This is a genomic window from Clostridium beijerinckii HUN142, assembly GCF_000621745.1.
Lineage (GTDB): Bacteria > Bacillota > Clostridia > Clostridiales > Clostridiaceae > Clostridium > Clostridium beijerinckii_A.
Genome location: NZ_JHXK01000012.1, coordinates 57,672 through 234,394 on the forward strand (window position 1 = coordinate 57,672; position 176,723 = coordinate 234,394).

156 protein-coding genes, 5 tRNA genes, 1 pseudogene, 2 riboswitches and 1 other annotated feature (1 of these 165 only partly in view) are annotated in these 176,723 nt (G+C 29.3%); of the genes and pseudogenes, 23 read left to right on the plus strand and 139 right to left on the minus strand.

The window, feature by feature from the left end:
- The 12 genes from tpiA to T483_RS0106905 all read right to left on the minus strand — a co-directional run.
- A protein-coding gene (tpiA, locus tag T483_RS0106850) for a triose-phosphate isomerase (RefSeq protein WP_026886184.1) crosses the window boundary here: on the minus strand, positions 1 to 329 show its 5' portion. It extends 418 nt beyond the left edge of the window; 329 of the gene's 747 nt are visible here — the first part of the coding sequence; it begins with the start codon at positions 327 to 329; the stop codon falls past the left edge of the window.
- 435 nt (positions 330 to 764) lie between these two features.
- A complete protein-coding gene (locus tag T483_RS0106855; RefSeq protein WP_026886185.1) occupies positions 765 to 1,940 on the minus strand; it encodes a phosphoglycerate kinase in 1,176 nt (391 codons plus the stop codon).
- A gap of 136 nt (positions 1,941 to 2,076) precedes the next feature.
- Positions 2,077 to 3,078 (minus strand): type I glyceraldehyde-3-phosphate dehydrogenase, encoded by a 1,002-nt coding sequence (gene gap / locus T483_RS0106860; RefSeq protein WP_026886186.1) that lies wholly within the window; start codon positions 3,076 to 3,078, stop codon positions 2,077 to 2,079.
- A 71-nt stretch (positions 3,079 to 3,149) separates the two neighbouring features.
- Positions 3,150 to 4,211: a sugar-binding transcriptional regulator gene (locus tag T483_RS0106865; RefSeq protein WP_080696936.1), complete on the minus strand. Its 1,062-nt coding sequence runs from the start codon at positions 4,209 to 4,211 to the stop codon at positions 3,150 to 3,152.
- 376 nt (positions 4,212 to 4,587) lie between these two features.
- Entirely contained in the window at positions 4,588 to 5,979 is a 1,392-nt protein-coding gene (gene rpoN, locus T483_RS0106870) for an RNA polymerase factor sigma-54 (RefSeq protein WP_026886188.1), read from the minus strand.
- A 244-nt stretch (positions 5,980 to 6,223) separates the two neighbouring features.
- Complete coding sequence (locus T483_RS0106875) at positions 6,224 to 7,060, minus strand: DegV family protein (protein ID WP_026886189.1); 837 nt, start codon at positions 7,058 to 7,060, stop codon at positions 6,224 to 6,226.
- Positions 7,061 to 7,080: 20 nt separating this feature from the next.
- A complete protein-coding gene (locus tag T483_RS0106880) occupies positions 7,081 to 7,542 on the minus strand; it encodes a tRNA (cytidine(34)-2'-O)-methyltransferase (protein WP_026886190.1) in 462 nt (153 codons plus the stop codon).
- Positions 7,543 to 7,819: 277 nt separating this feature from the next.
- Entirely contained in the window at positions 7,820 to 9,313 is a 1,494-nt protein-coding gene (locus T483_RS0106885; protein WP_026886191.1) for a VanW family protein, read from the minus strand.
- Between the two features lie 189 nt (positions 9,314 to 9,502).
- Positions 9,503 to 10,444 (minus strand): glycoside hydrolase family 25 protein, encoded by a 942-nt coding sequence (locus T483_RS0106890; RefSeq protein WP_026886192.1) that lies wholly within the window; start codon positions 10,442 to 10,444, stop codon positions 9,503 to 9,505.
- Between the two features lie 79 nt (positions 10,445 to 10,523).
- The gene (locus T483_RS0106895; RefSeq protein WP_026886193.1) at positions 10,524 to 12,032 is read right to left on the minus strand and encodes a sensor histidine kinase; all 1,509 of its coding nucleotides are present in this window, start codon (positions 12,030 to 12,032) and stop codon (positions 10,524 to 10,526) included.
- Positions 12,022 to 12,729 carry a response regulator transcription factor gene (locus T483_RS0106900; RefSeq protein ID WP_026886194.1) on the minus strand — a complete coding sequence of 236 codons (708 nt, stop codon included), beginning with the start codon at positions 12,727 to 12,729 and terminating at the stop codon, positions 12,022 to 12,024. The genes T483_RS0106895 and T483_RS0106900 overlap by 11 nt, the downstream gene beginning before the upstream one ends.
- Positions 12,730 to 13,079: 350 nt before the next feature.
- Positions 13,080 to 14,999 carry an ABC-F family ATP-binding cassette domain-containing protein gene (locus T483_RS0106905; RefSeq protein WP_026886195.1) on the minus strand — a complete coding sequence of 640 codons (1,920 nt, stop codon included), beginning with the start codon at positions 14,997 to 14,999 and terminating at the stop codon, positions 13,080 to 13,082.
- A 263-nt stretch (positions 15,000 to 15,262) separates the two neighbouring features.
- On the opposite strand from T483_RS0106905, the gene T483_RS0106910 reads away from it, so the two are divergent.
- Complete coding sequence (locus T483_RS0106910) at positions 15,263 to 15,877, plus strand: TetR/AcrR family transcriptional regulator (protein ID WP_026886196.1); 615 nt, start codon at positions 15,263 to 15,265, stop codon at positions 15,875 to 15,877.
- A gap of 211 nt (positions 15,878 to 16,088) precedes the next feature.
- Here the strand turns inward: T483_RS0106910 and T483_RS0106915 are convergent, their stop codons facing one another.
- Positions 16,089 to 16,568, minus strand: coding sequence for a hypothetical protein (locus T483_RS0106915; RefSeq protein WP_026886197.1), 480 nt, complete (start codon positions 16,566 to 16,568; stop codon positions 16,089 to 16,091).
- A 162-nt stretch (positions 16,569 to 16,730) separates the two neighbouring features.
- Between T483_RS0106915 and T483_RS0106920 the strand changes: the two genes are divergently transcribed.
- A complete protein-coding gene (locus T483_RS0106920) occupies positions 16,731 to 18,035 on the plus strand; it encodes an aminotransferase class V-fold PLP-dependent enzyme (protein WP_026886198.1) in 1,305 nt (434 codons plus the stop codon).
- Positions 18,036 to 18,199: 164 nt separating this feature from the next.
- Here the strand turns inward: T483_RS0106920 and T483_RS0106925 are convergent, their stop codons facing one another.
- The gene (locus T483_RS0106925; RefSeq protein ID WP_026886199.1) at positions 18,200 to 19,417 is read right to left on the minus strand and encodes a 6-phosphofructokinase; all 1,218 of its coding nucleotides are present in this window, start codon (positions 19,415 to 19,417) and stop codon (positions 18,200 to 18,202) included.
- A gap of 188 nt (positions 19,418 to 19,605) precedes the next feature.
- On the opposite strand from T483_RS0106925, the gene T483_RS0106930 reads away from it, so the two are divergent.
- Both T483_RS0106930 and T483_RS0106935 read left to right on the plus strand, forming a co-directional pair.
- Entirely contained in the window at positions 19,606 to 20,157 is a 552-nt protein-coding gene (locus tag T483_RS0106930; protein ID WP_026886200.1) for a manganese efflux pump MntP, read from the plus strand.
- Positions 20,158 to 20,214: 57 nt separating this feature from the next.
- Positions 20,215 to 20,628, plus strand: coding sequence for a Fur family transcriptional regulator (locus T483_RS0106935; protein ID WP_026886201.1), 414 nt, complete (start codon positions 20,215 to 20,217; stop codon positions 20,626 to 20,628).
- 167 nt (positions 20,629 to 20,795) lie between these two features.
- Here T483_RS0106935 and T483_RS0106940 read toward each other — a convergent pair whose 3' ends face one another.
- The 6 genes from T483_RS0106940 to T483_RS0106965 form a co-directional block, all read right to left on the minus strand.
- Positions 20,796 to 21,701: a D-alanine--D-alanine ligase gene (locus tag T483_RS0106940; RefSeq protein ID WP_026886202.1), complete on the minus strand. Its 906-nt coding sequence runs from the start codon at positions 21,699 to 21,701 to the stop codon at positions 20,796 to 20,798.
- A 164-nt stretch (positions 21,702 to 21,865) separates the two neighbouring features.
- The gene (gene nth, locus T483_RS0106945; protein ID WP_026886203.1) at positions 21,866 to 22,498 is read right to left on the minus strand and encodes an endonuclease III; all 633 of its coding nucleotides are present in this window, start codon (positions 22,496 to 22,498) and stop codon (positions 21,866 to 21,868) included.
- A 16-nt stretch (positions 22,499 to 22,514) separates the two neighbouring features.
- The gene (locus T483_RS0106950) at positions 22,515 to 23,219 is read right to left on the minus strand and encodes a lysophospholipid acyltransferase family protein (protein WP_026886204.1); all 705 of its coding nucleotides are present in this window, start codon (positions 23,217 to 23,219) and stop codon (positions 22,515 to 22,517) included.
- 528 nt (positions 23,220 to 23,747) lie between these two features.
- Complete coding sequence (gene epsC / locus T483_RS0106955; RefSeq protein WP_026886205.1) at positions 23,748 to 24,338, minus strand: serine O-acetyltransferase EpsC; 591 nt, start codon at positions 24,336 to 24,338, stop codon at positions 23,748 to 23,750.
- A 140-nt stretch (positions 24,339 to 24,478) separates the two neighbouring features.
- Positions 24,479 to 25,390, minus strand: a complete 912-nt coding sequence (gene cysK, locus T483_RS0106960) for a cysteine synthase A (protein WP_026886206.1) — start codon at positions 25,388 to 25,390, stop codon at positions 24,479 to 24,481.
- A 99-nt stretch (positions 25,391 to 25,489) separates the two neighbouring features.
- Positions 25,490 to 25,781 (minus strand) — a binding site (T-box leader).
- 180 nt (positions 25,782 to 25,961) lie between these two features.
- Positions 25,962 to 27,209 carry a magnesium transporter MgtE N-terminal domain-containing protein gene (locus tag T483_RS0106965; RefSeq protein WP_026886207.1) on the minus strand — a complete coding sequence of 416 codons (1,248 nt, stop codon included), beginning with the start codon at positions 27,207 to 27,209 and terminating at the stop codon, positions 25,962 to 25,964.
- A gap of 803 nt (positions 27,210 to 28,012) precedes the next feature.
- Here T483_RS0106965 and T483_RS0106975 point away from each other — a divergent pair.
- On the plus strand, positions 28,013 to 30,013 hold the full coding sequence (locus T483_RS0106975) for a YgiQ family radical SAM protein (RefSeq protein ID WP_026886208.1): 2,001 nt from the start codon (positions 28,013 to 28,015) through the stop codon (positions 30,011 to 30,013).
- Positions 30,014 to 30,187: 174 nt separating this feature from the next.
- On the opposite strand, the gene T483_RS0106980 is transcribed toward T483_RS0106975, so the two are convergent.
- On the minus strand, positions 30,188 to 30,853 hold the full coding sequence (locus tag T483_RS0106980) for a hypothetical protein (protein WP_026886209.1): 666 nt from the start codon (positions 30,851 to 30,853) through the stop codon (positions 30,188 to 30,190).
- 51 nt (positions 30,854 to 30,904) lie between these two features.
- The gene (locus T483_RS0106985; RefSeq protein WP_026886210.1) at positions 30,905 to 31,783 is read right to left on the minus strand and encodes a YegS/Rv2252/BmrU family lipid kinase; all 879 of its coding nucleotides are present in this window, start codon (positions 31,781 to 31,783) and stop codon (positions 30,905 to 30,907) included.
- A 296-nt stretch (positions 31,784 to 32,079) separates the two neighbouring features.
- Between T483_RS0106985 and pssA the strand changes: the two genes are divergently transcribed.
- On the plus strand, positions 32,080 to 32,607 hold the full coding sequence (pssA, locus tag T483_RS0106990) for a CDP-diacylglycerol--serine O-phosphatidyltransferase (protein WP_026886211.1): 528 nt from the start codon (positions 32,080 to 32,082) through the stop codon (positions 32,605 to 32,607).
- 68 nt (positions 32,608 to 32,675) lie between these two features.
- Here the strand turns inward: pssA and T483_RS0106995 are convergent, their stop codons facing one another.
- The 17 genes from T483_RS0106995 to T483_RS0107075 all read right to left on the minus strand — a co-directional run bounded on the left by T483_RS0106995 (position 32,676) and on the right by T483_RS0107075 (position 48,612).
- Positions 32,676 to 33,020 carry a hypothetical protein gene (locus T483_RS0106995; RefSeq protein WP_026886212.1) on the minus strand — a complete coding sequence of 115 codons (345 nt, stop codon included), beginning with the start codon at positions 33,018 to 33,020 and terminating at the stop codon, positions 32,676 to 32,678.
- A gap of 85 nt (positions 33,021 to 33,105) precedes the next feature.
- Positions 33,106 to 33,462 (minus strand): hypothetical protein, encoded by a 357-nt coding sequence (locus tag T483_RS0107000; protein WP_026886213.1) that lies wholly within the window; start codon positions 33,460 to 33,462, stop codon positions 33,106 to 33,108.
- An 11-nt stretch (positions 33,463 to 33,473) separates the two neighbouring features.
- On the minus strand, positions 33,474 to 34,016 hold the full coding sequence (locus T483_RS0107005; RefSeq protein WP_026886214.1) for a rubrerythrin family protein: 543 nt from the start codon (positions 34,014 to 34,016) through the stop codon (positions 33,474 to 33,476).
- A gap of 153 nt (positions 34,017 to 34,169) precedes the next feature.
- On the minus strand, positions 34,170 to 35,540 hold the full coding sequence (locus T483_RS0107010) for a SpoVR family protein (protein WP_026886215.1): 1,371 nt from the start codon (positions 35,538 to 35,540) through the stop codon (positions 34,170 to 34,172).
- A gap of 4 nt (positions 35,541 to 35,544) precedes the next feature.
- Complete coding sequence (gene yhbH, locus T483_RS0107015) at positions 35,545 to 36,723, minus strand: sporulation protein YhbH (protein WP_026886216.1); 1,179 nt, start codon at positions 36,721 to 36,723, stop codon at positions 35,545 to 35,547.
- An 8-nt stretch (positions 36,724 to 36,731) separates the two neighbouring features.
- A complete protein-coding gene (locus T483_RS0107020; protein WP_026886217.1) occupies positions 36,732 to 38,654 on the minus strand; it encodes a PrkA family serine protein kinase in 1,923 nt (640 codons plus the stop codon).
- A gap of 456 nt (positions 38,655 to 39,110) precedes the next feature.
- The gene (locus T483_RS31540) at positions 39,111 to 39,248 is read right to left on the minus strand and encodes a CPC_1213 family protein (protein WP_017212516.1); all 138 of its coding nucleotides are present in this window, start codon (positions 39,246 to 39,248) and stop codon (positions 39,111 to 39,113) included.
- A gap of 86 nt (positions 39,249 to 39,334) precedes the next feature.
- Positions 39,335 to 39,760 carry a hypothetical protein gene (locus T483_RS0107030; RefSeq protein ID WP_026886218.1) on the minus strand — a complete coding sequence of 142 codons (426 nt, stop codon included), beginning with the start codon at positions 39,758 to 39,760 and terminating at the stop codon, positions 39,335 to 39,337.
- A gap of 154 nt (positions 39,761 to 39,914) precedes the next feature.
- On the minus strand, positions 39,915 to 40,061 hold the full coding sequence (locus T483_RS31545; RefSeq protein WP_196244855.1) for a hypothetical protein: 147 nt from the start codon (positions 40,059 to 40,061) through the stop codon (positions 39,915 to 39,917).
- Between the two features lie 115 nt (positions 40,062 to 40,176).
- On the minus strand, positions 40,177 to 41,217 hold the full coding sequence (gene namA / locus T483_RS0107040; RefSeq protein ID WP_026886219.1) for an NADPH dehydrogenase NamA: 1,041 nt from the start codon (positions 41,215 to 41,217) through the stop codon (positions 40,177 to 40,179).
- A gap of 114 nt (positions 41,218 to 41,331) precedes the next feature.
- Positions 41,332 to 42,078, minus strand: coding sequence for a nickel pincer cofactor biosynthesis protein LarB (gene larB / locus T483_RS0107045; protein WP_026886220.1), 747 nt, complete (start codon positions 42,076 to 42,078; stop codon positions 41,332 to 41,334).
- A gap of 68 nt (positions 42,079 to 42,146) precedes the next feature.
- Positions 42,147 to 42,971 carry an ATP-dependent sacrificial sulfur transferase LarE gene (larE, locus tag T483_RS0107050; protein ID WP_026886221.1) on the minus strand — a complete coding sequence of 275 codons (825 nt, stop codon included), beginning with the start codon at positions 42,969 to 42,971 and terminating at the stop codon, positions 42,147 to 42,149.
- Between the two features lie 55 nt (positions 42,972 to 43,026).
- Positions 43,027 to 44,433 (minus strand): nickel pincer cofactor biosynthesis protein LarC, encoded by a 1,407-nt coding sequence (gene larC / locus T483_RS0107055; protein ID WP_026886222.1) that lies wholly within the window; start codon positions 44,431 to 44,433, stop codon positions 43,027 to 43,029.
- A 66-nt stretch (positions 44,434 to 44,499) separates the two neighbouring features.
- Complete coding sequence (locus T483_RS0107060) at positions 44,500 to 45,225, minus strand: energy-coupling factor ABC transporter ATP-binding protein (RefSeq protein ID WP_026886223.1); 726 nt, start codon at positions 45,223 to 45,225, stop codon at positions 44,500 to 44,502.
- A gap of 91 nt (positions 45,226 to 45,316) precedes the next feature.
- Positions 45,317 to 46,120, minus strand: a complete 804-nt coding sequence (locus T483_RS0107065; protein WP_026886224.1) for an energy-coupling factor transporter transmembrane component T family protein — start codon at positions 46,118 to 46,120, stop codon at positions 45,317 to 45,319.
- Positions 46,121 to 46,255: 135 nt separating this feature from the next.
- Positions 46,256 to 47,230 (minus strand): cobalt transporter CbiM, encoded by a 975-nt coding sequence (cbiM, locus tag T483_RS0107070; RefSeq protein ID WP_026886225.1) that lies wholly within the window; start codon positions 47,228 to 47,230, stop codon positions 46,256 to 46,258.
- 224 nt (positions 47,231 to 47,454) lie between these two features.
- A complete protein-coding gene (locus T483_RS0107075; RefSeq protein ID WP_026886226.1) occupies positions 47,455 to 48,612 on the minus strand; it encodes an aldo/keto reductase in 1,158 nt (385 codons plus the stop codon).
- Between the two features lie 304 nt (positions 48,613 to 48,916).
- Between T483_RS0107075 and T483_RS0107080 the strand changes: the two genes are divergently transcribed.
- Positions 48,917 to 49,285 (plus strand): MerR family transcriptional regulator, encoded by a 369-nt coding sequence (locus T483_RS0107080; RefSeq protein WP_026886227.1) that lies wholly within the window; start codon positions 48,917 to 48,919, stop codon positions 49,283 to 49,285.
- A 121-nt stretch (positions 49,286 to 49,406) separates the two neighbouring features.
- Here the strand turns inward: T483_RS0107080 and T483_RS0107085 are convergent, their stop codons facing one another.
- From T483_RS0107085 to T483_RS0107140, 12 genes are all read right to left on the minus strand, one after another.
- Entirely contained in the window at positions 49,407 to 50,087 is a 681-nt protein-coding gene (locus tag T483_RS0107085) for a peptidylprolyl isomerase (RefSeq protein ID WP_026886228.1), read from the minus strand.
- Positions 50,088 to 50,262: 175 nt separating this feature from the next.
- Positions 50,263 to 51,096, minus strand: a complete 834-nt coding sequence (locus tag T483_RS0107090; protein ID WP_026886229.1) for a deoxyribonuclease IV — start codon at positions 51,094 to 51,096, stop codon at positions 50,263 to 50,265.
- 386 nt (positions 51,097 to 51,482) lie between these two features.
- Complete coding sequence (locus T483_RS0107095) at positions 51,483 to 51,740, minus strand: hypothetical protein (protein WP_026886230.1); 258 nt, start codon at positions 51,738 to 51,740, stop codon at positions 51,483 to 51,485.
- A gap of 77 nt (positions 51,741 to 51,817) precedes the next feature.
- Complete coding sequence (locus T483_RS30410) at positions 51,818 to 51,949, minus strand: hypothetical protein (RefSeq protein ID WP_431603144.1); 132 nt, start codon at positions 51,947 to 51,949, stop codon at positions 51,818 to 51,820.
- Positions 51,950 to 52,413: 464 nt separating this feature from the next.
- On the minus strand, positions 52,414 to 53,772 hold the full coding sequence (locus T483_RS0107105; protein ID WP_026886231.1) for an MATE family efflux transporter: 1,359 nt from the start codon (positions 53,770 to 53,772) through the stop codon (positions 52,414 to 52,416).
- 194 nt (positions 53,773 to 53,966) lie between these two features.
- Positions 53,967 to 54,317: a putative quinol monooxygenase gene (locus tag T483_RS0107110; RefSeq protein ID WP_080696938.1), complete on the minus strand. Its 351-nt coding sequence runs from the start codon at positions 54,315 to 54,317 to the stop codon at positions 53,967 to 53,969.
- Positions 54,318 to 54,531: 214 nt separating this feature from the next.
- Positions 54,532 to 55,599, minus strand: coding sequence for a sensor histidine kinase (locus T483_RS0107115; protein WP_026886233.1), 1,068 nt, complete (start codon positions 55,597 to 55,599; stop codon positions 54,532 to 54,534).
- Complete coding sequence (locus T483_RS0107120; RefSeq protein WP_026886234.1) at positions 55,599 to 56,276, minus strand: response regulator transcription factor; 678 nt, start codon at positions 56,274 to 56,276, stop codon at positions 55,599 to 55,601. The genes T483_RS0107115 and T483_RS0107120 overlap by 1 nt, the downstream gene beginning before the upstream one ends.
- Before the next feature lie 199 nt (positions 56,277 to 56,475).
- Positions 56,476 to 57,831 (minus strand): 23S rRNA (uracil(1939)-C(5))-methyltransferase RlmD, encoded by a 1,356-nt coding sequence (rlmD, locus tag T483_RS0107125; RefSeq protein WP_026886235.1) that lies wholly within the window; start codon positions 57,829 to 57,831, stop codon positions 56,476 to 56,478.
- Between the two features lie 110 nt (positions 57,832 to 57,941).
- Positions 57,942 to 58,340, minus strand: a complete 399-nt coding sequence (locus tag T483_RS0107130; protein WP_026886236.1) for an RDD family protein — start codon at positions 58,338 to 58,340, stop codon at positions 57,942 to 57,944.
- Positions 58,341 to 58,360: 20 nt separating this feature from the next.
- Entirely contained in the window at positions 58,361 to 59,053 is a 693-nt protein-coding gene (locus tag T483_RS0107135; RefSeq protein WP_026886237.1) for a hypothetical protein, read from the minus strand.
- Between the two features lie 274 nt (positions 59,054 to 59,327).
- Positions 59,328 to 60,014, minus strand: coding sequence for a helix-hairpin-helix domain-containing protein (locus tag T483_RS0107140; protein WP_026886238.1), 687 nt, complete (start codon positions 60,012 to 60,014; stop codon positions 59,328 to 59,330).
- A gap of 164 nt (positions 60,015 to 60,178) precedes the next feature.
- On the opposite strand from T483_RS0107140, the gene T483_RS0107145 reads away from it, so the two are divergent.
- Positions 60,179 to 61,414, plus strand: coding sequence for a D-alanyl-D-alanine carboxypeptidase family protein (locus tag T483_RS0107145; protein WP_026886239.1), 1,236 nt, complete (start codon positions 60,179 to 60,181; stop codon positions 61,412 to 61,414).
- 62 nt (positions 61,415 to 61,476) lie between these two features.
- Here T483_RS0107145 and asd read toward each other — a convergent pair whose 3' ends face one another.
- Entirely contained in the window at positions 61,477 to 62,562 is a 1,086-nt protein-coding gene (asd, locus tag T483_RS0107150; protein WP_026886240.1) for an aspartate-semialdehyde dehydrogenase, read from the minus strand.
- 122 nt (positions 62,563 to 62,684) lie between these two features.
- On the opposite strand from asd, the gene T483_RS0107155 reads away from it, so the two are divergent.
- A complete protein-coding gene (locus T483_RS0107155; protein ID WP_026886241.1) occupies positions 62,685 to 63,581 on the plus strand; it encodes a LysR family transcriptional regulator in 897 nt (298 codons plus the stop codon).
- 156 nt (positions 63,582 to 63,737) lie between these two features.
- Here T483_RS0107155 and T483_RS0107160 read toward each other — a convergent pair whose 3' ends face one another.
- From T483_RS0107160 to T483_RS0107315, 33 genes and pseudogenes are all read right to left on the minus strand, one after another.
- Positions 63,738 to 65,498: a sensor histidine kinase gene (locus T483_RS0107160; protein WP_242841816.1), complete on the minus strand. Its 1,761-nt coding sequence runs from the start codon at positions 65,496 to 65,498 to the stop codon at positions 63,738 to 63,740.
- Positions 65,473 to 65,685, minus strand: a pseudogene (locus T483_RS32590) (winged helix-turn-helix domain-containing protein); the annotation flags it as partial. The pseudogene T483_RS32590 and the gene T483_RS0107160, both read right to left, overlap by 26 nt.
- Before the next feature lie 12 nt (positions 65,686 to 65,697).
- Positions 65,698 to 66,192, minus strand: coding sequence for a response regulator transcription factor (locus T483_RS28815; RefSeq protein ID WP_347460304.1), 495 nt, complete (start codon positions 66,190 to 66,192; stop codon positions 65,698 to 65,700).
- Between the two features lie 251 nt (positions 66,193 to 66,443).
- Positions 66,444 to 67,355, minus strand: a complete 912-nt coding sequence (locus T483_RS0107170) for an RluA family pseudouridine synthase (protein ID WP_026886243.1) — start codon at positions 67,353 to 67,355, stop codon at positions 66,444 to 66,446.
- A gap of 357 nt (positions 67,356 to 67,712) precedes the next feature.
- A complete protein-coding gene (locus T483_RS0107175) occupies positions 67,713 to 69,005 on the minus strand; it encodes an LCP family protein (RefSeq protein WP_026886244.1) in 1,293 nt (430 codons plus the stop codon).
- An 84-nt stretch (positions 69,006 to 69,089) separates the two neighbouring features.
- Positions 69,090 to 69,668 (minus strand): bis(5'-nucleosyl)-tetraphosphatase (symmetrical) YqeK, encoded by a 579-nt coding sequence (gene yqeK, locus T483_RS0107180; RefSeq protein ID WP_026886245.1) that lies wholly within the window; start codon positions 69,666 to 69,668, stop codon positions 69,090 to 69,092.
- 86 nt (positions 69,669 to 69,754) lie between these two features.
- Positions 69,755 to 70,369: a nicotinate-nucleotide adenylyltransferase gene (gene nadD / locus T483_RS0107185; protein WP_026886246.1), complete on the minus strand. Its 615-nt coding sequence runs from the start codon at positions 70,367 to 70,369 to the stop codon at positions 69,755 to 69,757.
- A gap of 165 nt (positions 70,370 to 70,534) precedes the next feature.
- On the minus strand, positions 70,535 to 70,837 hold the full coding sequence (gene yhbY, locus T483_RS0107190) for a ribosome assembly RNA-binding protein YhbY (RefSeq protein ID WP_026886247.1): 303 nt from the start codon (positions 70,835 to 70,837) through the stop codon (positions 70,535 to 70,537).
- Positions 70,838 to 70,986: 149 nt separating this feature from the next.
- Positions 70,987 to 72,279, minus strand: a complete 1,293-nt coding sequence (obgE, locus tag T483_RS0107195) for a GTPase ObgE (protein ID WP_026886248.1) — start codon at positions 72,277 to 72,279, stop codon at positions 70,987 to 70,989.
- 301 nt (positions 72,280 to 72,580) lie between these two features.
- Positions 72,581 to 72,880, minus strand: coding sequence for a 50S ribosomal protein L27 (gene rpmA, locus T483_RS0107200; RefSeq protein WP_026886249.1), 300 nt, complete (start codon positions 72,878 to 72,880; stop codon positions 72,581 to 72,583).
- A gap of 4 nt (positions 72,881 to 72,884) precedes the next feature.
- Positions 72,885 to 73,271, minus strand: coding sequence for a ribosomal-processing cysteine protease Prp (locus tag T483_RS0107205; RefSeq protein ID WP_026886250.1), 387 nt, complete (start codon positions 73,269 to 73,271; stop codon positions 72,885 to 72,887).
- 7 nt (positions 73,272 to 73,278) lie between these two features.
- Positions 73,279 to 73,590: a 50S ribosomal protein L21 gene (gene rplU, locus T483_RS0107210; RefSeq protein ID WP_026886251.1), complete on the minus strand. Its 312-nt coding sequence runs from the start codon at positions 73,588 to 73,590 to the stop codon at positions 73,279 to 73,281.
- A 237-nt stretch (positions 73,591 to 73,827) separates the two neighbouring features.
- On the minus strand, positions 73,828 to 75,276 hold the full coding sequence (locus T483_RS0107215) for an Rne/Rng family ribonuclease (RefSeq protein ID WP_026886252.1): 1,449 nt from the start codon (positions 75,274 to 75,276) through the stop codon (positions 73,828 to 73,830).
- Positions 75,277 to 75,421: 145 nt separating this feature from the next.
- Positions 75,422 to 76,123, minus strand: coding sequence for a TIGR03936 family radical SAM-associated protein (locus T483_RS0107220; protein WP_026886253.1), 702 nt, complete (start codon positions 76,121 to 76,123; stop codon positions 75,422 to 75,424).
- Positions 76,107 to 77,963 (minus strand): TIGR03960 family B12-binding radical SAM protein, encoded by a 1,857-nt coding sequence (locus T483_RS0107225; protein ID WP_026886254.1) that lies wholly within the window; start codon positions 77,961 to 77,963, stop codon positions 76,107 to 76,109. Before T483_RS0107225 ends, T483_RS0107220 begins: the two co-directional genes overlap by 17 nt.
- A 260-nt stretch (positions 77,964 to 78,223) precedes the next feature.
- Entirely contained in the window at positions 78,224 to 82,456 is a 4,233-nt protein-coding gene (locus T483_RS0107230) for a DUF445 family protein (RefSeq protein ID WP_026886255.1), read from the minus strand.
- 167 nt (positions 82,457 to 82,623) lie between these two features.
- On the minus strand, positions 82,624 to 84,705 hold the full coding sequence (locus T483_RS0107235; RefSeq protein WP_026886256.1) for an S-layer homology domain-containing protein: 2,082 nt from the start codon (positions 84,703 to 84,705) through the stop codon (positions 82,624 to 82,626).
- A 718-nt stretch (positions 84,706 to 85,423) separates the two neighbouring features.
- A complete protein-coding gene (locus tag T483_RS0107240) occupies positions 85,424 to 86,281 on the minus strand; it encodes a M50 family metallopeptidase (RefSeq protein WP_026886257.1) in 858 nt (285 codons plus the stop codon).
- 119 nt (positions 86,282 to 86,400) lie between these two features.
- Positions 86,401 to 86,877, minus strand: a complete 477-nt coding sequence (locus tag T483_RS0107245) for a hypothetical protein (RefSeq protein ID WP_026886258.1) — start codon at positions 86,875 to 86,877, stop codon at positions 86,401 to 86,403.
- A 417-nt stretch (positions 86,878 to 87,294) separates the two neighbouring features.
- Positions 87,295 to 88,425, minus strand: coding sequence for an FtsW/RodA/SpoVE family cell cycle protein (locus T483_RS0107250; protein WP_026886259.1), 1,131 nt, complete (start codon positions 88,423 to 88,425; stop codon positions 87,295 to 87,297).
- 275 nt (positions 88,426 to 88,700) lie between these two features.
- Positions 88,701 to 88,970: a cell division topological specificity factor MinE gene (gene minE, locus T483_RS0107255; RefSeq protein ID WP_026886260.1), complete on the minus strand. Its 270-nt coding sequence runs from the start codon at positions 88,968 to 88,970 to the stop codon at positions 88,701 to 88,703.
- Between the two features lie 14 nt (positions 88,971 to 88,984).
- Entirely contained in the window at positions 88,985 to 89,785 is an 801-nt protein-coding gene (gene minD, locus T483_RS0107260) for a septum site-determining protein MinD (RefSeq protein WP_026886261.1), read from the minus strand.
- A 20-nt stretch (positions 89,786 to 89,805) separates the two neighbouring features.
- A complete protein-coding gene (gene minC / locus T483_RS0107265) occupies positions 89,806 to 90,465 on the minus strand; it encodes a septum site-determining protein MinC (protein ID WP_026886262.1) in 660 nt (219 codons plus the stop codon).
- Between the two features lie 199 nt (positions 90,466 to 90,664).
- Positions 90,665 to 91,345, minus strand: coding sequence for a DNA/RNA nuclease SfsA (sfsA, locus tag T483_RS0107270; protein WP_026886263.1), 681 nt, complete (start codon positions 91,343 to 91,345; stop codon positions 90,665 to 90,667).
- Between the two features lie 157 nt (positions 91,346 to 91,502).
- Positions 91,503 to 94,409: a penicillin-binding transpeptidase domain-containing protein gene (locus T483_RS0107275; RefSeq protein WP_026886264.1), complete on the minus strand. Its 2,907-nt coding sequence runs from the start codon at positions 94,407 to 94,409 to the stop codon at positions 91,503 to 91,505.
- Positions 94,406 to 94,897 (minus strand): rod shape-determining protein MreD, encoded by a 492-nt coding sequence (gene mreD / locus T483_RS0107280; RefSeq protein ID WP_026886265.1) that lies wholly within the window; start codon positions 94,895 to 94,897, stop codon positions 94,406 to 94,408. The genes T483_RS0107275 and mreD overlap by 4 nt, the downstream gene beginning before the upstream one ends.
- A gap of 9 nt (positions 94,898 to 94,906) precedes the next feature.
- Positions 94,907 to 95,755, minus strand: coding sequence for a rod shape-determining protein MreC (gene mreC / locus T483_RS0107285; RefSeq protein ID WP_026886266.1), 849 nt, complete (start codon positions 95,753 to 95,755; stop codon positions 94,907 to 94,909).
- A 2-nt stretch (positions 95,756 to 95,757) separates the two neighbouring features.
- On the minus strand, positions 95,758 to 96,774 hold the full coding sequence (locus tag T483_RS0107290) for a rod shape-determining protein (protein ID WP_011967840.1): 1,017 nt from the start codon (positions 96,772 to 96,774) through the stop codon (positions 95,758 to 95,760).
- Between the two features lie 20 nt (positions 96,775 to 96,794).
- A complete protein-coding gene (radC, locus tag T483_RS0107295; RefSeq protein WP_026886267.1) occupies positions 96,795 to 97,484 on the minus strand; it encodes a RadC family protein in 690 nt (229 codons plus the stop codon).
- A gap of 51 nt (positions 97,485 to 97,535) precedes the next feature.
- Complete coding sequence (locus tag T483_RS0107300; protein WP_026886268.1) at positions 97,536 to 98,102, minus strand: Maf-like protein; 567 nt, start codon at positions 98,100 to 98,102, stop codon at positions 97,536 to 97,538.
- Between the two features lie 295 nt (positions 98,103 to 98,397).
- The gene (locus T483_RS0107305) at positions 98,398 to 99,072 is read right to left on the minus strand and encodes an SPOR domain-containing protein (RefSeq protein ID WP_026886269.1); all 675 of its coding nucleotides are present in this window, start codon (positions 99,070 to 99,072) and stop codon (positions 98,398 to 98,400) included.
- Positions 99,073 to 99,412: 340 nt separating this feature from the next.
- Entirely contained in the window at positions 99,413 to 100,006 is a 594-nt protein-coding gene (locus tag T483_RS0107310) for a C40 family peptidase (protein WP_026886270.1), read from the minus strand.
- 359 nt (positions 100,007 to 100,365) lie between these two features.
- The gene (locus T483_RS0107315; protein ID WP_026886271.1) at positions 100,366 to 101,823 is read right to left on the minus strand and encodes an aminoacyl-histidine dipeptidase; all 1,458 of its coding nucleotides are present in this window, start codon (positions 101,821 to 101,823) and stop codon (positions 100,366 to 100,368) included.
- A 163-nt stretch (positions 101,824 to 101,986) separates the two neighbouring features.
- On the opposite strand from T483_RS0107315, the gene pyk reads away from it, so the two are divergent.
- Complete coding sequence (gene pyk / locus T483_RS0107320) at positions 101,987 to 103,405, plus strand: pyruvate kinase (RefSeq protein WP_026886272.1); 1,419 nt, start codon at positions 101,987 to 101,989, stop codon at positions 103,403 to 103,405.
- A 72-nt stretch (positions 103,406 to 103,477) separates the two neighbouring features.
- On the opposite strand, the gene rpsA is transcribed toward pyk, so the two are convergent.
- Positions 103,478 to 104,632 carry a 30S ribosomal protein S1 gene (gene rpsA, locus T483_RS0107325; protein WP_026886273.1) on the minus strand — a complete coding sequence of 385 codons (1,155 nt, stop codon included), beginning with the start codon at positions 104,630 to 104,632 and terminating at the stop codon, positions 103,478 to 103,480.
- Between the two features lie 347 nt (positions 104,633 to 104,979).
- Between rpsA and T483_RS0107330 the strand changes: the two genes are divergently transcribed.
- The 3 genes from T483_RS0107330 to T483_RS0107340 are packed head-to-tail and all read left to right on the plus strand — an operon-like array spanning position 104,980 to position 106,998.
- A complete protein-coding gene (locus T483_RS0107330) occupies positions 104,980 to 105,657 on the plus strand; it encodes a hypothetical protein (protein ID WP_080696940.1) in 678 nt (225 codons plus the stop codon).
- A 21-nt stretch (positions 105,658 to 105,678) separates the two neighbouring features.
- A complete protein-coding gene (locus tag T483_RS0107335; protein WP_026886275.1) occupies positions 105,679 to 106,329 on the plus strand; it encodes a PspA/IM30 family protein in 651 nt (216 codons plus the stop codon).
- Positions 106,330 to 106,338: 9 nt separating this feature from the next.
- Positions 106,339 to 106,998 (plus strand): hypothetical protein, encoded by a 660-nt coding sequence (locus T483_RS0107340; RefSeq protein ID WP_026886276.1) that lies wholly within the window; start codon positions 106,339 to 106,341, stop codon positions 106,996 to 106,998.
- Positions 106,999 to 107,177: 179 nt separating this feature from the next.
- Here T483_RS0107340 and T483_RS0107345 read toward each other — a convergent pair whose 3' ends face one another.
- From T483_RS0107345 to T483_RS0107400, 9 genes are all read right to left on the minus strand, one after another.
- On the minus strand, positions 107,178 to 107,627 hold the full coding sequence (locus T483_RS0107345) for a CBS domain-containing protein (RefSeq protein WP_026886277.1): 450 nt from the start codon (positions 107,625 to 107,627) through the stop codon (positions 107,178 to 107,180).
- Positions 107,628 to 107,745: 118 nt separating this feature from the next.
- Positions 107,746 to 108,657, minus strand: coding sequence for a 3'-5' exonuclease (locus tag T483_RS0107350; protein ID WP_026886278.1), 912 nt, complete (start codon positions 108,655 to 108,657; stop codon positions 107,746 to 107,748).
- A gap of 45 nt (positions 108,658 to 108,702) precedes the next feature.
- A complete protein-coding gene (locus T483_RS0107355; protein ID WP_026886279.1) occupies positions 108,703 to 110,493 on the minus strand; it encodes a MutS family DNA mismatch repair protein in 1,791 nt (596 codons plus the stop codon).
- A 507-nt stretch (positions 110,494 to 111,000) separates the two neighbouring features.
- The gene (locus T483_RS0107360; protein WP_026886280.1) at positions 111,001 to 111,897 is read right to left on the minus strand and encodes a metal ABC transporter solute-binding protein, Zn/Mn family; all 897 of its coding nucleotides are present in this window, start codon (positions 111,895 to 111,897) and stop codon (positions 111,001 to 111,003) included.
- Positions 111,898 to 112,014: 117 nt separating this feature from the next.
- Positions 112,015 to 114,753: an AAA family ATPase gene (locus T483_RS0107365; protein ID WP_026886281.1), complete on the minus strand. Its 2,739-nt coding sequence runs from the start codon at positions 114,751 to 114,753 to the stop codon at positions 112,015 to 112,017.
- A 101-nt stretch (positions 114,754 to 114,854) separates the two neighbouring features.
- The gene (locus T483_RS0107375) at positions 114,855 to 115,988 is read right to left on the minus strand and encodes a metallophosphoesterase family protein (protein WP_026886282.1); all 1,134 of its coding nucleotides are present in this window, start codon (positions 115,986 to 115,988) and stop codon (positions 114,855 to 114,857) included.
- A 293-nt stretch (positions 115,989 to 116,281) separates the two neighbouring features.
- Positions 116,282 to 116,473: an alpha/beta-type small acid-soluble spore protein gene (locus T483_RS0107380; protein WP_026886283.1), complete on the minus strand. Its 192-nt coding sequence runs from the start codon at positions 116,471 to 116,473 to the stop codon at positions 116,282 to 116,284.
- Between the two features lie 225 nt (positions 116,474 to 116,698).
- On the minus strand, positions 116,699 to 117,679 hold the full coding sequence (locus T483_RS0107390; RefSeq protein WP_026886284.1) for a hypothetical protein: 981 nt from the start codon (positions 117,677 to 117,679) through the stop codon (positions 116,699 to 116,701).
- Between the two features lie 357 nt (positions 117,680 to 118,036).
- Positions 118,037 to 118,111, minus strand: a tRNA-Trp gene (locus T483_RS0107400).
- Positions 118,112 to 118,386: 275 nt separating this feature from the next.
- Here T483_RS0107400 and T483_RS0107405 point away from each other — a divergent pair.
- A complete protein-coding gene (locus T483_RS0107405; protein WP_026886285.1) occupies positions 118,387 to 119,454 on the plus strand; it encodes an NAD(P)H-dependent flavin oxidoreductase in 1,068 nt (355 codons plus the stop codon).
- 105 nt (positions 119,455 to 119,559) lie between these two features.
- On the opposite strand, the gene T483_RS0107410 is transcribed toward T483_RS0107405, so the two are convergent.
- The 3 genes from T483_RS0107410 to T483_RS0107420 form a co-directional block, all read right to left on the minus strand.
- Positions 119,560 to 119,940 (minus strand): RidA family protein, encoded by a 381-nt coding sequence (locus tag T483_RS0107410; RefSeq protein ID WP_026886286.1) that lies wholly within the window; start codon positions 119,938 to 119,940, stop codon positions 119,560 to 119,562.
- A gap of 218 nt (positions 119,941 to 120,158) precedes the next feature.
- Positions 120,159 to 120,233 (minus strand) — tRNA-Trp (locus tag T483_RS0107415).
- Between the two features lie 190 nt (positions 120,234 to 120,423).
- A complete protein-coding gene (locus T483_RS0107420) occupies positions 120,424 to 121,326 on the minus strand; it encodes a metal ABC transporter substrate-binding protein (RefSeq protein WP_026886287.1) in 903 nt (300 codons plus the stop codon).
- Between the two features lie 446 nt (positions 121,327 to 121,772).
- Between T483_RS0107420 and tsaE the strand changes: the two genes are divergently transcribed.
- Genes tsaE through rimI form a run of 3 tightly spaced genes read left to right on the plus strand, consistent with a single transcriptional unit; the run spans position 121,773 to position 123,402 of the window.
- A complete protein-coding gene (gene tsaE, locus T483_RS0107425; protein ID WP_026886288.1) occupies positions 121,773 to 122,234 on the plus strand; it encodes a tRNA (adenosine(37)-N6)-threonylcarbamoyltransferase complex ATPase subunit type 1 TsaE in 462 nt (153 codons plus the stop codon).
- Positions 122,231 to 122,962 (plus strand): tRNA (adenosine(37)-N6)-threonylcarbamoyltransferase complex dimerization subunit type 1 TsaB, encoded by a 732-nt coding sequence (tsaB, locus tag T483_RS0107430; RefSeq protein ID WP_026886289.1) that lies wholly within the window; start codon positions 122,231 to 122,233, stop codon positions 122,960 to 122,962. Before tsaE ends, tsaB begins: the two co-directional genes overlap by 4 nt.
- Positions 122,962 to 123,402 (plus strand): ribosomal protein S18-alanine N-acetyltransferase, encoded by a 441-nt coding sequence (gene rimI, locus T483_RS0107435; RefSeq protein WP_026886290.1) that lies wholly within the window; start codon positions 122,962 to 122,964, stop codon positions 123,400 to 123,402. The genes tsaB and rimI overlap by 1 nt, the downstream gene beginning before the upstream one ends.
- Positions 123,403 to 123,552: 150 nt before the next feature.
- Here the strand turns inward: rimI and T483_RS0107440 are convergent, their stop codons facing one another.
- The 8 genes from T483_RS0107440 to kduD (T483_RS0107475) form a co-directional block, all read right to left on the minus strand.
- Positions 123,553 to 124,317, minus strand: coding sequence for a DeoR/GlpR family DNA-binding transcription regulator (locus T483_RS0107440; RefSeq protein WP_026886291.1), 765 nt, complete (start codon positions 124,315 to 124,317; stop codon positions 123,553 to 123,555).
- 196 nt (positions 124,318 to 124,513) lie between these two features.
- Positions 124,514 to 124,675, minus strand: a complete 162-nt coding sequence (gene rd / locus T483_RS0107445; protein ID WP_023974876.1) for a rubredoxin — start codon at positions 124,673 to 124,675, stop codon at positions 124,514 to 124,516.
- A gap of 83 nt (positions 124,676 to 124,758) precedes the next feature.
- A complete protein-coding gene (locus T483_RS0107450) occupies positions 124,759 to 125,949 on the minus strand; it encodes an anaerobic nitric oxide reductase flavorubredoxin (protein WP_026886292.1) in 1,191 nt (396 codons plus the stop codon).
- A gap of 619 nt (positions 125,950 to 126,568) precedes the next feature.
- On the minus strand, positions 126,569 to 127,150 hold the full coding sequence (locus T483_RS0107455) for an ECF transporter S component (RefSeq protein ID WP_011967813.1): 582 nt from the start codon (positions 127,148 to 127,150) through the stop codon (positions 126,569 to 126,571).
- Between the two features lie 189 nt (positions 127,151 to 127,339).
- A riboswitch (FMN riboswitch) is annotated at positions 127,340 to 127,457 on the minus strand.
- Positions 127,458 to 127,620: 163 nt separating this feature from the next.
- Complete coding sequence (locus tag T483_RS0107460) at positions 127,621 to 128,010, minus strand: bacteriohemerythrin (protein ID WP_026886293.1); 390 nt, start codon at positions 128,008 to 128,010, stop codon at positions 127,621 to 127,623.
- 317 nt (positions 128,011 to 128,327) lie between these two features.
- Positions 128,328 to 128,954 (minus strand): bifunctional 4-hydroxy-2-oxoglutarate aldolase/2-dehydro-3-deoxy-phosphogluconate aldolase, encoded by a 627-nt coding sequence (locus T483_RS0107465; protein ID WP_011967811.1) that lies wholly within the window; start codon positions 128,952 to 128,954, stop codon positions 128,328 to 128,330.
- An 88-nt stretch (positions 128,955 to 129,042) separates the two neighbouring features.
- Positions 129,043 to 129,990, minus strand: a complete 948-nt coding sequence (locus T483_RS0107470; protein ID WP_026886294.1) for a sugar kinase — start codon at positions 129,988 to 129,990, stop codon at positions 129,043 to 129,045.
- Between the two features lie 136 nt (positions 129,991 to 130,126).
- Entirely contained in the window at positions 130,127 to 130,909 is a 783-nt protein-coding gene (kduD, locus tag T483_RS0107475; RefSeq protein WP_026886295.1) for a 2-dehydro-3-deoxy-D-gluconate 5-dehydrogenase KduD, read from the minus strand.
- A 243-nt stretch (positions 130,910 to 131,152) separates the two neighbouring features.
- On the opposite strand from kduD (T483_RS0107475), the gene T483_RS0107480 reads away from it, so the two are divergent.
- On the plus strand, positions 131,153 to 131,962 hold the full coding sequence (locus T483_RS0107480; RefSeq protein WP_026886296.1) for an IclR family transcriptional regulator: 810 nt from the start codon (positions 131,153 to 131,155) through the stop codon (positions 131,960 to 131,962).
- A 130-nt stretch (positions 131,963 to 132,092) separates the two neighbouring features.
- On the opposite strand, the gene T483_RS0107485 is transcribed toward T483_RS0107480, so the two are convergent.
- On the minus strand, positions 132,093 to 132,347 hold the full coding sequence (locus T483_RS0107485) for a DUF6171 family protein (RefSeq protein WP_026886297.1): 255 nt from the start codon (positions 132,345 to 132,347) through the stop codon (positions 132,093 to 132,095).
- Position 132,348: 1 nt separating this feature from the next.
- A complete protein-coding gene (locus T483_RS0107490; protein ID WP_026886298.1) occupies positions 132,349 to 133,827 on the minus strand; it encodes an alpha-N-arabinofuranosidase in 1,479 nt (492 codons plus the stop codon).
- A 349-nt stretch (positions 133,828 to 134,176) separates the two neighbouring features.
- On the opposite strand from T483_RS0107490, the gene T483_RS0107495 reads away from it, so the two are divergent.
- Positions 134,177 to 135,082: an ArsR/SmtB family transcription factor gene (locus tag T483_RS0107495; protein WP_242841817.1), complete on the plus strand. Its 906-nt coding sequence runs from the start codon at positions 134,177 to 134,179 to the stop codon at positions 135,080 to 135,082.
- Between the two features lie 221 nt (positions 135,083 to 135,303).
- On the opposite strand, the gene T483_RS0107500 is transcribed toward T483_RS0107495, so the two are convergent.
- The 6 genes from T483_RS0107500 to T483_RS0107525 all read right to left on the minus strand — a co-directional run bounded on the left by T483_RS0107500 (position 135,304) and on the right by T483_RS0107525 (position 141,627).
- A complete protein-coding gene (locus tag T483_RS0107500; RefSeq protein WP_026886300.1) occupies positions 135,304 to 136,107 on the minus strand; it encodes a Cof-type HAD-IIB family hydrolase in 804 nt (267 codons plus the stop codon).
- A 132-nt stretch (positions 136,108 to 136,239) separates the two neighbouring features.
- Positions 136,240 to 136,857 (minus strand): DeoR/GlpR family DNA-binding transcription regulator, encoded by a 618-nt coding sequence (locus T483_RS0107505; RefSeq protein WP_026886301.1) that lies wholly within the window; start codon positions 136,855 to 136,857, stop codon positions 136,240 to 136,242.
- A 272-nt stretch (positions 136,858 to 137,129) separates the two neighbouring features.
- Positions 137,130 to 137,609, minus strand: a complete 480-nt coding sequence (locus tag T483_RS0107510) for a methylated-DNA--[protein]-cysteine S-methyltransferase (RefSeq protein WP_026886302.1) — start codon at positions 137,607 to 137,609, stop codon at positions 137,130 to 137,132.
- Between the two features lie 546 nt (positions 137,610 to 138,155).
- Positions 138,156 to 139,310, minus strand: coding sequence for a lactaldehyde reductase (gene fucO, locus T483_RS0107515; protein ID WP_026886303.1), 1,155 nt, complete (start codon positions 139,308 to 139,310; stop codon positions 138,156 to 138,158).
- Between the two features lie 364 nt (positions 139,311 to 139,674).
- Positions 139,675 to 140,493 (minus strand): rhamnulose-1-phosphate aldolase, encoded by an 819-nt coding sequence (gene rhaD / locus T483_RS0107520; protein WP_026886304.1) that lies wholly within the window; start codon positions 140,491 to 140,493, stop codon positions 139,675 to 139,677.
- A 375-nt stretch (positions 140,494 to 140,868) separates the two neighbouring features.
- On the minus strand, positions 140,869 to 141,627 hold the full coding sequence (locus T483_RS0107525) for a DeoR/GlpR family DNA-binding transcription regulator (protein WP_026886305.1): 759 nt from the start codon (positions 141,625 to 141,627) through the stop codon (positions 140,869 to 140,871).
- 236 nt (positions 141,628 to 141,863) lie between these two features.
- On the opposite strand from T483_RS0107525, the gene rhaM reads away from it, so the two are divergent.
- Positions 141,864 to 142,178: an L-rhamnose mutarotase gene (gene rhaM, locus T483_RS0107530; RefSeq protein ID WP_026886306.1), complete on the plus strand. Its 315-nt coding sequence runs from the start codon at positions 141,864 to 141,866 to the stop codon at positions 142,176 to 142,178.
- A 155-nt stretch (positions 142,179 to 142,333) separates the two neighbouring features.
- Here rhaM and T483_RS0107535 read toward each other — a convergent pair whose 3' ends face one another.
- The 3 genes from T483_RS0107535 to T483_RS0107545 form a co-directional block, all read right to left on the minus strand.
- Positions 142,334 to 143,872: an MFS transporter gene (locus T483_RS0107535; protein WP_026886307.1), complete on the minus strand. Its 1,539-nt coding sequence runs from the start codon at positions 143,870 to 143,872 to the stop codon at positions 142,334 to 142,336.
- 138 nt (positions 143,873 to 144,010) lie between these two features.
- Positions 144,011 to 144,136: a hypothetical protein gene (locus tag T483_RS32430; RefSeq protein WP_278247406.1), complete on the minus strand. Its 126-nt coding sequence runs from the start codon at positions 144,134 to 144,136 to the stop codon at positions 144,011 to 144,013.
- 346 nt (positions 144,137 to 144,482) lie between these two features.
- Positions 144,483 to 145,319 (minus strand): sugar phosphate isomerase/epimerase family protein, encoded by an 837-nt coding sequence (locus T483_RS0107545; protein ID WP_026886308.1) that lies wholly within the window; start codon positions 145,317 to 145,319, stop codon positions 144,483 to 144,485.
- Positions 145,320 to 145,819: 500 nt separating this feature from the next.
- Here T483_RS0107545 and T483_RS0107550 point away from each other — a divergent pair, with 500 nt between their 5' ends.
- Positions 145,820 to 146,947, plus strand: a complete 1,128-nt coding sequence (locus T483_RS0107550) for a glycoside hydrolase family 88/105 protein (protein ID WP_026886309.1) — start codon at positions 145,820 to 145,822, stop codon at positions 146,945 to 146,947.
- 398 nt (positions 146,948 to 147,345) lie between these two features.
- Here T483_RS0107550 and kduD (T483_RS0107555) read toward each other — a convergent pair whose 3' ends face one another.
- The 4 genes from kduD (T483_RS0107555) to rhaB form a co-directional block, all read right to left on the minus strand.
- Positions 147,346 to 148,128, minus strand: coding sequence for a 2-dehydro-3-deoxy-D-gluconate 5-dehydrogenase KduD (kduD, locus tag T483_RS0107555; RefSeq protein ID WP_026886310.1), 783 nt, complete (start codon positions 148,126 to 148,128; stop codon positions 147,346 to 147,348).
- Positions 148,129 to 148,152: 24 nt separating this feature from the next.
- Positions 148,153 to 148,989, minus strand: a complete 837-nt coding sequence (gene kduI, locus T483_RS0107560; RefSeq protein ID WP_035790068.1) for a 5-dehydro-4-deoxy-D-glucuronate isomerase — start codon at positions 148,987 to 148,989, stop codon at positions 148,153 to 148,155.
- Positions 148,990 to 149,117: 128 nt separating this feature from the next.
- The gene (rhaA, locus tag T483_RS0107565) at positions 149,118 to 150,374 is read right to left on the minus strand and encodes an L-rhamnose isomerase (protein WP_026886312.1); all 1,257 of its coding nucleotides are present in this window, start codon (positions 150,372 to 150,374) and stop codon (positions 149,118 to 149,120) included.
- A gap of 94 nt (positions 150,375 to 150,468) precedes the next feature.
- Positions 150,469 to 151,872, minus strand: a complete 1,404-nt coding sequence (gene rhaB, locus T483_RS0107570) for a rhamnulokinase (RefSeq protein WP_026886313.1) — start codon at positions 151,870 to 151,872, stop codon at positions 150,469 to 150,471.
- Positions 151,873 to 152,579: 707 nt separating this feature from the next.
- Here rhaB and T483_RS0107575 point away from each other — a divergent pair.
- Complete coding sequence (locus T483_RS0107575) at positions 152,580 to 154,673, plus strand: glutamine synthetase III (protein WP_026886314.1); 2,094 nt, start codon at positions 152,580 to 152,582, stop codon at positions 154,671 to 154,673.
- Between the two features lie 153 nt (positions 154,674 to 154,826).
- Here T483_RS0107575 and T483_RS0107580 read toward each other — a convergent pair whose 3' ends face one another.
- The 8 genes from T483_RS0107580 to T483_RS0107620 form a co-directional block, all read right to left on the minus strand.
- Positions 154,827 to 155,708 carry an ROK family protein gene (locus T483_RS0107580; protein ID WP_026886315.1) on the minus strand — a complete coding sequence of 294 codons (882 nt, stop codon included), beginning with the start codon at positions 155,706 to 155,708 and terminating at the stop codon, positions 154,827 to 154,829.
- Between the two features lie 350 nt (positions 155,709 to 156,058).
- Positions 156,059 to 157,039 carry an AraC family transcriptional regulator gene (locus tag T483_RS0107585; protein WP_026886316.1) on the minus strand — a complete coding sequence of 327 codons (981 nt, stop codon included), beginning with the start codon at positions 157,037 to 157,039 and terminating at the stop codon, positions 156,059 to 156,061.
- Between the two features lie 333 nt (positions 157,040 to 157,372).
- Entirely contained in the window at positions 157,373 to 158,296 is a 924-nt protein-coding gene (locus tag T483_RS0107595) for a DMT family transporter (protein WP_026886317.1), read from the minus strand.
- Between the two features lie 54 nt (positions 158,297 to 158,350).
- Positions 158,351 to 159,307 (minus strand): Gfo/Idh/MocA family protein, encoded by a 957-nt coding sequence (locus T483_RS0107600; RefSeq protein ID WP_026886318.1) that lies wholly within the window; start codon positions 159,305 to 159,307, stop codon positions 158,351 to 158,353.
- 247 nt (positions 159,308 to 159,554) lie between these two features.
- Entirely contained in the window at positions 159,555 to 161,732 is a 2,178-nt protein-coding gene (locus T483_RS0107605) for a Tex family protein (protein ID WP_026886319.1), read from the minus strand.
- A 155-nt stretch (positions 161,733 to 161,887) separates the two neighbouring features.
- Positions 161,888 to 162,223: a hypothetical protein gene (locus T483_RS0107610; protein ID WP_026886320.1), complete on the minus strand. Its 336-nt coding sequence runs from the start codon at positions 162,221 to 162,223 to the stop codon at positions 161,888 to 161,890.
- Positions 162,224 to 162,417: 194 nt separating this feature from the next.
- Positions 162,418 to 163,917 (minus strand): sensor histidine kinase, encoded by a 1,500-nt coding sequence (locus T483_RS0107615; RefSeq protein WP_026886321.1) that lies wholly within the window; start codon positions 163,915 to 163,917, stop codon positions 162,418 to 162,420.
- Positions 163,907 to 164,602 carry a response regulator transcription factor gene (locus T483_RS0107620; protein ID WP_026886322.1) on the minus strand — a complete coding sequence of 232 codons (696 nt, stop codon included), beginning with the start codon at positions 164,600 to 164,602 and terminating at the stop codon, positions 163,907 to 163,909. Before T483_RS0107620 ends, T483_RS0107615 begins: the two co-directional genes overlap by 11 nt.
- Positions 164,603 to 164,797: 195 nt before the next feature.
- On the opposite strand from T483_RS0107620, the gene T483_RS0107625 reads away from it, so the two are divergent.
- The gene (locus tag T483_RS0107625; RefSeq protein WP_026886323.1) at positions 164,798 to 165,130 is read left to right on the plus strand and encodes a hypothetical protein; all 333 of its coding nucleotides are present in this window, start codon (positions 164,798 to 164,800) and stop codon (positions 165,128 to 165,130) included.
- A 137-nt stretch (positions 165,131 to 165,267) separates the two neighbouring features.
- Here the strand turns inward: T483_RS0107625 and prfB are convergent.
- The 10 genes from prfB to T483_RS0107680 form a co-directional block, all read right to left on the minus strand.
- Positions 165,268 to 166,366 (minus strand): peptide chain release factor 2 gene (gene prfB, locus T483_RS0107630; RefSeq protein ID WP_431603145.1). Its coding sequence is split into 2 segments (ribosomal slippage): positions 165,268 to 166,293 and positions 166,295 to 166,366, totalling 1,098 coding nucleotides; the frame shifts between segments, so codons are not numbered across the junction.
- A gap of 169 nt (positions 166,367 to 166,535) precedes the next feature.
- Positions 166,536 to 169,094 carry a preprotein translocase subunit SecA gene (secA, locus tag T483_RS0107640; protein WP_026886325.1) on the minus strand — a complete coding sequence of 853 codons (2,559 nt, stop codon included), beginning with the start codon at positions 169,092 to 169,094 and terminating at the stop codon, positions 166,536 to 166,538.
- A gap of 344 nt (positions 169,095 to 169,438) precedes the next feature.
- The gene (gene hpf, locus T483_RS0107645) at positions 169,439 to 169,972 is read right to left on the minus strand and encodes a ribosome hibernation-promoting factor, HPF/YfiA family (RefSeq protein ID WP_026886326.1); all 534 of its coding nucleotides are present in this window, start codon (positions 169,970 to 169,972) and stop codon (positions 169,439 to 169,441) included.
- 415 nt (positions 169,973 to 170,387) lie between these two features.
- A complete protein-coding gene (locus tag T483_RS0107650; RefSeq protein WP_026886327.1) occupies positions 170,388 to 171,044 on the minus strand; it encodes a ComF family protein in 657 nt (218 codons plus the stop codon).
- On the minus strand, positions 171,017 to 172,033 hold the full coding sequence (locus T483_RS0107655; RefSeq protein WP_026886328.1) for a hypothetical protein: 1,017 nt from the start codon (positions 172,031 to 172,033) through the stop codon (positions 171,017 to 171,019). The genes T483_RS0107650 and T483_RS0107655 overlap by 28 nt, the downstream gene beginning before the upstream one ends.
- 18 nt (positions 172,034 to 172,051) lie before the next feature.
- Positions 172,052 to 174,280 carry an SF1B family DNA helicase RecD2 gene (gene recD2 / locus T483_RS0107660; RefSeq protein ID WP_026886329.1) on the minus strand — a complete coding sequence of 743 codons (2,229 nt, stop codon included), beginning with the start codon at positions 174,278 to 174,280 and terminating at the stop codon, positions 172,052 to 172,054.
- Between the two features lie 458 nt (positions 174,281 to 174,738).
- Positions 174,739 to 175,914, minus strand: a complete 1,176-nt coding sequence (gene metK / locus T483_RS0107665) for a methionine adenosyltransferase (RefSeq protein WP_026886330.1) — start codon at positions 175,912 to 175,914, stop codon at positions 174,739 to 174,741.
- Between the two features lie 234 nt (positions 175,915 to 176,148).
- A riboswitch (SAM riboswitch) is annotated at positions 176,149 to 176,247 on the minus strand.
- A 134-nt stretch (positions 176,248 to 176,381) separates the two neighbouring features.
- Positions 176,382 to 176,466, minus strand: a tRNA-Tyr gene (locus T483_RS0107670).
- 12 nt (positions 176,467 to 176,478) lie between these two features.
- Positions 176,479 to 176,553, minus strand: a tRNA-Thr gene (locus T483_RS0107675).
- A gap of 29 nt (positions 176,554 to 176,582) precedes the next feature.
- A tRNA-Val gene (locus T483_RS0107680) sits at positions 176,583 to 176,658 on the minus strand.
- Positions 176,659 to 176,723 lie beyond the last annotated feature (65 nt).

Sequence of the window (176,723 nt, forward strand, 5' to 3'; positions counted from 1 at the left end):
TTATTTAATGCTTCATCAGTCTCATTGAAGTACTCTCTTCTTTCACTATGTCCTAAAACAACATAGTCAATTCCCATAGCTTCAAGCATTCCTGGAGAAACTTCTCCTGTAAAAGCTCCACTTTCTTCAAAATGCATGTTTTGTGCAGCAACCTTTATATTTGAACCAGTTACAGCCTTTTTAACTGCATCTAAGCATACAAATGTAGGGCATACAACTACATCACATGTAGCATCCTTAACTAATGATTTTAATTCTTCTACCATTTTAACTGCTTCTTCAACAGTTTTATTCATTTTCCAGTTTCCTGCGATAATTGCTTTTCTCATTCTACTCACCTCATAATTTTTTATTAATGAAATTTATTAAATTATATTATTATATTATGAATTTATATAAGCTTAAGGAAAGTGATCAGATTTCCTTAAGCTTATTATATATTTACAAAAAGGATAAACTAAATATTTAAGAATGAATCCTTGGCCTTGGATTCATCAAATCCCGTCGAACTTGCTTCCCAAAAAATAATTTATTATCTTTTTTTGAATATATATTCCTAATTTTTTGAAGGACTTATCCCAATTACCTGCATTTTTAGTACTCAAATACTTAAATATAAGAGATACTTCTATGCTCTTGAGGATAACTTTAACTCAAATTCATTAGGGGGTAATCACTACCTAAATTAATTTTCACTTTATAATCTAATTAAACTTATAAACTTCTTTTGAAAATATTGTTTATTCAAAACTAATTATTTAAAATTAGTCATTTAATGCAGCGATTCCTGGCAATACCTTACCTTCTAAGAATTCTAATGATGCTCCACCACCTGTTGAGATGTGAGTCATCTTATCTCCAAATCCTAAAATGTTAACAGCTGCAGCTGAATCTCCACCACCAATTATAGTAGTAGCATCTGCATCAGCCATAGCTTTAGCTACTGCAATTGTTCCTTTATTGTAGTTTTCAAATTCGAATACTCCCATTGGTCCATTCCAAATTACAGTCTTAGCATCTTTAATTGCATCCGCATATAAAGTCTCTGTCTTTGGTCCGATATCTAATCCCATGCTTCCTGCTGGAATATTTTGATCTTCTGTTACTGTAGCTTCTACATCTTTAAATTCTGCAGCAACTCTATGGTCTACTGGTAATAAGAATTTAACACCTTTTTCAGCAGCCTTAGCAACCATTTCCTTAGCATAGCCAAGTCTATCTTCTTCAACTAAAGAAGTTCCTATTTCATATCCTTGAGCTTTTAAGAATGTATAAGCCATTCCTCCACCAATAATGATTGTGTTAACTTTATCTAAAAGATTGTTTATAACAGCAATCTTATCAGAAACTTTTGCTCCACCTAAGATAGCAACGAAAGGTTTTACTGGACTTTCAACTGCATCTCCTAAGAATTTTAATTCTTTTTGAATTAGGTATCCACATACAGCTGTATCTAAGTAATCAGTTACACCAACAGTTGAGCAGTGAGCTCTATGAGCTGTTCCAAACGCGTCATTAACAAATACATCAGCTAATGAAGCTAATTCTTTAGAGAATTCTGGAATATTCTTAGTTTCTTCTTTTCTGCATCTTGTGTTTTCTAATAAAACGATGTCTCCATCTTTCATTTCTGCAACTGCTTTTTTAGCGTTTTCACCAACAACTTCTTCATCTCTAGCAAAAACAACTTCTTTTCCTAGCATTTCGCTTAATCTTGTAGCTACTGGTGCTAGTGATTTTGAAGCATCTTTTCCTAAATGTGAGCAAAGAATAACTTTTGCTCCTTTTTCTACTAAATATTTAATAGTTGGAAGAGCTCCTACTAATCTGTTTTCATCAGTTATAACTCCATCTTTAAGTGGTACGTTAAAGTCACATCTTACTAATACTTTTTTTCCACTTACTTCGATATCTTCAATTGTTTTTTTATTGAAATTCATTTATTTTCACCTCTGACACTTATTTTATTGATTATTCCTTATTTTAAAATAGTCTGGCTTTATAGCCTTATACTACAAAACCAGACTTATTTACTTTAACATAAATTTGCGCTTTTATGTTTCAATATAGTTCTAATTACTTTAAGTTAGCGAAGTATCCTAAAGTTCTGATTAATTGGTTAGTGTATGACATTTCGTTATCGTACCAAGCAGCTACTTTAACTAATTGTTCTCCATTAACTTCCATAACTTTAGTTTGAGTACCATCGAATAATGAACCGAAGCTGCTTCCGATTATATCGCAAGAAACTATTTCATCTTCAGTATATCCGAAAGATTCAGTTGCAGCAGCTTTCATAGCAGCGTTAACTTCATCTACAGTAACTTTCTTAGATAAAGTACAAACTAATTCAGTTAATGAACCAGTGATTGTTGGAACTCTTTGAGCACCACCATCTAATTTTCCAGCTAATTCTGGAATAACTAATCCGATTGCTTTAGCAGCACCAGTTGAGTTAGGAATGATAGAAGCTGCAGCAGCTCTAGCTCTTCTTAAATCACCTTTTCTGTGTGGAGCATCTAAAGTATTTTGATCGTTAGTGTATGAGTGGATTGTAGTCATGAAACCTTTTGTTAATCCAAAATCATCACTTAATACTTTAGCCATTGGAGCTAAACAGTTAGTAGTACATGAAGCACCTGAAATAACTGTATCTTCTGCCTTTAAGATGTCGTGGTTTACATTGTAAACTACTGTTGGTAGATCATTTCCTGCAGGAGCTGAAATAACAACCTTCTTAGCACCAGCTGTAATATGAGCTGAAGCTGATTTCTTTGATGCAAAGAATCCAGTACATTCTAAAACGATATCTACTTTTAATTCTCCCCATGGTAAGTTTTCAGGCTTAGCATCAGCAGTAACCTTAATTTCCTTTCCATTAACTACGAAAGCTCCTTCTTTAACTTCGATTTCTCCATCGAATCTTCCTTGAGCTGAATCATATTTAAATAAGTGAGCTAACATTTTAGCATCTGTTAAGTCATTGATTGCAACCACATTAAATTCAGGGTTGTTGATCATTAATCTTAAAGCTAATCTTCCTATTCTTCCAAAACCATTAATTGCTACGTTTACCATTACAATTACCTCCTAATAATGCTTTTCTTTTTTATAAAAATAAATTTTACAAACTAATTTAATAACTGAATTTAACTGTTTAGTTTACTTAATATTCCTTTGGCTGCTGCCTCATCTGTAACTAAAACACCATCATTATCGTTATATTCAGTTGCAATAATTGACTCGACTTTATTTTTCCCACCTGCTACTGCAATATGTGTTTTTATTTTTCTTGCTTCATTAATTTTAATTCCAATTGCGGTAGTTTCTGAGATTATTTTCGAATCTTTATTGAAATAACATCCAAATGCTTCTCCGACAGCTCCATTGTTAATTAAATTATCAATTTCTTGCTGTGGTACTCCTCTTTTTCTAGCCATCTGCACCGCATTACCTATACCATAGATAAGTACATCTGCCTTATGTATAGTATCTATAACAACTTTTACTGCTTCTTCTTTAAGCAAGGTACCTATTATATCTAAGCTCAAATTTTCCGAGATATGAAGCATCTTATAAGTACCGTTTAACTTCTTTGCCAAAGTGGCTGCTAATGTATTAGCTTGGGTTTCAACTTTTTTACCCATCCCACCTCTTGCTGGTACTACTTGTATCTGTGATAAATTTGTTATTCTTGGAAAAGCTTCTACAACTTCTTTTAAAGTGCTTCCTCCTGTTAATGCTATAATGGAATTATTCTTTAGTACATCTTTAACATAATTAGCACACGCTTTTCCCAAATCCTTTAAAACCAAAGGATTCTCTTCTACATCTCCTGGGACTATGATCACTTTTTTTAAGTTAAGAGAAGATTGTATTTTCTTTTCAACTTCTGAAAGACCTTTTATTTCATGAATAAAATCATTTAGTTTGTGTATAATCTCCACGCCTTCACTTGTAACTGTCATTCCAGAAGTATTTATCTCAATTAAACCTTGTTCCTTTAAAAAACCTATTTCTGTTCTAACTGTTCTTTCGCCAACATTTAGCATATCAGCAAGTACTCTTCGTCCTATAGGTTGATTATGAAAGATTGTTCTGAGTACGTTATACCTTTTCTCTAATGTATTTACAAGCTCAGGAACTATCTTCTTTTGTAATTCTAATATTTCCTGCAACTCAAACACTCCTTTGGTCACTACGCGTCCCATATCATTTCATTATGTCCCACATCTATTATTATAAAACACCTTTATAAAATTTTAAAGCCTTTACTAAAACTTTTTTTATAATATTTCAAAAAAAACAAAAAAACTCTAACAAAATAAATTATTAGCAAACTTTTTTCTAATTTTATACAGGATTTCATTTTTAACCTTACTGCTCTTAATAATAGTTATGTGAAGTAATATTTTAAAGTTCAAGAACCACTCTATCAACTGTAAATTTTCAATTACTGTGAAATCAAATATGAAGTTTATATCTTGCTATACTCAAAATTCATATGAGCTTAAACTGTAATTGAAGATTCACAATTGCATTTAATATTAAAATTTAAAACTAATTATTTCATGAAAGTTTTATGTTTTATAATCTCTTCCTCGCAGAAGATGATTTAATACCTAATTCTTCTCTATATTTTGCGACAGTTCTTCTAGATATATTCATATTTTTTTCTACTAACATAGAACTTATTATTTGATCTGATAAAGGCTTACTCTTATTCTCTTCATTTATTATTTTCTTTATTTCATTTTTTATTTTTGAAGTAGCCATATCTTCATTATTGTTTGAGGATAACCCACTTGCAAATAAATCTTTTATTTTAATTGTTCCATAGCTTGTTAAAACATATTTATCTTTAATTGCTCTGCTTACAGTAGATTCATGAAGATTAATTATTTCTGCAACTTCTTTTAATGTTAAAGGTTTTATATATTGTCTTCCAAACTTAAAAAAGTCCTTTTGCTTTTCAACAACACTTTCTAACACCTTATATAATGTATTTTTTCTTTGCTCTATTGATTTAATTAAAAAAATCGCCTGATTAATTTTTTCTTTAACATAAGTATTGGTTTCAGAATCTTGATTATTACGTAAAACATCCCTATATGTTTTATTTATCATAAGTCTTGGTAAAACACTCTCATTCATCAAGATAAAAAATTCACCATCAACATTCTTAATCTCAGCATCAGGAATTATATAATTGACCTCTTCTCCTGTGTAAAAGCCTCTTGAAGGTTTAGGTTCCAATTTCTTTATTAAATCACCATATCTTTGAGCTTCTCTTGGATTTATATTAAGATCCTTTGCCACTACTTCATATTTGTTTTCTGCAATATTTTCTAAATGATTCAAAATTATTTTCTCTATTATACCATCTAAAATATTCAATTTTGAACTCTGAATAAGTAGACATTCCTTGATATTCCTAGCACCTATTCCATATGGTTCCAACGCTTGTACTGCTTCTAACGCCTTATTAACTATCTCTTCAGAGATATTCAATTCTTCTGAAAGTTCTCGTGTTGATATTTCTAAATAACCTCTATAGTCTAATGATTCAACAATATAACTACATATATTTAACATATATTGATCTATATCAGCCTCAATCAACTGCTCTTGTAGGTATTCTTTTAGTGATACTTTTTTCTCAATAAAATTTAATGGCGAAACTTCTTCATTAGAATAATTTGTTTCTGATCTATCCTTATAATTATCAGCGTATAATTCTTCAACTAATTTTTTATGGTCATATTTATCCTCTATATTAACGTCTTTGTTCATCTGTTCGTCATCGTATGAACTTATTTCCTCATTAACCTCTAACACTGGATTTTCTGAATATTCATTATCAATATATTCTCTCAAATCATGAAGAGACATTTGTAAAAGCTTTATGGATTGCTGCATATTTTGAGTAAGCACTAATCTTTGTTCCTGGGTCATCTTCATGTTATAATCCAAATTCATAAGTTTCCTCCTTATAATTTATATAAATTATTTTTAATTAAACGTATTCATTAAACTTATTAAAGTAATATATCTTTCTATTAGTATACCTCGTATTCTGTAAATATTGCAAGTCCACTATATATAGCTGCATCGATTAAATCTCATACAATAAATAAAAAAACATGCTCATATGCTACTTATACCAACTATAATTAAGTATAAGCAGCGGCTAAAAGCATATTTTTTTATTCATTGATTAAAATTATTTATTTAAAAAAACTAATCCGCAGCACCCAGGCCCAGAATGTATGCATACAGTTGACCCAACCGGACATTCAATAAAATTAACGTTATTATCCTTCATATATATCTTAAGTGCTTCTTTCACTTCAATATTGTTTACGTCAATCAATATTACAGGTACTTCTTCATCTAAATCCGCATTTTCCAAATCACTAATAATTTTTTTAATTGCCTTTTTATTTCCTCTAATTTTATCCTTTACTGACATTATGCCATCTTTTATTTCAAGTATTAATTTTATTCCAAGCATACCACCAACCATGCCAGCTGTTTTTGAAATTCGTCCACCTCTCACGAGATATTCCAAAGAATCAAAATAAACTGAAAGTTTAACTTTATTTCTAATGTTATTTAATTTTTCTTCTATTTCTAAAATATTATAACCATCTTTTTTGAGCTTAACAGCTTTCAATATAAGTATCCCTAAAGCCGCTGTTACATTCTGAGAATCAACAACGATTATATCTTGGCTTTCCAGCATTTCCTTAGCAATACATGCCGATTGGTATGTTCCACTCATTACAGAAGACATATGAATTGATATAATTTTATATCCTTCCGCTAAGTACTTCTTATATATTTCAACGAATCTATTAGGAGTAACTTGAGCTGTAGTTGGAAGTATATTGTCATTTTTAATTCTTTCAAAAACTTCATTAGTATTTATCTCAACCCCATCTAGATAACTTTCTTCACCAAAGTTTATCAATAATGGTAAAACTTCTATATCGTATTTCTCATATATTTCTTTTGGTAAATCAGCAGTGCTATCTGTTACAATTTTTATCTTTTCCATATATCTTCATTCCTCTTCAATTATTTCATATTAGGAAATCCTACCTGCCTTAAAGCTTCGTAAGCCACTATAGCTACTGTATTAGATAAATTTAAACTTCTAGTACTTGATTTTATCATTGGAACTCTAAATCCAATATGCCTATTATGAACATCTTCAGGAACTCCGCTAGATTCTCTTCCAAACATTATAAAATCCCCTTCTTTGAAGGAAATTTCATCGAAATGTGTTTCTCCATGTGTGGTTGATAAATATATTGTTTTATCACCATATTTTTTCAGAAATTCCTCATAACTCTCGTGTATTTCCAGACTTAAATCTTTCCAATAATCTAACCCCGCTCTTCTCACTTGCTTTTCATTTATTTCGAATCCTAGAGGCTTTATTAAATGTAGCTTACTACCTGTTAAAACACAAGTTCTTGCAATATTTCCAGTATTCTGAGGTATCTCCGGTTCATATAATACTATATTTAAATTCAAAACGTCACCTTCTCCTATTTTGTACAAAAATTAATTCACTTTAATTTAAAATTATACTATATGGTTTAGAACAAGTCAAAAGTAATAATTACATAATCATAGAAAGGCATTTTAACACAAAGATATATTATTGCGGGCCTTAATTAGTGAATTATTAAATATCTTATTATGAGCTATTTAGATCTTAAATAAAATTCAAGCATACTTTCTTTAATTTATCTAAATGATTCCTAAAGAAAATATGCTTTGAGTTTTTTATAAGTATTTAATTTGTCGTCTATTGTGTTGGTTGAGCTACAGGTGGCTCTGCTACAGGTGGTTGAGTTGCAGGTAATTCTGCTGTAGGCTCCGCCTGCTGAGACCCATTTACAGGTTGTGTTCCTTTTTTAACTACTATTCCTACACTCGCATAAGTATCTGTTGATACGACTTCTCTATTTACTTCCGCTCCATTTTCATAAGTAATCTGATATGCTCTTGCTTTATAACCAGTCATTCCTGCACCTTCCGTTACTTCTTGTCCCTCTGGTAAACTGCTATCATCAACTACTTTTGTTTCTGGTGGTATTGTTTCAAGAATTTCACTTGCCATATCGTATGTTCTTCCATTTAGAGCACTAGGATCACCATATATACTATACGTTACTACTTTACCTGAAGTATTCCCTTGAATATATATAGGAAAATCATAGATGTTTTTAAATTTATAATCTAAATATCCATAAGATACAGTAGCATCAAGCCCAGGTTGTGCATAGCCAACAGCCATAGAATGATTGGTTCTTTCAATAGCTCTTAAATTAGCTTTCATCGCAGTTCTATAAATAGTGGTCGATACTTGACATATTCCACCACCAATTCCAGGCTCTATTTTATCTCCAACATATGTTCCAGCTTCCTTGTAACCTCTTTCAGCTGTTCTAGGTCCAACAACATCGTTAAAACTAAATATTTCTCCTGGCATAACTATTGTTCCGTTTATTGCTGAAGTAGCGATCTCTATGTTATTGCATCTTCCTTCCGGAGATGTGGCATAACTTGATGAAAAAGTACCCATTACACCTTTTATCTTAGATAGATCTTCTTGAGTTACTTTGGGTTTTGTTACTTCCAAATCCATTGATACCGAATTTTCAGAATTAATATCTCCATTTATGTTTTCCTTTAATTTCTGATCTAATGTATCTAAATTAACCGTTTTTCCTTCTGTTTCTGGTTTAACTATAATATTATTCTTCTGTATACTAATTGTTGCATCTGTAGCTGATTGATTAACAGCTATTTGGAGTTTTTCCTCATATTCCTTTAGCTTTTCTTCATTATAAGAAAATTCGATAGGAATATTCTTTCCTTTGCTACTCTTTATACTTATATATCTGCTTAAAACTCCATCCCTTTTTCCAAACTTATACGCTTCTTCCACAGTTCCATCTATATCATATTTAGGATTAATATCAGAATAAATAAGTTCATATTGTTTGTCCTCTATTTTAATAGGCAACTTTTTATTTTCTATAGATGTTGCAAATGTTTCGGTAAGCTTATTTTTAGCTTCTTCTTTAGTCATTCCTCCAATATTTACGTCTTGTACAGTTACTCCCGGATATATTTTATCATCCAACTCCTTAACTATATCTTTTATAGCTATTGAGTATGCAATTAGTGCAGCAGCTCCTACCATAACTAATGTAAATATTGCGAGCATAATTTTCTTCTGTTTACTATAAATCTTTTTAGAAGCTTTTACTCTTTTGCCGGTACCTTTTTCCACTCTCCTATTCTCCTTTCAAGGAATTAAATATTATACAATTTTTATGTTTAATATTTCTTTTAAGTATATTCATTAATGATATTTTACATAAATTTCAAATTGTCATCAATGTTTTCATTATATCATATTCCAACTATCAATAGAAACAGGATTATGTTCCTATGTAAGCTGAAATACGATACTATTTTTTTATAGATTTACTTTTGCACGAGTTTTTGAAGTTTCTCCATCATAATCAAAAGCTTCAATTGATACTTCTACTGGTGCATTTTTCTGAGTATTTACCTTATTACTAGTTATTAAATAACTTGTAGCATTTTCATCGACAGTTCCAACCCATTCTCTATTTACAAAAATATTATATCCCAATAAGTCTACATCAGGATTTCTATTCCAAGAAACATTTATGTTTCTATTCTGATATGCCGCCTTTAATCCGGTAACAACACGAGGCTGCATTAATAGATCTACATTATCTGGGCCCCAATTGGCATCAACAGGATTTCCGATTCCTTGCACAGTTTGACTTTCACTGTATTGCCATATCCTCCATCTAGTCCACCCTCCAACATTAGGAGGAAATTCAGGATTAATTGGAATACTTGTATACATAGCAATCCATAGTGGCATATTTTTTAAGGGATAGCCACGTCCAGGGATATAAAAATTATCATAAAGCTCTATGAAATTTGTTCCCGTGTAAATCATAAGCCTTCTTCTAGTTTTTCTTTCAAATCTTTTTCTAAATCTATCAATCCAATCAATTAATGTTCTTGTACTTATTGATTTATCCAAAGGTGCCTCGACATCTATTACAGGAAATAAATCCCCATAATCTTTGTTTCCAAATCCCTGTTGTAGCGTATTTATAAAGTCATCACATTGTCTGTCTGCATCTGTCAAATCATAAGATGGCATAGCAAAATGATACGCTCCAGCTGGAATTCCATAATTTCTACTATTCTTCGCATAATCTACAAATTTTCTATCGGCTCTAAATCTTCCAGTTGCTGATCCTGACGCTCTCAAGTATAAGAAATCTATTTTGGTTGCTAATACGTCAAACTGAACACTTGTAGTATATTCATTTATGTCTACTCCAAAACGACTGTTAGGATTTTTGTTTTGCATATTTCCTCCACATAAAAAATACTTCTCTACTATAAGTATTAATTTACAACAAAAAAAGTACCTATAATTCAGTAATTAATTATAGGTTTAGTTGCACATAAAAACTTATATTATTCCCTATCGATTCAGCCCATATCTTTCCGTCATGCAATTCTACTATATTTTTAGAAATAGCTAATCCAAGACCTGACCCTCCTGTATTAGTATTTCTAGATTCATCCAGTCTATAAAATCTATCAAATAGTTTTTCACTCTTTTCTTTAGAGAGATGATCTCCTTTATTTCTAAAAACTACAATAGCTTTACCATCCTTTTCATATAATCCTATTAGTATTTCTCCCGGTTTATATGAATATTTTATTGCATTTGTTATTATGTTCTCGAACACTCTAAGCATCTTTAGTGTATCTATCGAAACTGAGATTCTTTCAGTTTCAAATTTTTTATATATCGTTAATTTATTTTCATCAAGTAACGGTGTCAATTCTTCTATTAATTGTGATAAAAATTCTGCTAAATTAACTTTGGTCTTTGTTAATGTTATTCCGCTATTATTTAGCTTAGTATATTCAAATAAATCATCAATTAGTAGTTTCAATCTTTCAGCTTTATTAAATGCTATGTTTAGGTATTCTCTCATTTCCTTTTCATCTTTATACCTATTCTGAATAACAAGTCCTATATATCCCATTACAGATGTTAATGGAGTTCTTAAATCATGAGAAACATTTGTTATCAAATCCGCTTTTGTCTTTTCTGCATCTCTCTCAGCACTAATTTTCTCTCCAATTTCTTTAGCCATTTGATTTATATTGTAAGCTATATTCTTAATTTCATCTGTACCTTTCTCTTCTATCCTATAATTCAAATTACCACTTGCTATTATCTTAAGACCAACCGCAATCTCATCCAAGTATTTCATTTTATTATTAGTTATTGCAATAAAAGAGACTATAAAAACTATAACTGTAAGAATTAATGCTAAGGATGAATTTGATGTACTAATTGTATTGTATGTTATCATTGCTTCCGGAATCTTTGAATAAATCAAGTAAACTCTCTCAGTTCCCATCTTTAGAGGCATTATATAATTCTTTTCTCTTAATTCACCAATTCTTTCACTGTCTACATTTGTCATTGCACTTTTTAGTGCACTATAAATATCTATGTTTTCCTCTGCAACATTTTTAGTCTTATATAACACTTTTCCATCTAAATCTGTTATGTAACTTTTTTCTCCATCTGATACATTTTCTAAAATCCCATTAATTTTATCTTTATCGTCTAATTTCAAATTTCCTTGCGATTCTATTTGTTTAGCTAAATCACTTGCAGACCTCTCAATAGAATCATAATCATATTTTATCTGTGGCTCAGTATACTCTCTCTTGAAAAGATTATTAGAAAAACTATAAAAAATAAATGCTATTAAAAAACATATTCCTATAACCATCATAAGTTCAAATCTTATATTCTTCTCAATTTTTTTCCTTATGCTTCTTATCAACTTTTCAATATATTGTATTAACCTTGAATTTGAAATATCATTATTTAAAATTCTATGCTTTCTAAGATCCTTATTTTTCAATTTTATATCCTACCCCCCAGACAGTTTTTATAAATCGAGGATTTCTTGGATTCTCTTCTATCTTCTCTCTTATTTTTCTTATATGAACCATAACAGTATTATCAGAAGTCATAAATTCCTGATTCCAAACACTCTCATAAATATTTTCTATCGAAAACACTTTACCACGGCTTTGAGCTAGTAATGCTAATATATCAAATTCTGTTGGAGTAAGTCTTACTATATTATCACCTAGTGACACCTCATGTGTTTCTAAATTTATTATAAGATCCTCTATTTGTATTATATTTTCTTCTTCAAGTTCTAATATACTGGCTTTTTTACTAAACATATTGAATCTTCTAAGTTGTGACTTTACTCTAGCAACCAGCTCTAATGGATTGAATGGTTTTGTTAAATAATCATCTGCTCCCATATTAAGTCCTAGTATCTTATCGATATCTTCGCTTTTTGCCGATAACATTATTATCGGCATTTCTTTAATCTCTCTAATCTTTAAACAAGTCTCTATTCCATTTAAGTTAGGCATCATAACGTCCAATATTATTAAATCTATATCATTGTCTTTAACTAAATTAATAGCTTCTAAGCCATCACATGCATTTATAGTATTAAACCCATCACTCTTAAGATATATATCAACTAAATCTCTTATTTCCTTTTCATCATCCACAATTAAAACAGTTCCCTTTTCCAAACATCCCATCTCCAATCTCAAAATTTATATCTGAATTCTACTATAATCTCATTCTAACTTAAATATCTTAAAAATATCACTAATAGTTCTTAATATTTTCTAAAATATGTCCACTCATACTTTAGCATAGAAATATTAAAGTAATTAAAATATAAAATATTCTTTATATAAGTATGTACTACATAACTAATTCCGTGATAAAGGGCATGTATTGTCATAGTTGATGAAACCTAATAAACTGTAATTAAGCTTACATTTGCAACATATACAAAACATGCCCTTATTTAGAATATTAATAGCCTTTATTCCTCTTTTTACTGCTAGAATTCATTAATATACATCAGATTAAACTAACTAGAAACCTCTTCCCATTGCTCATATAATTTTTCAATAATTTCTTGAAGATTTTTAATTTCCTTATTTACTCTCTCGCTTTCGACTGGATTAGAATAAACTTCTTCTTTACAAAGTTCTTCCTGTAGCTTTTCAAGAGCTTCCTCATTTTGAGTTATATTAGTTTCTATATTCTTAATTTCATTTTGCTTAGCTTTAGCTTCTTTCTCTAAAGCTTTTTTCTTTTTCTTTTCTTCATTTAATTGTGTTTTTGTCTTTCCAGCCGCTAAACCCTCGTATGCCTCAAATCTTTGTGGATTCTTCTTCTTTTCAGTATAGTAGCTATAATTTCCGAGATATTCACTTACCCCATTTTCCTCTAATTCTAGTATTCTACTAATTACTTTATTTAAAAAATATCTATCATGAGAAATTACGATTAATGTACCATCATAGCTTAAAATTGCTTCCTCAAGAGCTTCTCTCGAAGGAATATCCAAATGATTTGTTGGTTCATCTAAGAGAAGTAAATTTGATTTAGATAGCATCAATTTCAAGAGATTTATCCTACATCTTTCTCCTCCACTCAACTTGTTTATCTCCTTAAACACATCATCGCCGCTAAAAAGAAATGATCCAAGAAAGCCTCTAAGTTCACTTGTGGTTAACTCTGGAAAGTCATCCCATACTTCATTTAATATGGTCTTATTAAGATCAAGATTAGATTGCTCTTGATCATAGTACCCTACATTAACATTCACTCCTAAAATCTTAACCCCTGAATCACTTTTAACTTTATCCATTATTATATTAAAAAGTGTGGTTTTACCTCGTCCGTTTTCTCCTATTAATGCAATCTTTTCCCCTCTTTTTAAATCAAAAGATAAATTAGCGAATAGCTTTTTATCCCCATAACTTTTAGCCAATTTCTCAACGTGAAGTACATCATACCCACTTTTAACAGAAGCCTCAAATTTAATCTTGGATGCACTTTTTTCTTTATCTGGAGCATCTACAAGTTCCATTTTATCAAGTGCCTTTTCCCTACTTTCGGCTGCCTTTATACTTTTCTCTCTATTAAATGATCTAAATTTTTCTATTATTGCTTCTTGTCTTTTTATCTCTGTCTGCTGTAAATTATAAGCCTTCAACTTAGAATCATAATCTTTCTTCATAAGTTCTAAAGATTTTGTATATGGAGCATTATAACAATTCACATGGCCATTTATAACTTGAAATGTTGCTGTTGTTACAGAGTCCAAGAAAAATCTATCATGGGAAATTACAATTACAGTTCCTTTATAAGTTTTTAAATATTCCTCAAGCCATTCAATTGCTTCCAAATCCAAGTGATTTGTAGGCTCGTCAAGCAATAGTATATCAGGATTTAAAAGTAACAGCTTACAAAGTGCAACTCTAGTTTTTTGCCCACCGCTTAAAGTTGAAATTAATTTATCAAAATCATCTTCAGTAAATCCCAATCCTTTAAGAACTCGTGATATTTCTCCTTTATATGTATATCCGCCTCTGTTTTGATAAAGATCCTGTGTCGTCCCATAATCTTTTATAATTTTCTCATGATATGAGGCATTATTTTCATTATAAGGTTCATTCATCTTAATTTCTAAATCTGTAATTTTTCGTTCCAGCCTTTGGAGGTCTTCAAAAACAAGCAACATTTCATCATAAATTGTATTGCATGAATCTAATGCCAAATGCTGTGCAAGATAACCTAAAGATTTATTTTTATCTATAAAAACTTCCCCATCATCTTGAATAAGCTCTTTTGATAATATTTTAAATAGGGTTGTTTTTCCTTCGCCATTTGATCCAATTATTCCAACCTTATCTCCTTCATTTATCGAAAATGTTACATCTTTCAAAATAGTATTTATACCATAACTTTTACATATATTCTTACAACTTAATACAATCATTTTTTATCCTCCAGTATTTCATCCGAAAATCTAGAATATATTAAACTCTAAATGCTTAATTTAATATTAAAACGTAAATCCTATCAATATAGATTAATAGTTTAACTAAATTTTCTCTACTAAATTATACTATCTTATTAGTGTTATATCAATTTAACTATATTAAGAGTTAATTGATAATTTTTTTACTCTCCCTGTGTAAGATTTGGATTATTATTTAATTTGCTTTATAATAAGTTAAATACATAATTTGGAGGCAAAATATGACTTTAAAGAATAACAATAAATCTCTTACCAAAAATAAAAAGCAATTGAAAGAGGAAGAGTTATTTTTAGCAGCATATGATTTATTTCTTAAAAATGGCATAGAAAAGACGTCAATTGATGATATAACCAAAAATGCCGGAGTAGCAAAAGGAACTTTTTATTTATACTTTAATGATAAATACGATATTTTAAATAAGCTAATTCTTCAAAAAAGTAATGAAATAATAAGAGAAGGGCTAGCTAAAACAAATGCCTTAGGAAGCAAAAACTTTAAAGAGCGCACGCTATTCTTTATTGATTATATAATAAATTATTTAAAAGATAATGTTTCTCTATTAAAGCTAATTAATAAAAATATTTCATGGGGACTTTATAGAAAGGCCATAATGAAGCCAGAAGCATATAATGATGTAAAGAAAGTCTTAGATATTTTTGTTAAAAACCTAACTAAATCTGGAATGAACGAAGAAGAAGCTGAAATGACATTATTCATGATTTTCGAATTAGTTGGCAGCATATGTTTTACTACTATAATATTAAAAGAACCAACTGATATTGAAAGTATAAAACCAATACTCTTTAAAAAAATTTTGGCTATGATAAGTGTATAACTTATATAAATATATATTACAATTAAGTTTCTATATTCTAACCTTAATTGAGTACTTTGTTTACTAGAGTTTTAAATCTAAATTCATTATCGCAATATGGCAATATGTATATTAAGATTTATTTCTAAAAGCTATGTAAAGAAATATCTTAAAGATTTTATATTTTAGTATTATTAAATCTTTAAGATATTTCTATATGTTAAACTGGTTATTAATAATTATTATTTTTATCGCAGTACGCTAATGTAAGTTTTATCAATCTCTTGATAATTACTCTAACTATCGGACGAGGAATTCTATATGAATACAGAGTAGCGAATATTCCTGGATGTCTTCGTTCAATTATAGAATAAATTTTATTCACATCATTATCAGAATTAGTTCTTTCAAGATCTTCTTCATTTAAATCTAAATCAAGACCTCTTAGAGCATCAAAAGTAGTAGGTATTTCATTGTTAGCTATGTTATTAAATTTAAACCCGCTACTAATACCTTGGTTTTGATCATCAGAATAATAACATAATTCAGGCATGCCTGTTTCAGAAGGAAATAAATCTAAATTACGATTATTATCATTAATATCAAACGAAACTTTCTCGTAGATATTTGTACTCATAAATGCTGGTGGAACAAATCTAATATCGTTATCACTCGAACTGACTTGAGACATATACTTCTTATCAGGGTTCATTTTAAATTACCTCCTATAAATAAATAATAATTGTTTCTCTTAATTAATATGCATCACAATTATATATAGTACAAAATCAAATGAAAAAGATATGAATTTTACCGCCCTCTTAAGCGAACAATAAATATATTATAGGAATAATATATATTGGAGGAGATGCATATGAAGATAGAAAATAAGAAAAACATTAAAGACTTATTTGTTGGATTAGATGAAAAAGTGTGTGATTCAGATGGACACTGTATAGATGGAATAAATTTTGATAATGCAGCTACAACTCCGCCTATTAAGTCAAGTATTGAATATATAAAACAATTAGGCAATACTTATGCTTCTATAGGACGAGGAACAGGTCAAAAAGCAGAAATAACTACTAATTTATATAAAGAGTCTAAGGATTTTTTAATGGATTTTTTTAACGTAAAAGATAGAGATAAATATGTTGTGATATACGTTAGCAATACAACTGAAGGTATAAACAAACTAGCAAAAACTCTTATCAAAAGTCCAGATGAAATAGTATTAACCTCTAGAATGGAGCACCATTCAAATGATTTACCTTGGAGAAAAAGAGGTAATGTTGATTATATCGAAGTAGATGAACAAGGTAGACTTAAACTTGAAGAATTGGAAGAGAAACTAAAGAAAAACAATGGTAAAGTAAAGTATGTATCTCTTACTGGAGCTTCTAATGTAACTGGTTATATAAATCATATTCATTTTATAGCAAAACTGGTTCATAAATATGGTGCAAAATTGATTGTAGATGGTGCACAACTTGTACCTCATACAAGAGTTAATATTAATGGAGACACAGATGACGATCAAATTGATTTCTTGGTATTTTCATCCCACAAAATTTATTCCCCCTTTGGCGTAGGAGTCATAATAGGGTTAAAAGAAGATTTCATTGATGTGGACCCAGATTATCTTGGTGGCGGAACTGTCGAATTGGTGTTGGATAAAGAAATTAAATTTCTTACCCCACCAGAGAAAAATGAAGCAGGAACACCAAATTTTTTAGGTGTAATGAGTTTGGTTAATTCATTACGAATTGTTAACACTATTGGATATGACTATATAGAAAAACATGAAAGAGTTCTTTTAGAGCATACTCTAGAAGGATTTAAAAGAATTCCTAAAGTTATAAACTATGGAGATACTGAAAATATAAGTGATCGACTTGGAATTGCAACCTTTAATGTAGAAGATATGTACCATCATGATGTAGCTGATATCTTAGCTAAAAAGAAAGGAATTTCTGTTAGGCATGGCTGGTTTTGTGCCCATCCATATTGTAGAAGACTCATGAATGTAAGTGAAGATGAGGCTAAAGAATTCCTTGATAATCCAAACAAGAAAATGCTAGGGATGATAAGAGTAAGCTTTGCATTATATAATTCAATTGATGAAGTTGATACCTTTTTAAATGTATTAGAAGATATCTGTTTAAGAAAAATAAAATAATAAGTTTTCTTAATTTAAAACTAAAAATAAATTATCTAAAAAAATTTTCCGTAATATTAAAAGTTCTATCAATTTATAGGATGTATAAATGAAGACCTTCATCTATACATCCTTCTATTAGTTAAATATTGAAACACATAAGTCACTAATTTTATACTTGTTATCTATTGATTAAACACCTTGTACTTTGGAAGATTCTTTTCAAAAGCCAATTTAGGAGTATCTTTTATTAATGGTTCAAAATATGAGCATGCTTCAGGTGTTACAAAATTACCTTCTTTATTAATCCATTCTATAGGAAAATATTTAACATTGTTTGCTACATCTTCTGCATCAACTAAAGAATAACTAACTTCATAAGGTTCATTAGACACCCTGTTAATGTTAACCATCTTTCCTGTTTCTCCTTGCGAAGCATATTTTAAAGCCATCTTTCCAGCATTATAGGCTTCTGTCAAGTCAGCATCTGAAGCACAATGCATTGCACAACGTTGAAGAACACCAAGTTGTAGTGCTTTTACTCTTGTTGTAAATCCGGCCTCAAGAATTAGCCTCCTCAAGCATTCAGATACTCCCCCTAATTGAACGTGTCCAAATTTATCTTGAGACACACAGTCAAACTCAGAAATGAACCTTCCATCTTTGTCTCTTATTCCTTCTGATACAATTATATATACTTTATTTTGCTCTTCAAATCTTTGCCTAACATCATTCAGAAACTTAATTTTATCAAAATCTACTTCAGGAAGGTATATAAAATCTGCGATCGGTTTTCCATCAAGTTTCGCAATGCATGCAGAAGCTGCAAGCCATCCTGTATCTCTTCCCATAGTTTCTAAAATAAATATACCATTATTTATGTAAACTGACGCATCTAAATATGTTTCAAGAGCTGTTGTTCCAATAAACTTTGCTGCGCTACCAAAACCCGGAGTGTGATCAGTAAATTTTAAATCATTATCAATAGTTTTAGGGATACCTATAAAACTTATTCCAATATCATTTTGTTTTGCATATCGTGAAAGTTTCGCTATGGTGTCCATAGAATCATTACCACCAACATAAAAAAATGATGTTATATCATACTCTTTAAGAATCTCTATTAAACTTTCATACTCTTCACTACAAGAATCTAAATCTTTTAATTTATACCTACAAGATCCTAGGCCTGAAGATGGAGTAAATCTAAAATTATCTATTTCATCTTCTGAAACTGATGACAAATCGATTATATTTCTATTTAATATACCCTCAATACCATTTAAACCTGCATATACCTTTTCAAAAGTCTTTAGTTCTTTATTCGTATTTAAAAGTCCAACTACACTTGAATTAATTACTGCTGTTGGCCCCCCAGATTGAGCTATTATACAATTTGACATGAAATTTCCTCCTTGTTTGCTATACTAATTTGGTTAAATGTGCTATACTATTTAACCAATAGTAATACACTATTTATTAATATACAACAAATAAAAGATTTAATAAAGACTTTTTTTAAAATTTTTGCATATATTAAAAAAACTTTAATTATTATAGAGTAAGTCTAATTTTAAAGGAGGAAGAGAAAATGAATTTGTACGACATTATAATAATAGGGATTGCACTAGCCATGGATGCTTTTGGCGTAACATTAGGAATTGGTCTAAATCCTAATGTTAGCAGAATCCATAAAATAAAGTTTTTATTATCATTTGCATTCTTTCAATTTTTATTTACATATGTAGGTGGAAGTTTAGGATATTTATTCGATACTTATATTACAAGCATACCTTGCATTGCTGGTGGAATAATTATGGCAATCGTAGGAACTCTTATTATAATAGATGGCTTTAAAGAAAAAGAAACTGAACTTTTAATAAAAAATAGTACTTGTGTAATACTTGGAATATCCGTCAGTATTGATGCGTTAGTTATTGGATTCACTGCATTTCACGAAATTTCATACAATATATTACTTTGTGTCGATTCAATTTTAATTGGATTAATCACTTTATTCATATGTACAGTAGGATTTTTTATATGCAGATATGTTAAAAAAATAAAATTTGTAACAACATATGCTAATTTTTTTGGTGGTATAGCTCTTATATTTTTTGGATTTAAGATGATATTTTTTTAAGATATTAAATATATGTGATATAATATATTTAATATTTAGCTGTTAGGGGATATGAAAATGGAACCAATAGAAATTCTTAAGAACAAAGGAATTAAAATAACTAAAGGAAGAATAGAAATCCTAAGTATATTAAAAAATTCTGAAAACAGTTTGTCAGCTGAAAAAATATATCAGATTTATAAAAGCAATAATATAAATATAAATTTAAGCACAGTTTATAGAACTTTAGAATTATTTGAAGAAAAAGAAATTATTGAGAAAATAACTCTAAATGATGGAGTTTTTTCATATAAACTAAAAGAAAAAACTCACAGGCATCATTTGGAATGTGATATATGTCATAAAGAAGTTGAAATTCCTTGTCCTATGCTTCAGATTCAGGAATTAGTTCAAAATGCGACTGGCTTCACTTTGACAGATCATGACTTGGTTATGAAAGGCGTATGTAAAGACTGCAAAAAGAAACAGTAGTTAAGTTTCCTTAATACAAGTCATATTTTATAAAAAGTTTTATATTAAAATTTGCAGATTGTTTTCTATAGAAATTATAATAAAAACTACTTGTTCAAGGTGTTCTTAAACAAGTAGTTTTTAATTGCAATTTTATAAATATTTAAAAAGTTTTTTAGCTCATATTATTATCTGCTTATTTTCAATGAATCCTGTATAATCATATCTATTAATTCTGAAAATCCTATATTTAAAGCTGCTGCACTTTTAGGAATCAGGCTATTTTTAGTCATTCCTGGAAGAGTATTTATTTCTAAAATGTATGGTACACCTTTCTCTGTAACTATCATATCAACTCTAGAATACACTTCACACTTAAGTGCCTTATAAGTTTTTAATGCCATCTTTTCTACTTCCTTGTGCAACTCTTTTTCTAGCTCAACCACAATTTCTTCTGCACCACCATCTTGATACTTAGATGTAAAGTCAAAAAATTCAGCTTTAGGCTTAATTGCAATTACTGGAAGCATTCTATCATTATATACAGGACAAGTTATCTCATCACCTTTTATAAATTTTTCTATCATAACTTCGCTATCCCATTTAAAAGCTTCTGAAACACAGTTTTCAATTTCCTTCTCTTCTTTAACTATGAATGTCGCAACACTTGATCCACCATGAGTAGGTTTTACTACTACTGGATACCCTAGCTCATTTATTTTATTGAAATCTATATTATCTCCTTTTCTTAAGTTAATCCAAGGAGCAGTTCTAATCCCATTTGCCTCTAGAACAGATTTTGATACATCTTTATCCATACACATAGCACTGCTTAAAGGTCCACACCCTGAATATGGTATTCCTAATGTTTGAAGTACTGATTGAACAGTTCCATCCTCTCCAAATTGACCATGTAAAGCTAAAAGTGCAAAATCTATCCCTTTAGATTTATTTACTATATCTTCTTTTTTATCTATTACAATTGGTAGTACTTCATACTTTTCCTTGTTTATATTTTCAATTATAGAATTTCCACTTTGCAATGATATCTCTCTTTCTGATGATATACCACCCATTATAACTCCAATTTTCATAGATTACCTCCAAAATACTTATTAATATTTCTTGTTAAGTAAGTTAATTATCTTTATTCATTCTAACTTATCTTTATTTTATTAAATTAACTACACGATTAAAAGAACCACTTGGACTGTAAATTGTCTTAATTGTGGTTCATAAAAATTTTATAACTATTCTTTTATCTGTTAGTTTTATTACCATAACTACACAAATCTTTTATTGGACATTCCGTACACTTAGGATTTCTAGCACTACAGCATCTTCTCCCATGAAATATAAGTAGATGATGCATAAGAATCCAATCTTTCTTTGGTAGTTCTTTTTGTAATTGTTTTTCAACTTCTAAAACATTTTCCGAATCTGCAAGTTTTAATCTATTTGATACCCTAAATACATGTGTATCTACAGCTATAGATGGCACATTAAAGGCATTGGATAAAACGACATTAGCTGTTTTTCTTCCAGCTCCAGCAAGCGAAGTTATTTCCTCCATTGTCTTTGGAACTTCTCCATTAAATTTTTCCTTAAGTTGATTGAACATAAGTATTAAATTTTTAGATTTATTTCTATATAAACCTATTTGTTTTATCCGTTCTTCAAGTTCCTCATTCGTTAATGTTAAAAGTGAGTCTAAATCTGGATAATCCTTAAATAAATCTTTTGTTACCTCGTTTACTTTTTTATCTGTTGTTTGAGCAGACAATATTGTAGCTATAAGCAATTGAAGTGGTGTTTCATAATTCAATTCACATTTTGCATCTGGATATGTATCTTTTAATATATCTACAATTTTTTTTGTCCTTGCTTTCATATCTTTTGTAATCTCCTTACTTATAAATTCCCCTATACTTTTCAGGTAAGAGACTTGCTATACTCCTCATTAGAATATCCATACATCTATTATCATATTCATGTTTATCTTCATCCTTTTCCTTAGGAGGAAATATAATTCTTTCGCCTATATTTAAGGTAACATCTGAATGTTGCCACTTTTCCGAACCCATATTTCCATCTTTACTTATTGGCAGCAATATATCTGTTCCTGACATACCAATTGGGATTATTTGTGCTTTTGCCATTCTAGCAAATAACAAAATACCTTTTTTCCCTTCTATAAGTCCACCAGTTCTACTTCTAGTTCCTTCTGGAAATATTAAAACATCATTACCTTCTTTCAGTGTCTTAACTACCCTGGTAATAGCTTCTTTATCTGCCGAACTAGGTTTAATTGGTATATTTTTAACTATCTTAATTCCTAATTGTGTTATTGGATCATCTGATAACTTTACTCCTGCAACGAAGTATGGATCACTTTTTTCTTTTAGTATTTTTGATAGAACTAATCCATCAGAGTTACTTAGATGATTACATACAAATATTCTTGGTCTTTTAACTCTCTCTATATTATCTATTCCACTAACTTTTATTTCCGCATACTTTTTTATATAATTATTAGCTATGTTTTTAGCTATTTTTATAACTAATCCTTCTGGCATCATTCTTATTAATTTTATTGTAACTGGTGATAACATTTTTCTCCAACCTTTCTTAATAATCACATTCCATATTATACTACTAATTACATTTTTTTACAATGTATCGTTTTTATACAAATCTCTTATGTATAATATAATATTGATTATTATTTATATACATTATATATGCTTTCATATGTCTATGCAATTCCCAAAAGTATTAAGGTAATTTATAAATTTGCATACCAATTCTCCTAATATATTCTTGTATAACTTTGATATTTATCAAAAGCAATTTAATTGTAGTAAAAATAAATTTATAAATATAACTTATTTAACTTTAATAGAATTTAAAAATAAAAAATACATTAATTAAACTTTTTTGTTTCAAAGTTTAATTAATGTATCCCTTAATTTTTAAATTATAATGCATTTCTTAATAAAATAATTCAAAAATAAATGCTCTATTTTAATATTTAGTAAAACATCTTAACTTAGTAAAATTCCTATAAATAAATGCTACTGAACTATACAAGATATAAGTTTGTATTAGTTGCACTTCATATACTCCCATATTCTACAACATTAAATAACCATATCGTTAAATATTTTCTTTTTGCGTCCTTTTAAATCACTAATTTCTATTATTGTTGCACTTGCACTATTTCTAACAATATTTTTAGCTTGAGTTCCTATTGCTGTTGCCTTTGCTGGTACATCCTTTACAACTACAGCATTAGCTCCTATCTTAGCACCTTTTCCTACAGTTATAGGCCCAAGTACTTTTGCACCTGTACCTATTAAAACATCATCCTCAATAGTTGGATGCCTTTTGCCTACATCCTTACCTGTACCACCTAGAGTTACTCCATGATAAAGTGTTACATTATCACCAACTTCTGCAGTCTCACCAATGACTACGCCCATTCCATGATCTATAAACAACCCTTTTCCAATCTTAGCTCCCGGATGAATTTCTATACCTGTAAAAAACCTAGATAATTGTGAAATTAATCTCGCCAAGAAAAACCATTTCTTTAAATATAGGATGTGGGCAATTCTATATGATATTAATGCATGAATACATGGATATAATAATAGTACTTCTAATTTACTTTTAGCTGCTGGATCTTCGTTTAAAACTCTTTCTATATCGTAATTTAACTTTTTAAACACAGCCTATTCTCCTTTCTATAGTTTTCAGTAGAGCTCTTCACATGTACAATTATTAATAGAACTTCATTAGTATCTTAAGTTAAACCAATAGTTTCACTGTTAATTCCTGATTATTAATAAAATTTTTATGATTATATTAATTAATCATATAACCCCATAGATATATACTTTTCTCCCCCATCTGGAGCAATAGCCAATACCTTTTTCCCTTTTCCTAGTCTTTTTGCAACCTGTATTGCTGCATATACTGCTGCACCTGAAGATATTCCAATTAATACACCTTCATTTTCAGCAAACGCTTTTGCTGTTTTAAATGCATCTTCATCTCTTACTTGTAGTATCTCATCCACATATTCTTCAACATAAACTCCTGGAACAAATCCTGCACCTATTCCTTGAATTTTATGTCCACCAGGATTTCCACCGCTTAAAACTGGCGAATTTGCTGGTTCAACTGCAAATGCTTTAACATTTGGATTTTTCTTTTTTAAATTTTTAGATACTCCTATTACAGTTCCACCACTTCCAACTCCTGCGATAAAGGCATCTAAATCTGGAATGTCCTTATATATTTCTTCTGCTGTTGTTTCATAGTGCTTTTCTGGGTTAGCTATATTTTCAAATTGTTGAGGAATAAAAAATCCTTCTCCGCTTCCTATTTCTAAAGCCTTTTCTATAGCTCCCTTCATCCCCTTAGATCCTTCAGTTAATACTAGATTTGCACCGTATGCTTTTATAAGATCTCTTCTTTCTTTACTCATTGTTTCTGGCATTATTATTGTGACATTGTAACCTTTCAATTTTCCTATAAGTGCTAGTGCTATTCCTGTATTTCCACTTGTTGGTTCCACTATTGTTGCCCCTGGTTTCAATACTCCTTCTTTTTCAGCTCTCTCAATCATTCCTAATGCTGCTCTGTCTTTAACACTTCCGCCAGGATTAAATTTTTCAAGTTTAACGTATATATCTGCACTATTTTCGTCCTTAATTAAATTATTAATTTTTAAAATAGGTGTATTTCCTATTAGTTCTAGTCCTCCATTATAAATCATATTATTATTCTCCTCCTCAAACTTCTACTAATTTTAGTATATCTTTTTACATTCTTTTTATATTAAATATAATAAAAAAACTTCATTCTCTATAAAAATTATAGAGACGAAGTAAAATTCGCGGTTCCACTCTAATTGGATTAAGTAGCTAATCCCTCTCAATTTTGATACTTAATATATCATATCACTATAACGGGTGAACCCGGAAAATCATACTAAAAAATATATCAAAAAAATAAATAGATATATTATCTTCCCATTTTTTTAATATATTTAATTTCAAATTTCAACTCCAAAGAGCACTTCACATAAATTCTAGATAAAAAGTTCTCAGCATCCTCTTCTCTCTGTAAACTTCCTTTATGTTACTTTTCTTTTTCACAGTTTTTAATTCTTAGTGTTTTGATAGGTTTTATATTATAATTATATTCCTTCTTTAAAAAAAGTCAATACTTTTTAAGACTTTAATTAAAAAGTATTGACTTTCTTAAATATATAAAAATAGATATTCCTAACAAATAAATAATAACGCTAAAACACTTATTTGCTAAAATCATGAATAATTTATGTTTTAATTTTTCTTCTTCCAGAGAGGATACAAAAATTCATCTACTAAATCATGAATAATCACTATTCCAATCAGCTTTTCATATTCATCTACTACTGGCACTGAATTCAAATCATATTTTGAGGCAACTTCTATAGCTTCGCCAATTTCAGCATCATGCTTTACCCGAGATACAGAATAGTCCATTATTTCTTTTATCTTTAAATCATTATCATTAACAATTAAATCTCTTAAAGATATCACACCCTGAACTCGTTCTTCTTCGTCCGTTATATAAATATAATAAATAACTTCTTCATCTGGTTTCGTTTCTTTTAATATTTCAATAGTATCTCCAACTGTTATATCTAAATTAACAGATATAAATTCTTTACTCATTATACTACCAACAGTTTCATCCCCATATTGCAACAGTTCTTTAACTTCATCTGCATCTTCTTTTTCTAAATTTACTAATATCTTTTCTCTTTCTTCTTCATCTAAATCATCTAATAAGTCAGCTATTTCATCATTAGGCATATTTTCTAACACCTCTACAGTTTTGCTGTCAGATAATTCTTTAATTATAGTCCCCTTATATTCCGAGTCTATTTCCTCTAATGTATCAGCTGCTAAATCCTCATCCAAAGATTCTAATACCTGTTTTCTTGATATTGTATCTAGATTTTCTAATATATCTGCAAGATCTGCTGGATGTAAAGTTGATAATTTTTTATATGGTATAGCTAATTTCAAATTATTTTCAACCATTTCTAAAGATTCAACATCATCCCATCTTAAGACTTTATCCTCTAACTTCTTCCCCATAATTCTATATATGAATTTCATAATACCAGCTATTTTTAGTCTTCTATATCTAGCTAACTGACCTGTTTCAACTCCAATAACTCTATATTCTCCTGCAATTCTTGCAATTCTCAAATCATTAACCCTTACAACTTGTTTTCCATTTATATCAACTATCTTTTTATCTAGTAGATTTTCTGAAAGAAGATAACTATACCTCATCGGCAATATTTCTTTACTTCCTCGGGTTTTTATCTTAATTTTACCATCCCTATTTAAAAATTCTATATATCTGAACTCATAATGAAAGGCCACTCCGTCCTTTTTAAGCTTATATCCAATTATTCTAGGATACCCTTCTTCCGTAGTTACATAAATATCTCTTAAAGTCCCTAAAACATCACCAAATTCATCATAAACTTTTTTATCTAAAATGTTAGTATATAGAAATATAGATAATTCCATCTTAATTATTCCCCCTACTTCTACAGAAAGAAAATCATTAGATGAAATTTACATTCTAAATAAATTACATCTACCTATATCCTTTAAAACAAGATAAAGGATTTTCCTTCTGAATATATTTAGTTTTTGCTATATTATAGTTTATATTCTGAGGTCCATCCTCCATCTTTTACACCGCCCTGTATATCTTCACTTAGTTATAATTTACTACTATCTCTAATTATTATATTACATAGAAGTAAAAAGGCAATAAGTTTTTATTTCTTAGTTAGCTTCATCGATGTTTCCCCCGCAAAATTAGAGTTTTTTTTCTTTTTTATATATCTAATTTTATTTTCCAATTCATTTCACTTTTTAACGTTAAAATTATATATAGGTTCTAAATAATGTAATTATTCTTTGTATAATTATTTTATTTGCTTTGCCTAATAGTTTAAGGTAAATTTTTATGAATTAAACTTTTGAGAACAACTTAAAGCTTTGTGTTATTCCATTGCTGAATTTACATTTATTTTGTCTTCTGATATTAATACAACATTTTTCAATTGTTCCTCAATCTGTAACTTATAAATATTTCTTTATAAGTTGTATTGAATTTACACTAGATTAACCTATTTATATTATTTGTAAACTAATTATTGTTATGTTAATATACTTTAAGAATAAGCTTTAAAAGCTTGTTCTTTGATTTTTTAATTATTTATTACATTAGTATAATATCCAAGTATAAAGATATTTAATGTACGTAATTTTAATATAAATATGGTTTAATAAAATAAATTAAGAATTGGAGTTAATATTATATGAAGCTTTGTAAGGAATTCTTACCTATTAGTAAAGAAGACTTAAAAAAAAGAAAAATTGACCAATTAGATTTTATTATTGTTTCTGGCGATGCTTATGTAGATCATCCTTCTTTTGGTACTGCTATTATAGGCAGAACTCTTGAATCACAAGGTTTTAATGTTGGTGTTATAGCTCAACCTGATTGGCATAATTCTGAAGATTTCAAAAGATTAGGTAAACCTAAATATGGTTTTCTTGTTAATTCAGGGAATATAGATTCTATGGTTAACCATTACACCGCTGCAAAAAAAACAAGACGTGAAGACTTGTATTCTCCTGGTGGAGAAGCTGGCCATAGACCGGATAGATCGATAATTGTTTATTGTAACAGAATACGTGAGGCCTATAAAGATGCAGCTATTGCAATTGGAGGAATAGAAGCAAGTCTTAGGCGTTTTGCACATTATGACTATTGGGATAATAAAGTTAGAAGAAGCATTCTTGTAGATTCTAAAGCTGATTTATTGATGTATGGTATGGGCGAAAAAACCGTAGTTCAGATTGCAGAATTATTAAGGTATGGAGCAAATATTAAAAATATAACAAGTGTTCTTGGAACTTGTTATTTGACTAAAGATATATCAAATATTAAAAATGCAGTTGTAGTACCTTCATTTGAAGAAGTATCTACAGATAAAGAAGCTTATGGTGAAGCTTATAAATTAGAATACTACGAACAAGATTCTATAAATGGCAGAACTATAATCCAAAAATATGGTGATAGATATTTAGTTCAGAATCCACCTCAAGAAAACTTAACTCAAGAAGAAATGGATCGAACATATGATTTACCTTACACAAGAACCTATCACCCTATATATGAAGCAAAAGGCGGCATACCTGCAATACAAGAAGTTAAATTTTCTATAACAAGCCATAGAGGCTGTTTTGGTTCATGTTCATTTTGTGCTCTAACATTTCACCAAGGAAGAGTAATTCAAAATAGGGGGCAAGAATCAATAATTGATGAGGCAAAACTTTTAACGACTTTGCCTGATTTCAAAGGATATATTCACGATATTGGAGGCCCTACCGCAAATTTTAGACATAGAGCTTGTAAAAAACAAATAGAACATGGTACTTGTAAAAATAAACAATGTATGTTCCCTAGTCCATGTAAAAACTTGATAATAGATCATACTGAATACCTTTCTCTATTGAAGAAAGTCAGAAAACTTCCTGGGATAAAAAAAGTATTTATACGTTCTGGGCTAAGATACGATTACCTAATACATGACAAAAATGATGCGTTTTTTAAAGAGTTGTGCGAGCATCATATTAGTGGTCAATTAAAAGTTGCTCCCGAACATGTGGTTCCAAAAGTATTGAATCAAATGGGTAAGCCAACAAGAGAAGTCTATGACAAATTTGTTAATAAGTATTTTCAGATTAATAAACAAATAGATAAAAAACAATTTTTAGTCCCTTATTTGATGTCATCTCATCCAGGTTCTGACCTAAATGCGGCAATAGATCTCGCATTATATATTAAAGAGATGGGATATACACCCGAACAAGTGCAAGATTTTTATCCAACACCCGGGAGCTTATCAACAACAATGTATTATACTGGATTCAATCCAATTACTGGAGAAAAAGTTTATATTCCAAAAACACCTGAAGAAAAGGAAATGCAAAGAGCTTTAATACAATTTGCTGTTCCTAAAAATTATCAAAAAGTGAAAAAGGCTCTAATTAAAGCTCATAGAGAAGATTTAATTGGTAACAATAAAAACTGTCTAATAGGCTTTACTCCTGGAAAACTAGGATATCAAGGAAAGCATAAATCAAACGATAATCTTAAAAATGACTCAAATAAAAATTCAAATGCTAGTAAAATATCTAATGAAAAGAATTCTATTAATAATACTAAGAAAACTTCTACTGATAACAATAAAAAACACTCAAACAAACATTCATCTGATAATCATTCAAATAGAAGAAAAAGAACTATGTAAAATAAAGGATACTTAGTTGCTTGCTATCGCAACTAAGTATCCTTTATCTTTGCTAACTACTAAGTAGTAAATATTACTCTTATTCCCAAAATCCTCTGCACACATATAATAAATTACCTACTATCTAGACTACTTACATAATTCTAAAGTATCAATTCGAACTTAATTCCTTACCTAGGAACGATAATTGTTTTTTGGCAATATCTTAAAGCTCTTTAACACTAAATTTATAATTACAAGAAATAACATATCCCCAATTACCGAGTAAGGGAAAAGTTTAATTCCACCTAAAATAATAATATCTTCTATCATTACTATTAATATTGCTATGATTATAAACCATATTCCTTTTTTATTTGCATACGGTCTATCTAGTAAGATTACATTTAGGATCAGTAATGCACCAAGTAGTATTAGTGAAAACAAAAACAATATAGTTTCCTTATCTATCTGCAAGATAAATCCATATAAATAATTTACCTGAACTGTTAACTTTGAAATTTGCATTATTACAGCATAAATGATACATACTGTTGCTGCAATAATATATGTTCCACCAAAGTTTAATTTTTCAGATCTTAAATAAATATAGCTTACAGCTAGCACTATAAGTGGTACTGATAAATGATTTAAAAATATTATTGGTTTTAAGTAATATATTATTGTACTATTCTTGAGTATACACAATAAAAATAATGCTACATGCCTTAATAAAAATAATGTAATTACTAATGCCAAATATATTTTTATTTTCTTTGGTGAAACTTCTAGATTCTTTTTTATAAGTGAAATTGACAAAAAAATTATAAGTAACAAAAATAAATAATATGCAAAGTTCACAAATTACGCTCCATTCCATATTCCTGTTACTTATATTTATTACTGTCTATCTTATTTTATACCTAAAAGTTTAATTCCACCCTTAATACATTGAACCCTCAATGGAAAATCTGGTCCTCTTTCCCCATCAATATCTGTAACGATATCTTCTGGAGATTCTATATATAAATCATCTGTTTTGAAATAAACAACTTTATCTGAATCTAAATGTTCGCCTTTCAAAAGCTTTATAAAGAGTGGGATGAGCTCAATTATTTGTATAGCTTTAAATATTATTACGTCAAGCTTTCCATCTGTAACTTCTGCCTCTGTCGCTAAATTAAAGTTTCCAGCAGTTTTACCATTAAACACTAAAAGCAAATACATTTCTCCGTCATAATCACATTCCTTAGATGATAGTTTTATCTTTAACTTTCTAAAGTTAGGTAATTCTTCAAGGCCTTTTAAATAATATGCTAACTTTCCTATTGTATTTTTTAAGTTCACATCAGTTTTTTGCGATACATCTGTAAAAAGTCCCGAACTGGCCACATTTATAAAATATTTCTCATTTATTTTCCCAACATCAACAGCTACTGGCTTTGAATTTAATATTTGCCTACATGCTTCTTCTATATCATTTGGCATATTTATAAGCTTTCCAAAGTCATTTGCAGTTCCAACCGGTAATATACCTATAGGTATATTTATATTTTTATTTTTCATAGCATTTACTAAAGAGTCTACAGTTCCATCCCCACCGGCTATTAAAATATAACTATAAGTTTCATCTATTATATCTAACGCTTCCGCTAAATCTTTTCCCTTTTGAATTCTATATGGTACTACTATTAATCCTACTTCTTGGTGTAGTTTTATAATATTATCTAATTCGCTTATTATACTATTTTCTCCTGAGTATGGGTTGTATATGAATCTAACCTTTTTCATAAATTAACCTGCCTCCAATAAATTTTCTTAGTTATTGTTTATATGCATAAAAAATAGCCTTAAAATAATTCTTAATACAAGATTATAATTAGCTCTAAATACATATATTAAATTCATATTAAATATTTACATATAATACCTATGTTATAGAGTTTATTATATCATTTTACTTACTTAATGTCGATACTAGATAATCTTAATAAAAACTTAAAGTTAATTTTACACCTTATATTATTTTCATTTATGTGCTATAATAATTCTTTGTAAGTATTTTTTATAATTTTAGGAGTGATTTTATGAGGAAAAGTTGTATTCCTAATGTATTTACCTTTATTAATTTATCTTGTGGAATTATATCTATATTATCAGTAATGAACGAAAAATATGCAATATCAGGTGCATTTATTTTATTAGCAGGATTGGTAGATAGGTATGATGGAAGAATAGCTCGTTTTTTAAACGTTTCTAGTGAATTAGGCAAAGAATTAGATTCTTTAGCTGATTTGGTTTCATTTGGAGTAGCACCATCTATATTAGTATATATATTATTCAATCTTGAATCTTTTGGACCTAAAGGATTATTTGGATTTATAGTTTTACTACTATTTCCTATATGCGGTGCTTACAGATTAGCTAGATTTAATACTACTGATTTTGATGGGGCCTTTACAGGTGTCCCAATAACAATAGCAGGTTGCTTTATGGCACTTTTTTCACTAATTATATTTAATTTTAATATTACACCATCGATCTATCTTGTTGTTCTTTTAATGATCCTTGGTTCATACTTAATGGTAAGTAAAGTTAAATTAAAGAAACTTTAATTGTAATTCATAATAAAAAACTCTATCTTAAAATTTTAAGATAGAGTTTTTTTGTTTGATTTTCATCACTATTCTTCTCTTTCTGAGTTTTGAAAATTTAATTCATTATCTATTTCAGTAAATATTTTATCTTTCTCTGTACTTACTGTAATATACTCATTTTTAATCTTACAGTACTTTAAGTAAGATCCTTCACATCGTTCTAGAGTGCTTATTAACTTATCTATTAATTCTCCTACATTTTCAACTCTCTCTAGTGCTTTCTTAACTTCACTTTTCTCCGCTAAATTTACATTATACAATTCTGATGCTCCAGCAATTAATAATCTATAAACATCCACATAATTCTTTAATAATACACTCAAATTATCTATATCTTCATATTGTTTTTTAGCTAAATCATTAAATTTCATAGTCAATCCTTTATACAAAATTTATACTAACTACTAAAATATTTGTAGTTAATCACTAAAAAAGTGACTAACTACAAATTACAAATTACATTCTTAATGTTTCAACATCAGCATATTCATTATCTATATCATTAAATATATCATTGGAGCCATAATGTTCTTCTTCACTTTCAACTACATCATCAAACTTATATTTTCCATGACAAGGTTTTTGAAGTAAATCTTCATCTAAATCTAAAAACTCCATTCCTTTGTTCGAAATATCTTCATCATGGTACTTGCTCATCTGAAACATTTTATCTTCTTGTGGCTTTTCACTAGGAGTCATACTTTTATCAACATGTAAATATTTAAACTCCCAGTTTCTATTACTAGACTTTTCTTTCAAACCTTCTACATAAACCACAGGAACTACAAACTCTTCAGGATATTCATAAATCATATGTTTTCCCCCTACTTACAATCCGCATTACATAATCTTCTAAAATATGCTCTTGGATATCTACATAATGGGCATTTCATAGGTGCTTCCTTACCTTCATATATATAACCACAATTTAGACATATCCATTCTTCTTCTCCATCTGATTTAAACATCTTACCCTCTTTAAGTTTTTTAGCTAAATCTAAAAATCTCTCCTTATGATGTTCTTCAACTTCTTGAAGTTCTTTATAAAAATCTGCAATATCATCAAAACCTTCTTCTCTAGCAATTTCTTCAAATTCTTTATAAATCACTTTACTTTCTTCAGATTCACCAAGTGCAGATTCTATCAAATTATTTTTTGTATTACTAATTCTGTCCAGATATCTTTTAAACACTTCTCTCGCATGCGCTTTTTCATTGCCTGCAGTTGCTTCAAATACCTCTGCAACATGCATGAAGCCATCTGCTTTAGCCTTCTCAGCATAAAAAGTATATTTATTTCTAGCTCTAGACTCTCCTGCAAATGTTTTAAATAAATTTCTTTCAGTTTGACTACCTTTTAAGTTCATCTTTGTCTCCCAAAATATTACTTTCTTCCATATATAAACTATTCATTTTTATATTTTTGGTTACCTCATCAGTTAACTCCCCATGGTGAAATATGCTTGTTAGGATAAATCACAAAATATTAGTTATTATTTTGTTTTCATATAGTAATCTTTTTAGGATACAATTATCTTCTTTTCCTGATTACAAGTTAAAATTACTTCTTGCTTATCGCTTGATTTAGTAATTAGCCTGACATCATGCCCCCATAATTCTTGAACATATTTCAATGTTTCTTTTGCATAAGAAAGCTCTAATGGCCTTCCGTCAAAAACATTCTCTAAAGTCAATGTATAGTTCTTCTTATTCAGATCAACAACTCTAATATACGGTATATTTCCCATACCTGCAGTATAGCTCAATGTATCTCTAATAGTTTTCCAGCCAGTTTCATCTGAAATTTCTTCAATGACAACATCGAAAGTTCTTTGATTATATTGAAATAAATTTAACTCTTCACACAATTCTCTAGTTAAATAACGCCTTAAAAACGAAGAATCTCTTTCAATTTCTCTAACTTCAAATATTTTTTCCTTTCCATATCTTTTTTCGATATCTTCAAATACTTTGAAGCCAACATAATAAGGATTCATACCACCTATAGCAGGAGCTATTACATCATTGTGCCTTTTCAAAAACTCTAAATGGAGCTCTTGTGGCAATTCTAATTGTTTTAAAATATTATAATGTGTATAGCTCGCCCAACCTTCATTCATAATTTTAGTTTCAATTTGAGGAACGAAATATTCTGTTTCTCTTTTAACAATTCTTAATATTGTTTTCTGCCATTCCTCTAACTGACCATAATTTATTATAAATCCCATAAGATCATCAACAGGCTCCAATGGAAGCTTATCTAAATCCGGTAAAACAATTTCTTCATACGGGTCTAAAATATCTCTATTTTCTTTTTTACTTTCATAATCTTTTAAAATACTTTCTTTAATCTCATCGTTAGTTAATTCTTTAACTCCAACATTTCTTTTACATTGATATCTTATAGCATGACCTGCATCTAGTATTCTTTCAACTTCAGAGTAGCCAATGCTTGGATCATCAATATAATCTCTTATTATCTTAGCATCTAAGTTAAACATCTCTAAAGTATATTTAGCATTAGTGCCTTCTTTAAATAATCTATTATTTCTAAAAAAATCATTATGCCCATATACATGAGCCATTGTTAATATCTGTAGTAATAGCGTATTATCCTTCATTAAATATGCTAAACAAGGATCTGAATTAATAACCATTTCATAAGGAAGGCCAGTAAGATTTAAAGAATAAAGTGTTTTACTTTTTTCATAAGATTTACCAAAACTCCAATGTGGATATCTTGAAGGCATTCCAACATAAGCTTCATATCCAATCATCTCATTAAAGCCTATAATTTCAAATTCTTGAGGATAACATTCTAGCCCATATTCCCTAACCTTTTTCTCTATTTTCTCATTCCACTTTTCAATATCACTAAAGCTATATTCCAATTTCTTATTCCTCCTTTAACTCCTTCCTAAGCATAATCTTAAGTGCATCCCACAAATCCTTCTTTTCTTTTATAATTACAGGAACAAATTTCTCATCAGTTATCTCTTTTTTAAATTTATGATACATTGTCGTTGTGTATGTCGATGGCAAAAGTTCTGCATAACCGAACATATTGCTTACCTTACATATATCTTTTACTGCTGTAACTGCTCTTTCATTATCTTCTGACCAGTTATCTCCATCACTTGCGTATATGCTATATATATTCCATGCTGTTGGAGGATACTTTTCTTCAATCACCTTTAATGCCTCATTAATACCACTAGATATATAAGTTCCACCAGATTCAGACTTATGGAAAAACTCAAATTCATCTACTCTTTTTGCAACTGTAGTATGATATATAAATTCGAATGCTATATTGTTGTATTTTCTTTTTAGAAAAGTTGCTAATACGAAAAAATAAGATCTTGCTAGATATTTCTTCGTCACATCCATAGAACCAGAGGCATCCATAATAAACAGCATTACTGCATTACTATCTTTTTTAGGTTTTAATTTAACTCTATAATACCTAAGATCCTCCTCTCTAAAAGGAAATCGCTCTAACTCGTCATCACTTTCTAATTCTTTTAACGCTCGTCTCTTTCCTTGCTTTCTTGCTATCTTTGACATAACTGTTTTCTTTTTTGCAAGTCTTGGTCTTATTCCGTGAGTTTGATAGCCCCTCTTCTTACCGCTAGTTTCAGTAACTATTTCTGAATACTTTTTTTGATCTAAATTAGGTAAGTTCAGATCTTCAGATATATAATCCATTAGCTCCTCGAGAGTGATTTCTGTTTCGTATACATCATCACCCTCTTCATTTCCAGCTCCCTGATTTCCTTTACCTTTAGCTAATTTCTTACTTCCATTTCCTAATTTTTCTCCTCTTTTTTCGTTACCGACTCCGCTGGCTACTCCCTTAGAGTTCTTTCCATAAACGAATTGATATTCCTTAATACCCTTAATTGGTATTTTAAATTTTTTGTTTTTGCTCTCTCCAACAATACTCTCTTCTGATAATATATCTCCTAAATTTTCTTTTATTGATTTTTCTACAAGTTGCCTATGTCTCCTTCTATCTTCTATGGATCTGTCGTGATCAATTTGATTGTTAGTGTAATCTCTAAATATTGCCATAAGCTAATCTAATCCCTCCATAAGTTATTAGCTGCATACTTTAAGATTACATCACAACAATGAAGACAATATCCATTTCTTTTCATTTCTTCGACCATAGAATCATATTTTTCTGCCTGTTCCTTATCCCTAACCTTTGATTTAGTTATGATTCTCGATAAATCTTTAACTGAAGCTGTTAATTTCTTTTCAATTGCTTCCTTCAAAGGTTCATAAGAAGTATAATCTAATCTTCCACCTTTCCTAACTATATAGAACATATATGAAGTCACATCTGATCTAAATCCTTTAGCTGATGCGGCATATACACCTATTTGTTCTTCTATGCTTCTCATAAATTCTTCATCTGGATTAAGTTCCTCACCAGTTGAAACATCTTTTATCTTAGTTTTATTTACATATGCCTCAGCATTATCTATATAATTATTAAATAGGCTCTCAGCCTGTTCTCTAAATGAGTGAATAAATGCTTTTGTAATTTCCCTTTCAAGAATTTTATTATATTCTTTTCTTATATTATCTTGAATAAAACCTAAATACTTCTTTTTATCATCTGCTGCAATATCTAACTCTTTAACAGATTTTATTATGCTCTCCATTATACTAAGCGGATTTATACAGTCATATCCCGATTCTGAAAGTGCATTATCTATTGCTTTTATGATAAATCTTGTACTTATGCCCTTCATGCCTTCATATTGACCTGCTTCTTCCCTAAGCTCTCCAATATCGATTTTCTTTGTAGTTCCTTTTTCAACAATTTCTTCTCCATTGTAAATCTTAAGCTTTGTCACAGCATCTACTTTAGCCGAAGGTGTTAATCTTGAAAGTATTGCAAACATTGCTGCAATTTCAATAGTATGTGGTGCTATATGCGCTTTAAAATTACTCTTCTTTAATATTTTTTCATATATCTTAACTTCCTCGTCTAGTTCTAAGCAATATGGAACTTCAACTTTTACAATTCTATCTAGAATTGCTTCATTTGTATGATCTGATTTAAATTTATTCCATTCCGCCTCATTTGAGTGAGCAACTATAACTCCATCAAAATAAATCATTGAACCTTTACCTGGAGACGGTACTGATTTTTCCTGAGTTGCAGTGATTATTGTATGAAGATATTCAACATCATTTTTAAATACCTCTATAAATTCTACTAGTCCACGATTACCGACATTAAATGCTCCATTTAGAGAAAAAATTCTTGGATCATCTTCAGAGTACATATCCATCTTAGAAATATCAATTGATCCTGTTAAAATTGATGTATCCTGGTTATTTGGATCAACAGGCGGCACTACTCCAATTCCTTTTCTTGATCTAATAGAAAATCCTGTTCTTTCAACTGGAAAATCTTCATAAACTCCTTTGAGCTCATTAACAAGTCTATATCTGCATACTGGGCATAAATCCCCTTCAATTTGTACTCCTAGCATCTCCTCAAATTTTGGTCTCAAATGCTTTGGAATTAAATGAAGTGGCTCTTCATGCATCGGGCATCCTTTTAATGAATAAACTGATTCACAACTTTCTAAAGCCGATTTTAAACTCTCTACTATTGAAGATTTACCTGCTCCTACTGGACCAACAAGATATAATACTTGTCTTGATTCTTCACCCTTCATTGCTGCTGATTTAAAATAGCTGGCAAGCTTCATAATAACTTTATCAATTCCATAGAAATCATCTTTAAAAAAGCCATACTTTCTTATTAAGTCATTTCCATAAATCTTTCTTACTCGTGGGTTTTCCTCAGCTTTTAATTCCTCTACCCCTTTACTCATAATCATCTCATAGATTCTTTTATGAGCAAGATTTACAATTTCTGGGTTCTCCTTAACAATATCTAAATACTCTAGAAAACTTCCTTCAAACTTTTGGGTGCTATCCTTTTCTCTATCTGTTTCTATAAATTCTTTAAAGTTCATACTCATAAACACTCCTCCTCCTTTATAACTAAAATATATTCAATTAAACAAAGACATTATGACTACTTTTTTCAAATACTTACTGTTTGGTTCCTATTAAATAAAAACATAAACAATAACCATACAAATTTACTACTTAATGAGCATTATTTCATAATTTTATTAAATAACATCCATAAATAATTTTGTTTTTCTCTGTAGCCTGTCTAATATATAGATATTTTGATATTTCAAATTAATAACTATTTATTAAATAAATTAATAATATTTTAAATTTATACCTTAAAATGTGAAATTCTTTTGCACAAAAAAAGGAATATTCTAAGTTCCTAATACTTAAAATATTCCTTCTTTACTATTGAATGTTTCCTCTATTATATAATTTATATTTCAAAAATATTCTGCAATATAACTATATAATATTTACAATCGTGCCTATGTTTAATTTCTATTTTATTAGTCAAAAGTTCTTGGAGTAAATTCAGAATCTTTCGCTTTTGGCTCACCAAAAACTGATTTTACGCTTTCTGCTTGTGGATTATGATTTAAAGTCTTATGTTTGCTTGTATGTTTCTTTTTCATACTGTTGTCCATTTATATCACTCTCCTCTTCCTATTGACTCTTTAATATTATGTGTATTTCGGACTGTTTTATGCTGGCTAATGTTGTATATATATATTTAGTTTTCTATAAGTTCTTTTATATCATTAACTGACGCGCCTATTGTAAATATTATATTTTCATCAATTCTTAATTTACTTTCATTTTCGTTAATTTTTATTTTGTTAACAGTTAAGTTATTAGGACGCAATTCTTTGTATCTAGTACTTGATATATCTATATCAAACTTTTTATCTTTAGCACCTGTAATTTTTATTACAGATCCATGTTCATTACCATCACGCTCTACACTTATATCTATAATGTTGTCTTTTCCATTGCAGCCACAGTTTGAATCATTTGGATACTTTAAAACATTAGCATTGCCAGTTATTGTAGCCCATCCACCACTCAATGCCAATTTTACTAGCATGTTCAAATCATATTTATCCTCTATTTTCTTTAAAAGTTTTCCTAATTCAAATATTGTTAAATCTAGTTTCATTCTATATTCTCCTTTGCTTATGTAATACACCATCTATTATAATTGCTTTTATAAAAAATTAATAATTTAATTTTCCTCTATATATATACTTGTTAATATAAAATATAAAGGATATATCAAACAGATAAAAACATTTTGATATATCCTCTTTATATTATAGGTGATCCTTTTCTTTATGTGGAGGCGCACCTATCTTTTTTCCATCAATAATGCCTAAATCCGCATTATTTTTGGGATCTATTTTTCTACGTTCCGCATTAGATTTAGGTCTATCTTTCACTCTATTTTTGTTATTATCCATATGTATCACCTCATTATTATGGTGTACATTTAAATTCATTTTATACTGCTTAGCTCTAAAATTAAAATTTATTGAAATAATTATTAATAGAATTAAGTATTACCAATTAATATAGTTATCTATTATTCCTAAACTTACCTCTTTCATATTGCTCAGGCCATTTTACCTCGCCATCTAATTTTGAGTCAGCTTCAAGCGGCCAATATGGTTTTCTTAAAAGAATTCTTCCTAAGAAAATCATATCTGCTCTATCATTTTGAATTATTTCCTCCGCCATATAAGGTGATATAATAAGTCCTCCAGCTATTACAGGAAGGCCTGTATTTTCTTTTATTATCTCTGCAAATTTTATCTGATATCCTTCATATACCTTAATTGGAGTAGGAGTAGGTGCAACACCACCTGAACTTACATTAAGTATATCAATTCCTTCTTCTTTAACCAAATTTACCATTTTAGCTAAGTCTTCTGGATGATTTCCTTCATTCAAATAATCTTCTGCACTTATCCTAAGTATTATTGGTTTTTCCTTTGTCCACACTTCTCTAATTGATTTTACTACTTCTTTTAAAAATCTCGCTCTATTTTCTAAACTCCCGCCATACTCATCAGTTCTTTTGTTACTAAGAGGAGATAAAAATTGATTTATTAAATATCCGTGAGCAGCATGAATTTCTATAATATCATATCCTATTTCAATACACCTTTTAGCCGCACTTTTAAAGGCATTTATTACTTCACCTATATCTTCTTTGCTCATTTCTTTAGGAACTTTATATTCACTACTAAATGCTTCAGCACTAGGTCCTATAATCTCAAGATTTTTTATTTCACACTTTCTGCCTGCATGACCAAGTTGAATTCCCATGACTGCACCTAAGCTTTTGCATGTATCAACTATCTTCTTTAAACTCCCTATTTGCGAATCATCCCATATTCCTAAATCTCTATCACTTATTCTTCCTCTGCTTTCAACTCCAGTTGCCTCTTGTATTATAAGCCCTACTCCACCTAACGCTCTTGTGGCATAATGTATTTTATGCCACTCAGTAGCTATTCCATCTTCTTTAGCAGTATACATACACATAGGCGCCATAACAACTCTATTTTTAAATTCTAAATTTTTAAGTTTAAAACTCGAAAAAAGTTTTGACATATAATTCTCCTCCCTTTTGTTTTATATTTATGATGTTAATGCTATTCTTTCCTAACTAAATAATTAGATACTGGATTTTAAATATCAATTAACCATATAAACTATTATAAAAAACTACAGCTTATTAATAATACTGGCATTATATGCAGCCCCAAAGCCATTATCTATATTAACCACACTTACGCCACTCGCGCAACTATTCAACATAGATAGCAAAGCAGCAATTCCTCCAAAATTAGCTCCGTATCCAACACTTGTTGGCACTGCAATTACTGGCTTATCTACAAGGCCTCCTACAACACTAGCTAAGGCACCTTCCATTCCTGCAATTACTATAACAACTTTTGCTCCCCTAATGACATCTAATTTTGAAAAAAGTCTGTGTATCCCTGCAACTCCAACATCAGTTATTTTTTCAACTCTATTCCCTAGTATAGTAGCCGTTTCAAATGCTTCTTCTACAACAGGTAAATCCGATGTACCTGCCGCAACAATTGCTATATAATTCTCCGTAAGAGGTTGTTCATTTCTCCTAATGGTTATTGTTCTGCCAAGCTTGTTATATTTTGCTTCTTCACATATTTCTTTAACTGCATTATACATTTCCTCATTAGCTCTTGTTCCTAATATATTATTGTTTTTGGTAAGCATAAATTTTACAATATCTCTGACCTGCTCTACTGTCTTACCTTCACAGTATATTACTTCAGGATAGCCAACTCTAATTTCTCTATGATTATCTATCTTAGCAAAACCTAAATCTTTAAAAGGTAGATCTTCCAATTTTTCAAGCGCCTCATCTACATTTAATTTATTATCTTTAACGCTTTCTAACAATTCTTTAATTTCTTCTTTGTTCATTAGCTTTATCCTCCTAAGATATTCTCTGCTACCTTAATACACCATTTTAATTTATTCTTAAAGTATTATTATTTATTTTGATTATCCTCTTTTTTCAATATAGTTTCGTTAAAACTTCCTACTCTATACCCTTGTAAATCTAATGTTACATATTTAAATCCACATTCTTTTATTTTTTCAGCAATAGTGTCCAAAAGTTTTTCATTAAATAATTTATTTCTATCATTCCTACTTACTTCAACTCTAGCTAAGTCGCCGTGACATCTTACTCTAACAGCTCTAAATCCTATACTCATCATATATTTTTCTGCATTTTCAATCTTTTCAAAATCTTCTACCTTAAGCTCATTTCCATAAGGTATCCTTGTTAAAAGACAGGCATAAGGTGGCTTATCCCAAGTGTTAAGCCACAATTCTTTAGAGAACGCTCTTATCTCTGCTTTAGTTAATTTGCATTCTAATAGCGGGCTTTTTACTTCTAGTTCTTTTAATGCTTTAAGACCTGGTCTATAATCACTTATGTCATCAAAATTTGTCCCATCAATTACACAATTATAACCTTGTTCTTCTGCTACATTTAATATCATAGTGAATACAGCTGTTTTACAAAGATAGCACCTATCTTCCGGATTGAATTTAATTGAGTCAATAATTGGAGCTTCAATAATTTCATGTTGAACTCCCAATTCCCTTACTAATTCTCTAGCCTCTGCTATTTCCCACTTAGGAATATATGGTGATAAAATCGTTACTGCCTTTACATTCTCTCCAAGAGCTTCTTTAGCTACTCTAAGTAAGAATGTGCTATCTACTCCCCCTGAGAATGCTAAAACCACTTTTCCTAATCCTTTAAGGTATTTCACTAGTTCACTATATTTATCATTATTAATCATCTATCTCTTCCGCCTCTCACCTATACATTTTTATTTTCTTAATTTGATTGTAGAATTACTCATTATAGATATTCGAAGTTTGCTTATAAACTTCCCTATACACCTTTTCCATAGTTATGTTATTCTCTTTTGCAATCTTTTTACATTCCTCATATTCTGGCTTGTATTTAACTAAGTTACCTTTATAATATGACTTCTTGATTGTTACTTCTCCATACTGAGTTTCTACCTTTGAAAACTCCCTATTTAACATTATTTTTTCAACTCTATATTTTCTTACTCCTATAGAAGTTGTCTCTTCAAAAACTATGTCCAAAATATCTTTTTCTATTTTTTCACTAATTAATACACTTAACTTTATTCCTGGTCTTCCCTTTTTCATGAATATAGGAGTTTTAAAAACATCCAATGCCCCTGCATCAAAGAGCTTTTCTTCAACATATCCATAAAATTCTGGATTCATATCATCTATATTAGTTTCCAATATATACTGTTCTTCTATCTTCTCTAAACTATTGTCTTCTCCTAAGTAAACTCTCAAAACATTAGGTATATCTAGATCTCTATGTCCAATTCCATATCCAATTTTCTTTATAGAAAAATCTATCTTTGCAGTAAACTCTTTAACATTTTCAGCTAGTATCGCAGCTCCTGTAGGCGTAGTTGTCTCAAATTGAACTACCCCAACATTTATTGGAATGCCTTTTAATATTTCTACGGTCGCAGGTGCTGGAACTGGCATGAGGCCATGAGCACATTTTACGAATCCGCCACCAACTTGAACATGAGACGCCATAATTTTATCAACTTTTAAATAATCTAAGCAAATAGCAGCTCCTACTATATCAACAATTGAATCAATCGCACCTACTTCATGAAAGTGTACTTCATATAGTGTTTTGCCATGCACCTTTGCTTCTGCTTCTGCTACTCTCATAAACATATTCAAACTTAAATTCTTAACTTTTTCACTTAAGTCACTGGAATTTATTATATTCTCTATATCTTTCAAGTTTCTATGATGATGCTCGTGATTTCCTGAATGGCTATGAACATGAGCTTGTTCGTGATTATGTGAACAATTATGCTCATGACTATGCGAATGATTGTGTTCATGATTATGTGAAGCATCTTCACCATGAGAATGATCATGATGATCGTGCTCTTCATCATGTACATGAGGGTGACTGTGATCTTTTATAATATCACTATTAGAATGCTCAAAGTCTTTATACCCAATGTTATCTCCATTATTTAGTTTATCTTTTAATATAACATCTACTCTAGTTCCTGTTATTCCAAGTTTTTCAGAACTGTTAATTTGTATATCATATTCAGAACTTAAATTAAGCTTTGAAATTTCTTTAAATAAATATTCTTTAGGAACTCCTAGATTCAACATCGCTGCCAAATTCATATCTCCACTTATACCGCAAAAACAATCGTAATATAATATTTTCATTTAGCTCACTCCTTAACTCATTTGTATTAATTTAACAAATCTATTTTTAATTTATATTATTTTTGTCTATATAATGTTGTATCTTCTTAAAAACTCCTCATCTTTTATAATATCTTCATATATGCCATCCTTAGCTATTCTATGCTCATCAGAAAATACAATGGCCCTATTAAATACACCTTCTATGTATTCAAAATCATGAGTAGCACAAATTATTGTTTTTCCACTTTTATTTAGAGCAATTAGTAGCTCTCTTAAAAATCTTTTTCCTTTCGGATCTATTCCATTCATTGGCTCGTCTAGAGTTATCACTTCTGGGTTCATAGCTAAAACACTTGCTATGGCAACCCTCTTCTTTTCTCCACCGCTTAGATTATAAGGATGTTCTTCCTTCAACCTATCTATATTAAGTAAATTTAGGCAGTCACTTACCCTTTTATTAATTTCCGACTCTGGTAACCCCATTTGCAAAAGGCCAAAAGCTATTTCCTCAAATACAGTTGAGCAAAAAAGCTGAGTATCTGAATTTTGAAAAACAAATCCAACCTTTTTATGAAATAACTTTAAGTTTTTATTATCTTTTAATAAATCTTCATTTATTTCAGTATTATCAAATACATATTTCCCACCGTTTGGAAAAATAATTGCATTTAGCAATTTTAAAAAAGTTGATTTACCACTTCCATTTGGTCCTATAATAGCTATAGATTCACCTTCTTCTATATTTACATTAACATTATCAAGAGCTATTTTATTTTTGTATGTGAATGAAATATTCTCTAATTTTATCATTAATAATTTCTCCTTAATCTGTTTAGTTCGTATGATTAGAAAAATATAAAAATTTCATATGAAATATGATAATATGTTTACTTATGATCTTTTAGAATATCCCTAATTTCAAACACATAAATAAACTAATTAGAAACATATTTACAAATAGATAAATATAATCTACTTTTTTAAAATTCAAGTTAGCCTTCGTAACGTATTCTCCTACAAAACACCTGCACTCCATAGCCTGAAACATCTCTTCACTCATTTTATATGACTTTATAAACAAATTCCCCATAATCCCTGTAAGTGAAGTATATTTATTCTTAGTTATCCCAACTGATCTTAATCTGAGTGCATATAGTAAGTTAATTGAATATTCACCAAGCAGTACAATATATTTTATTGTTATATCCATAATCCATATGAACATGTCTGGTATAAACAGTAACTTTAGCGACTTACTTATTTCACTCCATTTAGTGCTATGAGATAACAAATTCATTAATAATATAGTTATTATTAATTTTTGAAAGATCAATAAGCTATTATATACATTTCCATATAACATAGATGGTATTAATGCTATTAATGTTACTAAAGGAAATGTAAGACTTCTTAAAAATATTCTTTTTCTTGCTCTCTCTTCCATAAGAAAAAGGTTAATAAAAGCATATATATCTAAAATCAATAAATATATAAGGCTTCTTGATAAAGATATACATATTATAATTATTATAGTACTTATAACTTTTAATGTAGGATTTATTGAATAAACTAATTTATCTTGATTTTTGTTTTGTCTAATAATTGATATTATCTTAATTATCGAGAAAATACTCTTTTGAATATATAGATTTTTTTCTTCCTTCGGGATGTAATCATCTTTTACTGAAAGCCAATCTGGAACCATTTAATCTCCTTTTCTCCAATATCTAGCCTGTAAAACTCTCATCTTCATTAAATAGTGAGAGATGACAGTGCACTACTCTAGATAAGTTCAACTAAGCTCCATTAGAAAATTAAAAACTTCCTATGAAACTAAACTTTACTTTATGTTTCTCTTCAAATTTATCTTTCCTAAAACTTTAAAAATAATTAAAATTATTGTTACTCCAATTATAGCTGATAAGATATACCCTAAATACTCCTTAAGAAATCCAAAACTGTAATCTGGAATTGGGGAATTAAATTGAAATCCTTCTTCCATTCCCTTTGGAACAAATCCTACAAGATTGCTTATTTCTTCTGCTCCCCATTCTCCCCAAGCAGTTCCTTTTGCTAAAAGTCCTATAGGAGTAGCTAGAATAAGAATTCCTATTATAATATATAGGTATTTAATTTTGCTTATCTTTCCTTGATACAAAACCTCTGGTGATGCCTTTTTTATATAACTATAAGCACCCACAGTTATTATCCCCTCTAAAATTCCAACAATCAATAAATGAGGAATCATCATTGCTGGAATAGATACAGCTAGTCCATAAGGGCTATATAATGGAAGACCTGAAATATCTTTAAAAAGTAATGGCTGAACGCCGAACTCAATTGCCGCAAATAAAGCTGCAATATTAACAGAAATATAGCCTCCTAAAAAAGCTCCTATATATTCTCCATTATTATTTTTAAACAGCCTTTTTATAAGTTTAAATAGATAAAATGCTGTGAATGGCATTATAAATGCCATGTTAAAACAATTCACACCTAAAGCTAAGATACCCCCATCTCCAAAAAATAGCGCTTGAATTGCAAGGGCTATTGTAACTGCAAAAACTGCTGAGTAAGGTCCAAGCAAAACAGCAATAAGGGCACCACCTATAGCATGTCCTGTTGTCCCTCCAGGCAGAGGTACATTAAACATCATAACCAAAAATGAAAAAGCAGCAGCCACGCCAAGAAGAGGCATCTTCTGCCTTGTTATCTCATTCTTTACTTTCATGCTTGCTCTTTTCCATACAGGCAGCATTACAATCCCAAATGTAGCACAAGTTGAAGGACTTAGATAATTATCAGGTATATGCATTATGATCTTCCCCCTTATAAATAAAATACTTTTCTTACAACATTTTATGGTAAAATTCTAAAGAATATATATTCTTTAGAATTTTACCATAATGGAATATATGTTCTAAAAACTTTGATTCATTGAAATTTTTATTAAATTATTAGATGCCACAAAACAAATAATCTTAAAAATAATGAATTTTACTGTTTAGAAGTTATTGTTTCAATTGTAATGTTTTATTTCTATGCAAATATTGTTTTAACATTTTTTAATTCTTCACGAATCTTGATTGCTTGAGGGCAATGACTTTCACACTTACCACATTCAACACATTTATCTGCCCTTTCTGATGATGCTACTCCATTATATCTTTCCTTAAGTTCTTTTTCTGTTGCTGGAGTAACAAATATATTATACTCATTATATACTGTAAAATTCTTAGGAATATTTACACCTGCTGGACATGGCATGCAATACTCACAAGCTGTACAATTAACTTTTATTCTTTCTTTAAATGCCTTTTTAACATTATCCATTATTTCTAGCTCTTTTTCTGTTAGTGAATTTGGTAAAGCTTCACCTGCCACTCTAATATTTTCAGTAACATTATCCATTACATTCATACCACTTAACACTACAGATACCTCTGGATGATTCCATACCCATCTTAGTGCCCACTCAGCGGGAGATCTCTTAATTTCTGCTTTATTAAATGCATCAGTAACTACATCTGGAAGGTTTCTAACTATTTTTCCACCTCTAAGCGGTTCCATGATAACAACTCCAAGACCTCTATCTGCTGCATATTTTAATCCTTCAGTTCCAGCTTGGAAATCTTCATCTAAATAGTTATATTGGATTTGACAGAATGACCAATCATAATAATCCACTATTTCTTTAAAAACTTCTAGCTTGTCATGAAATGAGAATCCTGCATATCTTATTCTTCCATCTTTAATTGCTGAATTTAAAAATTCATCTATTCCTAACTTCTTTAAGTTTTCCCAAGAGCCTTTATTTAAAGCATGAACTAAATAGAAATCTATTCTATCTGTTTGCAAGCGCTCTAATTGTTCATTTAAATATTTATCCATATCCTCTCTAGTTTTAATTGCCCAACTAGGAAGTTTTGTAGCTAAATTGACCTTTTCTCTATATCCATCTTTTAAAGCCCTGCCTACAAATGGTTCACTTTCTCCTCCGCTTCCCATTCCTGTTCCATGATAAGGGTATGCAGTATCAATATAGTTAACCCCTTCATCAATTGCGTGACGAATCATTTTTGTAGCTTTTTCTTCATCAATTTTAGTAGTATCTCCATCAATAATAGGTAACCTCATACAACCAAAGCCTAGAACTGAAACCTTTTCATTTATCTTTCCAAGCGCTCTATATAACAAAATAATTCCTCCTTAAAATAGATAATTTATATAATACATTGTTATATATATATTTTACATCTTATAGTTAACTCTAAGTCAACATATTTTGGGAAAATAAATCCTAAAATGAAAAAGTAACTTCTTGTTTGCAATGATAAATTCACTGTTCTAAAATTTAAAAGTAACTTTTATTTACAATACCAAATTTATCATTCATAACTTTTATATTAGACAACTTTCTGATACAATTTTACAAACGCATATTCTTAGAGTATACTCTAAGTTGTAAAATGCATCATATAGCTTAAAGGAGGGTAATATTATGGGATACAGTATTGCTGAAGTTTCTGAAAAAACACATTTAACTCCACATACTCTTAGGTATTATGAAAAAGAAGGACTACTTCCATTTGTGGATCGTAGTGAGTCAGGCAATAGAGATTTTAAGGAAAAAGATTTAGAATGGCTTGAGCTTATTTGTTGTTTAAAAAATACAGGTATGCCTATAAAGCAAATCAAAGAATACATTCAGTTATGTCTTAGGGGTGATAATACCATTGATATTCGTAGAGAAATATTTATAAAACACCGTGAAGAAGTTATTAGCCAAATAGCTGAATTACAAAAGAATCTTGATAAAATCAATTACAAAATTAATTTTTATAATTGCGCCTGCAAAAAGACTGTATAACTAATATAATACAAAACTTGTATTTATATAATAAATAATAGGTAAAATTTTAGTGGAGAATTATATAATTAATATTAATCATATAATTCTCCACTAAATCATGTATTCTTAAATTATAAATTTACTTTTTATTTGGTTCTTTGTATTCCACACCTTTTGTATCAACAGTTATTGATGTAATCACAACATCTTTTTTTGGTGCATCAGCAGAATTAGTTTCTACATTTTGAATTTTATCTACTATATCTAATCCTGAAATTACTTTTCCAAAAGCAGCATATTCTCCATCAAGATTTGGAGCATCTCCTGACATTATAAAAAATTGACTTCCTGCACTATTAGGATCTTGTGCTCTTGCCATTGATAGTACTCCTTTTGTATGTTTTAAACTGTTTGCAAAACCATTAGACGTAAATTCACCTTTAATTGAATAACCTGGCCCTCCAGTTCCATTCCCTTCAGGATCTCCTCCTTGAATCATAAAGCCTTTAATTACTCTATGGAATTTTAAATTATTATAAAAACCTTTGTTTGATAAATATATAAAGTTGTTAACAGTATTTGGAGCAATTTCTGGATATAATTCAGCTTGAATTTCTCCAAATCCTTCTACTTTTATAGTAGCTATTGGCAGGTCCTTACTATTTCCTGCTGAAGTTGCCTCATTGCTTTCACTTGTTTTAGAGGAATTATCTACTTCCCCTTTTCCATTGCTAGCATTTTTATTTCCGCAACCTACCAATAAAAATATTCCCATTATGATTGTTATAAAAACAAAACTTTTCTTCTTCGTAATCCTCATAACTTTTTCCACCTTTTATGTATATTTTAACAGCTTAAGTATATCATAATTCTCTATATTACTTAATATTTTATTATAGAAGTAATATTGCTATATTATTATTTTTTATTCATCATGCAATTTGATTAGTAAAATTGTCCTATACACAGTATATGATTTTATTAATAAATACTTTTTAATTTTCGTATAGACCCTTTAATAATTTTATCTCCCCTGCATATCCGTCAAGTTCATTTGGTGTCTCAAGGAAAAATGGTAAATTACATAACATTGGATGATTAATAATATTCTTAATTCCCTCTAATCCAATAGAACCTTCTCCTATTTTTTGATGCCTGTCTTTATGACTTCCAAATGGATTCATACTATCATTTAAATGTATTGCACATAATTTATCTAAGCCAATTATCTTATCAAATTGTTCTACTATTTCATCTAAATTATTAACAATATCGTACCCTGCATCATAAACATGACACGTGTCAAGACAAACACCTACCTTGTGTGATAATTCTACATTATTTAAAATCTCTTTCAATTCATCAAACGTACGTCCAATTTCGGTGCCCTTTCCTGCCATTGTTTCAAGCAATACAGTAGTTGTTTGTTCCGGTTTAAGCACTGCGTTTAGCATATCTGAAATATATTTAATTCCAATCTCTACGCCTTGCTTAACATGACTTCCTGGATGAAAGTTATAAAGGTTATTAGGAATATACTCCATCCTCTCTAAATCATCCTTCATTACCTCTACTGCAAACTTTCTTGTGTTCTCATCTGCAGAACAAGCATTTAACGTATATGGCGCATGACCTAATATTTTAGAGAAATTATTTTCTTCTACTAACTTTAAAAATCCTTTTATATCTGTTTCATCTATAGCCTTTGCTTTGCTCCCTCTTGGATTTCTAGTAAAAAATTGAAATGTATTTCCGCCTATGCTAATAGCCTCTTCTCCCATATTCTTAAATCCTTTTGAAGCCGATAAATGGCAACCTATCTTTAACATTGTATTTCCTCCTAGCATCTTATGTACTGTAATATATCTTAATAATATTATTTTAATTAATATCTGTACTTTTGCCTATATAATATTTTTATATTCCATGAAATTTAAATATTATAAATATGTTTATACAATTGAGTAGGATGAAAATAATTAGCACTATCAAACATCATTGTTGACTTTGACCAATTAACACGCCCCAATGCGAGGCACACAAAATAAGATAGGCCTAATCCTATCACATAGCCTACCTCGAAAAATTGTTTATATTATAATATTGGTTTTGCACTTTTACTTACTATTCTCATCTCCATTTTTTATTTAGAAATCACTATATATATTCTAGATATGATTCACTATCATTTTTACTTATACATATGTTAGCATTACTATATCTCTTCTATTGCTAACAGCCTAGGATTACTTCCCTCTTGTATTTTGATATATACTTTTGCCATCTTCATTTGTAAATCTTTTATTACTGTTTTTACTCTGCATATAAAATAATAATCTTCAATTCCATTTGTAATTACTGCGACAGGATTAAACTTCCATCCCTTTATTCCATCTAGTGCTTTTCTTAGCATTTGTTTATCTTCTATTGTAATTTTATCCTTAACCTTTAATTCTTCAATTTCTCTTAACATAAATATCAAACTCCCTTCCCTATAAATATACTATTATTCTTTCTTGTCAGTTCTTTGTCAAATATATTAATCATTTCTTAATATATTGTTAAAAGAAAATAACGAGGGTCTGCCTCATCAACTACTTGATACCCCTCTTTTTCTAAAGAATCCTTTAAAGTAACTCTCATAAATCTAGCATCATCACAAATTAAAATTTTTTTATCCATTTTATTTTCCTCCTATTCATTTCAAATAGGCAAATACTTGCAACTGACTGCCATCCTTTCAAAAGGAAAAGGTCCTCTAGCTTTGCGTCACAGTTTTTAAATGCGAAGAATTATCTATTACTATTTAGAATTATTTGAAGTTAGCCTTCATATAATTAAAAGAAACCTCTTGAATGTTATTTGTTTCTCATTTAGTTACTCTCCATTCATAGTCTTTTTTTGTTTTAACCTATTCACTAGCCCCTTAACTTTAGGGGCTCTTTTTGTTTCAAGATAAATTAATACTTATTTATCTTAAAATATGTTAAAAAATAAATCTTCTGACTATATGAATCCACAGTCAGAAGATTTTTAATTAATTATATTCAGAAAAATCCCTTAGTACTTAATAAAGCATAATTTTACAACCACTATCCAAATCCACCATTCCGCTTATCTTCGCTTAGCTAAAAAGTTATGATTAACTATATTGCTTGTAAGCTTTTCCTACTAATCATAAGCCATAACGCTATTCCTATCAGACATGATAATCCCTCTGTAGCTGTCATAGCCCAAATAACACCATTAACAGCAAATAGTAAGTTTCCTACAATCAGAATAGGGACAAATAAAACACCCCTCACAGCGGCCATAATATTTGATTTCACACCATCACCTTGAGCTTGAAAAACTCCAGTAAAAAATTCACATAGGGCAGCAAAAACAGTTGAGGAAAGTTGAGCTATAAGGGTTATTTGACCAATGGCAATAACATTAGGATCAATACTGAAAATGCCAATAATCTGTAACCTGAGTGCAAATAGAACTGCTCCTAAAGTTAATGTTAAACCAAGCATATACAATATAGTTTTCTTAACAATTTCCATAAGACGCTTTTGATTATTTGCAGAGTAAGCAAATGCAATTAGTGGTACAACTCCCATTGCAAGGCCCATACCAATACAATCTACAATTTGGACAACTCTTTGTGCAATTCCAAATCCCGCCACAACACTATCTCCATAAATCATAGAATAATTATTGAAAAGAAGACTTATGATTACAAAAAATCCACTCATTAATAAGGCTGAAACTCCAACCTTAAAAATTTCACCATAAATTTCTTTACTTGGTTTAAAGTCCTTGATTGATAAACTCTGAACAGTACTCTTCTTTTGCAAATAATATATAAAATAGAAAACGGAAACTATATTACCGCAAACAGAGGCTAGTGCTGATCCCATAACATTCATATTAAGAACGAAAATAAAAAAAGGATTAAGTATTATATTAATTATAATACCACCTATAGTACCAGTCATAGAAATAGTTGATGCTCCCTCCGCACGTACAGCTGCGTCAAGCGCCATATTAACGATAATAACTGGAGCCCCAATAACAAGTACTATAACAAAATTTCTTGTATATTGTAGTGTTTCACCACTTGCTCCTAAAAGCGGCAAGATAGGAGATAATAAAGGTAGACATATCATCGTAAAAATAATTCCCATGAAAATTGATGACCAAAAGTTAATAGAACTAACTCTTTTGGTAATGTGTGTATTGCCCTCACCTAAAAGTCTCGATATATATGTTCCTGAGCCCACTCCAAACATTTGACCAATTGCCATTAATACTAATGAAAATGGTAATGCCAGTATCACTGCCGCCATCATTGCAGTATTATTAAGTTTACCAACAAAAAAAGCATCGATGATATTATATACAACTGACGCGATGCTACTTAGTATCATAGGAATAGCCATGTGTATTATTGCTTTAGACACAGGTGCTTTTTCAAGATAGTATAGCGATTTTTGATCCATATTTTCTGTGTTTTCCATATAAAAAAACTCCTTTCGCATTGTATTAAATAATAAAATTTGCCTTAACAATAATATTCTTTCTAAAGCCCGTTTAGCTTCTACAAAACATAGTATATGCCCGCAATTTAAACTGCACTTAAATGGAATTTAAACGCAATGTAAACAAAAAGAAAAACCACAGTCTATTAATCCAGACTGTGGTTATAAAGATGTCAATCCTCCTTGAGTTGGTAACTGGAGAAGGCTGGATGAACTTTGACTCTCATGGGCATCTCACTTAGAAGGTCGATGACCTGATCATGACCCTTTTCAAGATTCGGGTTTGAGAAGTGACGCTTGAAGGATTCCTCGTCCTTGTAGAACTCAAAAGCCCATAAGGTATCTGGATCGTCATCCGCTCTACATAGTATCCAATCTACAGGCCCATCTGGATCACCGTTGTAATGAAGGTTATTGGTAAGTTCAAATAAAGCATCACCTTTTCCAGGCTTTGCATGCATCTTTAGCACGGTGCCAGGTTGGCTTGGATCAATCATCATATGTTTTCCTTTTGTTTCAATCATGTTATACCTCCAAATAATATTATTTCCAAACGCTGTTTAGTTTCTACAAAAATATTATATAGCTGCTATTTAAACTAAACTTAAATGGAACTTAAACTCAATGTAAACAAAAAATCACAGTCTGTTAATTCAGACTGTGATAATGAGCATATTTAGCTTCTATTTGGGCATTATCAAAAAATAACAAGTCAATCTGCCTGAATATTAGGACTTATTATTTTCTTTCATATACCTTAGGCAGCCAAATAATAAATTCTGTACCTTTTCCAATTTCACTTGTAAGAGATATTTTCCCTCCATGTAAGTCAATGATCTTTTTTACTATTGAAAGTCCAAGTCCGTTTCCACCCAAAGAACGATTACGAGCTTTATCTGCTTTATAAAACCTCTCGAAAATTCGCGGTTGATCTTCCGATGAAATACCTATACCTGTATCAGATATTTTACATTCAATTCCGTTTTCATTGCTTAATAAGTTAACACCTATATTTCCATTCTCTGGTGTAAACTTAATCGCATTATTAAGCAGATTTATAAATACCTGACTTAATAAATCTTCATCTCCACATATTATAGCTTCATCAAGATAAACATCGAGTGTTATATTTTTTGCCGACCACTGTGGCTCTAACATAAGTAAAACACTTTCAATTTGCTTGTTTATTTGATAGTTTTTTGAGTTTAAATTATTGTCTTCTGATTCCAAATTAGATAATCTTAATAGATTTTCGCTTAATTTTGATAATCTTTTACTCTCAGCTTCTATTATATTGGCATAGTGTAATATTTGGCTTTCACTTAAATTTCCTTTTTTAAGCAGTGCTGCAAACCCTGAGATAGAGGTTAACGGTGACTGTATTTCATGTGACACATCTGATATAAAATCTTGGCGCAGCTTTTCTAAAGACCCAAGCTCTTTTGCCATTCTGTTAACATTATCTGCTACCTCATTAAAAGGATCGAGTTCATTTGTTCTAACAAGCACATTGAAATCACCAGACGATATTTTGTTCATGGCTTCAACAGCTCCGCTTAATATTGGAAAATGTGAAAGATCAAATCTTTTATGTTTATTAGCGAAGTGCCAGTGCATATATATAAATGATTTCCAACCTAGAAAATATATCACAGCAGAAGCTAAACTTTGAACAATAAATATTATATGCAAAGTAATACTTTCTAATTTACCGAAAATAAATATGCAAATATAATATCCACTAGTAAGACCAAGTAATGTTGTAATAAAAATCAGCATTAGTGAAAAAAAATACCTGTTTCTCATTACTTTACTTCCTCCAATCTGTATCCAAGTCCCCGAATTGTAGTAATTTTGAACTTGTAAATATCAGACCGAAATCTCTCTCTAAGACGATTTATATGAACATCAAGAGTTCGTTCGTTTCCTTCAAAATCAAGGCCCCAAATCTCTTCTATGAGTCTGTCACGAGAAATGGTTTTACCAGGATAACTTCCAAGCATGAATAAGAGTTCAAATTCCTTCATGGGTATATCACATTGTTCATTATTATTAATAACTGTATAACTACTTTTATCCATGACTAAATTACCAATATTAATAATCTGTGAAGCAGCTACTTTATAGCGTCTCAAAAGTGCTTTTATTCGAACAAGTAGCTCATCAATCTCAAATGGTTTTGTTAAGTAATCATCTGCACCAAGTTCAAAGCCCTTTACTTTTTGGGCAAGCTCGCTTTTAGCGGTCAGCATTAAAATTGGCATATCCTCATAATATCTACGTGCTTGCTTACAAAATTCATAGCCATCCATTTGAGGCATCATAATATCAAGTACACAAAGATCAATTTTTTCCTCCCCGAGTTTTTCTAATGCATCCCTTCCATTTACAGCTTCAGCTACAGAAAATCCTTCATTTTTTAATACTGTGCAAATAAGCTCTCGGATATAATCATCATCATCTATAACTAAAATTTTATTCAAATCCATCACCATCCTCTTTTGAGCATAGACCATCAATGTAAATACAATATAAATTGGTCTGTTTTTCTGGTTTACTCTTTTCATTGAAAATTATGGCATCATGCGGGTATTTTTTGATATTAAATTACCACCCATCTAAAACAATGGGTGGCATATATGTGGCAAATACCTTTTATATAAGATTCTTAAACATGAACCCTTATTTCTTAATTAGTTTAACTACAGTTTCAGCGTGAGGCGTATTAGGGAACATATCCTTCACCTTAGTTTTAATAACTTTATATCCCTTTTCCGTAAGAACTCTAAGATCATTAACTAATGTCTTTGGATTGCATGAAACATATATTATCTCTGGTGCATTGAACTTAATTACATAATCCAAAGCCTTAGGATGCACCCCAGTTCTTGGCGGATCTAGTATTATTATATCCGGCTTAGCTTTTACTGTTTTTATTATTTCTGCTACATCACCAGCTATAAATTCACAATTATTTAATCCATTTAATTTAGCATTTTCTCTTGCAGCTTCAACTGCTTCTTCAATAAGTTCTATTCCTATTACTTTCTTTGCATTTGGAGCTACTATTTGCCCTATTGTTCCTGTACCACAATAGAGATCAAATACAATTTTTTCTTCACTATCTCCCATAAACTCTTTAACAATAGAATATAGGCTTTCTGCACCTTTTGTATTGGTTTGAAAGAATGAAAATGGAGAAATATTAAATTGTAATCCTAGTAGCGTTTCTCTAATGTAATCTTTTCCAAATAAAACATTTACCTTTTCTGGTATTACCGCATCTGATTTCGAATTATTTTCAGTATGGATTATAGATACTAAATTTCCTTTATAACTTTGTTCTCTTAGCAATTTAACATATTCGCTTAAATCAAAGTCTATCTGAGTAGTAGTAACTAAATTAACTAATATCTCACCAGTATTTTGAGCTTTTCTTATCACTAAATGTCTTAAAAAGCCTTCAGCTTTCATTATTCTATAATAAGGTAAATCTGTCCCTCTAAAGTAATCAGCAGTCAATCTAATAATTTTTCTATAATCCTCATCAACAAGTTTACATTCATCTACAGTTAATATTCCAAAAGATTTTCCTCTCATATGCATGCCTAGCGAAAGTGGTTCTCCCTTAGCTTCATCTCCAAATGTGAACTCCATCTTATTTCTATATTCCCATTGGTTAGGGCTTCCTAGAATTCCTAGATACTCCCCCGTATCAACATTGGCTTCTCTGAATAGTTCTTTAACTTCTTCACCTAAGAATTCTAATTGCTTTTCATATGGTATACTTTGTGATGAACATCCTCCACATACCCCAAAATGAGAACATGGAGTTTCAATCTCATAATCAGCTCTTTCATCTACACTTATTAATTTTAACTCTGCGTAATCTTCTTTTTTCCTTTTTACTCTACCTGTAACTGTTTGACCCGGAAAAGCATTCTTAACATATATAGTCTTATCTTCTGCATAACCTATCCCTGTCGACGGAAATTGTAACTTTTCTATTTTAACGCTTAAATCGCTTCCTTTTTTCATTATCTACTCCTAAGTACTTATATTTTAAGATTTTATCTCTAATAAAAATTAAGAATATAAAAAGTAATTTTTATATTCTTTAAATTATAATAGTAAATTCAGTTTATAAATTAATTGATATTTAATATCTTTTTTCCAAAAGTATTTTCTAGTTTACTCTTTTCCATTATTGGGGCATAAATACAATTTATAATAAAATATATTATTCCTCCTGCTAAAATTATAGATCCATTATCTCTTACGAACATGTATCCACATAATTTTAAAATTATATCACATAATAGCACCAATAAAGATGAACCAGCAATCATTAGTAACTGATCAAGTGCGTTAGCTAATACAATTTTAGAAGAAGATTGTTTATCTGATTTTTCATCGCTAGTTATTAAGCTCTCAACCTCTTTATTAACATTGCTATCTGTTTCCTCTTCAGTATCCGAAATGCTCTTAATTTCGTTTTCTTCCACTTCATCGTTTATTTCATTTTCATTTAAGTTATCTTTTTCCAAAAAATTTTCCCCCTTGTAATCTACTTCATACTCATTTCACCATCAGCAAATTTGTATTTCTTTGTAGATAATTTATATATTATACACGTTTTGGTAGCTAAAATTTCTTCCTTTAAGCCATCAATTGTGTTATTAATCTGAACTTGATTTTCTCCACTTTTTAGCTTATCAATTATTTGTTTATTTATGTCTGAATAGTCTCTACCTTCTTGATCTGTAAATGCTTCTATGTACTTTTTAAAAGATGTCTTTCCTAAATCAAAATTATTATTTTTTATCGCATTCTCACCATCAAAATTTAAGCTCAACTTTAGACTTATATCACCAGTCTCTAAATTATCGCCATATGTCTTCATTCCAAAATACATACTTTCAATTTTATTTACTTCTGGCTTTTCATTGTCAAAATATATGGAATTATCATCTATAGGTCCATCCTTTTCTTTTCTAGTTTTCTCGTCTTTTGTATATTTTACCCCTAATTCCTTGGTTATATTCTCCATCTTTGATAATTTTTCTTTAAATAACTTTTGCGTTTGATCTAATGTATAATTTTTTGCCCATTTTCCCTCTAAATTATCATCATTAGAATTCGTGCTACTTTCCGTCGCTGTGTCCGTTTTCTTTGTTGAACTATCTGTAGCATTTTTACACCCAGCTAATGATGCTGCAACTATTATGCTCATAAGTATACTTATAACCTTTTTAGACATTAAATTTTCCCCCTTATTAAATAGATGTTATTTTTATGTCTAACTAATATACAGCAAATGAATAATATAATTTTATCATCAATGTATTACAACTATGTGTCAGTACTATACTTTTTATTTACCTAAATAACATTATGTTATCTTTTCTAAATTGCGTTTACATTCATTTAATATAATTAGTTTTTATATACCAATGTTTATTATATATTTTTTTACTCTTTGATGCAATTATTATAACGTTAACAAGCATTAATGTAATATATTTGTAAGTTGTTTAAGTTTCAATCTGTTCTTTTATTCGCTCAAACATATTATCTCCTATTCCAGACACATTTTTTATTTCCTCAATTGATTTAAATCCACCATTTTTCTCTCTATATTCAATTATACTTTTTGCTTTTGAATCACCTATACCGCTTAATGTTTTTAATTGATCTAACGTTGCATTATTTATATTAATCTTTTTTTCTAAACTATCTTTATTACTAGAATTTGAATTTATAGTTTGTGTTTCCTTGCTTTCATCATTTTTATTCGAGATATAAATCAATTCATGATCTTGCAATTTTTTCGCTCTGTTTATATTACTTAAATCTGCATTTTCAGTAAGTCCACCAGACATGTCTATAAGATCCTTTACTATGGAGTTTTCATTCATTGTATAAACATCTGGCTTTCTTACTTCTCCTTTTATTTCTACAACTATGTTTTTATTTTTTGCTGTAACTATTTGCTCCTTACTATTCTTACTATTTAATTTATTATTATTTCCAGTATTAGCAGGCTTATCACTTGATACATCAGAATCAATATTATCATCTACAAAAATACTTTCGGTATCATTTTTCTTTAATTCTTTAAACCCAGATTTCACATATAATCCTATAAGTATGATTACCACAATAAATAACATACTTAATATGCCAAGCTTTTTCTTATCCTTTAATAACTCTTGTACCACTTCTTCTTCTCCTTTATATTTCTCTTTAGATATTATTTCCACTTTTTTATTATTTAGACTGTTATTGGAATCTATTTGAACTTTGTATAGCATAAATTGCTTTTTTTTGATAAAATGTATTTTGAGTATAATTAAAAATATTTGATATAAGTATGGAGAATTTTATGAAAAGAATTTTTAAAACATTTAATATATTATTCTTGTTTTTATTTTGCTTTGCCTATACTAATGTACAAGCAGAAACACAACCTCCCCAGATTAATGCTGAAGGTTGCGCTTTAATTGATGCATCTACTGGCCAGGTGTTATATGGGAAAAATGAAGAGAAAGTTTTAGAACCTGCTTCAACTACTAAAGTAATGACTGCAATTATAACTTTAGAAAAGTGCAAACTAGATGATGAGGTGACAGTTCAAGAAGATTTCACAAAAATAGATGGTACCGCTGTTGGTTTATTAAAAGGTGATGTAGTAACTGTTCGCGATTTGCTTTTAGGGCTTCTTTTGGAATCAGGAAACGATTGTGCAAATGCTTTGGCTGATCACATATCAGGAAATACAGAAGCATTTTCCAAACTTATGAATGAAAAAGCAAAAGAACTGGGCGCTTTACACACAAACTTTAAAAATCCAAGTGGATTGCCAGATCCTGAACATACAACTACTGCTCACGATTTAGCGTTATTTTTAAGAGAAGCTATCAACAATAAAGATTATGTTCAACTATCTACTACCCCAAATTACACAATAACACTTAAAAATAATCCTTCAAAGACTATTGTACTTAACAATAAAAATTATATGATAAATAAGAATTCTAGATATTATTACCCTTTTGCTCTTTGCGGTAAAAATGGCTATACAACAAAATCAAATCATACTTACGTAGCTGCTGCTGAAAAGAACGGACATGTTCTTGTAGCCTCATTTTTAAATGCACTTGATAAAGATCAAAACTTTCATGATATGCAATCAGTCTTAAATTACGGCTTTGATAATTATTCTTTAGTTCATCTTTATAAAAAAGGTGATGAAGTTTCACAATACAAAATAAATAACAACCTTACAATACCTGTTATGGCCTCAAAAGATATTGATTATGATGTTCCTAACGGCCAAGAAAATTCAGTGTCTTCTGAAATAAAAATACAGGATCAGGATTTAAGTAAACAATCATTTAATGAAGGTGATAACATACTAAAAGGTACCGTTTATGTTAATGATAAAGAATATACAACTATGGATTTAGCTGCTGGAACATCTAGAAAGTATGAATTTCCTCTTTCTATTAATTCATTATCAAACAATTCAAATTCACAACTTTATATAGGTTCTGTCGCTATTGTATTAGCAGGAGTATTCGGATTAAGAAAACTTATAAATGTAAAATTAAAGAAATAAAAATAAAGGAAGTCATTTGTTGCTTCCTTTATTTTTTTATTCATATATATCAACTATAACATTTACTTTTTAGTTAAATACCCGCAAGCTTTTAAATATTCAGCAGATAAAACACCACCACCTGCCGCACCTCTTAATGTGTTATGAGAAAGGCACACAAATTTATAATCAAATATCTTATCTTCTCTTAACCTTCCCATTGTTATTCCCATTCCATTTTCGTAATCCCTATCCAAATTAGTTTGAGGTCTATTTTCCTCTGTAAAATACTTTAAGAACTTTTTAGGTGCACTTGGGAGATTTAATACAACTTCAGGTGCCTCAAAATTATTCCATAAATTTATTATTTCTTCTTTTGAAGGTTTTTTCTTAAAACTAACATAAACTGCTGCTAAATGGCCATTCGTTACAGGAACTCTTATGCATTGTGTTGTAATGACAGGATTTTTAGCATTTACTATTCTAGTACCTTCTATTCCCCCCCATATCTTCAATGGTTCATTTTCACTTTTTTCCTCTTCCCCACCTATAAATGGAATGACATTATCTAATATCTCAGGGCATTCCTTAAATGTCTTACCTGCTCCAGAAATCGCTTGATAAGTGCATGCAAGGATTGTTTGTGGTTCATATTCCATAAGTGCATTTATAGGCGGTACGTAGCTTTGAATTGAGCAATTAGGTTTCACTGCTATAAATCCTCTTTTAGTTCCCAAACGTTTTTTTTGACTTTCAATAATATTAGCATGCACACCATTAATTTCTGGAATGAGAACTGGTACATCCTCTACATTTCTATTAGCTGAATTATTTGAAATAACTGGAGTTTCATGTCTTGCATAATCTTCTTCAAGCAATTTAGTTTGTTCCTTATTTAAAGAAATTGCACAAAATACAAAGTCAACCATTCTAGATATTTCTTCTACTTCAAAGGCATCCTTAACTATCATATTTTTATATTTTTCAGGTAATGGTGTAGTCATTTTCCACCTGTCACCAACAGCTTCTTTATAAGTTATACCAGCTGAATTTTTACTAGCAGCAAGTACAGATACTTCAAACCATGGATGATTTTCTAAAAGACATACGAAACGCTGCCCTACCATACCTGTAGCTCCTATTATTCCAACTTTCAATTTATTACTCATTACCAACACCTCTTAAAATTTAATTTTGCCTATCTTTTATAAATATGATATCATTTATACATATATTAGTAAAATTGATAATTTCTATTACTTTAATCAATATTTTTGATGGAGATGATTTTGTGGACTTTAAACAGCTTAATGCTTTCTTAACAATAAGCAAACTTCAAAGTTTCACTAAAGCTGCTGATGCTTTGGGTTATGCGCAATCCAGCATAACAACTCAAATTAAACTATTAGAAAGTGAACTAGAGGTAAAACTTTTTGATAGAATTGGTAAAAATGTAACCCTAACACATGAGGGAAAAAAGCTTTTACCGTACGCAAAGCAAATGTTGAAACTTTCAAGTGATATTAAAAATACAGTTTTTAGCAAGGAAACTCCAAGCGGAACTTTAACTATCGGAGCTGCCGAATCCTTATGCGTATTAAGATTACCAGAAATACTTAAAGAATATAAAAAACTTTATCCTGATGTTGAAGTTTCTCTGAAATTCGGAAGTTGTGCCGACTTTAGATATTTTTTAACTGATAATATTATTGATGTAGCATTTTCATTAGGAGTTAAAATTGATTCAGAAGAATTTGTATCTGAAATAGAAATTTCAGAGCCTATGCTACTTTTAGCGTATCCCGGACATCCACTTGTTAACAAAGAATCAGTATTTCCTAAAGATATTGAAGGCGAGTCTCTTATACTAACAGAAATTGGTTGCAGTTATAGAGCTGCTTTGGAAAATATCTTGAGCGGTTGCAATATAAAACCAAATGTAGGTTTAGAAACAGGAAGTGTGCAGGCTATTAAACAGTTTACTATGAGCAGGCTTGGAATTACTCTGCTTCCAAAGGTTGCTGTAGAAGATGAGATAAATAGCGGAAATCTCATTCCCTTAAATTGGGTTGGTCCTGATTTCGGAATAATTTCTCAGGTACTTTACCATAAGGATAAATGGATTTCCCCAGCACTAAGAGAATTTCTTAAACTCTCACGAGATTTCATGCAACCTTATCTAAAATAAGAAATCTCACCACTGAATTGTGAATATTAAACAAAATTATTTGTATGCAATTTATGAAGGCAGTCTATTAAAAATACACTGCCTTTAAATTTCACCTTATTACCTCATTATATTTTTCTTTAACCTACTGTTGCCTTTATGAGCATTTTCAATAAATTACAAAAGCTTAAACCAAAACTTTACTCCCAAATTTGTATTTTCTACTCCAAACTCAATATTATGCAGCTGGAATATATTTTTTACTATCGCTAGTCCAATTCCTGTTCTTCTTTGACTTCTAACTCTTGAATTATCTCCTCTATAGAATATGTCCCATATTAAATTTATTTTATCTTTTGGAATATGCTCACCTTCATTTTCAATATTAAAAATCTGATTCTTTAATGTTATATTTATCTCTTTATTTTCTTCAGTGTGGTATATAGCATTAGAAAGTAAATTATTTATAACCCTCTCTATAAGCGCATAATCAGCATTAATATAATATTCTTTATCAGTTAAATAATTTATATGCAGGCTCCTATCATTAAATAGCTTTTCATTTTTCTTTAAAATCACTTCTACAAGGCTGTTTATGCAAAATTCTTCTTTTCTAAGTTCATAAGCCTTAGCTTCCATCTTAGATAGATCAAGCATTTCTAACACTATTTTATCCATCTTATAAGTTTCATCTATTATTACATCAAGATAATAATCTCTTTTATCTTCAGCTATTTTTTCTTTAAGACCTTCCCCATATGTCCGTATAATTCCTAGAGGAGTTTTCAATTCATGAGCTATAGCGCTTGTGAGTTCTCTTCTGTTTTTTTCTAAAACCACTTGCTTTTCATATGTTTTATATAAACCTTTTGACAAGATGATTACCACTGCAATAACGATACTGAATGAAACTATATATAATGGTATAGCCTTTGGAAGTACGTCCTCCCACGGATAATAATCTGCCTGTAAATTTATATAATACTTATGGTCATTTATATTCAATGTATTAATATAATCATAATTAATTTTTCCAAATGCTTTATTTATGTTATTACGTGCATATATATACCCATTTTCATCCATTATGCTTCTTATTTCTTCTTCCTTATATTTCTTAAAATTGTTGTACCTTCGAAAAATTTTCTTATATAAATAATTATTATTATTAGAACTATAAGTATCACTATTATAATGAATTTCCCAATTAGGATCAAAATTATCAGCTATATTTATTTTTCTTAATCCATCTACCCCTTCAACATTGAAATTATATGTTTTAATTTTCTCTCCTCTTTCTATACCTTCATCTGGATTAACTGGTCCATCTAGTGTACTTTCATAGATTTCTAATACTTCTGGTATTATTTCATTTCCATTAGCATATCCTTGTACTTTAATAAAATATTCTTTAGATTTGCTTTTTTGATTGTAAACCTTAAAAACTTCTATCTGTTGATCTTCTGATAAATACTTATCTAAATCAATATATCTATTTACATTGCAATGATCTGTCTTTGATTTTTCAGATTCATCTTCAGTTATTACCAACATATTTCTAGATTTAGCTATCACATTAAAATTTTCATCATATAAATCAGCTTTTGAAAACATCTCTTTGCTAAAAGCTGATGTAAAATAAGAAATTTCACTATTTAAACTTGTTAAATAATTTATATCCTTATTCAATGAATTGGTATCATCTTCCCAATATCCTTTTCTTCCATCTGATAATCTTTCATATTCATTATCGAGCACATCCCTAGATATCCTCTCTTGTAAAACACTCTCCATATTATCAAACTTAGCATTATTCTCGTCTACTTTAGCTTTATAATATATTGCAGTAAACACAATTGCAGCAATAAAGTAAAATGTTAAAAACGTAGCTGCTGTTTTTAAAAATATACTTTTAAATGCGGTTTTCGCTTTCATCATTTCTCACCTCAAATTTATACCCAACTTTCATAATCGTGTGTAAGTGGTACGCGCCTTCACCTAAAGCTTTCCTAAGCTTTTTTATATGAGTATCAAGCACCCTGTCATTTCCATCGAAATCATATCCCCAAAACTTAATTAATAGCTGCTCTCTTTCTATAATCCTATTTTTATTTGCAATGAAATAATAAAGTAAATCCTACTCCATCTTAGGAAGAGAAATCTCTTCATTATTTATATATACTTTATGTGTCTTACAATCTACACAAATCTCATCTACGCAAAGCCTATCCTCTGCTATTATTCCTTTCGCTCTTTTAATCAAGGAAATACATTTAGCATATAATACTTTTAATGAAAATGGCTTAGTAATATAGTCATCAGCTCCTAATTTATATCCATAAAGATTATCTTCCTCATCACTTTTAGCTGTAATGAAAATTATGGGTATATCACTATTATTAATTGAACCTCGAACTTTATCTTTACGAATTTTCTCACATACAGAAAACCCATCAAGTTTTGGCATCATAATATCTAATAAAACTAGATCGAAGCTCTTATTTTCTAATATTTCCAAAGCCCCTATTCCATCACTGGCACAAACCACCTCACATTCTTTTATTTCAAAATAATCTTTGATAATTTCCTGCATTCTTTTTTCATCTTCAACTAATAGAACCTTATAATTCAATCTATCTCCCCTCCTCATAACCATAATAATAATGTCATGTGTACTCCTTATGTCTTTTTCTTATATTTTAACTAAGTCCATATTAGCTACTCTTATTTAAATATTATAGGCAATAATAAAAGCTCAAACAATTAACGAAAAATTGCTGAGCTTTAAATATGTTCAACTATCTATACCATATATTTCTAAAAAATATTCACTAAAAATTTGTGCCTAGAAGCACTATTCTAAAATCCAACTAGGAAGATACCTTACTTTAAGACTTTCAATTTACTAATTAATTCTTTCATATCATCCGGAAGGTCCGCTCTTAATGAAAGTATTTCACCACTTCTTGGAGATTTAAAATTTAATCCATAAGCATGAAGTGCTTGCCTTTTGATCAAATCCATTTCCTCATCACCAAAGCCATATAAAGTATCTCCATAAATAGGATGTCCAAGGCTGCTTAAATGAACTCTGATTTGGTGAGTTCTTCCAGTTTCTAATTTACATTCAATTAAACTAGAATTCTTAAATTCCTCGATAACTTCATAATGAGTTATACTTCTCTGTCCTCTTTCATCAATTATTCTTTTTATTCCATTTTCGATACCTTCTGGCTTGTAAATAGGAAAGTCAATTGTTCCTTGCTTTTCTTTCATAACTCCATGGACTATTGCTAAATATTTTTTCCCAACTTTATTTTCACTCATTTCTTTTGATAACATTCCATGAGAAAACTGATTCTTTGCAATTATAATGAGACCAGAAGTATTCATATCTAATCTTGAAACCAGTCTAACAATGCAATTTTGATCGCTTTCCATAAAGTAATTTATTACTCCATTAGCAAGAGTGCCACTTTGATAACTTTTAGTTGGATGAACCACCATAAAAGGTTTCTTGTTAACTACTAAAATATCTTCATCTTCATAAACTATATCTATATCCATTTTTTCTGGCGCTATATCCTGGCTTTCATCTTTAGCCAAATCAATCTTTATAATTTCTCCCTCATTTAGAACTCTATTCATTTTTACAACTTCATCATTAACAAATATTCTTTTACCAAGAGATGCACTTCTAATTAACCTTGTTGATAAGCCAAGTTCCACTTTCAAATATTCTCTTATTTTAGTGCCCTTCTCTATGTTAACAACGTGTTTTTCTAAAATACTCATATAATTTATCTTCTCCTCATATAGTATAATTTAGGAATATGTAAAATTGATGATGCACAATAACGATAATACTCCTTCTAATATCTTTGTATTTTTACTAACCATACATATCTATTAAGTTTATGTGCATCACTATACTAGAAATAAGTAACATATTATGTGGAGTGTTTCATTGAAATTTAGGTGGTAATGATTCTTGACTAGAAGTTGTTCCAAAATGCTAGTTCAAAGATTACCTTTGAGGCTAGCATTTTGGGCATAACTTCTAGTCTCAGAATCATCCATCTAAATTTCAGAGAAACCGGAACATAATATGTTACTTATTTCGTTGAGCCACCACACAACTTTAAATTCACTTTACTTACCAAAGGTTTCAAAATCCTTACCTAAAATTATAATCACATCATAATCTTTATATTCTTTCTTGTTCTCTTTTTCATAATTTTCTTTTATATTTAAATCCTGTTTAATAGTCTTTAATTTATCAGCATCATTAGTAAGTATTTCACTTTTATCACTAAGTTCAGTATTGCCAGTATCAATCTTTGTATACCCAGCACTATTTAATTCCTTTGCTACTTTTGACGCTAATCCATTAATCTTTGTAGCATTTAACACCTTGATTCTTATATCATCTTTTGCTGCTCCTTCTGTTGATTTATTAGATGTAGAAGATGAAGTAAGTGATGATAATATGTCTTTATTTTCATTTTTATCAACTATTAAAAATGACTCTCCATTTATGGTTTTCGGTGTTCCACTTACAGTTGCCATTGTTACATTTTCCTTTTTTATACCAATAAATTTCAGTCCATATCCTAAAATATCAGTTGGCGACAGATTGGTTTCTACATTATCTCCTAATGCTGTCATTATCTTAGGTGCTTTAAATATTATAAAAGGACTTGTACATTTTTCAATAACCTTCGAAATAAATTTTTGTTGATTTTCTATTCTATCTAAATCTCCATTAGCAAGTCCACTTCCGTCATTATTTTTTCTCCACCTAAAAAATTCTTCTGCTTTCTTACCATCTAGAGTTACAGTTTCACCAGCTTTAAAATTTATATGAAGATTCTGACCTTCATCATCATAAATCATATTTCTATCGATCTTCATTTCAATTCCTCCGATAGCATCAATGATTTCACGAAAAGCATTATAATCAACTTTAACTATATAATTTATATTTATATTCAGTAAATTTTCAACTTCTGACTTTATCTTTGGATATCCACCTATTGCATAAGCTGAATTTATTTTAACATTTCTATCATTTACACTTATCAATGTATCTCTTGGAACAGATACAATACGAATACTTTTGGTTTGAGGATTGTAATTAGCTACAATTATTGTATCTGTTCTTTTTATTGATTGATTCTCTACCTGCTTTGGATCTCCTACATCCATACCAAGTAATAAGATATTTACTGGCTGGCTGAATGATACACTTGCACTGCTTGGCATTGACTTACTCTCAACCTTCATTAAAGCGTAAATTCCGGACACCATTGATACTATAACAAAAGTTATTATAAGAGATATAATACCTAAAACTAACTTCTCAAATACTGTTGTAGAATCATTGCTTCTTTTAAAGATTTTTGAGAATGCTGTATCTCTCTTTTTATTAGCTTTCCTTCTCATGTACCCACCTCTTATAAATTTTGTTTACTTAATATACCTTAAGTAACTATATAATCTAATTAAAATCACTCTTCTTAATAATACTTATAATTTAAATCCATGGTCAAATAGAAAATAATTTCGTGCCTTTATAGTGTTTTCATCAATTAATAAGTTTTTAACTAATAGTATTTTTATGCTACTGGTTAAACCAAAATAAACTCCTTTATCCAAACTTTCAAATGTAGCTCTTCTTATCTCATCAACTCCGTCAAAATTTCTGCCAGGTTCTATCATATCTGCTATATAAATAATTTTTGTTAAAATGGACATGTCCTCTTTACCTGTAGTATGCCATCTTATGGCATCCAGTATTTCATCATCATCAATTCCAAGTTTGCCTTTAGCCTCTATCGGCGCAACGATGCTATGCCATAAATTCATATTCTTTTCTTCTATGTCAGAAATAATAACATTATTTTCTTTCATTATTTCCCTCATTCTGTCTATAGATAAATTTTTAGCAACATCATGTGCAAGTCCTGCAATTTCAGCTTTTTTTTCTGAAACCCCATTTAATTTTGCTAACCTCTTCGCTGTGTCCGAAACTCCTAAAGTATGCATATAACGCTTTTCTAATAAATTTGATTTAAGATATAAATTCATTTCTTCTATGGATAACAAAATTATTTCCTCCTAAAATTAAATATATTTCTAAACAAGCCAACTTATATCGCTATATATTACTAGAACCTTAACTGTATTAATTTCTATCTATATAGCCTATTTTTATAGATAATATCCGAAACTCTTGTTGGTACGAAAAAATCTATTCTTTTATTTTGATGTACTCTATTTCTTATATCAGTTGACGATATTTCAAGTTCTTTCAAATCTAAAACAATTATTTTTCCATTATATTTTTCTTCTATCATCTGTTTTCTATTTAACATATCACTTTTGTTTATTCCTCCTCTTGAAAACACTACAAGTGTTGCTAATGAAAAGATTTTTTTAACTTCTTTCCACTTCTCCATGCTAAACAAACAATCTGCTCCAGTTATAAAAAATAATTCATTATCTTTATCCCTAGTACTAATCTTATTCTTGAAATATTCTAATGTTTCATGAGTAAAACTTAGTCCACCCTTCTCTATTTCATAATCTGATACAGAAAACTCGCTAAAGTGCTCTATTGCTGCCTTAACCATATCATATCTTAGTCCAGGATCTGTAATTATATTATTGACCTTAAGTGGCTGTACTCCTGCCGGCATAAAAATCACTTCATCTAAATTCAGTTTTTCTTTAGCTTCATAGGCTATATATAAATGTGCATTATGAATAGGGTCAAAAGTACCACCTATTATACCAAAGCGTTTCATAAGACTTCCTCCAAAAGTAAAATAGTTGTTATAATCATATTAAAAATTCCTTTTTTTATTATATCATGAAGTAAACTTAAATATTATTTTTAATATCTTAATTTTTATAAAAAAAGAAGCTTCTATAAAAGCAGCTTCTCTCTAATAATTATTTCCTATATATAATTATTTATTTGGTAATTCAATTTTTCTTTTCTTCAAATTTTTAGATTGCTTATATAAAACTATCTTGTTACCTATTGCTTGGATTCCTTCACATTTTACAGCTTTACATATCATATCAGAAGTTTCTCTTGTTTCTAAACCACTATTTTCTAAAACTTTTATTTTAATTAATTCTCGAGCTTCTAATGCTTGTGAAACTTGTATTAAAAAGTTTTCCTCAACGCCATTTTTACCTATTTGAAATATTGGTGACATATCATTAGCTAAGCCTCTTAAATAAGCTCTTTGTTTTCCTGTTAACATATTATTTATTCCTCCTAAAATTTTTCAACTTATATGTTGCATTAATTATCCCTGGGGGTTATTTTTTGATTTATAACTTAAATTTCATAGCTCTCAATTATAGAAAGATCTTTTTAATCTAATCCTACATTCTATTAAGCTTAAATTAATTAAAGTATATATTCAAATTCAAAATCATTTAATCTTACCATATCACCGTCTTTTATTCCCATTTCTCTAAGTTCATCAAAAATACCTTTATTTCTAAGAACCTTATGGAAATATCTTAATGAATCTGCATCACGTACATTAACTGCGCTTAGTAATCTATCTACAAATGTACCTTCAACTACATAAACATCATATCCTTCTTCTTCATTATGTTCAACAGTAATATCATACGTAAATCTCTTCTCTTCTGGTATGTACATTTCATCTTCTGAAATTTCTAATTCTTTAACTGGAATATCCTTAAGTATTCTTGCCGCTTCTTTCATTACAGCATCAACGCCCTCATTTGTAGCTGCTGACATCTTAAATACTTTGTCAAATCCCATTTCTTGAACTCTCTTTTTGAAATCTTCAAATATACTTTCATCATAAAGCATATCAGTTTTATTTGCCACGACAATTTGAGGTCTATCCCAAAGTTTTACAGAATACTTCTTTAATTCCTCATTGATTTTAACGAAGTCTTCAAAAGGATCTCTTCCTTCAACACCAGATATATCAACTATATGAATTAAAAGTCTAGTTCTCTCAATATGTCTTAGAAATTGTATTCCAAGACCAACACCTTCTGCTGCTCCTTCAATTATTCCTGGAATATCAGCCATTACAAAAGGTTCAATTCCATCAACAGCAACAACACCTAAATTAGGCTTTAAAGTAGTAAAATGATAATTTGCAATCTTTGGTTTTGCTTTTGTTGTCATTGATAACAATGTTGATTTACCTACATTCGGAAATCCTAATAATCCAACATCAGCAAGCAACTTCAATTCTAAAACTATATTTAACTCGTCTCCTGGCATTCCTGGCTCCGCATAATGTGGTGCTTGCTTAGTGGCAGTAGCAAATTTAACATTACCCTTTCCGCCTTTTCCACCTCTTAATAATACTAATTCTTGCCCCTTATGAGAAAGGTCTGCAATTATCTTATTAGTTTCTGCTTCTCTTATAATAGTTCCCATAGGTACCTTTATATATAAATTTTCTCCATCTTTACCATAGCATTTTGAACCGCCGCCATTTTCACCCGGTTCCGCAATAAACTTCTTCTTATATTTGAAGTCTAGTAACGTTGTTATTCCAGTTTCAACTTGAAAAATGATGCTGCCACCTTTTCCTCCATCTCCGCCATCTGGTCCACCTAGAGGTACATACTTTTCTCTTCTAAACGAAATAGCACCATTACCGCCATTACCAGATTTAACGAAAACCTTCGCCGTATCTATAAACATAAAAATCACCTTTCCTTGTTTGTTCTAATTTATTATCTTAATATAAAATTTTTCAGTTCTATTATTATCTATTCTTCCCTAAAAAATATTGCTTTATTATATAATATTGGATTTAATATCTAATCTCAATATATATTATCATAAAAATATTAAGGCATATCAAAGAAAATAACGCCTAAAATCCTAGTCTATTTCTATGATATCTGTCACTGTAGACATCGGCACCTTCTTGACTTATTATTTTCTTTCATATGCCTTAAAAAAGCACTCTTAAACTAAGAGTGCTTTATTTCTAAAATAATTATTCAGCTATTGCTTCAACGTCTACTGGGTAAACACTTGCTTTTTTCTTATCTCTACCAAGTCTTTCGAATTTAACAATTCCATCAATCTTAGCAAATAAAGTATCGTCTTTACCTTTTCCAACATTTTCACCTGGGTGGATCTTAGTTCCTCTTTGTCTATAAAGAATGTTTCCTGCAAGAACAAATTCTCCATCAGCAGATTTAGCTCCTAATCTCTTTGATTGAGAGTCTCTACCATTCTTAGAACTACCTACTCCCTTTTTATGAGCGAATAATTGAAGGTTCATGATTAGCATGTGACTACACCTCCTCTTTTATTAAAGTTATATATTCTCTACGTTTCTTTTGCCCTACCAATTGATCAAATCCTAAAATTACACTTTCCAAGCTTTTTTCAAAAGTTTTTAACAAAACTTGAGCTTGATTTAGCTCTTCTAGATTAAAATCTTGAAGATCTAATTTCAAGTATCCATCTTTTATTTCGTAAGTCGAATTAAGCTTTAAAACTTCATCCAATCCAATAATTACACTTTGAGATAAAACCGAAACTGAATTACATATAATATCAAATGCCTCTCCTATTAAAGCAGAATCACTTGAAAAATCTCTGTCATTACCCATAGCGTGACCATTCATTACGAACCCAACAATATTATCATTATGTTGTTTGATTTTTACTCTAATCATAATCTTATTATGCTTCGATCTTTTCGATTACTAGCTTAGTGTAAGGTTGTCTGTGTCCATTCTTTCTTCTATAGTCCTTTTTAGACTTATACTTGAAAACTATAACCTTCTTCGCCTTACCTTGTGCTGCAACCTTAGCTACAACTTTAGCTCCTTCAACTACTGGTGCACCAACTTTGATACCTTCCTCAGTTCCTACAGCTAAAACTTCGTTTAATTCAACTGTTGAGTCAACATCAGCGTTAAGTTTTTCAACGTATATTACGTCTCCTTCTTGAACTCTGTATTGTTTTCCTCCTGTTGCTAATACTGCGTACATTAAAACACCTCCTCATAACGGTCTCGCCACTTTTGGTACAAAGATTCAACTTTGTTTTACATAAAACCTTACGTGCGCGGTCTACAAAAGCCAGTTTATCATATTTCTAGTGCTTTGTAAAGCATAATCTATAATTTATCCATATAAACATAATTTAGCATCATTATTAATTGAGTTCATCTTATTTTAAAATTAATGATCATACTGATTTCATCTGTTGAGACAATAAAAATTAATTTAACACTTTTCTATAACTGTAACTTTATAATCTTTTAAGTTATCCTTTTGTCCTTGAAATATAAGTGGCTCAATTTTATACCCTTCTATATTATCTAAATAATTTAGATATATCTCCTTATCTAATCCGTCTATTTCTCTCATAAACTCAAAAATATTTTCTCTTATTCTATCTTTATAAACACTATCTATTTGTATATGAAAACAATTTATAGAGCTTTCTTCCTGCATTCTTACTATGTCATTCTTTATGAGCCCTTCAATATAAGATAGCTTTAAGATTATTCCTTTTCCTTTACATAAGCTGCATTCCTCTTCCATATACTCATATATGCTTTTCCCTTGCCTCTTTCTAGCTATTTGAACCAAATCTAGCTGAGTAAATGGGAATATCTTTACATTACCCTTATCCAACTTCAGGCTTTCCTTAAGTGCATCCATTACAATGTCTCGTTGACTTTTATCTCTCATATCAATAAAATCTATTACTATAATTCCACTTAAGTTTCTAAGCCTAATCTGTTTTCCTATTTCTTTAGCTGCTTCTAAATTAGTTTCCAAAATTGTTTTATTAAAACTCTTTTCTTTTATGTTTTTTCCACTATTAACATCAATAACATACATTGCTTCAGTTCTATCAATTACTATATATCCTCCGCATTGTAAGTTAACTTTATTATGCCTTAACCTTAATAGTTCTTTTTCAATTCCATAAAAATCGAAAAGCTTTCTATATCCTTCATACTTTTCTATTTTTAAATTTTCTTGTCCTTTAACGAAGCTTGATACCTTATCATAATCCATATTATTATCAACATAAATTTTTACGATTTCTTCTCCAGAAAAATTCATTAAAAGCTTAGTTAAAGTTAAATCCTCACCATAAAGTTTTTTCACCCCTAATGAATGCTTCATTTTTTTATCTATATTTTGAAATTCATCATAAAGTTTAGAAATCTCATTCTTAAGAATATTTATATTCGCATTTGCACCTTCTGTTCTTACTGTTATGCAAACATCTTTTAACGGCTCAATGTTATTTAATATTTCTACTTTCTTTTCTTCATCTTCTATTCTCTTAGAAAACTCTATTCCTTGTTCATAACAATTTAAGACAATATATTTCCCGGGAATTGACACCTTTGCAGTTAATTTGGCACCTTTATCATTAAGGGGTTCTTTTAAAACCTCTACTAGTATGTCATCTCCCTTTTTTATTCCATTTTCCTTTAATTCATCACTATAGTACAAGTACCCTTCTTTATCTAAACCTAAATCAACAAATACTGAATTTATAGCAGGAATAATATTTTTAATTTTTCCTTTATAAATTTCCCCTATTATTGGTTCATTCTTACTTTCTTCAACAATACTTTCTATCAATTCATTATTAGATTTAATAGCTATCCTTAAAATTTTTTCTCTTCTCTCAATAAAAATCTCTTTCATTTTATAACACATCCTAATCAGTGTACCACATACATCTCACACCTTTTAGTTATCCCATGGGGGAAAATGCACGATCAAAGATTAATCATCTATAATCGTGCATAAAGCTCTGTGAATTGTATCTAGCTTATATATTATTTTTCTTTTATACACATTTATACAATGGTACAAGTTTATCATTTTTATAAAAATACATTTCTTCTCTTTTTATATTAACAAACGAATCTAAAAATGCATTTGAAGTTTTTTCTTGGATATAGCTAACGAGCAAATCAGCACTTAAATGTTCCCTGCTCCCTGTACTTATAACTACATTAAGAATTAGGAATTCATCTCTAACCCAGAAACTAAATTCCTTAACTAAAGTTCTTATATTTATTTCTCGTTCACCTTTTTTACTCTTCTTTACTGTATTCCACTCATTAATTTCTAAAAGTTTATTAACTTCCTCTTCTAAATTTGAGACATCAGAATACTTAATCTTTATAGTATATCTTGCTGCATCAATTAAAGCCATAGCTTGAGGAACTTTCTTTTCTCCTTCTTTATAAGGAATTGCAAGTGCACTTATATATTTTATTCCACTTGGCGCGGTCTCATTTAATTTATCCACAATTTCATTTTCATCCATCTCAGTTGTTAACACCATATCCATATACTCACCACTTGAATATACGCCTACTGATAAAGGCTGCGCTATTGATGTATTCATATGTGGATTAAACCCTTGAGAATATTCTATAGGAAGTCCTGCTCTTCTAATATTTTTTTGAATTGTTTTAAGAACATCCAAATGAGATATAAACTTAATATTTTCCTCTTTAGTAAATTTAGTTAAGTATCGCACCTTCAAAACACTCCCCATCTTTAAAGTTCACATTAATTCCACATCCTGTACATCCTTCTCTACAGTTTTGTGTTAATTCTGCTCTTTTAGCTTTTTCATTTTCTATTTCTAAATATTTTCTATTTACTCCGATATCAATGAAATCCCATGGTAATACTTCATCATAACTTCTTTCTCTATATGCGTAGAAATCTACAGTTAAATTACACTCTTCCATTGCTTCCATCCATACATCAAATTTAAAGTGTTGATCCCAACCATCGAACCTAGCACCTTTTTCAAATGCTTTTATTAAAACCTCACATAATCTTCTATCACCTCTAGCAAAAACAGACTCCATTACAGACGTTTTTTGTTCATGATAATTGTAGACTATACATTTTGATTTAATTGAAGATTTAACAGCTTTGATCTTTTCAGTAACATCTTCAAACTTTGCCATAGGTGCCCATTGGAATGGAGTAAATGGTTTAGGTATAAGTATTGATGTGCTTACTGTAAGCCTTAACCCTTTATTATTATTTATTTTATTGGGAACTTGTTTATATCTGCATACTATTTTTTCTGCTAATTCTCCAATTCCCATACAATCTTCTAATTCCTCATAAGGAAGACCAATCATAAAGTAAAGCTTAAGCGTTTTCCACCCAGCTTCAAAAGCACTTGTAGCTGCATCTAAAATTTTCTCTTCAGTAAGTCCTTTGTTGATTATGTCCCTCATTCTCTGAGAACCTGCTTCTGGTGCAAAAGTTAATCCTGTCTTTCTTACCTTTTGAATATCCTTAAGCAAATCTACTGAAAAAGCATCAACTCTTATAGAAGGAAGTGCTATACCAACTCTATCTTCTTCATGCTCATTAACTAGGTCTGTAATCAATCCCTTTATATCAGAATAATCACAAGTACTTAAAGATGAAAGAGAAATCTCTTCATATCCCGTACTTTTAACTAGTTTTCTAGCCAATTCCTTTAAGTCTTCTCTTGTTTTTTCCCTAACTGGTCTATAAAGCATACCTGCCTGACAAAATCTACATCCATTTGTACATCCCCTAAATAATTCTAGAACCACTCTGTCATGAACAATTTCTGAATAAGGAACTATTATTTCAGTTGGGAAATCAACCTTAGTATAGTTATTTATGATTCTTTTTGTGATAGTTTTTGGTACATCATCATATTTAGGTCTGAACTCTTTAATTGTATTATCTTCATTATAAATAACATCGTATAATGAAGGTACATATATTCCTTGAATTTTAGATATTTCTCTTAAAAACTCTTTCTTCTTTCCTTTACCTTTATACTTTTTATAAACATCTAAAACATCGTTCATCATTTCTTCGCCTTCACCAATCTCAAAGAAATCAACGATATCGTATAATGGTTCTGGATTATATGCACAAGGGCCTCCGGCCATAACTATAGGTTCATCTTCTCCTCTTTCTGATGCTCTTATAGTTATATCCGCCATATCTAGCATATTTAAAATATTTGTGTAACTCATTTCATATTGAAGTGTGAAACCTAAAATATCAAACTCTTTTAGAGAATCCTTTGTCTCCAAAGTAAATAATGGGATACCATTTTTTCTAAGTTGTTCTTCCATATCTGGCCATGGTGCAAATGATCTTTCGCAATATGTATCGCTTCTTTTATTTATAGTATGATAAAGTATTCTGCTTCCTAAATGTGACATTCCTACTTCATAAACATCTGGAAAACAAAATGCAAATCTTATGTCAACTTCCTTTGGATTCTTAACAATCTCATTTAATTCTCCACCAGTATATCTACTTGGTTTTTCAACTTTAAATAAGATATCATCTGAAATTTTATTCATTAATAAATTTCCTCCTTAAAACACACTCTCATATGTGCGATTCTCCTTAGATACTTGCTTCTAAATTCTTGTCAAATTTAAATAATTTAAAACCTTTAAGTATTTTAATACTAACTCAATGCACTTTTTGCTTATGCATAAATAAAAGAAGTATAAACTTTAATTGCTATACTTCTTATTTGCTACCCCTATTCTAACATAATTAATTCTGATTGGGAATATTCTTATTGTTTCCAACATTATATACAATTTGTTTTATGCTAAAGTTCCTTTAAATCCTCTGCATTCTTAGGATTGTATTTTTTACTATATTTCCAATCAATTATCCATAATATAAATGATAGTCCAGCATTTATACCAAATACAAATCCAAATACTCCATAAAGGCGAAGCTTATTGAAAAAGTCTCCTGCAAAAGAATTGAACATTATATCAATTTCCTTTGGATTAAGCAGCTCAATTTGCTTATTGCTAATATTCTTTAAATTTATTTCTCTTAATATTGGTACAATACAATCACTAACTGAATTTAAACCTGTTTGAATCATTTTACTTATTAAATAATCTTTTGAACTGTCTTCTATAAAGTAAAAATTATTATTAATTGCATTTTGAACTAAATTCTCAATTGCCATCATAATTTTTTGGTTAAATTCCGAATTAGCAAAAGCATATTTAATACTCATATCAAGATCCTTGCTTAAAGTGCTTGCATCAATAATTTGTTTTACCTTTAATCCTGAAAGTGTATTGACATAGAACTCATCTATAAATATAGATACGGACTCATTAGTTCCTTTGCTACCAGAAACTACTCTCAAAACATTGTTTATGCAATTTTCAATTTCCGTACTATTAATTCCTTTGAATATTACAGAACTATATTCATCAAATAAATTATTTACTAGATTTTCATTAAAGAAGTCTTTTATGGTTCTAGATAATTTATCTTTATTAATATTTATACTGTTATATATATCCTCTTCTATAATATTAATCTCATTGAAAAACTTTTTATAAACCAAATCTAAATTGCTTAATCCAAATAATTCAAGATATTCTGAAAGCGGAGCCTCAACTAGTGAATCTAAAATTAAATTGCTTCCATTATAAATATATCTTTCAACGTCAACATTCTTATCAAATTGTTCAAATAAATTATTTATTAATATTCGAATATTAAATCCTTCAGCTTCTATTTTTAGTTCACTTACTCTAATAGGATAAATACTTTCATTTAATGTAACTTTTGCAGCATTAATAAGTCTTTCTGTCTCTTCCCTCAGCATTAATGGAAACTTTTTATTTAATATAATATCAACAACCCTATATGCTATATCATCTCCACCAAAAGTTGCATAAGCTATCTTCTCAAAGAAATTAAGTTCACTCTTAATAGTTTCCTGTACATTTTCAGTTATAATATTCTTATTCATTTTTAAGTAAGCTATTAATTTATTTGAAAAATAACGTGTTATAGGATATAGATTATTATCAATTATATCTTTGACTTTACCATTAAACATTGATCCTATATCATTATTTTCATCTAGACCATTACATAAATATTGGCTTACCATATTCTCTAAATATATTTTAAAATCATTGGAAAAATATTTATATATATTTCTTCCTATATTAACTTTTGCTTTTTCTATAGAATCTTTTCCTATAACCTCTTTACATGACTGTTTTATTGCTACAGAATAATAATCTTTGTATTCTTTTGTAATCAACTCTATAAAATCCACTTTTTTAATAGTACTAAGATTATTTTGTATAAGTCTATTGCTTTCCTTTTCAATATAATTTTGAATTTCAATAAGTATATCTTCTGAAATAACATCACTAATTTTGTAATTTGAAGAAATTTTATTTTCTACAAACTTCGTTAAAGAACTTTTACTATTACTAATGCTATTTATCAATTTAGGTATTGTATTTAAAATATAACTCTTTTTAATAAGATCATCAAATCTGCTTTCTTTTAATCTATTTGTAATTCTTTTAGATAAATCTGAATTACTGTTACAATACTTTAAAATTACTTCATAAATACATTCTATGAAATCTTTCTTTTTATCTTTAAAAAAATTAACTAAAATTTGATAATTATTATTTTTAACCAAAATCATTAATACTGATGACATATTATCTTTATGAGATCTAAAACTTTTATTAATCTCTTCTTTATTTAACAATTCTTCGTCGATTAATTTAGCCATTCCCATTGCAAATTGATTTTTATTTGCTGGTATATATCCCAAGGCAAACTTCTTAAAAAATGGTATTTTTGATACAATTTTATTTTCTTTATATGGATGAAAAATCATCCATAAGGCTACAACGTTTGTTATGTATCCTATAAATGCCATAACCCCAAGTGACAATACTCCATTAAATATGTTACTTGGAAATCCATAGCGTCCAATGGAATTTGGAAATATTAATTGATACATTATCCCAACTATGGTACCTAAAACAGCTCCAAAAACAGAAAGTGGTTTAAGCTGACTGCCCATAAAATCTTGTACTATATCACATATCTCATCCTCGTCATATTTGCTTAAACTATTTTTTGCAATTTTTTTGATATTCCCATTTAATAGACTTGGAAGTTTAGATATTAATGATGGATAGCCTTCATTTATAAGAATACGTGATAATTGATTCTTATTGAATCCTTTATTAATTAATTCCTTAACTTCATAATTCTTATATTTATCCACAGTTTCCTTGCAAAGTAATACCGAATTATCCACAATGTATTCCAATATGTTCACATTATACTTTGATAATATGTCTCCTATTTTAAGTTTTTTAACATTTAATAATATAATATCTTCTAATCTCTTACTATATGTATTTTTGTTCTTTCTAAGCAACTTATTTGTCCATATTGAAAATTTATTAGATATATTAATGGCACTATTATCTTTAAATAATTCCGATAAGTTTTTATGAAATATTTCGTCACTCTTTGAATTTATGAATCTTCCAACTAGACCATTTATATTTTTACATAATCTCTTTCTGTTTTTAAAAATGCCTTCATATAACATCGGCTTAAGCTTTGTATGAAATAATTTTAACAAATCCAACTTAGCAATCTCATTTACTTTCTTTGAAAATTGAGATTTTATTATTACCCGCAACAGATTCTTCCCATGCACTGTAAATCCTTTAGTAATAACTTCAGCTATTTCGTCAGATGTAACCAAATTGTATTCTTCCAATGATTCTACTATATTTTTAATCTTTGTGCGCTTTAAATAATCTATAATAGAATATACTATCTTATCACTTGATTCATCATCAAAATTATTATTAATATAGCTTATAATTTTATTAACAATATTATTTTTAGATGAAACATCTCCCATAAGTGCATTTCTGACCTTTGAAATTATAAGTTTCTTTATACTTTCATCTATATCCTGTATTGCTTCATCAATTGAAGACTCAATCATTTCATCCAAGGATGATTTATTACTTGAAATCCACTCCAAAATATAAGGCATAATCTTAGGAATAACTGTTTTTATAAAGCTCGTAAGTGATTTTTCCATTCCTTCTGGAAGTATTTCATAAATTGTAAAATCAATATTTTTCCCAATTAAAACAATCTCACTTATAATTTTTAATATTAATTCTCTTCCTTCAGAAGAATTAATAAATTCAGTAATTTTAATAAATAACTTCGAAATAACTTCTTCTTGCTCAGTTTCCGTAATAAAGTTATTAATATACCGATCTCCAATAAATTCTTGTAATTTTACAAGAGTTGCATCGACATTTATATTTAACAGTATGTTATCCAAAAACATCTTGCATGACTTTTCATCCGATAAAATATCATCATTAAATATTTTTTCAACGCACTCAATGATATTATCAATTAATTTTTTCTGAACTTCTTTAGGAAAAACATCGGCTAAAGTCATATTCGAATTTTCTTTATACAAATTAGAAATAAACTCGTCTACTGCATTAGTATTTTCAAGTTCACATATCAGTAGCTCATAGCCTGAATTTATAATTTTTGATATCTGTTTTTCACTCAGTATATCCTTCAAATCAACATTACTCATTAAACCATCTATTAGTTCTGGCAAAAGTATATTTAGATTATTTCTTATAAATGCTTCGCTTTTAAGTATGCTATCAGAAAAACCATCTATTTCGGCTATTTTAGTATTTCCTAAGCTATTGCTTAATTGTTCCTCAAAAAAGGTTTGAGCAATTTGTTCAATATATGCATTTATATTTATATTAGATATTTCTGCTTTTAATGTATCAGCATTTATTATATCTCTTTCCACTAATTCGCTAATCTCTTCAACAAATTTCTCCTTCTTTTTTTTAATTACTCCTCCTAGCTTTAAAGGTGTATATTCCTTAAAAAGCATATCAACTGCATATTTATTTGTGATATATCCAGCTACTCCACCCGAAAATCCCTGAAATACTAGTAAAAAAATAAATGTTAACATCAGCTATTCTCTCCTTGTCTAATATCAATTCTAACCAATAACTTTTTCACATATAAAATATGTTGTTTACATCATATTATACTAATTTATTAACTTTATTTCCACAACCCAACCTACAACAACAAAAAGTGCTAATCCTTATAAAAAGATTAGCACTTCCATTAAATCTATTTTCCGTTGTTCTTTATTAGGTTATATACAATCACAGCTGCTTCTGCATTGCTTATATTGTGTGATCCATTAAAATTTCCATTTGTATCCCCTTTAATAATATTAAGAGCATAGCACATTGATGCATATCCTTTATATGCGTCTTCTATATTATCTTTAAAAGGACTGTTAAATATTTCAGAATGTCCAGCTAATTTCTCATATCCTAAATATCTTATAATAAATTTTGCAGCATCATTATATGATATTGCTGAATTTGGAGCTTTTTCTTCATCTTTAATTACTCCATTTTGAATTAACATATCATAAAATTCATCATCGCTGTAGTTATTTTTTACTGGCGAGTATATATATTTAAAGAAATTTATTTGAGTAATATTCATATTTGGATTAAATTTTTCTCCATCTATATAGTACCCATTATCTAAAAGCTCTTTTACCGTCTTTTCACACCAATGTCCATTTATATCGGTATATTCTGGTAACTTATTCTCTCTATATGCTTTTCCACTATAATCTATCCTTATACCATTTACAGGATCGATAATATAGCTATCATTCTTGTTTATAAACTCATATACTATTCCAACTTTATTTGCATCTAACATTGTATATTGTAATGAGAATCCTGCTAAATCTTTAATTTTATTAAATGCAGCTTCTTTACTTATAACATTACTAATGTCAGGGAAAGAGGCATTGTCATACCAGTTATTATCATAACCAATAATTTTACCTGTACTCTTATCTACTTCAACATTCAAGTAATTTCCAGAAAACTCTATTCCATTCACTTGACGCACATAATTAAACATAAAAGCATTTTCTTCTATTGGTCTATTAGTAATTTTTAAAATTGGACTATTTATATCCTTAAGCTTTGTTTGTGTAAACTTATTAGGTGCTACTTTTTTCAAAAATTTTTCTACTGTGCTTTGCGCATCTGACTTCGAAGTATTTCCATTTGCTCCAAGTTTATTGTAATTATAAGAATGTAACGATATTACTTCTCCAGATTTTGCATCCACTCTTCCATATACACCATCAAAAGAAATATTCCATGAATATTCATCATCAAGATAGTTTTTATTTAATGATGCATCACTAACTTTCATATCAGCCGTTATTAAATCAGATGTTTCTCTAAGTATACTTTCTGCCTTTTCTTTACTTATAAGATGTGCAACATTCTGAATCGCATCCATCTCTTCTTGTGTCAGCTCTTGATTTGCTTTATCCAAATTATTTGCAGAAGCATTTGCCAATGAATGATTCTTATTTCCATCATCTAATTTATTATCACTTGAATATGATACTACTTGTCCAGTTTTGGCATCAATAAATTCACTTATATTACTTGGAGCATATCCTGCAAATATATTCATTTTCTTCTTCTCATAATCATAATAAGAATAATATTTTAAATCTATACCTATTTTATCTATATAAGCTTTCTCTGCAGCAGCAGAGTCAATTATTCCACTTAAACTAGGATATTCAGTACCCTTTACTTCTCGGCTATCATTACTATATGATGTAACTTTCCCGTTATATTTATTTACACCAACGTTTATATAAATGTAGTTAACCGGAATTTCATTTACAAACTTTTGATAAGTAAAGTTATACCCATCCTCCTGAAAAGAACCCGAATCATTTTTTACTAACTTTATTTCCCCAGTATATTCTGGAATCACATTTTTCAAGAAATCTTCTGCTGAAACTTGGGCTTGGTCTTTCGTAATATTTGCCAACCCATCTTTACTATCCCCATCATACCTACTATATTGATACAAGGATCCATCTTCACCTATTGATGCAGATACTGATCCTTTCTTTCCTTCTTTCTCTGCCCAATTTAAATCCCAAATTCTAACTTTAGTCCCCCCTACTTCACGTTCGCTTGAATTATGTGTGAACTCTGTATAATCATCCGGAACTGTTATAATTTTCTTCGCTGATATGATAGCTTGTTCTAAGTTTTTGCTATCTTCATCCGCAGCAAATGCCGGAATAGAAATAGTAGACAATATTAAACATAATGTTAATATCCCGCTTATAATCCCTTTCTTTTTCATAAATATCCTCCAATCTTTCATAATAATTTATTTTCCATACTATAAATTTATAATAAAATTTATTAATAATATAGTACTTAAGTCACTGTAGAAGATTTTATTATTACTATTTTTATGTTACATAAATAATTATTTATATTTTGTTTACATTAAAATTTCTATATTTCTTATCTATATTCTTCCACTCTTAAAATCAATTTCTCTCCCTCCTAAATATAATACGATTTTTCACATGAAAATTTTGCATTAAATTATAATTTTTTCACAAATTTTTATACAGTTACTTTTAAATATCTATGTTGCAACAATAAATTCATATTTAAAGTTCTAGTAGATTATAAGTTAAGTGTTCAATCAATCCTAAAGTATCCTCTCGACCTCAATAAATATATAATAAAAAACTAGCTACTCCATGTTCCCATAGGTTTTGATTTCCCACTGTATAATTTTCTGTATCATAAAAAATAGAGTTAACAATTAAAATTAATCATTAACCCTACACTACTAACTAATATTATATTATGCATTTATCAATCTTTTCTGTCATTCCACGTTCATCTACATTTTATTTTATCATTGAATATAGATTAAAAAACTACATTCTCACCTATGCAAGATACATATTCAGTAAGATACTGATTATTACTCTTTATCACATGCCTCAATTATAAAAAAGTAAGTTAAATCATTATCACTTTTCTGTTATCTTTTAATGAATTCAATTATTTTTCTTTTTTAATTGAACATACTCTTCCAACGTTATATTTCCATAATCCTTTAATGCTTTTATAAGCTCATCCTCATGTATTATACTAATGAGCTCCATGTCATCATTAAGAATATAAAAACTGTTAAATTTGTTTTTATCAACTAAAGATAAAACATTAACTAAACCTTTTTTATAATACACGGAAATTGATTTATTTTCTATATAGTTATGCTTTTTCAACTTTCTTATTTTCTTGATCATATCTCCCATTATTATATACATAGTTTTTTCTTTTTCTATAAATGTTGCATATGTGATTAATATGACTGCAAGAAATAAACTTATATTAACTTTATGTAATATCATTATTATAATAAATATTAAAAATAATGTTCCTGAAATAATAAAGCTAAAGATTTCTGTAATTTTCTTTGATCTTTTATATAATAGCTTCTTTGATAATAGTATTTCGCATACCCTTGAACCATCAAGGGGATACGCAGGCAGTAAATTGAATGCTCCTAAAAAGAAATTAGCCGTTATACTATCCTCAATAATTTGATACTTAAAATATCCATATAAATAACACATAACTAAGGCCATAAAAATGTTAAAAAATGGTCCAGCTAAATATAAAATTATTTTTTTTCTTTCAGTTAACTCATCAATGTCACTTAATTCGACTTTAGCACCAAATATGCTAATATTAACATTATTAAATTTGCACCCAAATTTACTTGCAACTATCATATGTGCAAATTCATGCAATATTACCCATAGAAAACTCACAACAATGTAACCTTCGTAATTTCCCAGCCACATCAATATCGACAGTTCTAAAATCAATACCATATACCATTTCTTCATTTCTAACCCCTATAATATTGCTATATCAAAATAATTTGCAATGCACAAGTAAAAAATGGAACTTAATCAAATATTAAAATATATTTTATATTCCTAATAATATGCTATTTCCTATTAATTTAATTGTTTATGTTACTGTTACTTCTTATATATTCCATAAAATTAGAAGTTCTTGACTTTAAATTCTCAATTTTCAAATCATCTACAGTAAAATTGCCTATCCTTAAATCCTTACCTTTTACATTTCCTATCTGCATTGTACTAAAAGTATCTATATATCCGTTATAATTAAAATTTTGATTTAATACTTGTTTACATTTAATGTGCATATCTTGTACTTGTGCGGAAGGGGTATATTTCAATCCAACAAAAAATAGCAATAAAAGTGTAGCTCCAGTTAGTTCTTTAGTTATTCTCGTAATCAAAATATTTATCATCTTATCGTTGCTTTTCATATTACTACCATATTTTGAACCAATAATAGCATTACTGTTTTTTTTACCTGAAGTTAAATGGTTCCTTTTATCCTTTCTTCCTTTCGTTGTATTATTAATGTTCTTATAGTAATCTTCATAAGCTGATCTATAGCTGCCCATGATACACTCCTTTCAAATTCATTCACATTAAAGTATATTTAATACTTCATAAAATTATGAGAACAAAATTGTTATAGAATCTTTGTAGTTGCTACATTTCGCAATATTTAGATATCTTTTAGGTTCATTAATTGAAAAAATAAACTACTCGGAATTTTTATTTCACTAATACATGCCCTTCAAAAATTATTACATTTTAGAATAAACGATCCTCAAAAATTAAAATAAGATCAATAATCTTATACAGTACTCAAAATTCTTATTTGTAATTTCTGTTATACTGAATAAAATTATTAATCCTATTATTTTATAAACAATTCTGACATATATTTTAATTATTTTTCTGAATTTTACTTCTAATTGTCACTTGTTTTATTGAAGTTCTGAATATAAATTTATTATTGCAACATATACATTCTAAAAGTGTATCTTTTTTCTTCTCATTCCTACGTTTATTACTAATGCCACCGAAATTACTGTTGTAAGCAATGAACTTCCTCCATAGCTAACAAGTGGCAGAGTTATTCCTGTAATTGGTACTAATCCTATTGTCATCCCTATATTTTGTAATATAGCAAATAGGAAATAGGAAACTATCCCAACACATATAACTGAACCAAATATATCTTTAGATGTTCGTCCTACTGAAATCATCTTATATATAAGAAATCCGTAAAGTATTAACAAAACAATTGCACCTACAAAGCCCCATTGATCTGCTATTGCAGCAAAAATAAAGTCTGTCTGAACTTCTGGTACATTTTGTGCAGCATATGTTGTAATTCCATCTTTAGCAAGTGACGGACTACTTCCAAGTAATCCACCTGAACCAATTGCAATCAATGACTGATTTAAATGATAAGTACTCGCGTCATCAATGCTTGGATTCAAAAATGCTGTAAATCTTACTTTTTGATATGTTTCTATGAGCCCTGAATTCCAAACAATTACTATTCCAAGTACTAAGCAAGCTAGTCCTCCAGCAATAATTCTAGTATCAAATCCCATTGTATAAAATATTCCTAAAACTATAAAGAAACATACCATACTCATTCCCATATCAGGTTGAATTAAAATAAATATTACTGGTACTATGCAATAAAATGCTAATATGAAGAAGTTCTTAACATCATTTATTTTTCCGTCCATCTCATCCAACTTCTTGCCCAGCATAAGTATAATTACAAACTTTGCAAATTCTGATGGCTGAAGGTTACCTACTCCTAAACGGATCCATCCTCTAGCACCATTAACTACTATTCCAATACCTGGAATCATTGTTAATATAAGAAGAACTACAACTCCCCAATATAATATAGGTACATAGTTAAATATTATCTTATAATCTACTGCCATAAAAATATATAACGCTACAAGTGATATTGCAAACCAACCCAGCTGTTGCTTTACAAAACTCAATCCAAATTGTCCTTTTGTGCATAGATATATATTAAATGTTCCGTATAAAATTAAAAGAATTAAAGAAATTAATATAGTCTTATCAATTTCTTTAATTAATTTCATATCTAATTTTAATAGTCTAAACAATATCTCACCTCCTAGTTATATTAATCTTATATAACTCAATCAATCTTAATTATACATTATTATTACCGCATTCTCCATAATAATTATATTGGGTATAAAAAACATAATAATTTTGTAATAATTTAAAGATAATATCTTGTTAACCTTCCAATGGCATCCATGTAAAATAGACTTTATTCCTACTTAATAAAAAAATAAGATGAATTATTTTAAAGAATTAACCATATAATTCTTTAAAATAAACATCTCTTCTAAATTTAGATAAAACAATTTATTTATCTTCCTTTTACACTTTTAATTGGAATGTTCGCTATTAATGCAGAAGTATTTTCACCTTCTTCATCGCCATTCTTATTTACTGATATTTCAACATCCTCAACCTGTATATCAATATACTTAGAAATTACTTCTAAAATCTCTTCTCTTATTTTCTCAATAATATCTGGGGCAATTTCTCCCCTATCATGTATAAGAATTAGCTTTAATCTGTCTTTTGCAACTTCTTTAGGTGTTGGTTTACTATTTAAACTCTTAAAAAAACCCATTCTCTCAACCTCCCTTAATTTCGCTTAAATAGCTTCTTTAAGGAGCTAAAAAATCCCTGATGCTCTTCTGTATGTAAATCAATAATAGGAACTTCTTCACCTGTAATTCTTCTAGCTATATTTCTGAATGCTTGTCCAGCAATTGCACCCTCTTCTAGCACAATAGGTTCACCTCTATTAGTTGAAATAGTTATATTCTTATCATCAGGAACAACGCCAAGTAATTCTACTGATAATGTTTCAATAATATCAGCTACATCAAGCATATCTCCATTCTTAGTCATCTCATAATTCAATCTATTTACAATAACTGAATGATCTTCTAATCCCTTAGAATCAAGCTTACCAATGACTCTATCAGCATCCCTAACAGATGTTATTTCTGGATTTACAACAATAATTGCTTTTTCTGCCCCTATTACAGCATTTTCAAAACCTTGTTCTATTCCTGCTGGAGAATCTATTAATACATAATCAAATTCTTCTTTTAATTCATTTACTATCTTTAACATTTCTTGTGGACTTATATCATCTTTATCCTTAGTTTGTGCTGTTGGTAAAAGAAATAAGTTTGCAAATCTCTTATCTTTTATAAGTCCTTGCTTTAATCTACATCTTCCTTCTATAACATCAATTATTGTATATACTATTCTGTTTTCCAATCCTAGCAATACATCTAAGTTTCTAAGCCCTGTATCTCCATCTATAACAACTACTCTCTTACCAAGTGATGCTAAAGCAGTTCCTATATTAGCTGTAGTTGTTGTTTTTCCAACTCCACCTTTACCTGAAGTTATTACAATAGATACTCCCATTAAAAAATCCCTCCGACGTTTTAGTATATATATTTATTTGGTAAATATGGTTCCACTATTATTAACCCATCCTTAATTCTTGCTAATTCTGGATAGCTTGGTTTTTCAATGTCGTCTGGAGACATAGCTATAACATTTGCAATTTTTAAAAGTTCAGGTTGTAGTAGGAATGCTGCTATTACTGCCTTTGTATTTCCATTAGTCCCAGCACTCACTTTACCCCTTATACGTCCTAAAACAATTACATTCCCTGCTGCATACACTTCTGCACCGCTATTTATGTCTCCAACTATAACTATGTTTCCTTGGTAATTAATACATTCTCCGCCTCTAACTGTCTTTCTTATAAATTTAGTTTTCCCTTCGTATACGCCGGAGAATACCTTAACCTCTTTTTCATTCACCTGCTCAATTTCCTTTTCTATATCCTCTAGAACAATATCTTTTAATTCAATTTGAGTTAATAATTTTTCCTTAAGAATGCCTAATTCCTTTTTATTAACCGATTTTAAATCTATTCTTAATATTAGAGTTGTTCCTTTATAAAAATGCTTTCCTTTAGAAAGTTTCTTTATTAATAATACAATCATATCATCAAAACAAGCAAATTTATTCATATTGATAGTTGTATTTATTCCATCTTTATTTCCCTTTATTAAAATACCATCATTATTATACATTCATTCCCTCCAATGAATTTTGCAGGTTAAAATAGTTAAATCTTTTTGAAAATGGCAACCTCTCTAAAATTATATCATTATACTGACTATTTTTGTATATATGTTTCACTAATTTTTGATTAAATTTTATAAAAGCATATAAAACATCAAAATTTGATAATATGCGGTATACTTACCAAAGCTTTGAACACTTATCAGATTATAATACCACATTAACATAATCGCTTATATTAATACTGTCTTCATCTACTAAACAATCTACTGCGACTATATTTACACCATTTTCTTTTGCATATTTTAGTGTATCTGCAAATTCCTTATGTGTCTCTACATTGGGTTCAAAATGAACAGCATCTTTCATTTGTATTACAAATATAACGTAAGCATCATACCCTTCTCTAACGCAATCAACGAGCTCTCTAAGATGCCTAACACCTCTTTCTGTAGGTGCATCGGGAAATTTTACAATTCCATTATTCTCTAGAGTTACCCCTTTTACCTCTATAAAAATTTTCTTATTCTTTGTCTCAACATAAAAGTCAAACCTTGAATTCTTATATTTAGTTTCCGGCTTTATTAAAGTAACCTCCTTTAAAAGGTTTCCTTTTAATATCCATTCATGAACAACTTTATTAGTTACTTGAGAATCCATATTGATCATTCTGTCTCCTTTCATAACTCCTATGAGAGAAAACTTAGTCTTCCTTTTTGGATTATCATTTTTTTGAATAAATACTATAGCATTAGGTGTCAAAAGTTCTTTACACCTTCCAGTATTTTTTACATGACAGACTTCCTCCCTGCCATCAATTTCAACATAAGCTATAAACCTATTTGGTCTTGAGATAAATTTTCCTTTTAGAATATTATTATATTTCATTTTTCCCTCACTAAATCTAATTTTTTATAAAAAGGTATCTATAATTAGGTTTACTTTATGCAATTTTTATAATTGCATACCTAATATAGATACCTTACAAATTAATTGATTTTTATTAATTTATATTTAAATACAATGTCTCTATTATAAATCTTTATTAATGAGTTTGGTTTGTATTTGCCTGTGAAGCATTTGCCTCTTGGTTATAAGGATTACCTAAAACATATTTTTTCCATGTATCTGATGATGAAGTATACTGTGCATCATTTTTCAATTGATCCTTAAAATAAGCATCATAAACTGCCTTTACTACTGGTGCAATACTACTTCCATGACCTCCATCAAATACTACTGCTGCTACAGCTATCTGTGGATCATTTGCTGGTGCAAAACTTACATATGTTGCGTAAGGTTCCCTTCCCACTTTCGATTGTAATTGATCATCAAAAACATCAGCTGTACCAGTTTTACCAGCCGTCGGTATTGGATATCCTAGGAATGTAGAACTACCTGTACCATCTGCTTCTTGGTTAACAGCTGTCATTCCTTGCTTAACCGCATCCTGAGTTTCTTTTGATATCTTAACCGTATTTAAAACTTCTGGTTTAAACTCTTGAACTACATTTCCATCACCATCTGTAATCTTATCTACTAAATGAATCTTATATCTTGTTCCTCCATTTGCAAGAGTTGAGATGTATGATACTAATTGCAATGGAGTGAAAGTATTCATCCCCTGACCTATTGATGCATAAACAAGCGAACCTGGTGATCTTACTTGTCCTGGCTGATCATTAGCCGCAAATTGAGCTAAGGCTTGTGATATTAATGTAGCTTGAGACTCTAAATTTATATTTCTTCCTGCAATACTTGCTTTGTATTCATCTGAATTATTCATCAAATTTAATACATCTTTCTTAATATCTTTAGCAAATGCATCATGACTAACCGCTGTTGGATCGTCAACGTCTTTATTTATTGTATCTTTAACTTTATCTTTTATAGCTTTCTTAGACTTCTTAACTTCATCATTATCATCATCTTTATCTCTTATATCAATAGGAGAAAAGTATATTGTATTATTGTAGTTTCCACTCTCTAGAAAATTAATTATATTATCTGTAGACATCTGTAGCACAGTATTTCTCCATGATGTAAAATTATAAGTTTGACCAAAGCTTTCACTTATTTCTATTCCTGTCGATTCCTTAGCACTACTATTAGGATCAATTCCTAATCCAAACTGCCAAGCATATTTAGCAAGTGAATTCAGTGCTTCAACATTATTAGCCTTTCCTCCTGCTTGCATATACATTCTAGTAGCAGTCTCATAGAAATAAAAGTTAATAGATTTTGCTATAGCTGTCGTTAAACTTATATTCCCTTGTGCAGCCTCTAGTCCTTTGGGTCCAAAAGCTTTACCAAAAATCTCTGGATGGATATTAAATATTCCTGTATCATTTATCATTTCTCCAGGTTTTATTGCTCCAGACTCCAAACCAGCAACAGCTGTTAGCGGCTTGAATGTAGATCCAGGTGGAATTTTTGACTGAGTCGCATAATTAAACGTTGCTTTTGGATATAAATCATATTTATCCCATCTAGCTCCATTATTTAATTTAGGAAATAACTCATCAACAGTTACATTAAGTCCCATTCTTTTAATAAATTCCTGCCCAAACTTCTCTAAGTCAGGATTAAAATAATCCTGATACTGCTGAGGAGTTAATTGTCCTGGAACTGTGAATAAATTTGGATTCAAGTTAGGATAACTTGTTAAAGCTAATACCCTTCCAGTTTTAACTTCAACTGCTACCAATGCACCTCTCGTTGCATTCAATAGTCTATTTCCTTTATCATCTCTTCCGGTAGCCTGCATATCAGCAATTTTATCTGCTAACGCTTGATCTGCTGCATATTGAATATCTCTATTTATTGTAAGATGCACATCATTTCCTGGATAAGGTTCAAGTTTAAATAATTCTTGCGAAACGCTTCCTTTAGAGTTAACTTTAACAGTTGTTCCACCCTTAACTCCTTTTAATTGTTCTTCGAAAGCCGATTCTACTCCAGACTTTCCTACAGAATCTGATGAAACATCATATCCTTTAAGTTCATATGCTGATTTTTGTGTATCATTAATTGAAGATACATATCCTAACACTGAAGATGCTAAATTATTATATGGATATGACCTTATAGGTGCCGAACTCACATTTATTCCTGGCAAATCGTATTTCTTTTGCATTACTACTAATGAAGTATCTTTCTTAATATTTTCTGCAATAGTTACTGATTTATATCCCTTAAAACTCTGCATTTTTATAGCATCTTTTACAAGCATGAATTTTCTAATATCATTTAAAGAATATCCTTCTTTTAAAATCATATCTGTTAAATCCTTGCCTTCCATTTTAGAATAAACATTCTTCTTTTCTTTTGAGTCATAATCTGGGTCTACAAGACCAATTAAATTATACGATTTAACTAATGAATAAAATGCATTGTCAGGAGTTATTTTCAGAAGTTCTTCATCTAGTTTTGCATTTTGTTCATCCGATAATTCTTCAACATCTTTGAACATTTGGTTTTTTAGAGTATCATTCAATCCCCTATCCTTTTTAAATCTCAATTCCTCTATATTTTGAGATTGTTTATCATTAGTTTTATACTCAAAATATATATTATTATTACTATCAATTTTTAAAGGTAACGAATCCTGAATGCTTTCTCCATTTTCATCCAATATTTTAAAAAGTTCTTTCATAGTTATATAAAACTGTTTATCAGCATCTTTTGTTTCCGTATATGTAATAGTGTATGTTTGAATATTAGTTGCTAAAACATTTCCTTTGTCATCATATATTTTACCCCTTGGGGCTTTCTCCGATATAAATCTCGTTGATGTTACATCTGCTTTATCCTTATATTCATCATAATTAAATACTTGAATATATAACAATTTTAGAATAATCACTGAAAATATAGCTATCATGATTATAGATAAAACTGTATATCTAGAAATCTTCCTTTTCTTCTTATTAGTTGGTTTATTTACTATCATCTAAACCTCCATCTTTGCTTTGAATACTCATCATCATAAACATTCATTACCAATTTATACACCAAAAACATTACTACTCCGTTGTATACTCCCATAATGATACTTTTAGAAAATTGTATTTCGATATTAAAAAAATTAAATATCAAAAGCACTCCTGCGTATTTAATTATTGTTATAAAAAAAGCCGAGGCAACAGGTATCAGTCTCTTAGTCTTTATTATTCCTGCTCCAATAAAACTTGCTAGAAGACATAGAAATAAATTCAATAATGAATTTACACCAAAACCATTAAAAAAGAAAATATCTTGAAGTATCCCACTCACAACACCCATAAATACAGCTCTTTCTTTCTTATTAACTAATGAATAAGCTATAGCGAAAGTAAATAATAAACTTGGATAAGCTCCCTTTATTGAAAAAAACGGAATTAGTGAGTTATCTAATATAACCAATCCTATAGAAATCAAAATAATAATTAATTTTTCCATTATAAACCTCTAATTATATTTAATTTCTCTCGTATCCTTTGGAGAGACAATAAATAATTCTTCTAATTTATTAAAATCTACATATGGTTTTACAACTGCATTCTTCATTACTTTTACTTTATCTTCTTCCACATGTGTTACTTCTCCAATTCTAATTTCCTTTGGATAAAGCATTCCTACTCCAGATGTCATTATTACATCGCCTTCCTTAACATCTGAATTCATTGGAAGATCGTATACCTTAGCCAAATTTTCTCCCTTACTATCCTTGAACCCTTTTATATAACCTGTAGCATCTCTCGTACTTTGATCCATAACACTTACTGCTATATTTTCATTAATTAGAGATTGAATTATGCTCCAATTACTTCCAACACTGGTTACTTGTCCCACTAATCCTTGAGCTGCTATAACAATCATACCCTTTTGTATATTGTCATTTTTACCTTTATTTACCACATAACCATCTAAAAAGTTTCCACCACTATACTCTATAATATCACATGCTATATAGTTATAATTCTTTCTTTCTTCCTGAAAATTTAACACTTGTCTTAATCTATCATTTTCTTCTTTTAAATCTGAATAAGTAGCCAACTCATTTTCAAGCTCTTGATTTTTTTTAATTAGTTCTTTGTTTTGCACTTTCACCTCAGAGAAATTTAAGAAAAAATCTAATGTCTCTTTAATTCTATTAGTTCCTGAGTATAAAAGATTTTGCACTGGATTTAAAGTACTACCGGCACCACTTTCAATAATACTTCTATTTTCCCTTTTAACCGTATAAACTATTAACCCTAAAAAGCTAACTGACAGCACTATAATAGTTACTGCCAGTTTATTCCTAAGAAGCTTCATGTTTAACCTCTTTGATCTCTACTAATTTTATCAAAATCTTCTAGTGCCTTCCCTGCTCCAAGTACTACGCAATCAAGAGGTGCCTCCGCAATATGTACAGGCATGTTTGTTTCTTTATTTATAAGTATATCTAATCCTTTTAGATATGCCCCGCCACCTGCTAACATTATACCTTTTTCCATAATATCTGCTGAAAGTTCTGGTGGTGTCTTTTCCAATGTTGTCTTAATTGATTCTATAATAGCATATACTGGTTCTTTCAATGCTTCTCTAACTTGAGTTTCTGAGATTTCAACAATCTTTGGAAGCCCAGTAATCATATCTCGTCCTTTAATCTCCATAACCGTTTCTTCATCTGAAGTTCTATAGGCCGAACCTATTTCCATTTTTACTTGTTCCGCTGTTCTTTCTCCAACCATTAAGTTAAATTCTTTCTTAATATAAGATATTATTGATTGATCTAACTCATCACCTGCTATTCTAAGTGACTTACTAGTTACTATACCACCTAACGAAATAATAGCAACTTCTGTTGTACCTCCACCAATATCAACTATCATACTTCCTGTTGGTTCACTTACTGGAAGTCCTGCTCCAATTGCTGCTGCCATTGGTTCTTCCATTAAAATAACATCTCTAGCGCCCGAAAGTTTTGTAGCTTCTTCAATAGCTCTTTTCTCAACTTCTGTAACTCCTGATGGATAACAAACTATTATTCTTGGATTTTTAAACGCATTCTTAGTTGATACTTTTTCTATTAGGCTTTTCATCATTGTTTGAGCCGTATCAAAATCTGCAATTACTCCATCTTTTAATGGTCTTATAGCTACTATATTTCCAGGGGTTCTACCTATCATAAGTTTAGCTTCTGATCCAACCGCTAATGTTTTTTTAGTCATAGTGTTCATTGCAACAACAGATGGTTCTCTTAAAACTATTCCTTTACCTTTTACAAATACTAGGGTGTTTGCAGTTCCCAAATCTATCCCCATATCTTTTCCTGATCCAAAAAATCCCATTTATTTTTCCCCTTCCAATTCTATATTAGTCCTCTTTCTTTGAAACTAACAAATTTATTATTTCCTATTATAATATGGTCTACTAATTGAATTCCTATAATATTTCCACATTCTTTAATTCTTAGTGTTATATTGATGTCTTCTCTGCTAGGTGTCGGATCACCTGATGGATGATTGTGACATACAATTATTGATGCACTATTCTTACTTATAGCTTGCTTAAAAATTTCTCTTGGATGTACAACTGATGTATTTAGGCTGCCCTTAAATACATCTTTAACACCAACAACTACATTTTTGGTGTTTAATAAGACAACTTTTAATACTTCTTGATTTAATTCATTCATCTCTCCCATAAGAAGACTTGCTAGGTCATTTGGTGAAGTTATTTTGATGTCATTATTTATTGCTTTCAATGTTCTAAATCTTTTAAAAAGCTCGGCTAAAGCTAAAATTTGTGAAGCTTTTCCTTGTTTAATCCCTTTTATAGATATTATATCATCAAAACTTGCATCTAAAATACCATTTAGCCCTTCTAGCTCAGACAAAAGCCTGCTACACAATTGAAGAACATTCTCTCCTTGTGTTCCAGTTCTAATTATTATTGCTAATAATTCCGAATTACTTAAAGATTCTGCTCCATAAGTTAATAATTTCTCTTTAGGTCGTTCATTCTGTGGTATATCTTTGATTTTAAGGCTACTTTCCATATAATATATTACCTCCAAATATATGATTTCCCCTCTATCCCTAAAATATAATTATTGTATCTCTTTAAGCATAAACTTTAGCTTATTCAGTGGCAGTCCAACAACGTTGTAATAACATCCTCTTATCTCTTCAACAAATATTCCACCTATTCCCTGGATTCCATAAGCGCCAGCTTTATCTAAAGGCTCCCCAGTTTTTATGTATTCTAATATTTCATCATCGCTTATTTCAGAAAAAGTAACTTCTGTAGATAAACTCTCTTGAATCACTAAATTTTTAGCTGTATTAATCACAACAACACCAGAATAAACTAAATGCTTTCTACCTTGAAGTGATTTTATAATATTAAAAGCATCTTCTTCATCTTTTGGCTTTCCTAGTATCATATTGTCTATAGTGACCACAGTATCAGCTGAAATTATAATTGCATCCTCATCTAGCTTATTCTTAACATTCAGTGCTTTTCCTAAAGCTATGTCCTTAACATATCTATCTATAGAGCCCTTAAAAATAACTTTGCTCTCATCAAAATTACTGACAATCACATCAAAATTCTTAATTAATCTACTTAAGAGTTCTTGTCGTCTTTCTGAAGCAGAAGCTAATATTATCTTCATATATTCACATCCTAAAATAAAGAATTTTGGCACATGAAAAAATAATAGGCGAGCATGATGATCTCCCATTTTTTGAATGTACCTCAATATATATCATTGACAAATAATATATATTGTAGACATGTTAATTTTTTAACCAAAAACTATTAAATTTTAAAGGTGTAGAAATGATGTTCTACCATTTCTACACCTTATAGTTTATCATTTAAGATGTTCTTAAACAAGTGTGTTATATTAAGTTATAAGTTTTTTTATATAAATGTAATTTTGTTGTAATAATTATTAATTAAATTCTTTAGTTTTTAATGAGTTTATATAACTCCTGCATATTATTACTACTGTTTGTTTTATCCATTTCATCCGGCAAACTTTTGACATAATCGTATAATTGGTTTATTTTATTCGATTTAGCAGTGCTTCCTTCATTCACAATTCCATCCGTCCATGCCTTAAATTCAGCTGTTTTTATACTTTTCACTTGATTATCTTGTAGCTTATTCACAATTGTTAAAAATCCATTCATAATTTCTATGAGCTTTTTATTTTCCAAGTCATTACTAGAAGCACCTAAACTAATTTTAGCGACATCAATATTATTCGACTTGAATTCCTCTATCTTTTTTAATCCATCTTCCTCATTGTATATTCCTGCCAAAACTCTATATTTGCCATCATCTTCTACTATAAATGGCTGACAGTATTTTGATATTGCAGCCAGTGACTCTTTTGCATTTTCCTCTTTTGAGTAATAACCACATTGTAATGCTATAATATTTTTTATCGTACCATTATAGTCACCTTGAGTTGAAGGTTTTGAATTATTTATGCTTATATTTTGTACATTCTTTCCATCAAAGATAACATTGCTAATAAACACTCCTCCAACTATAGATATTCCAACGATAACAACAACACTACATAAGAACTTCATCCTACCTGATTTTTTATATTCATATCTTGTGTATCTCATAGTCTCCCCCCTTTTGAACATTCTAAAAAATAGCGTATCAAAGAGTTAGAATTTATATACCACCTAATCTTATAGAAAGGCAGTATAAAAACAGAATAATATCATATATATTTGACTGCTATTTTTTCATATTTCTTATATATTAATATTTATTCTGTGGATTACACATATATGAATTATGTTAAATAAAAAATATTATATAGAGTACATTTTTTTAATATCAAATGCCAGATTAACAATGTAAAAGCTAGAGAAAGATACATTCCGTACGTTCAGGCACACTAGTTATCTTTTCTACTATATTATGTTTACACTTAGCCTCTTAAGTTAACCATATCTATTAGCTAAAAATTCTTCTTGCAGTAGCATATCTTTCTGAATAGTATCCATCACACAGTGAGCTTACCATTACTGGTTTTCCAGATCTTGGGGCATGTATAAATTCTCCATTTCCAATATAAATACCCACATGGCTAATTGAACCTTCGGTATTAAAAAAGACTAAATCTCCAGCTCTTAAGTTACTTTTATTCACTTTAGTTCCCACATTTACTTGTGTATATGTAGTTCTTGATATATCTATACCAAATTTATTATACACGTATTGTGTTAATCCAGAGCAATCAAAAGCATTTGGACCAGTTGCTCCATAAACATATGGTTTTCCTAAAAACTTATATGCATAATTTACAACTTCATTTCCTTTACTGATTGCTCCCCTTGATACTGAATCTTCATTAGTTGCTACTGTTTCAGAATCTGATGGTGCTTTTATTACTTTAGCTGTTTTAAGTTCACTAGTTTTAATTGTAATTCCTTTATTATGTGTTAGCGTAGTATCCGCTTTAGCATCTTGAGCATTAATAAAAAAAACTCCTAAAAAAATAAAAGCTGTAGTTATACATTTCATAAGCATATTATCTTTAATTTTCATCTTAAATTCCTCTCCATACTTAATCTATATCATCCTAAAAATAGTTTAGTTATCGTTTACACTGTGTCGTAAATTTTACAACATGTTTTTAGTATAGTTATAAGCTAGGTAAAGGTCAAACCTTTTACACTTTTATATTGTTATTTACAATAAAATATCTCTATTTTCCTCAACATTACTATCAATAATGGTCATTTACTGTAAATTTATAATTTTCTGACTTTTGTATTACATTTTGTTATTTCTTATCTTTTCTCTAGCAAACCAGAAATTCAAAGTTCTCAAATTGATCAAAAAAAACAGTAAGTTATTCATTAAATTTTATGGTTAACTTACTGTTTTAATTGAATTTATATATTCTAATTTCTAATTTCCTTAAGAACTTCTACTAAATATTCAAAACATCTACAAGCAGAAGATATACTTAAATGTTCATTTGGTGTGTGTATATCAATTATATTGGGACCAAAACTAATCATATCTAAATCTCCCAATCTTTCCTTAAGTATTCCACATTCTAATCCAGCATGGATGGCAACAATATCTGCTTCTTTGCCATACATTCTAGAGTATACATCTTTACATATATCCCTTATTTTCGAATCATTTTTATATGGCCATTCTGGATATCCTGCCGCAGCTTCAAATGTTCCTCCCATCATTTCAGTTAAACATTTATTTCTTTCAACTATTTCTTCTTTCAATGAGAACACAGAACTTCTAACAGCACTATGATATTTTATATCACTTTCATTGGTTGTTACCACTCCAAGATTTGATGAACTTTCCACTAATCCTTCTATTTCAGAACTCATTGTGTTTACACCATTTGGATACAAATATGATAAGCTAATTGCTTTAGCTGTAGTATCATCTGAAAATACTTTTTCTATTTTTTCTTGACTTTCTAATAATGTTATTTTAAGTCCTGGGTCTTTTTTGGTAAATTCTTTAGAAATATCACTATCTATCTTTGTTTTAGCTTCAACCAATTCTTTTTCCTTCGATTGATCAATTGAAATAACCGCCATAGCTTCTCTTGGTATTGCATTATCTTTTGCTCCACCTTTTAATGAAACTAAGTTAAAAGATACCTTATTTAAGATTCCCCTTAATACTCTTGCCATTAATTTATTTGCGTTTCCTCTTTCCAAATGAATTTCAGCTCCTGAATGTCCTCCAGCTAATCCTTTAACTTCAATCACATATTCTTTTGTATTTTCTTTTTTATTTGTCCATTCAATAGGCAAAGTAGATTCAGTTCTAATTCCACCAGCACAGCTGACCCAAAGTTTTCCTTCTTCTTCTGAATCTAAATTCAGTACAATTTTTCCATCTAAATCTTTTGATCGTACAGCTTTAGCTCCAGTCATTCCTGTTTCTTCATCTGTTGTTATTAATACCTCTATAGCAGGATGTTCTATTGATGTATCCTCTAATATTGCCATCGCATAAGCAACAGCAATTCCATCATCTCCTCCAAGAGTTGTATTATCTGCATATATATAATCATCTTTGATTACTAAACTTATTGGATCTTTTTCAAAATCATGAACTTTGTCGTTATTTTTCTCACACACCATATCCATATGACCTTGAATTATAACTGTTGGAGCTTTCTCATACCCTTTTGATGCAGGTTTTTTAATAATAACATTTAGGGCATCATCTTGAATACATTCTAAGCCTAACTTTTTCCCAAAGCTCAATAAATAATCACTTATTTGTTTCTCATTTCCAGAACCTCTTGGTATCTTACTTATTTCATTAAAATGATAAAAAATTCTTTTCCCCGTAATATTCTCTAAATTTTTCATTCTACTCTCTTCCTTTCATCAATTATATGATAGAATATGATTATACATATCTTTTCTTAGTTTATCATAAAATATTGCTATATTATGTATATTTTTATTATTTTATGATTAATTATTTCACACACTATAATATATATACAAAATTTTAATGTGAGGTGTTTATATGCAAAAAACAAAAATGATTTTTACTATTGGTCCAGCAAGCGATAATGAGGAGACTTTAAGAAAGTTCATTGAAATTGGGATGAGCGCTGCAAGGTTGAACTTTTCTCATGGTACACATGAAACACACAAAGAAAAAATCGAATTAATCCAACGTCTAAGTAAAGAAATGAATTCTGCAACAGCTATAGTTCTTGATATTAAAGGTCCAAAAATTAGAACTCATAACTTTGTAAACGATGGTGTAACTCTTAATGACGGTGACGATTTCGATTTTATATGTGGAGAAGAAATTCTTGGTGATGAGAAAAGATGCTCAATCTCATATGATGTACTTTATCAAGATATAAAAGTTGGCGGAAAAATTCTTGTTGATGATGGCCTTCTAAAATTTAAAGTTACTGGTGTTGAAGGTAAAACAATTCATACAAAAGTTGTTGTAGGTGGTGAAATTAAAAATCATAAGGGTGTAAATGTACCTAATGTAGTTATTAAATTACCATCAATTACAGAAAAAGATATTGAGGATATAAAATTCGGCTGCAAAATGGGTGTTGATTTTATAGCTGCTTCTTTCATAAGAAAAGCTAGCGATATTTTAGATGTAAAAAAAGTTCTAAAAGAAAACCACGGAGAACATATAAAAGTAATAGCTAAAATAGAAAACCAAGAAGGTGTAGACAATATAGATTCTATCATCGAAGTAACCGATGCTGTAATGGTTGCCAGAGGAGATATGGGTGTTGAAATTCCAATTCAAAAAGTGCCTATAATACAAAAAATGATCATTAGAAAATGTAATGAAGTTGGTAAGGTTGTTATAACTGCAACTCAAATGCTTGATTCAATGATCAGAAATTCACTTCCAACTAGAGCTGAAGCAAGTGATGTTTGTAACGCTATTTTTGATGGAACTGATGCAATTATGTTAAGTGGTGAAAGTGCTTCCGGTTGTTTCCCTATAGAAGCAGCAAAAACAATGTCAAAAATTGCTCAAGAAGCAGAAGAATATTTAGATTATGATCACTTAACTGCAAGGCTTAGAGAGCCATCACTTACTGACTATGCAGCTGCAATAAGTTATTCAGCATGTAGAACAGCTAATATCTTACATGCAAAAGCTATAGTAGCAGCAACTAAGAGCGGTGCTACAGCAAGACTGCTTTCAAGATATAGATCAAAGGCTCCAATCATAGCTATAACACCTTATGAACAAGTAAGAAAGGGATTAAGCTTGAATTTTGGAATCTTCCCAATGCCTTGTAAAATGTTTAACTCAACAGATGAAATATTAACAGAAGCTAAAAACACAGTATTTAGTCTAAATTTCACACAGCCTGGAGATGATATAATAGTTGCTGCCGGAATGCCAACAACTCAAACTGGTGGAACTAATATGTTAAAAATAGAAAAGATTTAATTAAAATACTCCAAATAAAATAAGTATGGATGATTATCCATACTTATTTTTCATATTTAAAATTCTGTAAATCTACTCAAATTTAAATCCTTTAAGTAAATCTCCCAAAGAGGTTCCACTTTCATCACTGCTGTCAATATAATCAAGATATTCTTTATTAGTTTCTACAGCTTCTTTTATACTCAATGCTATTCTTTTTTCTTCCCGATTAATACTTAGCACCTTAACCTTTACTTTTTGATTAATTTCCAATGCATCGGAAGGCTTTGCAATATGTTCATCTGTAATCTCTGTTATATGAACCAAACCTTCTATCCCATCAAATAGCTCAACAAACGCGCCAAATGTAGTAAGACGTACAACCTTTCCTTCAAATATACGTCCTTCATTAATGTCATTGCTATGAACTATCCATGGCTCTTTAGTTACATCTTTTAATATTAATGATAATCTTTCATTTTTTCTATCCACATTACCTATAAATACTTCTACCTTATCTCCCTCTTTAACTATATCTTCAGGCTTATTTACTCTCTCCCATGATAAATCTGAAATATGAATTAATCCTTCTACTCCTCCAATGTCAACAAAAGCTCCGAACTTAACTATTTTCTTAACAACACCGTTTCTTTTTTCTCCCTCTTTTAGATCATCCCATATACTTTTCTTATTTTTGTTATATTCTTCTTCTTCAAGAATTCTTCTTGAAGCTATAACTCTTTTATTGTTAAAGTCTAATTCAGTGATTCTAACATCTAAATCTCTTCCTACTAAATTACTAAGCTCGATTCTTTCTCTACTTGCAAGGGAGCCTGGTATAAAAATTTTTATGCTACCATAGTATGCAATCACTCCACCTTTAGTCTCTTCTTTCACATACACTTTAACGTTCTTTTGTTCTTTGAAATATTGACTTAATTCTTCTCTTCCCTTTATCTCCAAAGCTTTTATTAAAGAAAGCTCAACATATCCTTCACCATCATTTGGGGATAAGACATACACATAAATCTCATCATCTTTACTAACCACTTCTCTTGGATCCTTGCCATCTATAGATAACTCTTCTTTGGCTATTAATCCATCAAAAGCATAATCTATATTAACAGAAACCTCCTTATCGTTTACATCTATAACTTTTCCCCTTAATACATCTCCTCTATTAAGTCTTTTTACATCATATTGTTTTAAAAGTTCGCTCATATTGCTTTCTACTTCTTCGTTAGACATAACATAATTCACTCCTTATTATAATTTTTCTTACTTACAATAATAATCTAAGAGAATCTTTTACACAAGTATGGTTCCTTGTACCATAAATATAATTCTAATTTTATATTATCTCAATATGAAAATCTTTTTACTCTAATCCAGTTATTATCAAAATTATTTCTATTTTTAACTCAAGTAGTATTAATTACCTTTTAAAAGAATAAAGAAAACTACTATAAGTTAGAAATAACAACTTTTTATATAGATATATAATTCTAATCATCCTTTTTAGTCTTTTTTCGTTGCTTTTCCATATTGTGTATAAGGAATCTTTTTTATATAATAAGTACATAATCTTTTAAGGGGTGATCACTATTCGTAAGATTAAAAGAAAATATGCTTTAGCTATATTTTTAACATTCATATTTATATTTTCGAGTTTACCTTTAGATGCTATATCATTTATTGGTATAAATACATCTAATAATAATTCAGTAGCCTTTGCTAAATCAACTGGTAGCAGCAGTAGGTCAAGCTCTAGCGGTAGCAAATTTAGTTCTAGCAGTTCAAAGTCAAGTAGTGGATTTAGTTCAGGCTCTTTTAGCGGATCAAGTTCATCTAGTAAATCCTCAACAACTACAAGTGGTGATTCAAGTAGTTCAAAGAGTGGCGAAGGGTTCAAATCCGGCAATTTCTCGAATAGTGATTCTTCAAACTCAGATTCAAAGACTTCTTCGTCATCTTCAAGTAGTGGTGGATCACAAGGATTTAGTAGCGGTTCTTATTCTACAACTGATAAAAATAAAACCGCTGATTCATCAACTTCTTCTAACACAAATGATAATAAAAATACTAATACTCAAACATATAATGGCGGTTCCAGCAGAAGTTCATTCTGGCCATTCTTTGGTGGAGGATACTTTTACAGACCATTTTATTTTGGTTCACCAGCAAGCTCATTAATTAACACATTAGTTTTAGCTGGAATATTTGTACTAGCTATTATATTAATAAAAAAATATTTAAATAATAAACGAAAATAATAATTATTTGGAGGTATAGACATGGGAATTTTTTCAAGAATGTCAAATATGATTAAGGCAAAAGTAAATAACTCATTAGATGAAATGGAAAATCCAGTTGAATTACTAGATCAAAAACTAAGAGATATGGATGAACAATTTAATAAAGCAAAATTAAGTTCAGCTCAAATTTTAGGTAATGTTCATGAAATTGAGAAAAAACTAGATTCTGCTAAAAAAGAATCTGAAGATTATGATCAAAAGGTTAGATTAGCGCTAAGCAAAGGAAATGAGGATTTAGCTAAAAGAGCATTAGCTAAAAAAGTTGAAACAGATAAAAAGGCTGCTTCTCTACAAGCAAGCTATGATAATGCTAAAGTACAGGCTGATACTTTAAAAGCAAATCTACGTGCTTTAGAAGAAGAAATAACAAAAACTAGAAGTTACAGAGATGAAGCAGCTGCAAGATTTGCAAATGCTGAAGCCTCTCAAAAAGTAAATGAAGTTCTAGCTAATGTTCAAACTAAAAGTAACTCAATACAAATTGATAGTATAGAAAGAAAAATTCAACGTAAAGAATCTCTTGCTCAAGGTTTAGGTGAATTAAGAGACCTAGATGATTTTGATAGTGAATTTAAGAAATTAGATGACGTTGATCTAGATCTTGAATTAGCAAAATACAAATCTAATTAGGTGATAAAAATGGATAGTGATAAGGACCTAAATTTTATTAACGAAGAACGGAGATATTGGGGAAAGATTTATACGGATATAGCTTATGCTATAAGTGAAATATCTCCTTTTATTTCAGAAAGAGACTCAAAAATAAGAAAATATTTTTCTAAATCATCTATTCTTAAGGAATATATGAAGCTTTTGGATTCTGCAGAATCTGACTGTAAGAAAAAATCTTTATTTTCAATGTTTAAATCTAGTCCTAGCATAAATTTACTTCAAGATTTCAAATCTAAAAATAAAGAAAACTTTAAGCAGTTAGAAAAATGTTCCCACTGTGAATGCTTAAACTGTGCATTTGATTGCAATTTCAAAAAATGTTCAAGCTGCAGAAGTGGTTCCCTAATTTGCTCTTGTGATAAAGAAAGAGTTAATGTAAGAAAATTTGATAATTTTACGCTAGACCTTACTAATAACGATACTGGCATCTCTTCAAAGTATAATGTTTTAGCTGTTGTTGAAGACTGTACTTTAGATAACCTATATATCCTTTTAGAAAGTTTTAACAACTCTAACGATAAGCTGGTACTATACTATTACCCTGGAATAAAAGAAGATAGCTATGGAGAGATAACTGATCCTAATGAATTTGATTTTGTAGTAGAAACTTACCAAAATGCAAAATAATATTATTAAAAAACCATTATCTAATACTATAAAAATTATAGCCTAAAATTCATTTATAAAAACAATTAACAAGAAATGGAGATACGCCTTTATAATAAAAAGGCGTATCTCCATTTCTTGTTAATTGTTTATAAGTTTAAATTTTTGAAAATCAATATACTTCTTATCTCTATAATACTTTAACCTTCATCATACATTGAAAATTGTTGTACCTCTAATTCTTTTCTCTTTTCCATTTCATTGAAACAATAATTTATTATATCACTTCTTTTTATTATCCCTATAAAAGTACCATTATCATCGGTTACAGGCACAAAATTTTGACTTACAGATAATGATATTAAACTTTCTATATTTGAAGTTATAGAAACAGACCTATGAGTTGTCTTTCTATATATATCTTTAACTTTAACAGATTCCATGTTTTTAAAGTTCAAATTATGAGTGTTTTTTATCTTCCACAATAGATCACCCTCTGTTAGTGTTCCAACATATTTTCCTTCTCTATCTATAACCGGTATAGCTGTGTATCCGTAGCATTCCATTTTCTCCATAACTTGTTTCATAGTTGCATCTTGACTTTCACATACAACTTCATTTTTTGGTGTAAGAAAAAAGGCTATATTCATAAATAAAATCCTTTCATTCAATGTATTCGTTTTGTTCTTATTCACAAAACTATTTTATCATATCTTAGATTAAATTTCTTTAACTAAATTCTTACTTATTTCTGAATATCTACTGAAATCACCTTTTTTTCTCATTATTTTCTAACTTATAGATATAATTTAAGTATGCCTCGTCTTTCAATACACTATTAACTTCGATGTATCCATTTTCTCCTTGAAGAGTCTTTTTAACTAGAACTTCACATAAAACATTACACTTACATTTCGAACAGGTACCTACAGCTGCAAATCTCCAATTTAAAAGTTTTATAGGCGTTTGTAAATCAACCTTTTTTCCACACTTGGGACACCTTAACATTAATTTTTCTTCTTCTATTTCTATATTATCAAGATCTGATACTTGTATAGCCGGCATATTATATATGTCTTTAACGATATAATTTTTTATTACCCTCGAATTATATACTCGCCTAAATACTTCGACAGTATATTTTGCATCATTTAAAGCATCATGCAATTTTGTATCATCTACTTTGATTTTTAACTCATCTAAAGCCGACTTAAGTCCCAATGCTTTTTTATGAGCCAATATTTTAGTAACATATTCTTGAATATCAAGATATTCATTTAACCATCTTAAATCATTATAATTATAATGATGAGCGTTAATAATTAATTCAGCAACATCATCTTTCGCCCATGAACACAAAACATCTCCATCTTCAAACATATCCTTTAATTTGCTTATAGCTTCTTCAAAAGATACTCCTTTTTCATTAAGCATATCCATATCTATTTTAGTAATTTCCGTTACTACAGGATTAATTACAGGAAATACTTTTGGCTTAATATACTCCCTAATTTCCTTTATAGGTTTCATATACTTATCTACTTTTACTGCACCTATTTCTATAATTTCATTTTCCAAACCCACTGAATCAAACTCACCATATTTTTCAAAAAAATCTTTCTGATAATTAGTTATATTTTTTAAATTATTAAATTCTAAGTCAATAATAATGTACCCCATACTTAATCCTTTCTAATGTTAATTTTACTTCTTTAAACTTATTTTTTATACATCTATCCCTGCAAGCTTCATTAAATGGATTGCATTTTGTGTTTTACTTCTTCCTTCTCTTAGAATATAGTCAAATTTGATTTTATTATTTTCATAAAATTCTCTAAAATTATAATTTATTATTTCTTCACTTTCATTTTCTAAGTCACATAATTCAAAATCATGAGTAGATACAAGTCCGACTCCTCCATATTTAATTAATTGTTTAATCAATACAGAAGCACCAGTATGCCTATCTCTTGAATTAGTTCCCTTAAATATTTCATCTAATAGAAAAAATACACTTTCTCCCCTTTTGCATGCCTCTATTAATATCTTTATTCTCAGAATTTCTGCATAAAATGATGAAATATTTTCTTCTAAATTGTCTTTTGTTCTCATACAAGTATATATATTCATAATTCCACAAGAAAATTTATCTGCATGTACTGGAGCTCCGATGTAACTTAAAACTAAATTAGTACCGAGTGTTCTTAAAAATGTGCTTTTTCCAGACATATTGGAACCTGTGATTAAGGAAACCTTTTGATTCCCAACCATTGAAAATGTATTTTTAACTGCATTTGATCCTAATAAAGGATGACCTATATTAACTGAAGTTATTTCATTTTTATCTAAAATAACAGGATAAGTCCAATTTTCATTTTCAAATGGCAAATTGCATATACTGGTTAATGCATCTATCTTATGCATTACTTCTAACCAGCCTTTAAGCTTACTCCCATTTTTTTCTCTCCACTTTTCTAAACTTCTTAACAAGAATACATCTGAAAATAATAGTATGTTAAATAGTAGATAATAAGCATTATAAGAACTATTTCCTATCCAATCCAAGATGCTCGAAAAAGCTTTCATCTCTTCCTTACAACTTAATTTATCACTCTTTAACTTTCCTTGTAATTTCTTTAAATATTGAGAATTGAAGTTTTCCTCTTCGATTAGAAATAAAATTTTACTATAACCATATATACTATTTTTTATGGACTCAAATAATTTAATTTCTGTTCTCATACTTTTAGATAACACCTTAACAACGATAAAATTCACCATAAAATTTAAAAGTAGAAATGATTGAGGTATTACTTTTACTATTGCTAAGTATATTGAAAAAATTGTTGCTAAAATAAAAGTACATGCAATAACGACTCTTAGTGGACTTGATGATTCTGTGCTTTCACTCCAATCAATCAAGTTGTCCAAATGCATATCTTTTGATTTTTTCAAACTACCTTCAAGAATTAAATTTTGTCTCCAAGTAGCTTTTTGACTCATTTCCTTTACAGCTTCTTGTCTTTCAACGATATCACTCTTATTAAGAGGCCCTTCATTTCTTAATAATTTTACTAGTTCTTCTCTTCCTCCTTTAGTAACTGTATCATTAATATATTGAAAAATCGAGTTATCTCCAAATACATCCAAGTCATCTACAAATGGATGTTTGTAGTCTAAATACTCTGAACCAGAATCCTCAAAACTCGCAAAATCACCACTTAATCTCTTTATTCCTTTCTCATTAATTTTTAGTATCGCTTTGATCTTTTCTCTATCTTGAATTATATTATTGTGATAAAAAATCAAAGCAATAAAAATACCTACAAAAAATATAGTTGAAATTAATATTAGATTTAATTTATTCTGATTATATAAAAAGTAATCAGTTAATAATCCTAAAAGTACTATAAACAATCTGCTCCATCCAATAATATTTACTTTATAATTCAGATCATTTTTCTGTCTTAAACATCGTTGTATGTTCCCTTTATAAAATTCTTCTGCTAAACTCATAATTCCTCCTAACATAATAATTTTATTTTCATAACCAATTTTCTTATTGACTATAAATTAAACTTCTTAATTCAAATTTAGACAAAACTTAAATAATTAATATACATTAAAATAACATTCTAACTTTATCTTATAAATAAAATAAAGTATATTAAGATATCTTATTTTTAATTTACGATATTTTAATCTACCTTTTATCTTTTGTAATATATTTTATTATTATCTCATATTCATTTTAGCTATAAATAGTAATTAATTTATATATAAAATACAATATTCTATAAGTATAATATTACCATAATAAATTCGATTTATATTCCTTTGTTCAAATTATTTTTTTCATTAAATTTATAGCTATCATTAAAACACTAGCGTAATTTCTTCTTCAAGTCAGAGACATCTACTTAGAATGTGGTGATTTTCTGAGCGCTAAATCTTAAAATTAAAAGGATTATTTCCAATATAACCTTGAAAATAATCCTCAATCATTATTAAAATTAACATAGTCTATTCTTTAGATAAGCACTTATATATCTGATCTAAATTGTATCTCATAGCTTCTATATAATTTTTATCATCTTCTTTTGATTCCAATGTGAGTATTGGAACCACATCAGCTTGAACTTCTTTTGCTAAAGTTTCTGAAACTTTAGGGCTCGCTAAAGACTCTGAAAAAACAGTCTTTATATTATTTTCTTTACAAAAACTTACCAAGTCTTTTAATTGCTTAGGAGTTGGCTCACCCTCTGCAAATAAATTTTCTACTGATTTTTGAGTTAATCCGAAATCTCTGCATAAATACCCAAAAGCAGCATGACCTGTTATGAAATTTTTCTTACTCAATGTATCAAATTTAGGTCTATATTCACTATATACATTTTCTAATTCTTCTTTAAATTTATTATAGTTTTCCTCATAATAATCTTTATTTTTTTCATCTAACTTTACTAGAGTATCTTTTATATTACTTGATTGAATTTCAGCATTTTTCAAACTTAACCAAGTATGTGGGTCAACTGTATCTCCCTCTTTTCTAGCTTCTATACCAGTACTCGAATCTACAACAGTCACATTAGTATTCTTAATAGCTTCATTGACTTGACTCACCCATTCTTCCATACCTAAACCATTATAAATAAAAGCTTTACTCTTTGTTAAATCCTGAAAATCTTTAGTTTTAGGCTCGTAATCATGTGGTTCCATATTCTCTGGAACTAGACACACAACCTCTGCTTTATCCCCAGCGATTTTCTCTGCGAATTCTTTTAACGGATATATTGAAACTGTAATTTTTAATTTATCTTCATTTGCATTTTGTATTCCAGTGTTTGCATTAGCTCCACATCCAACTAACATAAAACTTACTAATGTAGCTAAAGCTCCTGAAATTATTCTCTTTTTCATATTATACCTCCAGTTTGCATCTGATTTGCATTTGCAACTCTGTTTATAATATTACTGTTAAAGTTCAAATATGTCAAGATTAGTTAAATTCATTACACGAATTGACTCAAGCTAGAATTATGAATTTAAATTAATTAAATTGTAATTATATTTATTCCTATCAAGAATAAACTTTTCTATTTCTTGACAAGTAAAAAAAATTACTTGCTCAAAATTCTCATTCATAAGAAGACTTAATGCTTTTTCTCTTCTTTCATCATCATATTGGACAAGAGCATCGTCTAAAAATATTGGGATTCTTTTATTTTTGAACAACATATTTATAAATGAGAGTCTCAATGCTAAATATAATTGATCTTTAGCACCATTGCTTAGTATTTCTCCCTCAAACAGCATCCCTTTGTTTCTAATCTTTAACTTATAGTCTTCTGATATCTTAGCTTCTTCATAATCATCATTTGTTAAAAAGTTAAATTTTTTTATAATCTTCTCATTCATATCTGGACCGATATTCTTCTTTATCTCATCAAATGCTTCTTGAATCAAGTTACTAGCTAATTCTAATGCTTTAAATTCTTTCTCCAATTTTCTAGTTCTTTCTTCATTAATTAATATTTCTTCTTCTATTTCTGATATTCCCCTTTTTCCTAAATACCTTTTCTCTATAAGATGTTCTAAATCCTTTATCTCTTTCTCGACTTTCAATAGTTCGTTAGACTTTGCTCTAATCTCTGAGTCTATTTCCTCTTCAGATTCATAAGAATACTTTATGTCCTGATTAATAATTTCCTTCATCTCTTCCTTTATTTCATCTATATTTCTATCCTTTATTAGAACCTTATATGTTTCCTCTACACTTTTTAATGCATTTTTAATTTCATTCATTTTATTTATCTTTTCTTTATACTCTTTTAACTTAATATGCATATCTACTATTTCTATATTGTCTAATCCAAGTACAAGAGTTTTTTTTCTTATCTCATCATCTTTATCATCTAATTGTTCATTTATATTTTCTATATCCTGATTAATTGTGCTAATCTCGTATTCTTTTATAAGTATTTCTTCCTTTTGTTTTCCATAGATTTCCAATTGTTCTAGTACCTCATCTAAAGACTTGCAGCCTAAAACATTATACAAAGATGCTATTACACCTTTATTTCTATTATAATTTGATTTTAATTTAGTAATATCATGTCTGCTAATTTCATCCTCCTTATTTTTTATCAATAGGGTCATATTATCTTTATAGCTTCTATATTTATCATATTGATTTATCTTACTAATAAAATCCTCATGGGATACTGAATTAGTCTCTTTTATATAAGTATCTAATCTTTTTTCATATTCTTTTATTTTTTCTTTCAACGTATCAATTGATATATTATTTTTCTTAATAAATTCTGCATTTTTAATTAATAGCGAATATTTTAAATATAATATACCTATTGAGATAAGTATAAGTGTACATATACTTACAATAGGAATTATTTGTTTCAATATACTATATATAAAAATAGAAATACAGGTTACCCCAGTAAGATAAATATATTTTATTTTTCTATTAAAACTCTTTAAGTCTTCTTCGGATTTACTGTAATCCTGATTTTCCATTTTATATTTTAATTCTTTTAATCCTTCCTTATAAGAATTAAGTAGTTTCTCTATTTCTTCTCTATTATTTTTTATAAACTCTAAATTACTGATATTGGAAGCTTGTTTGTTTACATCAATCTTTAATTCAGATATTGAATTTTTTATATTTATGATATCATTAAGTTTTTCTTCTAAATTCTTTTGATCAACTTTCAACGTATATATTTTTTCCTTTATGTTATTCCCCATTGAAGAAAAAACCTTATAATTTCTTATCTTCTCGTTTCTCACTCTTAATTCTTCTTCTAATTCACAAAGTTTATTTAATTTTTCTTGTTTTATGTCTAATAAACTTAAATATCTGGCACACTTTTCATTAATTTCATCCAAATATTCAGCTGTTATATATTCATCACCCTTTTTAAGCTCTTCAATTATGGCATCTTGTTTTCTTTTAAGTTGCTCGCCTTTAACTAAATAACTACTTATTTCTTTGTAGTCTTTTTGAAGCTTTATCTTCTTAATATACCTTTTGTATAAATCTAACTTTTGAATTTGTTCTTTTATACTACTTTTAATATCTTTCTTCCTTAGTAAGTTTTCTTCATTTTGCACGTTTTCTTCAGCTAATTTATATGCTTCCCACAATTCTGTTTTAAGCGAATTATTTCTTTCTTTTAATGAATCAATCTCCCCACCTTTCCTTATTCCTAGCAATTGCTTCTTTTTCTTTTCTAGCTTCTCAATTACTTTTTTCACAGAAGTATTTTCATCTCCAACATTGTAAACATTTGTTAGCTTCTCCATTATTTCTTCTTCTTTATCTTTTGATATAACTACTCCTAATTGACCTATAAATAACGTCTTTATAAAAGTAGATAAATTTATATCGAAAAAATATCTTCCTGGTTCATTCTTATATTCAATTTCTAAACTTTCTCCAGTTATTTCATCTAGAACTTCACATTCATCTTCTTTTTTTGTTGTACCAAATCTTCTTTTTATAATGTACTCTTTTCCTTCATGTTCTATTATTAATTCCCCCGAGATCTTCTCTCCAGATAACGGTAAATATCTTTTTCTATCATTTAATTTACTTCTAGAATTTTCAATTCCATACAACCATATCTTAATAAAATTCTCAATTGAACTCTTTCCCTTTTCATTTTTTCCATAAATAAGATTGAATCCTCTATCGAAATCTAAGCTTTTATCTTTAAGTCCTGCAAAAGCTTTTATATTTATTCTTTTAACTATCAAAAGCTTCCACCTCTTTCATTAAATCCACTTGCGTACAAATTATTTTCATATTGTTTTTAAATATATTAATTCTACAATGAAAAAGTATATTTTCAATTAACTTACATCTCATTAATCCTTACCTCTTCACCTGAGATGCTTTGAAGACCTATCTTTAAAGCCAAGGATATAATCTCCATTTCTTCTTCTGTCTCCGCATTTTGTAATTTTTCATATATCTTTTTAGCAAATATGTTTTTTAGTGAATATCCTTTTATTAATTCTGTTATATCTAACTTAATTTCACTTTTATCAATAGTTCGCACAAAGTAGAATTCATCTTTGAGCAATTCTTCTAGAAATTCCTCATCTAATGAAAATTCATCAGATATTTGTCCCTTTAGGATAATTTTATAAAAATTATTTTTTCTATTATCCTTAGAAATTTCTGATATTATTCTATTTTTGACTTCATTATATCCAAAACATCCTTCAATATTTATTCCCTTTTCATAGTAATTTCTTACTGATGTTCTAACAAATCGACTTTCTACAAATCTATTCTTAAGCTCTAATAATACTACCCCTTTATCTTCAAGCTCATCGAACCCTCTTCCTTGAGGGCATCCACTGTAACTATAATAAGTATTTCCTATTTTCTTAACTTCAGAAAACTTATGTCTATGTCCTAATGCTATATAATCCAAATCACTTTTAAGTATATCCTCTTCCGTAATTGGATTATAGTTATTTCCTTCTTCTACACTCGAAATTTCTCCATGAATAACCATTATATTGTTATATCCGTTAATTCTTTTAATATCTTTTAATAAAGATTTACTAACATGTGTAGTATTAAACCCAGCTCCCCAAATAACAGTATTTAAATCTTCCAAGATTATCTTTTCAACTCTTCCTTTAAAAATATGAACATTACTTGGCCAATCAACAATGCTATAAAAAGACTTTTCATTAAAAGGATCATGATTACCTGGACTTATAAAAACTTTTACCTTGCTAATATTTTCAAAACAACTTTTTATGAAATGAAGCGTAGTTTTTTTTACAGATAAATTATCAAATACATCTCCTGCAATTAATAAAATATCTATTTCTTCATTTTGAGTTATCAGCATTATCTTCTCAAAAACTTGTTTTAATTCCTCTTTACTCTTTAGTGCTAGCTTTGGTGTCATTCCACTAAAAGGCGTATCAAAATGTATATCTGCTGTATGTAAAATTTTAATTTTTCTCATAATATCACACCTAAACTTTTTTATATAACGAACTTTTGTTCTAATTTTACCACGAAATTTACGAACAGTCCAAAACGATTATATTTTTTAATTTTATTATCTATATAAATATTACTTTCTCATATATTACATCAAAAATTATTATATGAGTTTATAATTTGAACAGCTAAATACATATTTAAGTAAAAAATAAGAGATGTATTATACAAATGTATAATACATCTCTTATTTTTAGAATATGATTAGATTACCTCTAACACATACAAAATTTAATAATAAATTATAAAATCTTACTAAATTCTATGTTCATATTCTTCTACCATTCTTTTCACCATTTCTCCGCCTACTGAACCACATTGTCTCGAACTCAAGTCACCATTATATTCTTTAAATGGTATTCCTAGCTCCTGAGCTACTTCGTCCTTGAATTTTTCCAAGCCACGTTTTGCTTCTGGAACTAATGCTCTATTATTGTTGTTTGACATAACGATCCCCTCCTCGGCTAATTAGTAGAATCAGTAAACAAAACTTTATAAATTTCATCTACCGATAATAGTATTTTAACCTTTGGCTTGTTTATTATTCTTATTAATATAAGGGCATCCTTCAAAATTTATCCTCTTGAAATATTCTTACAAATATTAAAAATCAAAATTTCTAAGTAATGCAAACTCATTCTTTCTACCATTGCATTAGTAGTTCATTTTATTCTATACAACTATCTCTTTAAATGTAGTTTCTACATCTCTTTTTATATCAACGAATATATCGTTCTTATCCTTAATAAAAGAATTTAGTAAATCAATTGTTATTAAATTCAGTTCACTAATATCCTTATTTGTAATTAGATTATCATCTTTACCTCTTTGCAAATACTTATTCATATCTTTAAAGAATCTATATACTTCATCTTTTATTAAATCTATTGGCATTAAATCTTCACTCATATTTAATAATCTTTTTCTAATATCCAATGCTTTTAAAGGAAATAAAAGATACATGTTTCTTTCGCATAATTGCTTAAAATCATATTTCCATCCTTTTATTATATTAATCTTGCAATCTATATTATTTTCTTCAGTTTCTGATTTTATTTGGTATACATCAGGAACTTCAATACTAGAGTTTAATATTATCATAGATTTAGAATAACTTTCTTTCAAAGTATATTCACTTTTATTAACATTCTTCCTCTTTCTTCTATTAAGACTTATTATATTATCATTACTCGATAAATTTACCTTAGTTATTATTATTGCTATATTTTCATCATCGTTAACGTGAAACTGCACTCTATATTCAAACTTCCTATACTCATCTTCTACCATTATCCTTAAATCACAATTTGAATCTTCTAAGGTAATTCCTTCATTTATATCTACATCTTTTCTAGTTATAGTATATTCCATTTTAGTATCTATATTAAAATCATCATTATATAATGAATTAATGAACTCAATTATTGTATTATTATTTAATGAGAAGATTCTCTCAATAATTTTATTCAAGTCCTTTCCATTACTATTATCAAATTCACCATTCTCTTTGGAGTAATTAAACTTCTCTTTAAAAGATGTATAAGACTTACTACTCTCTTTTTCATTAATTTTATTGCTAATGGATTTTGATAATTTATTTTTATTCTCTCTTCCTTTTCTTCTAACTTCATTTAGTAAAACTAATTTATTCATATCGTATTCCACCTCACAATGGATTATTACCATAATATGTTTGTAATATTCAAATATTGAATGTATTTTATAATAGATCATTCACAAAACACAAAATAGTTTTTTTATAAATACTTAATTCTTTTTTGTTTACATATAATTAAGTATATTAATAAAATTATATACTTTTTCTGGTAAGAATCAAGTTGTTTTTCTACATTTTATTTCAAATTATTCTTTTTTTACTTATTTTTAGCCAATTATTTACATTAGGATATAAAATTAATTGAACTAATTTTTATGGACAAAAATATATTTTTCATAAAGCATACATTTTTATACATAAAAAAGCCGTAGTACAATGTACTACGACCTTTGTGGCAGGGGCAGTAGGATTTGAACCCACAACCAATGGTTTTGGAGACCACTACTCTACCGTTGAGCCATACCCCTAAGACATTAAGTATTGTATCATGTGTATATCATTCATGTCAACAATTTTATCATTTAAATTTTTAATAATTATTCAAATAAGCAAATTATTGTAGCAAATCTAATGGTCCATTATTAGCAAGACAAACTTAACTAAATAGTGTTTTTTAACTACTTCATAGTAGTTTTTTTAAATACTTCTTGTTTAACTACTCATATTATTTTATAATAAAATATAATACTTTGATAGTCAAAATATTTTATTGTCGAATTTTTCGTGAAAGGATATATGTAAAATGAATTTTAATTCTCTTAAAATTGGAAATTTAGTTGCTCCTATTCCTATTATTCAAGGGGGTATGGGAATTGGTGTTTCATCTTCTAATTTAGCCGCTGCTGTTGCTAATGCTGGTGGAATTGGAATTATCTCTGCTGCGCAACTTGGTTATAATGAAGATGACTTTGAAAAGAACCCTTTAGAGGCGAATTTAAGGGCTTTAAAAAAACATATTACTATTGCTAAAGCTAAAGCAGTAAATGGCATTATAGGTATTAATGCTATGGTCGCAACTAATAATTATGAAGATCATATAAAAACTGCAATAGAAGCTGGAGTTGATTTAATAATCTCTGGTGCAGGACTTCCTACTATGTTACCCAAAATAGTAAAGAATTCCTCTGTAAAGATTGCACCAATAGTTTCTTCTTTAAAAGCAGCAAAAGTAATTTTAAAACTTTGGGATAAGCACGATAATGTAGCTCCAGACCTCGTCGTAATTGAAGGACCGAAGGCTGGTGGCCATTTGGGTTTTAAAGTTGAAGAATTAGAAGATGAAAATTTGGATTTCGATAAATCTGTTGTAGATATAATAAATGAAACAAAAAAGTATGCTGAAAAGTATAATAAAGAAATTCCAGTAGTAGTTGCTGGTGGTGTTTTTGACGGATATGATATTGCTAAATATTTAAAATTAGGGGCTAGCGGTGTTCAAATGGCCACAAGATTTGTAGCAACTGAAGAATGTGATGCTTCGAACGAGTTCAAGAATGCCTATGTTAATTGTAGCAAAGATGATATTCAAATAGTAAAAAGTCCTGTTGGAATGCCAGGTCGAGCTATGAAGAATATATTTGTAAAAAGAACTAGTTCTGAGAAAGAAAAAATAACTCATTGTTATAACTGTTTAACACCTTGCAACCCTGCTAATACACCTTATTGCATAAGTAAGGCTTTAATAAATGCAGTAAAGGGTAACCTTGATGAAGGTCTTATATTCTGTGGCGAGAACGCAAGCAGAATAACAAAAATTACAACAGTGAAAGAACTTATGGATGAATTAGTATCTGAAATTGAAAAAGCTTAAAAATAGACTATCCCAAAGAACTAGCTTAACACAAGGCTATCTTTGAGATAGTCTATTTTTTTATATTATATAGAGATAATATTCTCTTAGCATTTCTTTTATGAGTTATACATCTTGGGAAGCTATTACTTCAACCTCACATAATACTCCTTTAGGAAGTTCTTTTACGGCAACACATGAACGTGCCGGATTACTAATAAAATATTTAGCGTAGACTTCATTAAAGCTAGCAAAATCGCTCATGTTGGCGATAAAACAAGTTGTCTTAATTACATTTTCAAAATTAATATCATTAGCTTCTAATATAGCTGATATATTTTTCATTACCTGAGTTGCCTGTTCTTCTATATTACTTCCTACAACCTCGCCTGTTGATGGATCTAACGGTATTTGTCCTGATGTAAATAATATATTTCCAAAGCCTACTGCCTGAGAATATGGCCCAATTGCTGCTGGTGCCTTTTTTGTATTTGTTACTTTTAACATTTTATAATCCCTCCAAATCAAAATTAAGTTATATTAATTTAATTTTTATTAATATCATCGCTATTTAAATATTGATTTTAACTTATCTTTCTAATAGGAAAAACTAATTACTATCAATAAGAACTTTCTTTCAATCCTAACTATTTCTTAAATTATTTCTTGTTGTAATTAGAATTTTTTATATAAAAAAGTCGTAGTACAATGTACTACGACTTTTGTGGCAGGGGTAGTAGGATTTGAACCCACAACCAATGGTTTTGGAGACCACTACTCTACCGTTGAGCCATACCCCTAAGACAATATTCATTATATAACATATCTATAAAGAAAGCAACATATTTTTATAAATAGTTATCATGAAAATAAGACTACACTAAATATAAAATACTTTATATTTATATTCAAATTTCAAATATTCCTTAGTGTAGTATATATAATCACATCTAGTAATAAAAATAAGCATAAATCCGGGAATAAGTAATTCTATTTTTTATTATTAGAACCTAAGACTTCATTAGGTTTAGCCCATTTTGATAATTCTTTTATATTGTATAAAATCAAATCATCAAAAGACATATCTCCATAATACTTCCATAATTTTATTGTATTATAACCTGACAAATCTAATTTTGTTCCTTTTTCACCATCAGTTATTATTATTATCTTTTTAGGATCTAAATTATTAATCTTTACAAACTCATTTAACTCATGGTTATCAAGCTGAATAGTATTTAAATTCAAGGATTTAGTTAAGTAGTCAAAATCATTATTTAATGTAATAAACTTATATTCATTTAATGATTTTATCTTCTCATCATATTCCTTTATGCTAGCATCAAAATTTTTGATAGCTTCATTATAATTTTCCTCGTAATAATCTCTATTTTGAGGATCTCTATCTTGAATAGCTGCTTTTACATTGTATAATGCTATTTTATACTCTTCTATCCCTTCAAAATAATAAGGATTTTCTTTAGTGTCATTATCATGCCCATAATTTAATAATTTTATGCCTCTAGCTAAATTTATTATTCCAAGATTTCCTTTCTTCAACTCACCAATTAGTGAATCACTCCATGGTTCAAAAGATGTGCCAGAATATATAAATAAATCCATATTGGATATATTATTTAAAACATCTTCACTATATTTAAATTCACTAATATCTTTCTCATTAGTAAACATATACTCTGCATTATTCTTTTCCTTTATAATTTTTTTAACCATATAATATTGTGGTTTATTAACTGTCATTATATTTAGATATTTATCTCTGCTTTCAGTTCTATTATTCTCAGTATTAGCTAATAAAGGATTTGAAAAAAAACTCATACCAAAAGACAATGCTATGGTTATTATCACCATGGCAAAGGTAATTTTCTTCAAAGACAAGTCACCTCCAAAATTTAACTGACTTCATTCATAACTTTCTTTTTAATATGTACTGTACTTAATTTCTTAAGTTAATTCTTAATTAATGTTTATTAGATTAAACATAAAATAATTCCCTGTTATACATTGAATTATATATGTTACTTCTATAATTAACCTGTTAAATAAATTTTAGCATATACTTGTTCTTATTATACCAACTAATTTAAAATAAATATATACAAATTTATTACATTTCATTGGAACTTACTCCCTATGTTATGTAAATTAAATTAGTTAATATATTAATAATTTGCTTTTATGCAATTTTGAGATAAAATAAAAAGATGAGAGTTTGTAGATTTAACAATTATTAGGTTCTATACATAATAACTATATGTAAGTTATTAATATAAAATTCTAATTAATAAGAATTAATTCTCACTTAAAGGAGGCATTTCATGGAATTTGAAATTTATAATGTAGATGATACTGCTAAATTAGGAATAAATATAGGCAAATTATTAAATGCCGGTGATATAATCTGCTTAACTGGTGATTTAGGCGTAGGTAAGACTCATATTACAAAGGGCATAGCTAAAGGATTAGGAATTAACGATAATATTACTAGTCCAACATTTACTATAGTCAACGAGTATGATAGCGGTCGATTAAAGCTCAATCATTTCGATGTTTATAGAGTAAGTGACCCTGATGAAATATATGCAATTGGATTTGATGATTATATATTTTCAGATGCAGTGTCAATAATAGAATGGGCAAATTATATAGAAGAAATTCTACCAAATGATTTACTTCATATAGATATAAAGAAAGATTATAACAAAGGCGAAGATTATAGAAAAATCACGCTAAATGCTTATGGAAAAAGATATGATTATATAAAGGAGTTGAAAATATGATTATTCTTGCTGTTGATTCCTCCTCTAAAGTGGCAACTGTTGCTTTGATGAAAGATGATAAACTACTTGGAGAAATCACATTAAATGATAAGAAAGAACACTCTATAATACTAATGTCTATAATTCAGGAATTGCTAAATAATAATAATTTGAGTATTGATGATATTAATGGCTATGTTATTTCAAAAGGTCCTGGTTCATTTACTGGGCTTAGAATAGGCATGGCAACAATAAAAGGTCTTAGCTTGGGAAGTAACAAGCCTTACGTTAGTGTTTCTAGTTTAGATGCACTTGCATTTAGTGTATCTAATTTCGATGGTATAATATGCCCTATAATGGATGCTTTAAGAAATAGTGTTTATACTTCACTATATAAAGGAGAATATACTTGCAATGCCAATACTGATTCGAATCTACCTATAAAGTTGGAACGTCTATTAGATTATTCAGCATTGGATATTGATGAACTTATAGAAATAATTAAATCCAAAAATAAGAAAGTTATTTTTATAGGCGATGGTGTTGATAAATATAAGGATTATTTGATTGATAATTGTCCAAATTCATATTTTCCTCCTAATCACCTTAATTTAATTCGTGCCTCTTCATTAGGTGAAATAGGCAGTATACTATTAAAGAACGGAGAATGCGACGATCCAAACTCCGCTCCGGTTTATCTTAAAAAATCTCAGGCTGAAAGAGAATACGAGCAAAGGATGAGATTATAGTGAATGTAACTATAAATTTAATGAAAGAAGAAGATATAGATGAAATTTTAGATATAAGCTCGTTGAGCTTTTCTATATGCTGGAGCAAGAGTTCTTATATGCAGGAACTAACCAATCCTGTTGCTAAATATTTTGTTGCTAAAGTTGATAATAAAGTTGTAGGCTTTGCTGGAACATGGATCGTATTGGATGAGGCTCATATAACTAATATAGCAATACACCCAAACTATCGAAAACAAGGAATAGCCTCTAAACTCCTAGAAGAATTACTATCCTATTGTAAGTCTCAAGGTTGTGTAGCATATACTCTCGAAGTTAGAAAAAGTAATGCCGCTGCCAAAGCCCTTTATGAGAAATATAACTTTAAACAAGAGGGAATTCGAAAAGGGTACTATGAAGATAACAAGGAAGATGCTATTTTAATGTGGCAAAAGGAATAAGCTTAATATAAATTTCTATGCTCTAATAAACATATTAAAGAGACACTTTATACAATCATTGTATTGAAATTGCATAAATTGTCTCTTTAATACTTACTATTAATTTATATATAGCCAAAATTCACTTCTGACATTTAACTAATGTATATTTTATATCAATTCGATTTCATTGCTTTCTAATACATCCATAATTTGTTGATTAGGTTTTTCATCAGTTATTATAGAATTTATATCATCAATCATTGCAAATTTATAATTACCATCTACAAAAAATTTCTTGTTCTCCATAACTAAAAATGTCTTTTTACTAGATTGTATTATTGTAGCCTTAGTAATTCCATCCTCAATTTCAAAAGTAGTTATACTTTTATCAAAAGCATCAATCCCACAACTTCCTATAAAAGATTTATCAAATTTATATTTTTTAATAAAATCATTAGTTGAAGATCCAATAAAACCATTGAGAGATTTATTTAAAACCCCTGCTGCAACTACAACTGTAATATTATTTGCTGCTGTCGCTAAAATATTTGCTATCTCCAACATATTTGTTACTACAGTTATTCTTTTTTGAGTTGTTAAAATAGATTTAGCTATAAGAATATTAATTGTTGATAAATCTAAAAATATAGTTTCTCTATCCTGGATTAGCTCTAAAGCTTTCTTAGCAATTATGCTTTTAGTTGAAATATCTATCTTCTCTCTTTCTGAAATATCATACAACTGAGACGATTCCCTTATTTGAATCGCACCCCCATACGTCCTTTTTAACTTCCCTGTATGCTCCAGCTGCTTTAAATCTTTTCTAATGCAATCTTCTGTTACATTAAACTTTTTGCTTAAATCCTTAACTTTAACTTTTCCATATGTATTTAGAATATTTATTATTTCATTTAATCTCTCTTCTGTAAACATATCTATACATTCTCCCATTTTTTATTATTTAGGAACTGGTGGTAAACAATTAATCTAAATATATTATAAGGGACTTTCAAAATTTAATAAAATTATTTTGATAGCCCCTTATATCTATTATTTTTAAATATTTTATTCTTATTTACAAATTTTCTTAAACAATTATATAGTCAAATTTAAATTAAACCAATGTCTATTATTGTTCTTTTTCAAAATCTGATTTTGGAACTCCACATAACGGACAAACCCAATCATCTGGAATATCTTCAAATTTTGTTCCAGGTGCAACCCCATTATCTGGATCACCTGCTGCCTCATCATAAATATAACCACATACTGTACAAATATATTTTTCCATAAAAAAACCTCCCTTAGATTTAATAATTAAATATTAATAAATACATATCTTACTATATTAATCTTCATCTTGTAAAACATATATCAATTAAGCGCTTCTGTAATTAATTTCCCAAAATCTCTACATCTATTTAGTGCCTCTTCATCTGGATTCCATAGTTCTCTTGTCCCAGGACTAATAATTTCGAACCCTGACTTTTTCAATTCTTCTGTAATTAGTTTTGTTGCTTCACCACTCCACCCATAACTACCAAAAGCTGCTCCCTTTTTACCTTTAAATTTAAGCCCTTTAATCATTTCTAGTACTGAAGCTGTTGAAGAGAGAACACCATTATTTATTGTTGATGAACCAATTAGGACAACTTTTGATTTAAAAGTTTCCACAATGATATCATTTTTATCACTTTTAGCAGAGTTAATAATTTTCACTACTACCTCTTTATTATTACTTGTTATTCCTTCTGCTATACATTCAGCCATCCTTCTTGTTGCATTCCACATACTATCATAAATTATTGTAATTTGATTTTCTTTATATTCACTTGCCCATTCAATATACTTATTTATTATTTGTATTGGATCATCTCTCCATATTATACCATGACTTGGGCAAATCATATCTATAGGCAAATTTAAACTTGATATTTCTTCAATTTTATTTAAAACTTGTTTGCTAAACGGAGTTAAAATATTAGCATAATATTTTAATGCTTCTTGATACAACTCCCCTTGATCTACTTTATCATTATACATGAATTCTGATGCATAATGTTGACCAAACCCATCATTGCTAAATAAAATATTTTCCCCTGATAGATATGTAAACATAGTGTCTGGCCAGTGAAGCATACTTGCTTCTATAAACGTAAGTTTATGTTCTCCTATATCTAATATGTCTCCAGTTTTAACCTCTACAAAATTCCAATCTTGATGGTAATGCCCTCTTAATATTTTAGCTCCACTTTTTGTACAATATATAGGAGTATTAGGTATTTCCTTCATCAGTTCTACCAATGCACCACTATGATCTACTTCTGAATGATTAATAACAATATAATCAATTTCTTTTATATCTATTTCTTTTTTCAGATTTATTATAAATTCTCTACTAAATGGTTCCCAAACAGTGTCAATTAATACTACCTTTTCATCTCTAATCAAATACGAATTGTAAGAAGAACCTTTATGTGTAGAATATTCATCACCGTGAAACTTCTTTAATTCCCAATCTATCTTTCCAATCCAGGTCACAATATCGTTTATCCTAAAACCCATTAAACATTCTCTCTCCTCTTTTAATATTTTCTATATATATAATACCAAATAATCCATTATTAATCAATAATTATTATTAATTAATTTTAATTTTCCAAGTATAAAATTAATTTGATTCTTAAAAAAATAATTATTATTATTTAATCTAAAAACTACAATTTGCATATATATTAAAGTTAATCATTTATATACTGTTATTTATCTCCTACTAATTTAACAATTAACTCCAATACTCGCTCAACTCATTATATTTTTAATACTTATTTCAAAAATTATATAGCATTATAATAATATTTTCCTTTAATGTAACTATCAATATATTAAATAGAATAATAATATGATCATATTATTATTCCCATTATGCAGAATTAATTGCAATTATAATATTTGAAAGAAGAAATTCTTTATACAAATCTTTATCTTAACAACTACTATTAATTTTTAATGGGACATTAAATAAGTGATTGTTTGTAACTTAACGAATAAAGATGATAAAAATCACTTTAATATAAATATCCATATATTCTATTCAATTCATACATCAACCGATATAGAAAAAAGCTGTAACAAAAATTCGAATCATTTTGTTACAGCTCTCTCTATTCACATTATTTTAAAATTATACAATTTTTGTCTTATTTTCTGGGCTGCCAAAGTTTGGTTCAACCTTAAAAATTGAAACAGATACTTTTTTGTATAGAATATATGTTAATACTGACACCATAACCGCCTTTACTCCATTGAAAGCTAGTAATGCCCAAACATAATTCTGTAACATATCCGCTGGCATCTTCATCCCATAAGCTGGCAATAATAAATATATGTTACCCACAATTCCCATTGCCTCCATCGCAATTCCACCTATTATCATTCCTAATATTGCATTTTTCTTATTCTTATTTCTATAGTAAATAAATGATGCTGGTAAAATTAATGCTGCTCCAAACAAGAAGTTTGCTGTCTCTCCAACAAAACCTGTTTGACTTCCTCTAATTAATGGAACCAAAAGATTTTTTATTAATTCTATTATCACCCCTGCTACAGGACCAAATCCAAAAGCCCCCAACAATGCTGGTACATCGCTTAGATCTATCTTAAGCCATGGAAACGCAGGTATTATTGGAAAATCAAAATACATAAGTATAATTGCAATTGCTGATAATAAAGAGATTTTGATTAATTTACTTGTTTTTTCATTCATATTCTTTGCCTCCCAAAAGATTATCTTCTTGGTGTAGCTTATTAGGAATTTAGTGTCAAAGTATTATTAGTACATTAGTTACTCCTGAACTATTTACAATACTTAATAAAAAAATAAAAAGCCCTGATGTAAAATACATCAGGGCATACATTCAGCAAGTAATAATAGATTAACTTTCAATTCCTAATAGGTTACCTTCTTTCATCCAGACTATACTGTCGGCCTCGGAGTTACACCGAATCTGCTTTCTTAAAAGCTCGCGGGCTATACCGCCGGTAGGGATTTACACCCTGCCCTGAAGATATATATTTTATTTTCTTTATTATATAACTTTAATCAATACTTTGCAACATCTATTTGAGTAATCTTTACATTTTTAAATTTATAATAAAAAAGAGTAAGATTTCTATATCTCACCCTCACCGCAAAATAATTATAGTAAAAAATTAAACATTTTTATTATAATTATATTATTCTCCTATAAGCTTATCAGTTTTTAATATATGCTCTGTTAACCAATCATTTAAAAAATTCAAAAGTTGTATTAAACTTTCGTCTTGATTTTCATCAATGTTTTTGTAATCTATTTCTTCAAGGTTTTTAATAAACTTATCATGCTCAACTTTTTGAGTAAAGAGTCTTTTATAATTTATGCTTTTCATATATTCTTCTTCTGACCTGAAGTGGAAAATTGTGTAATCCTTTAGTTCGTTCATAATATGTATTATCTTATCATACTTATCAATTGCGAATTCATCTTTTAACAGAGTATAAGCTTTATCTGCCAATTCAAAAAGCTTTTTGTGTTGCTCATCAATCTGATCAATTCCGATTTTGTATTCTTCCTTCATTTCATACATGTATAATACCTTCCTTCTACTCATTATTTTAATCATACTCGGTTCATTTTTATTAATATATCATTTTTTTAATATAAAGTCACTATCATTAGCCTTTTATTCAATAGATAAATTTCTAAATATAAATTGCAAATTAATATTATTTAATCCTACATTTTAAATAATATTAACAGTATGTGTTGTTTTCTAAAACAATCTGCCTTTTAACATAACTATTTTATAAATATCTAAAAAAATAGCTCAGAAAATAATTAATAAAAAAAAAGATTTAAAGCACTTAATCAATAAAATTAAGTGCTTTAAATCTTTACTGAAAATTATAAATTTTTAACTTTACTTATAACATCTGCGCAATATTCTTTTACACCTGCAACACCGTTGCTTTTATACACTTTATTTAAATCACTACCTATACCGCTACAATCTGCTCCTGCTTGTATCCATTCACTTATATTATCTTTGTTTACTCCTCCAGTAGGCATAACGCTAAGATCTGGGAATATTGACTTTGCTGCCCCTATAAATGCCTTTCCAACAACATTACCTGGGAATACTTTAATAAATCTTAAACCTAATTTATAAGCCTTATTTAACTCTGACATTGTCATTAATCCTGGAATTATTAATGCTTTTCTTTGATTTGCATAAGCAATTACATCTTCATCTATGCAAGGAGAAACAATAAAATCAGAATTGTTTTCAATACATGCATCTACAGCATCTTTTGTTAACACAGTTCCTGCACCAACACAAGCATTTTTATATTCTTCTTTCAATTCTTTTATTAACTTTGGTGCATTTGGTACACTCATAGTTACCTCTATAATTTTCATTCCGCCTTCAATTGCTGCTATACTTATTTCTTTTGCTTCTTCATATGTTTTAGTTCTAATAACAGCTACTGCCTTTTCTTCTTTTAATGTATTATATATTTTTTCAAACATTATTTATTACACCTCATCTTCAATTTGTTTTATTTAAAATTAATCTATATCATTCATAAAATACTTTATTAAATATAAACATCTATCCTTAACGTTCTATTTTCTTTGCTTGCCCTAAATGCACTAAAACATCATCATAATAAGGTAATCCCTCATTATCACCTTCAACGCCTACAACTAAAGATCCAACTGCATTTGCAAATCTAACACAATCTTCTAATGTCTTACCTTTTAATAATGCTGTTAAAAATCCTGCTGCAAACCCATCGCCTGCGCCTACTGTATCAACTAAAGCCTTTGGTTTAATAGCTTCAATATCATACACATTCTTACCATCTGAACCTATAGCCCCCTTAGCTCCTTTTTTAACTATTACTTTTTCTATTCCCTTATTATGAAAAATTCTTATTGCTTCTTCTATATTGGTATCACCTAATAATATCTCTATTTCTTCATCACCTATTAAAAGAATATCAACATAAGGTAAAAGTTTTTCTATATAGTCTTTTGCTTCTTCCTTAGTCCACATCTTTAATCTAATATTGGGATCAAAAGATATTATAAGGTTATTTTTTTTAGCTAATTTTACTGCTTCTAATATGACTTCCCTATTATTCTCAGTTATTGAAGGAAAAACTCCTGTAATATGAAGAACTTTTGCATTTTTTATATATTCTTCATTCAATTTCTTTGCATCCATTGTACTAGTTGGTGACTTTTCTCTATAATAAAATGATCTGCTTGATCCATCAGATAAAACTTCTCTGAAATACACTGAAGTTGGATATCCATCAACGAGTTGTACTTCTGATGTGTCTATCCCCTCACCTCTTACAGTTCTTAGTATATATTTTCCAAAATCGTCATTTCCTAATCTACTTATCCATCCAGATTGCAATCCTAATCTCGCACATCCCATTGCAACATTTAATTCTGCTCCACCTACTTTTCTTTTGAATGTGTCACAAAATATTATTGGTCCCTTTTCTTGAGGGCACATTGCAATCATTGCATCTCCTATAGTAATTACGTCCATAAATAAATACACCACTTTCACTATATATTTGTTTTTAACCTTATCCAATGACCTAGAGATAGCTCTATATATTTATACCTTTGATAAGGTTATGTTTAATTTTGAGTCAATATTTATATATAATTTTAAATTCTGATTATCTTACCAACCATCCTCCATCAACTGCTAGAATATGACCATTAACATAATCAGATGCTCTGCTTGCTAAAAACACTACTGCTCCCATTAAGTCAGATGGTTCTGCCCATCTATCTGCTGGTATTCTTCCCTGTATTTCTGCATTTCTTTCTTTATCTGCTCTTATTGGTTCAGTATTTGCTGTCTTTATATATCCAGGTGCTATCGCATTTATTTGAATATTCTTGCTTGCTAACTCATTAGCAAATGCTTTCGTTATACCTGCGACTCCATGTTTACTTGCTGTATATGGAGGCACAAACTTTCCTCCCTGAAATGATAACATAGATGCTATATTAATTATCTTCCCTGAACTTTGTTTAACCATTATTTTAGCAACTTCTTGACTTAAGAAATATACAGCATTTAAATTAATATCCATAACTGCATTCCAGTCTTCTTCTTTATAATCAAGAAGAGGTGTTCTTCTTATAGTTCCAGCATTATTTACTAATATATCTACTTTCCCATAAGATTTCATCGCAGAATCAATCACATCCTGCCTTCCTTCTTTTTGTGTTAAATCCGCTTTCACGAATACGACTTTTCTATCTTCTTTTTCTATCAATTCGCGTGTATCATCCCAATTATTACCGTGAGTAGAAATAACTAAATCTGCCCCTGCTTTAGCTAATGCAACCGCATATGCCTGTCCAAGCCCTGTATTTCCTCCAGTAACTATTGCCACTTTTCCGTCTAATCTAAAAAAGTCCATTGAAAACTGGTTCAAAATATTTTCCATCTTCTGTTCTCCCCTTTCCATATAAATATTTTCACCCTTATATGTATTATCAAATTTTTTCTAAAGAAACCATTGTTCCGTATCGTGGAATACCGTTTCATTTATTAACTTAATTCTAATATTATCACTTACAATTGTCAATGATGCTCGTATAAAAATAAATTTTTTAACTTTTTATTTGTTAAAATTAAAATTAAACATTACAATGTAGTATAAAGATAAAACTATTTAGGAGGATTTTATATGTCAGAGGATTTAAGCAATCCAAACTTAGTTCAATCGGTGGAACGTGCTCTTGATATACTTGATTGCTTAGCCGAATATCCAAAAGGATGTGGAATTGCTGAATTGTCAAAAAATTTAGGTTTAAGCAAGAGCACTATACATAGAATAATTACAACTTTAAAATATAAAGAATATGTTACACAAAATACAGAAAACGATAAATATCAATTAGGAATTAAGCTCCTTAACTTATCTTCTTCTATAACAAATAGTATGGATTTAATAAATGTCGCCAGACCTCATATATATGACTTTGCTAATAAGTTTGATGAAGTCATACATCTTTGTATCCCTGACGAGTCATTTACTAACATAATTTATGTAGATAAGGTATCTTCCGAAAATACTAGTAGAAATATAATAATGTCTTCTAGCATAGGAAAAAAAGCTCCTATTTATTGCACTGCGTCCGGTAAATTAATGCTATCTCAATATTCAGACGATAAAATAAGAGAATTATTAAAAGATACAGAATTTATACAATATGCAGAAAACACAATAACTGATATAGATATTCTTATAAAAGAAATCCATATTATAAGAAAAAACTTATATGCATTAGATAATATCGAATATGATACTGGTGTTATATGTATAGCTGTTCCTATTTTTGATAGGAACAATAAAATTATTGCTGCAACTAGTCTCTCTTCTGTAACGCTCTTTAATACTATGGATGATTTATTAAAATACAAAGACGAATTTATGAATGTCGCTAAAAATATTAGCCGACTTATGGGATATGCATATTATACAGATATAAAATAAATTTTTAAAATAAAAGATTAATAAATTTCAAATATGAAAAGGCTGAAATTGAAATAAATTACTTAACGTAAATTTCAACTTCAGCCGCTAGTATTTTTTATGGGCGTGTTAACTTATAATCAAATTTTATTTACCAATATTTTTCTATATCAGGACAATAATTTTTCTTAACTGCTGCTCTCATTTCAACAAAGCAGCCACAAATTTTACACATGCCGTTAATTAAATTATCGCACTGCATACATATTTCTAATCGTTTCTTATATTCCTCATCTTCTGTTTTTATATGCTTATCCAAATTTTTAATATAGTCTTGTAGATGCTGATATTCTTTTTCTTCAAATAGCTGATCTAATAAACATTTTTTACAAAACCTTTGCTTCATATTATTCTACAACAAAGTGAATCACGCTACATTTAGGAATCTTGAAATCAATTCCTTTATCTGTAATCTTGAAATCTGTAAATTCTGCAGGTTTTACTACCTCTGGTGCATCAAAATCATTGTAAGCTCCCATCTCATTTGTTAAAATTGTAGCCTTTACAGATTTAACTGCTTTATCTGCAAAAATTCCTTCTATATCATAAGAGTCAGAAATAGATAAGTTATTTAAAGTCATATTAATTCTTCCCTCTGCATCTACAGATACTGATTCGTGTAAATTAGGAACTTGATTTTCTTCTTCTACTCCTATGTTTTTAGTGTCAATATAACTTTCAACAAGAGTTGCTTCTTGGTGATTTTTATACATATTAAATACATGATAAGTTGGAGTTAATACCATCTTTTCTCCCTCTGTTAAAATAATAGATTGAAGTACATTTGCTAACTGCGCAATATTTGCCATCTTAACTCTATCACAATTTTTGTTAAAGATATTTAAGTTAATACCAGCAACTAGGGCATCTCTCATTGTATTTTGTTGATATAAGAATCCTGGATTTGTACCTGGTTCAACATCAAACCAAGTTCCCCATTCGTCAATTATTAATCCAACTCTTTTATCTGGATCATATTGATCCATTATTGCACCATGTCTATAGATTAACTCTTCCATCTTTAACGTTTTCTTAAGAGTTAGATACCAATCTTTTTCATCGAATCCAGTAGCTGCTCCTTTACCTAACCAAAAATCCCCTAGAATTGTATAGTAGTGAAGAGATAAACCATCCATGAAATTAGCCGCAATCTTCATTACACCTTCAGTCCAATTATAATCGTCTACATTAGCTCCACAAGCTATCTTGTAGAGTTTATTATCACCGTAATTTCTACAGAATGTTTGATATCTTCTATATTCATTAGCATAGTACTCTGGTGTCATATTACCACCACAACCCCAGCTTTCATTACCTACACCAAAGTATTTTACTTTCCAAGCTTCTTCATTTCCATTTTTCTTTCTAAGATCGGCCATTGGCGAAACCCCTTCAAATGTTAAGTATTCAACCCATTCAGACATTTCCTGAACTGTTCCACTCCCTACATTCCCATTTATGTATGGTTCACATTCAAGTTGTCTACATAACTCCATAAATTCATGAGTACCAAAGCTGTTATCTTCTACAACTCCACCCCAGTGAGTATTTATCATTTTTTTACGATTTTCTTTTGGTCCAATTCCATCCTTCCAATGATATTCATCAGCAAAGCATCCACCTGGCCAACGAAGAACTGGAATTTTTATTTCTTTTAATGCTTGTACGACATCATTTCTTATACCATTAGTATTTGGGATTTTAGAATTTTCACCTACATATAGTCCTTCATAAATACATCTACCTAAATGTTCTGAAAAGTGTCCATAAATTTCTTTATTAATTTTTCCTTTTTTATTATGCACGTTTACAACTAACCTGCTCATAATATCCTCCTTTATTTAAGTAAATACTTTAATATTTAATTTTTAATTTAACCTTACTTATAATATACTATACCCAAATAATGTCGTCAATGAATTTTATATATTCATAATCCTTGATGTTCCTATTCTTTATTGATTTACAAGCATTATCGTTTTTGCTATAATTCAGTTATCATTTATCAAATACATATATCTCAATTCTTATTTATTTAAGTTATAAGTTAAAGTAAATTTTAGAAATATTTTCATTAATGTATATCATTTACTGTATTTTGCTTTACTATTTATTAAAATCTAAAAATTTATCTCTAACTTTTAGAAAGGAAAATTTATGTTACATTTTGAATCAATGAAGGATGCCAGTGAAGTTTTCAAGGCCCTTGGTGCACCTATGCGTCTTAAAATAATGGAAATTTTATATGAGGGCGGCGATAAAAACTTAAATGATTTAGCTATAATGCTTAATTTAACCAATAGTGCAATTTCTCTTCATATAAAAAAACTTGAAGAAGTTGGTTTAATCGAAATTCACACTATGTCCGGAAAGCGTGGTTCTATGAAAATTTGCAAACCACTTCACGATATGCTGGTAATAGACTTGCTTCCTAAAAAATTAGATATTGCTTCTTACAAGGATGAAATTGAAATAGGTTATTATTCAAACTGTCAAGTGACTGCTACCTGTGGAATTTCATCGAAAGATCATATTATTGGTGAATTTGATGATCCTCGTTATTTCCTATTTCCTGAGCATTTTCAAGCCTCAGTCCTATGGTTTACTACTGGTTTTATAGAATATAATCTACCAAACCATTTAACCGCAGGGCAAGAATTAACAGAGCTGCAGCTATCTTTTGAAATATCATCTGAAAGTCCAGGTTATAATGAAAATTATCCATCCGATATACACTTTTCAATTAACAATATTGATCTAGGTTACTGGGTAAGTCCTGGAGATTTTGGTGCTAGACGAGGGAGGTTTACTCCTAACTGGTGGCCAGAAATATGTAATCAGTACGGAAGGCTTAAGACCCTATCAATTAATAAAGATGGAACTTTTATTGATGGCGGATATAAACTCTCTAACATTACGATTGATGATCTTAAATTAGATTATACTAGTACTATAACTTTTAGATTCTCTGTTCCTAAAGACACTAATAATGTTGGAGGCTTTACTTTATTTGGTGAAGGATTTGGAGATTATAATCAATCTATTAAAATGCAGACATTCTACGAAATTCAAGAATCTTAACTTTAAATATAAATCTTCGAAATAAGTCACATACTTTTGTTCCAGTTTCTAAATAAACCTTTCACAAAAGTATATAACTCATTTCTAGTTGATACATATTTAAAGATATAAATTAAAGCTATATATCTTTATACTCTGCACTTCTAGATAACTAAAGTAAAAGGAACACTTTGTGACATCCAAAATCTAAACAGTTCACAAAATGTTCCCATTGCTTAATATTAAATTACATATTTTATTAGTGCTTTTGCAACTCCATCTTCATCATTGGTTAGAGTTACATCATCAGCATGTCTCTTCACCTCTTCTGGAGCGTTTCCCATCGCTATTCCAACTCCTGCATATTCTAACATATCGATATCGTTATAATTATCTCCCATGGCTATTATCTCTGACTTATCTATGTTAAATCTCTCTTGTAGACAGTTGATTGCAGATGTCTTTGATGCTTTTATTGGCATAATTTCTAGGTATGTTGGCTTTGAAGGATATATATTTAGATCATTTCCACAAATATTTTCTTTTAAGAATTCTATTTCTTGCGGGTTAGCCATGCATAAAATCTTATTTGGTCCTTCACCTTCTCTTCTCCATTGTTCTATTAATTTGTTAAAATCAATAATATTAGGAATGATATTGGTTATTTCACTTTCTTGTTTAGCCCAATAGTCTAATTCTTCTATATACCATTCTTCATCTTTATATAAACTCATGTGAATATTATTCTTTCTAGTGAATTTATATATTTCTTCAAGATTAGATACACCTATGAATTCTCTAGCTAATACATCATTATCCTTGTCTAAAATCAAAGCCCCACTATAGCAAATAATTGGCTCTTCTATTCCAAGTTCTTTTTGCAGAAATGTTATCCCTTTCGGCATTCTAGCTGAAACCAAAATCACAGGTATCTTCTTATCGTTTGCAACTACATTTATAATGCTTTTTACCTTTTCTGTAATCTCATGACTTGAATTTAACAAAGTTCCATCGATATCTAAACATACCATTTTAAAATTATTCATATACTCATCCCCCTAAACTATTTATAACAAAATTCAAACGACTTATAATTACTTACCAAATTGAATAAATATAAGTAAATAAAATTCAATCTTATCCCCTTAAATAACGCTACCTAAATTAATACATTTGCTTTATATAATAACTAAACTTTTAGGATCAATTTTAATATTACGGGAAACTATAATATTACTAAAAGAAGAAATTGATATTGGATCAACAATAATAATATTAGCCTGATCTAGACTTAGTCCCTTATAAAGAGCATCTTTTTCGTATTTTTGATGTTCAGCAAGTAAAATAACCTTCTTAGCTCTCTTCACAATCTCTCTTTTAATATAAGCATCTTCTTGATTTTCATAATAAATACCATCACTTTTTATAGCTCCAGCACCTATAAATGCTGACTCAAACTCAACTCCATTCAAGCATTCCTCATAATTCGTTTTATAAAAAAAACGATTCTTCTTATTGAATCTTCCATCAATCAAATTTACTACCATACCACTCTTTTCAGAAAGTATATCAAAATTATCTATAGAATGGGTAAATACGGTAGCTTTTTTATCTAAAGATCTTGAAAGAAATTCGATACTAGTAGAAACATCGAAAAAATACGTTTGATTATTATGAATAAACTTCACTGCTTTTTCAACAATTCTAGTTTTTTCATCTACATTTAATTTTAACCTTTCCTTATATGAGCATATATTATCTTTATTGAAATCTTCATATCCTTCTTTCTCAATCATATAACCACCCCTATAAGTAATTATAAGTACTTTTAAGTATTTTTTCAACACTTATAAGTATTTTATCTGATAGATATTTTTATTTTCAAAAAACTTTCCTAAATGGATTTAATCACCATCGAAATTTATTTAAACACTATTTATTTAGCCATTACAACTTTACTTAAAATTATTTCCTTCATTATATAGAAAATAAGGAAGTGAGTTTTACAAATAGCTTATTATTTGTAAAACTTGCTTCCTTATATTATAAAGTCATTTTATTTTATAGGTTATCTTCTATAATCTTTCTCAATTTTAAGGAGCTTTTCTTTTATATCAAGACCGCCAGCATATCCAACTAATTTGCCATTAGCGCCAATTACTCTATGACAAGGTATTATAATCGGAATAGGATTTTTATTATTAGCCATTCCAACAGCTCTCGACGCTTTTTCGTTGCCTATCGTTTTGGCAATTTCACCATAACTTCTTGTTTCTCCAAAAGGAATTTTTTGTAATGCATCCCATACCTTCTTTTGAAATTCTGTTCCCTTAGGTTCTAGTGGTAAATCAAAACAATTACGCTTTCCTTCAAAAAACTCTTCCAGTTGTTTTATAGTTTCTCTTAATAACTCTGTTTCATTTGCTTCTATATTAAGTTCATTATTAAGTTCAATTTTGTTTGCGAAACAAATTCTTGTAATTGCCATGCCATTTTCGATTATGCTAATTCTACCTATTCTAGTGTCATAGTAAAATACATTTTCCATCATACTCTTCCTTTCGTAACATTATTTTTTCTATTATAATTACAATAGGATCTTTTTTACTTTTATCAAAAAACTATGGTGCATTACTCCAACTTTTTATTTATGCAATAGTTTATTATTTTGACAGTATCTTTTTTTCATTTAATATAGTCTTCACATGCATGCTTTTACACTTCAAAAAGCATACACTGTTGAAAAACTTTCACTAAGAAAATCAGTATCATAATTCTTCCCTAATGTTGCATATATGACTAATGCTCCTATTCTTTAAAAATTCTTTAATCATATATTAAGAAATTATTCTTATATCTCTAACATATTTAAACATACTTCTCATCTCTATCTTAAAACTAATATTTTCAATTAGACTAGAAATTTTGTTACTTAATATATTACCATAAAACCCTAGTATATAGTATCTAGTTCTGTTTTACTAACTTATCTCTATCTTAAATTTTCATAGCCTGCAAGAAGACATAAAATTATATACTTTATTCTGCTATATAAAAAAAGGACGAATATAATATATTCATCCTAATTACTTTTCTATTTAAAAGCCTTTTTATATATTTTCAATATTTCTTCTACACTTGTATCTCTTGGATTACCTGGAGTACAAGCATCAACAAATGCCGATTCTGCAAGCGCCTGCAAATCTTCTTCCTTAACACCAATTTCATTTAATACTTTAGGTATTCCAACATCTTCTGAAAGCTTTTTAACTGCATCAATAGCTGCTTTTCTATATTCATCCTGAGACATATTATCTAGACCTTCAACGCCCATTACTCTAGCTATTTCTCTATACTTTTCATCCGTAGCTTCTGCATTGTACTCCATAACATATGGCAATAATACTGCATTAGCAATTCCGTGTGGTGTATCATAGAACGCTCCAAGTGGGTGTGCCATCGAGTGAACAATTCCAAGTCCAACATTACTGAACCCCATACCTGCAATGTATTGCCCAAGCGCCATATCTTCTCTTCCCTTTGGATCATTATTTACTGCACTTCTAAGTGAACGTCCAATTATCTCGATAGCTTTTAAATGTAATGTATCCGTCAATTCCCAAGCGCCTTTTGTAATGTATCCTTCAATAGCATGAGTTAAAGCATCCATTCCTGTAGCTGCTGTTAACCCCTTTGGCATTGATGACATCATTTCTGAATCGACAACTGCTATTACTGGAATATCATGAGGATCAACACAAACAAATTTACGTTTCTTTTCCTCATCAGTAATTACATAATTAATTGTTACCTCCGCTGCAGTTCCCGCTGTAGTTGGAACTGCTATTATATCAACACATTTATTTTTGGTTTCTACTGCTCCCTCTAAACTTCTTACATCTGAAAATTCTGGATTATTAATAATAATTCCAATAGCTTTTGCAGTATCAATTGATGATCCGCCCCCTATTGCAATTAAATAATCTGCTCCAGATGCTTTGAATCTTTCTATACCTGCTAAAACTACTTTTATAGTTGGATTCGCTTTTACTTCATCAAAAACTTCAAAAATCAAATCATTTTCTTTTAATAGTTTCGTAACTCTAGTTGCTACATTAAATTTCATTAAATCCTTATCTGTTACAACTAATGCTTTTTTATAACCTCTTATATTAGCTTCCGCAACAATATTTTCGATTGCTCCTGCCCCTATATAGCTTGTCTCATTCAGTACCATTCTGTTTGCCATAAATATCAATCTCCTTTAATAATTTTTAATTAAATATATATCCTGTTAACTGCATATTTTGCATTTCTAACGTTAATATTAGAATCATTTTAACAATAAATTATCTTTAGAATCCTCACACTTGTGATCTAAAAATCGTTTTCAAAACGTATTGTAATTAATTACTTTTATAATATTGGTTTTTTCTCTAAATACAAGGATCACATCTCTGTCTATCTTTATTAAACAATCTAGTCACTATATCTAATATAATAACTAGATTATTTCCATATTATGATATATATAATAAGCTCCTGAGACTAATTGTATACGGAGATAGGGTTATACTTAAATATGTCTTTACTCTAGTCTCAAAATAACTTTATTAAGCTAAGTAATCCTCTGAAATACTAACATTAAAATCTTTTGATAAATCTCTGAAATCTTGAGATGTTATTGTTTGCTTCTTTCCACCCATAGATAATACTTTAACTAAAATTTCTGCTGATTTTTCTACAGTATCCATTAGTCCAAAAGTTAAGTCTAATGTTTCTCCTGAGCAAAACATTCCATGATGTGCCCAAATCACAACATCATGATAGTTCATTAATTCGCCAGTAGCTTCTGCAATTGCTGCCCCACCTGGAACCATCCAAGGCACTACCCCTATTCCACTTGGAAATACTACTGGGCATTCTGTTGCCATTTCCCATAATTCTCTTGTAAACACTTTTCCATCTAGCGGCAATACAAATGTTAATGCTATTACATTTGTAGTATGAGAATGCATTATAACTCTATGAGATCCATTTGTTTTTTCTACCTTTATTGAGTGACTCATTAAATGCGAAGGAAGTTCGCTTGTTGGTCTTGCATTATTCAACAGCCCCCAAACCACCTTATAGTTTTTTCCATCTTCATCTATTTTTATTATTCCCGCATTTTCTTCTAAACAAACTGCCATATTCCTTATAAATTTTCCACTCCCAGTTACTAAGAAGTATTCATTAGCTAAGTTTTTCACAGTCACACCAATTGGAGTGTATCCTGCATCTTCATTTACAAATCCACTAACTGCTGTTACTTCATCTTCTGTCAATCTATAGGTAATATTTCCGCCATTTCTTTCATGCCATCCTTTGAGCCATGCATCATTTGTCATTCTCTTAAAATTTTGTATAAACTTCATCTCTTCTATTGTCATACTGTCTCCTGCTTTCATATATTTATTATGTATCTTAAAATTTGCTTTATTTATAAATAATTCTATTTTGTAAATACATGTAACTTTATTCACAAATTAAAGTTACTAATTAATAATCTTAATTCCAAATTGATTTTACCTTATGAATAAATTATACTTCATTTCTTTGTTAATTTCAATTGATTTTTGTTGTTTTTATTTGTTTTTGTTTGTATCTTTCCAAAAACAACATATGTTTTTAACATTTCACTAAGCTATGCTTAAATTTGCTAAGGCCAACTTTTATATTCAATATATTAAAGTTTAATATTTTTTGCAAAAATAAAGAATCACTTATTTATCTTTAAGTGATTCTTTAACTTTTTTATATTCACGCTAGTATATAACTTCAATATTATTAGAATGTAGTAAATTAATCCATTCTTCATTTGGTTCAATATCTGTTACTACATAATCTACATCTTCATAATCAAAAAGCTTTACAAATGATGTCCTATCATATTTGCTATGATCCACTAACAAAATAACTTTATTAGATTGTTTAATCATAGCTCTTTTAATTTCTGCTTCCGTCTCATTCGAGTCTAATATTCCTTTATTTATATCCATTCCTTTACAGCTTACAAAAGCTATATCTACATTATACTTTTTAATTGTATTTTGTGTTATAGGCCCTTGTAAGGACAAAGTTCTTTGGTCCACACCTCCACCAGTTGATATAATATTTAATTCTGATTGATTTAATTCTTGCAGTACTTCTACTGAATTTGTTATCACAGTTACATCATTTCTATTTCTAATTAATTTCAATGCTTCAAATACCGTTGAACTACAATCTGCAACAATTGTACTTCCCCCCTTAACAAACTCTATTGCCTTTAAAGCTATATATTGCTTACTTTCTATATTGGTCCTTGATCGTTTATAGAAAGGTACATCTTCATTAGTTTTGTCAACATTTAATATTGCACCACCATAGCTCCTAGTAACAACTCCTTGTAACTCTAGCTTTTCCAAGTCTCTCCTTATAGTCTCCTCTGTAACGTCAAATTTTTTACTTAGCTTAGATACATAAACCTTCTTTTCCTTTATCGCTATTTCCTTTATGATTTCTAGTCTTTCTCTAGGTAACATTCCACTTCCTCCTTATATAAATAAGTTGCTATTTACTCACCGATCCTATGTAATTATATTTTAAACCATATGCGAGATAATTCAAATATACTATATGATTTTTGTATTTAATTAATCCAACCTTAATATACCAAATTAACACAGATAACACAATACAAATCAAAGTTAATTGTTGACTGTTTTTTTTGAATAGTTATATAATATAATTAGCTTATATTTTTTAAAGGAGAATATTTATGATACAAAAAGCATTTAAAATGAAATTATTTGAGGGTAAAGAAGAAGAATACAAAAAAAGACATAACGAAATTTGGCCAGATCTTGTAAAAGAATTAAAATCTCATGGAGCATCAAAATACTTAATATTCCATGATAAGGATACCAATCTCCTGTTTTCCTATATAGAAATGGAGAGTGAAGAACTATGGGATGAAATTGCCGAAACAGATGCCTGTAAAAGGTGGTGGGCATTTATGAAAGATATTATGGAAACAAATCCTGATAATAGTCCAATATCTATGGAATTACCTAATGTATTTAACTTAAACTAATTGCTTAAATTAAAGAAATGGGGAAAAGGTCAGTATTGCAATTAGCAATACTGACCTTTTCCCTACATAAAAATATACCTGCATTGATTTCACTATTCATTTAAATAGATTTTGAAATCAATGCAGATTATTGTTTATTTTATATAATGCATTTATTAAGCTTTTTGATTTTCTTTATATCTTCTCCAGTTTCTATATCCTATCTTATTATTTCCCCATACATGTTCATAATCTAATCCTGTTAGTTGTTCAACTGTCTTACGAGTTTCAGCATCTACATCTTCCTTTAATCCACCGTCTTTTAATCTGTTAATTTCTTTCTTAAGTATCTCATGAGATTCATCTGTTACCTTAAATTTAAATGATGAAACTATACCAAATACTAGCAATACAGCCGGCACTGCTATTAAAATAACTGCCATAGCGTTTAAAGCCTCTGGTGGCTGTGTTTGCGATCCGGAAACAAAGTGAAATTCTTGCAATACAACTCCTACTAGGAAAATAGCAAGTGCTTGTGAAGCTTTACGTAATAAGCTCATGAATCCTGCAAATACACCTTCTCTTCTGTCTGCAGATACTATCTCATCTACATCTGGTACGAAAGTATAGTTATTCCAAGGCACAAAGTTTATTCCACCCCTTCCAAGCCCAGCTAAAGCAGATACTGCATATAATGCTACAAAACTGTTTGGAACTGTTCCATATACGATTAAGTATCCCGCAATACTAGCCATAAATATTAGTGATACAACTCTAAACGCACCACCCGGACTCAACTTTAATGTACAATAAGTCGCTATACCAACTCCAGCTATTTGGAATATATACATTATAGACATTAAGTTTGAAGCTACAACAGCTCCCTTAAATAAGGCAAATACTATAAAATAAGTGAATACCGCATTAAATGTATCCTGTGCTAGATAGCCTCCAATATACATTCCTAAATGAGCTCTAAATGTCTTAATCTTAAGTGTTGTAATTAAGTCTATATAAATTTTCATTACATTTTGACCAAAAGATAATTTTTCTTTCGAATGTCTTCCTTCTAATATTTCTATTTCCTCTAAAGATCTTTCCCATGTAAATAAATATACAAGTACTAAAACACATACAAATATTGCAGTAAAGATCATTGACGCAAACAAAAATGATTTAGGCGAGTCTTTTCCTAATGTATTTATAAGTCTTCCTGGTATAAATGCTGCTAAGAAAGCTGAAAACTGAGCTATATACATTCTTGCACTAGTAAGTTTAGCACGAACTTTAAAATCAGATGTCATTTCTGCTGCTAATGTATCATACGGTATTAGTATCATTGTATATACAATTTCAAATGCTATATAAGTTGCAACATAATAGTAATAAGTAAATCCGCTAACCCAAATTGCCATATAAATAACTATTAAAGGTATAGCTGCCAATAAAAAGAACTTTCTTCTTCCAAATCTTCTTCCAAGTGCAGTCTTATGGAAGTTATCTGTTATAAATCCCATTGTTGGACTTGCTATTGCATCCACTATACGGGCTAACGCAAATATCGAACTTGCCTCAATTGGTGATAATCCACAAAATGTTGTATAAAAGTATAATAACCATGCACTTGTCAAAGCAAATGCTCCTGCTCCTATGAAATCAGTCATTCCATAAGAAAAATAATTTATAAACCTTAGCTTTCCATCCTTCTTACTCATATTTCCTCCTAATAAGTATGCTAAATTTTATTTTCATTAATATTTTAATGTTAACGTTTTATTGCTTTAATATAAATTCTAAAGAATTACAAATAAAATACTACAATCAGATCCAATACTGCATGTCCGTTTTTAATCCTAATTTAATCTTATATTCTCTCTGTTTATCAAATCAATTTCACTTAATATTTTGTATAGTATGGAATTATTAAATATAACTAAGTGCCATTTATCAAAAGCCTTTTTTAAAATTCTTTTTATCACGACATTCCCCCTAAGTATTCTAATACACCATAATTTAATCTTGTCATCGGTTACTTAAAACATTTACATTACTTACACTTATATATTACTTCCATTCCAACACAAAGTCAATATATTTTCTTTTATTTTATTTGTTTTATATGTGTTTTTGTTAGTTTTAATCTAAAACCAATCCCAAACAACCACTTGTTAACGTTTTAGTACAATATCAGGCTTTTTTTAGCTATTTTAAATCTGTATTTAATCCTTTTTATACATAAAAAAAGTATGGATATTTATATTCTCCATACTCTCTTCATATTTGAGGTATAATTTATATATTTTATACATAATACTTAACTATTTATTATAGACTTCTATATATTTCTTTTATATATTTAATGCTCGAATCCAAATCTTCAGGCACCGTATCCTCAAGAATTATATCTACATATGGTTTTCTTTCTTTTATTAGTGCTAGTAATAATGGATAATTAAACTGACCTTTTCCAATAGAAACTTGTTGTATCTTTCCATCTTTATAGATAAAATCTTTTGCGTGTATAATCACTATTCTATCACCAAACAGTTCAAATGATTTTCTTATTATCTCATCTTGTTTATCATAATTGCTTTCATCTATAAAATTAATGGGATCAAAAATAACTTGTAAATTATTTGATTTAACATTATCTAACGCTCTTTTTAATCTTTCTGGAGTATTCATTACATGCTTTGTAACGCCTTCTATTGCAACTACAACCCCAAATTTTTCCGCTTCCTTTACAAGTATTTTTATTGAATTTAGACTCCTCAAAAATGCTTCCTCTGTATTATTTTTCTCTGTATAGATATATTCCTTATTAAGAGCTCCAGTTTCTGTTCCAACTACACTGCATCCTAAATATCTTGCAAAACGTATGTGTTCTTTAAAAGTATCTAATAATTCATTAAGTTCATTATCGTCTGGATTAGCTAAATTAATATAACACCCAAGAATGCTTATATTTACTTCATACTTACTTAAAGTACTATTTATGTATTGAGCCATCCCTGGTGTCATACTTCCTTTAGCAACTTCAAATTCAGATATTATCTTTTTTGCTACGAATTGAACGCTTTTTAATCCTTTTTCTTTCATTATTCTTCCTACATCATCTAATTCATAGTGTCCAATATCATGTCCTCTAACTCCAATTCTCATAATCGTAATTCCTTTCTCAAAATAAATATAACTTTATATAGATAATAAACTTTTTTTTAATAAAACTCAACATTCTTTATTTGTTTTATTTTTAAAACCAACATAAAACAATACATATACAATTTTAGTTTTTATTGATTTAAAACAAGCATGCACACAGCTTTTAGCGATTTTGATTTAATTTTTTTCTTAATCCGCCACTATTATATAAGCACTTTTTTATTTAAACTTTCTTTATTTTATTTTGCTTTTATGTAGATTTATTTTGTTTTGTGATGTATAATTTGAATTGAGAGTAAGTAAGAGAAAAACTTATTTTATATTATAATAAATTTCCTAAGTTATTCTAATAACTACACTATTAACATTTACATAAAAACTAAATTTATCATAATTAATCGTCACACTGATTACTTTTTTATTCATTATTTCAAAATACAAAAATTTTAGAGTATTGTTTATAATGCTCCTTAGAAATAAATATTATGAGGTGATATAAAATGAAATTAACTGAAAAAGAATTACGTGCAAAACTTGATTTAGTTGTTGATAAACTTCTAAACTTAGATAGACCAACAGATGAAGAAAAATTAACTAAAGAAGGCGGAGAATCTATTGGAATGTTTCCAAGGGATTTTGGAATACATGAGTGGGATTGGCCACAAGGTGTCGGCTTATATGGCTTATTAAAGTTAGATAAACATGATAAAAGTAGAAAATACTTAGATTTTCTAAATGAGTGGTATAAGAATAACATAACAAATGGATTACCATCAAAAAACATTAATACAACTGCTCCTCTATTAACACTTATAAATCTATTAGATGTAAGTCCAAATACAGACTTTGAAAACCTTTGCCTAAAGTGGGCTGATTGGCTTATGAATTGTCTTCCAAGGACAAAAGAAGGCGGATTTCAACATGTAACTAGCGCTAACGGAGATAGACAAGGCGTTAGACTAAACGAAAGCGAAATGTGGATTGATACTTTATTTATGACTGTTTTATTTTTAAATAGAATGGGACAAAAATACAATAGACAAGATTGGATTAACGAATCAATTCATCAAGTGCTTATTCATATAAAATACTTATATGATAAAAAATCTGGTTTATTCTATCACGGATGGAGCTTCAATGAAAATAGTAATTTTGGAGAAGTATTCTGGTGCAGAGGTAATTCGTGGTTTACATTTGGTATCCTAGATTATATTGAAATGTTCGATGGCAAAATGAATTCTGGTCTAAAGAAATTTTTAATTGATACATTTAAAGCTCAGGTAACTACATTAGTTAAATATCAATCAAAATCTGGATTATGGCATACAGTTATAGATGATCCTACAAGTTATGAGGAAGTTTCTGGTTCAGCTGCAATTGCTGCAGGGATACTAACAGGAATCAGACTTGGAATATTAGATGATTCATTTAAAACTTCTGGCCAAAAGGCTATAGAAGCGATTTGCAATAATATATCAAAAGATGGTACTGTATTAAATGTATCTGGCGGAACTGGAATGGGGTATAATAAAGAACACTATAAGAATATAATTATAGCTCCAATGGCGTATGGCCAATCACTAACTATTATGGCTCTTGTTGAAGCTCTTAACCATATTGATTGTTAATACTAATTTATTCTAAAAATATTATATATTTGAATCATTGCTTCAAATATTAAAATTATACATTGATAATCCCCATCTTCTATTTTGAGAATGGGGATTATTAATTTTTCTCTAATATTTAATATTTTCTTATAATGCCTAATGTTCCATCTAAACTATCATACGCTTCTTTAACACACATTTCTGGAGTTTATTTTCCATACGCTATCTTATTCAACACATCAATACATAATATTTATTAAACTATTGTTAGATTCAAATTTCTATTAATTTACAGGCATTTGCAATTATATTGTATTGCTTGAGTAGTATCCAATACAACAATCTAAAAATGCCTTGTTAAAATATTCATATAATTTTAACAAGGCATTTATCTCGCCGTTACAGGATTTTTATAATTATCTTACTAACCAGCCACCATCAACGGCTAATATGTGTCCATTAACATAATCAGATGCTCTGCTTGCTAAAAATACTATTGCTCCCATTAAATCGAATGGTTCAGCCCACCTATCCGCTGGTATTCTTCCTTGTATTTCTGCATTTCTTTCCTTATCTGCTCTTATCGGTGCAGTATTTGCAGTTTTTATATATCCCGGTGCTATAGCATTAATTTGAATATTCTTGCTTGCCAATTCATTAGCGAATGCCTTTGTTATTCCAGCCACTCCATGCTTACTTGCTGTATAAGGTGGTACGAATTTCCCACCTTGGAACGCCAACATTGATGCTATATTAATTATCTTACCCGAGCCTTGATTTACCATGATTTTAGCGACTTCTTGACTTAAAAAGTATACTGCGTTTAAATTAATATCCATTACAGCATTCCAATCTTCTTCTTTGTACTCAAGAAGCGGAGCTCTCCTTATTGTTCCCGCATTATTAACTAATACATCTATCTTCCCATACACTTCCATTGCTATTTTTATAACTTTTTCTCTATCTTCTTTTTTTGTCAAATCTGCTTGAACAAATGTTACTGATCTCCCTTCTTTTTCTATTAACAATCTAGTTTCATCCCAATTTGTATCATAAGTTGGAATAATTAAATCAGCACCGGCTTTTGCTAATGCTACAGCATACCCTTGACCAAGTCCTGTATTTCCTCCTGTAACTATAGCTACCTTTCCATACAATCTAAAAAAATCCATTGAAAATTCATCTAAAATATTTGACATAATTCCACTTCCTCTTTTCTGCTTTTATCTTAATTCGTTAATTTTTATATGATCCATATCATCAAAAGTCTTGTTTTCTCCACACATTCCCCATATAAATGAATAATTTTGAGTTCCAATTCCTGAATGTATTGACCAGCTTGGTGAAATTACTGCTTGTTCATTCTTCATCACTATATGCCTTGTTTCTTGTCCTTCACCCATAAAATGAATTACTGCTTGATCTTCAGGTACATCAAGATATAAGTATACTTCCATACGTCTTTCATGAGTATGACATGGCATGGTGTTCCACCCACTTCCCTGCTCTAGTATTGTTAACCCCATTACTAACTGACAGCTTTCACATACTGCAGGATGAACATACTGATTTATTGTTCTTTTATTCATGTTTATTTCATCGCCACATTTTATTTTATTAGCTTTTTCCAAATCTATTTTTACTGTTGGATATGATTTAAGTGCTGGTGCAGAATTTATATAAAACTTAGCTGGCTTTTTTTCATCTACTGATTTAAATTCTATATTTTTAGTACCTTGCCCAACATATAATCCATCTCTATATTTTAGATTATATTCTACTCCATCTGCTATAATTGTTCCTTCTCCACCTACATTAATAACTCCAAGCTCTCTTCTTTCCAAAAAATAATCTGTTCCCAATTCTTTAGAAGCTCCAAGCTTCAATGTTTCTTTTACTGGTGTAACTCCACCAAATATGATTCTATCATTATGGCTATAAACCAAGTTCACTTCTCCATCAACAAATACTTTCTCAACTAAATAATGCCTTCTTAAAGTTTCTGTATCATACTGTTTAGAGTCTTCTGGATGATTTGAGTATCTAATTTCCATTTTCATAACATTCTCTCCTCCTATAATAAGTTTATAATCAGTTAAATAACTGATATAGGCCCATTTATTTCATATTTTATTGTTAAATACTATATTATCTTTACAAATTGAATATTATTTATTACAAATCTAATTTAATTTCTCTTTAATAAAACGTCTTTTTCGTATTCCTTTACTTCCTTAATCCAACTTTCACCAACTGGTACATTGTTCTTTTCACAATAGTAATTCCAAATATCTCCCATTGGGTAAGTTTTGAATTCTTCCATTAAAGCCAATCTTTCTGTGAAATTTCCTTCTTCTTGTAATTCCCTTAACTTATCATTTGGCGTTAACATTGCATTTAGTAATGCCTTAATCATATTTCTTGAACCAATTGTCCATGCCGCAATTCTGTTAATACTTGCATCAAAGAAATCAAGACCAATAATTACTCTATCTAATGCATCATTTCTTACTATTTCTTTAGCTATTTCTTTAAGTTCATCATCATAAACTACAACGTGGTCCGAATCCCATCTAACTGGTCTACTTACGTGAAGAGCTACTTTTTCATCGAATAATAGCATTGCAGAAAGTTTATCTGAAACAACTTCCGTTGGATGATAGTGACCTGTGTCCATTAATGACATTATGTTATTTTTAGCTGCGTAATTTAAATAAAATTCGTTTGAACCTACTGTATAAGCTTCTGCTCCTATTCCAAATACCTTTGACTCAACGCAGTCAAGGTTATATTTTCTATCTATTTTAACTTTAAAAATTTCATCTAAAGATTCTTTAAGTCTTCTTCTTGGTCCCAATCTATCACTTGGAACATCTTTATAACCATCTGGAATCCAAATATTAGTTAAGCAAGTTTGCCCTAATTCTTTACCAAAGTATTCTCCAATTTTTCTTGATGCAATTGCATGTCTTATCCAGAAGTCTCTTATTTCTTTATCTGGGTGAGAAAGGGTTAATCCATCTGCTGACTTTGGATGAGAGAATATTGTTGGATTGAAATCTAATCCCAATCCGTTTTCTTTTGCCCATTTAACCCAATTTGCAAAATGTTCTGGTTTTATTTCATCTCTGTCTACAAATTCGCCATTAGTTTCTAAGTAAATTGCGTGAAGATTAACTTTATGCTTTCCCGGAATTAAGCTTAATGCTTTATCTAAATCTTCTCTAAGTTCTTCAGCATTTCTAGCTGCACCTGGATAGTTACCATTACATTGAATCCCCCCAGACAGCTCATTTTGAACTACTTCAAACCCCTTAACATCATCACCTTGCCAACAATGGACTGATATTTTAACTTTATTAAGTTCTTCTAAAACTTTATCTACATCTATTCCCCATTTTTCATACTCTTTTTTAGCTAATTCATATTTTTCTTTAACGTTCATTTTTATTCCTCCTAATTTTATAGTTATATTTACTAGTTACCTTTAATATTTAATTGTTTGAGTTATTTTTATCATAATAAGATTTATTTTATATTTAATTTGCTTTAAAAACCTTAATATCGAAAGATCCTTTAATCGCGCGTCTAGCTTCTCCTAAATCTTTAAAAATACCTTTACTTATCATTTGAGCAACGATATTTCCTATGGCTGTTGCTTCAACTGGACCTGCAAGTACTTCTTTACCTGTGACTTTAGCAACCAATTCATTTAAAAGATTATTCTGACAGCCTCCACCAAAGATATTTATTCTTTCAAATTCCTTTTCAAAGATTTCCTCTAAGTTAGAAACAGCTTTTTTATAACAGTGAGCTAAGCTATTGAACACACAAATAGCTACTTCTCCTACTTCTTGAGGAACCCTTTGGCTAGTTTCAATACAATATAATTTTATTTCCTCAATCATGTTCTCTGGTTTAAGGAATCTATCATGATCTACATCTACTATTGATGGAAAATCCATATGTTCTTTTGCCAAATCTACTAATTGTCCAAAAGAATATTTATTATCTAAATTTCTTCTAACCTCTTGTATTACCCATAGACCCATAATGTTTTTTAGGAATCTATATCTATAATCTATTCCACCTTCATTTGTGAAATTATATTCCATAGCTTGGGGCACACAAATTGGGAATCTATTTTCAACACCAATCAATGACCAAGTTCCTGAACTTAGGTAAATACTGTCGCTGTCATTACAGACTGATGATATAAATGCTGAACCAGTATCATGGGTTGCAGGAAGTATAACTTCCATATCAAATCCAAATTCCTGTACTAGCTCTCTTCTTAAAGTACCAAGGCTAGTTTTAGGTAGTTTTATCTCTTGGAAAATATCTTTTTTAATTCCAAGCTCATCTAACATTTTTTCATCCCAAGTTCTCTCAAAAGAATTAACTAACTGTGTTGATGATGCATTAGTATATTCATTGACTTTTTTTCCTGTAAGTAAGAAATTTAAATAATCAGGAACCATTAAGAAAGTTTTCGCCTTATCTAATGTTTCAGGATTATTTTTCTTTATAGAAAGTAATTGATATACTGTGTTAAATCTTTGAAACTGAATTCCTGTATATAGGTAGATCATATCTTGCGGAATAATCTTGAACGCCTCTTGCATCATTCCTTCAGTTCTATCATCTCTATACGCAACTGCATTTCCAAGCATTTTATCGTTTTCATCTAACAAAACAAAATCTACTGCCCAAGTATCTATACCTATGCTCTTTGGAACTTTTCCTATTTCCTTGCACTTTTTAATTCCTTCTTTTATATCCTTAAATAATTGTTCAATATTCCAACAATATTCATTACCTATTTTTCTAATCCCATTATCAAATCTATATATTTCTTCTAAATTTATCTTTCCATTTTCTACTGATCCTAAAATATGCCTTCCACTAGAAGCTCCAATATCAATGGCTAAATAGTAATTCATATCTTTCCTCCTATTCTTTTTGGTTCACCACACTGTAACTAAATTATATTGTATAAAGAAATTATTTTTTATATCTAGGTTTGTTTAAATTATTATCCTTATTTGCACTTACAAAACTTTATAATCTTCTTATGCAATTTTTCTTTTATATCTTGAATTGCTTGCAAGTATGAATAAATATTAGGTGACTTTTCAGTGAGAAAATTTCATGCAACTTCCATCTAAATAAAAATTCTATATCATCCTCCACTATTACATATAAGTATCTGTAATAGTAATCACCTTTAATCCTGTTAATAAAATTAATGGTAATGTATTATAAATATTTAAATTTCTACTAATTTCTTACTGCAAAAAATCAGATTTTTATATTGTACAACCCCTAACAATATAGTATAATTACTATAAAGAATGCTTAAGGCTATGGAAGTCTTGGCAGTTTTATATATGATAACTATGTCTAATTGAATAAGATTTTAGCAAAGGAGCTAGAGAATATTAAAAATGATTCTTGGGCTTTTTATTTTTTTATATGAATTTTTTTCCAAATATGAATTTACATGGAAGTAGTTTATATATCTTAATTTCTTATTTCTTATTGACAATTTATCATTTATACTCTAAAATTTTTTTTAAATTATTAATGTTTTTAATTAGTTAATATTAATTTAAATAAATGTTGTGTATTCTGAAAGGAGATCTTATTAATGAACAAAATCAATGAAATTTTTGCTTCAAATGTATTCAGCGATGCTGTAATGAAAGAACGTCTTCCTAAAGCTACTTACAAAGCTTTAAAAAAGACAATTGAAAAAGGAACTTCTCTTGAGCCAGACGTAGCAGATGTTGTTGCAGCTGCAATGAAGGATTGGGCTGTTGAAAAAGGCGCTACTCACTTCACTCACTGGTTCCAACCTATGACTGGAATTACTGCTGAAAAGCACGATTCTTTTATAAACCCAACTTCTGATGGAAAAGTTATATTAGAATTCTCAGGCAAAGAATTAATTAAAGGTGAACCAGATGCATCTTCATTCCCTTCAGGAGGGCTAAGAGCTACTTTTGAAGCTAGAGGATATACTGCATGGGATTGTACTTCACCAGCATTTATAAAGGACGATTCTTTATGCATACCAACTGCATTCTGTTCTTATAATGGGGAAGCTTTAGATAAGAAAACTCCATTACTACGTTCAATGGAAGCTTTAAACAAGCAAGCTCTACGTGTTTTAAAATCATTAGGTAATACTACTACTAAAAGAGTAATTACAACTGTTGGTCCTGAACAAGAATACTTCCTAATCGATAAATCAATGTATGATGCTCGTAAAGACCTTATCTTAACAGGAAGAACTTTATTCGGAGCAAAACCTTCAAAGGGTCAAGAACTTGAAGATCATTACTTCGGAACAATCAAACAAAGAATTTCTGATTTCATGAAAGAAGTGGATGAAGAACTTTGGAAGCTTGGAATATTAGCTAAAACTAAGCATAACGAAGTTGCTCCTGCTCAACATGAATTAGCTCCTATATTTAGCACAACAAATATATCAACTGACCATAACCAACTTACAATGGAAATAATGAAGAAAGTTGCTGCAAAGCATGATTTATATTGCTTGCTTCATGAAAAACCATTTGCTGGAGTAAACGGATCAGGTAAGCATAATAACTGGTCAATGGGTACTGATGACGGAATGAACCTTCTTGAACCAGGTAAATCTCCACACGAAAATCAACAATTCCTTTTATTCCTTTGTGCTGTAATAAAAGCTGTTGATGAATACCCAGATTTGTTAAGAGTATCAGCTGCTAATGCTGGAAATGATCATAGATTAGGTGCTAATGAAGCTCCTCCAGCTATAATCTCTATATTCTTAGGAGATCAATTAGAAGATGTATTAGAACAAATTGAAAAAGGTCCAGCTACAAGTTCTAAGTCTGCAAGTGAATTAACTATCGGAGTAAATACATTACCTCCACTTCCAAAAGATGCAACTGATAGAAACAGAACTTCTCCATTTGCGTTTACTGGAAATAAATTTGAATTTAGAATGGTTCCATCTTCTGCTTCAATTGCTGGATGTAACTTTGTATTAAATACAATTGTTGCAGAAACTTTATCTGAAATTGCAGATAAACTTGAAAAAGCTACTGATTTAGATGCTGAAATCCAAGCAATCCTAACTGATATTGTTAAGAACCATAAGAGAATTATATTTAATGGTAATGGATATTCAGATGAGTGGGTTGCTGAAGCTGAAAGAAGAGGTCTTCCAAACATTCACTCAACTGTAGAAGCTGCTAAAGCTATGATTTCTGAAAAGAATCAAGCAGTTTTAGAAAAACATGGAGTTTTAACTAAAGTAGAATCAGAGTCTCGTTACGAAATTACTCTTGAAAACTACAACAAGATTATAAACATTGAAGCATTAACAACACTTGAAATGGCAAAACGTCAAATTATACCGGCTGTAATTCAATATACTACAAGTATTGCTGAATCAATAAATACAATAAAAGCTACAGGTGTAAATGTAGATATTTCAGTTCAAACTGAATTATTAACTGAAATTTCAACTTTATTAGCTTCATTAAATAAGAATGTTGCACTTCTTGAAAAAGCAGTTGAAAAAGCTGATAACTTCGAAGGTGATATATTCGATTTAGGAATGATGTACAGATACGAAGTATTTGAGCAAATGAACACTTTAAGAGCTGATGCTGATAAACTTGAAACTCTAGTAGACGAAGAATTCTGGCCACTTCCAACTTATAGTGATATGTTATTCAACGTTTAATATAAAATCTTTATATAAAATAGAGTGCTTCTAAAAAGAAGCACTCTATTTTATATGTTATCATAAGTTAATTTTTATAATATTATTCTATAGAGATTAACAATAATTCTAATTATTCTAAAAAGCAGTAATTCTCTTGAATATAACGGTATTTTATTTATTAGTTATAAAGTTATATAATGCGCCTATAAGATTAGCATCATTTCTGAATTTACAACTAACTACATTTGGTAGTGGTAAATCAACTCCAAAGCTCTTATAATACTTGTCTACATTTCTCTTAATATATTGTATCAATATCTCTTGACTGCTTATTCCTCCACCAATTGCAAATATTTCTGGATCCAATATGCATTGTAAATTAAAAATTTGTACTGCTAACTTATAAGTGAAATCATCTAATATTTTAAGAATATCTGGATCGTTATTATTTGCATATTCAAATATCTTATATCCATCTAACTCTTCATATGGAATGCCTTTTACCTTTGACACTTCATTTATTAATGCTTTCGAACCGCTTATACATCCCCAACACTCCTCAGTGTTATTTACATTCGTACTTATAAAACTAAACTCACCGGCAAAGAAATTCTTTCCTTTATGGATTTTCTTATTTCTAACTATCCCTCCACCTACACCTGTTCCTAGCACTATCACAACTCCATCATTAAAATCTTTCAAACTTCCTTTCCAAACCTCTGCTAAAGCTGCGCACTTCCCATCATTCTCTATTGTAATCTTTGTAGGACATCTCTCTCTAAGAATTTTTACAATTTCTTTCTTTTCATTATATGATAGAGCACCACCTGTATAAGCATAACCTTTTTCACTATCTAATACCCCTGGCATGCTTATAGCTATTCCTTCTATATCTTCTTTATATTTATCATATGTTTCACCTATTGCCTCTATAAAATTTTCAATCTTATCAAGCGGTGTTGGTTTCTTACCTTTTTCAATAAACTCTAACTCTTCTGTCATAAGTGCATACTTAATAGAACTTCCCCCAACATCTAAAGCTAAATATCTCATATTTCCACCTCTCAGCAATATATTTAAAATTTAATAAAATCACATTCTATCGCCTAATATTTACAAAAATAACGTTTACTTAAATAATCATAACATAACGTTAAGTTCCTTTCAATTTAAAATAAGTAGTTTTAAAATATATATGATGCAATAATAAATTTACATTTAAAATTCTAGCAATCCATGTGTTTAGATGAGACTAAAATGTAGAATCTTAATTGTAATATATATCAGTTATTAATAAAAAAGTGCTATTTACTTTCGCGAGATCACTTTTTTATTAATAATTCATATATACATTTAAGTTTTATTTATATTCCATTTATTTCACTCTTAGAATTTTTCCTCAATTAAATAAACCTCAAATTATTAATCCTATTTATTTTATATTCTCTAGGTGTCATCCCAAATTTTTGCTTGAATATCTTGTAAAAGTATGTTTGATTCTCATATCCTACAAACTCAATTATCTCAACAATCGAATATTCAGTTGACTTTATTAATTCAACTGATTTACTTAACTTCTTTTCTTGCAATAATTCTTTAAAAGTCATTTTAGTATGTTTTTTTATTAATTTGCTAAGTTTATAATCCCGCTGATTTAATTTTTCTGAAAGTTCTAGAAGAGTGGCAGTTCTATAAAACTCTTCTATATATTTAAGACTTTGAATTATCAACATCTTCTCATAGTTATCCACAGAATATGTCTCTATATCCTGTGAATTCTTTACTAACTCCACTAATAAAAGCCCTACCAACAGCTTTATTGTTGCCTTTTTCATTATCGAAGTAGTATACAACTCAATTATTATTTTTTCTAGCAACTCTTGAATATTATCTCTTTTAGAAATTTTAAAATATAGATATTCTCCTTCATCATAATCTGTATATAATGTAGTTAATAAAAATTTACTTACTATATTTTCTTTATCTAAAAGGGTCATTATATAATCAAAAAATTCAGGTCTAATTATGAAGTTTATAATTATATCATCTTCACTTGATGCCTTTATTTCATGCGTTATATATTGATTTAAGAATATTAGTTCACCTTGCTGTAATATAATTTCCTTATCACCTATAATTTGAGTAAGCTTTCCTTGATAAACGTAATTAAATTCAATGTAATTATGATTGTGACTTGGAAAATCAATAAATCTAGTATGCTTTCTAATATCTATTAATTCCCCACTCGGCAATAACTTATTGCTATCTACAACAAAACTTCTATCATCTGTATAAATGCTTCTATTTATAGAATTTTCACCACTTAGAATATTCAATTCTTCTTCTGTCAAAGCAATAAGTTTATCGTGAATTTCTTTCAACATAAGTTAATTCTCCTTTATCATTATCTCAAGCTTCATCAAAGTATTCTCTTCTTCATCTCCATTTATCCAAGGAATTATATACACTTCATGAAAATCCTCCACCTATTTTAAATATTATTATTATTTACATAGTCCATAAGCTCATTATGAATACTTTTTATTTTCAAAGCATCCACCTTCAAAATACTGTAATATAATCACCTTCAGGTAAGACATAAAATTAATATTGAATCAATACCTATGTACTTGCGAATTAGTTTATATTTATTCATAGATTTAAAACCTTATTTATATGTTAAGCCTTGAATATATATTATATTCAGTAGTCTCACTCTACTTTTCTTTCCTAACTCTATAAACTAGAAATATTCCATAACAAACTAACATAAGAGCTATTAATATCTTGATATCGAATATATTCTCTCCTAGGATTAATGCTGATAATAATGTTCCAAACACTGGTATCAAAAAATTAAATACTGATATCAATCCTACTTTGTTATATTTTAATAATTGTGTCCAAACGACAAATGCTATTGACGATAATAATGCCATATATATAAGTAACAATGTTGATTTCACCGTAAATCCTTCTAAACTACCTCCTAGAACAAATCCTAATACTGTAAGCAAAACTCCTCCTATAAACAGCTGAAAGCCAGTTACTGTTGAAGGTTCTTGGGTTTGAGTTATCCTTTTACCATATATTGCTGACACAGCAAATATTATTGCTGCAATCATTATAAAACCTTCTCCTTTAAAAGTAACAGGTGTTCCTCCTAGCGACTCTCCATTTAAGTTAACAATTATTACTCCTATAAAACCAATAATACATCCTATTATCTTATTTAAATTTAGTTTATCATTTTTATATATAAAATGCGCTAGAATTATACTTACGAAAGTTCCTGTGCCATTTATTATGGACCCTCTAACTCCTGTAGTATATGACATTCCCACATAAAAAAATATATATTGAAGCGCAGTTTGGGTTAATCCTAATAAAGTTACTTGTCCAAATTGTTTTCTAGTAAATTTAAATCCAATTCTTTTTGACATAAGCTCAAATACAAGTATAAAGATACCTGCAAGTGTAAACCTATATCCTGCAAAAATTAATTTAGAGCCTACATCACTTATATTAAATAATGAATATCCAACCTTTATAGCTGGATATGCACTTCCCCATAAAAGGCAACATAAAGCTGCTAAAAATACAATATTTCTTCTATTCGTATAAAGTTTTCTTTCATCCATTTTATATTTTTTCTCTCCTGACTAGTGTTATAAGAGGTTCATTCAATCACTTTTTTATTCCGCATTTATTCTAATTTTATCTAATACTTCCATAACACGAATTGATTCATTTAAAGTTAAATAATCACTCTGTAGCCTTGAATCTTTTAAACAGTTATGCACCTCTTTAATTTCCGCATACATATCATCAAATTCTATATCTTTTTCAATTGTATATGACCTGCCTGAATTTAAATTAACAACAGCTTTACTAGGTCTATTATACATTGGAATTTCCATCCATCCCTTTGTTCCTCTAATAATAGCTGTTCTTTCTTTATTTCTATCAATTGCTCCCTCTACAGTTCCTATCACTCCGTTTTCAAAAGTAAGTATCGCTTTAAAATAAGAGTCGACTCCCCATTCATTTATATCCGTATAAGATTTAACATTCTTAACTTCCGAATCAACCATATCCATTACAAATGACAATGGATAAATTCCTACATCAAGTAATGCTCCACCTTGTTCTTTATCTAATAAATATGATCCTGATTTAATATTTTCTACGCGATTGCAAAAATTAGCTTCTATAGCCGTTATATCTCCAATCTCTTTACTTCTTATTAATTTCTTAATATCACTAATTATCGGAATAAATCTTGTCTTCATAGCTTCCATAAAGAACGTATTATTTAATAAAGCTTCTTTCTTTATTTCTTTCATTTCTTCTGAATTTATCCCTACAGGTTTTTCACACAACACAGCCTTTTTATGTCTTAAAGCTTCAATAGACCAGTGCTTATGCAAACCATGAGGTAATGCTATATATACAGCATCCACTTCTTCATCCATTAATAGCTCATTATAATCTTTATAGATTTTCTCACAATTATACCTATCATAAAATTCATTACGCTTTTCCTTAGTTCTAGATGCTATAGCATACAGTTTACCTTCATTAGAGTATGATAAACTCTTTGCAAATCTTAAAGCTATATTCCCAAGTCCTATAATTCCCCATCTAATCATTGCCTTTCCTCCTTATTATAGACCCGTAATTTTATTCATCCTATTTATTAAAAATTACTTTTCTATATTACTATATCATATTCTTCATGCATGTATATTAATTGCTAGCATTAATATACCCATAATTCTTGAAACATACTAAGTATGCAATTATGTATTCCTCCCTATAAAAAAATTTATAAGTAGAAAAGCCTTAAGACTAAATATATCAGACTCTTAAGACTTTAAATTAAATTTATTATGTTAATTACACTTCTACTGATTCATCAATGTCTTTCATAGTTAGTGATATTCTCTTTCTCTTTTCATCAACCTCAAGTATTGCCACCTTAACAATATCTCCAACTTTAACAATATCTAAAGGATGTTTTACAAATCTATTTGCCATTTGACTCTTATGAACTAATCCATCTTGATGAACCCCAATGTCAACAAATGCACCAAAATCTGATACATTTCTAACAGTTCCAGCTAAAACCATTCCAGGCTTTAAGTCCTTAAGTTCTATTATTCCCGTTTTAAGTATTGGCTTTGGCATTTCTTCTCTCGGGTCTCTACCTGGTTTCTTTAATTCTTTAATTATATCCTTTAAGGTAAGTTCTCCAACTTCTAATGTTTCACTTAATTTCTTTAATCCTTGGGCCTGTGCTCTTTCATCAATGTCACCTAATTTATTGTTCTTCAAGTCTTCTTTATTGTAACCAAGTAATTCAATTAACTTCTTAGCTGTATCATAAGACTCTGGATGCACTGATGTATTATCTAAAGGTTGTTTACTATCATCAACTCTTAAAAATCCTGCACATTGCTCATAGGCTTTTTGACCTAATCTCTTTACCTTTAGCAATTCTTTTCTTGATGTAAATCGTCCGACTTCTTCTCTATAATCAACAATATTCTTAGCAATAGCTGCATTTATTCCTGAAATATGTGTTAAAAGTGATGGTGTTGCAATGTTTAAATCAACTCCAACAGTATTAACTGAATCTTCTACTACACCCGCTAAAGATTCTTCTAATTTTTTAGGAGTGACATCATGTTGATACTGTCCTACCCCTATAGCCTTTGGATCTATTTTTACTAGCTCAGCCAGTGGATCTTGAAGTCTTCTTCCTATTGATATAGCACCTCTTACCGTAACATCTAAATCTGGATATTCTTTAGTTGCAAGCTCTGATGCCGAATAAACTGACGCTCCAGCTTCAGATACAATAACATATGCTAATTCTTTACCAGTTTCATTTTTTATTTCGGTAATCATTTCAGCAATAACTTCTTCAGACTCTCTTGATGCTGTTCCATTCCCTAACGATATAACATCTACATTATGCTTAGCAATAAGAGCTTTCAATGTTCTCTTAGTTCCTTCTATATCTCTTTTAGGTACTGTTGGATATACTGCTGTATTTTCTAAAAACTTTCCTGTTGCATCTAAAATTGCTATTTTACAACCTGTTCTAAATCCCGGGTCATATCCCATCACTACTTTTCCTTTTATAGGTGCTTGTAGCAATAATGCTTTTAAATTTTCTTTAAAAATATTAATAGCACCTTCTTCACCTATATCAGTTAATTCACTTCTTATTTCTCTTTCTATGGATGGATAAATTAATCTTTTTAACGAATCCCTAATCGAAAGTTTTAATTTTTCATCTAAAACTGTATTACCTTTTAGTACTTGATTTTCTAAGTATTGAATTATCTTATCTTCATTAACAGTTATTTTAACATTTAGGATCTTTTCTTTTTCTCCTCTGTTTATAGCTAATATTCTATGAGGTGGTATTTTATTTACTGCCTCAGAATATTCGTAATACATTTCATATGGAGTTGGCTCATCTGAGCTTCCCTTTGATTCTATATTACCTTCTCTAATAACAAATTCTCTTATATACTTTCTGTACTTAGCTTCATCAGAAATACTTTCAGCTATTATATCTAAAGCCCCCTGAATAGCTTCTGCACTGGTTCCTACCCCTTTTTCCTCACTTATATATTTAGCAGCTTCTTCATCTAAGTTACCGCTAAACTTTTCTTCTAAAATTAATTCTGCAAGAGGCTTTAATCCCTTTTCTGCAGCGATTGTTGCTTTTGTTCTCTTTTTAGGTTTAAATGGTCTGTATATATCTTCAACTTCTGTTAGAGTTGTTGCATTTTCTAGTGCCTTACCTATTTCATCAGTAAATTTTTCTTGCTCCTGTATTAGCCTTTTAACATCTGATTTTCTCTCTTCTAAATTTCTTAAATAAGTAAGTCTTTCAAATAACTTTCTTAAAACCTCATCTGAAAGCCCTCCTGTTGCTTCTTTTCTATATCTTGAAATAAAAGGAACTGTATTTCCATCATCTAAAAGTCCAATAACATTTTGAACTTGGCTTAACTTTATTTCTAACTCTTTTGCGATTCTTTCTTCAATTGAATTCATAATTTCCTCCTGCTTATATTAAGTTGCCCAAATAGCTATTGCCATAGCAATACTATTTTACCATATAAATCATTATTGCCATTACTATTTTTAGTAATGGCAATAATCCTATATTACTATTAATATTATAAACCTATTTCAATCGAAAGCAATAATTATATATATTTTTCTTCTATAGATGTTCTCACTTTCAATTCCCCATTTTCCTTGCTAATCTCAAGAATTAATTTTCTCAAATCCTTTTTGCTCAATTCATTATATACTACGATTTCTTGTTTTTGTCCCTCTTTATAATAACAGAGTTTGAGCTCTGTTACTTTATTCAAATAACTTAGCACTAAAGTTTTAACCACCTGTCTACCTTTTCCGATTTTTGATATTCGTAGGGGATATTTTTCTATCCCTTCAAAAATCAAATTTATATCCTGTAATTCCTCGCCTGTTAGATTTTTTATAAGCACATCTTTTGCACCTGGCATACCAAAAAACATAATTATTCCTCCCTTTCTTGCAGAGAATTTTCATATTTGTAAATAAATATATTGCTTTGCAATTAAAATTTATCAATCTCGCTATTATGCATGATGAAATTCGAATCTAATATCATATGTTTATTTAATTAACTGTAGCATGCCACCCTTGTAATACTAACTTGGATTTAAATAGATTATATAAAATCATATAATTACATCTTATTCTTAAATATAACTAATGGTAACACTATTTCAAAGCATGTCCCCTCTTCACTATCTATAATTTTTATATCTCCATTATGTTTATTTAGTATTTTCTTTGTGATAGATAATCCAAGTCCTGTTCCTCCAGTTTTCGAGTTTCTTGATTTATCAACTCTAACAAATGGATTAAATATATTTTCTCTATACCTTTGAGGAATACATTCGCCGTTATCTGATAATATAATGTAAAAATAATTATCTCTCACTTCTGTCTTTACCCCTATCCTACTCCCTACAGGATTATATTTAATTTTATTGTCCAAAATATTATTTATAGCTCTAGATAGCTTTTCTTCATTTATCATTACATAATAAGGCTCTTCAATTATTTCAAAATCATATTCAAACTTTTTATGATCAAATTCTGGAATGTAATTCGCTATTATCTGCCTAACAAATTCAGATATATCTGCTTTTACGGTAATCATTTTATAATCAGAATTATCATATAATGAAAATTCAAACAAGTCTGTTATTAATTTATTTGCTCTTTGTGAATTCTTATTTATTATATTTAAATATTCCAACTTCTCCTTTTTATCTAAATCATTATTATTAATTAGAATCTCGCTATATCCTAGAATTGATGAAAGAGGATTCTTTAAATCATGAGATATATCTAATATTAAATCCTCTTTTATTTTCTCTAATTTTTCTTTCTGACTTTTTTCATTTTGTATAGTCCCTGCCATCATATTGAATCCATTTGCTAATTCAAGAAACTCATTTTTTTTGTCTATATCTAAACGTATATTATAATTACCATGTGATATCTCTATTACTCCAGTCAATAATGTCTTTATTGGTTTTATAAATGCACTAGAAGTTGCTTTAGCTAGAATATATACTATTGAGAGAATTAATAGTACGTTAAATACCCCCATTATCTTTATTATTAAATTATGTGGAATTATTTTGGTGATTCTATTTGGTTTCGTGATCTCTGAATAAGGGAATCCAACCACCACTAAAGAATCTTCATCTTTTAGGTACTTGCTGTACAATGAATACTTAACATTATCTTTTGTTTGAATTATTGAATTGTTGAAGTCTGATAATGCAAACATTGTTCTAATATCGTCATTTAGCGATTCTTCATTATCCTTTGTTAGCCCAAATAAATACATGTAGCTTTGTAAATTTATATTTTTAAATTCATCGATAACATGTCCTCTTAAACAACAAACTTTATTCTCATTGTTTATTTTTATCATAAAACCATCTACATCAGCCAAGTCCCCATCAGTTATACTTGTATAATCTTTTACAAGCTTATTTTCTAGGTCTCCAAAGTAAGAATTGTATGTACGAGGGCCGCACAAAGCTCCATAAGCAACAATAGATCCAATAATGGCTATTAATAATATTATGTTTATAGCTATATATCCTAAAAAATATATAAAGAATAATTCTGTTGTGACACTCCTTTTTATTTTTTTAGCCTTCATGCATTGTAACCCTCTCGATTTTATAGCCTATTCCTCTTATAGTTTTTATGTAAATTGGATTTTTAGGATCATCTTCTATTTTCTCTCTAATATGGCTCAAGTGGACCATTATATTATTAGAATCACCAAAATAAGCTTCCTCCCATACTTCTTCATAGATTTGTTTCTTAGTAAATACTTTCCCTAGGTTTGAAACTAATAACTTTAAAATTTTGAATTCTTTTGGATTCAAATCAATTTTTCTATTCCCTTTATAAACTTCAAACGTCTCAGTAAATAGTTTTAAATCCCCTGTTGAATAAATTATGTCTTTATGTTCAGCATATTTGTAACATCTTCTAAGATTAGATGCCACTCTAGCAGATAATTCAATTGGGCTTATAGGCTTTACTAAATAATCGTCGGCTCCAAGCCCTAAAGCCAAAACTTTATCAGAATCATTCCCCATTGCTGTAATACAGATTATAGGAATAGTAGACACAGCTCGTACCTTTTGTATTACTGAGATTCCATCAACATTTGGCATCATTATATCTAATAAAATTAAATCTATTTTTTGATTTTCAAATATATTTAAAGCTTCTCTTCCGTCAGATGCTTCATAAACTTCATAATTTTCCTTCCTCATATGTAATGAAATAAGATTTCTAATATCCTTTTCATCTTCAACTATTAGAATATTCATAAATTCAACTCCTCTATTAATATGAATATATTTTATCATATTTCAGTGACATTTTAGGAATTAATTTCAATTATTAATTCTTATCTTATAGAGTAACTATAAATAATTACTTGATTTATATAAAATTTGTTATTGCTTCAATAAAAATCTAACTGTATAATTATTATGTAAATATTTACCAGGGGTGATGAATTTATGATTAAAAACATTAGTAGAATATGCTCTTTCTCATTATTATTTTTGCTCTCAATACTTGCTTTGAATGAATTTCAAATAATGAGTTACTCACCTAACTTAAAAAATATATTTTATTTCCTAGTATTAATTTTGATTATGTTTTCATCTGTTACAACGCTTCTAACAAATAAATCAGGCTTCTTTAAATTTGTTAGTGTAGTAATAATGACAGCATTGATAGTTGGCGGGATTATGTCTATACTTAAACCAGGACTTAATATATCTTTATATGTCTGTATAATTCTTATTGCTGTCTATTCTTTAATTGATATATTTTATAAGGCTGCTTAGCTATAGAAAATATGCTTGTTTATATTCATTATTATTTGATATCACCTTTATTTTTGAAACTTCTAGCATAAATCAGAAAGACTTCTACCTAAAATTATTAGATAGAAGTCTTTTTATATAATCAAATATTAAGTTTTTTACTGCTGTTTTAAATATGCATTTATAAACATATCTATTTCACCATCCATTATTGCTGTAACATTTGACGTTTCCATATTAGTTCTATGATCTTTGACCATACTGTATGGATGAAATACATATGACCTTATTTGGCTTCCCCATCCCATATCTTTTAATTCTCCAGTTAAATCCTCAATTTTTTCTTTATGTGCTCTTTCTTTTAGCTCAACTAGTTTAGACTTTAGCATTTCCATCGCTGTATCTTTGTTAGAGAACTGGCTTCTTTCATTTTGGCACTGTACAACTACTCCAGTAGGAATATGAGTTATTCTTACTGCCGAATCTGTTTTATTAACATGCTGACCTCCAGCGCCTCCTGATCTATAAGTATCTATTTTTAGATCATCAGATCTTATTTCTATATCTTGTTCCTTTGTAAGTTCCGGAAGAACTTCCATAGATGCAAATGATGTTTGCCTCTTGCCATTAGCATTATATGGCGATATTCTAACCAACCTATGAATACCTTTCTCCGCTTTTAAGTAACCATATGCATATTCTCCAGTAACTTTTAAAGTAACACTTTTAATTCCAGCTTCATCTCCTGGGAGTAAATCTAGAGTCTCAATACTATAGCCTTGTTTTTCACACCATCTTGTATACATCCTTAAGAGCATTTCTGTCCAATCATTAGCATCAGTCCCTCCAACACCAACATGAAGTGTCAAAATGGCATTATTTTTATCATATTCTCCACATAAAAGCACTTTCATATTATAATCATCAATCTGTGCTTGTATATCTCTTAACGTCTGTATTATTTCATTAGCAGATTCTTCATCGTCATCTTCCATAATTTCTTTTAATACTTCTATATCTTCAATTTGAGACCTCAATTTATCGAAACTTTCAATTTTGTCTTTTATCAATTTACTCTTTTTTGTAACTTCTTCCGCCTTTTTTATATTGTCCCAGAAACCCGATTCTTGCATTTGATATTCTAACTCATTAAGCTCCTTCTCTAACCTATCTCGGTCAAAGTGAAGCCCCCATTTCTTCTATAGATTTTTTTATACCTGGAAGTTTAACTAATTCCTTTTCAAGTTCAATTATCATCTATTCTTCACCTCTTTCAAAAAATCTAGTATTAATAAGAATTCCGCAGAAGCTCTTTAAGACTGCATTTAATTCTAAATGACAATTCTTTAAACCTCTACGGAATTTATTATACCATATTTATCATTTTCTAAACTCTTTAGAGTTTACTACAAAGTTTTAAATTTATTTATGCTTCTCTTCCGCAACAATTTTTAAACTTCTTTCCACTACCACATGGACATAATTCATTTCTTCCGTGCTTATCTAAATTTCTAACAGGAGCCACTGGCCCCGCACTAGGTCCACCTGGTTGATTTTGTCCTGGACCTGGAGCCGCAGCACTTGAAGATTCCTCATGAATTGCTGCAGTTTCTTGAGCAACCCTTACTCTTTCTGGGGCAATTTCTATTTTAACATGGAATAATAGCCTAACTGTTTCTTCCTTGATTGCCCTAATCATTTCATTAAACATTTCGCTACCTTCCATTTGGTACGCTTGAACTGGGTCAATTTGCTTAAATGATTGAAGCCCTATACCTTGTTTTAAATGATCCATATTATCTATATGATTCATCCATTTAGTATCAACAGCTCTTAAAAGAACAACTCTTTCAACTTCTCTTAATCTTTCTGCACCAAACTCTTCTTCCTTTTGTTCATAGAATTTGCGTGCTGATTCATATAAGCTTTCAACTATTTCTTCATTTGACATATTTTCAAGACTAGGTAAATTAACTGTACCTGGCGCTATACATATATCTTGTAAAGCAACCATTAAATGCAAGAATTCTTCTCTATAATCTTCTGATTCACCTGTAACATAAGTATTAACAGCTTCAGCAATAATATCCTTTGTCATTGACAATATTTCTTCTTTTACATCTTCGCCTTCAAGAACTTCCGATCTTTGTTTGTAGATAACTTCTCTTTGGATATTCATTACATCATCATAACCTAATAATTGTTTTCTAATATCAAAGTTATTACCTTCAACCTTCTTCTGAGCATTCTCAATAGCTCTCGAAACCATTTTACTTTCAATTGCTTCTTCTTCTTGAAGACCTAATTTTTCAACAACACCTTGAATCTTTTCTGATCCAAATATTCTCATTAAATCATCTTCTAAAGAAATAAAGAATGTTGATTCACCTGGATCTCCTTGTCTTCCTGAACGTCCTCTTAACTGATTATCTATTCTTCTTGATTCATGTCTTTCAGTACCTATTATTTTAAGACCACCAAGTTCAACTACACCTTCACCAAGCTTGATATCAGTACCTCTACCTGCCATATTAGTAGCTATAGTAACCATGCCCTTTTCACCAGCATGACTTATTATTTCAGCTTCTTGTTCATGAAATTTTGCGTTTAATACTTGATGCGGTACACCTTTTTTCTTAAGCATACTTGAAACAAGTTCTGACTTTTCAATACTTACTGTACCAACCAATACTGGTTGGCCTTTAGCATGAGCTTTCTCAACTTCTGAAGCAACAGCTTTTATCTTTCCAATCTCAGTGCTGAACACTAAATCCGGATTATCCTTTCTAGCTATTGGCCTATGTGTTGGAATAACAATAACATCCAATCCGTAAATTTCTCTAAATTCATTTTCTTCAGTCAATGCAGTACCAGTCATACCTGATAACTTTTTATACATTCTGAAGTAATTTTGGAATGTAATAGTTGCTAAAGTTTTTGATTCTCTGGCGATTTTAACTCCTTCTTTAGCTTCTATCGCTTGATGAAGACCATCCGAGTATCTTCTACCTTCCATAAGTCTTCCTGTAAATTCATCAACTATTATTACTTCTCCATCTTTAACCATGTAGTCTTTGTCTCTTCTCATGGCAAAGTTTGCTTTTAATGCTTGAGTTACATAATGTTGTAATTCTATATTGTCAGCATCAGCATAATTATCCACTTTAAATGTTGCTTCTGCTTTTCTAACACCTTCATCAGTTAGCATTACTGCATTTGCTTTTTCATCCCTAGTAAAATCCTTCTCTACAACTAATTTCTTTGCAAAATAGTCTGCAACCTTATAAAATTCAGTAGACTTTTCTCCTTGACCTGAAATTATAAGAGGAGTTCTAGCTTCATCTATTAATATCGAGTCAACTTCATCGACTATAGCGAAATTCAACGGTCTTTGAACTCTTTCTTCTTTATAGATAACCATGTTATCTCTTAGGTAATCAAATCCAAATTCATTATTAGTTCCATAAGTAATATCTGATGCATATGATTCTCTTCTTTGATCATTATTTAATTCATGTACAATAACACCTGTATTCAATCCTAAGAAACCATATAACTCACCCATCTGCTCAGCATCTCTTTTTGCAAGATAATCGTTAACTGTTACTATATGAACACCATTTCCACTTAATCCATTCAAGTACGCTGGTAAAGTAGCAACTAGAGTTTTACCTTCACCTGTTTTCATTTCTGATATTCTACCTTGGTGAAGTATCATACCACCCATAAGTTGTTCATCATAATGCTTCATCCCTAAAACTCTTTTTGACGCTTCTCTTACAACTGCGAATGCTTCTGGTAAAATATCATCTAATGTTTCACCATTTGCTAATCTTTCTTTAAATGCTGGAGTTTTTGCCTTTAACTCCTCATCAGAAAGCTTTTGCATCTCTTCATCTAGATCATTTATTTTTTGTATAGTAGGTTTGAGTCTTTTAACTTCTCTTTCACTATATGTTCCAAATACGGCATTTAATAGTCCCATAATGTCATCCTTTCGAAATTATATATTTCACGTTAATTTCCAATATATTTTAACTATCCATAATTCATAATCTGTAATTTATTTTATAAATCACGTATTTTATAATTATAACATTTTACTTAACTTATTTTCAATAAAACTCATGATTTTTATATTAAATCCTATATAAAGCACCCAATTTTAACTTTTTTTTAATATTTTAATCACAAATTATTAATATTAATTGAAAATTTTATGTAAAAATATCTTCAACATATTTTCAATCATGTAATATGAAAAATAACTGCCCAATGATGCAAGTTAAACAAGCATATTGGACAGTCATTATTAAAATCTTTTATATATTATATGAATTCTGGCTCTAATAAACCATAATCTCCATCTTTTCTTCTATAAATTACATTTACCTTGCTACTATCTGCATCTTGATATACAAAGAAATTATGTCCTAATAAATCCATTTGAAGAATTGCCTCTTCAGAATTCATTGGTTTTACTCCAAATTTCTTTACCTTAACTAATTTACCTTCCTCCTCTTCTGATGGCTTAATATCTATATTATTTATTTCTCCAAATCTCAATGATCCGCTATGTTTTCTAGACAATCTAGTTTTTTGTTTTCTAATTTGTCTTTCTAATTTATCTTCTACTAAATCTAAAGATTTATACATATCAGAAGTCGACTCTTCGCCTCTTAATACTACCCCATTAAAAGGAATCATAATTTCTATTTTATGTCTATTTTTTTGAACACTTAGTGTAGCCTTAGCTTCTACATTTCCTTCAAAATACTTTTCCAATTTGCTTATCTTTTTTTGCACTATTTCTTTTAGTGCCTCTGTTAGTTCCATATTTTTTGCTATAACTGTGACTTTCATAAATTCCAGCCCCTCTCATATGAAAAAGTTTTTAAACTTAATATCTTTAAGTTATTAATATTTTATCACTTTTTTATTAACTTAACAAGATAATTATCAGTAAATTCTGAAAACTAAAGACAAAAAATAAATCTAATCGCAAACTTTAGATTAGATTCCTCACATTTCCTATTAATGATAATTTTAAAACAAATAGAAGTAAAGCTAGTTGACCTGGTTTTTGACCCCACACTCGCCTGCTGGAGCTTTTGCTAATAGAATTTAATCCCTCACTACTAACCCTCTCAGAATACAATCTGGCAGGACTTACTTCTATACCGCACCATGCTCCTTAGACATTTTGTCTAAATTACGTGGATCGTTTTGCCTGCGACTAGCTTCGACTTTCAACCACAAACCTAGCTTTACATTAATATTATATATGACTTTTAGCTAAGGTCAAGAGTTTTATGTCTTTTACTTGATATTTTCTTAGTAATTTATATGCTTCTTTAAGCGTTGCCCCTGTAGTTGTAACATCATCTACCAATATAATGTTATATTTCCTAATTTCTAATCCTTTTTTTATTCTGAATGCATCTTTTATATTTTCATATCTTTCATCCCTCTTTAATTTTTTTTGTTCTTTCGTTTCTTTATCCTTTATCAAAATTTCTAGGACTTCAATTGATAAATCCTTAGCTATTTTTTTTGCTATATACTCGCACTGATTAAATCCCCTAATCTTTTTAGATTCTTTTGATAGTGGTATATAAGTTATTATATACTCCTGATATTTCAAGTTTCTTGTAATATATTCTTCTAAAAATTCTGCCAGTATATCTCCTGCTGTGAAATTGCTTTTGTATTTGAATTTAAGTATTAAATCTTTTAATACTCCTCCATAATACCCATAACTTATTATTTCATCTTGATATGAATCTGCTATTGTTTTTATACTTTTCACGCAATGTTCACATATTCCAAAACAGTTATCCTGTTTACATATAATGCAATAATTCTCTCTTGGATATATAACTTCAATTAGTCCTTCTAATATCCTTCTTATAATTCTATTAAACGCTTTTCCCATACTTTTTTATTGAAATCTCTTGCCATATTTTTTGTCTTCTCCATGTCTTCTGATATATCGTTTGATACCAAAAGAACCTCTGGTAATTTTAGATTTACATTTCTTATCTGACCGCATATATATAAAAGTTTTTTATACGTATATCTTTCATTATCAGCGAAAAGTACTACTGCATCATCCATATAGCAATATTCAAGTAACTCCTCTATTTTATTAGTTACTATAAATATTGCCTTATCCTTATACTTTGATACTTTTTCACTCTTTTTTATATCATCATTTCTTGAAACTTTTATTACCTTTACATCTGAAAGTTTTAGCTTATTACAAAAATAATCATATACTATATCAAGCTTCTCCTTATTAGGTACATAAATAGCTACCTTATGACTATTTTCCCTAAACCATTTAAGATAATCATAAAGAGAAAATGGAATATCTAAATTTAGATCTATTCTTGTTGTTAATACTCTAGGCTCTACAAACGGTTTTTTATAATTATATGCTGCAAGCTCAAACTTTTCCCCTACTAGAGTCGTCTTTTCTATGCTATAAAGCATACCTCTCTCTCCTATGTTTGAACAAATCTCTAACATTTCTCTTATATTCGCACTACTCAGGTTTGAAAAATATGTTATATCATCAAAAATAATTAAATCATAGTTCTGTTTAATTTTCGTTAGGTTGTTATAGTGTACGAAAGTAAGTTTAGTATTTGAAATTTCTTTTATAATATATGAATGAGTTATATCAGAATACATTTCCCTTGTTATATTTACTAACTCTTTGTTTTCACCTTCCTTTCCCCATACATATAAAACTTTTCCATTCATTTGAGAAACCTTGCTTATTATCCTTGAAAAAACACATGATGTATTAAATGGAACTGTTATTATTGTCAAAAATTTAATATTTTTCTTATACCAATAATCTATCTTATCAAATGCATACTTTAAATCTTCTAAAGTTACTTTACATAAATTCCTCATACATCTATCTCCTTTCACCTATTCTTCAAATTCATCTTTTGTTATTATATCTCTTATTCTATATTTCAACGATGAATACCTTTCTATACTATTTGTATTATTAATCATATACATTAATGCTTTTTGGAACCCAACAACCACTACTAATTGTTTTGCTCTTGTAATTCCTGTATAAAGCAAATTACGATTCATAAGAAACGGTGATCCCATAAATACTGGAATTATTACAACCTTAAATTCACTTCCTTGGCTTTTATGTATTGTAGTAGCATAAGCCAAATCTAATTCGTCTAAAAAATTGAAGTCATATATAACTTTTCTTTCTTCATCAAATATAATTGTGAGTGTTTTTCTTTCTTCATCTATGCTTTCTATAAATCCTAGATCACCATTAAAAACTCCAACTCCTTCATTTTCTCCATAACCACCAATCCTAATCCACTTTAATGTATAATTATTTTTTGTTTGCATTACCTTATCACCTTCTCTTAAAATTATATCTCGAGAAGTTTTTTCTTTCTTATCTTTTGATGCTGTATTAAACATTTCTTGAAGCTTAGTATTTAAATTTGTGACTCCAAGTACTCCTTTTCTCATAGGAGTTAAAACCTGCATGTCTTTCAATTTATTCCAGGACTTATTGAATTTAGGAAGTCTTCTATTTATTAAATCTATTATAGTATTTGCAATTCTATCCTGATTTTCTTCATTAATGAAGAAAAAATCTTTATCCTTTTGATTTAGCAAAGGCATCTGCCCCTCATTTATTCTATGAGCGTTTACTACAATTAAACTTTCTGATCCTTGTCTAAATATCTCTTTTAATCTTACTACTTTTATATATTCACTTTCTATAAGATCTTTTAGTACATTTCCTGGACCAACAGAAGGTAATTGATCAACATCTCCCACAATTATTAACCTAGTTCCTAAATTAATAGCTTTTAGTAGATTCTGCATTAAGGTAACATCAATCATAGACGCCTCATCAATTATTATTACATCGCAATCTAGAGGCGATGATTCTCCCTTTTCAAATACTGATTCATCATCCTCCGAAACACCCATTTCTAATAATCTATGTATAGTTTTTGCTTCCCTTCCTGTTGATTCAGTCATTCTCTTTGCAGCTCTTCCTGTTGGCGCTCCAAGTATTACCTTCATTCCATTATTCTCATATATATGTATTATTGCTTTTATAATTGTAGTTTTTCCTGTCCCCGGACCACCAGTAATTATCTCTATACCATTATTAAATGCACCAATGATTGCTTCTCTTTGTGATTCTGCAAATTTTATATTTTGTTCTTTTTCAAAAACATTAATTTCAAAATCAACATCTGAATTTATAGTTTGTATTTGCTGCAACCCTAAAGTTATTATTTTACTAGTAACACCAAGTTCACAATAATAATATTGAAGTAAAAATCCTACTTCAGTACCGTTTATGTTTTCAATGATAATTTTTTGCTGCGCAGCCATATCATATATATTTTTTTCAATTAATTCGTTAGATATTAATAAATTATTTTCGCACTCTTCTATTATATTATCTTTAGGCATAAATGTGTTTCCTGCAGAACAGAATTGATTCATAACATATTTAATTCCACTTTGAATTCTAAAATCCGAATTCTTTTCAATCCCTATACTCATAGCAATTCTATCAGCTGTTTTAAACCCGATTCCTGATATTTCATCGCATAATATATAAGGATTATTAGACACTATCTGCTTTGCATTTGGACCAAATTTTTTATATATTTTTACACATTGATTGTTAGTAACTCCATGCTTATGAAAATATAAAATTATGTCTTTTAAACCTTGTTGCTCTATATAAGATTCATATATTATTTGAAATTTCTTTTCGCCTATACCTTCTATCTCCATAAGCCTTTCAATATGATTTTCCATTATATCTAAAGTTTCTTCACCAAATCTCTCTATTATTTTCTTTGCTGTAACAGGTCCAATTCCATGTATTATTCCTGCACTTAAATATTTTTCTATGCCGTCTAATGAATTTGGGAGAAGTTCTTCGTAATCCTGAATATTAAATTGATTACCAAATTGCTTATGTACTGTCCAGTATCCTGTTAACTTTACATTTTGTCCTTCTCTCAGAAAAGGAACTGTTCCCACAGCACTAATTAAGGTCTTTTCGTTTCTAATTCTGCAAACGACATAACCGGTATCCTCACTTTTGAAAACAATATTCTCAACAAATCCATTTAGAACTTCCATATAGAATCTCTCCAAATCTTTATATATTTACCTTAAACTTTCTAATAGTAAAATTTAGCTTTAAATTTTACTTTGATTTTTTCTTCTAATTATATCATAAATATTTATAGTAATTTAATTTTAATAATTTCTAGCTTATAATCCTCTCCTATTACTATATTCATGCAATAACTTTCAAATAAAGTATCAAAACTGAAACCATAACTATATAATAAAGTCTAAAAAGTGCTTAAAATTTAAACGTTTATCTCTTCTGCAATGAAGGCCCTACATTTTCAAATTAACTAGATACTTAATTTATTAGAATCCTACATGTACATTTATTATTAAAACATATATAATTACAAATTTCTCCATAATAAAAAGTCGTCTAAATTTAAGACGACTTTTTATTATTCTATGCAAACTTTTATTATCCATATAAACGTTAATAATAAAAATTTTGCTTAAGACTTATTTTATAAGTTTTTTCTTATTTCATCTACTTTATTCAATTGTTCCCATGGCAGGTTAAGATCATTTCTTCCAAAGTGTCCATACGCAGCTGTTTGTTTATAAATAGGTCTTCTTAAGTCAAGATCTCTAATTATAGCTCCTGGTCTTAAATCAAATACTCTCTCTACTATTTCAACAATCTTATCTTCATCCACTTTTCCTGTTCCAAATGTTTCAACTTCAATCGAAACTGGTTTTGCAACACCTATTGCATATGCTAATTGAATTTCTAACTTATCTGCAACGCCAGCAGCAACTAAGTTTTTAGCAACCCATCTTGCAGCATATGCAGCCGATCTATCAACTTTAGTTGGATCTTTCCCTGAGAAAGCTCCACCACCGTGTCTACCATATCCACCATAAGTATCAACTATTATCTTTCTACCTGTTAATCCTGAATCTCCTTGAGGTCCTCCAACAACGAATCTTCCAGTCGGATTTATGAAATATCTAGTTTCACTGTCCAATAATTCTGCTGGAACAACAGCATCTATAACATATTTCTTAAGATCTTCGTGAATTTGCTCTAAAGTTACTTTCTCATCATGTTGTGTTGATATAACTATAGTATCAATCCTCTTTGGAACATTATCTTCATATTCAACTGTTACTTGAGTTTTACCATCTGGTCTTAAGTAACTTAATGTACCATTCTTTCTTACTTCTGTAAGCCTTCTTGATAGTTTATGAGCCATATATACCGGAAGAGGCATAAAATCTTCAGTTTCATTAGTTGCAAAACCAAACATCATTCCTTGATCTCCAGCTCCAACTGCTTCAACTTCATCTTTTTCACCCTTTTTTGATTCAAAAGCTTCATCTACACCCATAGCTATATCTGCAGATTGTTCGTCTATTGATGTAATAACTGAACAAGTATCACAATCGAATCCAAATTTAGCTCTATCATACCCAATTTCTCTTACTGTTTCTCTAACTACCTTAGGAATATCAACGTAACAATTTGTTGTTATTTCTCCCATTACCATAACCATACCTGTTGTTGTGCAAGTTTCACAAGCAACTCTAGCCATCGGATCTTTAGATATAATAGCATCTAGTATAGCATCTGAAATTTGGTCACACATTTTATCAGGATGTCCCTCTGTAACTGATTCTGAAGTAAATAATCTTCTCATATCTTTTCTCTCCTTAGATTTAAATATTATAATTATCTCTACGAATAAAATTATTTCATTAAAAACCATATATTTAGTTTTATAGAATAATACTCGCTTATAAAAGTTTTACCTTATTTAAATACAAAAAATAGTAGTTAAACTATTTTATTAATTGTTTCTTTTATAATTTAAGCATGCGCAAACTTAAAAAAAAAAGCTCTTCGATAAGAAGAGCGTGATTTAACAATCATTTTCTTATCTTGTAGAATAACTCTACAGGAATTGGCACCTTATATAATACAGGTTGCCGGGTTTCATAGGGCCCTTTCCCTCCACCTCTCTTGATAAGAGTAACATAATTCAATTTTCAAAAGTATTCTATCATATACAATGCAATTAGTCAACATTGTTAATCAAATTTTTACACATCCTATTTTTACTTAAATAGAAAATAAAAAAGAATAAACAAAAGTTTATTCTTTTTTTGGTGGAGGAAGATGGATTCGAACCATCGAAACGAAACGTAACAGATTTACAGTCTGCCCCCTTTGGCCACTCGGGAATTCCTCCATATTATTTTATTGGAGCTGGCAATAGGAATCGAACCTACAACCTGCTGATTACAAGTCAGCTGCTCTACCGTTGAGCCATGCCAGCACATATTACTATATTAATTATTTTTATAATGGTGGGCACAACAGGGCTCGAACCTGTGACCCCCTGCTTGTAAGGCAGGTGCTCTCCCAGCTGAGCTATGCGCCCATTATAAGTTGGTGGAGGAAGATGGATTCGAACCATCGAAACGAAACGTAACAGATTTACAGTCT

Bases quoted from the DNA above. Each gene is read 5' to 3' on its own strand.
- hpf (WP_026886326.1), bottom strand. From the start codon at position 169,972: ATGAAAGTCACAGTTATAGCAAAAAATATGGAACTAACAGAGGCACTA.
- T483_RS31540 (WP_017212516.1), bottom strand. From the start codon at position 39,248: ATGGACAACAGTATGAAAAAGAAACATACAAGCAAACATAAGACTTTA.
- tsaB (WP_026886289.1), top strand. From the start codon at position 122,231: ATGATTATTCTTGCTGTTGATTCCTCCTCTAAAGTGGCAACTGTTGCT.
- kduD (WP_026886310.1), bottom strand. From the start codon at position 148,128: ATGTCAAATATTTTAGATGAATTTTCAATGGATTTTTTTAGATTGTAT.
- T483_RS0107215 (WP_026886252.1), bottom strand. From the start codon at position 75,276: ATGAAAGAGATTTTTATTGAGAGAAGAGAAAAAATTTTAAGGATAGCT.
- T483_RS0107005 (WP_026886214.1), bottom strand. From the start codon at position 34,016: ATGAACTTAAAAGGTAGTCAAACTGAAAGAAATTTATTTAAAACATTT.
- rd (WP_023974876.1), bottom strand. From the start codon at position 124,675: ATGGAAAAATATATTTGTACAGTATGTGGTTATATTTATGATGAGGCA.
- radC (WP_026886267.1), bottom strand. From the start codon at position 97,484: ATGGAAAGTAGCCTTAAAATCAAAGATATACCACAGAATGAACGACCT.
- T483_RS0107625 (WP_026886323.1), top strand. From the start codon at position 164,798: ATGATTAAAAACATTAGTAGAATATGCTCTTTCTCATTATTATTTTTG.
- T483_RS0106975 (WP_026886208.1), top strand. From the start codon at position 28,013: ATGAAGCTTTGTAAGGAATTCTTACCTATTAGTAAAGAAGACTTAAAA.
- T483_RS0107020 (WP_026886217.1), bottom strand. From the start codon at position 38,654: ATGAACTTTAAAGAATTTATAGAAACAGATAGAGAAAAGGATAGCACC.
- tsaE (WP_026886288.1), top strand. From the start codon at position 121,773: ATGGAATTTGAAATTTATAATGTAGATGATACTGCTAAATTAGGAATA.
- T483_RS0107115 (WP_026886233.1), bottom strand. From the start codon at position 55,599: ATGAGAAACAGGTATTTTTTTTCACTAATGCTGATTTTTATTACAACA.
- nth (WP_026886203.1), bottom strand. From the start codon at position 22,498: ATGAAAGCAAGGACAAAAAAAATTGTAGATATATTAAAAGATACATAT.
- T483_RS0107080 (WP_026886227.1), top strand. From the start codon at position 48,917: ATGGGATACAGTATTGCTGAAGTTTCTGAAAAAACACATTTAACTCCA.
- T483_RS0107480 (WP_026886296.1), top strand. From the start codon at position 131,153: ATGTCAGAGGATTTAAGCAATCCAAACTTAGTTCAATCGGTGGAACGT.
- T483_RS0107090 (WP_026886229.1), bottom strand. From the start codon at position 51,096: ATGTTAAAGATAGGTTGCCATTTATCGGCTTCAAAAGGATTTAAGAAT.
- T483_RS0107275 (WP_026886264.1), bottom strand. From the start codon at position 94,409: ATGATAGTAAATAAACCAACTAATAAGAAGAAAAGGAAGATTTCTAGA.
- sfsA (WP_026886263.1), bottom strand. From the start codon at position 91,345: ATGAAATATAATAATATTCTAAAAGGAAAATTTATCTCAAGACCAAAT.
- secA (WP_026886325.1), bottom strand. From the start codon at position 169,094: ATGGGACTATTAAATGCCGTATTTGGAACATATAGTGAAAGAGAAGTT.
- T483_RS0107470 (WP_026886294.1), bottom strand. From the start codon at position 129,990: ATGGACGTAATTACTATAGGAGATGCAATGATTGCAATGTGCCCTCAA.
- T483_RS0106915 (WP_026886197.1), bottom strand. From the start codon at position 16,568: ATGAACCCTGATAAGAAGTATATGTCTCAAGTCAGTTCGAGTGATAAC.
- larE (WP_026886221.1), bottom strand. From the start codon at position 42,971: ATGATTAATAATGATAAATATAGTGAACTAGTGAAATACCTTAAAGGA.
- T483_RS0106865 (WP_080696936.1), bottom strand. From the start codon at position 4,211: ATGGGACGCGTAGTGACCAAAGGAGTGTTTGAGTTGCAGGAAATATTA.
- T483_RS0107305 (WP_026886269.1), bottom strand. From the start codon at position 99,072: ATGAGATACACAAGATATGAATATAAAAAATCAGGTAGGATGAAGTTC.
- T483_RS0107595 (WP_026886317.1), bottom strand. From the start codon at position 158,296: ATGGATGAAAGAAAACTTTATACGAATAGAAGAAATATTGTATTTTTA.
- T483_RS0106875 (WP_026886189.1), bottom strand. From the start codon at position 7,060: ATGGAAAAGATAAAAATTGTAACAGATAGCACTGCTGATTTACCAAAA.
- asd (WP_026886240.1), bottom strand. From the start codon at position 62,562: ATGAGTAATAAATTGAAAGTTGGAATAATAGGAGCTACAGGTATGGTA.
- T483_RS0107315 (WP_026886271.1), bottom strand. From the start codon at position 101,823: ATGAAAAATTTAGAGAATATTACGGGGAAAAGAATTTTTTATCATTTT.
- T483_RS0107650 (WP_026886327.1), bottom strand. From the start codon at position 171,044: ATGGGAAAAGCGTTTAATAGAATTATAAGAAGGATATTAGAAGGACTA.
- yhbH (WP_026886216.1), bottom strand. From the start codon at position 36,723: ATGGCAATATTTAGAGATTACACTAACAATCAAATTGATCACGACAGA.
- T483_RS0106930 (WP_026886200.1), top strand. From the start codon at position 19,606: ATGAATTTGTACGACATTATAATAATAGGGATTGCACTAGCCATGGAT.
- T483_RS30410 (WP_431603144.1), bottom strand. From the start codon at position 51,949: ATGGATAAAAAAATTTTAATTTGTGATGATGCTAGATTTATGAGAGTT.
- T483_RS0107145 (WP_026886239.1), top strand. From the start codon at position 60,179: ATGAAAAGAATTTTTAAAACATTTAATATATTATTCTTGTTTTTATTT.
- T483_RS0107550 (WP_026886309.1), top strand. From the start codon at position 145,820: ATGAAATTAACTGAAAAAGAATTACGTGCAAAACTTGATTTAGTTGTT.
- metK (WP_026886330.1), bottom strand. From the start codon at position 175,914: ATGAGAAGATTATTTACTTCAGAATCAGTTACAGAGGGACATCCTGAT.
- T483_RS0107300 (WP_026886268.1), bottom strand. From the start codon at position 98,102: ATGAAGATAATATTAGCTTCTGCTTCAGAAAGACGACAAGAACTCTTA.
- T483_RS0107525 (WP_026886305.1), bottom strand. From the start codon at position 141,627: ATGTTACCTAGAGAAAGACTAGAAATCATAAAGGAAATAGCGATAAAG.
- T483_RS0107245 (WP_026886258.1), bottom strand. From the start codon at position 86,877: ATGGGCAGCTATAGATCAGCTTATGAAGATTACTATAAGAACATTAAT.
- rpsA (WP_026886273.1), bottom strand. From the start codon at position 104,632: ATGTCTAACGAAGAAGTAGAAAGCAATATGAGCGAACTTTTAAAACAA.
- T483_RS0107390 (WP_026886284.1), bottom strand. From the start codon at position 117,679: ATGAATAAATTAGTTTTACTAAATGAAGTTAGAAGAAAAGGAAGAGAG.
- rpoN (WP_026886188.1), bottom strand. From the start codon at position 5,979: ATGAATTTGGATTATAACATGAAGATGACCCAGGAACAAAGATTAGTG.
- larB (WP_026886220.1), bottom strand. From the start codon at position 42,078: ATGAACAAAGAAGAAATTAAAGAATTGTTAGAAAGCGTTAAAGATAAT.
- T483_RS0107135 (WP_026886237.1), bottom strand. From the start codon at position 59,053: ATGTCTAAAAAGGTTATAAGTATACTTATGAGCATAATAGTTGCAGCA.
- T483_RS0107545 (WP_026886308.1), bottom strand. From the start codon at position 145,319: ATGAGAATTGGAGTTAGAGGACATGATATTGGACACTATGAATTAGAT.
- rpmA (WP_026886249.1), bottom strand. From the start codon at position 72,880: ATGCTAATCATGAACCTTCAATTATTCGCTCATAAAAAGGGAGTAGGT.
- T483_RS0107310 (WP_026886270.1), bottom strand. From the start codon at position 100,006: ATGAAAATTAAAGATAATATGCTTATGAAATGTATAACTACAGCTTTT.
- T483_RS0107460 (WP_026886293.1), bottom strand. From the start codon at position 128,010: ATGTATGAAATGAAGGAAGAATACAAAATCGGAATTGATCAGATTGAT.
- T483_RS0107095 (WP_026886230.1), bottom strand. From the start codon at position 51,740: ATGTTAAGAGAAATTGAAGAATTAAAGGTTAAGGATAAAATTACAATA.
- T483_RS0107440 (WP_026886291.1), bottom strand. From the start codon at position 124,317: ATGTTTACAGAAGAGAGATTAAATGAAATAATAAATATTCTAAATACA.
- rhaM (WP_026886306.1), top strand. From the start codon at position 141,864: ATGATACAAAAAGCATTTAAAATGAAATTATTTGAGGGTAAAGAAGAA.
- T483_RS0107465 (WP_011967811.1), bottom strand. From the start codon at position 128,954: ATGTTTGAAAAAATATATAATACATTAAAAGAAGAAAAGGCAGTAGCT.
- T483_RS0107620 (WP_026886322.1), bottom strand. From the start codon at position 164,602: ATGAATATTCTAATAGTTGAAGATGAAAAGGATATTAGAAATCTTATT.
- T483_RS0106940 (WP_026886202.1), bottom strand. From the start codon at position 21,701: ATGAAAATTGGAGTTATAATGGGTGGTATATCATCAGAAAGAGAGATA.
- T483_RS0107350 (WP_026886278.1), bottom strand. From the start codon at position 108,657: ATGGGGTACATTATTATTGACTTAGAATTTAATAATTTAAAAAATATA.
- T483_RS0107345 (WP_026886277.1), bottom strand. From the start codon at position 107,627: ATGAATATAGCCTTTTTTCTTACACCAAAAAATGAAGTTGTATGTGAA.
- T483_RS0107170 (WP_026886243.1), bottom strand. From the start codon at position 67,355: ATGAGTATTTTAGAAAAACACGTTGTTAACATAGAGAAGGGCACTAAA.
- larC (WP_026886222.1), bottom strand. From the start codon at position 44,433: ATGAAAATATTATATTACGATTGTTTTTGCGGTATAAGTGGAGATATG.
- T483_RS0106995 (WP_026886212.1), bottom strand. From the start codon at position 33,020: ATGAAATTTAATGATTTAGCTAAAAAACAATATGAAGATATAGATAAT.
- pssA (WP_026886211.1), top strand. From the start codon at position 32,080: ATGAGGAAAAGTTGTATTCCTAATGTATTTACCTTTATTAATTTATCT.
- T483_RS0107535 (WP_026886307.1), bottom strand. From the start codon at position 143,872: ATGAGTAAGAAGGATGGAAAGCTAAGGTTTATAAATTATTTTTCTTAT.
- T483_RS0107380 (WP_026886283.1), bottom strand. From the start codon at position 116,473: ATGTCAAACAACAATAATAGAGCATTAGTTCCAGAAGCAAAACGTGGC.
- T483_RS0107225 (WP_026886254.1), bottom strand. From the start codon at position 77,963: ATGAATAAAATTTCAGATGATATCTTATTTAAAGTTGAAAAACCAAGT.
- fucO (WP_026886303.1), bottom strand. From the start codon at position 139,310: ATGGCAAACAGAATGGTACTGAATGAGACAAGCTATATAGGGGCAGGA.
- T483_RS0107605 (WP_026886319.1), bottom strand. From the start codon at position 161,732: ATGAATTCAATTGAAGAAAGAATCGCAAAAGAGTTAGAAATAAAGTTA.
- rhaD (WP_026886304.1), bottom strand. From the start codon at position 140,493: ATGACAATAGAAGAGATGAAGTTTATACAAAATTTTAAGAGAATGACA.
- T483_RS0107355 (WP_026886279.1), bottom strand. From the start codon at position 110,493: ATGAGTTTAGCAGAAGAATTTTATAAAGGGAACATACAACGATGTTTA.
- T483_RS0107450 (WP_026886292.1), bottom strand. From the start codon at position 125,949: ATGGGTTTTAGGATAAACGATATTGTGACCTGGATTGGAAAGATAGAT.
- gap (WP_026886186.1), bottom strand. From the start codon at position 3,078: ATGGTAAACGTAGCAATTAATGGTTTTGGAAGAATAGGAAGATTAGCT.
- rplU (WP_026886251.1), bottom strand. From the start codon at position 73,590: ATGTACGCAGTATTAGCAACAGGAGGAAAACAATACAGAGTTCAAGAA.
- namA (WP_026886219.1), bottom strand. From the start codon at position 41,217: ATGTCAAAACTTTTTTCGAGTTTTAAACTTAAAAATTTAGAATTTAAA.
- T483_RS0107375 (WP_026886282.1), bottom strand. From the start codon at position 115,988: ATGAGAAAAATTAAAATTTTACATACAGCAGATATACATTTTGATACG.
- T483_RS0107580 (WP_026886315.1), bottom strand. From the start codon at position 155,708: ATGAGATATTTAGCTTTAGATGTTGGGGGAAGTTCTATTAAGTATGCA.
- rhaA (WP_026886312.1), bottom strand. From the start codon at position 150,374: ATGAACGTTAAAGAAAAATATGAATTAGCTAAAAAAGAGTATGAAAAA.
- T483_RS0107290 (WP_011967840.1), bottom strand. From the start codon at position 96,774: ATGGGATTTTTTGGATCAGGAAAAGATATGGGGATAGATTTGGGAACT.
- T483_RS0106905 (WP_026886195.1), bottom strand. From the start codon at position 14,999: ATGATTGTATTAAGTTGTAAGAATATATGTAAAAGTTATGGTATAAAT.
- obgE (WP_026886248.1), bottom strand. From the start codon at position 72,279: ATGTTTATAGATACGGCGAAGGTTTTCGTTAAATCTGGTAATGGCGGT.
- T483_RS0107410 (WP_026886286.1), bottom strand. From the start codon at position 119,940: ATGTTAAAAGTAACAAATACAAAAAAGGCACCAGCAGCAATTGGGCCA.
- T483_RS0107205 (WP_026886250.1), bottom strand. From the start codon at position 73,271: ATGATTAGAGTAAAAATCAAACAACATAATGATAATATTGTTGGGTTC.
- minC (WP_026886262.1), bottom strand. From the start codon at position 90,465: ATGTATAATAATGATGGTATTTTAATAAAGGGAAATAAAGATGGAATA.
- T483_RS0107600 (WP_026886318.1), bottom strand. From the start codon at position 159,307: ATGATTAGATGGGGAATTATAGGACTTGGGAATATAGCTTTAAGATTT.
- T483_RS0107065 (WP_026886224.1), bottom strand. From the start codon at position 46,120: ATGGTTCCAGATTGGCTTTCAGTAAAAGATGATTACATCCCGAAGGAA.
- T483_RS0106965 (WP_026886207.1), bottom strand. From the start codon at position 27,209: ATGGAATTATCTATATTTCTATATACTAACATTTTAGATAAAAAAGTT.
- cysK (WP_026886206.1), bottom strand. From the start codon at position 25,390: ATGATTTATAATGGAGGACTAGAACTAATAGGAAATACACCTATTTTA.
- cbiM (WP_026886225.1), bottom strand. From the start codon at position 47,230: ATGCATATACCTGATAATTATCTAAGTCCTTCAACTTGTGCTACATTT.
- T483_RS0107510 (WP_026886302.1), bottom strand. From the start codon at position 137,609: ATGGAAAATGTATTTTACTATGACACTAGAATAGGTAGAATTAGCATA.
- nadD (WP_026886246.1), bottom strand. From the start codon at position 70,369: ATGAAACGCTTTGGTATAATAGGTGGTACTTTTGACCCTATTCATAAT.
- T483_RS0107335 (WP_026886275.1), top strand. From the start codon at position 105,679: ATGGGAATTTTTTCAAGAATGTCAAATATGATTAAGGCAAAAGTAAAT.
- T483_RS0107175 (WP_026886244.1), bottom strand. From the start codon at position 69,005: ATGAGAAGGAAAGCTAATAAAAAGAGAGATACAGCATTCTCAAAAATC.
- T483_RS0106925 (WP_026886199.1), bottom strand. From the start codon at position 19,417: ATGTCAAATTGTATAATAGCTCAATCTGGGGGGCCAACAGCAGTAATT.
- T483_RS0107485 (WP_026886297.1), bottom strand. From the start codon at position 132,347: ATGAAGCAAAGGTTTTGTAAAAAATGTTTATTAGATCAGCTATTTGAA.
- minE (WP_026886260.1), bottom strand. From the start codon at position 88,970: ATGGGTTTTTTTAAGAGTTTAAATAGTAAACCAACACCTAAAGAAGTT.
- T483_RS0107230 (WP_026886255.1), bottom strand. From the start codon at position 82,456: ATGTTAACATTTATTTTTTTACTAGTATTTCAGGGATTTTCGGGTGGA.
- T483_RS0107030 (WP_026886218.1), bottom strand. From the start codon at position 39,760: ATGAAACTAGATTTAACAATATTTGAATTAGGAAAACTTTTAAAGAAA.
- yhbY (WP_026886247.1), bottom strand. From the start codon at position 70,837: ATGTTAACAGGAAAACAAAGAGCTTATTTAAGAGGCTTAGCTAATGAT.
- T483_RS0106890 (WP_026886192.1), bottom strand. From the start codon at position 10,444: ATGCAAAACAAAAATCCTAACAGTCGTTTTGGAGTAGACATAAATGAA.
- T483_RS0107615 (WP_026886321.1), bottom strand. From the start codon at position 163,917: ATGAAGGCTAAAAAAATAAAAAGGAGTGTCACAACAGAATTATTCTTT.
- T483_RS0107060 (WP_026886223.1), bottom strand. From the start codon at position 45,225: ATGATAAAATTAGAGAATATTTCATTCACATACAAAAATAAAATAGCT.
- kduD (WP_026886295.1), bottom strand. From the start codon at position 130,909: ATGGAAAATATTTTGAACCAGTTTTCAATGGACTTTTTTAGATTAGAC.
- recD2 (WP_026886329.1), bottom strand. From the start codon at position 174,280: ATGGAAGTTCTAAATGGATTTGTTGAGAATATTGTTTTCAAAAGTGAG.
- T483_RS0107000 (WP_026886213.1), bottom strand. From the start codon at position 33,462: ATGATTTATGAATATCCTGAAGAGTTTGTAGTTCCTGTGGTTTATGTA.
- T483_RS0107105 (WP_026886231.1), bottom strand. From the start codon at position 53,772: ATGGAAAACACAGAAAATATGGATCAAAAATCGCTATACTATCTTGAA.
- T483_RS0106920 (WP_026886198.1), top strand. From the start codon at position 16,731: ATGAAGATAGAAAATAAGAAAAACATTAAAGACTTATTTGTTGGATTA.
- T483_RS0107405 (WP_026886285.1), top strand. From the start codon at position 118,387: ATGAATTTTAATTCTCTTAAAATTGGAAATTTAGTTGCTCCTATTCCT.
- T483_RS0107110 (WP_080696938.1), bottom strand. From the start codon at position 54,317: ATGATTGAAACAAAAGGAAAACATATGATGATTGATCCAAGCCAACCT.
- T483_RS0106855 (WP_026886185.1), bottom strand. From the start codon at position 1,940: ATGAATTTCAATAAAAAAACAATTGAAGATATCGAAGTAAGTGGAAAA.
- pyk (WP_026886272.1), top strand. From the start codon at position 101,987: ATGCAAAAAACAAAAATGATTTTTACTATTGGTCCAGCAAGCGATAAT.
- T483_RS0107340 (WP_026886276.1), top strand. From the start codon at position 106,339: ATGGATAGTGATAAGGACCTAAATTTTATTAACGAAGAACGGAGATAT.
- kduI (WP_035790068.1), bottom strand. From the start codon at position 148,989: ATGAAAATGGAAATTAGATACTCAAATCATCCAGAAGACTCTAAACAG.
- T483_RS0107495 (WP_242841817.1), top strand. From the start codon at position 134,177: ATGAAGGATGCCAGTGAAGTTTTCAAGGCCCTTGGTGCACCTATGCGT.
- T483_RS0106935 (WP_026886201.1), top strand. From the start codon at position 20,215: ATGGAACCAATAGAAATTCTTAAGAACAAAGGAATTAAAATAACTAAA.
- T483_RS0106910 (WP_026886196.1), top strand. From the start codon at position 15,263: ATGACTTTAAAGAATAACAATAAATCTCTTACCAAAAATAAAAAGCAA.
- T483_RS0107240 (WP_026886257.1), bottom strand. From the start codon at position 86,281: ATGAAGAAATGGTATATGGTATTGATTTTAGAACTGTCGATATTGATG.
- minD (WP_026886261.1), bottom strand. From the start codon at position 89,785: ATGGGAGTATCTATTGTAATAACTTCAGGTAAAGGTGGAGTTGGAAAA.
- T483_RS0107500 (WP_026886300.1), bottom strand. From the start codon at position 136,107: ATGAATAATTTTAAAATGGTATGTTTAGATATCGATGGAACTTTGTTA.
- mreD (WP_026886265.1), bottom strand. From the start codon at position 94,897: ATGGAAAAATTAATTATTATTTTGATTTCTATAGGATTGGTTATATTA.
- T483_RS0107360 (WP_026886280.1), bottom strand. From the start codon at position 111,897: ATGAAAAAGAGAATAATTTCAGGAGCTTTAGCTACATTAGTAAGTTTT.
- rhaB (WP_026886313.1), bottom strand. From the start codon at position 151,872: ATGAATTACTATTTAGCCATTGATATTGGAGCTTCTAGTGGAAGGCAT.
- T483_RS0106985 (WP_026886210.1), bottom strand. From the start codon at position 31,783: ATGAAAAAGGTTAGATTCATATACAACCCATACTCAGGAGAAAATAGT.
- T483_RS31545 (WP_196244855.1), bottom strand. From the start codon at position 40,061: ATGGATAATAACAAAAATAGAGTGAAAGATAGACCTAAATCTAATGCG.
- T483_RS0107490 (WP_026886298.1), bottom strand. From the start codon at position 133,827: ATGAGCAGGTTAGTTGTAAACGTGCATAATAAAAAAGGAAAAATTAAT.
- T483_RS0107455 (WP_011967813.1), bottom strand. From the start codon at position 127,150: ATGAATGAAAAAACAAGTAAATTAATCAAAATCTCTTTATTATCAGCA.
- T483_RS0106950 (WP_026886204.1), bottom strand. From the start codon at position 23,219: ATGTTATCACCAGTTACAATAAAATTAATAAGAATGATGCCAGAAGGA.
- T483_RS0107655 (WP_026886328.1), bottom strand. From the start codon at position 172,033: ATGAGGAATTTATGTAAAGTAACTTTAGAAGATTTAAAGTATGCATTT.
- T483_RS0107085 (WP_026886228.1), bottom strand. From the start codon at position 50,087: ATGAGGATTACGAAGAAGAAAAGTTTTGTTTTTATAACAATCATAATG.
- mreC (WP_026886266.1), bottom strand. From the start codon at position 95,755: ATGAAGCTTCTTAGGAATAAACTGGCAGTAACTATTATAGTGCTGTCA.
- T483_RS0107235 (WP_026886256.1), bottom strand. From the start codon at position 84,705: ATGAAAAAGAAAGGGATTATAAGCGGGATATTAACATTATGTTTAATA.
- T483_RS0107585 (WP_026886316.1), bottom strand. From the start codon at position 157,039: ATGTTGAAAGAAATTCACGATAAACTTATTGCTTTGACAGAAGAAGAA.
- T483_RS0107610 (WP_026886320.1), bottom strand. From the start codon at position 162,223: ATGTTTTTTGGTATGCCAGGTGCAAAAGATGTGCTTATAAAAAATCTA.
- T483_RS0107160 (WP_242841816.1), bottom strand. From the start codon at position 65,498: ATGATGAAAGCGAAAACCGCATTTAAAAGTATATTTTTAAAAACAGCA.
- T483_RS0107575 (WP_026886314.1), top strand. From the start codon at position 152,580: ATGAACAAAATCAATGAAATTTTTGCTTCAAATGTATTCAGCGATGCT.
- T483_RS0107505 (WP_026886301.1), bottom strand. From the start codon at position 136,857: ATGATTGAGAAAGAAGGATATGAAGATTTCAATAAAGATAATATATGC.
- rlmD (WP_026886235.1), bottom strand. From the start codon at position 57,831: ATGAAAAAAGGAAGCGATTTAAGCGTTAAAATAGAAAAGTTACAATTT.